Here is a 230686-nt window from a genome sequence, read left to right as displayed (position 1 = left end):
CTATGCTGCCCATTTCCATATCGTCGCCCTCGCCTATTGTGAACGCTACAAAGGACATTATTTTCTTTTCGCCGGTTTTGGTAATAAGCGGCGCTTCAAACTCATAATCGCCGTATTTAAGAATATTGGGTATAAAATCACTGTCCCATTTGTCGCTGGTGGCGTTATCGTAAAGTATAGACGCGCCGCCCTTTTCAAGCTCCTGCGCGCTGTAGCCTGTTATGGCAAGCGTGGCGGGGTTATAATATGAAAACATACCGTTTTTATCAAAACTCGCCACATACTGTGAAGTTCTGCCCGCTATACGCGACATTTTTACAAGAGTCTTTTCCACTTCCTGCCTGGCCATAACGCCAGAAAGCATACCCGCCACCAGGCGGCCTATATATTTGTCGCCGTCAGTCCAGCGGCGCACACTGGTAGAGTCCAAAGCCAGAGTGCCCCAAACCTCATCCGCTATAATAAGCGGGAAAACCATAAAAGCTTTTAGACTAAGGTCCTCAATTTCATGTTTGTATTTAACAGGGTCAACCGAGGTATCCTCCATAAAAATACCCGTGGAACAAGCGGTGACAAAAGCGTCGTACATAACGTCGCCTTCTTTAAAAGAAAAAGTAGTGTCTTTTTCCAACACTTTTGTAGCTTCCGGCCCCAGCCATTTGGCCAGATGGCGCATGGTGTGGGTTTCTCTGTCACATTTATATAGGTTTACGTTGCCTACTTTGAGAAACTCGCCCGTAAGTTTTAACGCGGTAGAAATTTGTTGTGAAGTCTCCTCTTTTGTAAGAAAATTTCTGGAAACATCAATAATAAATTTTTGCTGCGCCAGGCGCTGTTTTAGGGCATCTTCCTCAGTCTTTAAGTTTGTGATATCCATGGAGTTTTGTAAATGCACCATACGCCCGTCAGGCCAGGGGATAAGAGTATCGGTATTTCTGTAATGCTTGGCTGTTACGGTGTTTTCCTCTTCCCATACCAAAGTCTGGTCGGGGTGCTCTTTAAGCTTTGTGTTAGGGCAGAAGGCACATCTTTCCGTGAAATCTTTTTGAAATGTTTTCCAGCATACGCTGCCAACACCTTCCCCTTCTTTAAGGTTAAACGCCTGACGCATTTTGTCATTAATAAACAAAACTTCGTCGGTGTCCGGGTCGGAGACATAGATAAGAGAGTCTATACTGTTTAAAATAGTTTGAAAGCTGGCTATGGCCTGCTGCGTCTTTTTTTCCTCGGCGGGTTTGGCGGCGAAATGTCTTATTAAAAGCACCGCCACAATGCCCATAAAGGCGGATATTACAAAAAACAATAAAGAGGCTTTTAGCATTAACGCCGCGTCAGGCGTTATATACACGGAAAATACAAAAGTAAAAATAGCCGTGCAAATCAGCAACGCTACTGAAAGCAAAAATACAGCTAAAAATTTTAAAGAAAAACTATTATCTTGCGGGGTATTGTGATGCATGACGGGTCTCCAGCATGAAAGATGTATATATATCTACATCATATAAAATTATAATCATTTATCCATACAGCACCGCATACCAAGCGCCAAATAATGCTTTGTTGACTGGATTGGGCTATTAAGGCATAATATAAAAGATATATTTTAGTCTTTAAATAACACCCCTTGTTGCACTGTTAAAGGCTACATTCCAACCTTACATATAGAGAGTGATTTATGAAAAAAACAGCAGTTTTATTTGCCGCGGCCTTAATATTTTTAGGCGCAGTCCACATGCTTAGCGGCAAAATGGCCTACCACACAAAATATTCCCAAAGCATAAGCGGCGTAAATTATGACAGCAGCTCCGCAGATAAACAACTCTCAACTCCCAAAGAATTTACCGTAAAATACACTCCTAAAGAAAATGAAATTAAAACCATAGATATAGATTTTAAGTTTAAGATTGACCGCGTCGCGCAGTGGGACAACCTGTTCCAAACGGCGGACGCAAACAACGGTATAAGGATGGAATTTAACACCGCAGGCGGCGGCGGGCTTGTATTTAAAGACGCCCAGGCAGGCCTGGTGGGCGCCCATTTGGGTATTTTTCAACCGGGTGTTTTTTACACCGTAAAAATACAAAAAGCCGCCGGACAAGCGGTAAAAGTGTGGGTAAACGGCGTTGTTACGGACACAAAATATAACCAAAATATTTTTGAGGTTAATAAAGTTGTTGTCGGCCGCGGTTTTAATAACGAACGCGTGTTTAACGGCGCAATAGAAAATTTTTCTCTAAATTATAATGTTATAGGCAAGAGAAACCCTTTAATATTTACGGTTCTTAAAGTCATTTTTGGGCTGTTATCTGCTGTGTTTGGCATAATACTGCTTGCGCAAGCCACATTTTGGGGCAAAGCCAGGTTTGCCCGCGCCACCCAAGAAGAGAAAAATATTTTTAAATATGCTCTGCTTGCGCTGCTTGTATTGGGGGCCGCTCTGGTGTTTTTACAATATACAAAGTATATGACAAATATACGCATAGCAAACCAGCGCGGGGTATATGACCCGGTTGCCTCAACCACGGCAAATGTTAAAACCAAAGGTTTTAGACGCGCGGTTGAAATAACGGCGGACTTTTATTTTGCCACGCCTAAAGCGCAGTATGAAAATTTGTTCCAAACCGCTGACGCTAACGACGGTTTAAGGGCGGAATTTTCTACAAATCTAACAGGTTCTTGGGGTATAGTCGCGCCCGGCAAAGATGCGGGCGCCTTACAGGTGGTTGGCCCCTTCTTTTGGCCAAAGTTAAACGCGTGGCATAAAATTAAAATAAAAACGCTTGAAAACAAAATAGAAGTTTATCTGGACGGCACACTGCTTGCCAGAACAACCCTTGCCCAGCCCGATTTTGCCGTCAACAATATAGCCGCCGGTACAGGATTTTCTAAGATGAGGCCCTTTGGCGGCGAGGTAAAAAACTTTAAAGTAAGAGTGTATAAAGATAATGAGGTTGAACGCCATTTTTATACCGTTTTTGTACAGGTATTGCTTTTACTTATAACGGGCCTGGTTATTAAAGTTAAAAAGATTTCTTTTAAAGCGGTTTTGGCATACGCTAAAACACTGCCGCCTTCCGGCTGGAAAGGGTACGCGCGGTACCTTGCGGGCGCGGTGTTGTTGGCCGCGGCTTATTATATATTTTATAAATATGCCTTTGCCGCTTTGGCTTATTACAAAATACTTTACATAGAATGTTTTATTATAGGCCTTTTGGCGTTATGGTTTGTGTGGCAGAAAATACAGGCCGGGGACTTTTTAAAAGTGCTTTTACTTGCCGCCGTGCTTACCATGCTTAAGTCTTATTATATTAATGTTTCTTTTATGGGCGTCGCGTCTAATATATTTACAATGTTCTTTGCTGTTTTCATTCTTAAACTGCTTATTTCTAAATTGCCGGGAGTTTGGGCCAAAGTTGGCGCGGTTACGGCGACAGTTTGCGCCACGCTGTCAATGTCAGTGCTTGTTATAGGCGCCGGGTATTTAAGTAAACTTAAAACCAAAACCCTCTTTAGAGAGGAGCTGCTGGCCATATTTCAAACTAACTTTAAGGAGGCTAATGGTTTTCTTACCTCTTTCTTTACTTCGGCGGAGCTGGCCGTTTTGGCAGCGTGCTGCTTGGCTATAGGTATATTATTCTATTTTGTACTTCACAACAAAATGCGTTTGGCAAAGAAAAAATTATATTTTGGCGGGGTGCTGTTTATGGTTATGGCTTTTTTTATATATTTTGCCGGCGCCGGGCAAAGTATTTATACCCCTTTTGTTATAACCGCCCAGCAATATAAAAAACAAATTAATGATCTTAAACATTACCAAAAGCTACGCTCGCAAAACAATGACATAACGGCGCTAAAAAAAGAAAAAGGCGAAACTTACGTAGTGGTTATCGGCGAAAGCGCCAACAAACGCCACCTCAGCGCTTATGGTTATTTTAGAGATACAACCCCGTGGCTTAAGTCTTTCAGAGGCAATTCTAACGCAGTGTTTTTAGAAAATGCTTACGCCAGTTTTGTGCACACGGTACCGTCGCTTTTAAAAGTGCTTACTGCGGCAAACCAATATAATAAAGGCAATGATTTTGTGGAGCCGTCTTTAATTGAAGTGGCGCAAAAAGCGGGTTTTAAAGTTTACTGGTTTAGCAGCCAAAATAAGCTTGGCCTGGTGGACAACCCGCTTGCCGCCATAGCCGAACAGGCGGATGTGGTAAAATTTACGCCCAGGATGGAGCACGACGAAAAACTGCTGCCGCTATTGGAAGATAATTTTAAAGACTTAGACCCCGAAGGTAACAACCTTGTTTTTGTTAATATAATGGGCTCTCACGCGCCCTATGACGCGCGCGTACCGCAAGATTTTAAGGTTGATTTCCCGCAGCAAGGCATAGAGTATATTGGCAACGCGGCTTTAAATAAAGAGTTTATGCAAACTTTGTTAAACCCGTATGATTTATCCATAAGATACTCTGATGACAACCTGAAAAATATTTATAATTTTTTTAAAACAAAAACGCCCGATTTAAGCGCGTTTATCTATATGCCTGACCATGGGGAAGACGTGTTTAACGAAAAGTTTCATAACGCTTCTATATTTACCTACGACATGGCCCGCGTGCCGTTCTTTATGCTGTTTTCTGACGTGTACGCGCAGCGTTACCCAGGCAAAATAACCGCTCTTAAAAACAATAGCGCGCGTGTGTTTACGCTGGACTTATTTTTTGAGCTTATGCTTGGTCTGGCTGGCATTAACAGTAACATGGAGAACTGCTCCGAAGACCTGTCTTGCAAAGACTATTCTTTAACCTGGGACAAAGCTGTTACACTTTATACTGACGAGGGATTCCAAAAACAGCTTTATTCTAAAACAGACGCCATGCCGCTGTCGGCTGACCCGCTGTTTATAAAAACAGAAAATATACGCAAGTTAAACAACCTGTACAGCGCGGACTTTTTGTCTGTGGCTATGGATTCAGTAGGTTCAGCTATAGAAGCGGCGGAGCAAGGTTTAAAAGGTATTGAGGTAAACGTTTCCGTAGTGGACGGCGCCATCAAAATAGGCCACGGCCCCCAGCATATTTATGATATAACGCTGGAAGAATATTTGGCGCAAATCCCGCAGGAAAAACTCAGCCGTATATGGTTAGACATGAAAATGTTGGAAGAAAAAGATATTGACAATGTGCTTCAAACATTAAACAAACTTGACGCTAAATATAACATTAAAGGCAAAGTACTTTTGGAAAACACACTGCTCAGCCCACAGATGAAAAAGTTTAGCCAAGCCGGCTGGAATACACTTTTTTATATGTATTTTCAAGTTGCGCTTAACGATGAGAACAGAGGCTTTTCGTCTGATATAAACAAACTTATTAAAAAGCCGACACTTACCCCGCAGGAAGAACGTGAGATTAAAGAGTTTGCGGCCTCCGTGGTGAAAATGGTGAAAGAGCAGGAATCAACAGGTCTTTCTTTCCTGTACGACTTTTACCCTTTTGTTAAAAAGTATGTAGAGCCAAACCTTCCTAAAAATGTTGGGTACCATACTTTTGGCGTGCCGGGTATGCCGTCTGTATACGATAAAGACATGATATCCAAACTTGAGGCTATGAATATGCCTGAGCTTAAAGATAAGCGTGTTAAAACGGTACTCTTTTCCACAGGGTCCACATTTCAGGTAATACTGTAATTTTTGCTTAAAAAGGCCGCCCTCCGTAATTACGCGGAGGGCGGCCTTTTTAATTGATTGATTTGTTATAATTTAAATATATATATTTATATATAATACGGTTTATTTTATTGCCGCATTGATACAAAAGGAGTCATTATTATGTTAAAAATGTATACCGCCCACACCCAAGAAGTAGATGACGCCCAAATAGCGCTGCAAGAACTTACCAGCCAGATTGACACTTCAAAACTTTTAAAAAACACCATAGGCCTTGTCACATTCCATTATGACTTTGGCAAAACAGGCGTGCTTGAGGAACTTAGCAAAAAGCTGCCCTTTGAAATAGTAGGCATGACCACTATGGCGGGCGCGCAGTCCCCGGGCCACATAGGCGTATATTCTTTATTTTTAACTGTTTTAACAAGTGATGACGTCCAATTTTCAGCCGGCATGTCCGTGCCTTTAACAGCGCAAAATTATAAAACCGCCATTGCTGACACTTACCAAGCCGCCCGCGCTAAACTGCCGGGAGACCCGGGGTTTATTATGACCTTTGCCCCGTATATGCCTGATTTATCCGGCCACGACATGACCTCCGCCTTAGATGAGGCCGTCGGCGGCATACCCTGCTGGGGCAGCTTGGCCAGCGGCGTAGGCATGGTGTACGAACAGTGCAGCACAGCTTACCAGGACCGTCTGGAACAATATTCTATGGCTTTAGTTTTGTTTCATGGCGATGTTAAACCTGATTTTATTATTACCTCTATACCGGAAAGAAATATGAGAGACAGCGGCGGTATTGTTACAAAATCCGAGGGTTGCATACTTAGAGAGATTAACGACATGCCTTTTATAGATTATTTAAAGCAAATTGGTATTGAAATTAATAACCAAAACTGCACCACGCTGCCTTTTATGGTACATTACCAGGGCACTAAAGAACCTGTGGCCATAGGCATTTACAGAGTGTTTGACGACGGCGGCGCATTATTTGGCATACCGGTGCCGGTTGGCACAAAACTTGTGCTTAGCCAAATTGACACCGAGGGTATTTTAGAAACCGCCAAAACAAGTATTGAGCGCATATTAGCCACCGGTAAGACAAACGGTATTTGTATGTGTCCGTGCGTAACGCGCTACATCATGCAAGCGCCTGACCAAGAGGGTGAAATGAAATTAGTTACCAGCATGCTGGCAAACAAAAATATACCTTACGTTCTGTCATATTCCGGCGGGGAAATTTGCCCCGTGCGTGATGACAGCGGCAAGCTGCGCAACAGGTTTCATAACTATACGTTTTCATCTGTAGTTTTTTAACAACAACAGCGCGGATAAGGAATTAACATGAGCGACGACGTTATCAACCCACAAACTGATACGGGTGATTTGAACGATCACCTCACCCAGCTTAACGCCAAAGTAGCCAAACTTGAAAAAGAAGAAAGGTTGCTTAGGCGCGAGATTTTGCATTTACAACGCCAGCTCACTCAGGAAAAACTAATTTCACAGGTTAAAATAAACCAATTTGCCGCGCAAACCCTAGCCCAGCGCGAGCGTGACCGCTACCTTGAACTCATGCTTGCCAACAGCACCAACATCATGCTGTTTTTAGACGGGCAGAAACGCATTGTTTTTTGCACAAACAACTTTTTAAAACAATCCGGCTTTAAGTCTACCATAGAAATAGGCGGGTATTTACTGCAAGACCTTTTTAAAGGGGCGGCCTGGGCTAAAGACATTTCTTTTATTATAGATGAAGTAATGTTCCATAAAAAAAGTAAAACATCATCACGCAGTATAGACTTTGCGGGCAAAGGTAAAACCGCGCGTTATAATATCAACTTTATCCCCATGTTAAACGACGGCGGCGATATAGAAGGCGTTTTAATTTTATTTCACGATATTACTGATATAGAAGCCGCCAGAGAAACCGCTGAACAAGCCTCGCGCGCCAAGTCTGACTTTTTGGCCAATATGAGCCACGAAATACGCACCCCTATGAACGCCATTATAGGCATGACCTCTATAGGCCAATCCGCTAAAGATATTGACCGCAAAGACTACGCTTTCGGCAAAATAAAAGACGCCTCTTCACACCTGCTTGGCGTTATCAATGATATTTTAGACATGTCAAAAATTGAGGCCAATAAACTGGAACTTTCTTTAGTTGATTTTAATTTTGAGCGCATGCTGCAAAAAGTGGTTAGCGTAATCAACTTCCGCGTGGATGAGAAAAAGCAGCTGCTGCAAGTATCGCTTGACCCTGATATCCCCGCCATGCTGCTGGGCGATGACCAGCGTTTAAAGCAGGTTGTAACCAACCTTCTTTCTAACGCCGTTAAATTTACTCCGGAACACGGTGAAATACACCTTAAAACACATTATCTTGGCAACAAAGACACTATGCACGGTATACGCGTGGAAGTGACGGACACCGGCATAGGCATAAGCAAAGAGCAGCAAGGCCGTTTATTTACATCTTTTTCACAAGCGGAGAGCGGCACCTCGCGTAAATTTGGCGGCACGGGCCTGGGCCTGGCTATTTCCAAGCGCATAGTAGAGCTTATGGGCGGCGAAATAGGCGTAGAGTCTGAAGAGGGCAAAGGCTCCACTTTTTATTTTAATGTATGGCTGTGCAATAGTGAAAAAGAAAAAAAAGCCTTGCTTAACCCCGGGCTTAAATGGAACAGCGTGCGTGTGCTGGGCGTGGATGACGACGCGCATATAAGAGAACAACTTTCAGGTATATTCGCCAGGCTGGGCCTTAAATTTGACGTTGCAGGCAGCGGCGAAGAAGCGCTGCAAATGATTAAAGAAAAAGGCTCCTATGATATTTACCTTATAGACTGGAAAATGCCGGGCATGAACGGTATTGAACTTGCCGGGCGTATTAAAGAAATAAACAATTCCCCCTTTGTAGTTGCTATGATTTCGTCGGTAGAATGGAACGTTATTGAGAAAGACGCCAAAGCCGCGGGCGTGGAAAGATTTTTGCAAAAGCCGCTGTTCCCCTCCATGATTTCAGATTTGGTAATGATGTCTTTGCAAGACAGTGACGATGTTTTGCCATCCGCCCAAACACAGGAAGATTTTAAAAATATCTTTGCGGGCCGCACAATATTATTGGCGGAAGACGTGGACATTAATAGAGAAATAGTATTTTCCCTGCTGGAACCCACGGGCGTCGCCATTGATATGGCCGTTAACGGTAAAGAGGCTGTTGAAATGATGCGCGCAAACCCTGACAGGTACGATATTATTTTTATGGACGTACAAATGCCGGAGATGGACGGTTATGAAGCCACCAGGCAGATACGCGCGCTTAACGCGCCTGAAGCCAAAACAGTGCCCATCATTGCCATGACGGCAAACGTTTTTAAGGAAGATATAGAACGCAGTATAGCCAGCGGCATGAACGCGCACATAGGCAAACCTTTTAACATTAACGAGGTTATGGCCATGATGCGCAAATACATGAAACGTTCATAATAAATAAAAAATCACCCCGGGATTTACCCGGGGTGATTTTATTTAATAGTTTTATTTTTTTACTACCATTGCTTCGGCCAATGCCATCATACCTACAAACACAAAATATATTCCTATATATGTGGTTACAAATATAGCGCCAAACGCCGGGTTAACAATAATAAAATAAGCCAGCACCAAGCCTATTATACCGGCAACCATGGCCACCCACCATTTATTAAAACCTAAGTTTTTAAATGTGATGGACGCCGCTATTCTGGCTATGCTGCCAAATATGGCCCAAAAGCCAACCACCAACGGTATGGCCATAGCCGTAGCGCCTATATTGCCAAGCAGTATTAAACCTATAACTATGTCTAAAATACCCGCCGTCAAAGTCCAGCCCGGGCTTTTAAGCATTTCTTTATCATTAAAATAGCTGATAAGGTTAAAAATACCAGCCACCAATATACCCACGCCAAGCATAACAGAAAGCGTGGCCAAAGTTACACCGGGAAATAACATTACAAGCATCCCCACTAAAACATATATTATCCCCGCTACTACCAGAAACGTCTTTGCTTTTTTCATAATCCCCTCCTGTTTGTACAAACTTATTATGACAAATAGTGGCAGCCTATATTTTTGTTATTTTTAAGCGCGGCGTAGGTTATAAGCAGGCCGGTTTGCGTGCCGTTACGCAGGTCAATAAGTTCGGGCGTAAGCTGCACGTCGCGGTAGAAAACGCTTATTTCATTATGCATATGCCTTAATATTTTTTCGGCGCGGGCAAGGTGGGTTTTACTTCTTATAAGGCCAACATAGTTCCACATTGTGCTTTGCAATGTGGCGATATCCTGCTTAACCAAGTTAAGGTCAGCCGCTTTTACGGGGCTGCGCCACGGTCTTGGGGCAGGTATGTGAAATTTATTTTTAGCTATGTCCTGCTTATCTGCGCGGGCACATGCGTCGCCCATGGAAAGCGTTTCTAAAAGCGATGTGCTGGCCAGGCGGTTAGCCCCGTGCAGGCCGGTGCAGGCGCACTCACCTATTACATTTAAATTTTCTATATTAGTACGCCCGCTTGGCGTAGCGTAAACGCCGCCGCAAAAGTAATGCGCCGCGGGTACAACGGGTATTCTTTCTTTAGTTATGTCCACGCCGTACTCAAGGCACTTGCGGTAAATATTGGGGAACCTTTCTTTAATATGTTCAGGCTTAATTGCAGATAAATCTAAAAACACTTTGTCGCCGTGTAAACGCTGCTCTTCAATAGCTCTTGCCACCACGTCACGGGGCGCTAAGGACCCCATGGGGTGATACTTTTTCATAAACTCTTTGCCTTTGCTGTTTACCAGCACGCCGCCCTCGCCGCGCACGGCCTCTGATATTAAAAATGTTTTACCTTTGCCAAACACCGTCGGGTGGAACTGCACAAACTCCATATTCATTACCCTCGCGCCCACACGGTAAGCCATAGCAATGCCGTGGCCGAAGGAAAATTGTGAGTTAGTTGTATGGCGGTATATTTGCCCAACGCCGCCTGTGGCAAGCACTGTTTTTTTAGCGGTTACGCCGTAAACCTCGCCCGTTTTATTGTTTAGCACGTACGCTCCAAAACATGTAAGCGGGTAATAACGGTCTAAGGTATTTTCTGAGTTATGTGAAAGGGTAAGTAAATCTACCGCGGTATTTTGCGCCAGCACTTTTATGTTTTTTTCTTTTTTAACAGCTTTGAGCAAGCCGGACAGCATGGCGTGGCCCGTGGTATCTTTAGCGTAAATAATGCGCCTGCTTGTGTGCGCGCCCTCACGGGTAAGCAGCAGTTTGCCTTTAGCGTCAACATCAAAAGGCACTTTTAATTCTTTTACAAAAAGGTCGTTTAAAACTTTGTAGCCGTTTGTGCAAATTTCTTTTACCGCAGGCTCGTTGCACAGGCCGCAGCCGGCGTTTTGCACGTCTTTAACAAGCGCGTTTATGCCTTTGGGCGCTTCATACACCACGCCGCCTTGCGCTAAATCGCTGTTGGTATCTTCCGGTTCACCGCCGGAAATCATAATAACTTTTAACCCCAGCCGCGCCGCGCTAAGCGCGTAAGTAGCGCCCGCTAAACCGGAACCTATTACCAAAACATCCGTTTTTAAAACCTTCATATAAATCCCTTTTAACTTGCCAGTGTGGCCAGCCCGAAGAAAGAAGCTATGTCTTTATCCTGGAACTTAATTGTTGTCTTAAGGTAAGGCTGGTTAACTTCCAGCGCGTCGGTCATGCCCGCGCCTACGCTGAAGTATTTATTAATATCAAAGTTTACGCCGTACAAAAGGTTAGGCTTATTAAAGTGGCGGCCGTTTATCGTCCTGTCTCTGCCAAAATCAGTTACAGCGGTTTGGAAAGAAACGCGGTTAAGAAACTTGCGGTCATAAAACGGCATAAGCAGCAGCTCGGCCCCGCCGCCACCGCGTATATAACCTGCGGAAAGGTCAAAGTAATTATTATAAAAACCAAGCCTGGCTTCAATTTTATTCTTTTCAACATAATCTTTGGAGCCCAAAGAGTCGTCTTCATTGCCGATATTATTGTAGCCAACTCTGTAGTACATATAATCATTGCTGGGGTAAATTTTAAGCGCTATGTTTGTGTTAAACGCCTCAGCGTCGGTATTATAATAGCCGTCAAACATCCAAAACACTCTAAACTTGCTCATTTTACCCACAAACTCTCTGGCGTCAACCATAGTGGCTCTAAGGTCAGACACGGAGGCCTTTAAATCGTCTTTCATTTCAGGGTCGTTAATTAATGAACCTATCACGCCCTCGCTGTCTTGAATTTGGCGGGTAATTACGTCCGCGCGGGCCATAAGGTCTTTAAGGCTGACGGTAACGTCGCTTATGTCTTCCATAGAATGCTCAAGGTAAGGCCTGAGGGTGGAAACAAGCTCGCTTATGTTATTAGAAAGCTGGCGCAGGTTTACTAAAGTGGCGTTTAAATCCGCGCCGAAGGCGCCGTTATTATTAACGCTGTCTACAAATTGTTTTACGCTGGCCATAGTCTCGTTAAGCATTTGGTCCATGGCAAGTTCATTGTAGCCGTTTACGCTGTCGCCGTCGTTAAAAACGCCCGCGGCCGGGCGGCCCTGCTCTACGCCTAAATATTTTGAGCCTATTATGCTGGTGGCCATAATTTTGAAAACAGAATCTTTATAAACAGGTACATTCTTTTTAACGCCAAGCACCACTATCACGCCGTCGCCGTCCATTTTTATGGCGCGTACTTTGCCTATTTCAACGCCGTTAAGTTTAATTACGGATTTGCTGGGCAGGCCCGAAACATCGTGAAACCTTACGTTAATTTTATACTCCCCGCCAACGGAAATATTGCCCAGCATGTAAACAGCCACGCCAAACAGCACTACGCCGCACACCGCAAATAAACCTACTTTTGTTTCTGCTTTCATATTTATATTCTACCTTAATCTCTGGTTAATTTCATCTGTATAGGGCCCTGGGCCTTACCGTCTATAAACTGCCTGACGTAGGGGTTGTCCGTTTTTCTAAAATCGTCCGGCGTGCCCTCCATAAGTATTTTACCGTTATATAAAAATACTATTTTGTCAGATATTTTGTAAGCGGACTTCATGTCATGCGTAATAACAACCGAAGTCATGTTAAGCTTTTGCTTCATTTCTAAAATTAAATCGCTGATGATGTCAGACATAATAGGGTCAAGGCCGCTGGTAGGCTCGTCATATAGTAAATATTTGGGGCTTACGGCCAGCACGCGGGCAAGCGCAACGCGCTTTTTCATACCGCCGGAAAGTTCGCTCGGGCGCATGTCTTCCACGTCTTTTAGGCCAACCAGCGCAAGCTTTTCTTTTACTATTTTTTTGTAGTCCGCCTTTTTTTCATCCGTTAAATATTTTAGGCCAAACGCAACGTTTTCCCCTACGCTAAGAGAGTCAAACAGCGCGCCTTCCTGGAACAAATAACCCATGCTGCGCCTGACGGCGGCCAGCTTATATTCGTCGTTAACAAAAGCTATGTCTTTATTATCAATTAAAATTTTGCCGGCCGTTGGTTCAATCAGGCGCATAACGCATTTAATAAACGTGCTTTTACCCGTGCCAGAGCCGCCTATTACAGACAGTATTTCACCGTCTTTAATAGTAAGGTCTATACCGTCAAGCACATGCTTGGCGCCAAAAGATTTTCTTAAACCTTTTACCACTATCATTTTATATCCCCAGCGACGTAAGTATCGCAGTTAAAAAGTAGTCCAGCACCAACACCAGCACCATGCTGGTAACCACGGCCACCGTGGTAGAGCGGCCCACGCCCTCCGCGCCGCCTTTTGTGTCTAAACCTTTATAGCACGCAACCGTGCCAATCATAAAAGCGAACACAAAAGATTTTATAAAGCCGTGCATAAAATCCGCCACGCCCATATAGGCGGTAATATCGTTCATATAAGTAAAAGCGGGCACGTTTAACCCATGCACCGCCACCAAATAACCGCCAAATATACCCGAGAAATTTGCAAACAGCGTAAGTATAGGCACAGTAAACATAAAGGCAAACATGCGCGGCAACACAAGCTGCCTGTGCGGGTTGGTGCCAAGGGTGTAAAGCGCGTCAACCTGTTCTGTCACTTCCATAGTGCCAATCTCAGCGGTGACAGACGCGCCCGCGCGGCCTATAATAACCACCGCCGTCAGCACAGGGCCCAGCTCACGTATTAAAGAAAAGCTGACTAATGTGCCCACAAACATAGGCTCGTTTAAAATATTATTAATGGTATTGCCGCCCTGCAAGGCCAGCACCATGCCGGTAAAAACGCTGGTAAGGGTGGTAACGGTAAGAGAGTCTATGCCAAGCTTGACAGACTGCGACATAGCCTGGCCCCATTCAAAGGGCGCGCGGTACAGCCAGAACGCGCTTGCGCGCAGCATATTTGCCGCTTTGCCGCATTCATCAAAAAACATTATCAGGTATGTTCCTATAAGTTTAAACACTTGCCGCCCTCTTAAATGTATATATAAGATTCTATAAAATATTCCCCCGTTCAGGGGAATATTTAGGCGGTGTTTACGCTTTTAAAATTTTTATAGGAAGATGAGTTTTACTAAATTAAGGGGCTTTTTAGATGTCAGTTTCAGAGTCCCAGTCGCTGGGTCTGTATGCTTGAATATCAATAAGATTAAAAGAAGAGTTGAGCGTACCTGTAAGAACTTCAGTAACCCCGCTGGACGAGCAACTGCTGGTTAATGTTTCTGTTAGAGAGCCGCCCTCCTCATATGTTTTTGACTCAGAGCAGTCAAGCACCGCTGAAGGGTACACATATTCCATACCCAAAAATTCGTACTTGGCAGAATAGTTGGCAAGCAAGACCGCTTTGGTGCTCTCGCCATTTTCTATCCTAAATATTAGAGTGTAAACATTAGGAAACATTTTAACTTGCCCCACAATAAAAACCTTAAACCTGGAAGATTTTTTTATAAACGGCAAATCATTTTTAAAAACAGACACAAAATCTTCATTAGATACGAAAATCTCTTTTTGCGGGTTGCTTATACCTACAGGCTCCGGCGTTTCATCGGTTTGAAACACAAAAGAATCCCAAAATGTGATTGGCATTGTATAGGTTTTTATACGGGGTAGATAATTGGCAAAAGAAGTTTTTTTATTATCAGCAGGTTTATTTTCTTTAGCAAAAGTAAAGGTTGTGAGGCACAGACCAAAGAAGAAAAATAAAACAATAATTTTTTTCATAAAAACTCCTTATTTATAAATTCTTGGTACTCTTGCGGTAATTAGCGTAGTAATTTCGTAGGCTATTGTGCCTGCCCACTCGGCCAGGTCCCAAGCAGTTATTTCTGCGCCGTCCTGTGCGCCTATCAGCACAACCTCGTCGCCAATATTGGCGGACGGTAAATCCGTAATATCCACCATCAGCATGTCCATGGTTATATTACCTATAACTTTACAGCGCACGCCAGCAATTAAAACCTCAGCCTTGCCGCTCATGTTTCTTAAATATCCGTCGCCATATCCTACAGGTATTGTGGCCACGTGCATATCGCGCGGGGCTATAAAACTGCGGTTATAACTTAAGGCAAAACCTTTTTTAACGTCTTTAATAAAAACTATTCTTGATTTTAAAGTTAAAGCGGGCGTAAAATTATTATCCCCCTTTACTGTGCCGTAAGCGCCCAGACCTATGCGCACTATATCAAACCTGCCGCGCGCAGCGTGTAATGTGCCCATTGTGGCCGCCGTGTGGTAAGCCTGAATATCAACGCCGTTTGTTTTAGCTTCCAGCGCGGCCTGCTCAAAATAACCCAACTGCTGTGAGGTAAAAACCTCATCACTATCAGCGCAGGAGAGGTGAGTGTACAAACCAGCTATAACAATATTTTTACTCTGTTTAAGTTCGGCTAAAATTTTGGCTACGCCTGTGCGCCTGGTGCCTATGCGCCCCATGCCGGTGTCTTGCTTAACGTGGCAATATGCCGTCATACCCAACCTGTCCGCTATTTCACGCACAGCTTTGGCGGCGCTTAAGCTGGCCACGGTTATGGCAAGGTTGCCCTTGATAGCGTACTCAAAAGCTTCAAAAGGATATATACTGCCCAGCACAAGTATAGGCATGGTAATGCCGGCGTCCCTAAGCTGCAGGCCCTCTTCTATAGAAGCTGTGCCAAGCATATCGCACAAGTTTTCCGCCTGCGCAAATTTGCCCAGCGCAACCGCGCCGTGCCCGTAAGCGTTAGCCTTTAGCACAAAAAGTATTTTGGTTTTTGGGTTAAGCAAGCCGCGCACGTGATTTAAATTATAACGCACGGCGCTAAGGCTGACTTCCGCCCAGGTTGGCCTTAAAATCTTATCCATTATAACGGCACCCCAACTTCCTGCCCGTAGTCACCCACAGGTATATCTTCAGGCGCGGGGTTGGTAAATAAAGTATGTTCGCTGATAAAGTTAAGCGGCACGTCGCCCACAGGCCCGTTACGCTGTTTGGCAATAATTAAGGTAGCCTTGCGTTTTAAAGATTCGTCGTCACGTTTGTAGTAGCCGTCACGGTGGATTAAGGCGACAACGTCGGCGTCCTGCTCGATAGAGCCGGACTCCCTGAGGTCAGAGAGCTGCGGTTTATTATCAACACGGCTCCTGTCCTCATTTTTACGGCTGAGCTGTGAAAGCGCTATTACAGGCACGTTTAAAATCCTGGCCAGTTCCTTTAACATTCTTGAAATTTCGGACACTTCCTGCTGCCTGCTTTCAAAACGGCCCGTGCTTCTGATAAGCTGTAAATAGTCTATCATTATCATACCAAGCTGTTTGCCCTCTTTCTCAAGCTCGCTTGCTAAACGGCGGGCACGCATGCGAATGTCTGTAATAGTAATGCCCGGGGTGTCGTCTATAAAGAAAGGGGCGTTGGCAAGGCGGGTGGCCTCGCGCGTTAAGTCGCGCCATTTTTCCATTTTAAAAATACCGCTGCGTACCTGGTGCACGTCGGCCATAGCGGCCGAACATAACATACGCTCGAAAATAGAATTCTTGCCCATTTCTAAGGAGAACAATGCCACGGGAATATTTTTAACCACGCTTGCGTAGTGCGCCATGTTAAGCGCCAAAGCCGTTTTACCCTGTGACGGGCGGGCGCCTATAATAATAAGGTCAGACTTTCTAAAACCGCCTGTTTTATAGTCAAACTCCGTAAAGCCTGTGGGTACGCCTTTGACGGGGTTTTTGTCCAAACGGGCGCGCTCAATGGCGTGCATAACGTCTTCCACCATATCCTTAGCGGCGACAAAGCCTTTAATATCCTGCTTTTGGCTGATTTTAAAAATTTGTTCCTGCGCCAGGTCAATAAGTTTTTCAGGTTCATCTTCCTGTTTAAAACATTCCTGTACGACGTTTGTGGATATTCTTATTAAATCACGCACTAAAAACTTTTTGTACACAATCTCGGCGTAATGCTCCACGTGGGCGGAGGTGGACACCTTGTCTATAAGTTCAGACAGGTAAACCTCGCCGCCTACCTGGGCAAGGTGTTTGCTGTTTTTAAGCTCTTCGGTTATGGTAATCATGTCGACGGCCTGGTTTTTGTCGGACACGTTACGCATGGCGGTAAAAATCTTTTTGTGGGCGTCTTTATAAAAATGCTCGGGTTTAAGCGTGTCAAAGGCGCGTTCAACAGCCTGCGCGTCTATAAGCATAGAGCCTAAAACGGCCATTTCGGCGTCAAGCGCCTGCGGGGGTAGTTTTTCTAAAATATTGTCTGCCATAAGTACGTCTCCTTACATGTTGCAAAGCAACGGGGATAATTAGTTTAAAATTGGGGTTAATGTGAAATTATACTATTTAATATTGTGCCATATTTTGAGTATGATTTAAAAATGTCTTTTACAAAAAGACCTACCGGAAGATGTTTTTAGATATTTTTCAAAAGCATTAGCTTTTTCTGGGTTATCAAAAGCAAAATAGCATTTTAATTTCCATGGTTGAAACTTTTCAGAATGGTTTCCATTTTTCAGGTTATGCTCTTTAAAGCGTTTCTTTAAATCAGACGTAATTCCTATATAGTACGTTTCTTTGAAATTTATGCTTTCTAGTATGTATACGTATTTCATAAAGAACCTATTTATATCTGTCTTCACTCTATACACCGTTATTTTGCTGTGGCGCGAATTCGCGAAGGTGTAGATTATCTTATTTATACCCGTCTTCGCTGTGCTACGACGCGGTATTCGTCTTCAACTTTTTTAAAATTGCAATGCTTTTTGCCTTTTGTAAAATAAGAGCTCCGCTAAAATTGCGTCGTAGCGTAGAGAAGACGAATACTCCCCGAGGGACTCGAACCCACAGCCTACTGTTCCGAAGACAGTCGCTCTATCCAATTGAGCTAGGGGAGCATAAAAATAGAATGTATATATTTATATTTTAGCAGATTTATTATAATATCTTTATATATAATATCATTATGGATATTTATTTAAAGGCATTTTAACACAAATATATTATACTGTTCCTAACCTATATTATAAAAAGGTCCTACGTGCAAAATAGGTCTTTTGGCCCTTGTTACAAGTTTCTTTTTTACCTATCATAGGTTATGGAGTAATTATGAAAAGGCTAACATTATCAATTTTAACTTTGTTTTTATTTATTAGCGCATCGGCAAACAACGTCGAGAATGTGCTTGCGCAGGCTATGGCCAGGTTTAGCGGCGTAAAGGTTGATTTGTCGGGCACGCCATTGTCTGATAATACCGGCAAAGAAATACTTGTGGACGTTTCCCCCCTCTATTCATTCAATTTACCTTTAAATATTTTAGCGTCAAGAGAGCCGCTGATAGCGTCGGTAGACCCTGTTTTTGAAGGTAACAACGCCGTAGTAACAACAGAGATGAACGATAAGGGCGAAATAGTAAAATCACGCCAGGAAATATTCCAGGTTAAGCACATACCCGAAAGAGTTAACCCCGTAAAAATACAATTTTTATTCCCCGAAATAAAACCGCAAAGCTTAGAGTCTTTAGGCGCGTATCACGCTAAAAATTACAATTTTACCGATACAAGATTAAAAATTATTACACCTAACACCTACAGGTTTTTAAACGCGACCAAATCTTTTGACACGTACTCAACAAACACGTTTTTATGCAACAACTTAAACACAAAAGCGCGTAAAATTACCGTGGCCTACAAGAGCGACTCTAAAGACCCCGTAATAGCAACCTTAAACAGAACCAACCATATGGAAGTGCTTAACACCATTGCCAAAAGAGGTTCTAAAACAGACAGAGAAAAACTGGCAGGCGCTTTACCCAGCTACTCAGACATGGTTGTAACATACGACGTAAAATATATTTCAGACAATGTTACGGTAATGGTGTACTTCATAATAAACAATGAAATACCCAAGCCAGCCCCGGCACCGCAAAGCTTAGCTTTAAAAATGTAAATAATATTAGATTTAAATAGAAAACCCGCAAACTAACGCGGGTTTTTTTATGCCATTATCATAGCAACCACAACGGAAGTGTGCCGAGCTTAATTTTTAAAGCCGTGTAATTAGTGCCGTTGTAGAAGAAAATTTTCACAGAAGTTTGAGCGGCTTTTCCTTTTTCTTTGCGCAAATAAGTACTTAAGGCGAAGCGTACGGCAAGGGCGGAAAAATAAAAAGAACCAAATATGAAAGCATGCTGTGCCGTGGAATAAGTAATAGAAAAATCATCAAAAGGCCGCCCAACCGGACGGCCGTATTAATAATGATATTTTGAAAGTCGTTATTTTAGCAAAGCTAAAATATTCAAAATTTTTTTACGAAGTAAAAAAAGCCCCGTGCGTATAGCACGGGGCTTAATACCTTATATTATAAGATTATCTTACCATCTTACCCGCCAGGCCGCTTATATCGCCGCTGCTGGGGTTTTGGAAAGGCTTAAGATCAAAATCTTTCATGACGGCGAACAAGTGGTCAAAAAGGTCGCTCTGGTACGCTTCATACGCCAGCCACTCTGTTGTGGCGGTAAAGCAGTACACTTCCAGCGGTAAGCCTTGCGGCCCGGGCTCAAGCTGGCGTATCATACTGGTAAAAGTTTTGTGTATATAATCACGGCTTCTTATGTAAGCCTCGCAATAAGCACGGAATGTGCCTACGTTTGTTAAATTGCGTCCATTAAGCAGGCTGTCCGTAATATTATGTGTCTCGTTATATTGGGCGATTTCTTTTTCTTTTCTTTCAATATAATCTTTAAGCAGTTCAATTTTTTTAAGCTTTTGCAGCATAGCCGCGTCTATAAACTTAATTGTCTGCACGTCTATATTAATAGCCCTTTTAATGCGTCTGCCGCCGGCGTCGCTCATGCCGCGCCAGTTTTTAAAGGAAGATGAAATTAAATCATAGGCAGGTATGCTTACAATAGTTTTGTCCCAGTTTTGCACGCGCACAGATGTAAGCGAAATGTCTATAACGTCGCCGTCCGCGCCGTGTTTGGGCATTTCTATCCAATCGCCTATGCGTAACATATTGTTAAGAGACAGCTGGAAGCTGGCGGTTAAACCTAAAATAGGGTCTTTAAAAACTAACATTGCTACTGAGGCAAACACACCTAACGATGCTATCAGCACCGTAGGCTCTTTACCCAGTATAAGGGCCAAGATAATAAGTATACCCATAAAGTTAACAAGTATCTTAACCGCCTGTACAATACCTTTTACCGGCACATTAGGGTTGTGTCCGTAGAAAGAGTTGATAAGGCTTAAAATCTTGTTAATTATTATAAGTATGCAAACCTGAAAGTAGAGGTTAATAAGCTTTACGCCAAAGGCGTTAAACCTTTCAAACTCGGCGGGGAAGAAAAAGTTAATACACAGCTGGCCTATTATACCTGCAAAAACATAACCCAGCGCGGCAAAAAAGTTAGCGTTTTTAAGCGCGTTATGCCAACTGTTAAAGCGGCCCTTAAAAATCTTATCTATAAGGTATTTCTCAGACAGTTTGCGGCAGAGATAGCCCACAAACCAAACAAAAAAACCAAACACAGCTATGCTGATAAGTTTGGCGATAATTAAAGCGTACGCTTCAGGCACGCTTAAGAAAACAAACAGTTTAAGTAGTAGTTGCATACCAGTATTATATTATATAATCAAGCTATGAAAAAACTATTTTTTATATTACTTATTTTACCTATACAGGCCTGCCATAACCCCCTTACGCTGGACTCCGCCTACGCTTCCAATAAAGAATGGCTGGAAGTTGTCAGCGGCAAAAAAGATTGGGAGGGCAAACAGTATGACATGTGCTATAAGTTTAACCTTAAATTTTTGCCCGAAGACGCCAAAAACAGAGTGGCTAACGACCGCAACTGTATAACCCGCTGCTGCTGGCTAAGCGATGTGGACGAAGTTACCCTTAACCTGAACGAAGGACTGGAGCAGGAACTCAAAACCAAAGGCGTTGCCCGAAAATATACGCCGGAAAAAATAACAATAAAAGTAAAGTATTCTTCTTTGCTGGAATTAAGCACGGCCAGCGCCGCACCCTCAGGCGCTATAAAGCGTGACGGCACCGTTAAACTTAAATATAAAGAAGAAAATGATTTCGCGGTTTTAGAAGCCGTAAGTCAGACGGCCATGGCCAAAAGCGAGTCCGCCGCCGCGGCCGCCTACATCAACCAAATCCGCGCGGCAGAGGCCAAAGCCAAAGACACGGCTGAGGTAGCCGCCCTTACCGCGCAGTATGAGCAAAAGCAGGCGGTAGCGTACGTTAAAAGATTTTACGGTTTTGACATAGACAATTACCTTTACAAGCTGGACCTAGAACAAAGAAAATCCGGCTATGTGCTGATATCGGGCGATAAAGAATGGCATACAAAAACCGTGCAAGACGCTACTTTGGTAACCTGCACGTCAAAATCTAAAAGGGGTAAAAGCACAACATCGTTAAAAGATTACCCTATAGCCTGCGGCCAGTGGCTGGTAACAAACAACGCCCAGGTACGCCCCTACAACGCGCTTGCCACACAAATAGCCGCCAAGTAAAATATATATTTTGTATAATTTATTTTCTGTTTTTACATGAGGATATAGAAATTATGAAGAATAATAATTCTTACGGGTTTACATTAATTGAACTTTTAGTTGTTGTTTTAATAATAGGTATATTAGCAGCCATTGCGCTGCCGCAATATAACAAAGCGGTAGAAAAGTCACGCTCGGCTGAAATGACTGTACAGCTTGCCGCCGTAACGCAAGCATTAGAAAGATACTATTTAGAACACGGCGCATACCCTACATTTGTACAATATCCCGCAGACGACGTTGTTAGCAATGAGTTAGATATTGATATCAAATTACGGTATAAAAGCATTCATGACAGGAATGTGTTTTTAAACATGCTGCCAAACTATTTTTCAATAAGAAAATCTTCCTCTTCTATTAGTTATGACCTTGGGGTTGGGTTTGGTGAAAAAAGGACAGATATTTTTAAAAAAGGTAACAGGTTTTGCGCTGTGCTGACTAATGGTACAACAGCCCCTTTTAACAAAGGCAGAGAGTTTTGCAAATCCCTATGCGGGGAACTAAAAACAGAACAAGGGTTTAACTACTGCCTGTTAAAATAAAAATTTAAAATATCCGTAAAATAAATATCCCCCGGCGTAGCCGGGGGTTTTTCACATTGGGGTCCTGCCCCAGGATACTGGCTGCGCATGTAATGTGCCTTAACAAACTGCCATTTGCATTCCTCGCCCATCTTGGGGATAGCGTAGCATGCATATATCCGGTATGTAGAGGAAGTGAGCGTAGCGAACAGGTGAGGGGGAATGTGCTGTTATTAAATAAAAATATCTTCCACTTTAGCCTTACTGCAACCTCACCCTCACCATACCCTCCGCATACCGAATATATGCATGCTACGCTATCCCCCGCTGGGGCGAGGGATCCACAACAAGCTCTCTATTTAAAGATAGCTTGTTTCTACTATTTGATACCCCACACATCTTTTTTTGTTCATCGGTGAAACCTATACAGAACCACCCGCAAGCGGGTGGTTTTCAACAGATACAAAAAAAGAGAGCCGATTTTGGCTCTCTTTTTTTAAATCAATATACGGCTTCCCAGTGGCGGTCTGTTACTATAAATACCACTCGGCGGTTTGTCGCCCTGCCTTCGGGCGTATTATCTAATGTAAGCGGGCGTCTTTTGCCGTAGCCGTAAACTTTAATAGAATCCGGGTGAACGCCGCGGCTTACTATATAACTTTTAATAGCCATGGCGCGCGCTTTGCTAAGCCAGTCGTTATATTCGTGCGAGCCAACGCTGTCTGTGTGCCCCTCTACAATAAGTTTTATTTGCTTATTGGGCGCCATAAACTCGGCTATTTTATCAAGCGTGTCATAGGCGGTTGTGTCTAAGCGGGTAGAGTCAAACTCAAAATCCACGCTGGGTATCTGCCTGGAGGCCAGCATCTCTTTTGACGTCTGTTTAGCCAAACGTTCGTTTTTCTTTTTTTCTTTGGCTATAACAGGGTCGGCGGCGTCCTGCTCTTTATTACCGCTGGAACAGGCGGCAAAGGTAAATATTAGGGCCAGCAATGCTAAAAGTTTAATGTGTTTCATATTTTCCCCGCGTTAATATTTGAGAATCTAACTATTTTAATTATACAAAAAACTAGTAGAATCTGCCGGCACTACTAATACACTTGCGCCGCTTAGATTTTTTGAGTAATTTTTAATTTTTTTATGACGAGCATAGCTAAAGCTATGTAAGGAATAAAAAAATTAAAAGTTACCAAAAAGCTGTCGCGGCCCAAAGGGTTGGCACAAATTTTATTTATTTTGTATTTTTTTTGCTGGGATATAGCTTTTGCTATACCCACACGCAAAACAAAATTCAAAATAAATAAAATTTGTGCCAACGCAAGTGCATTAGTAGTGCCGGCAGACTCTAAAATAGGCAAGATTTTTAAGTTGTCCACATCTATCAACAGGCTGTTGATAACTTGTTGATAACCCTATATTTAACTGTCCCCCAGAGTAGAAAAAGGTTGCTTAGTTAAGCATATTTTTGGGAACCGCTTTAATAACTGTGGATAACTGGCCAAAACTGTGGATAACTTTGCCCTAAACACCCTGTTTCTATAGGTAAAATGCTGTTGATAAGGTAAAAATCCTCGTCAGAACATCTTCTGTTACAAGGTCCGCCTGTCCTAATTAAAAATTATCAAAAAAAACTGTTGACAAACTTAAATTTTTGTTGATATTTTCCTTAAAAAACAGCAAAAAACTGACTTTTTAATACAATTTCAGCTTAGTTTTAGCGTTTTTGCCCATAACCTGCGCTTTTAGTGTTACAGAACGCTTTTTAGGGGTGTTTATTACATAGTAGCTGTTGACAAAAACTGCTTGGCTGGCCTCATCAAAAACCAGCGCGGGTATTTCCAGCTGCGGCGCGTAGCTAATATTAGCTTTTGTAAGCAGACAATTAACATTCAGGCCGTTTTTAGTTTTAAGATTCGCGGTAAGTTCCACACCCTCTTCATAAGACATAGGAATAGCTTTAAAATCGGCGGTTAAAGACAGTTTAAAATCACTTAAATAGTCAGCGTTCAGTGTAAAAATTTGTTTAACGGGGATAGAGGCAAAAGTATTACCTGTATCAAAACTGTAAAGCATATTTGCGCCGTAAACATAACCTCTTGCCGGCAGCTGCCATACAATAGCGCCCACGTCCGCCTTAGCGCCGCTTAGCCACACTCTGCCTTTGGCTTTTAAAGACGGCAGCGGCACAGATTTAGCGTCAATAAAAGCTAAATTATTAATTTGCCTCTGCGCCGAATACACTTCCAGCAAATACGCCCCCGCTGCCCCGCGTGCGGCCAGCATGCGGTACCTGGGCTCGTCAATAGTGCGGTAGTTTACATCGGTGTAGGGCATAAGGTCTTCTTGCAAGAATTTAACAAAATCGGAAATATTTTTATCGGTTTCATGCGGGGTGATAAAAACAAAAACAGCGTCTGCGGGTTTTACTATATTTTTATGGTCGCTTTCCCCAAGCACATAAACTACGGGGTATCTTTTAACCGAGGCTGTATACCCCTCCGGCAGCACAAAGCGCACATGCCTGGCGGCTACGTGTTTTGACGGAAAATTCATAAAAGCAGTCTCATTGCCGTCTGTTATAACACGCTGGGTAAAAGGCTCTTTTTGGGTTTCGGCGTTGGCGGGCAGACAGACACAAGCCAGCGCCAATACGCACAAAAGTTTAAACGGTTTCAGGTTTAACCTCATGTTCTTCCCCTTCCGCGGCTGCTTGCGGTTCTTCTGCGGCGGCACTAGGCTGCTCAGCGGTATTTTCCTGCGGTTTTACATAAGTTATTTTGGTGTTGGCCATGATATGCGCGCGGTTGCTGTTAAGCCATTTACGGTGCGAGTCATAGTCCGGGCAATGCTGCTCAACCAGGGCCCAATATTCCTGCGCGTGGTTCATATGCACCAAATGGGCCAGTTCATGCACTATAAGATAGTCTATTATTACATTAGGCATTTTGATAATACGGTAGGAAAAATTGATATTTTTATTTTCCGAGCAACTGCCCCACATGGTGCGCTGGTCTTTAATAAAAATTGTGTTAAACTCTACGCCCATTTTAGCGGCCCAGGCGGCGCTGCGCTCTTTTAGCACGCGGCCGGCCTCTTCACGCAGCCAGGTTTCCACCATGTCGCTGGCGTCGTCATCTTCATTTTTTATGGTTACGAGAAATTTATAAGTGTCGGCGTCATACTTAACGCTAGGCTCGGCCTCGGCGTCTACCGTTATGTCGGCGTCGTAAAAGTCACCCATGTAGAGTATTTTGCCCTGCTGGTCAGCGGCCGGGGCGTCTTTGGCAAAAACCTCGGGCAGGTCTGTTTTTAGTGACTGTAAGAATAATCTTATATCTGATAAAGTTGTTTCAATTTCGCTCATACCCTATTATATTAACTTTTACGCCCTGAGTGCAGGCCATTTTTGTATACTATATAGGCAGCCTGCGCACCCTATAAACCCGGCTGGATATACTAAGCCTAAAATGATATAATAAATATATGTCAAAATGTATCTTTTGCAACATAGTAACAGGCGAAGTGGAAACCAGAATCATTTATGAGGATGACGACGTCCTCGCTTTTAAAGATTTAAACCCCCAGGCGCCTACGCATATTTTGATAATACCCAAGAAACACCTTTCATGTCTTGCCGACGCGGCGGAGCAAGATATTAACCTTTTGGGGCAGGTGCAGTACGCGGCGGCAAAAATAGCAAAAGACCTCGGCCTTAAAGACTACCGTTTAGTTACAAACAACGGCAAAGGCGCGGGGCAGAGTGTGGAGCATTTGCACTATCATTTACTCTCGGGCAGACGCATGTTATGGCCGCCCGGTTGATACAAATCTTGTTCTTTTCGTTTTTTAGTTTTTTAATGGTTCCATTTTGCGAGTGTTTATGGAGGCAATTTTATAAGGACATAGTTTTGAATTTGTCTGAATATAAAAATTGAATAAGAGTTTTATTACCTATACAATTTTTATATGAGTTATTCAAAACCCTTATAAAATTACCGCAATACGAGCCCCGGAACCGAGGTTTTTGGTTACTTTTTGCCGGTACAAAAAGTAACGTTAAAAGATTACCCCTTGTTTTTTTAGGGGGAAGCATTATATTTACTAAGTGAAAAAGGTGGTGAGAAATTAATGGTCTTTGTAAAAGTTAGAGACGCAGAGCATTTGGAAGAAGCGCTTAAAAGATTCAAAAGAGATTGTGAGAAAAACGGCATTCTTAAAGAAATCAAAAGACGTGAAACCTACATGCCGCCAAGCGTAAAAAGAAAAATCAAGTCTCAGGAAGCGCAGAGAAGAATGAGACGCACAAAGCGTAAACGCTTTTAATAAGTATTATATGGAAACAATAGTTCCCCGCACGCGGGGGGCTATTGTTTCTTTTTCACTAATCTACCCCAGGGCATTAAATGTCAGATGATATCATAGAAGCTATACGTGATAAGGTAGACATAGCTGAGCTTGTAAGGGAATATGTTCCCTCTTTGAAGAGAGCTGGCAGAACTTACAAGGGCTGTTGTCCCTTTCACCAGGAGAAAACCCCCTCATTCACGGTCAGCCCGGACAAAGGTTTGTTTTATTGTTTCGGCTGCCAGACGGGCGGGGACGCTTTTGCGTTTTTGATGAAGATAGAAAACCTGTCTTTTTCTGAAGCGGCAAAAAAACTGGCCGAGCGCGCGGGCTTAGAGTGGAAAAAAGAAGAAAGCATGTCGCCCGAGGACAGGAACAAAGTTACTCTTAGAAAGTTAATGGCGGCGGCTAAAGATTTTTACCATAAAACGCTTTTAAGCGCGCAGGGCACCCCCGCACGGGATTACCTTAAACAGCGCGGCCTTACTAAAGAAACCGTGCAAAAGTTTGAACTGGGGTTTACGCCGCAGGGTTTTGACGGTTTAGTTAAAGATATGCTGGCCAAAGGTTTTAAGCCCGAGGAAATAAGGGCCGTAGGCCTTGCCGCCCAGGGGCAGTATGGGCAAAGGGATTACTTCCGCTCGCGCGTAATGTTCCCCATTATTAACCACAGGGGTGAGACGGTTGGCTTTGGCGGGCGTATTTTTGGCGAGGGCGAACCAAAGTACCTTAACAGCCCGGAAACTGTTTTATTTTCAAAAAGCCGTGTTTTGTACGGCCTTAACTTTGCCGGGCCTGAAATAAGAAAGGCCGGTTTCGCGTTGTTACTTGAAGGGTACATGGACGTAATTGGCGTAATGGCGGCAGGCATTGGCAACTGTGTGGCTCCGTTGGGAACCAGTTTTAACGAAGAGCACGCCAAACTGCTTAAAAGATACGCGGACTCTGCGGTAATACTGTTTGACCCGGACGCCGCCGGCATCAAAGCCAGCCTTAGAACAGCGCTTATACTGATAGCGCAGGGCGTTTTTGTACGCGTGGCAAGTTTAGGGGCCGAAGGGCTGGACCCGGATGAATTTATAAACAAATACGGCAAAGAAAAATTTGAAAGTGTTACCGCAAACGCGGTAGATATAGTAGATTTTCAGGCGGACGTTCTTATTAAACAATACGGCGGGCACCCTTTAAGCGCGCAAACCAAAACAAATATTGCGGCGCAGCTAATGGAGATTATCTCCAAGCAGCCGGACCCTATTGTTAAAGCGGAATGGACCAAAACCGTGGCGGAAAAATTGGACATACAGCAGTCTTTACTTTTCCCAAAAAACACAGGGGCAAAAAACAGTCCTGCAAAGACAGGAGAAACACGAAAAAGCAATATCCCCGTGGAAGAGCGTGATTTGGCCGCCTGGACGCTCATGTACCCCGCATATATTAGCGAGGCGCATGACTTAAATGAAGCTAAGTTTACAAGCCACAACATTTACCAAATAGTGGCCACTGTAGCAGACGCTGTCAGCCGGCACCCGTCTACAGACAATATTACGCAAATTGTACTGGACGCCCTGCCAGAGCAGAAAGACTTGATTCTCAGGCTCTCTATGCAGCCGCGCCCTAAGGATTTTAACCCGGGCAGAGACATTAAAGAATGTGTAAATAAAATAGAAAAGTCTTACCTTGCAAAAAGGCTGGCGGCTATAAAAGCTGAGATTAAAAAAATGGGCGTAGGCAATGTGCCTGAGGCTTTACTCAGAGCGCAGAGCGAGCTTCAAAAACAGATTAAAAAGTAGTTACTGGGATTTTTCCCTTTAATAAAAGAGGTATTAACAATGGCAAACGTTGCGAACAAAGCGTTTAAAGACTTAGTAGAAGTAGGTAAAGAAAACGGTTTTTTAACTTTAGATGAGATTAACCGCTCGTTAACATCATCTTCCATGAGCGCGGAAGACATAGACGGTCTGATGGGCACGTTGGAAGACTTGGGCATACAGGTTGTAGACCGCAAAAAATATAAAGCCGTGGCAATGGCGGAAAAAGAAGCCTATACCGAAGAGTTTATGTCTAACCCCGACATATCTAACTCTATACGCATGTATCTTTCCGAAATGGGTAAAGTGCCGCTGCTCTCACGCGACGAGGAAATAACTTTAGCGCGTAACGTAAGAGAGCGTGAGAAGGAACTTAGAAAGTTGGTCTTAGAATCCCCCATTACCATGCGCGAAATTTGCAACTGGGAAGAACTTGTTGACCAGGAAGAAATGACCACCAAGGAGTTAATGCCCCGCGGTAAAAGAACCACGCGCGAACTTAACAACATGCGCAAAAAACTTAAAGAGGCGGCCAAGTTTATAGCTAAGCGCGAGGGTGAAATTACAGAACTCATGAAGAAACTGCGCGACCCTAAGATAAACGACAAACTGCTTAACAAATATACTGAAGCGCTTGAGAAAAAACAGAAAGAAGTGGTTGAAAGCATTATTAAGCTGAACCTTAACCAAAATAAAATCAAACGTCTTACCAACAGAATTAAAGGCTTAGCCCAAAGAATTACCGAAACCAGGGGCGATATAAACAGGTTTGACGACTACTTTGGCCCTTACGATAAAGTAAAAAAAGCTTTCACACAAGCGGCCAAAGGTAAAATAACCAAGGCCGAGCTTAAAAAGCAAACAGGCTTTACCTTTGAGGAACTTGAAAAAGCAATTGAAAACATAGACGGCGTGCGTAACAGACATGAAAAACTGGTAAACACACTGCCTATGAGCGAAAAAGAGTTTATTGCTTTTAATGACCGCATAATATTCTTTGAAGACATGATTTTACAGGACAAGCTTAAACTTATTAAAGCTAACCTGCGTTTGGTTGTGTCCATCGCTAAAAAGCACGTTAACTCTAACCTGGAACTGTCAGACTTAATTCAAGAGGGCGGCCTGGGGCTGATGAAAGCGGTAGAAAAGTTTGAATACAAAAGGGGCTTTAAGTTTTCCACCTACGCCACATGGTGGATACGCCAGTCCATCAACCGCGCTATTGCAGACCAGGCTAACACCATCCGCATACCTGTGCATATGAAAGAGCTTGTGTCCAAGCTTACCAAAGTTACCAACAAGTTCCGCCAAGAGCACGGCAGAGAGCCTAGTTTGGAAGATTATTCCAAGTCACTGCGTTTATCTATGGAAAAGGTGAAAGGCGTGCTTAAAATTATGCAGGACCCTATTTCTCTTTCCACACCTGTGGGCGAGGACGAGGACTCTAACCTGGAAGATTTTATTGAAGATAAAAACGGGGCTAACCCGACCACAACAGCTTCTGATTTCCTAAGAAAGCAGGAAGTGGCCGACGTGCTTAACACACTGTCAGAACGTGAGGCTAAAATTATACGCCTGCGCTTTGGTATAGATTCCGGCTACCCAAGAACGCTTGAAGAAGTGGGCAAAATGTTTAACGTTACGCGTGAGCGTGTGAGGCAGATTGAAGCCAAAGCCATACGCAAGCTGCGCCACCCAAGCAGAACCAAAATGCTAAAAGACTATTCGGACGAATAAGTTTAGCGCTTTGATGTTTGGTTTACCTTACGCTTTGACATAAGCAAATTAAGAAGGTAAAGATTTAAAAGCCCCTCGTAAGAGGGGCTTTTTATTATACAAGATTACAAAGGGGCCCCGAAGATTTGAGTAAAATTTTTATTTTAATTATTTTCAGCACACTTATGCGGGGAGCCTGAAAGGCGGGCGGCGTGTGTGGTAAATAATTAAAATAAAAAGTTTGCCAAAGATTTGGGGAAGCCACTCGTAAGAGGGGCTTTTTTATGGTATAAGTTTAGTATAGAGTAACGGGGGTAGTATGCAAGCAAAAAATGTATTAATAATTGGCGGCACAACTGGTATAGGGCGCGAACTGGCCAAACAATATATAGCAAAGGACTGCATTGTGGCCGTTACAGGGCGCAGTACAGATAAACTGGACAGCCTTAGGCGTGAATACCCGGACAATGTTTTTACTTATACTAACGATGTACGCGACTCTAAATCAGCCGAGCTGCTGCCGCAAATAGCGCGTGACCTGGGCGACATTGATACCATAATACTTTGCGCCGGCGTAGGCCGCGCTAATACCACTCTTAATAATGACTGGGAAGTAAATACCACACAGACCAATGTAACCGGTTTTACCGACTGGGCAGACACAACTTACAAATACCTTGAAAAACGTTTTAAAGAAAACGGCCTTAAAGGCCAAATGGCGGGCCTATGCAGCATAGCCTCTTTCAGAGGGTCAGACACCGCCCCGGCATACCACGCCAGCAAAGCATATGTAAGAAGCTACCTGCAGGGCCTTAGAAAGAAAACGGTAAAAGACGCGGTGCCAGTTCAAATTACCACCATCATCCCCGGCTGGATAGACACCGAGCTTGCCGAAAGCGTAGGCAAAGACAAAAGATTTTGGATGGCGCCTGTGGGTAAAGCCGCCCAGCAAATGATAGCCGCCATAGAAAGAGGCCGCAAAAATGTTTTTATAACCAAACGCTGGATACTGGTGGCGTTAGTAATGTGCGTAACGCCGGACTTTCTGTATAACAGGTTTTATTAAAAACTCTCAAACACTACAAATAAAACCCCCGGCCAGTGCCGGGGGATATTTATTTAATCTTTTTACTTATATATTCTTTAAGTACTATTGCGTGGTTAATTCCAGGGTCTTTGGCGCCGTATATAAATGTAACGTTGCCTTTGGCCAGGCGGGTTTTAACTTCCCGCGTAAATTCAGGCGTGTGCGGGTTGGCGTTAAGCTCTTTAATATATTCTTTTTTAAACCAGGCAAACTTTTCCGCCATATGCCCAAACTCTTTTCTAAGCGCGGTTGTGGGCGCGATGTCTTTGTCCCACAGGTTCAAATGTTCTTTTTCTTTAGACATACCCCTAGGCCAAAGACGGTCCACCAATATTCTGTATCCGTCCGCTTTGTCTGGCGCAGCGTAAGCCCTTTTTATACCCAGCATATCCTTTCCCCCATAATATAAATAAGGCTCCTTTTTTACCGGAGCCTTATTTATTTAACTTCTAAAACTTAAAATAAAACCGCTTCCTGTTGCGTGTAACCAAAGCTTTCCATACTGGTGCAAATAGTGCGGCCGATATCGTATTTTTGGTTATAACATTCTCTGGCGGTGACTTTACCGTTGGTTAATGTGTAACGCAGGCCGTACAGCTTTTCCTTCTCTTCAACGTTCTCTCTAAGAGCGTCTAAAACGCATGTTGAAGAAGACGTGCAGTCAAACTCATACCTAAAGTTTGGCGTGGTATATTTATTTAGGTTTTCACCTGTTGACCATGTGCCGCCGTTAAGTTCAATATCAAACATTGATTTGATATTATCATTTTTATCCCACATGCCTTTAATAGTGTAATATCTTATCATGGCGTCGGCCACGTTTTTAAGGTTAAGCACAGCCTCGCTTGAGCGGGACTTTTCCACACTTCTTGTATATTGCGGCAAACCTATGGTGGCGAGTATTCCTATAATCAGCACCACCACCAGCAGTTCTACCAAAGTAAAACCTTTTTTGTTTAGCATAATTAATACGCCTCTACGTTAAAGTTAAGAGACCTTGTCCCCTCGCACACGGTAACCGCATCTGAATCATCCGCGTCATAATAACAATATTTTTTCTTTGTGCCAAGGTCATAAATAAAGTGGTATATAGCGCCGCCGCAGTCCCCGTCATAGCCAGAGTCATCACCGCTGGCGTTATAGGTTCTGCATACGCCCACATATTTGGTGGGCACACGGGTGCCAAGCTGCCCGGCGTCAATATTATAGCCAAAAATAAAATATTTATTCTGGCATTGTGTAGGCTTGGTGGCGGAGTTTGTAGCGCAGCCTTCGGGAAAGTCAATGTCAAAATTCATTGTTGTGTAAATATTGCCTGTTTCCAAGGCGTGCCTGGTGGCGGACTGTGAAAGAGCGCCAAACATTATTTGCGCCTCAGCCGCGCGGGCCTTTTCCACAGATTTTGTGTACTGGGGTAACGCTATTGCTGAAAGTATGCCTATAATAAGCACCACTACAAGTAATTCTACTAATGTAAAACCTTTTTTATTATTCATAAACCCTCCAATATAATAGTCATATGGTTTATACTAAATATTACAACATTTTACCGCGCGGGAGTAAAGGCGGATTTTGGGCAACGGGTGTTAAACGCACAGTGCTCGCAATGGTTTGTGTTTGGCTCAAACGACACCATCTCTATCTTTTTACCCACTTCTATAAAAGTTTTTAAAATTTCTTCCTCGTTAAAAGCGTCAAAATCAGCGCTTTGCACTTTGCCCACGGCAACATGGTAAATAGAGGCTTTGCCTTTTTTCATATTCCACGCGCGGCGCGCGCCCACGGCGTAAATACCCATTTGCAATGACGAGCGCACATCATAATTCTCGTCAAACTCCGGCCCTGTTTTATAGTCTATAACTTCCCACGAACCGTCAGGCCAAAGGTCTGTGCGGTCTATTTTGCCCCTAAAGGTCCATCTGCCGTGTTCAAATATAAATTCACGCTCGGTAGAGTCTACCACCGTCTTACGTTCATACTCCGCCTGTTCATAGGCCTCAAGCATTTTTTTGCCTTTAAGGTAATATTCCATTTGCTCGGCCGCGCTGGAATACCCGGCGCCAAGCCAGCAGTTATTGTAATACCTTATAATTTCAGACGGGTCGTTAGAGCGTTTATGGTACTCTTCCAAAGTTCTGTGTATGGACACGCCAAGTGATGACGCCGGCACCAGCCCGTCGCGCTTACCCTCGACATATTTATACTTGTATAAAAGCGGGCACTCCAGGTATGTTTTTACCTTAGAGTAGTTAAGCTCATAAACTTTGTGTTCAAATTGCATTATTTTTTCTCGTTAGGTTTTTTGAGGGCGACGGTGCCTTCAAAATCTTCGCTTCTGCTGGGTTTAGGGTCTTTGGCTTTGTTATGGTGCAGCAGGTGCACAAGCGTGTCACCGTACTTTTCTTCACGGTAAATTTTGAACATGGCGGGCACTTCAAAGGTTTCGTTGCGGTGATGCTGCAAAACTATAAAGCCGGCCGGCGCAAGCAAATTATACTTGGCCACCTGCGCTAAAGCCGGGCCTGAAAGTGAGAGCGGGCGCTCTTTAATATCACGGTAAGGCGGGCCCATAAAAATAATGTCATAGCCCTCAGGCGCGTAGGCGTTTAAAAAATCCAGGTCTTTCAGCACGTCGCCGCGGATAACTTGCGCACGGTCTGTAAAACCAAGGTGCTCAAGGTTGCGTTTAATATTTTTAACGCAGGCAACTTCTTTGTCTACCATAACGGCTTTAAGCGCGCCTCTGGACAAAGCTTCCAAAGACACGTTGCCTGTACCCGCGAATAAATCTAAAAAGTATGCGGCCGGTATTTTGGGGCGTATAATATCAAAGACAGACTGTTTTATTCTGTCCGATATAGGTACCACCGGCAAATTTTTGGATACTGAAAATATTTTACGGCCCTTAGCGGTGCCAGCTATAATACGCATATCTGTAGCCTCATTTCAAATTTTATTCCCTCTACCTCTTAGGGGAGAGGGCAAGGGTGAGGGTGATAAACACAAAATATACACAAATATGTGCCTTCCCCAGCCCGACTAACTCGCCTTGTGCTTAACGCGATTAATATAAAAACACTTAATTTATACCTATATATATTGTGTATAGCACCCTCACCTGCTCGTATACACTCGCTTCCTCTCCCCTAAAAGGGAGAGGAAAAAATAAAAATGCCTTTATATCTCTTTATGAGACTCCCACAGGCTTACGCCTGGGGTTTCATTCTGTTTCAAAGCTTTGCTTTGCGCCGCGCAAACAACAAACTATGCAAAAATTTGGCGGCAGCGATGCCGAATTTTTAAGCGCGGCAGAGGCTTTTCATCTCACGAGCTGACGCTCGGAGTGTTTCACGCTCATTCATAAAAACAACTGGCAGAGATTGCCTCTGCCAGTTGTTATGGTAAGAGTTATAAGTGTGCAATGCCTTCTTTAATAGCGTAACGCACAAGCTCAGCCTGTTTGTGTATGTCAAGCTTTCTCATTATGTTGTTACGGTGCACGTGAATTGTGTTAAGCGAAAGGCCAAACTCTTTGGCTATTTCTTTGCTGCTGTACCCTTCGGCGATAAGCTGTAAAATCTGCTTTTCTTTGGGCGTAAGGCCGCTGGGGTCTTTTTTAGACGGGGCCGCTTTACCCAGGAAGCCCTGTACAACATACTTTGACACCTTGGAGCACAGGTAGAACCTGCCGGCGTTAACTTCTTTAATAGCGTCTATAATCTCATCAGCCGTGGAGACTTTTACCACAAAGCCCCTTGCGCCGGCTTTAAAAGCCTTTTCCACAGACGCTCTGTCATCATACATGCTTAAGATAATAACTTTAGCGTCGGGGTTGGTTCTTGTAAGTTTCTGTGTCGCTTCAATGCCGTTTAAAAGCGGCATTGCTATATCCACCACAAACACATCAATATCTTTATTTTTGGCCGCTATTTCCAACATGTCTTTACCGTTGCCAACTTCAGCCACAACAGATATATTCTTGCTTTTTCTTTCTAAAACGGATTTAATCCCGTCGCGGACCAGGGCATGGTCATCAGCCAGAAGTATTTTTATCATATTTCCACCTTATATATTACTTTAGGGCAAGAGACGGAAATCTTTGTCCCTTTACCTAAAGCTGTCTGCACATCAAACTTACCGCCCAGGTACTTCACACTCTCTTCCATACCCAGTAACCCTATTTGACTAAGCTTTTTCTGCTTGCCTTTCTTAAACCCTATGCCATCGTCTTCTACTTCTATTTTAACAATATTTTCAAGATTTTGTAACGAAACCGTTATCCGGGAAGCCTTGGCGTGCTTTAGCGCGTTATTCAAACTTTCCTGCACCACGCGGTATAACATTATTTTAACTTCATCATCTATATTGCCGTTGTCCTCTTCCCTATAGTTATACACTACCTTAACATTAGCAAATTTAGAAATGTTTTCCACCAATTCTTTAACCGCGCCGTCTAAGCCAACAGCGTCTATGCTTGGCGGGCGCATGGTGACAACCAGGTTTTTTACCCTGTCTATACATTCTTTAATCTTAGCGTCCAGCTCACCGGCCCTTTTAATGGCGTCTTCTGTTTTATTTTCTTTAAGGTCTTCTTGTAAAATACTAAGAATAGAAGTTAAAATAACAGCGGTAGAGCCTATTTCATCATGCAGCGCGCTGGCGATTTTCTTTTTTTCGTCTTCTCTGGTTTTAATTAAAATCTGCGCGAAAGTTTTTGCGCCGTAATCACGCACCATACTTTGTGATATATTATACGCCGCCGGGGAAAGGTCTTTAACTATACCTAAAACGTTGGGCTTGCCCTCTTCATGTATAAGAGGTAAAAGGGTGCTTTGGTAATATTTAACGCCGCCTTTTGTGTTCAAGCTCCACTCATAAACAACTTTATGGCCGGCTATAGCGTCTTTATGATACTTTTCGTGCACGGGCCCGTTAACGTCCACATCAAGCGGTTTACCGTCGGCGCCGTCACCAAATATAAAAGCGTATTTATTATCGGCCATAAGCATGTAAACAAGCTCATAGCAATCCTCACAAACATGCTTGGAAAGGTCTTTTTTATCCTTAGCCAAAGCAACTGTTAGGGGCATATCATAAATTACGCTCTTATTGTTTTCCATAATATAATTTTACTATTTTAAAACCTTTAAAGCTATAGCTGGTTTAGCTTTAAAGCCGCCACCCGGCTGATAAAGTTTTCCTGCTCAAAAGCCGCTATAGCCTCCAGCTGTTTTTTAGCCTCTCTGGGCTTTCCCAACCCCTTGTAACAAAGATATTGAATATAAAGGGCAAGCTGGTTGTCGGAGTCTTCTTTAAACGCCTCTTGCGCCAAGCTAAGCGCCAGGCTATACTCCCCGTCCTGCACGTTCCAAAGCGCTTTTACCACGGTGCCCTGCGGCTTGCCCTGCAAAGCAATGGCTTTATCTATAAACTCGTAGGCTTCGGCCTTATGCCCCATTTGCCTGCTTATGGCCGCCGCTAAAAATAATCCGTCAAAAGACTCTCCTTCCTTTTCCATAAACAACGCCACATACAAAAGCGCCGCGTTATAATTGCGCTGCCTGTAGTAACAAAAGGCGTACTCCTGGTAAATTTTTGTCTTATTTTTAGCGTTTGTCCTAAAATACTTCTGGTAAAATTCCTCAGCCTTAGAAAAAAAGCCCTCACTCATATACGCCCTGGCCAGGCCTAAAAGAGCCTCCTCATTTTCCGGCGCTATCTCCAAAACGCGCTGGTATATTTGAGTGCTGTTTTGTATAAGGTCCGTCCGCTGGTACAAAGCGCCCAATTTTAAAAGCAGCTGCTTATTTTTGGGGTGCATTTCAACGGCTTCCAAATATGTGTTAAGAGCGGAGTCTAAGGCCCCTATTTTCTCATAACAATCCCCCAGCAAAATATAGGCGCGCACCTCACGTCTTTTAACGGTGCCCTCTACTAAAAATTCTTTAAGTTTGCTTATGGCGCCATGATAGTTTTGCACGGCGTACTCCGCGCGGGCCTCGGTCAGTTTCTTTTTTTCTTTTTTGGCAAACGGCCATATGGCGGCCTGTACCGATACCGCCTGAAAAATAAAAATAAACGCCATCAGCAAACTGATTTTATTCTTCATATTGTCTCATGTTAAAAAGTATCAAATCTTCCTGCAGCGCGGGCAGGTTTTTGTACATTTCTCTTACGCCAAGCTCGCCCGCAACGGACAGCATGTCAAACTCTAAAACAGGTATATTCGCGGCCTTTGTTCTTACCGCAAAGTCCGCCTTGGCTAAAGATTCTTCCGTTAAAATAGCGCCCCTGATATCGCCAATTCTAAGCAAATAAGCCGCTATTGTCTTGGGCACAACACCGCTGTAATCCTGTAAAGGCAGCGACGCTATCACATATTCCGCCCCCAAGTCCCTCACAGCGTCTATGGGCAGATAATCCACCACGCCGCCGTCAACAAGCTGGCGCTGGCGGTATTCCACCGGTTCAAACACGCCCGGCAAATTCATGCTGGCGCGCACGGCTAACGCCACGGGGCCGGAGGTAAACATTATTTTCTCCCCAGTTTTAATATCCATAGCGGGGCAGGCAAAGGGGATGACAAGATCCTCAAATGTTTTATTGCCAAGTTTATCTTCTAAAAACTCTTCAAATTTTTGGGACGTGGGTAATTTGCTGCCGAATATAAGCCTGAAAAGACCCGTAAAACTAAGATCTGTAGTGACGTTTTGCAGTGTCATGGTTTCACCCATAGCCCACACGTCTTCCACAGGAATACCCGCCGCGTATGCGGACCCTACCACAGAGCCCATTGACGTGCCTGTAAGCATGTCTATAGGGGTATTTGCGTCTTTAAGCACTGTAATCACGCCGATATGCGCAAACGCGCGCGTACCCCCCGCCGAAAGAGAAAGCCCCACCTTTGTTCTTTCTTCTTTGGGTTTAAGGGTAAATTCTTCCCACAAAAATTCGCGCAGCAGCTGGTCCTGCATGTCTATGTCCATAGACAGCGCGGGTACCGCCAACAGCAGCGCAAACAGTAGTGTGAAGTATTTTTTCATAATAAAATAGGGGGTTTGCTAAGACTATAAATCCTGGCCTATGGCCCATTCTAACCTGGACTTAGACATAAGGTTCTCCCTCACCGCCTCCAGGTAAGAATAAGATGTTTTTTGATAAGCGTCTAAAGCGTTTAAAGAGTCTAAAGAGTATTCCCCCCTGCCCTCAAGCCTCTTAATTTCTTTGGTCAAAGCGTCCAGCGCTTCTTCCCTATGCGCTACCTCGTCCTGCCAAAATACAAAAGCTTCGTAGTTGCCTGACACCTGCAGCCTTATGGTGTCTTCCAGGTCCGCACGGCGAAGAGCGCTTTGTTTTTGCTGCGCCTTCTTTTGTTTGGGCTGGGTTAAAAAGCCGTAAGAAAGCGGCAGCCTGACGGCAAGGCTGACCTGTTTATTAGTTTCGTCCAAAGAATCCGCGCCCACCTGCTCATAGGTGCCGCCCACAATAATATCGGGGTACTTTTGCCCCAAGGTAATGTTTGTGGAAATGTCGTACATCTCAACTTCATATAAAGCCGTTCTGAGTTCCGGCCTGAACTGCATGGCCCATAAAGTCATTTTAGGAAGTTCGTTTGTGTATTTAACAGGGCGGAAGTCGCCTTTTATTTTAATCTCGCTGTTAAGTTCTTTATTAAGGCCCTTTATCATTTGCAAATGCGCTTGGGAGTATTCGTGTTTGGCGTTATTATATTCTATCCTAAACTTTTCAACCATAGACGCGACGCTTACGCCCTGCCAGCCTTTGTTGGATTGTTTTTTAGAATATTCTTTGGCGCGGTTGTAGCCGGCCTCGGTAAGTTCAAGTCTTTTTTGCGCGTAAAGCATGCGGTAAAAAGCAAGCTTAACGCTTAAAATAACATTGTTTTTTTCCGTCTCGTATTTGCTTTGTTCTTCTTTAAGCTGCGCTTTGGCAAGTTTAATTGTGCCTGATATTCTGCCGCCGGAATATAAATATAATACCGCCGACACCGTGGCGCCGTAAAAACTGTCGCCGCTTTTATCAACGGATTGCGGGCCTATTATTCTAAGCCCCATTGCGTCGGGCAAAACTACGGGGTACTCTAAATCATAATGTGTGGCCGTAGCCAGCAGGTCAAACTGCGGCAAGCGCATAAAATTGGCTTCTCTTACACGCTGGTTGGCTATTAAAATGCTTTGCTCGCTGCTAAGCAGTTTTGTGTTGTTTTCCAAGCCAAGCCTGATGGCCTGCTCCAGAGTAATATCGGCCGAAGGACTAAAGCGGCTGTAATACTCCTGCGCGGGCGCGTAAGCGCAGCACAAGCATAAAATAACAGGCAAAACCAATTTCTTCATACTACCCCTCTTTATTGTCAGCGGGCAAGTCTTTTTTATTTTTATTTATTTCCGCTTCCATAACATCCATCATGCGGTTAAACTCACGCTGTAAATCTGTAAAATTATCGCCCTCGCGCAGGTGCACTCTTTTGGCAAAGTTACCGCCCGCAATATCTTTACATGTAACTTCAAACCTGTAAATAGGCCCCGCCAGCTTATGCGACAGCATAGCCGCCACAAGCACGACTATTACTAAGTAAATTGCTATTTTAAGCAAAATACCTATTGTTATAGGCACAAATTTATCATACAACGGCTGCAGCATCATAGGATACTCTGAATAAATACCCTGCATGGTTGTAAGCACTTCAAACGCCATAAGCGACAGCCCTATAACCACGCTTATAACAAGAAGCAAAATATATTTAAGCTGCAAATCTCTTTTAATAAAAAGAATGCTTCTTTTAAATTTTGGGTACTGCTTGGGTGGCTGCCCTGCCTGCGGCTGGGGTTGGTTGTTTGTCTCTGCCATAAATTACCGCCTTAAAATTAAAAGTTTGCCTTGTATCTTACCTGCAATACTCTTTCAAAGGTGCTTTTGTGCGTCATGTCGCGCGCTATTAAGTCCAGGTCGACAGAGTCTGAAAGATAAATTCTTATGCCGGCGTTTAAACGGGAATCGTCAATAGTATGCACATTGTCCCACTCAAACATAAGGTTAACTTTATCTTCAATATTAAAATTAGCGCTGCCAAAACCAAATACGTCAGAACTGTCAAAGTCAGACACGTTAACACCCGCGTGCAGTTGCAAGTTAGGTATAAACACTTCGCGGCTGAGCACTAAGTAAGCGCCTTTTCTGTCATGTTTATAGTCGTCTTCGTCTCTGTCATAAAGGTATCTTCTGCCGTCGTAACCTATGGCTATTGCGGGCAAGTATAAAGAGCCGTCGTAAATTTTGTATTTAACCTGAAAGTCAGGCGTTAAAACTTTTATAGGCGTTTCATTGCCCAGCAAGTTTTGCGCCGCTATTGAGAACCCGATATTAAGCCTGGGGTATATGCCAAAATCCACGCTGGCCATAACGCTGTTCTCCGTATAAAACCTGGTGTTAAGCATGGTGGAGTAATGGTCCAAAGTTTCGGCCGTGGGCACGTCTATTAAAATATTGTCTTTGTGTAAATCCTGCGCGTACGCGCCGCAGGCAAAAATAAAAGCTGCTAATACAAATAAAAATTTCCTCATCACACTCTCCGTTATCTGATAAATATTCTGGGGTCTTTAACCGCGGGTTTTGTAATTAATCTCATAGACTCTACGTTTATTGTTTCTTTACCCGGTATAAAGTCATTGCGGTCGCGCGGGATTTCTAACACTACCACCCCTTTAGAAATTTGGCTTACGTCATGCACTACGCCTTGCGCCCAGCGGTCAACCGAACTTTTAGTTAAATCTTTAGTATTGTTAAGGTCGTAGATAACCACATCGCCTTTTTTAAGTTCGTTTACATCCACAGGCTCTGTTTTAAGAACAATGTTTTTAACTTCCTGTGTTTCGCCTTTGCCGGGGCCGTTTAAATATTCAACGGTGTAATAACCTTTGTCGTTAATATCTTTTTTAAGTTTGGCAAGGTAGTAGGTGGCAAAAAACCTGCCGTCGCCGCTGTAGGGCGCCATAACTTTGTTTCTGAAAATGTTTTCAACTTCCTGCTTGCTGCCTGTGCGGTTGTAAGGTTCTTCGTCCTTATTTTGTGAAACGCACGCACCCAAGGCGGCGGCTAAAAATAAACAAATTGTAAATTTACTTAGTAATTTCATGTTACCTCCCGTAAATATCGTTACCGTCTAAATCTAAAGCTACTTTAAGGGGCATATCACACACTTCCAGCTTATACACAGCTTCCGCGCCTAACTCCGGGTATAAAACACATTCTGCTTTTGTTACCTTAGACGCTAACAACGCACCCGCGCCGCCAAGCGCGGCAAAGTAAACTGCCCGGCCTTTTATAGCGGTTTTTACGCCCTCACCGCGCGGCCCCTTACCTATAGTAGCAATTATACCGTTTTTTTGGGTAAGTTTGGGCGTAAATTTGTCCATCCTACCGCTGGTTGTCGGGCCCATACTACCCACAATTTTACCCTTAGGCGTTGGCGCCGGGCCGCAGTAATATATTACCGCGCCGCGTAAAAAAGGATATTTTTGTTTATCTTCAAGTAATTTTGCGTGCGCTTTATCACGCGCCGTATAGATGGTGCCGGTTAACAAAACATCGTCGCCCGTTTTTAATTTTTTTAAAGCTTCAAGTGTTAGCGGCGTGTTTAATTTTTTCATAAAACAACCTCCGCGTGCCTGTGTACATGGCAGCCTATATTAACGGCAACGGGCATGCTGGCCATGTGGCAGGGGGCGTACTCAATATTAACAGCCATCGCCGTGCTTACGCCGCCAAAACCCTGCGGGCCTATGCCAAGTTTATTTATTTGTCGTAAAAGTTCTTCTTCCAGTTTGGCGTATTTTTTATTTTTATTTTTTTGGCCGAGTTTGCGGGCTAAAGCTTTTTTAGCCAGTAAAGCGCAGCCCTCAAATGTGCTGCCTATGCCAACGCCTACTACTATTGGCGGGCACGGGTTGGCGCCCGCGGCGCGTACAGTGTTTATTACAAAATCTTTTACCCCTTCCTCCCCCTCAGCAGGGGTGAGCATGGCAAGCTTGCTCATATTTTCTGCCCCGGCGCCTTTGGGCAGTAATGTTATTTTGAGCTTATTGCCTTTTGTTAAATTTATGTGGATTACGGCGGGCGTGTTGTCGCCTGTGTTTTTACGTTCAAACACAGGGTCGGCCACTACAGACGCGCGGAGATAGTTTTTTTTATAGCCAAGGCTGATGCCTTTGTTAATGGCGGCTTGCAGGTCACCTGAGATTTTGACTTCGTTGCCTATTTCCACAAATACCACTGCCACACCAGTGTCTTGACAAATGGGCAGGCGTTCGCGCTTGGCGATAGCGGCGTTTTGTTGGTAAAGGTCAAAAATATTTTTGGCTTCTTTAGCCTCGCGTTTGGCGCAGGCGGCAAAGCAGGCCAGTGTGTCGTTTGGCAAAATTATGTTTGCTTTGGCCGAGAGTGCCTCTACTGCTTTGGTAATTGCGGCGGCGGTAATTGTTTTCAAATTTCCTCCAGCGTTTCTTTTAGTACTTGGTCTAAAATTTCCTGCGGCGGCTGGGGGATAATGCCGGACTGCTGCATATGGTCAAAAAGTTTTTGCGTTACTTCAATATCCGCCTTGGCCCTTTGGTAAACCTGCTCTCCTGTGATGTTGGCCTTGGCTATGCCTTCTTTGGCGGCTTGCTCTGCCACGGCGCGGGCGACGGTGGGGTAAATGTCAGCCTCGCTCATGAACGGGGCTATGTTGTCAGGCGTAATGCCGCGCTGCTTAGCAAAGGCGGCTATAGCGCGGGCGGCGGCAAGCGCCATGCCGTCTGTAATTGTGGCGGCCTCGCACAGTAAAGTACCTTTAAGTATGCCCGGGAAACAGACCGAGTTGTTAAGCTGGTTGGCAAAGTCCCCCCTGCCGGTTGCGGTGATGAATGCGCCGGCTTTGTGTGCCTCGCTGGGGTAAATTTCGGGCACGGGGTTGGCGCAGGTAAATACTATTGGTTTTGCGGCCATGGAGGATATCCACTGTGATTTAATAGTGTCCGGCCCTGGTTTGGAAAATGCTATTACCACGTCGGCGTTTTTAAAACTTTCTTCTATGGTGTTTATGTTTGCCGGGTTAGTGGTTTGGCAGAGGTGCCATTGTTTGTAGAAACCTTTGTCATCTTCAATATCTTTGCGGTTTTTGTTAAGCGGGCCTAGGTGGTCTATCATAATTATATTGGCCGGTTGGGCGCCCAGCTGCATTACCAGACTGGCCGTCATGGTGTTAGACGCGCCGGCGCCGAAAAATACTATTTTGGCGGCTTCTATTTTTTTGCCCACCAGTTCAAGCGCGTTTATAAGGCCGGCTACTGTTATGGTTGCGGTGCCTTGCGCGTCGTCGTGCCAGACGGGTATTTGCGCGCGCTTTCTAAGTTCGTCCAGTACTTTGTAACAGTTTGGCTGGCTGATGTCTTCCAGGTTGATTGCGCCATAGCTTGGCTGGCACATTAGTACAAAATCTATTATTTTTTGGGCAGACGGTTTGCCGGATGCGTCACGTGAGTCTATGCATAAAGCGTGCGCGTCTACGCCGCCGAGTATCTTCATGAGTAACGCCTTGCCCTCCATTACGCCAAGGCCGCCGGGGGGCGTGCAGTCGCCGTCGCCAAGTACGCGGGTAGAGTCCGACACTACGGCTACTAAGTTGGCGCGGTTGCTGAGCGTGAAAGACTGCGCGTTGTTGTCACGTATGGCGGTGGATACGGCGGAAACACCAGGGGTGTACCACGCGTTTAACCAGGCTGGGCCCGGCACGGGCACCTTGGGCATTGTTGCTATCTTGCCGCCGTAGAGAGCGTGTGTTTTAAGGCTGAGTTTTTTATAAAAAATTGTTTTGGCTTTGGCGGCCGCGGCGGGGGCCAGCGCGGCAAAAAAAGAGTCTAAATTAGATAAATCTACGTTTAGTTTTGTGTTATTTTTATTAGGTGTGCTCATAGCTAAAGTCTACTAAAAATAAGCGGGGTGTTAAAGGGTAAAACTGATAGCCTTTGCTACGCAAAGCAAAACGGCCTAAGCGGTAGATGCCTACGGCGCAGCCTTGTGCTGCGCCTCAGCATGACAAACTTTTTTTGTTTGGGAGTTGATAGCAGTAATTTTGCATAGTAAACGCCAGTTGTAAAATAGCAGGCGCGAAATAAAGCGCCTGCTATTTGTAAGATTTACAGAAAGGTTAAAACAATATTTCTGTTCTAATCTTCAGAATATTTATACTTTTAAATTTGACTTTTTTATCTAGCGCCACACAGTAATGCTTCTGCCCTCTTTAAAGTCCTCATGCATTTTGATCTGATTTTTTTCGTCTAATATAATAACAAAAGCTCTCTTCTCTTTATAAAATGTTTCAGTATTATGCCCACACATATTTGTAGGTTTCCAACCAGGCATTTTTTTTATTACATTATAAAGTTCCTTGTTTGCATATCTGGGAAAATCGAAACCGTCACGTATCCAACTTTGCCCTGCTCCAACTGTTGGCAAATCTTTCCCTTTGTGAGCAGAAAGAGAAATATCAGATAATGTGCCGAATTCATCAATCCCAAACCAAACAAAAACCAGCAATCCTGATATACTTTCCTTATCAACAAACTCTTCATTTAAATAATCAACAATACCTTGCGCTCCTGCAGGATACTCTGCTTTTCGCCTGTCAAATAAATCTGGCCACACCAAGGGTATCGTATACTCTACATTTACAGGAGATCCTCCTTGCATTCCAGGAGTGACTCCTGGTAAAGACTCAAGAAGTCGTATAATTTCAGACTCTAGTTTAGGGTAATCTACCCCCTTTCTTCGAAATCTTACATCTTTTATTTTCCCTTCTTTCGTTACAACAAACTCCACAACATACGATGGCATTTGCTTATTATCCCAATCAATATCTAAAGAATCACAATCTGCCATGTTGTCTTTCATCCAACTAATGTAATCTTTAGGTAGTTCAGGCATTTGATCTACCGCGCGAAAAAACACGCTCTTGAGTGAAAGCATAGCTTGCGAAAATAAGTAGGCAAGCTGCGAATAGAAACATTTTTTTCATATTCAATCTCCTAATTAAAATTATTATGTCTATTTAATTAGATTAATATATTTAAAAATATAAAGCAACACTTTTGTGATATCAATTGCAAACAAAAAGGACTTAGTGAAACTAAGTCCTTTTATATTTAATTCTATTCGCTAATTCCAAGTGGAATAAATTCTTAAATTAATAGGGTAGCTATTTACCTGCGGGAGACACACTATTCACTTTCAAAGCCTGTTCCCCTTGATTCATGATAGCCTCACCTCTCTGTTGGAGAACCTTGTCATTTCTTAAAGATCTTCTTGCCATTGGGCCGTAAATAGTTTCAAGATCTCCTTTTATACTTTTTACAGAATCTTCAACAGTTGAAGTTAAATTTTTATTTTCATCTGTATTAACATCAAATGTTATGAGTTCAGTTTTTGATATATCCAAGAATTTAGTGGGTTCTATTCCAACCTCTTTATTAAGTTCTACCGCATTATTAGTTGTGGTAACCCAGAAGTAAGAGATATTACCAAGAGTGCTTTTGTCTTCTATATTAACTCTGGTCTTATCTGCTATATTTTTAATATCAGCCTGTTTTACAAGTATCCAATGCTCATTGTCTACCGCTGTATTACCTAAAGGGGTTACGCCTAATTTATCGACATCGGCCATTCTGCCGCCTGCCATACTGGCTCTTTCGTAATATGGACTTAAGTTATGGTTTGAATATGCTACCCAATAACACTTTTCCCCTTCAGGACATTTGGGTGTTTCAGCCTTAGGTTTTTTTTCTCCATCCACAACCTCTGATTCTATACTTTCAGCCTCTTTGCTGCCCTCAAGAATAGTAAAAATCATCTTAGGTCTGAAGAAGAAAGGGTCTTTCTCTAGATTTTTAGAATTAGGATCTTCCTTATTAGACTTACTATCCTCATCATTTTTATATTGGTTATTATTATACTGAGACCTTATCTCTTCTTTTAATTGTTTATCTTCAGTTTTTGCATATCCAGGTACCCACATAGTCAACATTCTATCTATAGAGTCCATTCTGATTGCATAAGCATCTTTCAGACTGTTAGGTGTAAAATCCTCTGGCTTTTTACAAGGCTCCTTTTGACATTTTTGTTCGTCATACTCTTCTTTATCCATGAACTCAACTTCGCCTTTGGCATTACGTTCAAGGCGTTCCAACGCGCGGTCTTGCATCATGCCAAAAGATCTTACAATTCTATCTGCCCTTTCTGCCTGTGCTTGCGAGATAAAAGCGTCCATTTTGTCTTTTTCGGTCATTTTGGTGCCGTCGGCTTTTAGCATTTCGCCCTCGGCAGCCATTTGCGCTTTTAAATCGTTAAAGATTTTTTGCATGTCGGCGCCAGCTTTGGTACCCGCTAAGTCGTCCAAGTTGCCGCCGTTGTAAACGTAGCTGAGTAACTCGGCATTGTTAAAGGCCTCTGGGCTTAAAGAATTAAAAGCGGTTGATGCGGCGCTACTGCCGCCTTGTCTGGCGGAGGCCAGGTTGTAGCCTGCCTCTACGCCTTTAGCAACGGTTTTGAAAAACGGGATACCGGCATACAAGCCGTCGGCATTACGGGACGCAATTTCGTCAGATATGCGGCGGCCTGTGACTAGTGAGGCCGGGTCTGCCTGCATGTCGGAGTCATACATGCCGCGGGTGTGGACGAGCGGGGCCTCCTGCTTGATAAGCACCCAGTTGCCGTCTTTATCCATAACCTCGGCCGTGCCGTAGTCGCCAGACGGCAGACGGACGCCGTCTTCTGAATAATCGCCGGTGGTTAAAGGTATGCCGCCTGTTGGGCCGCCCTCTAAACCTAAAGAGGCGCGCTGGGCTGCGGTAAGATTTTCCGGCTGGGCCTTATACCCCGGGCGGGCGGAGGCAAGCGCGTCGGCCGTGGCATTACTTTTGCCGAGGCCTAACATAGACGCTAAAAATTGCATGGCCTTTGTAAGCGGGTTAGAGCTGGCAATTTGCGGCGTGGCCTTTTTGCCGGAGGGCGTGCTGCTGCGCCTTAAGCTGCCGTCAAGCACGGGTAACAGTAAAAATAACGCTACGGCCAAAAGGCCTGTTAAAATTATAATTTTCTTTTTGCTTACTTTAGTTTTTTTGGTTTCTTCTTTCTTTTCTTCTTTGGTCATAATAACCTCCACCACTGGTACAAACAGTTATTAATTAAAATAAAAATAAATAATGTGCAGCTTCCAACGGAACCAGGTCCCTGGATAGGCTACATATATATTAATATATTAATGCGTGTATGGGTAAAAAACAAGTGATAAAAAGTACTACCCGCCAAATAGCGCGGTTAGGCTGTGCCAGCACTTTTGCAGGTAGGCGCCTATACCGGTGCCCTTCCTTTTTTGGGCGGGTACGGGCGGGTGGTAGCCGTTGTCCAGCATAAGAGTTTTAAGATAGTTAGACGGTATGGCAAAGTTGAGGTTCTGGTTTTCTTCCCCTTTATAAGTGGAAAACGCTACGGATACTACCTGCCCCTTGGCGTCAAACACCGGGCTGCCGCTGCTGCTGGGCGAGATAGGCGCGCTTATTTGGTGCCAGACAACGCCCTCCCTAATTAACCTGACCTGTGAGATAAGGCCGCTGGTAACTGTATTTTGCAATCTGCGCGGGTTGCCGATGACTGTGATAATGGCGCCGGGAAGGGCGTAGTCAGAATCACCCAAAACAACTGTAGGTAAGTCACGCGCGTTAATTTTGATAAGCGCAAGGTCAACAGCCTTGGACACTGCAACAAGCTGCGCCTCGTCCGACACAAGGCCTGTATTAAAGGTAACGTTCATGTAAATGGCGCCGTCTACCACGTGCCTGCTGGTGGCTATCAGCCCGTCGCTGCTGACGATAAAGCCCGTACCGTTAAATGTGCCGCCCTTGCTGTTGGCCACGTTTATGGTGACAACGGCGGGAGAGTACTCCTCCGCTATTTCTATATGAGACATAGCGGCTAGGGGAGCGGCAAGTAAAAGTAAAACGGGTATAAAAATATTTTTCATAAGGGTATTTGTAAGACTATTATTTATCATAATAAAATTACGCTAAAAAGTAAATTTATGTTAACCATAAATGTGCGCATAGACCGGCACCAGCGGCCAATGTACTTACCTGGGCAAAATAAAACTATATTTTCAACGATAAAACCAACTTATATTGTGAAGTTTGCTTAAAATATTCTATAATATATAAAGTTAAGCAAAGTAATTTGCAAGTGCGCCAGTTTTTTACAAGTGTGATAAGTTAAGATATAGTAAGATGTAGCGGCAACTTGCAAATGGGTATGTTTGAAGCATTTAGACGCGGTAACATGCATGCAGAGCCTATTTTGCTAAAAGATTTATGGTGGCTGTAGCTCAGTTGGTTAGAGCATCGGTTTGTGGAGCCGAGGGCCGGGGGTTCGAGTCCCCTCAGCCACCCATAGTCTTAAATTCCCTTGTTTTAGAGCTGAAAATGCTTATAAAACAAGGGTTTTTTTGGGGTTTGATTAAATTTTCTTCAAAATAGAATCCTTCCGGTGTAATCAAACCCTGTACTCTCTGTCTAAGGTCTAAATCAGCCTTATCCCATATTTCTGCAAGGTTATTTACAAATTCTTTAACGAAAGCCCAACCTTCCTCTAGGTTTGGTCCGTCCTCTGCTTCTGATATTAAAAGCTTCTTTTCATTTATTTTTAGTTCTATCTTTTCAATTTCTCTGTTTATATAATCCTCTTTTACTGTTCCTTTGGCAGCTAATCTTATTAAACGGCTCATCTCGTCCTCTAATGTATTGACTTCCTTTTTTACTGCATTTTCTACTGCTTGAATGTCCGCTGTTTGGTTTTTATAAGCCGTGATAACAAATTTTTCAAAGTAATTTATTTTATCCGCACTTATTTCAAGGCTTTTTAAATATTCTGAAAATGCAGGCTCTAAAACTTTTTTTAATACCCTGCTTTGCTTAGAAGAGCGACATTTGCTGCAATGATAATAGGGAACTTTCGGACGACCATTACCTTTGCCCGTAGCAGAACTAGCTGTCATATATTCTCCACAACTTAAACACCTCACATAACGTCTAAGAGGAAAGAGAGGATTATTTCTTTTTCTAGGAATTGCGTTTGGACGCTTGCCATGTAAAATATCTTGAACTTTATTAAACAACTCCTCGCTTATCAAAGGTATATGTGTACCTTTGATAGATTGGCCGCTGTTAACACCTTGTCTATCGGGTAATATTCCGCAATAAATTGGATTGTTAAGTAGTTTATTAAACGCCTGTGGGTAGCTTTTGAACCCCTCTGCCTGCAACATCCTTAAGACCTCCCTCTGCTTATAAACGCCTTTGCTCATTAATTCAAACGCTTTAACAATATATTTCGCATCTTCATTAGGGTATATTTGTTTTTTACCCATTGTATTAGGTTTCCGGTCATATCCCTTTAGTCTTCTAAAATATCTTCCGCTTAAAAAAGCTTGGGTATTTCCAGCCTTGGTTCTTTCACCATTCAACTCACTTTCAAACTGGTTAAAAGAACTATGAATATTTCTTTGCAATCTAGCAGCTGCATTGTTATCGTTGTTCCCATTAACATATAATATTCTAATGCCTATTTTATTAAAGGCTTTTTCTAATTGGTGTTCGTCTAAAACATTTCTAAACATTCTGTCTTGTTTTAGGCATATAACAGCGGAGATATCATTCCTTTTGTCAAAGCAAAAGCCCATTAAATTTTTTAGGGCAGTCCTATTTGTCGTTCTTCCGCTTTCGCCTTTTTCTATGAACTCTTTAGATATTAGAAAAGAATTTCGTTCCGCAAAACCCCTACATTGTCGTGCTTGTCCATCCAAGCTCTCTCCCTTAACCTGCTCTTCTGTTGAAACTCTACAGTAAATTACCGCCTTATTAGATGTTTTTTCGTTTTTATACATACGCATTTTCCTTTCTCACTTGTCTTCCTACTTATATATTCCGCAACGGCAATCTCGGCTAATTGCATAAATTGCTCATCTAAACTCTCCCTCTGTTCTTTTGAAAGGGGAGTGCTTTGTGTAGATGTGCAAATGCCTTGTACCTTTGGATATATATTTTCCTGCATATATCTAAAATACAAAGCATTAGGTTTGAAAATCTCGTTATGACCTTTAAAAAACCGTGTCTAAAAATTTATTTCTCCTCGTGAATAATCAAGAAATGGTTAAAAGCCCAGTCCACGCAATAGTGGCCTAGAATATACTGTCTTTTTATCCTGTCATTTTTGCTTTTTACAGCACGCCCTTTATTAATCCTTTTCCGCTAATCCGCACGATTCCGCACTCTATTTTTTCGCTTTGTCCACACGCATTTTTCGGGATTTAATTTTTAATGTTATTTTCCTACGTCTATTCAAATTATAATAACTTTTTTACCAAACATGAGACAATAATGCGTTAATTATCCTTTTTCTATGTGGATTTGTTTAATATTTTTGCAGGAAAATTAAAGCATGGTCAGCCCTTCTCTCCGTCAATCAGCACGACTCCGCACAACATTTTTGCGCTTTGTCCGCACACGAATTTTTGGGCTTTTAATTTTTTAATGTTATTTTTTACAGAAAAGGCAGTTATTTCTACAATAACAAAGCTACCTTTTTCTGTCTTAAAAGCTATTGCAAAACCTAGAATTTCACTTATTTTTAATAATCATGGGCGATTCATAATACTTTCTGCGTCGTAAAAATGACGATATTTTGCGCAAAAACGGCGTTATTTGCGACTTTTACACTATTTCAAGGCCATCTCCCTATCCCCCCTCTCTACGAAGTAAATATCGGTATTTTTGCAAAAAATAAAGGCAAAGGATTTTTTATTCTTTCCCCTGCCTTTTTAAACAAGCTATCTATTTGTTAATTTTTTAATTTGAATATTTTGCTTTTAAATCAGCTAATTCCTCTGCCTCTTCTTTGCTAAATTCCGCATCCCATAAAACTTTTTTTCCAGGTCCTTCGGCTTTTACTGCGAACACATAAAATACAGCTCCTTTAGGGTTATTTGCACTTCCCCATGGGCCAAAGGCGTTTGGGCCTAAAGCCATAGACTTTTTTTCTCCTTTTTGTAGTCCGCCAGATATTTCAAAATTAAAATTTTCCTCAAAATATGGAACTTCTCTTTTAGGGTCTTTTATAATGCCTTTTGCAAAAAATCTAGCAATAGTTTTATCCGTCTTATTTTCCATATCAAACTTTATTGTGGGTTGAGCCATATAAGGGTTGCTAGTATCTTTAGCGAACTTTGCATTAGTTATAATTATCTTTTTCAGCTCCTCACGGGCGTTATCAGCGGTTTCTTTTTTGGCTTCTAAAACTGTTATTCTTTCTAAAGCCTCTTGTTTTTCTTTCTCAAGTTGCTCTTTTTTTATTTGCTCAAATTCCGCAATTATCTGCTTTGCTGTTTTTTTGTCAAGGCGTTTGCCCATTTCAGCAAACATTTCTTTTTCTGAAAGTGCCTTGCCGCTAAAAGCATTCATCAATTGCGCTGCTGTAACTATTCCAACAATACCCTCAAAAGCCTCATCAAACTGCTTTCTCTGCTCGCCTTTAAGTGATTGCTGTATTTTTTCAGTAGAGGCTTTTAATGTATTTTCATTCGTCGCATCAAGTTTTGGTTCTCCACAAGCCCCCATAAATAAACAAGCGAGTAATATTACCACTATTTTTCTCATTTTTATCTCCTTAACTATCAATTTTATTTTTCTAACATTTTTAGTAGGTCTTTTACATCAACACTCATACCACCTTTAGATTCACTGTTATTACCCTTTTTACTTTCTTCTAGAAAGACTATAAACAAGAAATAAAATTTTCTAAACTCATACCTATTAGACATGCGATATAACCTTGCACTTTTGTCTTTCTTAGACTGTACTTGTAACCCATCGTCAAAGCCCTTATATAACATTAACTCGTTATATTTATATTGATGCGTTCTACTTTGTGCTGTAAAAATAATTCTTTTGTTAGTCAGTATAAAGTGTCCAATAGTTTCAACTTTGCCGTGTATATTTAGATATAAAACGCCTTTAAGGTCAAAATAAACAGCTTCTCCTTTTTCTGCTATAAAGCCTTCAACACTTATGGTTGGGATATTACCTTTTTCATATTCCACTATTGCTAAAAGGGCTTCTGCATTTAATTTTTCATGCTCCTCTTTTATTTGTTTTTCTTTTCTCTTTTTCAGTATTTTTTTTAAAATTATTACCCCCGCCACTATCCCGATTGCCATAAACCAAACTTTCCCATTTTCAAATCTGCTCAAGAAGGCAAAAACGCCCCACACTAAGCAAATCCCAAAATACGCCAATAAAAAGATTTTAATGTAACGCCATAACTTTTTCATTTTATCCTCTTCGTTTTCGCCTTATCTCGTGATTTTTCCACAAAAAAAGGCGATAATCATATTGAGGGTATCCAAACACTCAAATGAAAATCGCCCGCCATATCCCCTAAAGGATATGGCAAATGGCGACTTCATTTTCAGCTTGGATACCGACCTGTTAATTTCTTAACAAGTCTGTGCCGGTCCTACCGGCTCTAAAAACTCAGTCTAAATTTTTTACTGCTATTCTGTTATTTTTACCTCACTTCTATTTTATTATATAAAAACGAGGGAATTATTATTTCGGCCGTTCTTTCACCAATGTTTTATATTGCAGAGTATTACTCTCGGGCTTCTTATCATCAGTTAGCTCTGAAATATTCAGCTTTATTGGTAATTGTGTTGCCGTTCCACTAAAAATACAAGTTCCTATCGGAAGAGTAGGAATAGATTCTTTCGTGATTCTATCAATATAAGACACCGCATTTTCTATCATCATTAAATCTTTTTGGTTTACTAAACGATGTATAAAATAGTTATGAGCCTGAGAAATTATAGTCTCCGAAATGTCATTCGGTCTCTGGCTGGCTATCGTCAAAAAAACTCCAAACTTTCTTCCTTCCTTTATGATTTCTTCAAAAGTTTCAAGACGATAGTCTTTCCAACTTTCCGTCTCTCTTACGGACTCTTTTGACAATATATTGTGTGCCTCATCAATTATTAATGTTAAAGACTTAGAATTGCTTTCTTTTTTATGTTCAGAATAGAGTTTTTTTGATAATAAGAGTGGTAATATCTTTTTCATATCCAAATTAACATCATTCAAATTAAAAACAATAAAATTTGAATCTCCCCAAACATTAACATTCGTAAAAGAAAATATTTTAACTAGCCCCTGATAGTGTCTTCTAAATCTATTTATTACAGGATATATATGTTCGTTCTGCACTCTCCCGTCAAGTAAATCTCTTATTAGTTGGATATAAAGAAAAATAATTACCTTCTGGACTATATCCATATTATTAAAGAGCAAGTTGTTTATCTGTAAATACAGGCTAGAGGAATCTATTGCTTCCGGATGTCCATTAAAATATACCCTCTCTCCTTTTGTGTTGTTTACATAATAAGAATTGTTATTACCCGCATGCCAGTAAAGCTCACGTCTTGCGTCAGATATATTTATGCCAAATGAGGTATAGATTGAGTCAAAATAATCCAATAACAGGTCTATCTTGACCTTATCCGACATTAATAATATCTGCTTCAAATCCTTTTTCAATATATTCTGGAAATAAGCATTCTGCCGACTATTCTCCTCTGCGAGAACACTGCCTATAAATTTAATAGCTCTAGCAAGAAATGGTTTCTGAGTTTTGTCAGTTGCATCTGATAATATTGATAAAAGCTCCAAGTCCAAAATATCTTTTTCTAAAATGGGTATTTTGTCTCCCCCAGCCTCATTTCTAGTAGAAAGATTATAGACTTTCTTTGTGTGAATGATACAATTGGGTTTTTTATATTCGCCATTAAAGTCAAATAACGCAAATCGGGTATTACCTGTAAAATCATCATAATTTTTTGTAGCCAAAGAGGTTGTAAGAGCCTGATATAAAGAAGCCAAAGTATTTGATTTCCCACTCCCAGTATTTCCAAATATTGCGATGTGTGTATTAAAGAGGCCGTCTATAGGTATATCAACAGGCAAATCATCGGAATCACTTTTTGCGATTAAGATAGAGGCTTCTCCAGGTTTTAAAAAAGAATGGATAAGAAGGAGTTTTTCTCTGGTTAAAATATACGCTTCATTACCAACTAAAGGAAGTTCTTTTGTACCGCCAATAAATTTTTTATCTTTACCGATATATCCAAAAAGAGAGACTATGAGAACTCGTTTATTTTTATCTAGCAATTCATATTCTTTTCCATTTTGATTAATATAGGAAGTGTTCTCTATACGTTCTCCTTCAATCTTACCTATTATGCTTAAAAATCCTTTTCGTATTTCTATAAAACTATTAACAGCCACATTCTTTATAATCTCGCCATCAAAAAATATGTCAGATGAGTTTTTCTTTTTGGAAACTTCAACAAATACTCTCCGCCCCTCTACCTCATAAACTTCGCCAATTTTTAGAATTGCTTCCTTTTCTAGTCTTTTCATATCAAAATCCTATAGCGAAGAATCTATTATTTTTGTTGCCATATCAAAGCCTAAAGGCTTATCTTTTAGAGAAATTATATTGACATTGCTGGATTTCTCAAATATTCTCTGAAATTTGATAATATCTTCTTCGCAATAAGCAAATAGAAAAACATGTAATGTCGGATTTCCCAAAGCTCTTTTTAGTACCTCTTCCAAATGCGTGTCATTAAAACCGAATCCGCAAATAAACAATACCGTATTTTCTTTTTCTAACTCATGCGAAAAAATTCTGATTAAATCATAATAATTATGATTTAATACTGTGTCTTGATATTTTATTGTATCGGGAAAAACAACTGAAACCTGACTATTGAATTCTTTTATTCTTTCAATATTATCTTGCTCTTCGGGAGAAAGAGTTTTAAAATCTGTAGAAAAAATAATTTTATTATCACCATTATTATCGGGAATTAACCTCCACGACAATGAGCCATGAAGCTTGATTAAATTTATTGAAGGAATATCTACTTTGAAATCAAAAAAACTTCCACTATGGCAAGTATAATTAAAAAATTCTTTGTTTGAAAAAATATATTCTTTCTTTAAACTCGTGTTTCTATGGAAACCATCATTCAAATATATATCCCCTAACTCTGCTGCTGCTTGTTCAATAAAGAGGTCATAATTAGTAGAAAAAATATTGGCTTGCTTATGCATAATGTTGGTTTTTCTCTCAAATAAAACTCTGTTTACAACGTTAATAAACGATTTATAATGTCCTAAAACCTCTTTTGTAGTATCAGCTATTTTCCCCTTATACAACTCTTCGTTAACACTAATAATATCCTTTAAAAAAGCATATTGTTGTTTTTGAGCTTCTTCCTGATTTTCGTTTTTTAACAATTCGGTAAGTTTCTTTTCTGTCTCACTATTATATGGAATTGCTTTAACAGAACATCCTGCCCCCAAAAGAAAGTTGATATTGCAGGATTGCAATCCTTTAAAAAATAGTCCTGTCAAAACATTCAAACTCTTATCATCTTCTACAATTATTAATTTAGCCATTTATAATACCACTTTTATAAAGTTATCTACTGCATAGTTATTATATAACTTTATAAAAAGATTGTCGGTATTACTGATTGACTAGTTATATCCATATAGTTTAAATAAAGTTATGGAGTCTGTTCTATAGATAAAATTTGACCTTGATTCTCCAGTAAGGGTATTACAAACTCTCTTATCCCCAATACAAGTCTAAATTCGGCGGTTAGGGTTTGAATTAGCAAAGAGTTTTGACCCTTTTGATTTATAATACAACTTTTACCGTCTGAGGCGTTAGCCACAGGCGGTATTTTTTTAATATTAACCAAAATTTTAATCTATATTATAAAAAAAATTTAATCATATTATATTTAAAATTTAGTATATTTTATCTATGTTTTATATTATAGATAGTTCTTATCAATATTAATTTTTCAGGAGATTTTTATGAATAAAGCAGGTTTTTCTAAAGAATACCCACAAAATTTCTTTTTAAATGAACAAAAATTAAGAAAAATAATTGATGTAATAACAGATCACACTAAAAAATTAAATACGCCATTTCGTATTCAATACAAAGTTTTTAGAGATAATGACTCCTTCTATGAAAGCGAAAGCCTTGATGAGCTCCTTTCAGATGATAACACTCTTTCAAAAAAAATTAGAAAAATTTCAATATATTTATATATAACGGAACCCAAAAAAGAAGAAAAAAACGAAACAAATATTCTTGCGCTCTCTTTTGGAAAAAGGAGAGAAATTCCTATTCTGTTAGATGTGGAATATTCAAATAAGCAGTGGTGTTTTATATTGCTGGATGATTTGGACACTCAAATCAAACGAACTTTAAAGAATTCTTTTCACTTTTCAGGAACAATTTTTGGAGCGATTGATGTGCTTGCATTTTTTTTACTAACAGCACTAATTATAGCATTGGCAATTTCTAACGCTATGATAAGCATACCTGAAAATATTTTCAACTTGCCATTAGAAGATAAAATAGATTATTTAATAAGAGCGACCGCCCCATTTAAACCTACCAACAAGTTTTCAATTTTTGCAGGAACTCTGCTTGGGATTATCCCTTTTTCTTTTTTGGTATTCTCACCAATTTCAAAAGGGTTGAAATTTTTTTCTTCTTCAACTTTTTATTGGGGAGACGAAAGGGTGTACTTTGACAAAAAGCAAAAGATAATAAATTATATTTTTTTTGGAGTAATACTCACCATTATAATAGGAATAATTACAACTTTTATAACAAAAAAAATCGGATGGTAGATATAGAAAGATGAAGATTTGCTATAATCATAGCGGTTTCCAGCATTTCTATATCTGATATGATTAATTATATAATCATCTATCTTTATCTACTTTTATATGCAACCACATATAATAAAACAGCACATTTTTTATTTTAACATGTTCTGAAAAAAGCAAATTGCAGTTTATATACACGTACCCCTATTTGATTTATATTTTGTATACAATATATATATTAACCCAACACATAATCCCATACAAATGACTAACAAAAACGCCGGGGCTACCCCCGATATATTAAAAGGGCTAAATCAAGCCCAGTTGGCAGCCGTTACCACTACGGAGGGCTTTGTGCGGGTAATAGCCGGGGCCGGTTCCGGCAAAACCAGGGCACTCTCGCGCCGCTTTGCCTACCTGGTTAATGAACTTGGCATACTGCCGGGCAATATTTTATGCGTTACTTTTACTAACAAATCCGCCAATGAAATGCGGCGTCGCATCCACAACCTTACCGGCGACAATGACACAGGTTATATTAATACATTTCACGGTTTTTGCGTATCGGTCCTGCAGGAGGACAGCCACGCTGTGCAGTACCCCAAAAGTTTTTTAGTACTGGATAATTCCGACATAGACTCAATGCTTAAAATTATCTATGAAGAACGCGGTCTTACACTGCGCAACAAAACGTTCAGCCAGGCGCGCGACATGATAGAAATACGCAAACTTTTTAAAGAGCCGCAGTATTACCTGGACATGATTACAATGTCTTTAGACACTCTTAAAGAAAAATACCAAAACGCCACCGACGCCGATGATATTATATTCTACGGCTACCTCTACCAAGAAAAAAAGTGTTTTGGGCTGGATTATAATGATTTAATCAAGTTTTCCCTATATATTTTTGAACAGAACGAAGCTATTAAACTAAAATGGCAAAAGCGGCTTGAGTACATTATGATTGACGAGTTTCAAGACATAGACAAGCTGCAGTACCAGCTTATGGAAGTGCTGTGCGCGCACCATAAAAACTTATTTATAGTGGGCGACCCGGACCAAACTATTTACACCTGGCGCGGCGCAAACGTGCGTTACCTGCTGGACTTTGACAAAGTTTTCCCGGGCGTTAAAACAATTATCATGACGCACAACTACCGTTCCGCCCCGCAAATACTGGCGGCGGCAAACTCTTTAATAGATAAAAACATCCACCGTATTAAAAAGGACCTTATCCCCACATTACCCGGCGGCACACCCATACTGTGCCACCACGGCGAAACGGCCGAGGCCGAGGCACAGTGGATAGTTACCCAAATTAAAGAACTTCACAAAACCGGCGTGCCTTACCGTGATATCACGTTACTTTACCGTGCGCACTATATTACCCGCACGATTGAAGAAGTGTTTTTGAAAGAAAAAATACCCTACACTATTTACAGCGGCGTGCAGTTTTTTGGCCGTATGGAAATTAAAGACGCGCTGTCCTACCTGCGTATAATAGTTTATAAGGATGACCTGTCTTTCCTGCGCATTGCCAATACGCCTAAGCGCAATCTTGGCCAGCGCCGCATAAAATTTTTGCAGGATTACGCCGCCGCAAATAATTGCTCGCTTTATAACGCGCTTGTGGCAAATACGGAGGATGAAAATTTAAAAGGCACCAAAGCGGCCGCTTTTATTAAATTAATAGAATCTTTTGCCGCCGCTTATGCCCACCGCCCTATATCAGAGGTACTTTCAGCCATACTTGATGAAAGCGGGTACGAAAAAATGCTCCGCACCGAGGGCGGGCAAGACCGCCTGGACAATTTGGCTGAGCTTAAACAATCCGTTTATGAATACGAAACCTCCTGCGGGGAAGAGGCCACGCTTGAGCATTACCTTACGCACGTGGCCATGTTTACCAACCAAGACGCCGATGATAACCGAGACAAAGTAAAAATGATGACGGTGCATTCCGCCAAAGGGCTGGAGTTCCCGCACGTATTTTTATGCGCTATGAACGAGGGCGTTTTCCCCACCAGAAAAACCGCTACGCTTGAAGGTATGGAGGAGGAACGCCGCTTGGCATTTGTGGCGGTGACAAGGGCAAAAAAAGCTTTATATTTGTCTGAGGCCGAGGGCCGCAACTTTGACGGTTCTTTCCGCTACCCGTCGCGCTTTGTGCTTGATATTGACCAGGATTTGCTTACCTACACGCATAAACCTAAAGAAGGTTTAATTGCCGAGGCTAAAGATATGATAGCGTTTAGCTCCCGCTATTTGGCCCAAGAGCTTAAAAACCCTATTTTTGCCAAAGGCCAGCGTGTGCTGCACGCCGTTTTCGGCCCCGGCACAGTTACAGCGGTTGATTTGGAAAAGGCCGCCTATGTTGTAGAGTTTGAAAACATCGGCACACCCCGCGTAATATCCTTCCGCGCCAAACTGCAAAAAATCTAATTACATTCAGTTATTACACTAAAATATAATTTTTATTTACAATATATATTAGATAATAAAAATATTGTATAGTTTATAAATTAGTAATTGGGTATAAAAATATTTGTTTTTACAGCATTAATAAACTAATACTAAAAAGGATATATTTATGAAAGATTTTCAATCGCGCCGCAGCGCAGCAAAGATGGGAGGGTTCACTTTAATTGAACTTCTTGTGGTGGTGCTTATTATAGGCATACTTGCGGCAATTGCTTTGCCGCAATATACCAAAGCGGTAGAAAAATCCCGCGCGGCGGAAGCTTTGGTTGTTTTAAAAAGCATGCAAGACGCCGTAGACATATTTTTTATGGAAAATGGCGAGAACCCCACCTCGGTGGAGGACTTAAGTATTACCGTACCCGGCACAGTTGTTACCAAAACGTTTGGCGGTGATTATGATACTAAAGCAAACGGCTGCTCTGATACAAAAAATTTCCTTTACTGCATAAACTCTTCTACAAGCATACATTATTTTACCGGAACAGTTTTTGCTATAAGCAATAAAAATTCGCTAAAGCTCGCACGGTTAAAAGACGGCACAATTTACTGTTCGTGCCATGGCTGTAACGGCGGGCCGTATGAGGAACCTGTTGGTAAAATATGCAAGTCTTTAGGTTTGTCTTCCGGCAGGCCGGCTGGCCCGTGTTATACCGGCGGCGATATTTGCTACTAAGCTTCCGCACGTAATATTAACAAAACAAATAACCCCCGGCGCAGCCGGGGGTTTTATTATAAAAGATACTTTTTAAGCGGGTTAACTTTATACATCAGGGATATTATGAGACCCGACAGCAAGAATATAGCTGCCGAGGCCAGCGCGATAGTAATAACAGAACAAAAATTTAATATTTTAAACAAACCAAACCTTGCCGCCGCCTCCACAATAATAATGTGCAGCATATAAATGCCAAGACTGCAGTATGCAAGTTTATGCGTGTAGGAAATAAAGGCAGCGCCGGGCTTAAAATTTTCAAAAACATCTTTACAAAGCACAAATACCCCGGCCCCCAGCAGAAACGCGAAGGGCGACACAGCGGACCCGTGCATAGCGTAATAAAACACTCTTGAGTTTTGCTCATTATAATAAGCGTATGTCCCCCACGCCATAAACAATAGTGACAGCGCCGCCAAAACATATAACACATACTTTACATTTTTGCTTACACCGTAGTTATAAACGTAATAACCAAACACAAAATGCGCGCCGAATATAAGCATAGGCAGTTTAATAAGCGTAATAAAATCCGCCAGTAACGCCGTTGGCCAAACAGCCTGGGCAACGGGCAGACACAAAGCGAAAACAAAAGAAATAAGCATAAAGTATTCCAGCAGTTTTTTATTATTCTGCGCCGTAATTGCCCTAAACACGGGGGTAATAATATACAGGCCTATAATCATGGGCAAAAACCAATACATCTTTACAGAAACCCAAAAAGACGCCGCCAGTTTAGCCGCCGGCACGCCGCCCAGCCACGCGTCCACAACAAGCGTTCTTATTAAAGCCCAGCCAATAAGCACGGTTAATATCCTAAATATATATTTTGTATAAATACTTTTTATGGTTATATTTTTAGCCGGAGAAAGAAAAAATATGCCGCTTATCATAACAAACACCGGCACGGCGTAGCGGGCCGCCGCTATATATATGTCCGCCGCAAACCAGTTAACGCCGCCATATTTTAAACCGCCCATAATATAGGAGGCGGTGTGTATAAACACTATGGCCAAGGCCGACGCCACACGCAAAATATCCAGCCATAAAATTCTGTTTGTATCTTTTGTTTGGTTCATATATTTTTAAATTTTCCGTTTATAAAATTTACGTTACTTAAGCAGTATTATAATACCATTCTAACAAATCTTACAATAGCAAGCCCCGCGTCCGCCTGCGGACGCGGGGCTTTGCATTAGCATTACTTTACATCATACATACCGTTGGTATGGGGGCCTACAACCATAATCTTTTTGGCGTCAGGGAAGTGGGCCACTTCAAGCGGGTTATTAGTATCAAAATCAAGGTATACCAGCTTTTCAGTGTCAGAGGCGTTGCGTATAACGTGCGCGCCCTTCTCGCCTGTTGGGAAGGTAACGGCGTCGCCGGCTTTTACGGCAACATCACCGTCAATTGTTCTGACAATGCCGGTGCCGCTGATTATATAGAAAATCTCCTCATTAAGCTCATGGTAATGGTAGCCAAAGGCAAAGCTGCCCGGTTCCACCTCCACAAAGCCGGCGGTGCACTGCCCGGCCTCTTCACGGGGGAAAAGCGCTTTATAGGTAAATTTATTGCCGTCTTGCCCCATTTCCACCCCTTTAATATCTTTATAATTTTGTACTTTAAGTTCTTTCATAATACTCCTCCGTTTATTAAAAGCAGTGTTGCGTTACTGCGTTATTAGGTATATAATAGTTGTATTGGTTTCTTTTGTAAAGTAGGCACCTTAAAGTAGTGTAGGTACCTAAAAGTAAGAATTGAAAGGAGTTTTTATGTTTGATAAAAGTGATTTACCCGCCTGCCCGTCCGCCAGCGCGGTAAAGGTAATAGGCAGCAAATGGAAGCTGATGATACTGCGTGATTTAATGAGCGGCACCAAGCGCTACAATGAACTGCGTAAAAGCATTTCCCCCATCAGCCAAAAGGTACTTACGGAAAACCTTAAAGAAATGACAGACTGCGGCATAGTAACCCGCACCGCCTACGCTGAGGTACCGCCAAGGGTAGAATACAGCCTTACTAAAATAGGCGCCCAAATGCGCCCCATATTTGACAGCCTGGCCCAATGGGGCGCGCTGTACCAAAAGGCCGTTAAAAACAAACGTTAATTTTATTTCCCCAAGCTAAGCGGTTTGCCTTCTAAATATTCTGCTAAAAGAAAAACGCACCAGCGGCCCCGCGCAAAAAATTTGCAAACATAAAGCAAAGGCAAAATTACGCGCCAGGCATTCCAGCCACTGCATAGGCAGCTGCCAGCTTACGCCATGGTGCATGACGCTAACATATAAAGTCATTGTTGGCGCCATAATCAGCACGGTGCATAACCCCATGGCGGCGGCTATGAAGGCCTTCTTTTCTTTTTTAACGTCTATAACGCGCGGCAGCAGCATAAGCGCCAGCGGCCCGCCAAAATATCTTTGTATAAAAAACGCCCCCGCGGCCTCCGGCCACATGGTAAGCGCGGCTTTTATAAAAATAAAATAATCAAAACCGTTTTTTAAAATGGCGTTGTATAAAGTCATACAGTACACCATTACAAAAACCATTATTAAAGCGAAAACTAATCCTTCAAACTTATTTTGCGGCATATTTTATAACACTCTCCCATAAAAATAAACGAGCGGTGAAAATCAACTGGTCTTACGTGATTTTCACCGCTCGTTTAATATATTATAGCATTTTAATTTTTCTTAGTACCCGCGCTACTTACCAGCAAAGTCTGAAATGCGGTTAAGCGACTCTAACGCCATCGCCCAAGTCATATTTTGTTTGGGTTTAAAATACCCTTCGTGCTTCCACAGGCCAAGCGTAGTACCAAGCTCTATTTTAGTAAGCGTGGCGCAGTCAATCTCGCCGCCGTCTTTGTATGTGGTGTCGCAGGTGGTGGCGTTGTTTTGGTATGATACACCGCAGGAATCCATGGCGATATTGCCCATTTCCTCACGTTTAATAGTGTTTGCGGGGTAAAAATTGCCTTTAGCGTCCAGGCTCATCATTTCCTCTTCAATTACCGCGCCTACAAGTTTGTAGTCCGGGGAAGAAGCGTCTATGTCCGCTATTTTTACCGCTTTTTTAGGCTCCTTTAAATCCCATAAACGGGCCAGCATTCTGGCAAGTTCCACACGCGTGATATCAGCGTTAAGGTTAATGGGCATGGTTTCATCAATAATATCCTTAGACGCCAGCCTTGCCGCTTGCAGCGCGGCCGTTTCATTACCCGTAATACCGTTGGTATTTGCAGAAGAAATTATTTTGTAAGGAATAGATTTATTCATTCTTCCGTTTTTATCAGTCGCGCTAAGCACAATATATTTACCTGCTGCTGCAGCTGGCACTTTAAACGTTTTGCCTTTGGCGGCCTGTAAATAAAGTCCGTCTTTTTTATCAGCCATAAACCAGTTGTATTTAAGCTGCGACGCTTTACCCGCTATTAACAGCGCGTCCGCCGTAACTTTTTGCCCGGGCGCGGTAATGCCAAGCACGCGCACCTCTGTAGGCGACGGGTATGCAACGCCGTTGATTGTAACATTTTCCATCACGGCGTCTTTGGCCCAGTTCATAGCGCGCACGGGGTGTTTAACACCGCTTATTTCAAGGTTACGCAGTACAAGGCCTGTTATGGGGGATTCCTCAAAGGCTTCTAAGAAAATGCCGTATGTGCCGCCCTTTGATTTAACGTTTTCAATAACAATATTTTTAAACTCAGGCGTAAAAGCGCCGTTGCGGCCCTCGGAGTAAAGCATAGTGCCGTGTATGACAGATGCGTTTACGTTTTCTATTACAGAGTTTCTTAAATAAATATTTTCAATAGTGCCGCCGCGTTTTGCGTTTGTTTTAAGGCGCAGCGGGAAGGTTAAATCAAGGCTGTCAAAATGGTTGCCGTCGGCAAATACGTTTCTTACGCCGCCGCTCATTTCTGACCCTATTGCAATGCCGCCGTGGCCGGCTTTCATTTCATTATTTAAAATTAAAATATTTTGGCTGGGCACATTAATTTCGCGCCCGTCTCTGTCACGGCCGGATTTAATGGCTATGCAGTCGTCACCGCTGTCAAAATAGTTTTCTTCAATTAAAACGTAGTTGCAGCTTTCGGGGTCAACACCGTCTGTGTTGGTGCCGTAGGAGTTAAGCGTCATACGGCGCACTATAATATTTTCTGACAAAACGGGGTTTACCTGCCACATGGGCGAACGGGTTAAAGTAACGCCCTCAAGCAGTACGTTTTTACAGTTAATTACCTGTATAAAGTTGGGGCGCAGGTACCACCCATCACCGTAAATACGGTCTTTTACAGGCACACCGTCGTTATTTTGCTGACGGGTTTTCTCCATACCGGGGGTTTGAAGTTCGGTCTTTTTGTCGGTGCCGGGCACGGGTATTTTGTTTCGCCAGTTCCACCAAGTATCTTTATAATTAGCCTGGCCGTCCAACACGCCTTTACCTGTCAAACCTATGTTTGTGGCGCCGTTGGCGTAAATAAGAGGGCTGTAGTTATATATGGGGGTAGCTTCCCAATGGGTGTAAACTATGGGGTAGTTTTTCTCATTAATTTCTTTGGTAAAAAGCAGTTTAGAGTCAGCGTCTTCAAGATGCAAGTTAACATTGGAAAGCAGTGTTATGGCGCCTGTATCAAAATCGCCCTTAGGCACTATTACCGTGCCGCCGCCCTTTTCATGCACGGCTTTAATAGCGTTTTGTATGGCGGCGGTATCCAGCTTGCCGTCGCCGGGTACAGCGCCGAAATCTTTAATATTTACGCAGTAGTCCGGGAAAACCGGTTCTTTAATATGCGTTCTTATTTCCTCAGCCATGCTCCAGGTAAGCGGCGCGGCGCACGCGGCGGCGGCAAGGCCTGTCAAGGCTAAGAAAGCAAAAAAAACTTTTAAACAATTTTTGTTCATTAAGATCTCCTTTAATGCATTTTGCCTTAAAATTATAATGTTTATTAATTGTACTGTCAATTTAGGCTATAATTAAAATATGCGCCAAATTAAACTGCTTCTTATATTACCTTTTATATTAACGCTTTACGCATGCGGGTCAAAAAGTTTGCACTGTAACCTGCATGTTATAGATTTAATGAAACAGCGCGGCATATATTTGCCTAACACCACCGCTAACGGCATAGACAAATATTTGCAAACATCGCCTAAATGGTACCGCATAACCCGCCTGCAAAACGGCAAGCTAAACCACGCCTCCGCATATGAGGAAGCCAGAAAAGGCAAAACCGTGCTTGCCACTTATAATACGGGGACAGCGGCAAACGGCCATATTGTTATGATCTACGGTAAAAAGAAAATGCAGTGGAGTTCTACTTTTAAAGCAAGCGTGCCGTATGCCTCCGGCAGCGTAAAGGGGCGCAAGGCTTCAATAACATTATTATCACAACAGTTCAGCGCCGCCAAAGAGCCCAAGATGAGTTACTACGTTTATAAGGATAAGTAAAAAGATTGTTTACCCGTTTTGCAAAACAAAAAGGCCGCCCATTAGGCGGCCTTTTAAATTTAGTTTATTTAATCAACTTCATAATTTAAAGTAACAGCCGCTTTTATGTTTACCATGCCCGCGGCCAAATCACCGTTATCACCGCCGCCGTCGTAATTTTGCGTCATGTTCTGCGACACATTGCTCATCATGCGCGCGCCATAGTAGCCGCCGTAACTATTCTCGCTCATGTTTACAACTTTGCCCAGTTTAATACCTGCCGCTTTGGTTAAAAGCGCGGCTTTTTCCTGCGCGTGCTTTATGGCAAGCAGGCGGGCCTCGTCGCGGTATTTACGCATTTCGGTTGAATAGAAATTAATATTCTCCACTTTATTTATACCCAAATCTAAAAGACCGTAAAGTATAGTGTCGTATTTAGATAAGTCTTCCAACGTTATAGTTATTGTCTGGCTAAAATCATATTCAACAATATCCCCGCTGTTTTTAGAAACCGAGGAACTGTACTTGCTTCTATATATGGGGCTTATGTTTATATTTTGCATCTGAATATATTTATCAGCCACGCCGTTTTTCTTGACAAAAGCTATCGCGTCGGCAATAGTTTTTCTCATATTCTCTTTACCCTGGTTAAGCTTAGACACGCGCTCATAAACGCCAAAGGTTAAGGCCACTCTGTTGGGTTTTATACGCACCTCGGCGTCAGCGTTTACGCTGAAAATCTGCTTATCTTCTTTAGCGCACACTACGCCGGCGCAAACAAACAACATCATAATAACAGCTATATATTTTTTCATAATATCCTCCATATATTTATGGTAGTAATAAACCTGTCTCCTTGACAACACCTTATATAAGCAATACACTGGTGGTGTAACTAATTTTTACTACAAGGGGTGAAGTATGATTAAGTCAGGCACAGCAATGTTAAAGGTATTGGAAGACTGGGGAGTGGACCACATTTACGGTATACCCGGCGGTTCTATCAACTCTATTATGAACGCCTTATATGAAGGCCGTTCCAAAGTAAAATATATACAGGTACGCCACGAGGAAGTTGGCGCCATGGCCGCCGCGACCGACGCTAAGCTTACAGGCAAAATAGGCGTGTGTTTCGGCTCCGCAGGCCCGGGCGCGACACATTTATTTAACGGCCTATATGACGCGCAGATGGATAATGTACCCGTGCTTGCCATTATAGGCCAGGTGGCCTCAACCGCTATGAACTACGACGCGTTTCAAGAACTTAACGAAAACCCAATGTTTACCGATGTCAGCGTTTACAACCGCACAGTAATGACGCCGCAAAGTTTACCGCATGTTATTGACGAGGCCATCCGCCGCGCCTATGAGCGCAAAGGCGTAGCCGTGGTAACAGTACCCGTAGACTACGGTTATATGGATATTGAAGATGAACAAGTTTCCACCGCCAAAAACCACCGTACGGGTTTACCTATGCCGGACCCAAAAGACGTAGCCGCCGCCGTTAAGCTTATTGAAGCGGCAGAGCGCCCCGTGCTTTACGCTGGCCAAGGTACACGCGGCGCGGCTGATGAAGTTATAAAACTTTCAGAATATTACAGCATGCCTATAGTGCACTCCGTTTTGGCTAAAGGCATAGTGCCTGATAACACGCCAAGCTTTATGGGCATGGCGGGCCGCTTGTCTACCAAGCCCGCTAATGAGGCGCTGTTAAACTCCGACCTTATAGTTTTTATAGGCAGCGACTTTCCGTTTGCAAAATATTTCTTCCCAAAATCAGCTAAGTTTATACAGATAGACATAGACTCCTCCAAGCTTGGCAAACGCCATACAACAGACGTAGCCATACTTGGCGACGCTAAAGAAACTATGAAGCAGCTTGTCTCAGGCGGCAAAAAGAAAGAGCCTACAAAATGGTATCAAGCCAATTTAACCAACCGCCAAAATTGGCTCAAGTGGATGCACAGCTTTGATAATAGGACAGACGTACCGGTGCGCCCGGAGCCTGTGTTTAAAGAAATTAACCGCATAGCGGAGGCCGACGCTATTTTTATAACCGACGTTGGCAACTGCACAATATTTGCCGTAAGGTTTTTGGACATGAACGGCAAACAACAGTTTACAACTTCCGGCCTGTTTGCCACTATGGGCTACGGCGTGCCGGGCGGGATAGCCGCTAAACTCAGCTACCCAAACCGCCAGGTTTTTACGCTTAGCGGCGACGGCGCTTTTGCCATGGTTATGCAGGATATTATTACACAGGTTAAATATAAACTGCCGGTAATTAACGTGGTGTTTTCTAATGATTCGCTTGGTTTTATTGACGCTGAACAAGAAGATACCAAACAACCAAAATACGGTGTGGACCTGCTGGGCGCGGACTACGCCAAAATAGGCGAGGCCATGGGTGCCAAAGGCTACACCGTTACAAAGTATGAACAGTTGGCAAAAGTATTTGACGAAGCCAAAGCCGCCACTGTCCCCGTAGTAATAGATATTAAACTGGAAAACAAACGCCCTTTCCCCGCTGAAAAAATGGAACTGGATTCTGACAAGTTTTCTAAAGAGCAAATAGACGCGTTTACAAAACGCTATGAAGTAAAAGACATGCCAACATTAAAAGAATTGCTTAAATAAAAAATGTAGTTATTAGTGCAGTTGTGTTAGTGAATTTCACAGGATTTTGAGTAGATTATGAATTTTCTTTCTTTTTGGCACACTTGGTGCGGGAACACGGTGGGTGTGGTAAAAAGAAAAAATTCATAATCCGCCAAAAGCCGAAGAAATTATATTCCTTTTCTTGAAACCTCAGCGAGCGCAGAGAGCGAAGCAGTTGGGACGCGAAGCGCAAAAAACAAAACATACATATCAATCTTAAATTTTTGTCCCAACTGACTTTTTTACATAATCTGGCGGCCTATGGGCGTATCTTGCCCGGGGTCCAGCAATACAACATCCCCCTCGCCGTCCACCGCGCCAAGCACAAGGCACTCGCTTTTAAAACCGGCTATCCTTTTAGGCGGCAGGCCAAGCACGGCTACTATACGGCGGTTAAGCAGTTTTTCCTCGTTATACCTGCGCGTAAGCTGGGCGGACGTTACCCTTGTACCGCAAGGGCCAAAGTCAATCTCCAGTTTGTAAGCGGGTACTCTTGCTCCTTCAAAAAACTCTACCTTTGTAATCACGCCTACTCGTATATCTAACCCAAGCAAATCTGTAATTTCAGCCATTATTCCTTCCAGCCCCAGGGATAGCCGGGGTGCGCCTTAACAGGTTTTGTTAAATCGAATTTTACGCTAAAAAATCTTTCTGTGCCCATGCGGCGCAGGTTGTAGGTAAAAGATGTGCCGTCAACGGTTATCCACCACACGTTTGGCGCGGCGTAGGCTATCATATCTGTAGTTTCCTGGTCGGCCGGGAACACCTGCATTGTCGGGCTGCCCGCGTTGCTTGTTATGCCGCCGTACATTGTTACATCGTCCGATGTGCCGTCTTTATGCCTGTGGTCATGCTTTAACAGTATTTTGTCGCCCTTTAACGTCAGTACCCATGTTCTTGATTTATCTTCGTCTACAAAAAACGGTATTCTGATTTCATTTTTCTTGCAGGAAAGCACGTTCATTACAAGTTTTGCGTCTTTAAAAGGCGCTTCGTCCCCGCCCGCAACCGCAACACCCTCATACGTGTTGCCGCAGTGTTTTTTAAGCTCGTTAAAAAATTTTTGCGCGTTATTTTCTTTTTTGGCAAACGCCATAGCGGGCATAAGTAAAGCCGCCACAAGCAGTAATGTGATTTTTTTCATAAATCCTCCTAATAGTTTTATTTATTATATAAAAATGCTATTTGACACCGTGCATCCATTTAGTAAGTCTGCCCGATATCAGCCATATTATAAAAGCGCAGCCAATCGCGCATAGCGCCGGCACGCTAAAAAACTTCGCCAGCTTAGCCTCGTTATAAAACCCGGCGTACACGCCGCCCAAAAGCCCGCCCAAAAAGTTGCCCGTAAACCAAATGCCCATAAACATAACGCCATACCTGGCGGGCGCCAGTTTGGTTATCATAGACAGCCCTACGGGCGATAAGCAAAGCTCGCCCAATACAGACACAAAGTAAAGGCCAGCCAGCCAAAACACGCTTATAACCGCTCCTGTCTTTTGATAAATATAAGCGCCTAAAACTATTATTAAAAATGACGCGCCCAGCAGCCCCAGCCCCCAGGCAAATTTAATTGGTGTAGACGGCTCCCGCACGCCAAGCTTGTTCCACAACCACGCGAATACGGGCGCCAAAATAATAACAAACAACGGCGGCAATGCCTGTAAAGAACCTGTGGTTATGTTAAAGCCGAACAAAGATTTGTTTGTGGCCCTCTCCGCAAACAGAGTAAGTGACGAGCCCGACTGCTCGTAAAACGCCCAAAAGAAAATGGTAAAAAAAGCAAAAATAAATATGGCCTTAATTCTGTCTTTTTCCTGCTGGGTAAGCGGTTCTTTTGATGCGGCGGCCCCGGCGGTTTTAACCGCGCGGTCACCTATGTGGCGCAGGTGCGTATTTTTTATAAAAAGGAACCACGCTAAACCTATGGCCATACCCACACCCGCCGCCATAAAACCGTATTTAAAAGCTATCCTCTCACCCAGGTAACTGCACACAAGCGGCGAGAGAAACGCGCCTATGTTTATGGCCATATAAAATATTGTAAACCCGGCGTCACGGCGGTGGTCGTTATCCCCGTATAAATCGCCCACCAAAGAAGTTAAATTAGGTTTAATAAACCCCACACCGCAAATAAGCAGCACCACGCCAATAGTAAAAGCCGCTTTGGCGGGCAAAATGTCGTAGGAGGCTATTGTAAACTGCCCCAGTATCATAAGCAGTGCGCCTATAATAACGCAGGCTTTTTTACTTAAAAAATGGTCTGCCGCTATGCCGCCAAATACCGGTGTAAGATAAACAAAAGCCATAAACAAACCGAATATTCTAAGCGCAGGCTGATCGCCAAAGCCTAAAGCGGGGCTTATCATAAACAGTACAAGTATTGTGCGCGCGCCGTAAAAACAAAACCTTTCACACAACTCAACGCCGGACAGCATGTATAATGCGCCCGGTTGGGATTTTTTAGTATTTTCTGTCATAGATTTTCCTTTAAGGGGTTAACTACACCCCCATTATAACATAGTAAGGTATAAAAAACCGCGCGATTTATACCGTCGGAGAATCGTAAAAATATGCTATAAATAAGTATGAAAAAACTTTTAATTATATTTACCCTGCTTACCTGCTGTGCCATATTGCGCGCGGAGCCCCGTGTCATACACACACTGGTTGCTTTATGCGATAACAAATACCAGGGCATAGTACCCGTGCCCGCAACTCTTGGCAACGGTCAAGACCCCAAAAACAACCTTTACTGGGGCGCTATGTACGGCGTAAAAAGCTATATCAACAGGCAGGAAAATTGGAAGCTTGTCTCAACGCAGAAAAACCCTAAAGACAAAATTTTAGAAAGAGTAATTTTTAAACACGCCACAAAAGACGTATATATAGTGGCCGACGCTTACGACGGCAAACATATAACAACCACCGTAAAAGATTTTTTTGAGTACGCTGCCGCTAATAAAAAAGAAGCTATTAAAGTTAAGGAAGTTACGCTTGAGGCCGGCGGCGGGGCAGGCCTGGTAGTGTTTGTAGGGCACGACGCTTTTATGGACGGCGCGATAACGACCGCAGAGGCCAAAGAGCCCAAACAAAACACTAAGCGCGACGCAGCTGTATTTGCCTGCAAGAGCAAACAATACTTTGGCACGCCGCTGGGTAAAACAGGTATACGCCCGTTAGTATTAACCACAGGCCTTATGGCGCCGGAGGCTTACAATTTACTCGCCCTGGCCAATGCCTGGGCTGAAAATAAAACAGCTGTACAAACGCACGAAGCGGTAGCGCAGGCATATAACAAATACCAAAAATGCGGCATAAAACCCGCCCGCAATTTATTTTATACCCAACAGTAAGAGCTGTTTACTATATAACAAAAAAACCGTCTCATGTTTAAACATGAGACGGTTTTTAAATGTTAAATTTTAATAGACGTAATTGTCATCACTTTCAAGTTTTCCTACAGAAGCGCAAACACTTTTACCTTTATCTGTTCTTGCCTCGCAAACTCTTTTAAGGTCCTGGTCCGGATGCCCGTCTTCATATGTCCAATTCAGACAATAATCATATTCCGCTGTTTGGTCAAACTGACCTCTGCAAGCAAACAACTCGTGGCCTCTTGTTTCCAAGGAATACCAAAAATTTTTTGACTGTCTTGCCAAAGTACCGTCTGCTTCGGGCAGTGCAAGGTCTATATCCAACTCATCCCAGAAGCACACTCCCTCTCCTTCCAAACTTCCGTTTGCTAAAGAGCATCTTACTAAAGAATCATAAATATTTTTCATGACTATATTAGCTTCAGCTAAGCGGGATTTCTCTACCGCTTTGGTATATTGCGGCAAAGAAATAGCCGCCAAAATACCAATAATTAAAACTACAACCAACAACTCAATCAGCGTAAACCCTTTCTTCATAATACATCCTCCGAAGTTTTATTATAACACAAATGCCCAACCCCATCAAGCAAAAGGCCCCAGTTTTACCGGGGCCTTTTTTATTACAAAGCGGCTTCTTCGGCTTCGCGCATTTCGTTCATGATTATTTGGTAGTTATTTACCACCGCGCCTACAAGTAAGTTAAGCAGTAAAAACGCGGATATACAAAACCAAAAAACATGAAACAGCGTAACTATGGTAGCCGGCACATGTATAAGCCCGCTGCGGCTGGCTTCTATAAGATTGTAGCGGATATCAGTCCAGTCTTCACCTGTGGTAACCCTGAAAAGCGTGAACATAGACTCATGCAAAGTACCGTACGGGTCGGGCGATATCTCGGGGCTGTTGGGCGCTACGGCGTAATGCGCCTGCAGTTTAGCCGCCATTTCCGCACCGCCGGCCTCGGCCGTAGGCATTTTAAATATTGTTACGCCTATTATGGCAAACAAATATAAAAATATGAAAAAGAAAAACGCGTTATAAGTTAAAGCTTTGAGCGAGCGCACCAACACGCTTACAATAAGTTTAACCTCATTGCTGGTTCTCATTAAACGTAAAACTCTAAACACTCTAAATATTCTCAGCGATGTTACCGCCGCGCTGTGGCCTATGAGTGATTCCGGCACCAAACTTATTAAAACAAGCGTAAGGTCAAACACGTTCCAACCGTTTTTAAAAAATTCTTTCATGCTGTCAGCGGCGATATAACGCAGCGTGATTTCCACCACAAATATCATTACGCATAACTGCTGCACCATGTGTATAGCAGGCGTTTTATGGTATGTTTCCACGCCTATTAAAATACAGTTTACTACGATTATAAAGTTGATAAACATCTCGAATATTTTGGACGTTGTCAACTTGCCTGACCAGTTTTTCATATATTAATTGCACCTTGTATTAATTTAGAATAACAACAAAATTCCCCCCGTAATGTCCCGGAGGGATTTTGTTGTTTATTTGATTTTAGAAATTGCCTGAACTGTAGTTGCTTTCTTCTTTAGTTATAAAAATATCATGCGGGTGCGATTCTTTAAGCCCGGCAGATGTTATTTTTACAAATTTGCCATTTTTTATAAGCTCGTCGATAGTTTTAACGCCGCAGTAACCCATAGCCGCCCTAAGACCGCCTACAAGCTGGTACACTACGTCCGCCACTGCGCCCCTATAAGGCACGCGGCCTTCTACGCCCTCGGGCACAAGTTTTTTTGAGCCTTCCTGAAAGTATCTGTCGCTGCTGCCCGAGCACATAGCCCCGGCAGACCCCATACCGCGGTACGCTTTAAAAGCGCGGCCGTTGTAAATAATATTTTCACCCGGTGACTCATTGGTGCCCGCAAAGAGCGAGCCCATCATACACACGCTTGCCCCCGCGGCTATAGCCTTGGCTATGTCGCCGGAAAATTTAATACCGCCGTCAGCTATTACAGGCACGCCGTATTTTGCGCCTACTTGGGCGCAGTCATAAATGGCGGTAACCTGCGGCATGCCTATGCCGGCTATTACTCTGGTCGTGCAAATAGCGCCGGGGCCAATGCCTACTTTAACAGCGTCTGCGCCTGCTTTAATCAGGTCCTCGGCCGCTGCTGCTGTGGCAACGTTGCCGGCTATTATTTGCGCTTCGGGAAAAGTTTTTTTAAGTTTGCTAAGCGCTTCCACCACGCCTTTACTGTGGCCGTGGGCTGTGTCTAAAACCAGCACGTCAACATTAGCGTTAAGCAGAGACTCCGCCCTTGCAAGCACGTCTTTGGTAATGCCGATGGCGGCGCCTACCAAAAGGCGGCCCTTTTCGTCTTTGGCGGAGTTGGGGTACAACACACCCTTTTCTATATCTTTAATTGTAATAAGGCCTTTTAAAATGCCTTTAGCGTCTACAAGCGGCAGTTTTTCTATTTTTTTGCCTCTTAAAATTTCTTTAGCTTCTTTAAGAGATGTGCCTACTTTAGCTGTTACAAGGTTGGTCTTGGTCATTATTTTAGAAATTAGTTTTGCGTTGTCTGTTTCAAAACGCATATCTCTGTTAGTAATAATGCCTACCAGCTTACCTTTGGCGTCCACTATCGGCACGCCTGAAATTTTGTATCTGGCCGTAAGCTCTTTAGCGTCGGCTAAAGTATTACTTGGGCTAAGTGAAAACGGGTCATAAATAACGCCGTTATCGCTGCGTTTAACACGGTCAACCTCTGCCGTTTGCGCGGCTATAGACATGTTTTTATGTATTATGCCGATACCGCCCTCACGCGCTATGGCTATGGCCATTTTGGATTCCGTCACCGTATCCATACCGGCGCTGACTAAGGGGATATTAAGCTTAATTTTTTTTGTAAGGTTTGTTTGCAGTTTTACATCTTTGGGCAACACTTCAGAATGTTGCGGTATTAAGAGCACGTCGTCGAAGGTTAAGGCTTCTTTTGAGAACTTGTCTTCCATTTTCTCTCCTGTAACGCTTTTTATTATTATACTTTTTTTAGTGTCCCAAGTCTACGCAGGATAATATTTTTTTGCTATCCTTTTTATATATTAATAAAAGGATAACCTATTATGACTATAAGCGCGGAAGAAAGAGTAAGACAAACTAACATAGTAACTTTCATTTGTATGGGCGGCAATATACTGTTGACCATTTTTAAGTTTGCCGCCGGTATACTTGGCGCCAGCGCCGCCATGGTGGCGGACGCTATGCACTCTTTCTCAGACATTTTTACTGATATTGTTTTACTTTTTGGCGTGCGCCTGGGCAGCCGCCCCGCCGATGAAGACCACCCATATGGCCACGGCAGGATAGAAACTTTTACCGCGCTTATAATTTCAGCCGTGCTTATAGCGGCCGCTGCGGGCATATTTATGAGCGGGGCAAAAGCAGTATATAACGTGCTTGGCGGCGGCACTTTGGCTAAGCCCGGTATGATAGCGCTTGTAATGGCGTTGATATCTATAATCTCAAAAGAGGCCATGTACCGCTACAGCCTGGCGGTGGGTAAAAAGATAGACAGCATGGCAGTGATATCAAACGCCTGGCATCACCGCAGCGACGCGTTTTCATCGGTAGCCACATTTATAGGCATAGGCGGGGCAATTGCGCTGGGCAGCAAGTGGACTATACTTGACCCCATTGCCGCCATGCTTGTAAGCGTGTTCATACTTATAGTAGGCCTTGAAATTGCAAAAAATTCTATAGAAGAACTGCTGGACAAAGCGCTGCCAAAAAAGAAAGTGGAAGAAATTTATAATATCTGCCTAAGCGTTGACGGCACAAGCAACCCGCACCACATAAAAACCAGAAAGATAGGCTACCGCATATCCATAGACATGCACGTAATGTTTGATAAAGATACGTCTTTCAAAGAAGTGTTTGTAAAAATGTGCGAGATAAGAGAAAAACTGAAAGAAGTTTTCGGCCAGGAAACATTTATATCAATCCACCCAAAGCCGTTTTAAAAATAAGTGCCTTTAATATTGCAACACTGAAAGAAGTGTGCCGCACTTCATTTATACATCGCTTTCAGATTTGGCTAAATTTCAATTTTCTTTAAGCGACATTCAAGTAGCGTAGCTACGGTGAGCTTCAAAAAATTGAAATTTAGTCAAATCTGAAAGCCATCTGCACTGCAATAAGCAACCAATTACATAAGTAAAAGCCCCGCCGTATGGCGGGGCTTTTGTACTAAATTTCCTTAGCTATTAACTCTGCCGCTTCAACCGGGTTTTTGTGACCTGTAATCGGACGGCCTATTACCATATAATCCGCGCCGGCTTTTATGGCGCCTTTTGGCGTCATAATCCTTTTTTGGTCGCCCGCTACGCTCCAGAGTGGGCGTATGCCGGGGGTTACCAGCGCCACGCCGGGGCCAAGCGCCTTGCGTAATTTTTTTACTTCTTTGGGGGAGGATACTATGCCGCCAAGGCCAGCTTCCTTTGCCATTTTGGCAAGTTTAACTACCATTTTTTCCGCGCCGTCTTTAAAACCCAGTTTTTTAAGTTCTTTATCGTCAAGGCTGGTTAAAATTGTTACGCCCAGTACAATTGGCGTTTTGCCTTTTTTGCTGTTTTCTTTGGCGGCGGTGGCGGCGGCTTGCATCATTTCAGTACCGCCGCTGGTGTGTATGGTCATCATGTACACGCCAAGCTTGGTTGCCTGTGCTACCGCTTTGGCTACGGTGTTTGGTATGTCGTGAAACTTTAAATCTAAAAATACTTTGCCACCAAGTTTATGTATTTTTTTAATTATGCTTGGGCCGCAGGCGGTAAAAAGTTCTTTACCTACTTTAAATACGCCAACTTTACCTTTAAGTTTTTTAACCAGCGCCAAGGCGCGGGCCTCGGTTTCTACGTCTAAAGCTACTATTATTCTGTCACTTGGCTTCATATTTTCACCTGTCCTTTAAGTTCTGTAATATCTTTAAAATTATTTTCTTTAAAATAAGCTTCTATGCCGCGCACAATTTCTTCACAGGCGCGCGGGTTAACAAAGTTTACGCTGCCAACCTGCACCGCGCTCGCGCCGCAGAGTATAAACTCCAGCGCATCTTCAGCGTTCATAATGCCGCCGCTGCCTATTATAGGTATGCTGACTTCTTTGTAAACTTCATACACGGCTTTTAACGCTACGGGTTTTATTGCGCCGCCGCTAAGGCCGCCAAAAATATTGCCAAGCATAGGCCGCCTGGTTTTAAGGTCCACCATCATGGCGGGTAAAGTATTGATAAGAGTAAGGCCGTCCGCGCCGGCGTTCTCGCACGCTTTAGCTATTACTTTAATATCAGTAACCTGCGCGGAAAGTTTGGCAAAAATAGGTTTGTGCGTGCCCGCGCGTACAGCGGTAATAATGGCGGCGCTTGTGTCCGCGCATTGGCTAAACAAACCTTTACTTTTGCCGTGCGATACGTTGGGGCACGATAGGTTAACCTCAATAGCGTCCAGCTTTGCCACGTCTAAAATTTTGGCAAGCTCACCGTACTCTGCCGCGTCATTGCCCGCTATGCTTGCGATAACCTTTGTGTCATACTTTGCTAAAAACGGTAAGGCGGTATTAATAAAATATTCCACGCCTTTATTTTCCAAACCTATAGAATTAAGCATGCCGTACGGGGTATCGGCAATTCTGGGCGGCTTGTTGCCCTCGCGCTGGTTTAGCGTAATGGTTTTACAAAGCACCGCGCCCATTACGCTAAGGTCAAAAAACTCGGCAAATTCTTTGCCGTAACCAAAGGTGCCGCTGGCGCTCATCACGGGGTTTTTAAGTTCTAAATTACCAAGTTTTGTTTTTACCATACCACGTCCCCCCCGTCAAAAACAGGCCCGTCTTTGCAAACCATTTTATATTTGGTGTCTTTGTTTTTAAGTTTCACCGGGCAGCCCTGGCACACACCCAGGCCGCAGGCCATTTTTTCTTCTAAAGATACCTGCACAGGCGTATTATATTTAGCACCTAAGTCAGCCACGCAGCGCAGCATGCCGTGCGGGCCGCAGGAATATATGACGGCGTTTTTTGCGGTTTTAAGCGTGCGTTCAAGCGGTGTGTCTATCAAACATTTTTCACCTAAAGAGCCGTCTTCTGTTGAAATTATAACTTCTCCAAATTTTTTAAAAAGCTCTATGCCCGCAATTTGTTCGGCCGTTTTGGCGGCTAAAAATATCTGCGGCTTTTCGCCCGCATTAAAAATAGTCTCGGCTAAAAACATAAGCGGCGCCACGCCCATACCGCCCCCGGCTATCAAATGCGTTTTGCCCTTTTCTATGGTAAACCCGTTGCCTAGCGGGCCTGTGACATTAATTTTTTGGCCTTTTGTTAAACCGCTTAAAATATCAGTACCTTTACCAACGCGCTTAAAAAGTATTTCACAGTCGCCTCCAGCCCCCGCGCGGTAAACGCCAAAAGGCCGCCTTAAAAACGGCGCGCCAGCACCCTCGCACAAAACCTCAACAAACTGCCCGGGGCGTGCGGCTGCGGCTAAATCAGCGCACATAAATTTAAGGTTAAAAATATCTTTAGCTACTTCAGTGTTAGAAATAACTTCAGCGTCAAAATTATTCATTTATTTTCCCTTCCGCAAAAATATGTTTACCGCCAACAAGCACGTGCTCCACACAGCCGGTAAGCTCACGGCCGATATAAGGCGTGTTGGAACTGGAGGATAAAATTTCCTCTTTGGTATAAACCCATTTTTTATTTAAGTCTATCAAAGTTATGTCTGCAACTTGACCAACCGCTAAACTGCCGCCGTTAAGTTTAAAAATACTGGCGGGGTTTACGCTCATAAGTTCCACTAACTTTTTTAAATCTATAAGACCTGATAAAACTAAAGTTTCGTAACTCAGCGCGAAAGATGTTTCCAGCCCTATTATGCCAAACATAGCAAGGTCAAACTCAACTTCTTTTTCATGCGGGGCATGGGGGGCGTGGTCTGTAGCTATGGCGTCAAGCGTGCCGTCGGCTAAAGCTTTTTTTACTGCCTCAACATCTGTGGCAGTACGCAGCGGCGGGTTCATTTTGGTATTGCCACTAAAGGATTCACATTCTTTTTCCGTAAGTGTAAAATGGTGCGGCGTGGCCTCGGCCGTAATACGCAGCCCTTCTTTTTTAGCGGCCGCTATAAGTTCACATGATTCTTTAGTTGAAATGTGCGAGAAGTGCAGCGCCGTAGCGGTCTCTCTTACCAAATCTATTTCACGCTTTACAGCCTCGTACTCGCTGGCGTTGGATATGCCTGTAAGGCCAAGCTTGCTGCTGATAAAGCCGTCGTTCATTACGCCGTTTTTGGCAAGTTCCAAATCTTCCGCGTGTGAGGTAATAGGCAGGCCAAAGTTGTAGGCGTATTTTAAAGCCGCCTTCATAACGTCCAGGTCCCACACAGGCGAACCGTCGTCAGATAACGCCACCGCGCCGGCGGCTTTAAGTTCTTTAAAATCTGTAATCTCGCCGCCTTTTCTTTCTTTTGTAATAGCGCCAATTACTTTTACGTTTACTAAAGCGTCGGTTTTTATAATTTCATTAGCCTGTTCAACGTGCTCTTTAGTATCCATAGCGGGGTTGGTATTGGGCATCATGCATACTGTTGTAAAACCGCCCTTGGCCGCGCTCATGCTGCCGGTGGAAATAGTTTCTTTACCTTCGTAACCAGGCTCGCGCAAGTGCACGTGCAAATCTATAAGGCCCGGCACGCAGGTTAAGCCGTTTGCGTCTATAACCTCAGCGTCCGTCTTAATATTTTTTTCTACTTTTGCTATGCGGCCGTCTTCCACAAGAATATCGGCCACGGCGTCAAAGTTGTTTGCGGGGTCTATTATGTGGGCGCCTTTTATTAAATATTTCATAAATTATTTATCCTCTTTTGGCGGTTGTTGTTAAGAATAATACGGCCATGCGTACCGCTATGCCGTTGGTAACTTGTTCAAGTATAACTGAGTTGGGGCCGTCGGCCACGTCTGAGCTTATTTCAATGCCTCTGTTCATGGGGCCGGGGTGCATGACAACAATGTCAGGCCTGCATTTTTTTAGGTGCGCGCGTGTAATACCGTACTGTTTATAGTACTGCGCCGGGCTTGGGAAAGCGGCTGCGTTATCACGCTCAAACTGCATACGCAATACGTTTACAGCGTGCGCGTCACGCAAAGCGGCGTCAATATCAGATGTAACTTTTACGCCAAACTCTTCTGCGTATTTAGGCAAAATAATTTCAGGCGCGCACAGCGTAACATTGGCGCCTAATTTTGTAAGCCCCCATATGTTGGAGCGGGCCACGCGGGAGTGTGAAATATCGCCCACTATCACAACATTAAGGCCTTTAAGCGTGCCAAACTTTTCTTTAAGCGTGTACATGTCTAAAAGCGCCTGCGTGGGGTGCTCATGCTTGCCGTCGCCGGCGTTTATCACGCTGCCTTTAACAAAGCGGCTTAGCACATTTGCCGCGCCGGGGCTTGAGTGGCGTATTACAAAAATATCTACCTTTAAAGATTCAAGGTTGCGCCCTGTGTCGGCAAGAGTTTCACCTTTTAGTACGCTGCTGGCTTTCATGTCCATATTAATAACGTCGCAAGAAAGCCTTTTTTCGGCCACTTCAAAACTTACGCGGGTGCGGGTGGAGGCCTCGTAAAAAAGGTTAACGGCTGTTTTGCCGCGCAGCGCGGGCACCTTTTTAATATCGCGGGTGGAGACCTCTTTAAAAGAAGCCGCCGTGTTTAAAATATGTTCTATTTCTTGGGCGGACAAATGTTCTAACCCAAGCAAATCTTTTTTGGTCCATACAAATTTATTTGGCATCTTTTACCCCCAATACAACCTCGTCCACGCCGTCATGTTCGGCAAGTCTTACGTGTATAACTTCTTTTTTTGAAGTGGGTACAATTTTACCGGCATAGTCTGCGCTGATGGGCACCTCGCGGTGGCCGCGGTCAATAAGTACGGCAAGTTCTACTTTACCGGGGCGGCCTAAATCAGCCAGTTCGCTTAACGCGGCACGTATGGTGCGCCCGGTGTACAAAACGTCGTCAACTAAAATTATTGTTTTATCAGTAATATCAAAGTTAATATTAGTGCCTTTAATTACCGGGTAGTCGGCCACTTGGCTAAGGTCGTCGCGGTAAAGAGTAATATCCAGCTCACCGTACATTACTTTGGTTTTGGCGGCCGCTTCAAACTTGTCTTTTAAACGCTGCGCCAAAAATACGCCGCGCGTGCGGATACCTACAAAAACAATGTCTTCATAAGTCTCGTGGCGTTCAAGCATTTCGTAAATCATTCTTTGAAGAGTCTTTTCCATATCGGCTGAATTTTTTAATAATTTTGTCATAAAACCTCTAATGTCTAAAATGTCTTATACCTGTTAGCAACATTGCGATGCCGTGCTGGTCACAGGCGGCAACGGCTTCCTCGTCTCTTATAGAACCGCCTGGTTGTATAATAGCCGTCACACCCTCGGCCGCCGCCATATCTACGGCGTCACGGAACGGGAAAAACGCGTCTGACCCCAGCACAAGCACTTTGGGCTTAGCGTTAGATTCTAAATATTCGGCGTATTTTGTTGAGGCCATTTTTACGGCGTCAACACGGCTCATTTGCCCCGCGCCAATACCTACTGTTTGGCATTCTCCCGCCAAAACTATGGCATTGGATTTAACGTGCTTTACCGCCGCCCAGGCAAACTTGAGTGCTGTCTCTTCCTCTTTAGTAGGCTTACGTTTGGTGGGGCAAGTGAGTTCGCCGTTAAATAAAATTTGGTCCGGGTCTTGCAGTAAAACCTCTTCTCCTACTGACTTAAGCAGCGGGCGCGCGCTAAGCGGCGTGGTGCGTTTTAGTATGCGTAAATTCTTTTTTTGTTTTAAAATTTCCAATGCGTCCGCATTGTAATCAGGCGCACAAACGGCCTCTACAAAAAATGTTGAGATAAACTGCGCTATCTCTTTATCCACCGCGCGGTTAAACGCTATTATACCGCCGTAGGCTGATTTTGGGTCGCACTGCCAGGCGCGTTCAAACGCTTGTGTAAGAGTGTCGCCGGTGCCTATGCCGCACGGCGTAATATGTTTAAAAATAACGCAGGCGGGCACGTCAAACTCATGCACATTGTCCCAGGTGCCAAAGGCGTCTAATATATTATTGTAAGAAAGTTCTTTGCCGTGTAATTGCTCAAAAGAAAATTCTTTACCTTGCGTATAAAGCGCGGCTGACTGGTGCGGGTTTTCGCCGTAGCGCAGGCTTTGCAGTTTTTCTAGCACTACTATTTTTGTGTCCGGGTATTTTTGGCCGAGGCCTTTTTTAAATTCTTCTGAGATAGCGGCGTCATAGGCTGCGGTATGAGTGAACGCTTCCACGCAAAGTTTTTGGCGGGTTTCGTACGTTAAATCGCCGGTGTCCTGTAATTCTTTTAATACTTCGGTGTAGTCCTGCGGACGGCAGATAATGGCGACGTCTTTAAAATTTTTGGCCGCGCTGCGCACCATGCTGGGGCCGCCTATATCTATATTTTCTATAACTTCCGGCGCGAAAGAGTGTGAGGCTTTGGCCGCTGTTTCTCTAAAAGGGTAGAGGTTAACTACCAGCATGTCTATAGGTTCTATACCAAGCTCTTTTACTTTTGCAACATGCTCGGCGCTGTCTCTTTTAAACAAAATGCCACCGTGCACATGCGGGTGCAAAGTTTTTACTCTGCCTTCTAAAATCTCCGGAAAATTAGTGAGCGAGCTTAAATCACGTACTTTAATGCCGGCCTCGGTTAAAAACTTGGCCGTGCCGCTGGTTGATACAATTTCTACGCCAAGCGCACTTAACCCTTTGGCAAAATCTGCCAAGCCTGTTTTGTCTGATACTGAGATTAACGCTCTTTTAATTCTGCTTTCCATTAAGTTTATCCTCACAAAATAATTTTACCGCTGCCGGGTATAAAATATGTTCCTGCTCTAAAACTCTTGCCGCTAAGGTTACCGGAGTGTCGTTTGGTAACACGGGCACTTCACGCTGCATAATTATGCCGCCTTCGTCATACTTGGCGTTTACATAGTGCACCGTGGCGCCGCTTTTAACCTCACCCGCCGCAAGTACCGCTTTGTGCACATTACCGCCGTACATGCCTTTGCCGCCGTAGGCGGGCAGGAGAGCGGGGTGAATGTTGATGGCGGGGCAAATATTTAAAATTTCCTGCGGCACCATTTTAAGGTAACCGGCTAAACAAATTAAATCTGGATTAATTTTTTTTAATTCTTCTGCCAAACCGCTGCCGCCTTCAATAAATACGGGTACATTAAAACGCTTGGCTTTTTCCACCGCGCCAATGCCTGGCTTGGACGCCACCAGCAGCACAATTTCACCATTGATCCCGCCGTTTTTAACAGCGTTAGCCAGCGCTTCAAAATTGCTGCCGCCGCCGCTGGCAAAAACTACTATTTTTTTAGCTCTTGGCATAAGACAACCTCACCTTTGCCTTTGGCCGTCCAGCCTATTTCTATAAGGGCGGGTAAAAGTTTTTTGGCCGCTTTAACGTCTTCTTTTTTTAAGCATACTACCATGCCTATGCCCATGTTAAAGGTATCAAACATTTCTTTGTCAGACACTTTGCCCTTTTTCTGAAGCGTCTTCATAATGGCTGGTACTTTGAAAGAATTGGTATCTATGTAAGCGTCTAGATTTTTAGGTAAAAACCTGCACACGTTACCCGGTAAGCCCGAGCCTGTGATATGCGCCATGCCCAAAATATTCTTTTTTTGCTTAGCCAGACCGTCACGCAGTTTTAAAATATCTTTTACATAAATTTTGGTTGGCGTTAAAAGCTGTTTGGCGTACTTTTTAAGTTCTTTACCAAAAATATGTCTGACAAGTGAGTAGCCGTTGGAGTGAAAGCCGCTTGATGGCAGGCCCAGCAATACGTCACCCGCGCGCACTTTTCCGCCGTCAATAATATCAGAGTTTTTTACCATGCCGACTGAAAAGCCGGCCAGGTCATATTCGCCGTCTTTATAAAAACCCGGCATCTCGGCCGTTTCGCCGCCTAACAGAGCGCAGCCTGACTGGTTGCATCCGTCCAAAATGCCTGTGATAATTTGTTTAGAGGTTTTTAAATCTAACTTGCCGGTGGCGTAATAGTCTAAAAAGAACAGCGGTTTTGCGCCGCAAACAATAAGGTCGTTTACGCACATTGCCACCAGGTCTATGCCGATAGTGTCGTGCTTGCCAAGTATGAACGCCAACTTAAGCTTGGTGCCTACACCGTCTGTGCTGGCAACCATGCTGTAGTCTTTGTTAGCAGGGTCTTTCATAAGGCCCGCAAAGCCGCCTATACCTTTGGCTTTGGTTGCTATAAAATCAGCAAATTTATCCCCTTTTACAATATCAACGCCCGCTTTTTTATATGTAGACATTACGCTCTCCTATTTATTTTTATCAATAATATTTTGTTGTGTTTTTTCACGGAACGTGAGAAGCTTACGTTCAAGCTCCGCGTCTTGTAACGCTAAAATTTGTACGGCAAACATAGCCGCGTTTCTAGCGTTATCTATGCCCATGGTGGCCACAGGCATACCCGGCGGCATTTGCGCTGTGCTAAGCAGCGCGTCCACACCGTTAAGTGGCCCGGCCGCAAGCGGCACGCCTATAACGGGCCTTACAGTTAAGCTGCATACTACCCCCGCCAAGTGGGCGGCTAAACCCGCGCCTGCTATAAAAACTTTAGCGTCTTTATATTCCTGCATAAGCTGGTGCAAATAGTCTGGCGAGCGGTGGGCGGAACAGACTTTGGTCTCCCACTTAACGCCAAATTCATTTAAAACTTCCTGCGCTTTTTCCATTACAGGCTTGTCGCTCACGCTGCCCATAAGTATAAGTACTTGTGTCATGTTACGCTCCTATATCACGCCTAAATTGCATGCCTTTAAAATTTATTTTTTGTATTTCTGTGTAAACTTTTTCTCTGGCCTCGGCCATTGTGGCGGCGGTTGCCGCTACGGCCAACACGCGGCCGCCGTTGGTGTAAAACTTGCCGTTTTCTTTTTTGGTACCACTGTGAAATACTTGCGCTTTAACGTTTTCAAGGCCTGTAATTTCTATGCCTTTGGACGGCGCGGCGGGGTAATCACCCCCCGCTAAAATTACGCAGACTGACGCTTCCGTATTAGCAAAGTCAGCAACGCTGTTTAATTTTTTATCACAGCACGCTAAAATAATTTCTAGCAAATCTTCTTTAAGTACGGGCAAAACTGTTTGGGTTTCCGGGTCGCCAAAGCGGCAGTTAAACTCCAGTACATTTGTGCCCTGGCTGCCCTTCATTATACCCGCGTAAATTATGCCGCAGTAATCAATGCCCTCGGCCTTAAGGCCTTTTATTACATTGTCAAATACATTTGTTTTTACAAATTCGATATCCGCCGCTGTAATATCGGCCACCGGGGTATACACACCCATGCCGCCGGTATTGGGCCCTTTGTCGCCGTCTAAAAGCCTTTTGTGGTCACGGCTTACGGGCAGCACTTTGTAAGAATCGCCGTCCACAAACGCCATTATGCTGGCTTCTTTACCGTCTAAAAATTCTTCTACCACCACTTTATGCCCGCTGGCGCCAAGCACGCTGTCCGCCATAAAATCTGTTAACGCTTGCATGGCTTCTTCTTTAGTCAGGCACACTCTTACGCCTTTGCCCGCCGCCAGGCCGTCCGCTTTTACAACTATAGGCAGCGCGGCGTTTTGTACGTAATCCTGCGCGGGTTTGAGATCAGTAAAACTTGCGTAGGCGGCGGTGGGGATATTGTACTTTTGCATAAACTCTTTGGAATATTCTTTAGAGTATTCCAGCTTTGCCCCGGCCTTAACCGTACCGAATACTTTTATGTTTGCCGCCCTAAGCGCGTCTGCCAAACCCGCCGCCAGCGGGGCCTCGGGCCCTACTACTACTAAATCTACGGCGTTAGTTTTGCAGAAAGCGACAACATTTTCATTCGTGCTCATATCGGCAAAGTTAAATTTTATTTTTCCGCCCTCAGCTGCCGCGACGCTGGAGTACACAATGCTTGCCAGTTTGCTCTCAGCTATTTTCCAAGCAAGCGCGTGCTCACGCCCGCCGCCGCCTACTATTAAAATGTTCATCTCTTCTCCAACGTGCTTTTAGAAATTTTAGTTAAATATTTGCCTGTAAAGCAACAGTCGCAATATCCGCCGCTGCCCTCTATACCGCCGCAGGCGGCCGCCGCGTTGGCCTTAGTAATAAAGGTAAGGCTGTCCGCGCCAAGCTCGCTCTTAATTTGCTCATGGGTATGCGTGCAGGCTATAAGCTCTTTTTTATTTGGCGTATTAATACCGTAAAAACATGGCGCTACAATTGGCGGGCTGGTTAAAGCAAAATGTATGTGCTTAGCCCCGTGCTCACGCAGTATTTTAATAAGTTTTTTAGACGTTGTGCCGCGCACGAGTGAGTCGTCCACCAAAACTATGCTTTTGCCTCTTACAATATCTTCAATAGGCAGTAGTTTAAGGCGCACAACCATCTCTCTTATATTCTGCGCGGATTTAATAAAAGAGCGGCCCATATAATGGTTTCTTACAAGGCCCATTTCAAAAGGCAAGCCTGATTCTTTAGCAAAGCCAAGCGCCGCGAAAAAGCCCGAATCCGGCACCGGCATAACAATGTCTGCCTTAATGCCCTTCATTTGGCGGGCTAATCTTTTTCCCATTTCCATACGGGCATTGGCCACGCTGTGGCCCCTTATAACAGAGTCCGGCCTGGAGAGATAGACTTGTTCAAAAATACAGTTTTTTTGCGCTTTGGGTTTGGTAAAGTGCGTGGTGGTAAGCTTGCCGTTGTTTATTATAAGAAGCTCGGCAGGTTCAATATCGCGCAGATATTTGCCGCCCATAACCTCTATTGCCGACGTTTCCGACGCTACTATATAAGTTTTGCCCAGTTTGCCAAGCACCAGCGGACGCAGACCGTACGGGTCACGGAACGCTATAAGCTTGCTGCCCAGCAGCATAACGGCGGCATAGCCGCCCTCAATCTGTGAAAGTGTTTTTTTGAGCGCGTTTTCTAAACTGCCTTTTTGTTGGGCGAGTAAATGTATTATAAGTTCTGTTTCTGAATAATGCTGCAAGATAGCACCTGAGTTGCGCATTTTTTTAATAAGAGGTTCAGTATTAATAATATTGCCGCTGAGCGCGATGGCCACATCGCCAAGCGCGGTGCGGAACACAAAGGGCTGCGCGTCTTGCACGCCTGTTTTTATGCCTGACGTAGGGTAGCGCACATGGCCGATTGCGCTGTAGCCCTGTAAATGCATCAAGTCCTCGGTTGAAAACCCGCCCATTACCAGGCCGCCGCTGCGGTGCAGGCGGAAGTTTTTTAATTCATCATCATAAGCCGCTATACCGCAAGATTCCTGGCCCCTGTGCTGTACTGAAAATAAACCGACATGTGTTAACTCAGCCGCCTTGTCACTGCCTTGCACTCCTATTACACCGCCCATAAACTCTCCTCTAAAAAGTTAATTTAAATGTAATCAACTACGTTTTTGAAAATCTGCAGGCCTACAGCTTTTGCGTTCTCCATTTCTTTACGCGTCCAGGCCGGATGGTGTAGCGCGTTAAAGTACCTTTCGGGGTGCGGCATAAGGCCAAAGCAGTTACCCTTTGTGTTGCATAAGGCCGCAATATCTAACACGCTGCCGTTGGGGTTGTTAACATAGGTTAAAGGTATTGTGTTATTTTTTTGCAGCGCGGCTAAAACCGCTTTGTCGTTAATAACAATTTTACCCTCGCCGTGCGCTATGGGCAGCTCTATGATGTCACCCAGGTTTTTAGTAAATATACAGGGCGAGTTTTTGTTAACTTTCAGTTTTTCCCACTGCGCTTTAAAAATGCCGGAATCGTTAAACGTAAGGCTGGCTGTTTGCGCTTTTTCTTTACCCTCGGGTAAAAAGCCCAGCTTGGTAAGCACCTGGAACCCGTTACATATGCCCATTACCGGGCGGCCCGAATCAATAAACTTTTTAATATCAGCGTAAACTTTGTTCATATGTACGGACCATATTTTACCGCCGGCAATATCGTCGCCGTAAGAAAACCCTCCCGGGAAAACTAGTACGTCATAATCTAATATTTTTGTTTTGCCCGAGGTAATTTCGTTAGTGTGCACCAGCTCGGCCGTTGCGCCGCTGGCGTCAAGTGCGTGTTTGGTTTCTATATCGCAGTTTATACCTGCCGTACGTACTACAAGCGCTTTAACTTTTTTCATATAATCCTCTACATTAAATCCTTTAAGGTTTTTTGCCAGCTGTTTTTTAGTTTGGCCAGGCTCTCGCTAAGTACAACCTTCTTGCCGTCTGTTGTGATTTGCAGGTTTTTGCCGGCGGTTACTTTGCCAATTTTGGCAAATTTTACGCCAGCCATAATTTTGGCAAACGCTTTGGCGTCTTTAGCGGGCACTTCTAAAATTATGCGGCTGGCGGACTCGCTAAATAACTTTTGCGCGTCGTTAAGTTTGGCGGACGGTATTTTTTTAAGATTAATATCCGCGCCCAGGCCGCCGCTAAAGCACATCTCGGCCAGACCGGCGGCTAAGCCGCCTTGGCTTAAGTCATGCGCCGCGCGTACAATGCCTTTTTGCATCGCGCTGTAAATCTTTTTGTAGGCAGCCATGGCTGACGCTGTGTCAACCGTAGGTGTGAAAGAATTTTTTATACCCAAAATACCCTCGGCCACACTGCCGCCGAATTCGTCTTTGGTTATGCCGACTATATAGATATCGTTGCCGGCCTCTTTAAGGTCCATGGTGACGGACTTGCGCACGTCATACACAGGCGCGGTGGCGGATATTAATATAGTGCCGGGTACGGCAACATCACGCCCTTTGGCGTCTTTACTTTGGTTATAAAAGGAGTCTTTGCCCGATATAAACGGCGCACCATATGCCATGGCGCCGTCATAACAGCCCTTGGCAGTAAGCACTAATGAACCCATAAGAGTTTTGTTCTCCGGGCTGCCCCAGCAGAAGTTATCTAAAAACGCTGTTTTTGTAATGTCGGCGCCTACGCAAAGCAGGTTGCGCACGGCCTCGTCGCAGCAGTTAAGCGCCATTTGGTACGGGTTGGTTTTGCCTATGGCGGGGTTAAGGCCGTGTGATACGGCAAAGCCGTTGTAGTCTTTAGTATCGCCCGTTACGCTTACAGGCCAGATTACGCTGGAGTTGCCCGGGCCGTCGTGCGTTATGCCTTGCAGCGGTTTTACCACGGTGTTGCCCTGCACCTCGTGATCGTATTGTCTGATAATAGATTCACGTGAGCAGGTGTTTAAATCTGACAGAGCTTTGTGCAAAACTTTGCCGTAGTTTTTGGCGGCAAGTTTAAGGTTGGTCTTTTTAAACTTAACATCTTTCCACTCTGCTTTACGGGTAATTTTAGGTACGCCCATGTGCAGGAAAGAGTTGTCCATATCAACTATTTTTTCTTTGCCGAAATATACTTCAAGTTTGTTGGTATTTGTAAACTCGCCCAGTACACAGTACTCGCAGTCTTCTGATTTTAAAATTTGTTCCACCGCTTTTAAGTTTTTGGGTTCTACGCAAAGTATCATTCTTTCTTGTGACTCTGATACCCATATTTCCCACGGTTTAATTTTGCTTTCTTTAAGCAAGGCTTTGCTAAGGTCAACACGTACGCCGGTTTCGCTGCCAAGCTCGCCTATGGCTGAGGAAAACCCGCCGGCGCCGCAGTCTGTGCCGCCGCGGTAAAGGCGCTTGTCACGCAGTTTCATCATAGCGTCTAAAACTTTTTTCTCGTTAATGGCGTGGCCTATTTGTACGGCCGATACTTCGCTGGCGTCCTCAATATTGGCGCTGGAAAATGTGGCGCCGTGCAGGCCGTCACGCCCCGTGCGTCCGCCTATGGCTACAACCAGGTCGCCCACGTGCACCTTTTTATCTACAGCCCATGTAGGCATAATACCAATGGTACCTACAAAAACCAGCGGGTTTAAAGCGTAGTTATCGTCAAACCAAACCGCGCCCGCCGCCGTAGGTATACCAAGGCGGTTGCCGTAGTCTCTAACTCCCTCAATTACGCCTGTGATAATACGGCTGGGGGCAAGAGCTGCGGGTGGTAAATCTTTATTATACTTAGGGTTCGCAAAACAAAAAATGTCTGTATTAACCACGGGTTTTGCGCCAAGGCCCACGCCAAGAATATCGCGCACCACGCCGCCTACGCCTGTCTCGGCACCGCCGTAAGGTTCAACCGCGCAAGGGTGGTTGTGCGTTTCGGCCTTGAATGCCAGCGCCCATTTTTATTTTGGCCAAATTCTATTACGCCGGCGTTATCTTTAAATACGGACAGGCACCATTTTTTATTAAGCTTTTTGGTGGCTTTGTGCACGGTGTGTTTAAAAAGGCCTTCTTTAATAACTTCTGTTTTATTGTTGTGCTTAAACTCAACCGGGTCATTAAAAGTTTTATGTTTGCAGTGTTCTGACCATGTTTGCGCTATAGTTTCCATTTCCGCCTGGGTAGGTATGCGGCCGAGGGTCTTAAAATATTTCTGCGCGGCCAGCATTTCGGCCTCTTTTAAGCTCCAGCAGGCTTTGTCCTGCAAAACGCAAAGGTCATTGGCACAAAGATTATTAAAGTTTTCAAGCAGTTTTTCCATATTAGCGGCCCTCTATAGTAAATTTATTTAAAACTTCGTTAACAAAGGTTTTTTTAACGGCGGCCTCTAAGGCTGATTTAGTAAAAGTACCTTTGATTGCGAAACAGTTGCCTACCCTTACGCTTTGCGGTTTTTCAAAACCCATGGCGGTAATGGCGTCACGAACGGACTCGCCTATAACGTCGGTAGAGGAGTCTCTTATCCAAACTTCAACTTTATAATAACCTTTGGGTGAGGAGAGTGTGGTGCGACAGGTTTCAAGCACAGGGTCTGTAAGTAAGTTTTGCGCGATGTCTTTAACCTGTTCTTTGTTATAAACACCGTTGATTTTGTAGGCCGTGCTGGGGATAACTTCTTTCACGTTTTTAAGGCCTACGCGCTCCAGGCGTTTTTTAATAGAGGCAACTTTTTTGTCGCCATAACTGCCTTTGTAAAAAACTTCCACAAAACTTTCCATATAATCTCCTTGAAAGCAAAAGTAAAGTCCAGTAAAAATCCAATTAATTAGTGCCGTCGTGTTACTGAATTTCACAGGGCTTTGAGTAAAATTTGGATTTTCTTTCTTTTCAGCACACTTGGTGCGGGAACACGGTGGGTGTGTTGAAAAGAAAAAAATTCAAATTTTGCCAAAGACCGAAGAAATTCCAAACCGCTGATGAAACCCAAGCGAACATAGTGAGCGACACAGCCGGAACGCGAAGCGCAAAAATCTTTTAAAGAACACTAAAAAAAAGACAGCCCTTTATAGGCTGCCTTTTAATATTCTGTCTAAAGCTTCTTTATATTTAGACACCGCGCCGTCTACAATGTCTTTGCTGATAGCGGGCGGCGTAGAGTTTTTGTCCCAGCCGGTTTGTTCCATATAATCACGTATAAATTGCTTGTCAAAGCTGGCGGGGTTGGAGCCTACTTTATAATGCGCGGCGTCCCAAAATCTGGAAGAGTCGGGCGTGAGCGCCTCGTCTATAAGTATAACTTTGCCGTCCAAAAGGCCAAATTCAAATTTAGTATCGGCCAGTATCATACCGCATTTTTTAAGGTACTGCTCGCCATAGTTATAGAGCGCTATGGATAAATCTTTAAGTTGGCCGGCCAAGTCCGCGCCTAATTTAGACTCCATATATTCAAAAGAAACGTTTTCGTCGTGCCCCGTGTCGGCTTTGGCGGCCGGGGTAAATATAGGCTGCGGCAATTTCTGCGCCAGTTGTAAACCCTCAGGCATTTTTACGCCGCATACACTACCGGACGCTTGATACTCCGCCCAGGCGGAGCCTACTATATAACCGCGTACCACACATTCAAAGTCTATACGCTGGGCTTTTTTAACAAGTACCGTGCGGCCGTCGTAGTAAGGGTCAGTTAATTGTGAATCTGCGGGTAAAAAAGTGTTTATTTCTTTAATATCGGCGGATATTAAGTGGTTGGGCACAATATCCTGCGTTTTGGAAAACCAAAAGTTGCTGATTTGGCTGAGTATGCGGCCTTTGCCATCGATAGGTGTGGGTAAAACATGGTCGAATGTGGAAACCCTGTCTGAAGCTATTATTAAAAGTTTATCGCCCAAATCATATACATCGCGCACTTTGCCTTTTCTGAGTAAAGGTAAGTTTAGGTTTGTCATTTGATTTTCCTTTCCGCGGAGATTACTATATTTTCAAGTAAGCACGTAAGCGTAAGCGGCCCTACGCCGCCGGGTACCGGGCTGACTGCGCTTGCTACTTTAACCACTTCATCATAGTCAACGTCGCCGCAGTAAACGCCTTTGTCGTCCTGGTTGGTGCCGACGTCCACTACTACGGCGCCGGGCTTAATCATATCGGCACGCAAAAATCTGGCCGCGCCTATGGCGCATACTACTACGTCTGAGTTGGAAAGGGAGGCTTTGATATCTTTGGTTCTTGAGTGGCACACTTTTACAGTGGCGTTTTTAGCCATTAACATTTGCGCCAGCGGTTTGCCTACTGTAGTGCTTCTGCCTATGACGGCCACTTCTGTACCGTTAAGGTCAACTTTGTGATAATCCAGCAGCAGCATGACAGCCTTGGCCGTGCACGGGGCAAAGCCTTTCATTGCGTCTATCTCTTTATAGGTTTTGCATAAAAACAGCCTGCCCATGTTAAATACCGCCGCGCCGTCTATATCTTTCTCGGCGTCAAGCGCTTCCCATACGGCGGGCGTGTCTAAATGTTTAGGTAAAGGTTTGGGTATTAAAATTGCGTCGACATTTGTGTCTGCTGATAAATCTTTAAGTATTTTAAGAAGTTCTTCTACAGTGGTAGTGTCTGTAAGTTCTATTATTTGGCCTTGAATGCCAAGTTTTGCTGCGGCTTCAATTTCTTTTTGCAGGTAAAGATAGGAAGCGTATCCCCCTTGCCAGCCTATACCGACAAGTTTTAACGGGCGGTTAAGCTTACTTTGGCAAGTTTGGACTCTGGTTTTTAGGCCGTCTCGAATCTCTTTAGAGAGGGTTTTGCCTTCAAGTATCATAGCTTTATAATATCAAATAAAAATTAATTTAACAAATTGGCAAGATATAACGTCTAAAGCTAAGAAAAAGAAGCAATATCCTCCCCCTCTTAGGGGGGAGGAAGTTTTGCCGCGTCGTTTTTTGCGAAGCAAAATGTGGCAAAGCAGGTGAGGGTATTTCTGTTGTTATTATAAGAGCACTTATTTCATAAAAGAAGTATATTTGTGTATATCACCCTCACCAAGCCCGCCTACGGCGTTGGCCTCCTCTACATACTTGATATATGCATGCTACGCTATCCCCTAAGAGGGAGAGGAAAAAACTTTATTTACTTAAATATCGGTATATATTTATACTCTTTTATAAGTTTTGGTTTGCGCTTTTTTATTAGAGCTATAGCTTTGTCCAAATGTTTAGAAGTACACTTGCTTACCTCAACAGGTAAATACCAGTCATCGCCCGATATTATGCTTTGCGCTATGTTTTCTATATTTATGCCCACGTCACCAATGGCGCTGCCAACGGTGCCTATTACGCCCGGCTGGTCGGTGGTTTTTATGATTAAAAGATAGCTCATAGGGTAATCATTAAAGTTTGCTAATGTATGTTTGACGGGGTTGGCGGACTCTTTAAAATCTTTAATATAGCCGTGTTTGGCTATAAAAACTACGTCGGACACTACCGCGCTGCCTGTTTCTATAGCGCCGGCGCCTTGGCCTACAAACAGGTGCTCGCCGGAATATTTGGCATTTATTTTAACGGCGTTTGTAGCCCCGTTAACGCTGTACAAATAATCTTGGTTGGATATTACGGCCGGCTGCACGCAGGCGTAAACTTTTTTGCCCTCTTTAATGGCAAACGCGATTAACTTTATGGTGCTGTTAATACTTTTGGCTACCATAAAATCTTCTTTACTTACATTAGTTATGCCTTTGACGGGGAACTCCTGCGCCGTGGCCTCTATGCCGTAAATAAGCTGCACAAGTATTTTAAGTTTATTGGCGGCGTCCATACCGTTAATATCCATGGTGGGGTCCAGCTCGGCGTAACCAAGTTTTTGCGCCAGCTTAAGCGCGTCGTCAAAGGTGCTGCCCTTGTCGTTCATTCTGCTTAAAATAAAGTTGCTGGTACCGTTTACTATGCCTGTAATGCTGTCTATCATGTCGCCGGTAAAGCTGTCTTGCACTACTTTAATTAACGGGATAGCGCCGCATACCGCGCCCTCGTAACCTACGGCTTTATTTTCTTTTTTGGCGTAGTCAAAAATATCGTGCCCGTGCTTGGCCAAAATAGCCTTGTTGGCGGTTACCAAATGCTTGCCGCTTTTAAGTATACTTTTGTGCAGCTTGTGGATATAAGCGCTGCTGCCGCCTATTGTTTCTATAACTAAATCTATCTCCGGGTCCGCCAAAACTTCTTTTACGTATTCGTCGCTTCTGTCTTTGGTTATTTCTTCTTTTTTGGTGCAAAAAATATCTAAGGGCAAATCATATTTTTTAGCCGAGCGCACGGGGTGCAAGGTAACAATCTTTTTTATTTTTATGTCCGCCCCATTGGCGCGTTTTTTAAGTTCGGCCGCTGTCTCAGTTATAATTTTTGCCGTGCCGCCGCCCACATTGCCGCAGCCTATTATTGCTATATTAAAAGTTTTCATTTTGTTTCTCCTTTAAATTTAAAACGTGTTTGATGATGTTGTTGTAAAACTGCGTGGCGCCGTCTTGCCAGGTGTTCACCGGTATGCCGTCACGGTAGTAATTAACGGGGGCGGCGATTTCTTTGCCTGCCGCTTTGTCACGGGTGTATTCCAGGTGCAAGGTATCGGCCTCGTACTCCGGGTGGCCTGTGACAAATAAGTTTTTGCCATCTTTGCACGATACTATGCTCACTTCCTCGCCAAACCAGGCTTCCAAGTTTAGGTTGGGATTAGCACGCACGGTGTCAATATCCAGTGTTGTGTGCCTGGAATGCGGCATATTAAACAGCCCGTTAAAACCGCTAAAAAACGGCGATGCGGCGTTAAAACTCTGCTCAAAAATGCCAAAACATTTTTCGCTAAGCGGACTCTTTTCTATACCATAAAATTTACTTAGCGCGGCCTGCGCGGCCCAGCATATATAGATATTAAACAAGCTGTTTTTACGTGTGTACTCCAGCACGTATTCCAGCTCCGCCCAGTAGTCAACCTCGCCAAAGGCCAGGTGCTCTACCGGGGCGCCTGTAATGATAAAAATATCAAACTTGCTGTCTTTAATATCCTGTAAAGTTTTATATTTCGCCAACACATCATCGCCGGTATTTTTGCTTTTATGCGTAGCCGTTTTTAGCCAGGTAATATCCACACTGTGCCCGCCGCGCGTAAGCGCGGCCGTAAGGTGGCGCTCCGTGGCCTGCTTGGTGGGCATAAGGTTAAGTATGCACGCTTTTATCATTTAAGCGCCGCCTCAATATCAGCTTTAATATCTTCTATATTTTCTATACCTACTGATATTCTTATAAGATCGTCCGTTATACCCGTACTCTGCTTTTCCGCCGCTGTCAGCTGGCTGTGCGTGGTGCTGGCGGGGTGGGTGACTATTGTGCGTACGTCGCCAAGGTTAGTAGCGTGAATGCAAAGTTTTACATTTTCTATTAATTTTTTGCCCTCTTCATAACCGCCCTTTACGCCAAAACTAAGGACAGAGCCAAAACCTTTTTTAAAATATTTTTTAGCTGGCTCGCCAAATTCATTGCCGTTAACTGACGGATATTTTACCCACGCTACTCTTGGGTGATGCTCAAGGAAGTCCACCAGTTTAAGAGTGTTTTCAATATGCCTGTCCATCCTAACATGCAATGTTTGTAAACCTTGCAAAGTAAGGTAAGAGTTAAACGGGCTTTGGCACGCGCCTATGTCGCGCAGTACTTGCGTGCGCAGTTTTATTATAAAGGCGTTTTGCGGGAAGTCTTTGGCATAGGTTATGCCGTGGTAACTGGGATCCGGCTGGCAGAACGAGGGAAAGCGGCCGCTGGTCCAGTCAAATGTACCGCAGTCTACCACCGCGCCGCCCATTACACCGGCGTGGCCGCACAAAAATTTGGTTGTGGAGTGTATGACAATGTCGGCGCCGTATTCTTTGGGTTTAAAAAGGTATGGCGTCATGCAGGTGTTATCAACTATAAAAGGTATTTTGTGTTTTTTGGCGATGGCGGAGATTTTGTCAAAATCAGGTATTTCACAGCCCGGGTTGCTGATGGATTCCACAAAAATAGCTTTTGTTTTGTCTGTGACCAAACTTTCAAATTCCTCAGGCTTTCTTACATCGGCAAACTTTACGGTTATGCCAAGACGCCTGAGCGTGTGCGAAAACATGTTAAACGTGCCGCCGTAGAGTGCCGATGAGGAGATAATTTCATCTCCACTCTGGGCTAAAGCGCAAATTGTCATAAACTCCGCGCTGTGCCCGGAGGAGGAAACCAATGCCCCCGCGCCGCCCTCAAGCGCGTTTATTCTTTCTTCTAAAACTGAGTTGGTGGGGTTGTTTAAGCGGGTGTAAATATAGCCGGCGTCTTTAAGGTCAAACAGGTCTTTGGCGTGCGCCGCGCTGTTAAACTGGTAGGCGTTGGAAAGATACAGCGGCGGGTTGGTGGCGCCGGTGGCGTCTATATCAAAACCGTAAGATACGGCTATAGTTTCTATATTTTGTTTGGTCATATTATCTCCTGTAGACAAACTAAAAAAATAACCCGTCAGGCGGTTGCCTAACGGGTTATTTTAATTTGTAAATTTATTTATCTAATTAATTATCCGCAAGGCAACGTGACAAGCACATCATGCTCATCATACCCATCATCATTGCATTGTTAAGGATAATATTCTGCTTCATGCAAAAACTATAGCATATTTTTAAAAAAGTGTTTTAAAAAAATAAAAACCACAACGGAAGTGTGTAGAAACCTCATTTATACATCGCTTTCAATTTTGAGTTTCTTTTTTATTTTCCCGGCCGCAGACAATACTTAAAAGCGGAGCGTACGGCAAGGCCGGGAAAATAAAAAAGCGCTCAAAATTGGAAGCCTGGAGCGCCATGGAATAAGGAATAGAAAAAATAAAAGGCCGCCCAACCGGACGGCCGTATTAATAAGGGGATTTTGAAAGCAGTTATTTTGGCAAAGCCAAAATATTCAAAATCTCTTTTTACGAAGTAAAAAGAAAATCCCCGCCGAAACGGCGGGGATTTAAACTCATTTTACTGCCAGTTTGTTAGTACCGGGGGTACTAATAGTATCATTGACATTATGAACAACACCACCATCAGCGGCAATATCCACTTAAACCATTTACCAAACGGTATACCCGCTAAACCGATAGCGGCAATGGTAACGGGGCTGGTGGGGATACAAATATTTGTCCAACCATCGCCAAACTGAAACGCCAGCACCATTGTCTGTCTGGTTATGCCGATAAGGTCCGCCAGCGGCGTCATAATAGGCATGGTAAGCACGGCTTTGCTGGAGCCTGACGGTATAAAAAAGTTAATAACCGCCTGCACCAAAAACGCCGCCCAGCTTGCCAGCACGGGGTGTAATTTGGAAATACCGGCGGCCATAAAGTTAAGTATGGTGTCTAGAATATAACCGTTGTTAGCGATAATTACGATAGCCTTGGCAAACGCCAGCAGTATGGCAATCTCTGCCATGCCTCTTACGCCGTCAAAAAAACTGTCCGAAGCGTCTTTAATAGACAGTCTGCCAAACACAGCGCACAGCGCGGCCACGCCTAAGAATAAGCCTGAAATTTCTATAATATACCAACCGTCCGGCGCCAGGCCGAATGTTTTAATAAAATCAAAACCCAGCAGTCTTACGGAAACATCGTTAATCTGCGGTTTAAGCACGCCGCCAACAAGTAGGAACATGCCCAGCACAAATGTCACCAAAACCAAAATTTCCGACGTTCTTATTTTACCGTCTTTATCTTGGTCAAAAGAAGCAAGTTCTTTTCTTTTTTCTATATCAAATTCATAGGTAAGACTTTTCTTGGGGTCCTTTTGTATTCTGGCGGCGTAAATCATAACAAACGCTATAACAACAACTGTTGATATAGCCCACACAATAAGCCTGTAACCAAGACCGGAATATAACGGCACACCCGCGATACCTTGCGCTATGCCAAGCGTAAACGGGTTAGCAAATGCGCCCGCAAAGCCGGCCGCCGCGCCTAAGTACGGTATGCAAACGCCAAGCGTAGAATCGTAACCTAAAGAGAGACAAAGCGCAATGAATACGGGTATAAATATCAGCGTTTCCTCGCACATGCCAAACGTGGCGCCGCCTAGCGAGAATATAAGCATAGTAACAGGAATAAAAAAGCGTTTTAATTTTGGGTTGGAGGCAAATATAAGGCTGGCCCTTTTTATGCCCGCCGTAATAGCGCCTGTTTTTTCAACCACGGCGAATACGCCGCTGATGATAAGTAAAAATACTATAATTTCCGCCGCGCTTATAAACCCTTCCACAGGCGCTGTAAGCACGTCAAATAACCCTTGGGGGTTAGACGGAACTTTCTCATATGAGCCGGCAACAACCATTGTTCTGCCGTCTTTTTGCACGGTTTGGTATTTACCGCTGGGAACTATCCATGTAAGTATAGCCACCATGGCTATGATAGCCAATATTATGGTGAATGTATTAAGTTTAAACTTCTCCATTTCCTGTCTTCTTTCTCCTTTGCTCTCAAATAAAAACTAAGGCCCTTAATTTCAAAAGGCCTTAGTTATATATTTTATAATTTATTGACTAGTTTTTGTTAAATTTTTCTTTAAATAAAGCGTAGGGGATAGACAGCGCCTCGCGCATATAGGCGGGCGGACATAAATACAACGGCGTAGGGGCGCCTAAAAGCGTAAAATCCAACCCCTCTTTGCCCGTCAAACGGGCCGCCCTGTATAGGTGGTACCTGCTGCTTATAACGGTAACTTTATATTTTTTATCCTGGCCAAAGTATTCGCCCAGCACATATTTTGAATAACTTAAATTTTGTTGTGTATTTCTTGATTTATTTTCCAGCAAAATACGCTCACGCGCTATACCTGCGGCAATTAAATACCTTTGCATGGCATTGGCCTCTGATATGCTTTCCCCGGGGCCCTGCCCGCCGCTTACAACTATAATGGCGTTTGGATTCTTTTCTATATATTTAAGAGCGGTATCAAGCCTGCTTTTAAGCCCGGGCAAGACCGTTTCCCCTTTTATTCCCGCGCCCAGTATTATTACAGCGTTTTCAGTATAGGCGGCAGTTGTACGGCCGGTAAAAAGTATAAATATACACATAACGGCAAAATAAAGTAAAAACAACCCGCACATATTTACAAATGTGCGCAGCAAGCGTGACTCCGCGCCCCAAAACCACGCCGGAACAATAAAACAAGCCCCCGCCGTTAAGGTTAAAAAGTTGGCAATACGCGGCCCTGTTACAAATGTTATTATAAGCGCGTCCAGTATTAAAACCAGACCAAATATTATAAGTAGTTTTTTAATCATAAAATAAAAAAGTGCGGGCATTACCCGCACTTAAATTAATTTGTTAGTCAGTAAATTTTTTAAGCAGGTTTTGCGCTTGTGTATAGCGGTAATAATTGGCTATATCCATGGCGGTCTGTCCGTCTATATTTCTCTTTTTTACGCTGGCGCCCGCGTTTAACAGCATTTCCATAATTTCAGTATCGTTAACGGCAGCGGCCCACATAAGGGCGTTCATACCGTTATTATCCTGCTTGTCCAGGCTGACTTCACCTGATTCCAGCAAAATTTTTACATAATACGGGTGCCCTTTTTTGGTGGCTATTATAAGAGAATGCTCACCGTCTTTATTAGTAAAGTTGGGCAGGCCGTTATCTTCCAAAAACCATACGGCCATATCCGTCCAGTCCGGGCTACTGCCCGTGCGGGAGCGTTCCATAACCAAATTAAGCGCGCTTATTTTGTCTTTTCTGTTTGGGAAGTTCGGCCTGGCGCCGTTTGTATAAAGGAGTACGGCGGTATCAAGGCAGTCATTTTTAATAGCTATAACTAACGGCGGGTTATATTCCTGGTCTGCCGTGTTCATATTTATAGGCTGGCCGGAATCTATGGCCGCTTTAACATTTCTTATATTACAGCTTTTAACGTCATAAAGAAAATCCACAAAAGCGTCTTTTTGCTCTTCGGTCACATAGTTTTGCGCGGGCAACGCGCCTGCGCCTAAAAGTGAAATCAGTGTAAATAGAAGTATTTTTTTCATATCCCCTCCGTATGATTGATTATAACAAACTAATTGCTATATACGCACAAACAGCCCCCGCGTTTGCGGGGGCTGTTTAACACTAAATATTTATACTCTTGAGCCGGGTTTAACTACCGGGTCGCCTTTTTTACACATCGGGCAATCCGCTTCTTCATAGGTTTCCACTTCAACCGCCGCCATGCTGGCTAACGGTACGCCAAAATCAACTGTGCCGCCGCTGCGGTCTATTAAAGAGGCGCACGCCACTACCTGGGCGCCCATTTCGTTAATAACATCTATAACTTCCTTGGTGCTTTTGCCTGTGGTTACAACGTCTTCCGCTATTAAGCAGAGTTCGCCGGGTTTAAGGTCAAAGCCTCTTCTAAGTGTGACTTTGCCGTCAACACGTTCGGTAAAAATACCTCTTACACCTATTTGGCGGGCAAGCTCGTACGCTATTACCACGCCGCCCATGGCGGGGCCTATGACAACGTCTATTTTAATATCTTTAAGTTTGGCGGCAAGTTCTTTGCACATTGCTTCTGCTATTTGCGGGTATTGCAAAACTTTGGCGCACTGTAAATATTTAGAGCTGTGCAGCCCGCTGGAAAGTTTAAAGTGCCCTTCCAACAAAGCGCCACAATCTTTAAAAATCTTCAAAACTTCTTCTGTTGTCATAGTGTTCTCCTGTTTTAAATAAAAGCCCCGTAAACGCGGGGCTTAAAATTATTTATAAATATATCTTTCGTAGTCGCCGGTGCTACTGCTGCCGGTATCGCTTAGTTTATAACCGGGATAATCTTTACACGGGTTATAATCACCGTTTGATTTATACCATGTGCACGTTGTATTACCTGCTAAATGTGAAACAACCTCCGGGTTTACATAACCAAAAGAGTATAATGTTTTATTATTGTTTATACGGGAAACGCTTGTAAGAGCATATGTAAATCTTTTATTACTCGCCGGCATTTCCACATCCAAATCTTCAAGCGAAGAGGGCCAAGTGCCAGTTTGCATATGGTAAATATCATGTGCGCGCCTTAATGTTTGTATGTTTTGGAACCCTTCGGCCGCGCGGGATTTTTCCACCGCTTTTGTATACTGCGGCAAACCGATAGCGGCCAGTATGCCTATAATCAAAACAACCACCAGCAATTCTATTAATGTAAAACCTTTTTTATTTATTTTCATATATTTATATTACTTAATTATTTTGATGCTGTTAATACCTGTCTTCATAACCAGCTTGCGAAGCCACGGAGTATACATAAACGGGCATTTTAAAAGTTTTAGAAATATTTTTATACGCAGCGGCAGTACGGCCAAAGAGTACGCGCGGTTTTTATCTTTTTTACCAAAGTTAAAAACTTTAGCTAATTTTACCGCACTAAGCACCGCGCTGCTAATGCCCTCAAGAGAGCTAGGGCTGATAAACCCCGCCGCTTCGCCAGCCAAAAACACGTTCTCGCCGCCAAAGCAAAACTGCCCCCAGCCGGCGGGGCGCAGCACCTGGCAGGCCTCTGTCTTTACAACCTCGCCAAATTTAAAACCATGGGCGGCCAAACTTTCTTTTTGCGCGTCAAAACGGGCCCGGCTGTTTTCTGCGGGATACGCGCCGCCAAAAATAAAGTAGCCGTCTTTTGATATTGACCAAGAGTAACAGTCCGTATTGTGCGCGTCAAACACACAAGAATAAAACGGGGTGGAGTGCTCCTCTTTAAACCATTGCTGTATAGATGTATACTTTCTTACTTTAAAATTAGGGTAAAATGTGCGGCGCACTACAGAGTCCGCGCCGTCTGCGCCTACAATGTGCTTGGCAAAAATTTCTTTTTCTTCCACGCCGGTTTTAAATTTTATTTTAAAACCGCCGTCCGTGCACTCTATACTTTGACAAACGCTGTCCTCAAAAATATTAACTGACGTCGGCACCAAGGAGCGCAGCCACATATCAAATTTATGCCTGTCTAAATTTAAGTAAAAACGCTGGTAGTGGCGGGTAAGCCCGCTGCCCAGGTCAAGCGTGCGCACGGCAAAAATCTGCGGGTCTACAAGCACTTCTTTAGGTAAAGTAAGGCCGAAAGAGGCCAAAGCCTTTTGCGCGTCGTGCGCCAGCAGGCCGCCGCACGGTTTGCCCCAGCCGCCTGAAGCGGCTTTTTTATCTATAGCGGCAACTTTAAATTTGGTGTTTAATAATCTTGCTAAGGTTGAGCCGGCCGGGCCCAGGCCTATTATGGCTATGTCATAGGTATTCATTACATTTATTATATTAATTTTGCTATCATTGTAAGGGTTTACCAAACCTAAATAAAATAAAGGAAGTATAAGTATGAGAATTTATGACGATATACAGTTAGATTACTGTGACGTGCTGCTGCGCCCAAAACGCTCGCGCCTGGCCTCACGCTCTGAGGTGGAAATTACGCGTGACTACACCTTTAAATGGTGCCCAAGCGTAATTAAAGGCACAGGCATTATAGCGGCCAACATGTCCACAACAGGCACCTTTGAAATTGCCGCCAAAATGCAGGAACATAAACTTTTTACCGCCTTGCACAAACATTATACAGACAAAGAACTTGTAAATTTTCTTACCGCGAATAAAAAGAAATTTAAAAATAACAACTATATTTTTATAAGTTCCGGCGTGTCTGAGGCTGACTTTAAAAAACTGCAAAAAATAATGAAAACCAAGCTAATTAACAATATTTGCATAGACGTAGCCAACGGCTATTCCCCCTACTTAGTCGAGTACATTAAAAAAGTACGCAAAGCATACCCCAAGGCCCTTATTATGGCCGGCAACGTGGTAACGGGTGACATGACCGAAGACTTGCTGCTTAACGGCGCGGACATTGTAAAAGTAGGCATAGGTCCTGGTTCCGTCTGCACAACGCGCAAGCTGACGGGTGTAGGCAGACCGCAGTTTTCCACAGTAATAGAATGCGCGGACGCTGCCCACGGCGTGGGCGGCATGATATGCGCCGACGGCGGCGCCACCGTACCCGGCGACGTATGCAAAAGCTTTGCCGCGGGCGCTGACTTTATTATGCTGGGCGGCATGCTGGCCGGGCACAATGAAAGCGCAGGCGAACTTATAAAAAGGCTTTACATTACCAGCGAAGTGGAAACAGACGACAACGAACACTACGAATATGTTGTGGACGAAAAACTGTTTAAAAAGTTTTACGGCATGAGCTCCGAATACGCCCAAGACATGTTTTACGGCGGCATGAAAAAATACCGCGCCAGCGAGGGCAAACTGGTAGAAATACCTTACCGCGGCGAGATTGAAAAAACAATCTTGGCTATTTTAGGCGGCGTAAGAAGCGCTATGACTTACATCGGCGCAAAACGCATAAAAGACATGCCAAAATGCGCCACCTTCTACCGTGTTAACAGGCAGTTAAATACAGTATTTGGCAACGAATAAATAAAACAAAAACAGCCCCGCCAAAACGGCGGGGCTGTTTTTATTTCTATTTCAATTTTGTTACGTCGTATTTTCTTATAATTCCTATTTCATCTAAGAACGCGGCCTCGTGCGATACAGCTATAAGCGCGGCTGGATATTCACGTAAGACCTGCACTATATGGTCCTTGGTCTCAAGGTCCACGTTATTTGTAATTTCGTCTAAGATAAGCAGTTTTGGCGTTTTAGCCGCTACCAACGCAAGGCTTAAGCGGGCCTTTTCCCCGCCGGAAAGTACGCTGGCGGGCTTGTTGACCTCTTCCTGTTTTCTAAATAAAAAGTCATTAAGAAAATCACGCACTTCCTCATGCTTTTTGCCGGGCATAACGGCCGAAATATTTTCTAATACGGTTTTAGAATAATCCAAATTGCTGTAGTGCTGGTCAATATAGCCGATGTCATCATGCTTTGGCGTTGTCCAACTACCGCCGCGCGTAACGCCGGGTACACCGAGAAGCGCCTTGAGTATTGTTGTTTTGCCAGAAGCGTTGTCGCCAACAATAGCCATGCGGTCGGTGCCTGTGAGCGAGAAGTTAATATCACGCAGCAGCACAGTGTCATAACCTACACTTCCGTCGGTAACAATAACTATTGTACCTTGTTCCACGTCCGCCGCGCCAATAGAAAACTTAGGCACTATAACCTCTGGAATATATAATAACGACAACCTGGAAGACACGTCATCACGCCTGGCGTTTATATCCGCCGCTTTGGCGCCCGCGGTGTTTTGGGCCTGGCGTTTTTTGCCGCCCGCCACTATAGGCGCCCAACGGCCCGCTTTAGCCAAATTTGCGCCGTGCTCACTCCTTGATTTAGCGCGTTTTTGCTCCTTCATCAGGTTTTTATGAATCTCTTTTTTTTCTTTTGACAGGTTATCTAAACGCCCTTCCAGCATTTCACGCTCTAACGCCATTTGGTCAAAATAATCGTCATAATTACCCGTAAAGGTATTTATTGTGCCGTTATTTATATGCCACAGCGTATTAACGGAACTGTTTAAAAGTTCTTTATCGTGCGACACCACTATCAGCGTGCCCGGGAAGTAGCGCAGCATCTGCATGAGAGAGCGGCGGTTACGCGCGTCTAAGTGGTTGGTCGGTTCGTCGAGTAAAAGTACATCGGGGTTCTGGGCCAGCGCAGTAGTAAGCGCTTTGTTAAAACGCTCGCCGCCGCTGTACTCATTATAGTCCTGCACAACTTGCGGGACATAGGCGAATACGGTGTCTTTGTCTTTAACAACCTCGCCCTCACTTGGCGCCACAACGCCGTTTATTATTTTAAGCAAAGTTGTTTTGCCTGTACCGTTACGGCCTATAATGGCAATACGGTCGCCGGGCTGGATTTGCGCGGAAAACTCCGCGAACAAAACCTTCCCGTTAAAAGAAAGTGATAGATTTTTAAGGTTAATTGGTTTGTGCATACGTCCTCCTTGTGAGGACGGTTAAGCTATTTCCCTTTTTGGAAAAAGTAGTAGTAAGGGTACTTAACCAGGTATTTAAGAAACCGCATTGGGTGCATCTGCGGGTCTGGAGAACGGTCGAAAAAGTCAAACTTTTCAAGCTTATATTTTTTAATAAACTTAAGCCAGGCATGTTCTTTATCCGGGTGCGGCGTACCGCCCATGGCCAAATATTCTTGGTAGAAAACCTGCCAGGGTTTATTGTACGTATAAGTCCAAAAGCGCACCCCGCCGCCGGCACAGTGATATATAAGAATATCATGTCTTGTTTTGTCCAGGTATTTGGGGTTAGAGGGCAGGCAGTTACAAATATCCGGCAATACCTCTACCTTAATACCAAACTGCTGGTACATAACGTTAACTACGCCCTGGTCAGGGCAGACAAGATTTTCCAGCCACTCGGCTGTTTTTTCGTAGCACCACATACGCAGCGTTTTCAGCGTTTCCATATCTGTCATATTATCACAGAATAAAGTTACGCCCGCGTTGTAGTTGGGCACTGTCATATCATACTGCGGCAAGGGGCTCACAAAGTTTTTTGTAATAAGCGTAAGGCCTTTTTGTGTATCGGTACACATAGCCACGCCTGATTTGTCGCCATAATTATCAAAAATATAAGATAGTTCTCCGCCAATCATAACATCAACGTCAATGTAGAGCACCTTTTTGTAGGTGTCTACCAGCAGGTCAAACACGTCATAACGCGCGAATGTAAGCTGCGTAAAATGTTTGAAGTTAATGTTTTCAAAGTCCGTCTCAACGGCGAATTTATATTCTGTAAATTTACATGGCAATATCCTGTTAATAAAGTTTTTGTCTTCTTCCGTAAAACCTTGGTAATACACCAAGATGTCCGTGTTTTCCAGCACTTTAGGTGAATTCTTTTTAAGGCTCATAAGAGCTATGCATAAAGTAAAAATAAAGCGTTGGTTGCACGAAAAAAAGATTGCGTTCTTTTTATTATTCATCGGTATACTCCCCCGGCTGATATTTTGTATGATACAATTATAACATAAATACTTTATATAAATTACCGTCCGTATAGGGGAAACATGAGAAAATTAGTAACTATTATTTTAATACTCGCAGTGGGTTATTTTGTATTTAGCAAATACACGTCATACCAGGCGGAACGTAAAGCGGCGCAACAGCGTATTTTGGCTGAAGAAAAAGCTAAAAAGAAAAAAGTAAAATACAATGCGCAACAGCCTGTTTCACAAGAGGCCGAAGCGGAACCAATAGTAATAACAGACGCCACGCCTGAGCAAAAATTGGAACTATTTGAAAAAGCTTCCACCTCCCAAACTAAAGAAGTAATTGCTATTCTAGACAAACACATAAACCCGAACTTTACCATAAGCTCAGCGGAAATTGCTAACTATCCTCTGTTTATATCCACAGTTAAAGGCTCTCTGGCCAAATACATGCGGCCTAATACCGACGGCTGGACACTTATGTTTATAGCCGTTGCCTCGGGCAATGAACCGTTGGCAAAATATCTTGTAGAAAAAAACGCTGATATAAACGTAACCGGGCCCAACGGGCAGGACCTTATGGAAACAGCCTTACTGGCCGCCCGCGTTAACACAGTAAAACTACTTGCCGATAAAGGGCTTAAAATAGAAATAAACCCTGCCGATAAAAACAACCCTTTAACACGCGCCCTAACAAACAGAAATTATGAACTGGCTAAATTTTTATATAATTACGCGCAAAAAAACCAAATAGATATTAGCGCTATTTTGCCAAACTTTAAACAAGCGATAAGCAATGGCGATATGTCCACTATAAATTTTTTAACGCAAACAATAGGGTTAGATTACAATACCCCCCTTAAAGACGGCGTTATGCCTATACATCTGGCGGCAGCTACGGCAAACGACGGGCTAGTACAAGAAATGGCTATTAAAGGTGCGGACATAAACGCCAAAGATGCAAACGGCAGAACCACTATTTACTATGCCATTGGCCAGAAAAAAAACAATAAGACAATAGGCTATCTTTTACAAAGCGGCGCGCTTGTAAATATGCAGGACGCTAAAGGTGTAACCCCGCTTATGCTTGCCATAGCAAAAAAAGATATTGCGGCCGCAAATATTTTTATAAATAATTACTCGGCGGATGTTAACGCCACAGCTGATGACGGCAACACAGCGTTACAAATGGCCGTGCAAACATCAAATTATGAAATGACAAAAAAACTTATTGAGGCCGGCGCCAAGGTCAACGTACAAACTAAAGCGGGTGCAACACCGTTAATAACCGCCGCTAAACGCGGCAATTATAATATTGCCAAGCTATTAGTGCAAAACGGCGCTTCCAATAAATATAAAGATAAGCAGGGCAAAACCGCCGCCCAGCATGCGGTAGAACGCGGTTATGTAAACCTATTTGATTTACTAGAAAAAGCGAAATAAAAACTTTACGACAGAATATTTGTGTAAAGCACCCTCCCCCGTAAAAGGGGGAGGATTTTTTATTATAAGTGCCGTTATAGAAGAAAATTTTCATAAGAGTTTGAGTGGATTTTTTATTTTTTTATTTTCGGCACACTTGGTGCGGGAACACGGTGGGTGTGGTGAAAATAAAAAAATAAAAAATCCGCCAAAATCTGAAGAAAATTTAAACCGCTGATGAAACCCAAGCGAACGCAGAGAGAGATAGCCGGGACGCGAAGCGCAAAAAAAAGCCCGGCCATTTGGCCGGGCTTTTTTTATTTGATTTTGTAGAATTTTGCTATTGCTTCCCAGGCTTCTTCGGCGGTGTCTACTATTGTGTACATCTTTAAATTATCAGTGGATATCACGCCGTAATGGGCAAGGGCTTTAACGTTAACAACTTCGTTCCAGAATTTTTTGCCCACCCAAATGATAGGCGTTCTGTCTTTTTTACCTGTCTGGACAAGCGTTAAGGTTTCAAACATTTCATCAAACGTGCCAAAACCGCCGGGGAATACCACTAAGGCTTTAGAACGCATAACCAAATGCATTTTTCTTATAGCGAAATAGTGAAATAAGAAAGCTAAGTTCTTGGAAATATACGGGTTAGGTTCCTGTTCCATAGGCAAGGTGATATTAAAACCTATGCTTTTGCCGCCCGCTTCATACGCGCCTTTGTTGGACGCTTCCATCAGGCCCGGCCCGCCGCCGGTGGCAATTGCAAATCTGCCTTTGCCTTTTTTAACTACCATGCCGCCAAATTTAACGGCTTCGTCATAATAAGGGGCAAGTTCTAAAAGGCCTTTTTGTTCTGTAAGTTTTTCAAGTAAAACTTTATTTTTTGGGTTAGATTTAAGCTTTTTTTCCGTCGCGGCAATTTCTTTTTTCATTTGCGCGGCGGGCTGCACTCTGGCGCTGCCAAAGCAGACTATAGTTTCGTTAATTTTATTTTCTTGTAAAATTATTTCCGGCTTTTGAAGTTCCAGCTGCAGTCTTATGGGCCTCATGGCGCCGCGTTTTAAAAACGGTATGTCCTCATAAGCTTTTGTGTAAGAATTTACTGTAAGTTTCTTTTTCTTCATAATGTCCTCAGTTGTTTATTTGATAAACTTCTTTACTTTGTCACAAATTTGTTCGGGCGTTATGCCAAGCATTTCATATAGCTGGGCGGGTTTGGCGTGTTCCACAAACTCGTCGCCAATGCCAAGACGCAGCAACGTAAACTTTTCCTGCTTGTCCGCCAGATATTCAGCCACGGCCGAACCAAAGCCGCAGGCCAGCATATTATCTTCCACCGTAACAATATTTTTAGATTTTTTAAGCGCCTTGTCCACCATCGCGCCGTCTAAAGGTTTGACATAGCGCATATTAACAACGCCGCAGTCTATACCTTGCTCTTTTAACATTTCCGCCGCTTTAAGCGCGGGGTGGTAGCGGTTGCCTATGGCTAAAATGTTAAAGTCTTTACCAAAATGGTCCGCTTTAGCCTTGCCTATTTCAAGTGTGGTAAGCTTTTTGTCCATTTCCACGCCAAAGCCCGTGCCTCTTGGGTAGCGCACAACAAAAGGTTTGCCCGATTCAAAAGCCGTATGCAAAGCATGCTGAAGTTCGTTTTCATCAGCCGGGGCGCAAATGGTAAGGTTTGGAATATTGCGCAAAAAGCTCATGTCAAAAACACCATGGTGCGTGGGACCGTCTTCACCTACAACACCCGCTCTGTCTAAAGCGAAAACGACGGGCAGGTTTTGCAAGCAGACGTCATGCAAAATTTGGTCATAGCACCTTTGCGCGAAAGAAGAATATAATACAAAAACAGGCTTCATGCCCTCAGCCGCTAAACCTGCGGCAAAGGTAGCGCCGTGCTCTTCGGCTATGCCTACGTCAAAATATCTGTGCGGGTATTTATCCCTAAAAACGTCCAGCCCCGTACCCTCGGGCATAGCGGCGGTAATGGCGACAATCTTTTCATCTTCTTCCGCCAGCTTAACAATGGTATTAGAAAATACTTTTGTAAACGTAGGCACCGCGACTTTACCGCCTGAAGATTTGCCTGTTTCTAAATCAAAAATACCAAGGCCGTGAAAGTCTGTGGGCTTTTCTTCGGCGGGGGTATAGCCCTTGCCCTTTTTGGTAACTACGTGTAAAATTACGGGGCCTTTGGTGTCTTTAATATCTGTAAGTACAGTAATAAGCTCATTAATATCATTGCCGTTGATAGGGCCAAAATATCTAAACCCCATTTCCTCAAATATCGTACCCGGAAACAAAATTGCCCTGGCGCGTTTGGCCAGTTTTGCGGCGTCGTTACCTAAGGAACTCATGCTTTTAAGAAATTTTGTGGCCTTTTCTTCAGCCATTTGTACATATTTTTTGGTTACAAGTTTTGTTAAAAATTTACCTAAAGAACCTACGCGCTGTGAGATAAACATTTGGTTATCGTTAAGTATCACAAGCATGTCGGTATTTAACTGGCCGGCGTTTTGCAGCGCCTCATACGCCATACCGCCCGTTAAAGAGCCGTCGGACGCTACGCATACAACTTTACTGTTTTCTTTTTTTAAATCTCTGGCTATGGCCATACCCAGCGCCGCTGAAAGCGAGGTGGAAGCGTGGCCCACGCCAAAGGTGTCGTACTCAGATTCACTGCGTTTGGGGAACCCGCTTATACCGCCTTTTGTTCTGATATTTTGAAAATCTTTAAAGCGGCCTGTTAAGATTTTGTGCGCGTAAGCCTGGTGGCCTGTGTCAAAAACCAGTTTATCTTGGGGGGTGTTATACATGTAGTGCAACGCGGTAATAAGCTCCACCGCGCCCAAGCTGGAACCTAGGTGCCCGCCATTTTTGCTGACGGTGCTTAAAATAGTTTTTCTTATTTCTTCGCAAAGTTCGGGCAGCAGCTTTGGGTTGATATTTCTTAAATCCTGCGGGCTGCGTATGCCGGGTAAAATCTTCATTACATGCTCCTCTTTAAAAAGAACTCGGCCATATCGTAAAGCGGTTTAGCCTGCGCTTTTTTAAGGCCTTTTACTTTATTTAAAGCGCCTACGGCCTCTTCTATAACCGCCTGCGCGTATTTGCGGCTGGTTTCTAAACCGTATAATGAAACAAAGGTAAGCTTGCCGTTTACAGCGTCGCTGTTAGACTTGCCAAGTTTTTTGGCGCTTACGGTAACGTCTAAAATATCGTCCACTATCTGGAAAGCAAGGCCCATGGCCGCGCCGTATTTACGCATGTTTTCAATGTCTTTGTCAGACGCTCCCGCCAAGGTCGCGCCGCACTCTACGCTAAGCCTGATAAGCGCGCCGGTTTTGTTGGCGTGTATATAGGAGAGCACGGTTTCTGTGCTGATCTCTTTAATTTTAGCGGGAAGAAGAAAATAGTTAAGGCCCTTCTTGGCAAGCGTTTTACTTTCTTTTTTAACACGGTCAATACGTTTAAGTTTGTTTATTACCAGGCCTTCGGCAAAAACGTCCGTCACCTGGCCGCCTACCATGCCTTGTGCCCCGGCGCCGTTGGCAAAAACTTTAAGCGCTTTAAGCGTATTTGCCGCGCCTATAGACTTAACCTCACCGTTTTGGGCAAAAACTTCAAAGGCGTATGTAAGCATAGCGTCGCCAGCTAAAAGCGCCGTATCTTCGCCAAATACTTTATGGTTGGTGGGTTTGCCGCGCCTTAAACTGTCATTGTCCATGCTGGGCAGGTCGTCGTGTATAAGAGAGTAGGTGTGCACCATTTCAACGCCGCAGGCAGCCGCCAATACGTCGGCGCCTTTTTTGCCAAAGGCTTCCGCCGCCGCCATAACAAGCACGGGGCGCACACGTTTGCCGCCGGCCTGTAAAGAATAGTCCATAGCGTCTACTAAAACTTGTGGGGAGTTGGTTACTTTAGATATATATTTAGATAAGCCTTTTTCTACAACCGCGGCTTTTTGTTTAAGATACTTTTCAAAATGGCTCATATTATCTCCTTGGCATGGACTAAGAGTTCCAATAAATGTATTATATCATTATGGCGATAAACAAACCACATATTGGTATATTCGGCCGTATGAATGTGGGCAAAAGTTCTATCTTTAACGCTCTTGCGGGGCAAGAGACTGTTATAGTAGACGATACCCCCGGCACCACCACAGACCCAATTAAAAAAGTAATGGAAATTGAGGGCCTGGGCCCCATTGTACTTATAGATACCGGCGGGCTGGATGATAACGCCAGTAAATTGGGGGAAAGAAGGGTAAAGCAGTCCAAAAATATGCTGGACCATGTGGATTTAGCCATTTTAGTTTTTGCGGGCAATGTTTTTACGGATTATGAACAAAGCTTAATGGCAAGCTTTGTATCTAAAAAAATACCTTTCTTTTTAATACATAACAAAAGCGACCAAAACCCCCTTAAAATAGAAGTAACCGGGGCTGATATACTTGATTTTTCCGCCAAAAAGCCCGAAACCGGGCCGCTTTTCGCCATGATAAAAAAACATTTGGAAAAGGCTTCATCGGTACCCAAAGGCCTTTTGGACGGAATGGTAAAAAAGGGCGATACTGTGCTTTTAATAACACCTATAGACGCGTCTGCGCCCGCAGGGCGCATGATACTGCCGCAGATGCAAACCTTAAGGGCGGCGCTTGACCTTAATGCCGTATCAATATGCGTACAGCCCGCGGAAGTTGAAGAGGTGCTGGCAAAAAAACCAAATATAGCTTTGGCGGTGACGGACTCGCAGGTGTTTGCATATGTTTCACAAAAAATACCGCCCTCTATACCGCTGACAAGTTTTAGCATACTTTTGGCCCGCACCAAAGGCAATTTTAAAGCCATGGTAAAAGGCACCAAAACTATACCCAACCTTAAAGACGGCAATAAAGTTTTAATACTGGAGTCCTGCACCCACACGGTAAACCACTGTGTGGATATAGGCCGCACAAAACTGCCCAACCTGCTGCAAAAATTTACAGGCAAAAAGCTGGAGTTTACGGTTGTGGCCGGGCTGGAAGCGCTGCCGGAGGACTTATCTTCCTACGCTCTCGCCATACAATGTGGCGGATGTATGATAACGGACAAACAATTACAAAACCGCATTAATAACGCCATGGACGCCGGTGTAGCAATATCAAACTACGGCATGGCTATAGCGTTTTGCAACGGCATATTCGAGCGCGTCCTGCGCCCGCTGCTATAAAATTTACATAAAAAAGCCCCGCTTGTTTAAGCGGGGCTTTTTATTTAACCAAAGTTTAGTCCGGCAAATTATACATAATAGCCGTACCTTCAGTACCGCTGACCTCACCGCCCATAGTCAGGCAAACCTGTTCACCCTTGTCACTATATCCTATGCAAACTCTGCTGCCTTTTCTGGCGTTTTCACCATTTATAAGGTAGTACCTTAAGGCATAGTTAGTTTCACCCGGCAAGCGCTGGGCTGTAACGCAGTCCGCCTTCATATGAAAAGCGAAGTTTTTGGTTTTTATAGGGTTAGTAACATCGTTTTCGTCTTTAATAGACGCGTCTTCCTCAAAAGGAAACGTAAGGTCCAGCACGTCAAAGTCAGAGGGGTAATAACCGTCATTTAAGCGGGTGCGCTCCATAGAGTCCGTCATAGATTTGAGGTTAAGGAACGCCTCGGCAGAGCGGGACTTTTCCACAGCTTTTGTGTACTGCGGCAGCGCCATGGCTGATAATATACCTATAATAAGCACAACCACCAACAATTCTATTAATGTAAAACCTTTGTTCATAAAACCTACTTTAAAGCTTGGATTTGATGTAATGTAATAAATATCATTATAATAAAATCATTGTACTATTATTATTTAAAAAAAAGCCAGCTTTTTTTGTATTATATATATAGTTGCACTTTTAAATAAAAAATTTATATTATCAGATATATAGCTTAATTGGAGTAAATATGAAAAATTTATTTTCTTTATTTTTGGTTTGCGCGTGCGCTTTATTTTTGGCGGCGTGTTCATCTTCCAAAAAAGAAAACAGAACTTTGTATATAGAAGAAGGGGAGTATGAATCGCAGATAGAGCAAGAAGCGCAGAGCGAGCGCCGCGCCGCCCCGCCTGTGGTAGAATCTAACTACATTTTTAGAGTACTGCCCAAAGAAACTTTTTATTATGACGAAAAAAACATGCCCTTAGATGACGGCTTAAAATCCGTATCTGATTATAAAGAAAGCAGACTTTGGAAGCGCCCCAAGCGTTATATGCCCGGCACCTACCCCGGCGCCACAGACACAGACTCCGGCACAAGATATAACGAATACGATGTAGAATAAATTTAAAAGCCCCCGCTAACCGGGGGCTTTATTTTTGTGTTGTAAATGTTGTTATAAATGCTGTAATAGAAGAAAATTTTCACAGGAGTTTGAGTGGATTTTTGTTTTTCTTTGTGCGAATAAGTACTTAAGAGCGAAGCGTACGGTGAGTACAAAGAAAAACAAAAATCCACCAAAATCCGAAGAAAATTTAAACTGATGATGAAACCCGAGCGAACGCAGGGAGCGCAGGCTGGAAGACGCGAAGCGAAAAAGTCTTTATTCTACGCCGCCTATTTTATCAAACCCAGGCTGGTCAACATACGGGTTATCTGTAAACACGGCGTCCGCGCCTAATTCCCGCATTCTTAAAAACTCTTCATATTCATTTACCGTATATATCCACACTTCCATACCAAGTTTGCGTGCAACTTCCACAATATTTTTAGTAATTCTTTTAGAGCTCATATTAACTGTAGCGGCGCTAATTTCTTTGGCCCGGGTGGGGCTAAACTCACGGGTAAGATAACCAAGTTTAATGTTCTTGTCTAAAATTCTTACACGTTTAAGTGTTTCATAATTAAAACTGGAAATTATAATATTACCATTCCACCCGGCAATTGCTTTAAGCACTTTGGCTTCTATACCCGGGTAATCTACCACATCAGTTTTTATTTCTATATTTAAGGTAACGCCGCCGCTAAGCGTTTGCATCAGGGCGGCAAGCGTTGGCACATTATACTTGGCAAGCGCGTTGTAGTTGGAATCTTTTATTTTAAGGCTAACGCCAAAGGTGCGTTTTAAATCTTCGTCATGACATACAATCACCACACCGTCTTTGGTAAGGTGAACGTCTGTTTCAAAAATATTCAGCCCAAGGCTGCCGGCAACACGAAAAGAATCCAGCGTGTTTTCCGCCGCAAAAAACGGTGCGCCGCGGTGCCCTATTATCTTCATAACCCAAACGCCTCCAGTAACTTGTCATAATACTGCTGCGGTATCTCCATACCTACTTTGGGCGTGCGCCCGCTGCCCGGGCCGTGGTTGTCTGAACCGCCGGTGGCAAACAAATTATACTCTCTGGCTATATACAAAAGTTCTTGTATCATAACGGTATTATGTGAAGGGTAAAAAACTTCTATCCCGTCTAAACCCGCGTCCGTCCACTTTTTAAAATCCCACTTGGGCTTAACTAACCCGGGGTGCGCTATAACGGCCTTGCCGCCTGCGGCTTTAATGTGACCTATGGCCTCTACCACGCTTACGCCCATTGATTGCACGTAGCCGGGCGCGCCGGGTACTAAATATTTTCTAAACCCCTCTTGCCTGGTGGGCACAATGCCCTTGGCTTTAATAGCGTCAGCCACGTGCGCGCGCGACACTACGTTTTTAGCGCGGGAAAATACGTCTTCCTCTGTTATCGGCAGCCCGTGCTCAGCTAACTGCTGTATTATTTTTTTAATTCTTAAAACTCTTTTTTCTACGTTTTCTTTTAGAAAGGTTTTTAATCCTTCATTCTCAACATCTACCCCAAAACCCAAAAAATGCAGGTGCTCGTCCTCACGGGTGCTGACCTCAACGCCTGTTAAAAATTTAATATTATACTTAGCGCACTTTTCCCCCGCCTGCGCCACGCCTTCAACTGTATCGTGGTCTGTAAGAGCGTAAAGGCGTACGCCTTTTTTAGCGCACTGCACAACAGTTTCAGACGGCCTTGAAGTGCCGTCTGAATATTTAGAATGTGTGTGCAGGTCTATAATGGGCATTATACTCTTTCAACGCCTTTAACTTCGGGCACTTCCTGCATAAGCTTTCTTTCCACAACCGCTTTTAAAGTCATTTGTGAGGCCGGGCAGCCACCGCAGCGCCCTTTAAGCGCCACATATACTATGCCTGTGTTTTCGTCTACTTTTACAAGTTCCAGGTCGCCGCCGTCGCCTTGTAAAATGGGTCTTATGGTTTCAATTACCGCTTGAACTTTGTCTTTCATAACTTACCGCCTTGTATTAATTTATGTTTATATTATAATATTTTAGTAAGGACTTAACTTTGTATAATATATTTAATTATTAAATATTGCTAAAATTTGCTATATTTTGATATATTGTAATTGTGTATTAATCTTAATTGTAAGGTGAACAAAATGAAGAAATTATTAGTCATGGCTCTTATAGTAAGTTTTGCCGCGGCCCCCGCGCTTGCCGCCAGGTACGCAACCGTAGGTTCGTACGAGGCCAATATCCGCAGCTGCGCCGGCACAAAATGTTCCGTAAAATGGAAAGCGTGGAAGTACACGCCGCTTGATATGATTTCCGTAACCAAAGATAAAAAATGGGTACAAGTAAAAGATTTTGAGGGCCACACAGGCTGGATTTACTATACACTGCTCAGCACGCAAATGGGCCTTTCTGCCACCAGTGATTTAAACGTACGCAAAACCGCCAGCTCCAGCGGCGCACTTGCCTGCACAATTGAAAAGGGCTACGCTCTTAAATATTTAGGTAAAAAAGGCGGCTGGTACCAAGTGTCGGACGAACCGGCCAACAAAGCGGAAGGCGTTTGCACAGGCTGGGTATACGGCGCCAACCTTTGGGGCCCCAGGGCCAAAGCCGCTAAATAGCCGGTAACAAATTAGTTTTTCTTTGGTAAAATATAGATATGAAGAACTTTATAACATTAATAGTACTTGGCGCCTTAGTTTTCTGTGCTTATTCCTTTTATAATAAGCAAGAGGAAGACAAATTTTCTTTGTCCGGCACGGTAACAGTGTCTGACACGAGAATACTTAAGCACGCCCAAGCGCAGAACAACACCTGCTCTATCATTGTAAAAAATGAAGCGGATGTTCCGGTGGCTATTAAAAGAGTTATTAACCCCACATTCCCCCTTGAGTTTAAAATTACCCCCGCTGACATGCTGGTGGGTGAGATTGAGGGCAATGTTAAGCTTGACGTGCAAATCAACAGCCACGGCAACCTTGGCGTATTAAAAGCGGGCGATATATTTGGCTCCGCAAACGGCATGTACGCTAACAACTCTAAAGATATTGTTATAGACGCTGACAAAATGACAGGCAAGCCTAAAATGGCTTCCACCAGAGGCAACTTCTTTAGAACAGCTGCCAGATAATTTAGATTTAACACACAAAAAAAAGCCCCGCCAAAGCGGGGCTTTTTTGTTATACTAATTAAAGATAAAAAACTTGGAGACGCTTATGAAAAAACTTACAGCATTAATTTTGGCCCTGTTAATTGCCCCGGCTATATTAACGGCAAAAGATAATAAAAAGTACACCCCAATCACTCTTAACCAACAAGTTAACCTTGATATCACTAAAAAAACCCAATATTTTGTTTTAACGCTGGACAGCGCCGTAAAAGTATTTGGCAAAACTTCCTCTTACGCTATAGAATCAGAAGACTGGAAAGGTAAAATAAACCTGTGTTACAAAATTGACGGCAATAAAGTTTATATAAAAACCAAGTTAAAAGCTAAAAACATTGACATTGCTTTTATAGGCTTTTCTCTTAAAAATAATGATATATTCCTACACCCTGCCATAGGCAAAAAAGGAGAAGAAATCACCCCCGGAACACTGCTGATAGGCGGTAAGATTTAAATAAAATCTAACTTATTAATACGGCCGCCCTATTGGGCGGCCTTTTTGCTATGCAAAAAGCGATTTTGATTATTTTGATTTCATCAAAATTACAACATATCAAAATCTAACTTATTAATACGGCCGCCCTATTGGGCGGCCTTTTTAGTTCATACTTTTATTTGATTTAAACAATCTTACCAAACCTGTTGTAGCCCTGGGCGCGGGTGATTTTTACTTTTACAAAGTCGCCCGCCTTGTATTTGCTTTTGCCCTCTATGTATACTCTGCCGTCGATGTCGGGCGAGTCGGCCTGGCTGCGGCCACTGTTGGGGGAGTCCAAAAGTACGGTTATTATTTTGCCTTTTAGTTTTTTATTATTGGCGTCTACCACGCGGCTTTGGGCAGTTACCAGCTCTTCCGCTCTGGCGTTTTTAACTGCCTTTGGTATTTGGTTTTTCATTATGGCGGCGGCGGTGCCGTCCTCTTTGCTGTAGGCAAATACGCCTACATTATCAAATTTTGTGTCTTTTACAAATTTCTTAAGTTCCCCAAAATCCCCATCTGTTTCCCCCGGGAACCCCGCTATAAAGTTGGTGCGCAAGGCCATTTCGGGCACATATTTGCGTATCATCTTTATTTTTTCTTTTATTTCGGCCGAGCCGCTTCTGCGGCGCATGGCTTTTAGCACAGGGTCGGCAATATGTTGCAGCGGCATATCAATGTAGCGGCAAATTTTGGGGTTTTCCGCTATAAACTTTAAAAGTTCTTCAGTAACTGTTTCGGGGTAGGCGTACATTATTCTGTACCATTCCACACCCTTTATTTTTACCAGTTTACGCAGTAATTTAACTAAAGACGGTTTGCCGTATATATCCTGGCCGTAGGCGGTTGTGTCCTGCGCTATGAGCGAAATTTCTTTAACGCCATTGGCGGCCATGGCTTTGGCCTCCGTCACTATTTCGTCCACTGTTTTGGAGCGGAAACGACCCCTTATTGACGGTATTGTGCAGTAGGCGCAGCAATTATTACAGCCGTCGGCCACTTTTAGGTAGGCGCTATGGGGCACGGTTAACTGCAGTTTAAATTTGGGCGCGGCAATCATGGTTGGGGCGCAGTTAAAACTGTGTTTTGGGGTTTTTAGCACTTTGTCTACTTTTTCTATCTCGTTAAGGCCTATAAAAGCGTCCACCAACGGGTATTTAGCGGGTAGAGTTTTGCCCTCTTTATGTGTGAGACAGCCTGCTACTATGAGCGTTTTTACTTTGCCTTTGGCCTTTAAGCGGCTTGCGCGTTTAATCTCGCGGTCGGCCTCCTGTCTGGCGGGTTTTATGAAGGCGCAGGTGTTTATGATAATGGTATCGGCGTCCGCCTCACTGGCCACTAAGGTGTGGCGCTTATGGAGGAGGTTGCCTAAAATTTCTTCTGTATCAGTAAGATTTTTGCTGCAGCCAAGGCTGATGGTAAATATTTTGCTCATATATATATTTTATCTTATTTGTAAACACAACGCATTATACCCACGAGCTACAAGCTCACATGCCACCTCACCTGCTTTGCCGCAAGCGCTTTGCGCTAAACAACGCGGCAAAACTTCCTCTACATACCGGATATATGCATGCTACGCTATCCACCAAAGGGGCGAGGAATAATAAAAGCATCTATAAAATAAAGTCCAGGCCCCCGAAGATTTGAGTGGATTTTTAAGTTTCGCCCGTTTCAGGCACACTTGTCCGCAGCGAGCTTGCGAGTGAAGTGTGTGTCCAAACGGGCGAAACTTAAAAATCCGCCAAAGATTTGGGGTGTTTCCTCCGCAGGAGGAAACAAAAAACCCTGCCCTAAGGCAGGGTTTTTTAAGATTCTAAATCTTAATTAGTTGCCTGTAACGATTGTGCAGACATCGGCGACTAAGATGAAGTTTTTGACTTCTCTGTCAACTGATGTTACTGTTCTGATGTTGCCGGCTTTTTTGGCGGCTTCAATTGACATATCGCCAGAAGCAAAGATTGATAAGTAGTTTTTGCCGCAAGCTTTGCCTGTTTTTGTACCGGTGTTGCCGGTTACCATTGTAGGTTCAACTGTTTCGCTGATTAAAGCGCCGCCGAGGTAGGAGGCAGGTGATGTGCAGGCTGCGAGCATAACTACTACAGCTGCTAATGCTAATACTTTTTTCATTTAATTTCTCCTTAAGTGATAATTGCTACTTATCTATTCTATAATAGTTTTACTTTATATTTCAAGGAATATTAACCTTTTACCTATACAAATGCCCCCCTTTCCCGGTAGAAAAGAGGGGCGTTTTATTGTTATAAAACCTAAAAACTTTACTTATTTACCAAGCAGTGACAGCAGTATACCAGCCACAACCGCGCTGCCTATAACGCCTGATACGTTAGGCCCCATGGCGTGCATGAGCAGAAAGTTGTGCGGGTTAGACTCTTGCCCCACCTTGTTGGAAACACGGGCCGCCATAGGAACGGCGGACACGCCTGCGGAACCAATAAGCGGGTTAATTTTATCTTTGCTGAATACGTTCATAAGCTTGGCAAGCAGTACACCTGAAGCCGTACCCACGCCAAACGCAACAACACCCAGCACTAAAATGCCTAAAGTCTTGCCTACCAGGAACTGTTCTGCAGACAGCTTAGAACCTACCGCCAAGCCTAACATTATGGTAACAATGTTAATAAACTCATTCTGCGCTGTTTTGGACAGTCTGTCCGTTACGCCGCACTCGGTAAGCAGGTTACCAAATGTTATCGCGCCAAGCAACGGCGCGGCGTCTGGCAGTAAAAGACCGCAAAGCAACAATACCATTATGGGGAATAAAATCTTTTCCCTTTTGGTTACGTGGCGCATTTGTTTCATTTCTATTTTGCGCTCTTCAGCAGTTGTTAAAGCGCGCATAATAGGGGGCTGTATTATAGGCACCAAAGCCATATAAGAATACGCCGCCACGGCTATAGCACCCAACAACTCAGGAGCCAAACGGCTGGCTAAAAATATAGCCGTAGGGCCGTCCGCGCCGCCGATAATGCCTATAGCGCCGGCGTCTTGTATGCTAAAGTCCAAAATACCGAAATGGGTAAGCAAAAGCGCGCCAAGCAGCGTGGTAAATATACCAAACTGCGCCGCGCCGCCCAAGAGCGCCATTTTAGGGTTGGCTATAAGCGGGCCAAAGTCCGTCATAGCGCCAACGCCTATAAATATAAACAGCGGAAATAAACCTGAGTTTATACCAAAGTTATAAATAATGCCCAAAAAGCCGGCCGGCCCGGCAATTTCCGCCACCGGAATATTTGCCAGCACACCGCCGAAAGCTATGGGGATTAAGAGCAAAGGCTCAAACTGTTTGGCTATACCAAGCCAAAGCAGCACCATACAAACCAAAATCATTACCCCCTGCTGCCAAGCAAGGTTATAAAGACCGGTTGATTGCCACAAACCTATTAAAGCTTCTGTTAATTCCATTTTTATACCGTTCCTTATTTGATTTCGGCCAGAGCGTCGCCTGTGGCTACTCTGTCGCCGGCTTTTACTTTAAAGTGTACAGCGCCGGAAGATATGGCCTTAACTTCTGTTTCCATTTTCATGGCTTCCATAACAAGTATGGTTTGGCCTTCGGAAACATGGTCGCCCTCGTTTACGCTAAGCCTCATGACAGCGCCCGGGAGTGGGGCTTTCATTTCTTTAGCGGCGCCGCCTGCGGCGGCAGCGGGTTTGGAAGCGTCGGCTTTGCCCTCGGCTACGCTTACATTATAAGCTTTGCCGTTAACTGTGGCTTTATCGCCGTCTAATTGTACGTTATAAACCGTACCGTCAATGGTAACAGCGCAGGCGTTGGAACCTTCGGCCGATTTAGCGGCTGCGGCGCCTTTGCGTACGCTTACTTTGGCCGTGCCTTTAAGGAAGTCTATACCTTTATCACCGCAAGCGGCTGTAATAAAGATGTTTTCGTCCGTTACGGGCAGGTTGTTAGCCTGCAGTTTTTCTGTAGCGGGCTTAATGCCTTTTTTGGGGTTGGCGTCGTTAATTTCTAAAACAGGTTTTGTTGTAGGTTCAAGGCCAAGCTCTTTGGCGGCCAGTTTAACAATCTCCGGGTCCGGTGCGACGGGTGTTTTGCCGAAATAGCCAAGCACCATTTTACCGTAGCCATCTGCAAACTTTTTCCAGGGGCCGAACATTGTGTTGTTAAAAGCCTGTTGGAAGTAGAACTGGGAAACCGGTGTGACTGACGTGCCGAAGCCGCCGCGTCTTACGCATTCGCCCATGTTGTCAATAACTTCATTATATTTGTCCAAAATGCCGTTGTCTCTCATCATTTGTGTATTGGCTGTTAAAGCGCCGCCCGGCATAGGGGCAAAGGGGATTCTTGGGTCGACAGCTTTTGATTCGGGCGGTAAAAAGTAATCTTTCATGCAGTCTTCAAATACTTTTTCCGCTTCCATAACTTTATTGATATCAATATCTAATGTATACTCTGAACCTCTAAGCGCGTGCCACATGGTGGCCACGTCAGGTGAGCAGGTGCCGCCCGATACGGGTGAAAGCGACAGGTCTATAGAGTCCGCGCCCGCGCGGATAGCTTCTAGGTAGCAGGCAATGGAGTTGCCGGCTGTTTCGTGCGTGTGGAAAACTATTTTTGTGCCTTCGGGCAGCATTTTACGCGCTAAGGCTATTGTCTGGTGCACGGTTGTGGGGGTTGATGTGCCGGAAGCGTCTTTAAAACAAACGCTGTCAAACACGATGCCCGCGTCTAAAATCTGTTTTAAAATTTTGGAGTAGAACTCAGGCGTATGTGTTTTGCCTTCTTTATCCCAGCCCGGGGCAAGTGACATCATGGAAACGCAGACCTCGTGCTTAAGCCCGGCGTCTTTAATACATTTGCCGCTGTAAATAAGGTTGTTAACGTCGTTCAAGGCGTCAAAGTTTCTAATTGTGGTCATGCCGTGTTTTTTAAAAAGGTCGGCGTGTAATTTGATAATGTCGCTGCTTTGTGATTCAAGGCCTACCACGTTAACGCCGCGCGCTAAGGTTTGCAGGTTAGCGTCTTTACCGGCTGTTTTTCTAAAGAGGTCCATGTTGTCGAAGGAATTTTCGTTAGAATAAAAAAACGGTGACTGGAACATAGCCCCGCCGCCCGCTTCAAAATGTGTGATACCCGCGTTTTTTGCCGCTTCAACAGCCGGCATATAGTCCTTTGCGAAAACACGCGCGCCGTAGACAGACTGAAACCCGTCTCTAAACGCTGTTACCATAAAATTAATCTTTTTCATTTCTGCTATTCTCCTTTAAAACTTAAAACTACTTACCAGCGAACTTTCTTGCCGCGGCAATTGCCAATGCTATTTTGCCGTGGTCCGCCTTGGCGGTGTGTTTTGCTTCCTGCGGCAGCGGTAAAACTTTGTCGAGTGCGGCCACAGCGTATTTAAGCACGTTCATAGCGCCAATCATGAACGTTAAAAATATAAACACAAAGCTCATGCCTATAGCCGTAACCATGACGCCCTGCATTAATATGCCCGATTCATTCATATAATCTCTCCTGTTAAAACTTTTATTTCTTTTCCTTCGGGGGTTAAAAGTATAAGTTCCCCCAGGTCACTTATGCCCGCGGCCAAACCTGTAATATTACCTTGCGCGGATAATGTGACCTGCGTTCCTAAAAACGGGAACAACTGCCTGTACTGCTCACTAATTGCTGCAAAACCGTTGTTTATAACATCTTCATATAAACTAAAAAAATTGTTAAGCACTGCGTTTAAAATGTCTTGCCTGCCTACCTCCACGCCCTGCTCTTTTAGCGACGTCGCGCTTTGGTTAACGCCGTTTACGGCCGCCTGCCCCACGTTAATGCCGGTGCCCAGCGCCAAGGCGTAAAACTTGCCGTCTTTTATAACGGCCTCGCTTAAAATGCCGCAAATTTTTTGTTTATTAATATGCACGTCATTAGGCCATTTAATATAACTTTTAAGACCGTAAGCGTTTACCGCCGTACACACGCTTACGCACATAAGCTGTGTTAAGTTATGCAAAAAATCTGTTTTAGCAGGTTTTAAAACCAAGGTAAAATAAAGTCCGCCCTCGTCAGAAACCCACGTTCTGTCAAACCTGCCGCGCCCGGAATATTGCCTGAGAGCGACTACGGCTGTTTTATCGCTAAGTGCCGCGGCGTTTTCTTTTACATAGGTATTGGTGGAATTTAGTTCATCAAATTCTAAAATATTATGCATTTTCTTAATTGTACAAGGTTTTGAGCAGACTCTCAACCGTTTTCGGGCGTATTTTAGGCGGAAAAGTAGAAATATACTTCTACAAAATAATTTTACGGCGGTAGTATATAAAAAAAGGCGCCTGTTAGGGCGCCTTTTAAAAAATTAAAACATTGGGGCTATACCTATACCCGGCGCCACTTTATCCAAGGTCGTCTCAAGCGCATGCAAATACTCTAAAGCTTCTTTTTCATAAAGAACAAGTTCGGCCTCGTTTTCTATCACACCCAGAAAAGCCTGAAACCCGTAAAGAGAAAATAAAAGGTAGTTATCAAACTGTTTGCCCGTATAGCTAAGCTTAAGATATTTGTGCATAAAAGCAAACATGGCAGCCTTATTATTATCACTCTTGTATATAGCAAACAGCATTTTGGTAAGTACAAACGCCAGTTTATGGCTGACGCCCATTTCTGTATTATAAAAAACGCCTTGCCCGTCTTCACCGGGCCACAAAGTAAGCTTGCGCCCTAAAAGATAGCCTGACAGCGTGGCAAGCCGCTGCTTAAACTGCGACACCATATTATTGCCTATTTTAGCAGCTACCACCTGGTTGTTTATAGGTATGGGCTTATTGTAGTTATCATTAGGAAGTTTTTTAAGCTCATGCCCCAAGGTATTTAAAATTACCGGGATTTCCTTTGCCAGAGTTCTTTTTTGGTGAGCGGTAAGTGTTTCTAATGTGGTAAGAGTTTTTAGCGCGCCCGTTTTACAGCCGACGGGAATATTTGACTTTAAAATATTTACAGCTGCGTCAAACATGGCGCGGCCGGTAGTTCTATTATGCAAAAAGGCCGCCGCTATAAAAGCGTAACGTATGCTTAAAGAATCGTTTTTTAAGGAATCTGTTTTAAGTTTTTCCGCCACAACGGCAACCAGCATTTGCGCGTCGGCCGCGCTAAATTTAATTTCCTGCGCTTTAGGTATAAAAATACCCATTTCAGTCTCAACCGTAATTAAATGAACGCCGTCTTCATCCTCAAAAACAATGGACTGGGCTTCAAAATTCTCGTCATACACATCTTCTGAAGCTATGTAGCCGGCATCCTCCAAAATAGCCGCAAGCTCATGGGCGTAGGTGTTGGTATTGTTAGCTTTACGTGCCCAGCGGGACAGAGTTTCTGTGTCTTTACGCTTTTGCTGTGCGCCTGCAAAAAGTTTGTTTAAAGAATTTTCTTCTTTATCCGCCTTACCGTTTGCCATTTTTTTAATGGTTTCTAAATTAGGAACAGCCCGCGGGCGTTGCGCGTTGTTTTTTTGCGCGACTGCCGGGGCGCTGGCGCTAAAAACTAAAACGCCCGCCGTAAAAACTGATAAAAACTTTTTAAATGTTATTTTCATAAATACCTCTTAATATCCCATAGCGTTAAGAATAGCGTCTTTGGAAAGTTCTTTTTCTTGATACATAATTTCTATTGGCTCTGATGTGTCTTGCTTCATAATAGCGCCCACTAAAAATGACGGCAACATATATTTGGCGTGCCTATAAGCCGTTTTTGTTGTGGAGGAAGTCCATTTAGCGCAGCGCAGAGTATTACGAACAGTTTTAGGGCCAAGAATTCTGATAGCGGTTCTGGAAGTAAGCGCTCTTCCCGCTGCCTGCGCGCCTTTACTGGCGCCAAAACCAAGCGCGCCAAGTACAACTTCAAACGCCAGAAATACACCCACTACCTGTGCCGAACACTCCGCCACGCCCTGCGTGTTTACACAGCTTTTTATTACCGGGTGCAAATCCCAAAGCACGGTGCTCATAGCGGCCAAAAAAGTGTTGTATTGCTCATCCCATCCGTCAAGCGATAAGTTTTCTTTAATATCCATAGACTGGTCCAGCGCGTACATAGCAAAGAGGAAATAGTCCTGAAAATCACTTTTATCATGTCTTAATCTGGAATATTTTAGTATAAACTTATTCATCTCATCAAATTTCTTACCCATTTTATAAACCTGGAATAACGCTGTAACAAGCCTGTAGGAAATATTGTGTTTGCGCCCAAGCTCGGTATTAAAGAAATCTCCGTTTTTATCCTGACCCGGAAGGGGTGTTTGAAAATAGTGAGACTGCTCTGTGACAATCCTGTCCGTAAGCATGCCTTTTATCATGCCGTCATCGTGTTTTTGCGCGAAGAATGACACCACATACATAAAATCTTTTTTAGCCATGGCTTGGTTCGTTATCTTAAGACCCATGTGGTGGTTTTCCACATAAGCGTGCTTAAGCTGGTTGCTCAGAGAGAACAAAATATCATTAATTTCTTTTATGGCTATACCCTGTAAATTGGGCCTAAGGTAAACAACTTCTGACAATGCGTAGGCTGACCATACTTTATACTTAGCATCGCCGGGTTTCTTAATATTATCCAGCAAAGCGTTTAACATTGCACGCCCTGTAAATGAGTTACCCAGCAGAGACGCCGCTATAATGGAGTACCTGTAATAAACTTCCCACTGCGGGTCCTGGCTGTTATAAGCCCTAAGCATTTTTTTATTAATAAGATCTACAAAAGCGGCGGACTCGGAAGCGCTAAAATGTAACTCAGGCAAAACCTTGGTAAGCAGTTTTAGTTCGCACTGAAGTTCGCCGGAGTAACCGTCAACGCAGGAGTCCTCCGTATACACAGTGTCTGACCCCATGTATTTTACGTCTGACAAAATTATAAAAAGCTCATAAAGATTATTATCATTTTCAGTAAGGTTCATAACCCATGAGATTATGGTCTGGTTTGCCTTACGCGCGGGCATGTTTTCGTTATAAAGCGGAATATTTATTTTTTGGTTTTGATTTAACGGTTGCGCGTTTGCAATACCAGGTAAATTTAACGGCGGCAAACTGTTGGTTTTGTTGTCATACAAAATATTGTTTAAATCTTTTTTAAATTGGGCGGAATAATTTGGCGTGCCGTTCGCATTGGCAGCGCTTTTGCGCGCGGGGCGGCCTTGGGCAATTGTTTAGTCTGCGTTTTTTTGGAATAGCGGGTGGTCTGCGCGAAAACGTCGCCGTAAGACGCGGTTAAAATTGCTGCGGCAATAATTATAGAAAGAAATTTATTTAGTATCTTCATACTAACAGGATACCAGCTTTACGCCAGTACAACCAGGGTCAAAAGGCCCAACCGGCGGGACCCTAAAGGCCCAGGCAAACATAGGCCTTTAGACCTACAAAAACCCCGCCAGCTAATGGCGGGGTTTTCAAATTTATTTATAGCAATTAATTACCCATTCTTTTTAAAATTGTTTCTTTACTTAATTTTACTTCTTTTATTTTTGTCTTTTTGGGCTGAGGCGTGTCGCTTATCAAAGTTGCGCCCACAAAACTGGTGGCAAGTATTTTGCTTACTTTGCCCCGTACTTTGGCAGATGTGGCTTTGCCTAAAAATGTTTTGCCAAATTTAATAGCGTTGGCGGATAAAGCAAACCTTATAACCGCGCCGCCCACATATTTAGCGCCAGCTACAGCGCCGTCAAACAGCAAAATAACCGCGACAAACTGCGCCGCGGACTCCAGCGCGCCCTGCGTATTAACAACGCTTTTTATTACCGGGTGCATGTCCCAAAGCGCCGTGCCCATGGCGGCCATAAAAGAGTTGTACTGGTCTGTCCAGCCGTCTATATCCAGGCCGTCTTTAATAGCAAAGGACATATCCAGCCCTTCCATAGCAAATAGTACATAGTGCTGAAAATCTTTTTTATCCGCTCTGAGTTTGGAATATTTAATAACAAAGTTATTCATGGCGTCATACTTTTGGCCCATGGCGTATATTTTAAATAACGCAGCTATGGCGTGGTGCGCTATGTTATGACGGTAACCAAGGTCACTGGCGTGAAAGTTGCCGTGTATATCTCTGCCTGGCAGCGGGTTTTGGAACAAATGCGACTCATCAACCACAAGTCTGTCTGTAAGCATGCCTTTTATCATACCGTCATCATGTTTTTGCGCGAAGAATGATACTACGTACATAAAAACTTTTTTAGCCATAGCCTGGTTGGTTATTTTTAAATTCATGTGATGTTTTTCAACATCTTTATACTTAAGATAATCACTGTAACGCTGTAACAAAGCTTCCAGTTCTTTTATGGCTATTTCCTGCATGTGGGGCCTTAAATAAACCACCTCGGCCAATGCGCGGGCGGCCCAAACTTTGTTTATGGTGTTACCGGCGCCGCAAATGGTGTCAAGCAGCCTGTCCAGCATGATTTTGGAGGTGCGGTCATTGGCAAGCAGGTAGGCTGATATTATGGCATATCTATTGTAGGCTTCCCATTCTTTATCATTAGCGCTGTAGGCGTGTTTAAGTTGCAAGGCTATAAAATCTACTATAAGAGCGGCGTCGCTACTATCAAACTTAATATAAGGCAATATGCCGTTGAGCACGCCTATCTCACACGCCAGCGGACCCTCGTAGCCGCTAACACAAGAGCCGTCCGTATAAACATTGTCTGACATTAGATATTTTTTGTCCGCCAAAATTGTTATAAGCGCTTCCACGTCCGTTTCGTATTCGGTGGTATTTTCCGCCCAGGTTGTTAAGGTGAGTTTTGGGTTACGCTTTTGGTAAGCCGCGTGCGGCAGAAGATTGGAGTTATACTGCCTGAGCGCGGCCGTCTGCTGCGCCTTGGCGTACTCTTCATCCGTCAAGAACATACTTTTTGTTTTATTATTTAAAATTTGGTAATTTTTTTCTATCTGAGCTTGCGTGGTAAAGTTTAGCGCGCCTTTTTTGGCCGCCTGCGCGAACGAAGGCGCGGCCGCACCGTGTATAATTGATATAGAAATGATTAAAGAAATTATTTTATTAAGCATGTTCATATATAAATGATATATGCTAACGTAGAGCCTAACCAGGGCCTAAAGACCTACGCCAATACGTTTTAAGGACCCAGGCCTGTATGGGCCCTAAGACCTAAAAAACATCCCCGGGTTAAGCCCGGGGATGTTTTAAAAATAATTTTTATCTGCCTACTTTACCGTATTTGGATTGTATTTTTTTACGGACTTCAGAGGAACTTTTTTTAGCGGAAAAGTCTATTGTTTTCGCTTTTTGTGTCGCGTTTTCCTCTCCGGCTTCTAAAAACGCTATCCCTTCTTCATACGGCGTGTTTGCCAGGTAGTGCATAGCGTCAGACATTAAAGCTACCTTGCCCAAAACAAGCGGGGTTTTGTCAACTTCTGCAAGCGTAGCGTCATCAGCGTAAACTGCCAGGCCGGGGGTTTCATAAATTTTTGCCAAAGCGTTATTTTTTGCCTGTAATTCACTTAAATACGAATCAGCCACTACCACCAGCACAGCAACAGCCGCGAAGCGTTTTAAATAACTTACCTTTCTGCCGGCGGCTACGGGCATTTTTGCTTTGTAGTTTTTAACCACGCCGTAAAATTCTGACATTTCTGACGTTCTTGCCCAAGTTTTTAACATGTTTTTGGTAGAAAAATCTTTACCTGTAAGCAGAAGTTCTTCTTCTATTCTTATAAGGTTAAGTTTTTCAACGCCTTTTAACGGCACAAATTCATTGGCGCCAAGATTTGTGTATATTTTAGATTTTCTAAGATAATAATCTTTAGGTAAAGATGTTTTGGCGTTTTTTATTTCCTCGGCAAGTGCTTTAAGCTCACCTGCGGCGGCGCGGGAGTTATTGGCGCTTTTGGAAACTGTATTAATATTTTTTTCAAGCTCCCACTTTTCAAGCGCTACAGTAAGCTCCTCAGGGTTGGTAATTTTTACAAGCGGCGCTAAATCCGCGTGGGTATTAGTTTTAATATATTCTTGAAATTCTTTTAAAATTTTATTTTTACGCGCTTTGCTTAAGTCCATTTTACGCTTAACAGCGTCTTTGCCTGCGTAGGCGCCTCTAAACGCAAGTTCTATAGGATAGCCGACAATGTCTACCCACCACGGAAAAGCTATAAGAGCAATACCGCCAACCCATACCCAAAATATAGGGCTGTCAGTATAACCTGCGGTTTGTATATATTTGCCGTATTTATCAAAAACAACTTCTTTGTCAGCTTTAGCGCGGTTTACATATTGTTTAGCTGTCATTACACCGTCACCCGCGTAAGAAACACTGCTCATTAACATTAAGCAGGATAATACCAAGGCCATGATTTTTGTTTTATACATAATATCTCCAAATTTTTTAACTATTTAAAAATATATCTTTATATTACTTACGTGACCAGGGTCAAAAGACCTAACTTAATATAGGTCTTTTGGCCTATAAATAAAACATCCCCCGCCGGTTAAACAGCGGGGGATGTAAAACTTTATTTTAAGCTAAATCAGCTAAAGAGGCCTCGGCGCTGGCAAGCTTAAGCTCCTCAGCCGCTAACTCCGCCTTTACTTTATCCACCTGCTCCTGCGGCGCGTTGTTTACAAAACGCTCATCGGCCAGCCTGGCGCGGCGGTTTTCCACATTGGCTTTGCCGGCGGCTATGTTTTTGGAAAGTCTGGCCTTTTCTTTTTCCAGGTCAATAATACCTTCCAGGTCAATATAAGCGGCGGCTGTAGAGTAAATAGCTGTGGCTGTTTTGGCTTTTTTTGCGGTATCCGCGCCCGCTGTAAAACTGTCCAGCCTGCACATAAGAGTAATGTAGTTAACGTACTCGTTTATAACGGCAAGTTCCCCGGCGTCAGACACTTTTACGCTTACATTAAGCTTTTGTCCCGGCGGCACGTTAAACTCAGAGCGCACGGTACGTATGGCTGAGATTAAACCTTTTAGCAGTTCCATTTTTTCAACCGCGGCGGGGTTAAGCTGGGCGCCGTTGCAAAGCGGGTAAGAATCTTGCAATAAAAATTCTTTATCAGAACCGGTGTACGGTTTTAACACGTTCGCAATTTCCTCGGTAATAAAGGGCATCATGGGGTGTAACGCTTTAAGCGTACCGTAAAGCACATTAACCATAATGCTCATAACATATTCTCTGTCCGTCTCAAACCTTGCTTTGGCAAGTTCTACGTACCAGTCACAAAAATCACCCCACAAAAAGTGATACAGCGCGTTAGCGGCGCCGGCAAAGTTATACTTTTCGGTCTGTTCCTTAGCTACTCTTACGGCTGTATTGTAACGGTCAACCAACCAGGCGTCGGCCAGTTCCTTCATTTCCGCGGGCATGGTTAACGGGCCTTTTAAGTCGCCCATGTTCATGAGTATAAAGCGCGAGGCATTGTAAATTTTATTACAAAAGTTACGCGCGCCAAATATAGACTCTTCCGCGTACGGAATATCTTTGCCCAGCACGGCCTGCATGAGGAGCGAGAAGCGCACAGCGTCGGTACCGTACTTGGCCGTCATGTCCAGCGGGTCAATAACGTTGCCTAGTGACTTGGACATTTTTTTGCCTGTTTTATCTCTGACAATACCGTTGATAAACACGTCTTTAAACGGTACTTTGCCCGTAAAATCAATACCCGTCATAACCATGCGGGCAACCCACAGGTACAATATTTCATAACCAGTAACCATGGTGGATGTGGGGTAGAAAAAGTCCAGCTCTTTAGTTTTGTCCGGCCAGCCAAATACTGACAACGGCCATAAGGCGGATGAAAACCATGTGTCCAGCACGTCGGGGTCCTGCACAAAATCATTGCCGCCGCAGTCCGGGCAGCTGTGCGGTTTATCAAAAGATACTATAGGTTTAGCGCCGTCTTCAAAAGAAACTTTGCTTATTTCTCTGCCGCCTTGTTTTGTGTCGGCATATACTAAGCCGCCTTTGCTGCATGAGGTGCAGTACCAAACGGGTATTCTGTGCCCCCACCATATTTGGCGTGAGATACACCAGTCCTGTATATTATTAAGCCAGTTAAGGTAAGGCGTTTTCCAGTTAATGGGGTGAAACTTAACTTCTTCAGTTTCGGCCGCTTTTATGACGGGCGCGCAAAGGTCTTTCATTTTTACAAACCATTGCTCGCTGAGATAAGGCTCTATCACGCTGCCGCAGCGGTAGCAGGTGCCTACCGCGTTATCGTGCTTTTCTTCTTTTACTAAAAATTCCTGCGCTTCTAAATCTTTTACCACTTCTTTACGGGCAAGCTCTCTGTCCATGCCTACGTATTTTTCGGGGCAGTTAATCATTTTGCCTTTGTCTGATATTACAACAAGCACCGGCAAATTGTGGCGCTGGCCTATTACATAATCCACCGGGTCATGCGCCGGCGTAATTTTAAGCGCGCCGGAGCCAAAGCCTATTTCAACGTCTTCGTCCGCTATTATAGGTATAACACGGTCTGTAAGCGGTATTCTTACTTTTTTGCCAACCAGGCCTGTGTAGTTGTCGTCCTTAGGGTTAACGGCTATGGCGGCGTCTGCAAAAATAGTTTCGGGTCTGGTGGTGGCAATTATTATACCTTGCCCGCCGTCTTCGGCCTTATAATGCAGGTGGTAAAGCTTGCCTTTGTGTTGCTCGTGCTCTACTTCAATGTCAGATAGAGCGGTGTTGCAGCGCACGCACCAGTTTATCATGCGTTTGCCGCGGTAAACATACTTTTTATCCCACCATTGTTTAAAGCATTCGTACACGGCTTTGGCACGCTGGTCGTCCATGGTAAAGCGCACATTGTTTTTAGATAAATCTAAGGCAAAGCCCATGCGCTCAAATTGGTTTAATATTGCGCCGCCGCATTCCTCGTACCACTGCCACATTTCTTCTAAAAATTTTTCACGCCCAAGGTCGTGGCGGGTAACGCCGCGTTCTTTGGCAAGCTTCTTTTCCAGCACGTTTTGCGTGGCAATGCCGCCGTGGTCTGTGCCAGGCACCCAGTAGGCTTCTTTACCTTGCATGCGGGCAGTTCTTATAAGAGCGTCCTGCAAAGTACAGTTAAGCGCGTGGCCCATGTGAAGAGCGCCTGTGATGTTAGGCGGAGGAATTACTATTACAAAAGGTTCCTTAGCGTTATCTACCTGTGCGGCAAAAAGCTGCGCGGCCTGCCAGGCGTCTGCTAATTTTTTTTCTACTTCTTTAGGTTCATATGCTTTAGGCAACATTTGTAATTCCTCCAAGATAAAGGGCACACGGTAAGTGTGGTACTGCATTACTATATATTTTATAATATTAGTATATGGATAACAAAGATATAGTGGAAACTGAAGTTATAGAAGTGGAAGTGCTGGACGAGCACGGCCGCCCGCTTAACGAGCCCCCAAAAAGCACCCCGCCGCCAGTTGCCAGGGGACTAGCCACTGTTTTAAAAGCCATAGCGATATTAGTTGGCGGCTTTTTACTGTCCTTAATTATAGCGATAGTTTTTATTATGTTATTTTTACCTATACTTATATTAAAAGCGCTGGGCATTGTAAGCAGCGACTTTCAGATCCGCCGTTTCAAATAGCCTGTTAAACCCTAAAATACCGTATAAGTGTGATGTAGAATTTTTTAACATGCTGGCGGCGCACATTAATTAAATATAAACCAACCATTATTAACACGCCGCCGATAACGGCCTCTTTATTAATTTTCTCGCCAAGTACAAGGTAACCAAAAGCGGTTGTTATTAAAGGCTGCACGTATAAAAACGCGCTGGCTTTGGACGCGCCTATCTTTTCAACGCCCTCATTATAAAATAACAGCGCAAAACCGCTGCAGCATATACCAAGGTATACCATGCTCCACAGCGCCTTGGGGCTGATATGCGTAAAATCTTTATAAAACCCGCCAATAAACTCTAAAGGTAAAAGCACCAGTACCACCACCATAAGTATGCAAAACGTAACACGCAGGTTTGGCATATTTTTAAACCAAATACTCATAGGTATAACATAAAAAGCCCAGTTAATAGCGGTAAGTACAATAATAATATCGCCCTTAGACGTCGGCATAGCGCTGCCGTCTACAAAAGCCTGTTTTGAAAAGAAAATTAAAACTACCCCCAGCATACAAACCAAAAACCCCGTAGCCCTGTTTATAGGTAAATGCTCTTTAAAAAACACCACCATTATAAACGCCACCACAACCGGGCTGAAAGCGTTTAACCAGCCGGCATGGTTGGTGCTGGTATGTAAAATGGCGTACCCCTGCACATGCTGTTGTATAAGTATGCCTATCATAGCCAGGAACGCGAATTTACACCAGTCAGACGCCGATACCTGCTTAATCCACGCAAACTCACGCAAAAACAAAGCCACCACGCCAAGGCCCAGCGTACTCCTGACAAGTACCAGCGTGGTTATGCTGACATCGGTAAGCGCCATTTTTGTAAATAAAAATGTAAGACCCCAAAAAAATATTGCTACTGCAAGTTTAACGTAAATCATATTATTTTAATTTTATCATTTTGGGGGCGGGCGGGCTGTTTATTATATATACTATATAAAGGTATAAAATATGAATCTCTCACACCTTAAATATATTATAGAAGTAGAAAAGACGCGCTCCATAAGCAAAGCGGCCGAAAACCTGTACATGGGCCAGCCTAACCTTAGCCGCGCCATAAAAGAGCTGGAAAAGATTTTAGGCATAACGCTGTTTAAGCGCACTTCTAAAGGCATTTCCCCCACACCGCAAGGGGAGGAATTTTTGCAGTACGCCAAAAAAATTATTTCCCAGGTGGACGAGGTTAAAGCGCTGTACAGCAAAGGCAAAAGCGATAAACAGCAGTTTTCAATATCCGTACCCCGCGCCAGCTATATTGCCGACGCATTCACCCAATTTGCCAAAACTATAGACACCACCAAACCGGCCGAGATTTTTTATAAAGAAACCAACTCCATGCGTGCCATAAGCAATATTTTACAGGCGGACTATAAGCTGGCCATAATACGCTACCAAAAAATATTTGAGCCCTACTTTAAAACCATGCTTTACGAAAAAGGCCTTACATCTGAACTGGTGCGCGAGTTTTCTTATTTAGTACTCATGGACAAAAACCACCCGCTTGCTAAACAGAAAAAAATAGAACCCGCAGATTTAAGTAAATATATAGAAATAGCACACGCGGACCCGTACGTACCATCACTACCGCAAATAGACGTAAAAAAGGCCGAACTTTCGGAATTTGTGGACAAACATATTTTTGTATTTGAGCGCGGCAGCCAGTTTGATTTGCTTAGCAATGTGCCTGGCACATTTATGTGGGCGTCGCCGTTGCCTGCCAGAATGCTTAAACAATACGGCCTGGTGCAAAAGCCGTGCCTGGTAAACAAAAAAACCTACAAAGACGTACTTGTATACAGAAAGAACTACCGCTTTACAGACCTGGACAACAAATTCATAACCCAGCTAAACAAAGCCAAAAGCACTTTTTAATAAAACCTATCTGGAACAATTTCTAAATACACAAATATCCTCTCCCTTCTTTGATGGGAGAGGAAGTTTTTGTTTAGCCGCAAGGTTAAACAAAAACAGGTGAGGGTGAATATGAGTGTTATTTGGCAAATAATATTTATTTTTATATCCCCAGCCAATATATTCACAATATTTGCCGTAAATTTAAACAGAAGTTTTATAAGTAGATATTGCACTCATATTCACCCTCACCCTGCTCGCTATGCTCGCTTCCCTCTCCCATCCAACAAGGGAGAGGGAAAGTTTTTTGACACTACTTTTCAGAATTATAAATATATAATCAGTAAAGATATATCGATAAAAGTATATCGATATGCTTTTTTTACATTTCACTTTAGGTTTCCTAATTTCTAAAATATATGTATGACTCATAAAGAAATTTCCAAATCCACCTTACAAAGGCTGCCTGTTTATCTTAACTATCTTAAGACGTTGGGCAGCACAGGCAATATATCGGCCACAGCCATAGCGCAAGCGCTTGGCATGGGCGAGGTGCAGGTGCGTAAAGACCTGGCCAGCGTAAGCGGCGGCGGCAAACCCAAAACGGGCTACTGCGTCTGCGACCTGGCAAGAGACCTGGAAACTTTTTTAGGTTATAACAACACAAAAGACGCCGTGCTTATAGGCGCCGGTAAAATGGGCAGAGCTTTACTTAACTATTCCGGCTTTAAGCAATACGGCCTTAATATAGTAGCCGCGTTTGACCTGGACAAAAACGCCAAAGAAGAGCGCAAAATATTCCCGCTTAGCAAACTTGGCAATTTGTGCAAAAGGCTAAACATAAAAATAGGTATCATCACCGTCCCCGCCGAGACCGCGCAGGAAGTGTGTGATGTGCTTACGCAAAACGGCATTCTTGCAATATGGAATTTTGCCCCCGTGCACCTCAGCGTGCCGCAAAACATCCTGCTGCATAATGAGAACATGGCGGTATCTCTCGCGCTGCTCTCTAACCATCTTAAAAAACAATTAACCAGCAAAAGAAAAAAATCCTAAGGAGACCTTGTATGGACAAGAAACAAAAGTACGAAATTGTGGACAGTGTGGAAAAGCTAAAGGCCGCCATTGAATCTGTAAGAGCGGCGCAGCAGGTTTTTGCCACTTATACGCAAGAGCAGGTAGATAAAATATTTTTAGCCGGCGCTCTCGCCGCCGGCAAAGCCAGGTTACCTCTTGCCAAAATGGCCGTGGAAGAAACCGGCATGGGCGTAGTGGAAGATAAAGTTATTAAAAACAACTACGCTGCAGAATATATTTACAACGCTTACAAAAACACCAAAACAGTAGGCGTTATTGAAGAAGACAAAGCCTTCGGCATTAAAAAAGTGGCCGACCCTATAGGCGTAATAGCCGCGGTTATCCCCACAACCAACCCTACATCCACAGCCATCTTCAAAACTCTAATAGCCCTTAAAACAAGAAACGGTATTATCATCAGCCCCCACCCTAGGGCCAAAAACAGCACAATAGCCGCAGCTAAGTTAGTACTAGAAGCCGCGGTAGCGGCCGGTGCGCCTAAAGGCATAATATCTTGGATAGACGCCCCCAGCCTGGACATGACAAACACAGTAATGAAAGAGGCCGACATTATTTTAGCCACCGGCGGCCCCGGCATGGTTAAATCAGCCTACTCCAGCGGCAAGCCCGCTATAGGCGTAGGCGCGGGCAACACGCCCGCTATTATTGACGACAGCGCGGATATTCAGTTAGCGGTCAGCTCGATAATCCTTTCCAAAACATTTGACAACGGCATGATATGCGCGTCTGAACAATCTGTAATTATAGCCGACAAAATTTACAAAGAAGTAAAAGAAGAATTTGTAAAACGCGGCTGCTATGTGCTGACCAAAGAAGAAACGGAAAAAGTTAGAAAAACCATTATCATCAACGGCGCGCTTAACGCCAAAATAGTCGGCCAGTCCGCCTACAAAATAGCACAGTTAGCCGGCGTGGAAGTAGACCCTAAAACTAAAATATTAATAGGCGAGGTAGAATCTGTAGACCTGTCGGAAGAGTTCGCGCATGAAAAACTCTCCCCCGTGCTTGCCATGTATAAATCCAAAAACTTTGAGGACGCTCTTGCCAAGGCCGAACACCTTATAGCGGACGGCGGTTACGGCCACACGTCATCTTTATATGTTAACGAGATTACAGGCAAAGAAAAAGTTGCCGCCTTTGGCGACAGAATGAAAACCTGCCGCATTCTCATAAACACACCGTCCTCACACGGCGGCATAGGTGATTTGTACAACTTCAAACTTGCCCCCTCACTCACGCTTGGCTGCGGCTCATGGGGCGGTAACTCCGTGGCGGAAAACGTAGGGGTTAAACATCTGTTAAACGTAAAAACAGTAGCTGAAAGGAGAGAAAATATGCTTTGGTTCAGAACACCGCAAAAAATTTATATTAAAAAAGGCTGCCTGCCCGTAGCGCTTGACGAGATTAAAAACGTGCTCGGCAAAAAGAGAGCTTTTATCGTTACGGACTCTTTCCTATTTAACAACGGCTACACAAAATCAGTAACCGACAAGTTAGACGAAATGGGCGTAGTACACACCACATTCTACAACGTGGAACCGGACCCGACGCTTGCCTGCGCTAAAGAGGGCGCGGCACAGATGATATCCTTTAAGCCGGACTGCATTATCGCCCTTGGCGGCGGCAGCGCGATGGACGCGGCCAAAATTATGTGGGTATTATACGAACACCCGGAAGCTGATTTTATGGACATGGCCATGAGATTTATGGACATACGTAAACGCGTCTCCCCATTCCCAAAAATGGGTGAAAAAGCCTACTTTATTGCCGTACCCACAACAGCGGGCACAGGCTCGGAAGTTACGCCGTTTGCCGTTATTACGGACGAAAAAACAGGCGTTAAATACCCTCTGGCCGACTATGAACTGCTGCCCAACATGGCTATAGTGGACGCTGACATGATGATGAACGCGCCTAAAGGTTTAACCGCCGCCTCCGGCATAGACGCTGTTACACACGCCTTAGAAGCGTACGCTTCAGTCATGGCTACAGACTACACAGACTCACTGGCCCTTCGCTCACTTAAAATAATATTTGAGTACCTGCCTAAAGCCTATGACAACGGCCCGCAGGACGCCGTAGCCAGAGAAAAAATGGCTAACGCCGCTACAATGGCCGGCATGGCATTTGCCAACGCTTTCTTAGGTGTGTGCCACTCATTAGCGCACAAGCTGGGCGCGTTCCACCACTTGCCGCACGGCGTGGCTAACGCTTTAATGATTGACGAGGTTATCCGCTTTAACGCTACAGAATCCCCCACAAAAATGGGCACATTCTCACAGTACGCTTACCCGCAGGCCATTGCCCGCTACGCCGAAGTAGCCGAATACCTTGGCTGCAAAGGTAAAACGGACGCAGACAAAGTGGAAGCGCTTATCAAGAAAATTGACGAGCTTAAAGCCGCCATCGGCATAAAAGAAACTATCAAAGATTACAATATTGATGAAAAAGATTTCTTAGCCCGCCTTGACGAAATGACAGAACAAGCCTTTGACGACCAGTGCACCGGCGCCAACCCGCGCTACCCGTTAATTGCCGAACTTAAACAAATGTACCTTAACGCCTACTACGGCAAAAAAGGAGGAATATAATTATGAACTTAGACAAAATTATAGCCGTAAGAACAGCCAAAACAATATACAAAGACGGCGACAAAGCCATTAAAGTTTTTAATGAAGACTACTCCAAAGCCGACGTACTTAACGAAGCCTTAAACCAGGCCCGCGTTGAGGAAACAGGCCTTAATATACCCAAAGTTATTGAGGTAACAAAAGTAGACGGCAAATGGGCAATAGTGTCAGAATTTATTAAAGGCAAAACACTGGCCGAGCTTATGGCCCAAAACCCGGATAAGTTTGACGAATATTTAAATATGTTTGTTGACCTGCAAATGGAAGTGCACTCTAAAAAAGCGCCGCTGCTCAGCAAACTTAAAGATAAAATGAACCGCAAAATATCTGAGGCCGACATTGACAACGCCACCCGCTACGAGTTACACACACGCTTAGAAGGCATGCCTAAACATAATAAAGTCTGCCACGGTGACTTTAACCCCAGCAATATTATAGTAACGCCCGAGGGCACGCCGTATATACTAGACTGGTCCCACGCCACGCAAGGCAACGCCTCTGCCGACGTGGCCAGAACATATTTACTGTTTAACCTTGACGGTAACATTAGCGGCGCGGAAAAATATTTAGACCTGTTCTGCAAAAAAAGCAATACAGAGAAAAAATATATCCAGTCATGGATACCGATAGTAGCAGCCTCTCAATCCGTTAAAGGCAAAGCGGCCGAACGTGAGTTTTTAATGCACTTTATTAATGTAGTGGATTTTGAATAACAAGGAGAACTTAGTATGAAGATTACGGTTTGCATAGGAAGTTCCTGCCACTTAAAGGGATCGCGCCAGGTTGTGGAACAGCTGCAGTATCTCATTAAGGAGCATAAACTAAATGACAAGGTGGACCTTAGCGGAACTTTCTGCATGGGCAGCTGCCAAAAAGGCGTTTGCGTTACAATAGACGGCGCGGTACACTCTGTACACGCGCAGGACGCCAAAGAGTTTTTTGAAAAAGAGATTCTTGTTAAAGCTTAAAAAGCGGAGCGTGTATGAGGGAAATATTAAAGCTTAATAAAACAGACTGCAAAAACTGCTACAAATGCATAAGACACTGCCCGGTAAAATCTATCAGGTTTTCCGGCAACCAGGCGCACATCATTGATATAGAGTGTATATTATGCGGGCAGTGCTTTGTGGTATGCCCTCAAGACGCCAAAAAAATTGTAGAAGACGTAGAAAATGTAAAAGTACTTCTTTACGGGGGCGACCCCGTGATAGCCAGCGTAGCGCCGTCATTTGTGGCCAACTTTGACAACGTAGGTATTGAGGCTCTTGAAGCGGCGCTTAAAAAACTTGGTTTTCACAGCGCGGAAGAAACCGCAATTGGCGCTACGATGGTGAAAAAAGAGTACGAAAACATGCTTAAAAAAGGCGACAAAGATATTGTAATATCCTCCTGCTGCCATTCTATTAACTTACTTATACAAAAATATTTTCCTGAAAATTTGAAATATTTAGCCGACGTAGTTTCCCCCATGCAGGCGCATTGCCTTGATATTAAAAAAAGGCACCCAAACGCCAAAACAGTTTTTATAGGCCCCTGCATTTCTAAAAAAGACGAAGCCCAGCGCCTTACAGGCATAGTTGACTATGTGCTTACCTTTGACGAGCTTAGCAAATGGCTGGAGGCCGAGGGCATAACGCTGGAGCAAAAAAAAGAAAAGAAAGAAGAAAGCAAAGCGCGCTTCTTCCCCACCAGCGGCGGTATTTTAAAAACTATGGACTGCAGTAACGAAGATTACAAATACATTGCCATAGACGGCATGGAAAAGTGTATAGAAACGCTTGAAGACATTAAGAAGGGTAATGTCTCCAAATGTTTTGTGGAAATGTCCGCCTGCGCGGGCTCTTGCATAGGCGGGCCGGTTATGGAAAAGTACAACCATTCCCCCCTGCGTGATTATATGGAAGTGGCCGACTACGCCGGCAAAAAAGATTTTAAAGTGGCGGAGCCTGTAAAAGACTTCCTCTACCAGCGTTTCCTGCCCATACAAATTAAAAAAAGCATGCCTACTGACGAACAACTGCAAGACATACTTAAAAAAATGGGCAAAAATAAACCGGAGGATGAGCTAAACTGCGGGTCCTGCGGATACAATACCTGCCGCGACAAAGCGGTTGCCGTGCACCAGGGTAAAGCTAACCTTTCTATGTGCCTGCCGTTTTTAAAAGACAAGGCCGAAACATTTTCCGACATCATCATACACAACACGCCCAACGGCATTGTTGTGGTTAATGAGAACCTTGAAGTACAGCAAATCAACAAGGCCGCCAGAGCTATACTTAACATACGCCAGACATCAGACATACTTGGCGAACCTGTTGTAAGAATATTAGACCCTAAAGTTTTTATGGAAGTACGCGCCAGCGGTAAGCCGCTGCGCAACCGCCGCGCCTATTTGCCTGAGTACAACAAATACGTTGAAGAAACCGTTATTTACGACCGCGCCAACCGCGTAATTATCTACGTAATGCGTGACATTACAGAAGAAGAAGAGCAGGCCAAAAAGAAAGAAGATATGCGCTACCAAACAATACAAACCGCCGACAAAGTGGTAGATAAACAAATGCGTATTGTGCAGGAAATAGCGTCACTGCTGGGTGAGACCGCGGCCGAAACTAAAATAGCTTTAACCAAACTTAAGGAATCCATTTCCGATGAATGATCTTTACGCTGACATAGGATACCAAAGCCTTAATAAATACGGCGAGTACCTTTGCGGGGACCATATTGACATGGCCGCGCAGGGCGACTATTCGTCCGTAATTGTACTGGCGGACGGGCTGGGCAGCGGGGTTAAGGCTAATATTTTATCTACGTTAACCTCTAAAATTATTTCCACAATGATTTCCCAAAACATGAATATAGAGGAATGCGTGCAAACTATTACTGCCACTTTGCCTGTATGCTCCGTACGTGGTATGGCCTACTCCACATTTACCATCATGCGTGTGATAAACAATAGAGAAATGGAAGTTATACAGTACGACAACCCGCAGGTTATAATGCTGCGCGGCGGCGAGCCGTACCCTATGCCAACCACGCTTATGGATATTAACGGCAAAAAAATCTACCGCTCCAATATTATCCTGCAAGAAAACGACATTTTTATAGCCATGAGCGACGGCGCCATACACGCCGGCATCGGGCCGGAGCTTAACTTTGGCTGGGAAAGAAAAGATATTATAGAGTACATGAAAGCCTTTTACTACACAGGCTTCACCGCTAAAACACTTACCAAAATTTTACTGGACGAATGCTACCGCCTGTACGGCGGACAACCCGGCGACGACACCACCGTATGCACAGTAAAAATAGCCAAGCGCGAACCTATGAACCTGGTAATAGGTCCGCCGTCTAACCGCAGCGACTGCGATAAAATGATGTCGCTGTTCTTCTCAAAAGAAGGCAAGCACATTGTGTGCGGCGGCACAACATCGTCCATAGCGGCAAAATATTTGGGTAAAGAAATTGTGCAAGGCTTGGACTTTCATGACCCGGACGTTCCGCCAATGGCTACTATCGAGGGCGTTGACATGGTGACAGAGGGCGTGGTAACCATAAACAAAGTTTTAACATACGCCAAAGATTACCTGAAAGACAACGAAACATATTCACAATGGAGCCACAAAAAAGACGGCGCCTCGCAAATAGCCAGGCTATTGTTTGAGGAAGCTACAGATATTAATTTTTACGTAGGCCGCGCGGTTAACCCCGCCCACCAAAACCCGGACTTGCCAATAAACTTTAACATTAAAATGAGACTTGTTGAAGAACTGGCCGACTGCCTTAGAAAAATGGGCAAACGCATTAAAGTAAGTTATTTTTAGGTTTTATATTTTGATGTTTCCGTTAGAAAATAGTCTCTTTTTTTACGCCGTTAGCAAGATTTGCTATAATAGTATTTGAATTTAGGAGAGGTGGCCGAGTGGTTTAAGGCGCAGTCCTGGAAAGACTGTATACCCAAAAGGTATCGAGGGTTCGAATCCCTCCCTCTCCGTTTTTTCTTCAGATTTTGGCGAATTTTTGTTTTTTAACTCCATTCGGATATTCGCACCACTCCGGGGGCTCACGATATACCTCACTCCATTAAAAATATCTCTAAACCGGTGGGCTCGTAGCGGAGGTTAGCGGCAATATAATATCTTCCGTATTACCATAAACAATTAATTTGCATTGGGCCCAAAGACCTATTTGAAATTAGGTCTTTGGGCCCATGTTATTTATATACGTATTATTTAATATTTATATATGAGAAAAATTTTATTAATAACCACCGTTTTTTTAACCGCCTGCCAACTGTCTGCGCAAGGTGTTGATTATAATAAAACAATAGCAGAACTAAGGCAAAAGTACGCCGCAGACACCAAGCATGCGCTAAGCGAAATACACAGGCTGCCTGCCGATAACTCAGCATGGTTTATGCAAGACAAAGCGGTTATTAACCAATACATAACCACCCACGAACGCAAACTTTCCACAGCAGGCAAAGACGCCCTGATTAAAAATATTTTTGATAAAAACGACGTAATCCTGTTTGGGGAAAAACATACAGACATTTTTTCTAAATCTTTTGTTTTGTGGGAAATTTATAAATACAACCTTACCGCGGACAACAAAATAACAGACGTCGTGCTGGAAAGCGAAGAAAGAAAAGATAATACTGAATATATTAAACAAATGATAGCAATAGGACGCGAAGAAAACGAAGTATGTCCGGGCTATTATACCTACATATCTTCAGACATAAGACACAGTATAATAGAAACTTTTGAAAAACAGGTTCTCTGCAAACTTATGTTTAAGGGTGTAAATATACATTACGCGGATTTTAATTTTGATGCGGATAAAGGTGATGAAAAAGATTGCTGCGCTTATTTTAACATGACTATTAACGACACCCAAATCAGCCCGTTGTCTGTAGAAGGAATAAACCTAAGAAACTACAAAATGCTGGACACAGTAGAAAAAACCAACTTAAAGGGCAAAATCGTTTTCCACAATGGCGCGGCGCACACAACATACGGTTTTTTTGATGAAAAAAACAGCATAAACATACCGGACTTACTTAAAACACGCTATCCCCAAAAAAACATAATCTCCGTTATTGTACACGGCGGGCCTAATGAAGAGTGGGATTTCTTTTGTGACAATTGTAAGAAAAAACTAAGAGATCTTGAACAACGTTCAAGAGGCGACATCGCTTTCCAAACAATTTTCGACAAAAAGCCGCATAACTTCTATGGTGTGGTTAACATAATACCGCCGCAGTACAGCACCGTCAGCAAAGAATATAAACACAGGCCCGCAGACATTATTTTATATTTTCCGACGCAAATAGATGAGAACTATCTTATGCGAGAGTTAAAATTAAAGCAAGAATACTTCGACAGGAATACAACCCATGAAAACAAAAATCATATTTACGAAAATTATTTTAATACTGTCCGTATGCGCTAACGCCCAGGCTCTTAAGCCCTTTAATATCACAATTAATGAGATTAAAGACCGTTACGCTTTGCAAACAGCCGCAGTAGACCTTGCAAATGCAAACAAGCTGCAAAACAACTACCTTTGGTATATGCAGGGCCCGCGCCGCCAGTTTGATTATTACGACGCCAACGTAAAAAAAATGAATTCCCAAGAAACTAAAGATTTTTATATAAATCTTTTCGCGGACAACGACATTTTGTTCTTTGGGGAAATGCACGTATACGCGCTGCCGCATATTGTAACCATGAATTATATTGAAGAATATAATGAATATGCCAAGTTAAACGGCCTTAAACCTGTTACGCATGTTTTGTGGGAACGCAGCCAAAATTACGAAAGAGTGCTAAACAATGTGAAAGCACGGCAGAATAAAGCTAACTCTCTTGAAGAGAAGCTGGACGTATGCAGAGCAATGGCGGACGAAGCTTATCAAAACTCAGACCTGCTGCTGGCGCAAACATGCAGGCTGCTTGCAAAGGGCGTGGAAGTAATTTGCGCGGACACACCTAAAGATTATAAAAATAATGACAGTTATATAAAAGATACTGACATAGGCATGACAGATAAAGAAGGTATGAAGTTAAGAAATTTACACACCATAGCCCATATGGAAGCCTCCTTAGCCGGCGGCGGTAAAGTTGCCGCGTTTGGCGGCGCAATGCATATGGTATACGGCGACCCGCACAAAAACCCGTCTCTGCCGGACCTAGCGCTTAAAATATTCCCCAAACATAAAATAATTTCCGTATATAACACAGGCGGACAGGCCGAAAGCGAATATTGGCCGCCGTCACTTATGACAGGCCGTTTTGAAAAAGAAGAACAACCCAACCCGTATAAAAGAGTTTACTATAAAGGTTTTTTTATATTTAGCGAATATATTACAAATGACACCCACGTGGTTTTAAATATTATTCCGCCCGGCACAAAAAATAAAGCGCTTTATAATATGCGCCCCGCGGACATTATGCTGCTGATAAAAAGGGATTTCATGTTTTCAGACGCTAAAGAGTTAATTATGCGTTAATTTTCATAATATAAAAACGGGCAGGTCTAAACGGCCTGCCCGTTTTTGTTAGATTAACATATAAAATTAAAAAGTAAACTCCAGCCAGGTAGTGCCTCTTCCGGTGCTTTTAGCGCCCAGCGCAGTGCACATGCCTTGTGATTTTGTGTCCGCCGCCGGCGCGCGGCAAAACATCTTGCTGCTTTTATCATAAACTATTTCATATTCAAAAGACTGTGGTTTTGTTCCGCCGACACTTTGTACTACAACAACACCGTCTTCCAACGGTCTTAGTGAAATACTAAAATTCTTTAACGTTACCTTCCCGTAAGTACCGCTGCTGTCATCGCCCGCCGTTGAAGTCGCGCCGGACATTTCAATATCCAAGTCCTCCGCGTTACTTGTATAAACGTTATTAGAAAGAAAATATATTTGTTCCGCCTGTAAAAACGCTTTACCAAGCAAATAAGCCTCTGACGCGCGGGACTTGGCCACAGCTTTTGTATACTGCGGCAGGGCGATAGCTGAAAGTATGCCTATAATCAAAACTACCACCAATAACTCTATAAGAGTAAACCCTTTTGACATATATATCTCCTTTGAGATAGAAAATAGTATCTGCCATCATTATACCCTAAAAATACTATAAAACAAATATGTTAAAATTACTTATATACTTTTAAGGGGATTAAATGAGTTTTGAGTTTTCAGTAGCGCTGCGTTACCTTAACGCCAAGAGAAAGGGCCTGTTTTCTATGCTGACCACGGTTATAGCAATAGCAGGCGTATCTATAGGCGTGGCCACGCTTATTACGGCTATGGCTATAATAACAGGCTTTGAAACCGAACTTAAAGACAAAGTGCTTGGCGCGCAAAGCCACATAATAATACTTGGCTACATGACAGAACCCGCCCTTAAAACAGCAGAAGCAAAACTTGATAAAATACCTGAAATAAGCGCCTACGCGGCCAACCTTTACAACCACGCCATTATTACTAAAGACGGCAAATCAAACGGCATTATGATACGCGGCATAGACCCGCAAAAAGAAAGTAAAGTTACCAGTTTAACAGCCTCTATCACAGAAGGCTGCTTTGAAAATACCGCGGATAAAACCCCAGCCGTAGTGCTTGGCTACGCCATAGCAGAAAAAATGGGACTTAGCGTGGGCAACGACGTTATTTTTATATCCCAAAACTCCGTCAAAACAACAGCGGGCGCCATGCCAAAGATGAAAAAGTTTAAACTAACGGGCGTTTTAAAAACAGGTTATTATGATTATGATAACAACGTGGCCTATACAGATTTAAAAACAGCCGGCGAGTTTTTTGACATGAAGAACGGTGCAAACAGTTTTGCCGTAAGACTGCATAACCTGAGCGACCTGCAAACAGTGGTAGACAAACTTTACCTTACGCTTGGCCAGGGCTTTAGCGTGCGTACATATGAGGACATAAACGGCACTTTCTACGCGTCGCTGCGTTTGCAGAAGCTGGGCATGTTTATAATACTGTCGTTAATCATACTTGTGGCGGCGCTTAATATAGCGTCTAACCTTATTTTAATGGGCAAAGAAAGGCTAAAAGAAATAGGCATAATGCGCTCAATAGGCGCAAACCAGCGCAGCATAAGCAAAATTTTTATTTGGGAAGGCATGATGGTGTGCACCGCCGGTATAATATGCGGGATACTGCTGTCTCTGGTGCTGTGCTATGTGGTATCCACATTTAATATTGTGGACCTTCCGGCCGATGTATACTCACTTAGCCGCGTACCTGTCAAAATTATGTTTACCGATGTTGTAAGCGTAATAATAGGCAGTTACGTTTTATGTTTCGTAACTGCCCTATATCCTGCATTAAGAGCCTCAAGAATCAAACCGATAGAAGCTATACGCTACGGTTCTTAAGCGCTAAATATTTTTTATGCCGTTATTAGTGTAGTAGTAAAAGTGAATTTCACAGGATTTTGAGTAAAATTTGGACGTTCTCCTTTCCAGCACACTTGGTGCGGGCAACACGGTGGGTGTGTTGGAAAGGAGAACGTCCAAATTTTGCCAAAAGCCGAAGAAATTTTATTCCGCTGATTGAAACCTAAGCGAGCGCAGAGAGCGAACTACCGGGAACGCGAAGCGCAAAAACGCCATCACAACCTTGCGCACCCTGTTAAATATTTAGGACTTCTATTTCCTAAGCACCTTTGGCCTTTATAAATAAGTGGCTAAATGAGAAGGAAACCCCTACATATACATTTTGCCCAAGCCCGCTAAAGTGTTCGGCCTGTGCTAAATAATAGGTAACAAACGGCGCTATGCTGAGTGTTTTATATACCAATACGTCCATACGCGCGTCTAACTCCATTTCATAATCAACGTCAGTATTTCTCTTTTCTGATGAATGCACATAATCTCTAAAGTAGCCTGAGTACACGGCTTTTACGCCCTCTCTTATAGGCTGCTCAACATTAAACCCTACTTCCCAGGCAAACTTAGTTGACTCGGGGTTATAGGTAAAATCATATTCACCCACACCTGCGGCGTATAAGCTTTTAATATATTTACCCTCAAATATTTTCGCGCCCGCGCTTACAACCTGCTTTCTATTATTGCCGCCGCTTTTGGTAAATTCTGTATCATACTCAATATTGGCAAACGGGCCCGCTTCAAACCCGCCCAAAAAGTTTTCCACATTCCACATTCTAAGTGTGTAGTCTGTTGTTAAAACAATGCGGTCAACGTTTTCGTTAGTGGTTGTTTCGGTGCCGTCGGCCGGGCGCACTTTTGTGCGGCCGTATTCGGCCAGCAGCGTATTGGCCCATACATATTTTTGGGCGTAATAGTTGCCTGTCATATTAAGATAACCTTGTATTAAGGTTTGGCTGTCAGAGTGCAGCCTGGCGTCGGAAAAGTCGGCGTATTTATCGGCGTTTTTTACTTCTGTGCTGGTTATATTAAGCGATATTTTTTTAAGGTCCAGCTCCCATCCTCTTTTGTCCGCGTCGGCCGCGTACGCGCCGCATGCCAGCGCCAAAATGGCGGTTACTGCTAATACTTTTTTAAACATTTACATCCTCCGTTAATCAAAATAAAAAGATAAAGCGCAACGCTTTATCTTTTTATTTTATTTATTTAATTAAACTAAAACGCTAGTTTTAACCTGGCGCCCAGGGCGTGCCTGTCTTCGCTTTCGCTGTAATTATTGTAATAATAGAAAGCGCCCAAGGCTATATTATCTTTATAAACCTGAAAGTTGGCGTTAAGGTCAAAATAAAAAAGTTTCTCATCTTTTGTTTTAATGGCGTCATACACTATATAGCCGGCTTCGCCGCCAAAATCAAAAAAGCTAAGCGGCCTTATACTTACAAAGCCCGCGCCGCCAATGTTAGACATATACTCTCTGTCCGGGTTAATAATTTCGGTACCCTTTCTCCAATACTGGTAAAAACCTTTCGCGCCAAAGCTTATCCAGCTGAACCTGGGGCCAACAATAAGCGTGCCGTCGTATTTTTGCGTGCCGGACTCTATGCCGCCCTCGGCCACCGTGTCAAAAGCGTCAAAGGTAACTTTGCCTATAACGTCAATTTTAAACAATCTGTCTAAAAATCTTATTCTTGCTACGGCGTATGGGTTAAGAAAATCTTTTTCGTCCGTAGCGTCATATTTTACATATGATATGCCCGCACCCATAACTAACCACGGCGTAAAACCTATTGTCATGGTTTCGTTGGCGGCGTACACTTTATCTTTGGGGCCGTGTATGCTCTGCTCTATCCAGCCCGTTGTGTCTAAAACAATTACACCAAGTCCTTGCATGTAGTACGGGTCGGTAAGTCTTTGATAGTAACCGTCGTCAATATCGTCATAATAATTTGCCGCGTGGGCAAATGTAAATGTCATACAAAGCAGCAGCGCCGCAAGTATCTTTTTCATAACATTCTCCTAAGGATTAATTAAAAATATAGTAGGCGGCAGTAAATAAAATAAATTTACCAGCGCGCCAAAACTTAAAAACGGGCCGAACGGTATGGCTGACTCTCTGCCCGCCTTCTTTCTTATTAAAAGATAAACGGAATAAACCAAGCCCGCCGCACTGGCTATAACAACCGTGGTTATCACGCCTTGCCAGCCAAGCAGCGCGCCTACACCGCCCATCAGTTTAATATCGCCGCCGCCCATAGACTCCTTTTTAAACAGCAGCAGCCCCAGCACAGCTATGGCAAACAAACCGCCAAAGCCTACTAACCCGCCTAAAAAACTCTGCCACAATGTCTGCAAATACGTCCCGCTAAAGTTAGGGTTACACCAGCAAAATGCCAGACCCCATATTATAAGCCCTAAAGAAAACCTGTCCGGGATAATCATTATCTTCATATCTATTACAGATAGTATTATCAGGCTGTACACCGCCACCAGCACAACGCCCGTCCAAACGGTAAGGCCGTATCTCCACACAAAAAACCCCGTCAAAATGCCTGTCACCAACTCCACCAGCGGGTACTGGAAAGAAATTTTATCACCGCAGCTGCGGCACTTGCCGCGTAAAATTAAATAAGAAAGCACCGGCACATTGTCATACCACTTAATTTTGGTATTACACTTCATGCAATGCGACGCCGGGAAAGCCACGCTCTGGTTAAGCGGTATTCTGTAAATACACACATTTAAAAAGCTTCCTATAATGAGTCCGAACGCAACCGCCACGGCAATAATAAAAATTTCCACCTAGTTCTCCTTCCAGTTTTTGCCCGAAGAATCCGTACCCGCGCTGTTTACGTAAATATCGCCCCAGCCTTCACTCTTAGGGTCATTATTATAAATCCACCCGCCTTCTTCTTGTATATTGTCACCTATTACATGAACTTTATTGCTGGGTTTTTTACCTACCGCGGGGGCGTGCGGCATAACCTCTATATACTGCGGCACCAGTGAGGACAAGTTATCTGTAGGATAAGTGCCCTGGTGATCGCCGTAGTAAGCGGCTATCGCGCTTCTTACGCGCGACAGGTTATATTTGGTGCTGCCCTCTTTGCATTTATTGTTGATATCAACAAACTTTACCGCGCTGAGCGACCCAAGCACCGCTATAAGAATTACTGCTATAAAAACTTCTTTTTTGGTAAGACCACGGTTGTTTGCCATGGTCTTACGCAAGAAATTTAACTTCATACAAACTCCAACTGTTTATTTTAAGTTTAGGGCGATATGCGCGAATATTTTAGCGTCGCCGATTGTATGCTTGATGCTGGAATATTCGTTAGGCCCGTGCAAAGTGCCAAGCAGCCTGGAATACACCACGCAAGGTATGCCTTTGTTCCTAAGGAACGCCGCCACCGTGCCGCCGCCTATGCCGATAACTTTAGGTTTAACTTTGTAAACGTCTTTTACCGCCGCCACAGTTGCCTGCACTAAAGGTTGTTTGGCGTCTGTAGGTATGGAGGACGTTTCCTGCACCGCTTCAAATATTACTTTAACTTTAAATTTCTTTTCAATCTTTTTTATGACGGCCATCATTTCTTTTTTAACAGCCGCTATTGTGTAAACGGGCAGTATGCGGCAGTCAAAGTAAAAAATATCCTCGCCCGGCAAAATATTTATAGAGGCTACGTTAGCGTCTTTCTTAGTCGGCTCAAACGTGCTGATAGACGGGCTGAATTTATTATCCTTTTTATTAAACTTTTTGTGCAGCGCACTGTCTAACTCTGATATTAAAGCCGCGCCGGCTCTGTAAGCGTTTACGCCGTGGTCAGGCATAGAGGCGTGCGTCTGTTTGCCCTTAACCGTAAACTTGGCCCATAAGATAAGCTTTTCGGCTATTTCAATTTCGTCGCCTTTTGCGCTACCGCTGTCCGGTACCATAACACAGTCGTTTTTACCAAATGTTTTGGGGTGTTTTTTAACTATGTAATCTATACCGTATTCGCTGCCGGTTTCTTCGTCGGCGTTGAAAAGCAAACAATAGTTTACGTTAGGCCTGATACCCAGGTCCATAAGCGCCTTAACGGTAAGCAGGCCTGAAACTAAGCCCTGCTGGTTGTCTTCGGTGCCGCGGCCGTAAATAAGGTCGCCTTTTACAACTGCTTTAAAGGGGTCTGTCTTCCACAGTGACATGTCGCCGGGGGAAACCACGTCCATGTGCGCCATTACCCAAAAGTTTTTGGTTTTATCTTTACCGTAGTATTTGGCTACAATGTTGGGGCGTTTGCCGTTTTTGGCCTTTTTGTCCGGCGCGTCAAGGTGGTAGACTTCGTCAAATTTCATTTTTTTAAGTACTGATTCTATGAACGCGGCTTTGTCAAATTCACCCAGGCCGCCCTCTAAGGTTGGGGAAAGGGCAGGAGCCGCTGTTAAACCGGACTGCAGTTCTATAACAAAATTTTTGTACCCGTCAATTTTCTTAAAAACATCTTTCATACTCATAACTACTCCTTTTACAGCGGATTTGAGACGTCTATAAACTCAACCTTAACGCCAAATTTACGCGCGACTTCTTTCATAAGCGCTTTGACGCCGTAGGTTTCTGAGTTATAGTGCCCTACTGCCATATAATTTATTTTACATTCTCTTGAGATTTCTTGCACGTATTCTTCGCTGCTGCCTGTAATAAATAAATCTGCCCCGCGGTTGGCAAACTGCTCAAACATGCTGTAGCCGCCGCCCGATACTATACCTACCGTACTTATTTTAGCCTTGCCGAAAGCAAGTTTTGTATTGGCTTTTAAGCCTAGCGTTTTTTCAATTTCAGCAAGTGTTTTGAGCTTGGCCAGTGTGCCGTATACGCCGATATCGGTGCCGTGGTAATTGCCGTAAGGCGTAATTTTTTTAAGGCCCAGCGCTTTTGCTATTTGCGCGTTGTTACCCACAACCGGGTGCATGTCCAGCGGCAGGTGCCAGGCGGCAAGGTTAAGGTCATTCTTAATTAAAAATTCTACCCTGCGTTTAAAAAGCCCCGTTATAAGCGGCCCGTGCGACCAAAACAAACCGTGGTGCACCACCACCATATCCGCGCCGGCGGCTTTGGCTTTTTTAAACAGTTCCATATTGGCCGACACGCCAAAAACTATTTTGTTAATTTTTTCTTTCCCCTCAACCTGCAAACCGTTTTGGGAAGAATCTTTAACATTGGCGGAATTTAAATAGCCGTTAATATAATTAATTATGTTGTCGCGTGTGATCATAACTTTATGCTATCATTTTATTACTATGAAGAGAACCGTTTTTTTAGCCTTTTTGCTCATTTTTTGCGCGACAATTCACGCCGCAGATGTGCCCGTTGCCGCCAATTTGCCGCTGCGTGAGGCTAACCCAAAAACAGTTTACCCTATTTCAGTGGAATTTCCGCATGAAAATATGGCTATAGACGCGGGCGCGAAATCTATTTTTTTGTTCGGCTCCGTGGCTGACCCTAAGGCCAATCTTACAATTAACGGCGTGGAAGTGCCGGTATATTCAAACGGCGGTTTTTTAACATTTTTACCTGTAGAAGTGGGCGATTTTACATTTTTACTGCAAACAACCAATGGCGAAACCGTTACCCAAGCCACCAGAACCGTAAAAGTAAAAGGCACCGATACAAAAGTTTTTACCACAGCGCAGTTTGACCCTAAAAGCATTTTACCCAAGACAGACGTTTGGGCGCTGCCCGGCGACAAAATAGAATTGGCCGCCTACGCCGTGCCCGGGGCGGAAGTTACCGCGACAATAACTGGCATAAAAGACGCTAAAGATATAGCGTTTACAGAAACGGAACCCGGTCTTTATAAGGCCGCATACACCATGCAGGAAAATGACAAAGCTAAGGCGGCCAAAGTAAACTATAAAATAAACCACCCCGCCTCTAAAACCAAAAATAAAATTACAGCAGGCGGTAAAATAAAAATTTTAGACGCTAAAGAACCGCTGTCCGCCGAAGTCAAACTTGAAAACACCCGCATAAGAACCCAGGCCGTTACACAGGGTTTTCTCTATCCGTTTTACCGTATGTTTGGCAATGTAAATATAACTGGCTTGGCCAATAATATGTACCGCGTAAAGTTGACAGATACCGATACAGGCTGGATAGAAGCCGCCAAAATAAAGTTCACAAAAAAACCGCTGGAATTAAACAAAGTGGAAACCGTGACATCTGAAAATTTGGACACAAAAACAAGAATAATCTTTTACGGTACACGCAAAGCGCCGCTGCTTACAACAAGCACGACTGAAGCCTTTGAAGTTACCATGTTTAACACAGAAGAGTATTTGCCTGTGGTTGAAGCGCCCGCCAGCGCGTTGGTAGCCAGCATCTCCTTTGAAATAGCTGCGGCAAACACCATGAAGTTTAAAATCAATTACCATGAGGGCCAGCCTCTGTGGGGCTATGATTACGCTTTTGAAAACGGTAATTTTGTACTTGAATTAATACACAAACCTATACTCACGCCAATACCCGGCAAACCGCTTAAAGGCGCTAAAATTATGCTGGACCCCGGCCACTCCCCCAAACGCCGCCCCAACTATGACGGCGCGGTAGGCCCCACGGGGCTGTTGGAATATGAGGTAAATATGGCAACCGCCAAAGAGGTTGCCGCTCTGCTTGAGAAAACTGGCGCAAGCGTGCTTATGAGCAAGAACGAAAAGGAGCAAACCTCGCTGGCAACACGCACACAACGCGCTATTAAAGAGGGCGCCCATATTTTTGTAAGTATACACCACAATGCCTTGCCCGTAAGCGTAAGCCCTTTTGCCAGAAAACGCGGTTTTGTTATCTATTATTTTAACGAGCACAGCAAACCGCTTGCGCTAAGCTTAAACGACGCTTTTGCCGCCAATGTAAAGCTGCCCAACAACGGTACGCAAGTTGGGGACTTTTCCACGGTGCGTGCGCCGCAGTTTCCTTCTGTACTGACGGAAAACGCTTTCTTAATGTTCCCAGAGCAGGAAGATATGGTACGCAATGCTGATACCCGCGCTGCCTTTGTTAAAGCTATATATGAGGGGATACTTGGGTTCTACGGCGTCAAGCCTGAGCCGCCAGTAAAACCCAAAAACAAAGGCAAAAAGCTTACCGTTAAAAAAGCCGCCGTAAAGATAAAAAAGAAATAAGATTTTAGTTTTACATGAAAAGAAAATTGTCCGTCATGTTGAGCAGCCGCGCCAACGCGGCTGTGTGAACACCTCCCGCTTAGGCTATTTTTCTTTGCATAGCAAAGGCTAATTAGTACAACTAGACTGATATTATATTTAACTTTGATATTCTCATTCGGGTAAATCAACATAAATTAAAGTTAACTAACCTTAATTAATTTGATAAAATGAAGATACAAGCCTTGATATAAAACTATTATTTATTAACAAAACAGGGCAAAACACAATTTACGCCGGGATGCTGGAACTGGTAGACAGGATGGTCTCAAAAACCATTGGCCGCAAGGCCGTGCGGGTTCGATTCCCACTCCCGGTACCACTTTAAAACATAGACGGTAGGAGCCTTCGCTCCTACCGTCCTTTTTATACACTTTTCGAATTTTTTGTATTTACTCAGGAGCATTTTTAGACTTTAGCAAATCTATTATTTCTTTTTCTTGCGGATATTTTTCTAAAAAGAAAGATGTAATAGTTTGTTCACTATCGTTAGCAGTATTAGAATAACATTTTGGTGTTAGATTAGCCCCGTTTTTAATGAGAATTTTCAATATTTCTCTGCGAGTCTTGTCAATACTGTTATCTCTGTAAAAAACTCTGCATATCGGCTGGCCCCATACCCCTTCAAACACTTCATCATGCTCATAATAAACCTCTGCGCCGCTATCTACTAGAAATTGAAGCATTTTTATATTACCATCTTCTACAGCGGATAATATTAAGATATAGCAGCCTCCATCATCGCAATATCTTGCCTTAATATCTGCCCCTGCTTTTATAAACATATCGACAATTTCCACATTGCCGCGCCGCACTGCGGAGAAGAGATCTTCTCTATCATTAGGCTTAAAACCTTTGGATATTAGGTATCTGATAATTTCTACATTGCCAGTATCTAGCGTAGAGCTGCACTCAAAACCACCTGAATCATAGCCTGAACATGTTGCACTATCATGGGCACCCAGCTCTCCCAAAAATTTCACCATTTCCAAATTATCAGTCATTACCGCCATCTTGATAGGCTGTATAATCTCTCTTTCAAATTCTTTTTGGGAACTGCCATTAACATCTGCCCCCACAGACACAAGATATTCTGCTGCCACTTTATTATTTTCCTGCACAGCTATTGCCAGCGGAGTAAAAACCGATAGTTTATAGTCTTTCACGCCATGATAAAGCGGCGTATTAACATTGTCTTTATCAACTAATATTCTAAGCATTTCTAAATTATTGTTTTGTATTGCAGTATAAATTGGAGATATGTTTACTGTCCAATAAGAGCAATTTGCATCAATTTTTGTTCGCCAAGATTTGGTTCCTATAACTTTATCAGCGCCCTTAGATATTAGATATTTTGCCCATGCTTTGTCTCCGTTTTGTACAGCGTCCGACAGAGCGGTATAATTTGCGCGAAGCATATCATAAGGACAACTTCCCGTATCTTTATGATAAACAGGAAACTCAATATCGGCACCTTGTGCCAGCAGTTTTTCAAATTCAGGTTTGTTTTTGTCCTTAATGGCGGTAATAAAAGGTTCTTTTAATGTTTCATGCTTAGGGTTATAATAGCCCAAGGTATGATAAATTTTTATAAGTTCCTTGTCTTTTGATTCAAAAACATAATCCAGTGTGGCTTTGCCGTTTGAAAGGATGGGCGTGAGATTTATCGTAGAGCTGGCTCCGCTTAAACACTTCATAGTTGTAATATCTTTTTTTAACAATGCTGTTTCCAAAATAGTCTTTTTTTCTTTATTATCTTCGTCTAATATTTTTATAGTGTTTATTATTCCTTCCAAATCGTACATAGGGACTTCTTTTCCGTTCTCATTCATGTATCCATTAAAAACATATTGATACGCGGATTGTGTTTCATTACAATATTTAGCAAAAGATTGATAGGTAAGCGGGGTGCTCTCCCAATCGTAAGTGTCGGAGGCAAAAACTATTGGCGTTATGACCAAAGCAAAAAATATTGATATTAGTTTTTTCATAATTTTATAATACTAAATTATTCCTAGAAAAAGCTTCCACCAAGTCTAAAATCGGACTCATTTGTGCCAATTCTTCAACACTCTCGTTCCAAAGTGTCATTAGCCGGGGGTAGAATATGGGACACTTAAACCCTTCGACAAACAAGTCGAAGGGTTTTGTATAGGTAAAGTTAACCTTTTTACCCTGCAAAACCAAGTTAGAAAGCCACACAACCCAAAGTGGGAAATCTAACTACCATTGCGAACTTACATTTTATGATAAAATTTAAAAAAGGAGATTTTATGAAAAAAATATATATACTAATATCATTGTTTTTATTTCCAGCCATGCTTTTAGCTTATGGCGTTAAAGGCGCACCCTGGCTTGCAATCAATGCCAATCAAAATTATACGCTTACAAATTCTAAAAACTATTACCATCATCCTAAAATAAAAAATTGGATAACAAAAGGCGGCCAAATTATACGGATTCAGTACACTAATGATAAAGGACACGTTAAAACCATTGCCAATATCTTGGTGGCTAAAAATACCGCTAATCAAGGTAATCCCCAGGACGGGGCTATGCAACTATATGTTAAATGCTTTGAATGTCCACACAATGAAGTTAATTTTATGATAAAAGATAATCTTTGTTATGAAGCCTCCTCAAAAGCTCCTTCCGGGCAATGGGGAAAGGCGAGCGGTTGCTTTGAACGCGTGGATTAAGCAAAAATAAAATGGATATGTTCAATACTATTTTTACTGCTAACAATATTTATGGGATTGTTTTCTTATCCATTGGCGTGATATGTGCTTTTCTATTTTTTAAACATATAAAAAACAGCCCGTCTTTTAAAAAAGACAGCATCTCCTTAAATGCCACAATAATCTCTTTCAGTGAAAGTAAAGAGTTGGAATCCTCATCAGAAGGGCCTTCCGTTTATACAACTTACTATCGCCCGCAAATAAAATATTTTATCGGACAGGAAGAGTTTACTTATTACATGCCCTATAAAAGAACCCGAAGGCCAAAAATAGGCAAACAAATAAAAATTAAAGTCCATCCGTCAGATTTATCAAAACCGAGCGTTGCAGGGGAGTATGCATTTGCCCTTCCGCTATATTTTATTATAATGATTATTGGCTGTGGGGTACTAGGCATTGTTTGCCTTTTCTTTCCGCACATACTTGAAAATTTAAAGCCATAGTTTAATAGGCATTTTTTATTTCTGTTGCCACTTGAATAAGTGCTGTTTTATACTCGGCTGTTAGCAAGGTATCTACTTTTTGGTAGAAATTAAAACAATTAAAGGCGCTTTATATGAAGCGCCTTTAATTTATTCAAAATAGCCTTTAAGGCGTTTATATTTCAAATTTTATATTTGTCATTTCCTCACAAATTTTCCAGAGCTTATCGGCATATTCTTTATTTAATGCCCATGGTCTTACGCCAAAAGGGGCGGGGCTGCCGTCGGGTACTATAGGGGCAATATTGCAGTCCTCCAGATAAATACCGCCTTTCCCTTCCAACTCCGGGCTTGAAGCAGCCCATGTAGTAGTAGCAGCGCCCTGCTCTACATTTTTATATAAATCCCCTGTGTTTTTGGGCCTTCTGATAAAATTTAACACTTCTGTAACTTTAAGGGTTCTGGCAGCTTTAGCAGATAATCTGCCTAGAAAAATTTTATATTTTGGCGCGTAGCCTATCTTGCCGCCCACAAAAAGATCCGTGGAGGGCACGGGACCGGGATGTACGGCATATGCCCTTATATTCTTTTTCTTTAGCATTTCATCCTCTTTTACGGATAAAAGTGCAAGCGCAGTTTTAGTTTGCGCGTAAGCACGCATACCTGAGTATTCTGTTTTTTCAAAATTTATATCATCAAATATAACGCCTCCCGCTCTGTGTCCTCGGGAAGATAAATTTATTATCCGCGCTCCGTTCGCCTTCTCTAAAGCAGGATATAAACGGGCCGTCAGCTGGAAATGCCCCAAAACATTTGTTGCAAAATGCCTTTCATAACCTCTTGAATCTCTTTCCAACGGAATATCCATTACAGCTGCGCTGTTAATTAAAACATGCAGCGGTTTGCCGGACGTTATATATTTTTTAGCAAAAGCGTCAATAGTTTGCGGGTCTGTTAAATCAAAATACTCTATTTGTACATTGTGTATACCCTTTAAGTTTTTTTCGGCATTTTCATTTTTACGCGCTAAAACAGTTATTTGAGCGCCCGCGCTTGCCAACGCTTTTACAGTCTCAAGACCAGTACCCGTATGCCCGGCGGTAATAACAATGTTTTTACCCGTTAAATCCAACCCTTTGACTACATCCTTAGCTTTTGTTTTGTGGTTGAAAACAGAGTCCAAAGTCTTTTGTTTTTCATCTGCGATAATGGGCCCGTCATACAGCTGAGCCTTAGAAGAAGGGTCCTTTAGAGAACGATAAAACCCATAAACAAATAATGCATAAGAAAAAACTAAAATTAAAATCATTATTAAAAAAACTTTACATATCCCCATTTATCTCCTCCTTATACAACCTTTAAATATAAATTAAGAATATCATTTTTTAGACATACTTAGGTAAGGGTAAAGCACTCTATCATATCTAACAATGGCCGGATTCGTTTTAAGTCTTTGGCTACATCGTTCCAAAGCTCTGCACTGTTTCGGTAGGTTTTAGAACACAATGACCCTTGGACGATTAAGTCCAAGGGTTTTGTATAATTGATATATGAAAATAACAGTTTTTAACGGCAGCCCCAAAGGGGCAAAAAGTAATACCAACGTTATAGCAAAAGCTTTTTTAGAGGGCGCGGCCCAGGCGGGCGCGCAAACAGAAAATATTTTTTTAATTGATAAGAAAATAAACCATTGCATGGGCTGCTTTAGCTGTTGGTTTAAGACACCAGGCAAATGTGTGCACAATGACGACATGGCGCAGTTGCTTAACCTGTACAAGTCATCAGACTTAGTATGCTTTGCCACGCCTGTTTATTTGTGGAATATGACGGCGTGCATGAAAAACTTTTTAGACCGTTTAATACCCATAAAAAACCCGGCGGCGGTAGAAAATAACGGCAAGTACGATATGGCCAACGCCGTAAAAATGCCGGACGTAATGATTCTATCCAACGCGGGCTTCCCGGGCGACAACAACTTTGCCACCATGAAAGAAGTTATGAAAACGGCCACCCCCATTTTAGAAATATATCGCAACTGCGGCATGCTGCTGCAAACGCAAAACTCAAAACTGCAAGAAAAAGTACAAAACTATCTTTCTTACGTTAAACAAGCCGGGGCTGAGATGGCTAAAGAAAATAAAATCTCCCCCGCTACAGCCAAAGGGCTGGAAGAAGAACTTATCCCGGCGGCGGATTATCTGCGTTATATATCCGGACAATAACAAGAACATTATATAGTAGAAACCCCGCTCACAATATTGTGAGCGGGGTTTTTATGTAAAATTAAAGGCGGTGTTACTTCATTATAAAATAAGTTATGCCTCTGCCGCCGTCAGTCCAGTCTACTCTTTCGGAATAAGATTTACATACAGACATAGCGGCTGAATTTTCGGTATTGGCTTTACACCAGCGTCTGCCCTGCCAGCCGGTATTGGAACCGCGAGGTAGGTAGTATTCAAGCTGCGGGAAAGAAACTGCGTCCGTATTAGCTTCGCAGGCTTGGTTGCTGCAGATATAGTGGTATACTTTGGCTTTTTGTTCCGCAGTCATATTCTGCCACTGTCTGCCGTCAGGAATAGTAATATCCAAGTCATCTATATTGCCGGCATATTCGTCGTGCTCAAGATAATACCTTTCCTGCGCGTCTACAAGATTGCGCAGAACTATCATGGCCTCCGCCACTCTGGCCTTTGCCACCGCTTTCTGGTACTGCGGCAAAGCTATAGCGGCTAATATGCCGATGATTAACACAACAACCAAAAGTTCTATTAAAGTAAAACCTTTTTTCATATTTATAGTATAGAAAAAAAACCTATTTCACACAAGTTGTTAAAACAAACTAACGCAACCCGTCTATACCCCGGCGGAAAACGCGTTTTAATTGCTATAATAAAATTAACTTATGAGAGAAAGATTAAATATACACGGCTTTAACCCGTGGCACCACGTTTTACCCGGCACACAGGATACTCTGCCGGAAGTAGTTAACGGTATTATAGAAATACCCCGCGGCACCCGCGCCAAGTACGAGCTTGATAAAGAAAGCGGCCTGCTTAAGCTGGACAGAGTGCTTTACACATCCGTCTATTATCCGGCCAACTACGGCTTTATCCCGCGCACATACGGCGCCGACAAGGACCCGCTGGACATACTGATACTTTCGCAGGAGTCTGTAGTGCCTATGTGCATTGTGCCCGCGCGTATAATAGGCGTTATGCGGATGCTTGACGGCGGGGAGGCCGATGATAAAATTATAGCCGTTGCCAAAGGCGACCCCAGCGTAAGCCATTTTGACGATATCGCGGACCTGCCCGCCTATCTTACAAGCGAAATTATGAGCTTTTTTGAAGACTATAAAAAGCTTGAAAATAAAACAGTTGTGGTGGAAAAGATGTTTGACAAAAAAACCGCCATAGAGATTTTGCAGGAAGCGCTTACCATGTACAACAATAAATACGGCGCGTTAAACTACGAACGCAGAAAATAGAAATTATCTTCCCCCCCCCCTTTCAAATTATTTGAAAGGGGGGGATTTATTACCTCGCTTTCTTTTTTGATAAATAAGAAGTAGGTGCTGCTCCCGGGTTTTAAGTTATAAAATTTAACTAGAAGAAAACTTCCAGGAGAATATTATGAAATTTTTTGAAGATGAGGCAAAAAACACACAATTTATAAAAAACAACCTTATGGGCCCCAACGCGCTTATAATACTTAAGGAACTACTGGACAAGCTTAAATTAAACAAAAATATGCGCATTTTAGACTTAGGCTGCGGCACAGGCCTGACATCTGTCTGCCTGGCAAAAGAAACGGGCGCGCAAATTTTTGCCGCCGACCTGTGGATATCCGCCACAGATAACCTTAAACGTTTCACGCAGCTTGGCCTGGAAAAACAGATTTTTCCCCTGCAGATTGACGCGGCCAAGCCCATGCCGTTTGCCGAGGACTTTTTTGACGCCGTTATCTCTATAGACGCTTATTACTACTTTGGAACAGCGGCGGGCTACCTTGATAAAAACATTGTCCCGCTGGTTAAAAAAGGCGGTGTTATAGCCATTGGCATACCCGGCCGCAAAGATGAAAACGACGCTGAATTGGCGGCAAAAATGGAACCTTACCTGCAAGGGGAAAAGAACTTTCATTCATTGCAATGGTGGAAAGACCTTTGGCAAAAATCAAAAAATATAGAAATTACCGCAGCATTTTCCATGCAATGCCACGAGCAGGCCTGGCAAGACTGGCTGGCCAGCGGGCATTCTTTTGTTAAACACGATATTGAAATGATGAAGGCGGACAGCGGCAAATATTTTGACACAATAGGCCTGGCGGCGGAAGTTATTAAAGCGGAAAACAACCCTGAGCCGGCGTCTTGGTGGCAAAAGTTGTTAAATTAAAATATATTTCTTTGCTCATATAAAAACTCCGCTGTTATATTTAACAGCGGAGTTTTAACACAATTTATCTTATCTCCTGCGGCCGGGGCCTCTTCTAAAATGTCCCGTCATACCTTCATGATGCTGGCCGCGCTCACAGCCTTCTCCGTGGCCGCCGCCGTGGTCTTCTCTCTCAAAACCTCCACAATGTCTGTGAAAATGTGAAAAATGATGTCTGTGCCCGCCATGTTCTTCTCCTTCGGATATTCTATCCCCAAATCCTTCAATAATTTTATCAAGCATGTTTGAAAGATTAGTTTTTTCTTCATCGCTTAAAAAAGAAAAAAAGTCTTCTTTTGACGTTTCCTCTCCTTGCAACGCGGCCTCTTCCCCAGCGGGGGTAAGGCTGATATTCATAGAGCGCCTGTCTGTTTCAGAGGCGCTGCGCTGTACAAGTCCGTTTTTTTCAAGTTTAGCTAAAAGCTCGCTAAGTGACTGCGCTCTTAAATCTAAAAGATAGGCAAGATCTTTCTGGCTTATATTAGGTTGTATTTTGAGTAGCGCAAGCACTCTGCCCTGCCCCCTGTGCGCGTTAGCAAAAGGCCCGCCCGCCATATGATGCATATGGTGGTGCATCCTGTGCATAAGCGCGCCGGCACGCACAAACTTCTCCATTAAACTTATTTCTCTTTCTGTCATATACTGCTCCTTCGCGGTAAAAACCGCAGGGCCCGTCGGCCCCGGTTGGATTTTCTAATAATACAATTAGAAAGGTACCTGATTATATTGTACAGGTACCTTATCAGTTTGTCAACTATATTTTATTTACCGCTATAAACTTTTAATAATTTATAATATAAACTTGCCGCGCCAAATTTACATAACATAGAGGGAAACAATGTCTTCATTAACTGACAATATTAAAATAGCAATACAATATTTAATACCTAAAAAATTTATTTCAATAGTTATAGGCGCTTTTGCCAAGGCGGACCTGGGGGCGCTTACCACTTTTGTTATAAAAATATTTATCAAACACTATAATGTGGACATGACTGAAGTTATAGTACAAGATGTAAAACAATTTAAATGTTTTAATGATTTTTTTGTAAGAAAGTTGCAAGACGGCGCGCGCCCTATAGCCCAAGAGCCTCATGCCATTATCCACACTGCCGACGGCACGCTTAGCGAGTTTGGTAATATAGATAAAGACTTACTTTTACAAGCTAAAAACCGCTATTACAGTTTAAACACCTTGCTTGGCGGAAATGAGCAAGACAGCAAACCATTTGAAAACGGCATCTTCGCCACCACTTATTTAGCGCCCAGCAACTACCACCGCGTTCACATGCCGTGCGACGGCAAGCTGGAAAAAGTTATATATATACCCGGCTGTTTGTTCTCAGTTAACCCGCTGGTGGCAAAAAAAGTAGACAGCCTTTTCGCGCGTAATGAGCGTGCGGTATGTTTTTTTAGTAATGACAAACTGGGCAAATTCACCGTTGTGCTTGTGGGCGCGGCGGTAGTATCGGGCATATCTTTAGTTGTTACCGGTGAGACGCTATCTGCAAAAAGCGGCGAAAGAAAAACCTTTGACTATACTGCGGAAAATATTTTTCTAAAAAAAGGCGCCGAACTGGGAATGTTCTTTTTAGGCAGCACGGTTATCTGTATTTTTCCTAAAAATAAAGTTGTACTGGGCGACTCTCTAAAACAAAACGTTCCCGTTACCATGGGCACGGAGTTGGGGAAGATATTATAAGTAGTTTAAACAGCGGTGCCTTTTTTGGGAACCGTAAGCCCGCTCATATCAACGCCTTCAAGCCCCAGCAGTTTAACCTTTTTACCCACGCCGCCGGCAAAGCCTGTCAAGCTGCCGTTTGCCCCCACAACACGGTGGCACGGTATTATAATAGAAATTGGGTTATGCCCCACAGCCCCGCCGACAGCCTGGCCGGACATTGTTTTTTTACCGCTTTTTTTAGCAATCTTTTTAGCTATATCGCCATAGGTGATAACCTTGCCGTAGGGTATTTCGCAAAGAATCTTCCACACTTCGGCGCGGAAGTCGCTGCCCTTTGGCGCCAGACGCAAATCTGAAAGAGGCGGGTTTTTACCCGCGAAATATTTATCCAACCACTTGGCGGCGGTTTTAAAAACAGGCAAATCCGCATTTTTTACCGCGCCCGCGGGCAGCGTGGCGGCATAATACTTTTGTCCTTTCATCCAAAGCCCGGTAATATTTTTACCGTCGCTTGCCATAAGCAAAGCGCCTATGGGTGAAGAGTAGTCCATAGTATAAAAAATTTCTTTTTCTGCTTTTTGTTTAACTGCCATACAACCCCCCGTTAACTGTACAATACAAAGTTACTATATCACTTGGAAATATTATTGTCAATTTATATAATAATCATATGAAAAAATTACTACTATTATTTATTTCTTTTACTTTTTTGACACATGTCCACAGCGGTATTTTTGCTGGGAAAGAAGATATTATTCTTAATCAGTTACATATTGACAGTACCCAATACTCTCCCGATCTAACAGCGAAAAAAACATGGCCATACACTCCCGCTCTTTCTATATTAATATTAGCCCAAATTATACCGCAGGAAGATAGCTGGGAAGCGCAGGAACACCAGTTATATTTGTATCTTATAGACAACGAAACAGGTAAAATTGCCGCAACATTTGACGGAGATTTGAGCGCCGCAACCGATACAATGCCCCTTACCGGGGTTTCCATAGACACCGCGGCCTATGATATAAAAAAAGACAGCCGGGCTTTCGGCGTAAGAATTACCTACACTGGCCAGAGCAGAGCAAACCCTATTACAGAAGAAACCCTTTCTCTTTTCACATATGAAAACGGCAAAATTGTACGTATTCTAAAAGATTTACCGGTATTAGAAACGGAGGGCATGTACGGCGGCACATGCGAAGATTATTTTACAAAAACAGTAAAAACGCTTATTGTTTCAAACAAAGAAACTAATTCTTATAAAAACCTTACTGTAAAAGCTGTAACAAAAAAAATATTTGACAATGCTTTTATAGAAGACGGGCAAACCTGCCCAGAAGTAAAACCGGTAATAACAAAAAATACTTCCTCATTAAAATTTAATGACGGCGAATATAAATAGAAATTAAAAGCTCCGCTTTATTTGACGCTGCGTGTTAAAAGCGTTATAATTTAAGTAAGTATTTTAACTAAGGAGATGTCTTATCAAGACTAACATTTATAAGGAATCGGTCATTATGCGTAGCAAAGGCTGCCATAAATGATAATTTATTAAGTAGCCTTTGCTCGTCTTAAAGTTCAAATTTAGGAGAGCATAATGAGCTATGTAAAAGCAAAAAATATCTTACCCGCCAAATTACTGCGGGAACTGCAAAACCATATTGAAGGACAGTACTTATACATCCCCTTAAAAACAGGTTCTAAAAAACCTTGGGGCGCAATTACTAAAAGTAAAATACTAACGGAAGAAAGAAATAAAGAAATCTTTCGCAGTTATCAAAAAGGCGTAAGTGTAGAAAAGTTATCACAACAATACTTTCTGTCTGACAAAGCGGTATACAAGATTATTGCTAAGATAAAATATAACAGATAGCACACACGGTACGGGCAAAATGCCCGTACCGCTTTTTTATTTAATAATTATAAAGTAGGTAGGCGCGGCCAAATATAACTGGTAAAATTTTTACAGTAAAGGGCAAAACATATACGCCATATTTCAGACGGGGTTTAGTATAATACCCTTATGAAAACATTAAAATATTTTTTAATTTGCGTTGTTATATGGCTTATACTTTTTGCCGCTATACGTATTTCGGGTTTAGAAGACACTTTGGTTTTTAACCCCTCGGCCCCGCTGGAAAGTTTTATAGAAAAATCCGGCGGAATTGAGCAGATTATAAAAACCGAAGACGGGCAGGAAATTGTGTCCTGGTTTTATAAAGGAGACCCTAAAAAACCTGTAATAATACTAAGCCACGGCCGCAGCGCGTATGACTTTACTCTTTTACCTTTAATAGGCATTTTACGCGGGCAAGGCAACACGCTGGTTGCGTACAGCTACAGCGGTTACGGTAAAAGTACGGGCAAACCGTCGGAAAAAGCTATTTACCAAGATTTACAGTCTGTTATAAACGCGGTAAAAAAACAGTTTAATTTAACTGATAAAGACATTATTCTGATGGGACACTCAATGGGCGGCGCGGTAGCTATAGACGCGGCCTCTAAAAATGCCTACAAAGCGCTTATAGTGGGCAGCACGTTTTCTTCTATACGCGACGTACAAAGATACCAAAGTATAGAAAAACCCGCGCTCAGCATGCTTGCGCTTTTGCCGCTTAAACATAAAATGAACTCGGCCGCTAAGGTAGCCAAAGTTAAAACGCCGTTTTATATGTTTCACTCAAAAGACGATACTATTGCGCCGTATTATATGTCTGAAAAGCTTGTAAGGCGAAACCCTGCTATCATGCGTTTTACATATAACAAAGGTAATCATAACTATGTTTTTTGGTATGCGGATGATTTAGCCGCTGTTATAAAAGAAATAAATAATAAATAAGGATAATATATGAACTTTTTTGAAGACAAAAATAAAAACACGCAGTTTATGCTGGACAATATGATGGGCCCCAACGCCGTACTTTTACTTGAAGAATTATTGGGTAAAATAAAATTAAATAAAGATATGCGCATTTTAGATTTAGGCTGCGGCAAAGGTTTGACGTCACTGGCTCTGGCTAAACTTACAGGTGCGCAAATATTTGCCGCGGACCTGTGGATTACCCCTACGGAAAACTACGAACGTTTTAAGGAAATGGGGTTTGAAAACCAAATTATCCCCCTTAGCGTAGACGCGTCTAAACCGCTGCCCTTCGCGGACAATTACTTTGACGCGGTGATAAGCGTAGACTCTTACCACTACTTTGGTTCCGGCCAAGATTACCTGCAAACGCACATTTTACCCTTGCTTAAACCGGGCGGCATAGTAGGCATAGCAATACCCGGCCTGCAAAAAAACTTTGACAACGGCGTACCGTCGGAAATGCAGCCCTATTGGCAGGACGACATGTTCTTTTACTCCGTACAGTGGTGGAACGAACTTTGGCAAAAAGCTAAAGGGGCCGAGGTTAAAGAAGCGTTCTCCCTCAAAACACACGCTGAAGCTTGGCAAGACTGGCTGAAATCAAGCAACCCTTACGCCGTAAGAGACGTGGACATGATGAAGGCCGAGGGCGGCAAATACTTTGACACCATCGGAATAATAGCGCAAAAAAAGTAGATTAATCTTTATCTGGCAACAAAAGAAAGGTCCGCTTACGCGGACCTTTTTGTGTATCCTTCAACCCACCTCGACGAAACATCTTCAAAAACACTTACGCCTTCCTGCCGCCCGATGAAGGCCGGACTAGTTTTACCCCTAAAATTAATCCGGCCTGGCCATTTGCGGCGCGGACGCTTGGCAACGCCCGCGCCGCCCTTTCCCCCGTTACCGTGATTTCAAAACACCTTTTACCCCAACCTATACACGGTATACCGCCATAAACACGCGGTATTTTAACCCTTACCATACAATTAGACCGACCGTCGGTCTAATAAAATATAACAATTGTTTTCCAAAAAATCAAGACCTTTTTTTATATCCGCTTACTTGAAATATAGAAGCAAATGTCTTATACTTTAAATACGCAAAACCCCAGAGGCGCTATGAAACAAACTAAAACTACCATAAAACACGACAAACGCAAAAATGAGATTTTGGACATAGCCGAAAATCTTTTCACAACCAAAGGTTATGAGAAAACCACAGTAGAAAACATAATAAATACCGCCGTCATAGCCAAGGGCACTTTTTACCATTATTTCAAATCTAAAGAAGAACTGTTAGACGCTATTATCATGCGTTTTATGGATGTAGGCGTGAAGATAATCCAGTCTATCGCGGACGACCCTAAACTTACCGCCGAGCAAAAACTGCATAAAGTTACCACTTTCAAATACCATAAATCCACCCCAAACGCAGGGCCATAGCGGAAATACAAAAAGTTGACAATACGCAAATGTTTCAAAAAACGCTTGTTGTGGCTATTATGCGCATAACCCCCGTAATGACAAAGGTGCTGGAACAAGGCATAAAAGAGGGGTCTTTTAAGACAGACTACCCTTATGAGGCAATGGAACTTATGCTTTTACTTTCACAATTTTTATTTGAAGGGCACATATTACCCTGGCCTAAAAAAGACTTTCCTCGTAAATTTAAGGCTTATACGTCATTTATAGAAGACCTGTTTGGCGCTAAGCGCGGCTCGCTTAAATATATGGAAACCACACAAAAACAAATGATTAACCAATAATATAAAAAGCCCCGGTAAGTATTACCGGGGCTTTTTATATACCGCCCCGTAAACACGCTTTTTCTTTAGTATAATTTTTACCATAGGATAAAATATATAAGAGGATAATATGATTAAAAAAATATTACTGTTTACCGCCGTATGCTGCGCGCTTGGCGCGTGCGCGTCTAAAACCGTGCAAGTAAAAGTGACTAACCCCGCCGATAATACCAGAATCAATGAAATAGTTGAGCTTGACCTTACCAAAACAGGCTTAAAACCCAAAAATATCGTTATAACAGACGCCAAAGGTATGCAAGTGCCGTACCAATTTACGCGGATTACCGATAAAGGCCCGCAGGCGGTTATATTCCCGGCCTACGTAGGACAAAAGCAGTCCTCTCTGTATACTTTAACCAACGGTACCCCGCACACCTTTGACGCGCAAACATTCGGCCGCCACATTCCCGAACGCAAAGACGACTTTGCCTGGGAAAACGATAAAGCCGCCTACCGCATGTACGGCCCCGCGCTTGCCGGCGAAAACCCCAGCAACGGCGTGGACCTCTGGCTTAAAAGAACAGAAAAATTAATTGTAAACAAATTTTATAAAGAGGAACTTGAAGACGGCCTTTCCTACCATATAGACCGCGGCCAGGGGCTGGACTGCTACAAAGTGGGCCACACGCTTGGCGCTGGCGGCGTAGCGCCGTATTACAAAAATAAACTTTGGGTGGGCAACCATTATGACACTTTTAAAGTGCTTGAAAACGGACCCTTGCGCACAACGTTCGAACTTACCTACAACAATGTGGCGGTAGATAATAAAACGCTTAAACAAGTTATCACAATATCGCTAGACGCTTACTCAAATATGAACAAGGCCGTTGTACGCTATGACGGCCCGATAGCCTCAATGCAGCTGGCGCCGGGCATTTACCTGCACGACAAAGTGGATAATGTTAAAACAGATAAAAAAGCCGGTTACGCCGCTTACGCGGAAAACGCCGTGTCAGACGCGGGCGTACCCGTAGGCAGAAACTATGTGGCTGTTGTGGTCCCCGGCCTAAAATCAACCTTACAGAAAGACGCGCACGTGCTCGCTTTGGCGGACTATAAAACCGGTGAGGACTTTACCTACTACTTTGGCGGCGGCTGGAGCAGGTGGGGCTTTCCGTCAGACCAGGACTGGTTTAACTATGTAGAACGTTATACTAACAATCTTAAAAACCCGCTGCAAGTTGAAATAATTTCACAACAAAAATAAAAAAACGCTCCCGCAAGGGAGCGTTTTTAATTAAATCTAAAATAAATTACTGCTGGCAGGTAATAACCAGTTTTACTTCATGCGTGTCATCAGTAAGGTCATGTTTAACGCCCGATACTGAAACACCTTTATTTGCCGGCTTATCAAATATAGAACTGGCCACGCCAAGCACGGTAGAAACTGTTTTTTGCTGTGCGCCGCTGCCAAACATGCCTGTGTATTTTGCCTCCTGGCTGTTGACTATATAGGCGCCGCTTTTATAACCCGCCTCTTTACAAGCCAGTTTAGACGCTTTTAAAGCTTTAGATAACGCGCCTGACTCGCTATCGCTTTTAGAAGTTATTGTGTGCTGTGTTTGCGATGTCCTGATAACGGTGCCGTAATCTTGTGCGCTGGCACACGCCAGCATAAAAAACGCTAAAGCTAAAAGGGGTAACATTTTATTCATTGCTTTCTCCTGTGCAATCTAATATTTTATTATACTTATTTATAGGTTTTTATATACAATTACTCTATGGGGGATAAAATGAAAAATATTATAAAAACAGCAGTAATACTGGCTTGGGCCGCAGTGCCGCTTGCCGCCGCGGACTTGCAGGAAATAAAATTAAACAAACCGCAGTTAACAAAAGGCGACAATATAATGAAAGCCTTTTCCAACAGAAAATCTGTAAGAGAATTTTCAGCCAAACAGCTTGACCTGCAAACGCTTTCCAACCTGCTCTGGGCCGCCAACGGTGTTAACCGTGACGACGGCAAACGCACCGCGCCCAGCGCCATGAACAGGCAGGAAATAGACGTTTATGTCTGCCGTGATGACGGCGCCTACTTTTACAATGCGCACGAGCATAAACTTGTCCCCGTGTCTAAGAGCAACTGCAGGCAGTTTAACGTTCTTACTTTAATACTTGTGGCCAATGCTAAAGAGGGCGAACAATACGCCGCCATAGACGCGGGTATAGTATCGCAAAATATTTCTTTATTCGCCGCAGGCATGGGCCTGGCCACAGTACCTAGAATGTCAATGCCGCAGCAAGAATTTAGAAAAATATTAAATCTTAAAGAAGGCCAGCAAATGCTGCTTAACCACCCAGTCGGCTACCCCGCCCAAATAACAAATAAAAAATAAGGATATAAATAAAACATATGCCCCCCAGGACAATAAACCTGTGGCATCTTTTAGAAAAAAGAACAAACAGGAGTAATAATTTTAATGAAAAAAATATTTTTTATATTTTTGGCGGCAGCCGCGGGCATTGCCATATTTTTGGGCGCCGCACTATTTTTTATAACTGCGGAATGGAAGGAGTTTCCGGACTATTGCCCCAACTCCCCCTTGGCACATGCCGTATATGACAATGATTTAAATACTTTAGCAGAACTGTTAAAAAACCAAAAAACTTTAAAATCTATAAACACGCCCGACGCCTGCGGCAACCCGCCGCTGGACGTGGCCATACAACAAGGAAATATTGAAATAGTAAAAGAATTGCTGAGTGCAAACGCCGAAGTTAACCTGGTTTACGGGCAAAATAAAATAACCCCGCTGCACGCAGCCGCGGGCTGGAACGGTAATAATAAAGAAGAACTAAATATAATAGAAATTTTGCTGCAAGCAGGTGCAACTATTGAAGTGGCGGACGCTTACGGTTTTACGCCGCTACACGAGGCCGCCTCTAACGCCGACAGCGGTAAAATTAAATTGCTTTTAGAATATGGCGCTAACCCAAATGCCCAAACAACCCGCCGCCGCACGCCGCTGCATTTGGCGGCGCAGATGGTTGGCTCGCGCGAGGGCCCGGCGGCTATAGGCCTGCTAATATCTAACGGCGCGGATACCCGCGTAAAAGATGAAAACGGCGAACTTGCTTTAGATATAGCAACACGCAATTTAACACCCCAAACAGACGCTAAGGCGGCCATTAAACTTTTAACCCCGTAAAAAATCCCCCGGCAAGCCGGGGGAACAAACTAAAACTTCAAATTTAATTTTTATCAATTTTATCTTCCTAATTTTTTACCTAACTCCGCGCCTGTAATAGCAATCATAACGGGCCTGCCGTGCGGGCAGTGCATGCCGTCCTCACACATAGACAGGTCTATAATCAGACGGTCGGCCTCAGCTGTGCTTATGTCTTCTTTAGCTTTTATAGATTTTTTGCACGCCAGCATGGCAACTGTTTTCTTTTTAAGTTCGTCCGTGCTTTTTAAAGGGTCGCCCACAATTTGCGCCAGGCTTATTATAAACTCACGCAGGTTGTCTTCTTTAAACCTAAAAATATTTGGCACCGTGCTTACCAAAATTGTACGGGGAGAAAACTGTGATAATTCAAAGCCGGCCGTTTTCAGCCAATCCGCCCACAATACCAGCGTTTCAATATTGCTGGCGGGCAGGTCAACATGCACGGGGAACATAAGCGGCTGTACGCCAAGCGTGTTAGTTTCCATTTCTCTCATGTACGCTTCATACAGCACTCTTTCACGCGCGGCGTGCTGGTCCATTATTATCATGCCTGGTTCAGTCTCGTAAATCAAATAACTTTTGTGTACCGCGCCTAAATATCTATACGGGCCCTGCCACCAGCTGGGCATTTTAGCGGGGGCGGCGGTCTGCAAAACGGAAGAGTCTTCTTCGTCCTGCTGCGGCTGCGGGTTGGGGTTATAGGTCACAGGCTCTTCAAAATCTTTTACTATAAAATCTTTTTTAAGCGGCGCACCCGAGAACACGCTTTCCGCAGCAGCGCTTAGCGGTTTATAGGCGGACTCCATCGGCGGCGGTTTAACGGGGAACTCCATTTGCACGGGCGCGGCCGTTGGCGTAACGCTAACCTGCGGCGGCACAGCCGCACCAAACAAATGGCGTTCAATTGTGTTCATTATAAAACCAAAAATCGCGTTTTCTTTTAAAAATTTAACGTCGCGCTTTTGCGGGTGTATATTAACGTCAAAATCCGTGGCGGGCATTTGCATATAAATTATAAACGCCGGGTGCTTGTCTCTGGCGCGGGAACCTTGGTACGCCTTATACACTGCCTGCTGTAAAGTTTTGCTGGTGAGCGGCCTGCGGTTTAAAAAGAAAAACTGTAAATCACGCAGTGAAACCAAACTGCTGGCGGGTGTGAGAAACGCTTTAAAATCATAATTTTCATTTTTAATTGTTATTAAATTAGCGGCAACCTCTTCGCCCAAAATTGCCTGTGCGCGTTTTATAACAGCTTTGTCAAAGTCTTCCGTGCCAGAGGGCAAAGCGTAAACGGCTTTACCGTCCGTGCGTACGTTATACGCCACGTTAAGGTTAGCCAGGGCGGATTCTTCCACTACCTTAAGCAGCAGCCCCCGCTCATAAGCGTCTGACTTTAAAAATTTTAAACGGGCGGGCGTATTAAAAAATAAATCACGCACTTCTACCGTCGTGCCTTTAATATTTGGCGCGGGCGACTGTTCAACAACCTTGCCGCCGTCCACAATAATTTTATTGCCTTGCCCGCCGTCAGTCGCGCTGCTAATTGTCAGGCGGGAAATTGACGCGACGGAGTACAACGCCTCCCCCCTAAAACCAAAAGTGTCTAAACTGTCTAAATCTTCATAATCTTTTATTTTACTTGTTGAGTGGCGCAGAACTGAAAGCGACAGGTCTTCTTTATTCATACCCGCGCCGTTATCGTTAACGCGTATTAAAGTTTTGCCCGCGTTTTCAATATCAATATTAATTGTGGTTGCGCCGGCGTCTATGGCGTTTTCTAAAAGTTCTTTAAGCACGCCTGCCGGGCGTTCTATCACTTCCCCCGCCGCTATACGCGCCGCTACTGACTCTGTTAAAATTTGAATTTTAGTCATTATCTATTCTCTTTTTCCACTCGGTTATCATTTGCAGGGCTTCCAGCGGCGTCATGGCGGCCGGGTCGGCCAATTTAATTTCTTCCACTATCGGGCTGGAAAATAAATCTACCACCATATCCTGCTCCTTTTTAGAAACGGACGCGCCTTGCTTAGACTCTAAATCTTTTAAAACTTTTTTAGCGCGTACTATGGTGGAAGCGGGTAAGCCCGCCAGTTCCGCCACGTGTATACCGTAGGATTTATCGCCGGCGCCTTCTTTTATTTTATAGAGGAAAGCTATTTTACTTTGCCCCTGCGCGTCTTTATATTCCTGCACTTCGGCGTGGTAATTTTTAATGCCCTGGTATTTATTTTCCAGGTCCGTCAGTTCAAAATAATGCGTGGCAAAAAGCACTTTTGGCCCGCCGGATTTTTTATACAGAAATTCCGTTATAGCCCATGCTATGGAAATACCGTCAAATGTAGACGTGCCTCTGCCAACCTCGTCCAAGAGTATCAAACTTTTTGGCGTGGCTGAGGCCAGTATATGTGAAGTTTCTTTCATCTCCACCATAAAAGTACTTTGACCGCGGCTGATAGCGTCCTGCGCGCCAATGCGCGTCATAATTTTGTCAATTATGCCAACCTGCGCCTCGCTTGCGGGCACAAAGCCGCCCATTTGCGCCAGTATCACAAGTATGGCGCTTTGCTTAAGGTAAACGCTTTTACCGCCCATGTTGGGGCCTGTGATAATGGCTATTTGAGTATCAGTGCCCAGGTTAATATCATTTGGCACAAAACTGCCCGGCGGCAAACTGCCCTCCACAACAGGGTGGCGTACATCGCGGGCAAAAAATATGTCCGTGTTTGTAATAACGGGTTTTGTAAATTTATATATTTTGGCGGCGTGGGCTAGCGTTCTGTAAACGTCCAGCTCCGCCACGGCGGAGGCGAAAGCACGCAAAATTTCTATATGCGCGGCTAAATGCTTGCGCACCTCGTCAAATAAGCTTGTTTCCAGGCGCAGTATGCGCTCCTGCGAATGTAAAATTTTATCTTCAATCTGTTTAAGTTCTTCTGTTATAAAACGTTCGGCGTTGGCAAGCGTTTGTTTACGGGTGTAATTGTAAGGTACTTTATTAACTTGCCCCTTACTTACCTCAATATAATAACCAAAAACAGAGTTATACCCCACTTTTAGTGTAGGAATCCCCGTTTTTTCTTTTTCACGTTCGCAAAGCTCTGCCAAGGTTTTATTGCCGCCTGATTGTATGGCCCTTAATTCGTCCAGTTCAGAGTTAAAACCCGGTTTTATTATGCCGCCGTCCGATATTTTTATAGACGGGGTTTCCTCAATAGCTTGCTGCAGTAAATCTGACAAACTTTCTATAGTTACAATATTTTTAAGAATACTGTTTCTAACAGCGGGCACTGCGTCGCCATAAGTGTCAAACCAAATTTTAAGCCTGTTGTGTACGGCTATAGAGCGCGAAAGGCCCGCCAAATCACGGGGGCTGGCATTGCCTGTGCCAACACGGCTCATTATGCGTTCAATGTCGCTTATGTCTTTTAAAATTGTTTCCAGCTCAATGGCGGCTGTTTCATTTTCAAAAAAATTGGCTACGCAGGTTTGCCTGGCAAGTATTTCATTACCGTCCATAAGCGGGTTTAAAATCCAGTTTTTTAACTTGCGGCTGCCCATGGGGGTGGCGGTAAAATCTAAATGGTCCCACAAACTGCCTTTGCGCCCGCCCGCGCTGCCCTGTACTAACTCGAGCGTGCGCACGGCGTTTTCGTCTAAAGATAAATAGTTGGAAATTTCTTTGTAAAAAGGAATAAGAATGTCTTTAAACCCAGGCTCGTTAACATTAATATATTTTATGGCGGTGAGCGCTGCTGCAAGAGCGGTTGATTTTTGCGCCCACATCGCCTGCGCCGGCCAGTTGGCGGGGATTTGTTTGGAATCTTCTCTATAAACTATTGTTGTTGCCACGGTGCCGGGCAGTATCATGCTGGTGTTAATAGCGTCCAGCGTTTCATTATCTAAAAGTATTTCGGCGGGATTAAGCGCCGCAAGCATGCAGGAAAGATTGTTAAGTAAAATATCGTCATCGTCTTGCGTTACCCAAAATTCTCCGGTAGACACGTCTATCGCGGCAGCGCCCCACCCTTTTTTATGCACAAAAACCGAAACGAGATAATTGCTTATATTACTTTCAAGCATATTATCTTCTATAACGGTACCGGGGGTAATGACACGCACTATTTTGCGCTCAAAAAGCTTGCTTTTACCCTCACCCGTGCCAACTTGTTCGCAAATACCTACTTTTTTGCCCGCTTTAATAATTTTGCTTATGTAATTTGCCCCGGCATGGTACGGTACGCCGCACATGGGCACGCCGCCGCGGGCGGTTAAAGCTATACCCATAATTTTGCTGGCTTCACGCGCGTCATCGTCAAACATTTCGTAAAAATCGCCCAGGCGGAAGAATATTATTATGCCGGGGTTCTTTTCTTTTATATCATAATACTGGCGCATTAAAGGGGTAAGCGTGCTGGGGTCTCTCATTACTTCTCCATATTTTTATACATTGTTAGGGCTATTATAGTTTTGGCGTCTTTAATTTCGCCTTTTTCTATCATTTTTAAAGCTGTTTTAAAGGGGAACAGGCGCACGTTTAAAAACTCGTCCTCATCGGGGTTGGTTTTGCCGGCCTTAAGGTCAGTGGCTATAAAAACATGCAAAAGCTCGTCAGAAAAGGCACAGCACGGGTGAAAGGAGATAAGTTTTTTTACTTTGCCCGAATACCCGGTTTCCTCTTTAAGTTCCGCCTTGGCGCAGGCTAACGGGCTTTGGCCCTTTTTGGCTTTACCGGCAGGTATTTCCCAGGTGGTTGACTTTACGGGGTAGCGGTATTGCTGCACAAGCACTACTTTGCCGTCATTGGTTATAGGTAAAACGGCACTGGCGCCCGGGTGTACCATATACTCGCGCGTGGCGGTGGTGCCGTTAATAAGTTTTACCGTATCAAGGTTAAAACCCACTACACCACGGAAAATAGGTTTGCCGGAAAGCTTAACTTCTTTTAATTTATTATAATGTTTAGGCATAGTTTTAAAATTAATATATATAGCAAATATTATTTATATTATACATTTTAACCCCCCTTTTTATATATAGTTTAATAAGAAAACCAAGGAACCCATGGCAGAATTTGTACATTTACATAACCATAGCGAATATTCCCTTTTAGACGGCATGCTTAGACTGTCTGAAAAGGGCCCCTCACGCTTTTTAAAGTCAGTAGCGGCGGACGGGTTTAAGGCCATGGCTTTAACAGACCATGGCAATATGTACGGCGCCATAGACTTTTACAAAAGCGCAACAGCCGCAGGCATTAAGCCTATTGTGGGCTGTGAAGTCTACATTTCCAGCGGTAAGCATACAAATAAAGAAAAAGGCATTGATAAAACCCACCATTTAACCCTGCTTGCTAAAGATTTTCAAGGTTACCAGAATTTAATGAAGCTGGTGTCCAAGGCGTGGGTAGACGGCTTTTACTACCACCCCCGTATAGACAAAGAACTTTTAGCACAGTACCACGATGGTATTTTAGGCCTGTCCGGCTGTTTAAAGGGCGAAGTTGCGCAGGCCTGCCTTAACTCCACCATAGGCGCCGCCTGCGATATGGCCAAAACGTATGAATCTATCCTTGGCAAAGGCAATTATTATATAGAGTTGATGGACCATGGTATTGAAGAAGAAACCCTGGTACTGCCCAAACTTATAGAAGTATCCAAAATCACAGGCATACCCATGGTGGCCACCAATGACTGCCACTACGAGAAAAAAGAAGACTGGCAGGCGCACGACATACACCTGTGCATATCCACAGGCAAAACCTTAGAAGACCCTACCCGCATGAAAATGACAACGCACGAGTTGTATTTTAAAAGCGCGGAGGAAATGACTGAGCTATTCTCCCACACGCCAGAAGCCATAAAAAACACCCTTGAAGTGGCCGAAAAGTGCAACCTGGTCATGCCCAAATCAGGCTTTGTTTTGCCCGTTTTTGATATACCGCCGTCTTATACGGATATGGAAACCTATTTCACACATTTATGCACCGAAGGCCTGGCCAAAAAGCTTGGCGGCACAATACCGCAAAACTACCAGGACCGTTTGGACTACGAACTTGGCGTTATTAACAAGATGGGCTTTTCCAGCTACTTTTTAATCGTTGCGGACTTTATAGACTACGCAAGAACGCAGGATATACCTGTCGGCCCGGGCAGAGGTTCGGGCGCGGGCTCTATAGTGGCGTACAGTTTAAACATTACTAAGGTAGATCCTATTACAAACGGGCTGCTGTTTGAGCGTTTTCTTAACCCAGACCGCTTAAGCATGCCTGACCTGGATATCGACTTTTCAGATTCCGGCCGTGAGCAGGTTATAGAATACGTGCGCAATAAATACGGGCAGACAAACGTGGCGCAGATTATTACATTTGGCACCATGAAAGCCAAAATGGCCGTAAAAGACGTGGCGCGCGCTATGGGTATAAGCGTGGCGGACTCTAACCGTATAACCAAAATGATACCCAATGACCTTGGCACCACAATAGACTCCGCCATAGAAGACGTAAAAGAGTTAAAGCAGGAAATAAACAATAACCAGCAAACCGCCAAACTTTTTGAATTTGCCAAAAAATTAGAGGGCCTTAAACGCCACGCCGGCATACACGCCGCCGGTATAGTGGTAACCCGTGAAGAAGTGTCTAACTACACCCCGCTGGCAAGGGGATCGCGCGAAGCTATTACCACACAATACGAAGGCACAATTTTAGCCGATGACCTGGGACTCTTGAAGATAGACTTTTTAGGCCTGCGCACCCTAACAATTATTGAGGGCACCGTAAAACTACTTAAAGAACTGCGCAACATAGATTTAGACATAGACCATATACCGCTGGACGATAAAAAAACTTATGAACTGTTGTCCTCAGCCAGGACGCTTGGCATATTCCAGTTAGAAAGCGGCGGCATGCGTGACCTGGTAAAAAGGCTTAACCCCAGCCAGTTTAGCGATATTTCCGCCCTTGTCGCCCTGTACCGCCCGGGCCCTATGGAATCAGGCATGTTAGAAAGCTTTGTCCGCCGTAAGGCGGGGCTGGAAAAGGTGGTGTATGACTCGCCTTTAATGGAGCCTATACTTAAAGAAACTTACGGCACCATGGTTTACCAGGAACAGATTATGGAACTTTCCAAATCTCTTGGCGGGTTTACCCCCGGCCAGGCCGACAGCCTGCGTAAATCCATGGGTAAAAAGAAAGTGGACGAAATGGAAAAGGCCAGAGCCAGCTTTGTGGCGGGCTGCGCCGTTAATAAGATTAACGCCAAAATGGCCGACAAGATTTTTGAGCAAATGAGTAAGTTCGCCGGGTATGGTTTTAACAAGTCTCACTCCGTAGCTTACGCGTTGGTGTCTTACCAAACGGCGTACCTTAAGGCTAATTACCCCGTGGAATTTATGTGCGCCACCCTTACTAACGAGATTGGGCACAACGCTATAGGGTCCGACGATAAAGAAAATAAAATTGTTACCTATATAGAAGAAGCCAAGAGAATGGGCTACGCCACCTTAGCGCCTGATGTTAACCACTCAAGGTCCAACTTCTCGGTAGAAGAAATAGACGGCAAAGAAGTTATACGCTTTGGTTTAGAAGCCGTAAAGAACGTAGGCACCGAGGCCGCCGCCACCATAGTGGAAGCCAGAGGCAAAGAACCGTTTAAATCTTTCCAGGACATGTTGGAACGCATAGACCTTAAGGCCGCCAACAAAAAAACTATAGAAAGTTTAATAAAAGCAGGCGCTATGGACTGCCTGATGCCCGAAGTAAAACCCAACGCCGCCAGAGCGCAAATGCTGGACGAAATGGAAGAGTTATTAAGCATAACCGCCAAAATAAAAGAAGAAAAAGAGTCCTCCATAGGCAGTTTATTTGGCGACGACATGTCCGCCATAGTAAGCGTTAAAAAGGAATTTAAGCCGCACAAAGTGCGCCCGCTTACGCAAGACCAACTGTTAGAGTTTGAAAAAGAAGTTTTGGGCTTTTACCTGTCCGGCCACCCGCTGGCTAAATATAAAGACCATGTTGGGAAAATGAAGCTGGTAACCATAAATGATATTTTTGAAAAAAATATACAGGGCCCCGTAAGCATACTGGGTATTATTACCCGTGTTAAAAAACGCCAGAATAAACGTAAAGAAGACTGGGCGCAGTTTATACTGGAAGACCAGACTGGCCAAATGACGGCCAACGCCTACTCCAGAGTATATGCCGAGATTTCAGACAAAATAGAAAATAACGCCATTGTGGTACTGCTGGCGGACGTAAAGACAGACGCGGAAAGCGCCAGGACGGAGCTTATGGTAAGCAATATTTCCACCATAGTCAACGTAATAGCGCAAAGCGCCACCAAGGTAACCATAAGCCTGCCTAAAGACTATTCAGAGGCAAACCTACGTATATTAAACACCCTACTCGAGCGCGGCAAAGGCATAACAGAAGTCTATTTCAACATTCCCGCCGAGGATGAGAGCCAGCCGCCCTATACACTGCGCAGCCGCCACACAATAATACTGCATAAGGCATTGGTTGAACATATAGAAAACTCTATAGGCAGCGGCGCCTGGACCTTTGAGAAATAAAAATACCCCCCTGCTAATGTAAGCAGGGGGGTATTTTATATAAAACTATTTATTATAAAGAACCGTCGTTATAAGCGAACCCGTCAGAACGCAAACCATTGCATATGGTCTCACCTAAAGGATTTTCATTAGTATGGCAGGTTTTGTCCATTGTTCCGCCACGCCTGGAAATCATTTCCAGCTCATATTTACTGCCTATTCTTTTTATATGCAGTTCCACTATTGTGCTGCCGCAGTCATTTATGCGGTATTCAAAGTTTTTGGTAATATACCCGCCTGGCCTGTCAGGGTCATCCTGCATATTGGCAAAGGCTTCAAAATTTCTGCAGCTCATGTTTCTGCCCCTGTCGGCAAATGCTACCTGTACCTCTTTATTTAAAGCGTTGGCCACCAGCAAGGCCTCCGCCACTCTGGACTTTTCTACCGCTTTGGTATACTGCGGCAACGCTATGGCGGACAGTATGCCTATAATTAAGACTACAACCAGCAGTTCTATAAGAGTGAACCCGGCCGCCTTAGCGGCTATAGGGCGCGATTGAAATTTTTTCATATTTTTCCTCAAAATGTTAAGTTAGTTCCATTTTATCATATTTATGCTAAAAAACCGCTCAGACGCAAAGCCCTTTTTTCTTAGAGGAAAATACCTGTTGCAAAGTTTTATAATATTTATTACACTTTTGTCGTAAGGTAATTTAGAAGTAATTTCCCAGGAGGAAAATATTATGGCAGAAAAAGTTCTTAAAGTAGGTGTAGCACGCGAAGACGGCTTCCTTTATTTTATCGACAAAGACGGCGACGTTGCTAAAGTACAAATGGCACGCGGCGGCAAAAAAGGCGGTAAAGCAAAGAAAGTTGAAAAAACAGGCATTAAAAAAGAAAAAGGTTACCTCTATTTCTTAGACAAGAAAGGTGACGTTTCAAGAGCTAAAATGGTTAACGCCAAATAAGCCGGCCTAATTTTTAAAACCCCCGTTTTATGACGGGGGTTTTGTTTTTTATACAAATATTTCTATTTCTTTTTAGCCTGGTTGGCCACGGCGTCAATACGCTTTCTAATTTCGTCTTGGTCGCCTAAAAAATAGTCGTGCGTAAGTTTAAAACTATCATCAAACTCAAACACGTACGGTATGCCAGTGGCCAGGTTAAGATGCGTTATTTCATCGTCTGAAATATTTTTTAAATATTTTATTATACCGCGAAGGCTGTTGCCATGCGCTACAACAAGCAGGTTGTCGGCGGTTTTTAAGTTAGGAAATATAGTTTCCTTCCAGTAGGGCAAAATGCGCTCTATAGTGTCTTTGAGAGATTCTGTCCTGGGCAGCTCAGCGTCCGCCACGTCTTTATAACGCACATCAAGGCGCGGGTTACGCGGGTCGTCCCCAGGTATAGCGTCCGGCGCAACGTCGTAGCTTCTGCGCCATATTTGCACCTGCTCCGCGCCGTATTTCTCGGCCGTCTCAGTCTTATTTAAACCTTGTAATACGCCGTAGCTTTTTTCGTTAAGGCGCCAGTCTTTTTCCACGGGTATCCAGTCTTGGTCCAGGCGGTCAAGCACGCAGTTTAGCGTTTTTACGGCGCGCTTAAGGTAAGACGTGTACGCTTTATCAAATACTATTTTTTCCCCTTGCAGCAAATCCCCCGCTTTATATGCTTCCATCACGCCTTTTTCGGTCAAATCTACGTCGGTCCAACCGGTAAAGCGGTTTTCTTTATTCCACGTGCTTTCGCCGTGCCTTAAAAGTACAATTTTTTTCATAAAATATCCCCCTTTTTGATATTATACACCTTAAAATTAAATTAGGCGCATATAAAATAAAACACCCCCGTAAATTACGGGGGTGTTTTATTTTTAAATATTAATTTACTGTTTTAAAGCCTTGGCCTTCAAGAGTTTTACACATAGACCTGTACTTTTCATTATAAACGGTGCATGTTCTCAGGTCGGTATAGCCTTCGCCGGGCTGATAGAATGTAAGCTCGTACATAGTGTTGTCATAAAAGTCCACCTCGGTACCGTTATTCACTCTATAAATGTTAACAAAATCCCAATCTTCTATTCTATAAACAAAGTGTTTTGTAATATAAAAGCCGCCATCACTATTCCAAGTGCCGCCGCTAAGGTCTATATCTATAAGGTCTTTATAAGGCGGCTGCCAAATTTCCGGACCGCTTTGCAGCATGGCCCTTTGCACGGCGTCAGAAATATTTTTGCCGTTAACAAGCGCCTCTGTCGCGCGGGATTTTTCTACCGCTTTTGTATACTGCGGCAGCGCGATTGCGGCAAGTATGCCTATGATTAAAACTACTACTAAAAGTTCAATTAATGTAAAACCCTCCGCCTTCACTACCCGTCTTCGCTGCGCTACGACGCGGCCTAAGGTGCTACGGCGCGATTGTAAATTTTTCATAAGTCCTCCTTTTTTAGGTCTTATTATTTTAGCAAAAATTATAATAATTGAAGTGGAGCGTATTTGAGCATAAATGTGCGGCGCACACCGTTGGAAAATATAACGGTAATTTTGGCAGCCTCGCCTGAACCCGCGATAGACGCTATTTTGCCCTCGCCAAATACGCCGTGGCGCACTCTGCCGCCCACTTTGGGGCCAGCGGCGGAAACGTGAACTGCCGGAGTTTCCCCGCCCATGTCAGAGCTTGCGCTGCGTCCTATTGGCGCGCTGTAATCTTCACTGTCTTCTATTTCATAGCCGTGCACGTCATAGTCTTTTTCTTTTTTCTTAGCGCCAAAAGAGGGTTTAAACTGCGGCTTGTTTTGGCCAAAGCTTCCGCCGTATTTTGTTTTATAATCTGTATATTTAGGCTGTTCCTGGCGCACAAGCGGGCCCATGGCTTCCTCTGTAAGTAAACCGCTTTCAAATAAAAAGCGTGAGGGTAAATTGGTATACATTTTGCCAAATATTCTGCGTGTGCTGGCGTAGGTCATAAGCAGGCGGTCTTTGGCGCGTGTCATGGCCACGTAACAAAGGCGGCGTTCTTCTTCCAAATCATCGTCATCTTTACTGGACAGCGGGAATAAACCCTCTTCCAAGCCCGACACAAATACATTAGGGAACTCCAACCCTTTTGCCAAGTGCACCGTCATAAGAGTAACCGCGCCGGCGCTTTGGTCTTCGGACTGGTCGGCCCCGGTTATTAAAGATATTTCCTGCACAAATTCTGAAAGTGACGCTTCTTTATCCATACGGCCGCAGCGTTCCTCGTATTCTTTTACGGCGTTTACAAGTTCCTGCAAGTTGTCCAGGCGGGCGCCGGCCTCAATATCTTTTTCCACCTCGTCTTCAATACTCTTCCAATAGCCTGACAGCGTTAAAATTTTATTAATAATATCCGTGGGCCCTACTACGGTTAATTCCAGGCGCAAGGTATCCATAAGGTTAATAAATTCCTGCGCCGCGCGGCGTGCCGTAGGCGTAAGCCCCTCTACAAAAGCGTTGCGCTGTAAAGCGGCATAAAGCGTGATGTGGTTTTGGTTAGAATAATCTAAAAATTTATCCTCGGCCGTTTTGCCAAGGCCGCGGCGTGGCGTGTTTAAAATACGCAGTAAGCTGACGGTATCGGCCGGGTTAACCAGCACGCGGGAATATGCCAGCACGTCTTTAACTTCTTTTCTGTCATAGAAGCGCACCGCGCCTATTAAGCGGTATGGCAATTGGTAACGGCGGAAGTTGTCTTCAAAGTTTCTGCTTTGCGCGTTGGTGCGGTAGAAGACGGCGATGTCGTTTAGGCTGGCGCCCTCTTCAATAAGGTTTGCTATATTTTGCGCTGTCCAGCGGGCTTCCTCGCCCTCTGTCAGCAGCTCGCGCACTTCAATAGGCTCGCCGGAGGTTTTATGCGAAAATAAACTTTTATCTTTACGTTTTTTATTTTTCTTAATAAGTTTATTGGCGCTGTCTAAAATAATTTGGGTAGAGCGATAGTTTTGCTCCAGCGTGATAACCTTGGCGTCCGGGAAGTCCTTTTCAAACTCTAAAATATTTCTTATATTCGCGCCACGCCAGGAGTAAATACTCTGATCAGGGTCGCCCACTACACAAAGGTTGCGGTGTTTATAGGCAAGCGTGCGGGTAATCATGTACTGTGTGTGGTTGGTGTCCTGGTACTCGTCAACCAGAACGTATTGAAAAAAGTTTTGGTAGTACTCTCTTATTTCCTCGTGATTTTTAAGTAACTCGGCCGTTTTTACCAAAAGGTCGCCAAAGTCCAGCGCGCCGGCGGCGTTAAGCTTAGCCTGGTAACGTTTATAAATCTCGGCCGCTTTTATTTTAAAATCTAAGTTGGAGGCTAAGGCGGAAATAGCAAAAGACTCCGGGTCAATCATATCGTCTTTAGCACGGGAAATCATGGAAATATACTGGTTAATTTCTTTTTTAGCGTCTTTCTGGCCCATCTCTTCCAGTATCATGGTTATTATTTTTTTCTGTTCGGAATCGTCGTAAATAACAAAATCTTTAGTAAGTTTTAGGGCCGCCGCGTTTTGCCTGAGCAGGCGCACGCCAAAACTGTGGAACGTGTGTATCCACACTCTGCCGCCGGTACCGGGCATAAGCGCCTCTACACGCTCGCGCATTTGCTGCGCGGCTTTGTTGGTAAATGTTACGGCAAGAATGCGGCTGGGGTTAACGCCGCTCTCTATAAGCCCCGCAATTTTGGTAGTTAGGGTTTTGGTTTTGCCCGTGCCCGCGCCGGCTATAATAAGGCACGGCCCGCCGTTATATTCAACAGCTTCCTTCTGCGCCGGGTTAAGGCTGTGTGTAAGATGTTCTAAACTCATATTCTAATTAACATGTCCAAAATTCCAACTGTAATCATAACAAAAACTTCTATCAGTAAAAATACGCCTAGCATAGCGTTGAAACTTAAAGAGGTTTCCTTATAGCTATACCACGCAGCTTTTATTATGACAGACGGAATAAATATAAAAGTAAAAACAAGCCTTTGATTCTCCGCCGGGAAAGCCAACACAGCCGTCCACGCGATTGCGGTAAGTGTATTTAAAAAAAACAAAAGCTTTATTTTAGAGCGGGAATAGTCTTTTTCATAAGTTAAAAGCAAAAATGACGCCACCGCGTAAACTACAGAAAACAGAAAAAAGTAAGCTAACAGTATAATTACCAGGTTCATTTTACCCTCCTGTAAAACTATTTAAGTTTTAATTCTACTAATGTTTCAATATGCTTTGTGTTTGGAAAGAAGTCAAACGCTTCAACATTTTTTACTTCGTAATACTTTGTAAGCTCTTCTAAATCTTTGGCCAATGTTACCGGGTTGCAGGAAATATACGCAATGTTCGGCGCACCCGCGCCCGCTATTGCAGCACATGCCGCCGGGTGCATGCCGGACCTGGGGGGGTCTATAATAATAAGCGAGTTATTTGCGCTGAGTTTGTTTTTCTTCACGTAATCTTCCACTTTGTCGCAAACAAAAGATACGTTTTCTATATTGTTAAGCTTGGCGTTTGCCGCGCCGTCAACAACCGCCTCGGGCACGGACTCTATACAAAAACTTTTTTCTACCAGGTCCGCGCAGGTTAAACTAAAGCTGCCCGCGCCGCCGTAAAAATCATAAATGGTTTTGGGGCTTAATTTTTTTACAATATCGCGCACACGCTGATACATAAGCTGCGCCGCCAGTGTATTGGTTTGAAAAAACGATTGGGCGGATAATGTGAACACCGGGGCGACGTCTTCCAGTTTTATTGTTTCTTTAATAGTGCCGGCGCCTTTAAGTACTTTGGCGTCCTGCATTTTTACCACGTCGGCCACGCCGTCATTTACGGCTAAAAGAATGTTGGCGGCTGGCAACACCGACTCTACCGCGCGTGCGAACCCCGCCGTATCAAAGTTGTCATTGGCCGCTATAAGCACTATCATTTGCTCATCGGTATTTTTGCCTTGGCGCATCATGATATTGCGCAGTGTGCCCGTATGTTTGCGCTGGTCATAATAATCTAAATTTTGTTCTTTGGCCCAGGCACGCACAGCGTTAAGCAGCGGTATAAGGTACGGCTCAAAAATTAGACAGTCTTGTATATCCACCGCTCTATCCCAGCGGCCTTTTACTTTAAAACCGACGGCGTTTTCAAAGTCAAGCGGTTCTGTTTTATCACGTTTAACTTTTTTATCAAAAGGGTGCTTCCACAAAACCTGGCGGCAAAAACCTATTTCAATTTTGTTGCGGTAATACTCTATGGTGGGGGAATGATGAACTAAGATCTCTTTATCCCAATAGGGGGCCAAGAGTGTTTTAAGCTCGCCATTTTTAACAGTTACCTGCTGTTCATATGGCTGGTCCATAGTCTGGCACCCGCCGCAAAAACCAAAATGTTTACAAATTTTGTGTGTCATTTATTACCTTATATTTTTAATATCGCGTTACTTGAGAGAGTTAGGCTTGCTGTACGGCGTATTGTTGTGTACATTTTGTGTTCAATACCCTCACCTTACTCCTCTCCCCTAAGAGGGAGAGGAAAACAATTGGAAATACGACTATTGTTACGGGTTTACCTTAAATAGGCAGACGTCGCCGTCTTTTACTATGTAGTCTTTACCCTCGGAGCGTATGAGGCCCTTTTCTTTGAGCACTTTTTCTGATTCCCATTTGTCTATGTCTTCAAAGCTGTACACGTCCGCGCGGATAAAGCCCTTTTCAAAATCAGTATGAATTTTGCCGGCCGCCTGCGGCGCGGCGCAGCCTACGGGGATAAGCCAGCTGCGTACTTCAACTTCCGTACCCGCCGTAAAATATGTGCACAGGTTAAGCAGTTTAAGACCCTCACGCACAATTTTCTCAAGGCCCGTATATTCGCTGCCAATATCGGCCAAGAAAGCCTGTTTTTCTTCATCTGAAAGCTCCGCTATGTCAGACTCAAACTTTACGCAAAGCTCTACAAAGCCCGCGTTGTTCTTTTTGGCGTAGGCGGCAAGTTTTTCGGCGTTTTCTTTGTTGGGTTTTTCTGAGTTATTGCCAACGTAAAGCATAGGTTTGGCGGTTAAAAACTGAAATTCCTTAAGCTCTTCTTCGCTAAGCCCCAGTGAGGCAACCTGGTTGCCGTCTTCAAGACATTTTTTAACTTTTTTAAGCGTTTCCAGCTGGAGGATAGCTTCTTTTTTATTCCCCCTGGCGGCGGACTCTAAGCGGGGCAGCATGCGCTCAACGGACTCAAGGTCCGCAAGCATAAGTTCCGTTTCTATAATTTCCACGTCGCGCAGCGGGTCGACCGAGTTCATAACGTGAGTCACGTTCTCATCGTCAAAAAGCCTTACTACATGAATAATAGCGTCCACTTCACGTATGTTTGCTAAAAATTTATTGCCCAGGCCTTCGCCTTTGCTGGCGCCTTCTACAATGCCGGCGATGTCCACAAATTTAATTGCGGCGGGTGTTTTTTTAGGCGGACCAAAAACAACTTGTAAGCGGTCCAAACGTCTGTCCGGTATGGCCACGATGCCTACGTTAGGCTCAATTGTGCAAAAGGGGTAATTGCTGGCCTCGGCCCCGGCGCATGTTAAAGCGTTAAAAAGGGTGGATTTTCCTACGTTTGGTAAACCTACTATTCCTATTTCCATTTCGTTTGACTCCGATAATTATTTTTAAATAAAACTTCCGCCCCAGGGTTTCAAATTACTATCCTGCAGCAGACACATTTTATATTTTGTGTTAAAGGTATTTTAATAAACGCGTAGAATAAACAATAATGCTTGCGTACAAAAAAATGTATATCTTCTATTTTTACAATCTACACTATATTTAATTATACAAAAAGCTAACTGGGTATTGGGTTTAACCTTTTATTTCAACTCCATGAAATTTCGCCTCCCAGGAGAATCGCCTTTGCCTAAGGCAAAGGCGGGCAAAACTTTTCGCTTTGCTCAAAACGGCTGTTTTGCCCTCTTTTTAGTACCCCGCCTGCGCTTTGCTCCGGCCGCCCCTTGAAGGGGCTAGGGTTAGATTCAAAGCTAGGGGCGTATATTTAAAATATTCAGGGCTTCATGGCTAGCGGGCAGACAGGGCAATTGGCGCATTTCAGAGTATAACTGCAAACCCAACAGGCAAAAAAACAAAACGGAATACTCCTTTAACAAAAACTATATAAATGAGTTTAGGATAAAATCATATATAATTAGAGAAGAGTTGTTAGGCAATAAAATTCCAACTAATTCCGTTATATAAAAGACTGAAGAGAGGAAATTTAAATCATGAAAAAATTATTCTTATTGAGTTTAATGTATATGTTAATGTTTTCGCAGTTGTATGCTGCGTCTGATAACCCGCAATCCAAAAATGAAATGGGAGTTACTACTTCCGGCGAAACTATGATATTTTCAAAAATTAACTTAATGGATTTTTCTGATAAAAATATCTCCAAACTTGAACCTGTTATTTATCATATGCAGTACAAAAAAACGAAAAAAAAGGCTTTTGACCCTAATCCCGCAGAGAAAGCATTATTTTCCGTGCACATACTTAGTGATGATATCTACAGCGGTGCGGATATAGAAGGTAGCAAGCTTGATTTTGTGTATAAAAAAGGTTTTCTGGGGTATAAAACCCAATATGCAGTTTTAACTGTGGATGAATTGATTTATGCTTACGAAAAGAACAAAATGTCAGAGAAACGCGAAAAAAGTAAATATGTAAACACTAATGAAGCAAAGCTTGTAGTCACATTTACAGGCGCTAAAAAACCAATACAGGTAGTATTTCCGGAGTATTATTTGGAGTATGTTCTAGAGCAAGCAGGCATTTTAAAATCTATTCCTGCGCGCGGAGCGGCGCGCCCGCAACAAACAGTTACAGAAGTCAGGCAAAGACCATTGATAACTTTTTCCAAAACAGATGACAGCGCATGGAGTATCGATGGTAAAAAAAGAGCGTCTAATACCAAAGAGTACAAAAAAAAGATAAGCAGTGTTTACGGGGCCTCGTGCAAGTTTGAATTTGAAGCTGCATATACGGTATCTGATTTTGATGGCGGTATGAATAAGCTCACTAAAGATGTTGTTGAAAAAGTTTTACTTCAGGAAATACGTGTAAAAGAACAGGAATGCGATGATATAAAAATAAGCGTACCTAATACTTTGTTTTCAACTGAAATAAAAACCGTTAAAAATGGGCAAGAACAACTATATAGCCTCTATTTTCATAGAACGTATATACTTTTATATAATGAAACCTTAAAAAGCGGCATTAATTTTTAGCAATATTTGCACAAGGTGATTTTGGTCTTGAAAATATATTTAAAAAGGAGATTTGAAATGAAAAAATTATTAATACTACTACCCGCAATTATGCTATTGGCTGCTTGTGGTGCTAAAAATCTGAAATCAGGTGCAGAAGTTGTACGAATTTTACCTGTAGCTCCGCAAGCAAACCAGTGTAAATATTTGGGCGATATAACAGGCAAACAAACCGGCGCCATTCAGCATACCGCCAATACTGTTGCGCGCGGAGCAATGAATGATTTGAAAAATAAAACATATAAGATGGGCGGGAATGCCGTTTATATTTTAAATAGCAATGCCTCCGGAGGTCTTTTAGGCGTGGAGCCTTCTCACTCTGTAACAGGTATTGCCTATAATTGCACTTCCTTTTAAATAGCAACTTCTAAATCGTAATTATATAAAAAAGACCACCTGTCGAAAGGTGGTCTTTTTTATATTGACGCCTCCCAGGAGAATCGCCTTTGCCTAAGGCAAAGGCGGGCAAAACTTTTCGCTTTGCTCAAAACGGCTGTTTTGCCCTCTTTTTGGTACCCCGCCTGCGCTTTGCTCCGGCCGCCCCTTGAAGGGGCTAGGGTTAGATTCAAACCTAGGAGGCGTATATTTAAAATACCCGGCACAAATTGCCGGGTATTTTAAATATACGCCCCTTGGTAGATACGATTAGAACTTTGTGTTATGCTGAGGTATTGGACTTCTATCTAAATTATGGAAAGCATGCAACAAGTTTTATTGAAAACTAATTGTAGAGAGAATTGTCTCAGATAATTTTTTTGTTTCTTTTACATTGTCTTTCCAAAGAGGAATTTCTATTTTCAAACTTTCCTGAACCCCGTTGTTGTCGCATAAAACACGGTTTGTATAAAAATTATTTTTCCCCTCGGAATGCTCCCAATCTGTCTTAAAACAATTCCTACCTTTAATATTTTTTTTATACTGTGCGTTTTTAGAGTCTTGCATTTGAGACTGAATTAATGGGGAAATTTCCTTATTGCACATGTATATCATCGTGTAATCTTTTTCATTGGCAAAATGCACAATAAAATCACCTGTGTTTCCATGTTTCTGAGGCTCAAGCGGGGCAAAATGGGAAAAGCTCATTCCACAAGGATATGTGTTGCTTTGAAGAGGCTTCGTTTCCTGCTGCTCTGCCTTTGTGCAAGCAAATGCTAACAAAGCAAAAGAAAATAAAATTATGCTTTTTTTCATATCCATAGTATACAAAAAACCCGCACATTGCTGTGCGGGTTTCTAAATTGGCGCCTCCTAGGAGAATCGAACTCCTCTTCTCGGATTGAGAATCCGATGTCCTAACCGATAGACGAAGGAGGCATAAAACGGTTATAAAACTACTATATATATTTTACCAAATTAGAAGCGGCAAAGCTTAGAAGTTATTTAGAAAACATTGTTAGTAAAATACCTTTGATTGTAACCTGCGGGTCTACGCCGGAGGAGGATTTGAACTGCATGTCGGCGTCTATTACTTTATTTAAGGTTTTGAGCAGCACGGCTTCGCTGGGGAAAATACGCGCGCTGGCAACCAGGCGCGATTCCCAAAACATAAGGCCAGCCTTTGACACTATTTCCTGCGAGGAATAACCTGCGTTAACCAGCCTTTTAATACGTGTCATTTTAAGCACGCACTGCGCCACTTTACTAAGTACGCTGACGGGGGACTCCCCCTCTTCCAGCAATTTACCCGCCAAAGTGATAGCGGTTTTTCTGTCGCAATTAAGTATGGCGTTGGACAACGCGAAAGGGTTTTCTTCTTTACTAAAGCCTACACAGGCCAGCACGTCCGCCGCGCACACCTCGCCGCCTTCGCCTTTGTAAAGCGAAAGCTTTTCCACTTCCTGCTCCAGGGCGGAAAGGTCGCCGCCGACGGTCTCGGCCAATAACTCAGAAACTTCCATATCGGGTTTTAAGTTTTTTTCTTTAAGTTTATTGTTAATCCAGGTGGACAGGCCGGCGCCTTTAAGCTCCGGAAAGTCTATTACCATGCCTACGGCCTCAGCCGCTTTTTTGACGGTGGCGTCCGTCTTTAATTTTTTGGCGTCGTTGTGGAACAGCACTAAAATTGTGGACTGTAAAGGCAATTCTAAATATTCTATAAGCGCGGCCGCCTGCGGCTTTTTAAGTTTATCAATATTATTTAAAAATATTATACGGTTGACGGAAAATACCGGCGCGGTATTTGCAAGGGCGATGATTTCACCAAAATCTGTTTTGGCGGCGTCCTCTTTAGTTACGTTAAACTCGTCGGCGCCCACCTTTGCTATTATTTTGGCAAGTATCGCATTTTTACGGTAAACATCTTCACCCGTAAAAAGATATACGGGTGAAAATGTGCCTTCTGCCAAATTTTTGGATAGTGTACTGATATCAGATACAGCCATATTTACCTACTGTGTGATTGTGGTGTACTCGTTATTTTCCTGCGTGCGTTTTTTACTCTCGCTCCATACTGAGCCAAAGCCGTCTGTAGTTCTTTTAACAATATCACGCGCCAGACGGTCCCATATTTGCTCTCTGGCCTGCTCTTCCGTCATGCCGCCGGCCATGGTGGAGGCGGAGTAAATATAAGTGGACATTAAAGCGGGCTCTTCCCAAATTACAACATCCGTCTTTTTATCTAAAAACTTTATATTGAGCCACACTTCCATACGGTATGTGGTGGGGATAAGCTGAGTGTCATACTGCAGCGGCACCATAAGGTAGCGTGTGATTTGGCCGATGATAACACCGTCTGAGTTGGCCTCTGTCACTAACTGGTAGTAACCGTTTTTAAGGAACTCGTCCGACACGGCAAGCGTAAGTTTATCCTCCAGCGCGAACACCTGTGTCCTGTTAATAAACGGGCGCACGGCCACTTTGCTTATATGCTGCGGCATTACCTGGGGGTAAGGCTTGTAGGTTGACTCCGTACATCCGGCAAGGAAAATTACGGCAACACACAAAAGCGCTAAGGTTAATCTCATACCTGCTCCTTTAAACCAAATTATTTTACTACTATGTTTACCATTCTCTTGGGTACAATAATAATTTTAACTACCTCTTTACCCTCAATATGCTTTTTAACATTATCCTGGGTAAGGGCAAGCGTTTTTATTGTATCCTCACCAGCGTCCGCCGCTACTGTTATGCTGCCGCGCGCTTTGCCGTTAACCTGCACGCCTAAGCTAAGATCCTCGGCCGCCAGTAAAGCTTTGTCGGCCACAGGCCAGGCGGTTTTAACTATAAAACCTTTTATACCTTTTTGCGCCCACAGTTCTTCGGTAATATGCGGGGCAAACGGGTGCAGTAATTGCATAAACACTTTAAAACTGCCAGTGTTTATTTTGTCAAGCTTACCTATCTCGTTAAAGTAAATCATGAGGGCGGAAATTGCTGTGTTAAAGTTAAGTTTTTCAATATCGTCGCTTACTTTAAGAATGGATTTGTTTTTAAGCACTTCCAGGTCTTTGTTAGTGGTAAAGGAATCATCCACCGCGACATTTGTGCCCCAGGTATAAACACGTTTTAAAAACCTGCTTATACCCTCAATGCCTTTCATGTCCCAAGGTTTGCTGGCCTCAAACGGGCCCATAAACATCTCGTACATTCTAAAAGCGTCGGCGCCGTATTCGCGCAAAATGTCGTCCGGGTTAATAACGTTCTTTTTAGACTTTGACATCTTTTCCACAATGCTGTTAAGCTTTGCGCCTGTGGCTTTAAGTTTGGGGTTGGCAGGATCGCTGTAGTCCACTTCATCATAGCCGTGGTACACGCCGTCTTCGCCCCTATAAGAATAAGCTAAAATCATGCCTTGGTGGCGTAGTTTGGCGTAAGGCTCGTTACGGCTGACGTGGCCCAAATCAAACAATACTTTATGCCAGAACCTTGAATATAAAAGGTGCAGCACCGCGTGCTCCGCGCCGCCTATATAACAATCTACGGGGGCGCATTCTTTTTCTATTTCAGGGTCTACAAAAACTTTGTCGTTTTTAGGGTCAAGATACCTTAAATAATACCAACAGCTGCCTGCCCATTGGGGCATGGTGTTGGTCTCGCGCTTGGCGGGACCGGAACATTGCGGGCAAACTGTATTAACCCATTCAGGCACATTTGCTAAAGGGGATTCCCCTGTGCCGCTGGGTTCATAATTTTTTACTTCGGGTAATTTTACGGGAAGTTCACTTTCCGGCACAGCTACAACACCGCATTTTGGGCAGTGGACTAAAGGTATAGGCTCGCCCCAGTAACGCTGGCGGCTAAACACCCAGTCACGCAGGCGGTAAGTTACTTTGGCGGCGCCGATGCCTTCAGATTCTAAAGACTCTATCATCAGTTTTTTAGCTTCTTCAACATTTTTACCGTCTAAAAAGCCTGAGTTTACAAGTTTACCGTCGCCTGTGTAAGCCTCGGTCTCTACGCCTTGTTCACTTGAAATAACTTCTATTATTTTAAGGCCGAATTTTTTGGCAAATTCATAGTCGCGCTCGTCATGCGCGGGCACTGCCATAATTGCGCCTGTGCCGTAACCCATAAGCACGTAGTCTGACGTCCAGACAGGTATTTTTTCGCCGTTTACGGGGTTAATTGCGTACGCGCCTGTAAACACGCCTGTTTTTTTGGCGGCGTCACCGCGTTCAAAATCTGTCTTGGCGGCGGCCTGGGCAACGTAAGCGTCTACCGCGGCTTTTTGATCTTCCGTTACAATTGTTTTAAGTATGGGATGCTCCGGCGATACTACCATATAGGTAGCGCCAAAAAGCGTGTCCGGGCGGGTGGTAAAAACTGTAAGTTCTTCTTTATGGCCGTCTAATTTAAAGGTAACTTCCGCGCCTGTGCTTTTGCCTATCCAGTTGCGCTGCATGGCGAGCGTGCTTTCGGGCCAATCAAGGCCTTCTAAATCTTCCAGCAGTCTTTCGGCATATTCTGTAATTTTAAGCACCCATTGGCGGATGTTCTTTTTTTCAATAACAGACTGGCAGCGTTCACATTTGCCGTTAAAAACTTCCTCGTTAGCCAAACCTGTTTTGCAGGACGGGCACCAGTTAATGGGCAGGCTGCTTTCATAAGCTAAACCTTTTTTAAATAATTGTAAAAATATCCACTGTGTCCATTTGTAGTAGCCGGGGTCCGTAGTGTCAATCTCACGGGTCCAGTCATAGCTGAGGCCGAGTGATTTAATTTGGCGGCGGAAAGTGTCTATATTATTTTTGGTTGTAACGGCCGGGTGCACGCCTGTGGCTATGGCGTAGTTTTCGGCGGGCAGGCCAAAAGCGTCCCAACCCATGGGGTGTATAACGTCAAAGCCGTTCATCATTTTATATCTTACAAGTATGTCGGACGCTGTGTAGCCCTCCGGGTGGCCGACGTGCAGGCCCTGGCCGCTGGGGTAAGGGAACATATCTAAGCAGTAAAACTTAGGTTTAACAGGTACGCGCGGGGTTACAAACAGGTTGGCGTCGTCCCATATCTTTTGTTGTTTTTTATCAATGTCTTGGAAATTAATTTCTGTCATATTATCCTATTATAGTTTATTTAACTAACCTAAACCAGAGTTAAACCCGCTCTTCCGCGCCGCTTCTGGCGGACTTATACATAGCCTCTAAAACGCTTTGCACATACAGGCTGTCTTTAAGTGACGGCGACGCCTGCTTACCTCTTGATACGCATGAGAGAAAGCTGTATAAACAGTCAGCATGCGCGCGTAAAAAGCCAAGAGTATGGTTCCCCGGGGGAAAGGTTGAGCCATCCTCCTCATAATGCTGTATTGTTTGTATTTGTGTAAAGCCCGCCATGCCGCCGTGTGGCCCTTTGGGCGCCGTATTGTCATAACACTGAACAAAGTTAGGGTTAATAAGGTCTATTATTATAGCACCCTTTTCACCGTGAATTTCCAGCTTAGGATTGCCGGGCTTGCCTGTGGCTATTTTGGTAACTTCTATAGTGCCGTAAGCGCCGTTTTTAAGCTTTACTAAAGAGTAGGAGGCGTCCTCCGCGTCTATTTTAACCGGAGCGCCGTCCGAGCCGGGACGCGTAGGATAAGCTATTTGGTTTTTGGTTACAACGCTGTCAAAATCTCCAAGTAAATAGTAAATCATATCACATATATGTGAGCCCAAATCATATACCACACCGCCATTGCCGCCGCCTGAATTGCGCCAACTGGCCGCCTTGGCACTTAGAGAATTGCTGTCATGCAGCATATTCCCGCGAAAAGAAAGCACCTGCCCAAGCACGCCGTTTTCTATAAGTTCTTTAGCCCTTTTTACCGCCGGGTAAAACCTGTTATGAAACACCGTTTGCGTTGTTACTTTTTCTAAATTAGGGTGCCCCAGCACTTCTTGCATGTCGGCGTAAGAAGAAACGGCGGGTTTTTCACAATAAACATGTTTTTTACTGTTTAAAGCTTTTATTATTTCCTGCTTGTGCAATGTGTTAGGGGTGCAAATATTTATTACATCTATATCCGCACGGGAAAAAATATCATCCTCATTATCAGTAGCAAATTCAAAGTTATATAAATCTTTAAAATGCTGCGCTTTGGCCAATGTTCTGTTATAAACGCCAACCAGTTTTATTTTAAAGTCCGGGTCATAATAAAGAGGAATAGTCTGGTATCCGTAAATATGTGCCTTGCCCATAAAACCGCAGCCAAGAACGGCAACTTTAATTTCTTTCATAACTCCTCCGGCAGTAAATTAACTTAGATCTATTAAGTGCCACTGGTTTTGGTATAAGTCTATTAAACGGGCTTTAAAGGCTTGGTGTTCGTTAAGCACTAGCCTGGCGTCCGTTTTTAGCAGTTCGTCTCTGTCTTCCAATGCCCAGCGCAGTACGTCCTGGTCTTTAAAAATATCTCCGGCTTTAAACTCGAACTCGCCGCTTTGGCGGGTGCCTAAAATTTCGCCGGGGCCGCGCAGCGCCATGTCACGCTCGCCAATTTTAAAACCGTCGGCCGTTTTGCATAAAATATCTATACGCTCTTTACTTATTGTACTTAAATGCTGGGGCACTAAAAGGCAAAAGCTCTCGGCCTCCCCCTGCCAACGCGCCCGCGTAACTGGTGCAAGCTGGCTAAACCAAAGCGCTCAGCGCTTTGTATTATCATAACCGTGGCGTTTTTAACGTCTATACCTACTTCAATAACAGGTGTGGCTACCAAAATGTCAATTTTTTTGGCTTTAAAATCGGCCATGGTTTTTTCTTTGTCCTTCCTGTTCATGCCGCCGTGTAACATAGCGGCCTTAAAGGACGGAAACATTTGCTGTATTTTTTCAAAATCTTCTTTAACCGCTTTTACCGTAAGTTTTTCGGACTCTTCAATAAGCGGGTAAACTATATACACCTGGCGGCCTTTGGAAAGTTCTTCAAGCGCTTTGCCGTATGCCTCGTTCTCGCCAACGTGCAGCGTGGTAACAGGCTTACGCCCGGGCGGCAACTCGGTTATGGCGGACACTTCCAGGTCACCGTAAAAAGCTAATGCCAAGGTACGCGGTATAGGCGTGGCCGTCATGGTAAGCATGTCTATATTTTTGGCCTTTTCACGCAGCTTGGTGCGCTGGCGCACGCCAAAACGGTGCTGCTCATCTATCACCACAAGTTTTAAATTTTTAAAAACAACATTGTCTTCTATAACGGAATGCGTGCCTATAACAATATCCACATCCCCGTTTGCTATATCTTCAAGCGCTTTTGTTTTGGCCTTACCTTTTACGCTTGATGTAAGCAAAACTGTTTTAACTTTAAGTTTTTTAAGAAAATTATTTATTGTAAGAAAATGCTGTTCGGCCAAAATTTCCGTCGGCGCCATAAGCACGGCCTGGTAGCCGTTTTCAACTGCCAAAAGCATGGCGCTTAACGCCACTATAGTTTTACCGCTGCCTACGTCGCCCTGTAAAAGGCGCGTCATGGGGACGGAGGCTTGCATGTCTCTAAAAATCTCGTTAATAACTTTTTTTTGGGAGGCCGTAAGCTCAAAACCTAAGTTTTCTTTAAACGGTGTGAGCAGGGTGGTTTTGACTTCATATTTATGGTCTTTAACAGCAACTTTTTGCTGCTTTTTAATACCCCAGGCAGTGGTTAAAAGCAAAAACTCTTCATACACCATACGCCTGCGCGCGGCGTCCAGCTCAGCCGTATTTGACGGAAAGTGTATAGCGCGTAAAGCCTGTGACGCACCTAAAAGGCTGCGCTTTTGCACAAGCGTAAGCGGCAAAACTTCAGGTTCTTCTTTTAGTTTAGTTTCCAGCGCCATGTGCACAACCTGGCGGAAAAACTTGTTGGTTAAACCTTGCGTTAAAGAGTAAATTGGCGTAAGGCGGTTAACGTGCAGCAACGCTTCCTGCGAGTCCGCCGGGTAATACTCATCGGCCGATATTTTGTTGGAAATAAAACTGCCCTTATCCTCGCGTCTGCCAACTACCCACACCCAAGAATTAAGTTTAAAATCTTTTTTAAGCTGGGCCATAGGGTCAAAACGGGCTTTAAAAAACGGGCGTTTTTTAAACCACACGCACTCAACCTGCTCGCCCTGTTCGTTTTCAAGATACGCTTTAAAAATAAGCACGGCTTTGGCGGGTATATATTCCGTACGCATAACACGGCCCAGGAAAACAACCTGGTTGCCGTCGCCAAATTTAGTCAGGCTGCCGGGGCGGCGGTCTTGATAAGTGCGCGGGTAGTAGTGCAGCAGGTCATGAACGGTGTTAACCTCAAGCCTGTTAAACATGGCGGCCTTAGCGGGGCCGACGCCTTTTAAAAATTTAATATCTGTCATATAAATTAATCTTTCCTAAGCAAATCCTTATCACGCAGACTGCGGTGGAATGTGACTGCAAAGCGGTGCACTTCATCACGCATTTCCATAAGCAGGTTAAGCGCGGGGTCGCCAATGGGCAGGCGGATGCTCTCGCTTTTGCCGGGCACAAAAATTTCTTCCTCACGCTCGGCCAGTGCTATAAAATTCATTTTAACGCCGGTGTCTTCTGCGGCTGCCATTGCCATGCTTAGCTGGCCTTTGCCGCCGTCTATAAGCATAAGGTCGGGCATAGGCTCCCCTGCGCGTTTAAGCGCTGTTAAGCGGCGGCCTACAACTTCGCGCATCATCAGGTAATCGTCGTTACCGGTACCGGGTAAAGTTGATTTTATCTTAAATTTACGGTAATGTGAATGATGCTTTTTACCATTAATAAAGCATACCATACTGCCCACAGCCGCGCGGCCGTACAGGCCGGAGTTGTCAAAAGCTTCTATATGCTGCGGCACACGTTTTAGGCCAAGCACCTCGGCCAGGCGTTTAAGCTTGACGCTGGCGTCCATAGCCTGCACGATTTTATCGTCTTTGTATTGGCTTACTATAATACGCTCTGACATATGGTCAAGCGAGTCTAAAAAGTTACGCATTTGAGCGGCACGCTCGTACTGCATATTTTTGCTGGCGGCACGCATGGCGCGGCTGAACTCCCGCTTTATTTGCGCGTAGCCGCCGTCTACAATTTTTTCAAAACGGTCTACAATTTGGTTATATTTGGCGTAGGATATTTTGCCTGCGCACGGCGCGGGGCACTGGCCTGTGTGGAAATATACGCAGGTATTTATTTTACGCGCGTCTAAAGGTTTGGTACGGCTAAAACTCCACTTGCACGGGCGCAGCGGGGCGTAGCCGCTCTTCCACAAAAAGCGTAAAAGGTTTTTTACGGCACCGGCATGCGGGTACGGGCCGTAATATTTGCCTGTCATTTTTTTACTGCGCACAAGCATGGCGCGGGGGAAGTCTTCATCGGTAATTTTTACGTATGGATAAGACTTGTCGTCTTTACCGTCAGAGTTAAAAAATGGCTTGTATTTTTTAATTAGGCGGTCTTCCAATACAAGGGCGTCACGCTCGCTGGCGGCGACAATGTAGTCTATACGCGCTATAAGCGGCAGCAGGCTGGGCAGCTTCCACCCGCGGCTAAGCCGCGCGGACCCTTGAAAGTACTGGCGCACTCTGTTTGATATATTTTTGGCTTTACCAACATAAAGCACCTCACCCAAATTTGAGCGCATTATGTAAACACCCGGGCTTTTTGGTAAAATATTAATATTAAGGGTCATGTATCTATTATAAAAAATAAGTTGACCGCTTGCGCATAAAAGAGTAAAATATAGCATAAGTTACTATAGAGGTAAGATAAAACATATGGCAAAATTAAAAACCGGCAGACACACAAGCGCACTTAAAGCACAGCGTCAAGCCGAAAAAAGAACTTCAAGAAACAAAGGTTTAACAAAAACCGTTCGTTTAACAACAAAAGCTGTCCAGGCTTCAGTAAAAGCTAAAGATGGCAAAGCTGAAGAAGCTTTAAAAGCAGCCTCATCCGCCGCTGACAAAGCAGCTAAAAAAGGTGTTATACACTGGAAAACAGCTGCCAGAAAGAAAAGCAAACTTGCTAAAGCTGTTAACAGCTCTAAATAAAATCTTTAAAAACGCCCCGAACTTTTGTTCGGGGCGTTTTTTGTCGTTAGGGGCCCCGAAGATTTGGGGATAATAAAAAAGTTTTGCGCAAAAAGCGCAGAACTTTTTTATTTATTTGTATGCTAAAATAAATTTATGTCTAAACTTAGTTACTTTCTTTTTACTGTTTTAGTTATATGGATAGCGGCCATGGGAGCGTACCGCGGCTGGCAGTATTACGCCGCTTATACAGAGAAAGCTAACGCGTCGCGCGACAATGCGCCTTTATTTTCAGTAGTAAACGCCGACACTTCACCGGACGGCGCAACGCAGCCCTACAGCACCATGGCCGCCGTTATGCCGGGCAGCCAAGCGCAAACCGCAGCACAGGACTACGCCGTTGGTGTTGTACCCCCGTCATATAAAGATAATGTAATAGAACAGCCCTCCGCATTGCCCGTAATAACAAAAAACCAAGAACTGCAAAACAGGGCGGAAAAAGTATACGCCAAATATTCAACCAACCCTTTAATAAAGTCTTTTAACCAAGATCTGCAGAAGGCCGGCGTAAAAAATATAGATTTTACCAAGCTGGCCGGCGGGGACTTTCCTACTATCCTCCAGCAAAACCCGCAGCTGCAGACCGTGCTGTTAAAATACTCGCAAGACCCGCAGTTTTTACTGCTTTTACAGCAAATGATATCGGACCCTGAGGTAGCGGCTTTAACAAAAGAGTTACAGGTAAATAACAAAAATTAATATTTTTGCCAAATTTTATTATATACTTTGTATATATATTAATAATAATCAGGTGATAATATGAGCAACCCAAACCAGTCGTTTAATTCTTTCCTTATTATGATAATGAAAGCGGCTATACTTGTAATCATAATACTCTGTATATTTTTCATAGTTTACCCGCATGCCTGCGACAATATGATGACAGGCAATATGGCGGACGACCCGTCCATAACAGATATTAACAGGCACGTTTCACCGGCTAAATTAGAACCTAAGCCGGCGCCAGCGCCGCCTGCAATGACGCCCGCGCCTAAAGACGGCGGCGAGCCGCAACCGCAGGTTGATGAAAACGGCCAGTATATTTATGTACACCCAGAAGGTGAGGGCAAAACGGTAACAATACCGCAAGATACTTTATCTGACCAGGAAGAGCTTATTAAAAGGCAGCAGGCAGAGCAGGACGCCTTTGACTTTGACGTTATCAAAAGATACGTTGAAGTGGAAAAAGAATATCTTGCCAGCCACCCTAATGACAGAAACACGGCTAACATAGTAACGGCCAAAGTCATGCAGGAAAAGCAGCTTACAGCGGAAGATTGGCAGGAAATTGTATTAAAAGCCAACGAACGCGGCTGGTTTAAAGAACTTAGAGAAGCAAAAGAATAAGCAATATTTTTACAAATAAAAACCCCCTTGCCCGCTTGGGCAAGGGGGTTTATTTATAGCAATTAAATTTATTTAAATTAAATTTCACCATCAATATATTCGTAACCTGTGGCTTGCTTACAAATACTTTTTCCCAAATCTGTTAATTGCGTTGTACATGTAAAGCTTTCTGTTCCATTAGCACTTAAGTTTATGCTCAAAATATACATTGTATCACCAGCCTTAACCCTCTCTGCCGTGAAATAACAGCTTGATGGAAGACACTTTATATCATTGTATACAAAATTTTTTGTAACATACGACCCATAGGTGTTGTCCCATGTTCCGCCGGTAAGATCAATGTCTAAAACATCTTCACCCATAACCGCAGCCGCCGGAAAACCATTGGCAAGTATATAGCGTTGTAAAGAATCTGTAATATTTTTAGCCGTAAGCTGCGCCTCGGCAAAGCGGGAACGTTCAACCGCTTTTGTATATTGCGGTAAAGCTATGGCTGCTAATATGCCTATGATTAAAACAACTACCAAAAGTTCAATTAATGTAAAACCTTTTTTCATTTTTTCTCCTTTTACTAATTTAATTTTTTAATTATAACATTAAAAATTCCTATAACCCTAACGGGGCCCCGAAGATTTGAGCGCAGTTTGGGTTTTATTTGAGCTCAGCACACTTGCGCGAGGAGCCCAAAGGGCGGACGGGGTGTGTTGAGTTCAAATAAAACCCAAAATGTGCCAAAGATTTGGGGATAAAACAGGCCGGCACAGTTGTTTGCGGCGGCCTGTTTTATTTTAATTATTTTACGTCTAAGAGTTCTACTTCGAAGACTAAGACTGAGTTTGCCGGTATCGCGCCAATCTGGCGGTTGCCGTAGGCTGTTTCGGCGGGGCAAACCAGTTTGGCTTTGCCGCCTACTTTCATTTTCTGTAAACCTTTGGTCCAGCACGGGATAACGCCCGTAAGCGGGAACTCAATAGGTTCGCCGCGCGCTATTGAGCTGTCAAACACGGTGCCGTCAATTAATGTGCCCTGGTAATGCACTTTAACTGTGCTGGCGGCGTTAGGCGTGGCGCCTTTACCTTTAGTTATTGTCTGCACCAAAATACCGCCGTCTTTAATTTCCTCGGTATTTCTTTCTTTCCTGGCAGCTACAATATATTTGGCTTGTTCCTGGCGGCGTTTTTCCGCTATTTTTTTGGCGTCGGCTTCATAGCGTTTTATAATTAACGCTTTATACTCCTCAATATTTGTTTGTGAGGGTTTGCCGTCAATGCTGTTGTGCATGCCCTGCATGATATACTTAAACTCTTCTTCGCCCTCTATGACAAGCTGGGTTTTAAGGTTTTCGCCAAGCAGGTAACCGAGAGAGTAAAGCGTTTGCGCTTTTTCTCTAATCTCTTTTAAAGCCGGGTCTTCGGCGGCGGTTTCCGCAGCCGCTTCCTGCGCGAAAAGCGCGAATGGCAGCATAACTAAACTAAGCGCTAAAAATAATTTTTTCATTACTATCTCCTTTCCAAGTAGTCGTACATTCTTTTTGAAATTTCTTCGGCCGATGATTTGCCTATGTCGTCCATAGTCCTCTTAACAGCTTCTTCTGACCTGGAGGAGCCCTGACGGCCGCTTATGCTAAACCTTGCAAATACGCCGCCGGTGGCAACGTCTTTAAGGCCCACTGTCGCAGTCGCGCTGCACCACATTAAACCCTCTACTTTTTTAGACGGATATTCCGTAATTTCGCTGTTAACGTCCACGGCGATATCGGCGGCTTCGTTAATAGCCACACTAAGCCCCATTTGGTTAAGCGAGTTTATGATATGCGTGTGCAAAATCTCACTGTTTTTTCCAAGCACGTTGAGTGATATTTTAACCTCATTCATGCTTTCATAAACAATGTTTTTGAGCGAGGCAAAATTTTGCGGGTCATAGCCTTGGCCGTTGTAGTCAATTTTTTCATGCAAATCTTCCAAAGCGTTTCTTCTTATAATTAAAGGCTGTATTTTTAAAGAAGTTTTGATTTTGGCAAATTTATCCTGCGTAAGTTTGTATTTAGAAACCAAGCCCGATATCTGCAGGTCTAAAGAGGTTAAACTGTTTTTAAGCATATCTTTAGCAACCTGGCGTTCAAGCGCGGCTATAGAATAATAGGTTTTAGTCTTTTTATCTTTCCACGTTTTTTCTATAAAAGCGTGGTTGTAAATGTCGGCCACCACGGGCATGTCGGCGGCGTTAGAACCGTCAAATATTTTTTTAATATCTTCTTTGGCTTTTTGTTCCGCCTCGGCCTTTGTGGCGCCGTTGCCAACGCCTGTTATAAACTTTTCGCCGTTAACTTTGCTAAGCCTGTAGCTTAAAGTATTTTTATTTACTGTTGAGCATGCGCCCATAACGGCCACAGCCAATAGCAGCGCTAATATTTTTTTCATAATACACCTCTCTTTAATATATTACAATCATTTACCTGTGCGGTGGTGCAGGTATACCCTGCCGCCCGCCTTTACTTCTACATTCTCAAAATTTTTTGTATCAAGCACAGTGCCAAAATCGTCGGTAGCGGCAAACCTTATAGTATGCGTACCCGGCGGCACAAACATACGCGTCATTCTTATTTGGTCAGGCAGGGTAAACCACATTCTTGTGTCCGCCTTCTCTATAGCGGCGTTAAAACCCGCCATCAGCATGCCTGCCAACATACCCCAGTTTTCATTATCCGTAGCCTTTGTAACCGCGTGGCGCGCCTGTACGTTTAAAATTTGCTTTATTACCGCGCGCGCGACAAGCCTTGCGTAAATACCCGGCATGCGCTCTGCCAAGCTTGCTTTGGCGGCCATACCTATATCATGCACTAAAACCGTGTTTTGGTAAATATCGCCAACCGCCACTATAGAACCTCTTACAGAATACGGCACATCTGTAAACACAGGGTAAGCCACCGTAACGGCGTTGCCTGTTATACCGGCCATAATGGCGTTTTGTACGGAGGCGTCCGCATTAGCCAGCTCGTCGGTACCGTTTATTGAAATTAGAGCGTCGTTCCACGCAACTTGTATGGAACGCGATGTAAGCAACGGTATATGCCCGTTATAATGCAAGAAAATGATTTCCCCCATCTGGTTAGCGTTGGCGGGCACGGTAAAATTAGGCGCGTCAAAGCCGTATTTGCCGTAAGCGTTAACAGCGTTTGTGCGCGAAATTCTGGCGGAGGATAAGTTGCCGCCGCTCTCAAAAAGCAAACTGGCAAAATACTGTACAAACGGGTCGTCATTATAGCCTTTGGCTTTATTTCTGCGTAAGTTATCCAGGTAGAAAACCGCTTTTCTGGCTTCTACCAAAGCGCCTTGCAAATCTTTCCTGTCCAGAAAGTTCATGGCTCTGTAAAAATATGTCAAAGATCTTTCGTATTCCTGGCCTTTGTAGGAAGAGTCCAGCTCGCTCTGTACCACGGTTCCAATTGTTTTGGTAACGCTGACGGTAAAAAGCTCGTCTATTCTGTCCTGTGCGGCCGCGAAGTTAATGTCACTGTCAACAGCTTTGCCGCCCTCGTGCTGCACCAGGCCCAGGTCAAGATAATAAAGCAAAGAGTCTCTGTCTTTATACATCTTGTTTTTATTTAATTCTATTTTAGAAGCAGCGGCGGCATACTTGCCGTCCGTCACATCCTTAATTACATCTTTCCTGTAAGCTAAAGAGGACCCGCACCCGCAGGTAATAGCGCACGCTACCACAAGTAAAGTGAGGGTCCTTTTCATAATTATTCTCTCAAAACCTAGAAGCTGGATCCGCGCTTAAGCACGTATTTTTTAAGTTTCTTTTCCCCGTTCCAGACAATCTGGTTTGTTTCAATGTTAATAAGCTTAAGGTTTGTCTGGTAATAGACAACAGCCTTTTTGCCTTCTTGGTCTACTATAGAGTTAAGCACGCCGCTGAGCATAAAGTCAGCGCCTACTTCTTTACCAAAAGCTTTGCGCGACGCTTCTGAGGCAAACTCGTCCTGCTCCAAACGTTCTGTTCTTACTTCGCCGCGTTCATTTTTACTGGCGACAAACTCTACTTTGCCGGAGTTAATAAGGGCGCGCTGCATGTTTTCAATAAACGTACCGGTGTTAATGTGTTCCATGCTCTGGTTGTCTACCGTACCCACTATTACTACAGGTTCTTTGCCTTTTTGGGCCATAAATTTGGTGTACCACGGCCTGCTAAGGCAGTCCGCTATCATTTCTTCGGCCACTAAGCGGGAATCTGTGTCATTCCATCTGCCGCTGAGGTCTTTGGTTGTGTCGGCGTCCATTCTTTCTACTTTGGTTGAACAGGCAAAAAGCACTGCCATAGATAATATAAGTAGTAATACTTTTTTCATATAATAACTCCCGTATTTATGTTTACTTCTATTTTATATTACTATTTTATAACAGAAAATAAACCGGTTTTATTGCATTTAGGGGGTGTTAACACGCCTCCCAATTCTTTGCTATACTATATTATTATGTCATAAAGAGGTTAACCTTATGGAATTTTTCTTTTCAGCAGTATTCACACTTTTTTTGGTTATGGACCCTTTTGGCAATATTCCTATATTTATATCCGTACTCAGGCGCGTACCGGCCGAACGCAGAAAAACAGTTTTAATAAGAGAGCTTTGCATAGCCATGTTTTTAATGGTGGCCTTCATGTTTTTGGGTAAACAGTTTTTATCAATTTTGGGCATAAAGGAATATTCGCTAAGTATAGCTGGCGGCCTTATGCTTATAATGATAGCGTTTAAGCTTGTGTTTGGCGGCAATGAGGAAGAGCCCAAATCCAACCCCAAAGACGACGAACCTTTTATAGTGCCTTTAGCCATACCAATGGTTGCGGGCCCGGCGGCGCTGAGCGTAACGCTTATTTTGGCGGCGCAAAGCCCCAGCAAAATGTTAATTTTAGCGGCGGTGTTAACGGCGTCCGCAATAAACTTTATAATATTACTGTTGTCATTCCCCATAAGTGATTTTCTTGGCAAGCGCGGCATTGTGGCGGTAGAAAGGCTTACCGGCATGATTCTGGTGCTTATGTCAGTAAACATGATAATGGGCGGCGTGGCCACATTTTTAGGAAAATAAAATAATGAAAAAACTTACATTGTTATTAGCATTTGCTTTACTTTTACCCGCGGTATCTTTTGCGGCTGAAAAACTGAAAGTTGTTGTTTTTACATCCCCCACTTGCGGGCATTGCCATCAAATGAACGCGGAATTTATGCCCAAATTTAAAAAAGATTATAAAGGCAAAGTGGATATCATAGAGATAGATACCTCCGACGCTGAGGGCAGCATAATTTTTAAAGAAACGTCCGAGGCCTATAACCAGCCGCCTTATGTGCCGGCAGTGGCCATTGGTGAGACATACATGATGGGCTACCCCCGCCCTATTGGCCTATACGCCGACGCAGCTATACAAAAAGCCATTGAAAATGACGAGGTTACCAAAGTAAACATTAAAGAGGTAAAATCAGACGAAGAATTTAAAAAAATGACGCTTATCGCAATAGTTTCTGCCGGGCTTATTGACGGCATTAACCCGTGCGCTTTTGCCGTTATAGTATTTTTTGTATCGTTCCTTGCCGTTTACGGCTATAAAGGCAAAGAAGTTATTTTTGTAGGGGCGGCGTACTGCCTGGCAGTGTTTTTAACTTACTTCCTGCTTGGCTTTGGGCTGTTCCAGTTTATACACGCTTTTAGCGGGTTTAGGTATGTAACGCTGGCGTTTTATTATATTACGGCGGCGGTGTGTTTTGTGTTTTTTATACTCAGTATGTATGACTTTATTGTATATACAAAAACCAAAAAATCCGACGCTATGGTGCTGCAGCTTTCCAAAAATCTTAAACTTAAAATAAACAAAGTTATAGGGTTTTTTATGCGCGGCAATAATAATGCGGGTATAATAAAACTTACTTTGGCGGCTTTTGCCGTAGGGCTTGTAGTATCCGTCATTGAAGCGGCCTGCACAGGCCAGGTTTACATACCTACAATAGTGTTAATTATGAAGGAGCCGCACTTTAGGGTAAGGGCCACAACCTACCTTGTTCTTTATAATTTAATGTTTATTATGCCTTTGCTTATTGTTTTTGCAGCTACCATTATGGGCTACAAATCAGACAAAGTTAACACTTTCTTTAAAAAGAACTTAGGTATTGCTAAATTACTTTTAGCGGCTTTATTTTTAGCTTTATTTATAATAATTGTTATATCATAGGTAATTATGATACTTACAGACGAAGGTATTATTTTAATACGCCAGAATTTTAGGGAGGCGGACCGTATGGTTTGCCTGTTCACCCGTGAGCACGGCAGAATAAACCTGAGATTCCCAAGCGTAAACAAAGCGCTGGGCAAAATGAAAGCCCTGAGCGAGCCCTTTGTCCACGCCAACTACCGTGTTTATTTTAAAAAAGGCGCGACTATAGGCTGCGTAACCGGCGGCAAGTTAAACACCGTTTTCCCGGCTATACGCATGGACACCGCCCGCACCAAACTTGCCCTGCACTTTTGCGAGCTTATGTTCCGCCTTACCCCCGAAAACCAGCCCAGCGAAGAAAAATTTGACTTCCTTTTAACCAGCCTGCGCGAGTTGCAGTCCGCGCCCGTTACCCCCGCTATAAGCCCCGCTTTTATACTGCGCCTTATGACGTTGGCGGGTTTTGGTATGGATAAACCCGCGCTTGGCATATCCCCCGCTTTTTGGGAACACATGCACAATACGCCGCTTAACGAGCTTAACTTTACCACGCAGGAAGATATTTTAAACGTAAATAAGGCCGCATACATCTGCCGCAGGTTTTTAAACAGATATTTGGCCTACCCGCTTAATACACTTAAAGAAGACGTACTGCCTGACCCGCAATTTGACTACCCGCAAAACACCTCCGACCTTGAGCCGGAAGCTGTTGTAGCCTAAAAAATCAACCATAATTTTTGCGTAGGGGCGGAGCTTGTCTCCGCCCGCATTTACCAAAGCAGTCTAAATCAGACGTCTCCGTCGCGCCTTTGGCGGCGCTCCTCAACATGACTTGTTTTATAGTTAGCGTCACTAAATCTTTGTATACATCACTCTCTCCCGTAAGAGGGAGAGGAAAAAACAAAAGCAATTCAAAAATTGTAAAATAAGAATATGAACTTTCAAGATATAATTTCTAACCTCCAGGATTACTGGAAAAAGCAGGGCTGTATTATTGTACAGCCGTATGATTTGGAAAAAGGCGCGGGCACTTTTAACCCCGCTACGTTTTTTGGCTCTCTTACTACAAAACCCACCAGTGTGGCATATGTGGAACCTTGCCGCCGCCCCGCCGATGGCAGATATGGCGAAAACCCTAACAGGCTTGGCAAGTATTACCAATTTCAGGTTATCTTAAAACCCGCGCCAGTTAACGTGCAGGAACTTTATTTAAACTCACTCAAAGCCATCGGCCTTGACCCGCGCGAGCATGACGTGCGCTGGGTAGAGGATGACTGGCAGTCCCCAACTTTAGGCGCCAGCGGCGTGGGCTGGGAAGTTTGGCTGGACGGCATGGAAATAACACAGTTTACCTACTTTCAAAACATGGCGGGCTACCCGCTCTACCCAATTACCGCGGAGATTACATACGGCCTTGAACGTATTGCCATGTACTCACAAAACAAAGACAGCATTTTTGACCTTATGTGGAATAACACACAGTCTTTTAAAGACCTTATTTTAGAATCTGAAAGGCAGTTTTCACATTACTATTTTGAAGAGTCTAACATAGACAATTTAAGGCGTTATATTTTGGAAAGTGAAGAAGAGTGCAAAGCGCTGTGCGCCAAAGGCCTTTACCTGCCGGCGTACGACGCCGCTATGCGCGTATCACACTACTTTAACATGCTTGAGGCGCGCGGCGCTATCAGCGTGTCTGACCGCACCAATATTATTACCAAAATACGCACGCTTGCTAAACTTTGCGCCTCTGCCTACATAAAAGCGGTTGAACCTAAGGAGGAGAAATAATATGACATCACAAAAAGCCTTCTTAGAAATAGGCGTAGAACATTTACCCGCCCGCTTTGTACCCGGAACACTTGCCCAAATGGAAGCTTTAGCCAAGGCGCAAATGGCGGAACATAATATTGTTTTTACATCCGTCCGCGCGTTTGGTTCTTTTAGAAAATTAGCTTTAGTAATAGACGGCGTAGAGCCCAAAGCGCAAGACATAGTAAAAGAAGTCAAAGGTCCCCCCGCTAAATTACTTAAAGACGCTGCGGGCAACTACACGCCGCAAAGCGCCGGCTTCGCGCAGAAAAATGGTATTAAGCCTGAGAAACTGACTGTTGTTGACACGCCTAACGGCCCGTTTATTTACGCCAAAGTTAAAATTAAAGGCGAAGCCGTTAAAAAACTTTTACCGCAAATTTTTACAAACATAGTACGCGGCCTGCAGTTCCCAAAAACAATGACTTGGGAACAAAGCGGATTGCGCTTTGGCCGCCCGCTGCGCACGCTGATTGGCCTATATGGCGACGCGCTTATCAAATTTAACGTGGCGGAAGTAGAGTCCGGCAGAGTAACGTGGCCGTTGTCCTCATTTGGCACCAAAGGCATTAAAATACAAAATGCTGATACTTACACCGAAACACTGCGTAACCAAGCCCAGCCTATTTTAATAGAACCGCAGGACAGAAAAGAAGTTCTTGTTAAAGCTATTACCAAAGAGGGCGCTCTACGTAACTTAACAGCCGTTATTGATGAAGATCTGTTGACCGAAACCGTTTTTATGACGGAGCACCCGGTAGTTGTCCCCGGGGACTTTGAAATAAGGTTTTTAACTTTGCCTAAAGAGCTTATAATAACCGTGCTTAAAAAACAGATTAAAATGTTCCATATGGTTAACGCTAAAGGCGATATAGAACCTTACTTTATAGCCGTGCGTGACGGCATGTCTGTAAACCAAAATGAAGTTATGAAAGGCTTTAAAAAGGTTATGTCCGCCCGTCTTAGTGACGCGGTGTTCTTTTATAACCAGGACATTAAAAAAGGCCTTAAAACTTTCCGCGACAAGCTTTCCGCCGTACAGTTTATTGACGGCATAGGCACCATGCTTGATAAAACGGAAAGAACAAAAACCTTAGCTGTTTGGCTGGCCGAGAAATGCGGCGCAGACAAAACCGCAGTAAGCCAGGCGGCTGACTATGCTTATGCTGATTTAACGTCTGGCGTTGTATATGAATTTCCGGAATTACAAGGCTATATGGGCGGCGTATACGCGGCTAAAGAAGGGTTTGGCAAAGAAGTGGCAAAAGCTATTGAAGAGTTTTATTATCCGCTTACTTCAGCCTCACAATTACCGTCAAATATTGAGGGCGCGGTGCTTTCAATAGCTGGTAAAATGGACACCATAGCGGGCAACTTTGCCGTCGGGCAAATACCTACCGGCAGCGAGGACCCTTTTGCCCTGCGCCGCCAGGCCATAGGTATTGTAAGAATGCTTGCTGAGCTTGACCTGCCTGTCAGCCTGCATGATTTAATAGAGCATTCCGCCAGCCTTTACGGCGATAAATTTACAACATCTAAAGAAGACTTGGTAACATTCTTTAAAGTGCGTGTGGAAAATATTTTAGAAGCTTACGACATGGAAAAAAATGTTATGAGCGCGGTTTCCTACCGCCTGGACAGGCCTGTAAAAGAAATTGTTAACGTAGCTTTAGCGCTTAAAAATTTAAGACATAACGAAGAGCTGGCGGCGGTAAGCCAAAACGCCAAACGTGTGCTTAACATTCTTAAAAAAGCGGAATTTGAGACGGCCGAAGTTAACACAAAATACTTTGAGCACGACGCCGAAAAAGCGTTACACGCCAAACTTGGCGCGATATCTGCTGAAATTAAAGCTTATGAAAATAAAGCATTAACCACAGCCGACGCGGAAAAAATATTTGCGCTGCTTGCCACGCTTAAAGCGGAGCTTGCCAACTTCTTCGACGCAGTTATGGTAAACGCTGAAAATAAAGAAGTCAGGCTAAACCGCCTAAACCTGCTGTTTAACGCATCGGCAATATTAACTAAAATAGCGGATATCACAGCGCTTAATTAAACAACTGAAATAACAAAAATTATAAAACACTTCCCAGATTAATCTGGGAAGTGTTTTTTATCCTCCCCCACGCTGTATAGAAAGTTTTTTCAATTTATTTACTTAGCCAGAAGGTCATTTTATAAAATAAAGTTTTCTCCCTTTGCAAAAGGGAGAAATTAGTTAAGTATCTTTTTTATAAAAACACTTTTCCCCTCACCTGCTCGCAAGCTCACTTCCTCTACATACTTGATATATGCATGCTACCCCCCACTAATGACAAACAAAAATCCCCGCTAACCAAGCGGGGATTTTATTTTGTAAAGCTACTTATTTAGCTTCTGCATTATCTGACGGCGGCGGTGGCATCATGCGGCCTTCACCTCTGGGGCCTTTGTGGCCAAATCCTTCACCCTTGCGGCCTTTAAATTCGCCTCTTTTGCCGTCTTTGGGCATAAAGGGGCACTTGCCGTCGTCACAGTTTTCTTTCATAGCGCGGGGGCCAAATTTGCCTTCTTTTATGGCTTCCGCTTTTTTAGTGTTAATATTTTTCTTGTCTTTCTTTATATCTTTAAATCTCTTTTCGGCAGCTTCTACCTGCTTTTTAGATTCTTTTAAACGGTCCTCAAACATCTTTATTTCTCTGTCTGTGTCGGCAGATACTTTGGCGTTGATTTCCTTTTCAACAGCGGCTTTCTCAGCGTCTGTTTTGGCGGCCGCGTATTTATCATGCAAGCCCTTTTCTTCTTCCATTTTGGCTTTGAAATGGTCTCTCATCGCGCCGCGTCTGTCTTCTCTTTTCTGGGCAAATTCCGTTTTGGCTTTGCCGTCTTCTTTCTTTACTTCTTTCTGGGCGGGCTGGGCGTTAGCTAAAACACCGCAGGCTAGTACCGCTGCCATTATTAAACCTAATTTTTTCATACTCCTACCTCCGTAATACTGTCAAGACCGGATAAAATTTCTTCCAGGTCTGCATCCAGCAATTCAAAATTAGCGTCAACTGCCGATGAATAAATTTCTGTACCAACAGCCTCGTAACTCAACATCTTTAAAGGCACTCCTACCGCTAAAGCTAATATTAAAGTTCCCGCAAGCACTGTCTTATAGTTAAACGCCGCAAACACATTTTTTATTGCAGAACTCTTTTCTTTATAGGCGGCGGTCATAATGTTGTCTATCACTTTTTGTGAGGGCCCGCCCGCGTACGCCGCGCTTTTTACCGCCGCGCTTATGGCGTCTATATTTTTAGCTCTAGCGCCGCCCGCTTTAATGTTAAGATAATCAAAAAGCTCTTTATTATCCTGCATTGTAGGCCTCCTCCACTGCAAATTTATTTGTTAATTCTGACTGCATTTTTTTGTATCCTCTGCTGGCTCTTGCTAAAACTGTGCCTATGGGGCAGTTAAGCGCGGCCGCAATTTCTTTAAAACTCATTGTTGTTCTTAATATTATTACCTCGCGCTGCTCTTGGGGTAACATAGACAAAACTTCGTTTATGGCCGTACCATCCTCAGTATTAAGAAGTATGTCTAAAGGGTCTTTTTCATCAGACTGTATAATGTCATGCAAAGTCATTTCGTCTTCTGTTTCTTGGTCCAGCGAAATATCGTTGCCCGCGCCGCGAAAATAGTCCATACACTTATTTCTTGTTACAGTAAAAAGCCAGGATTTAAAGTTGCCCTGCTCTTTATAGCTGTGTGGGTTTTTTACTATTTTCAAAAATACTTCCTGAAAAATGTCTTCCGCCGCCGCTTCCGCTTTTACTATTGAAAGTATATAGGCATACAACGGGCCTTTGTACTTTTCTATTATCAGCCCAAGAGCGCCAACGTCGCCTTTTTTATACATCTCCAGCAGTTCTATATCTGTTTTGTCATCCATGGTCATGACCCCTTGGGTGCGGGTTTAAAACCCTTACACCAATACAACGCTTAAATTTAATTTTTATTGCATTAAAAAACGGGCAAACGCAGTAACCTTTGTTTGCCCGTTAAGTCAGTATTACTTATTAAAACTTAAAATTACACTGCGCTTTAATATAACTTGTAAGACGCTTGTTAATCTCGCCTTGTTTAAGGTGCGCCAAGCGGTCTATGCTAAAGCTTTCTATAGCAAAACTGGCCATAACCGTGCCTACCGCCATGGCGGATTTGATTGCGGTAAGATTATTCCAATTTTTCTTATTAGCTAAAAAACCTGTGAAAGCGCCGCCAAAGGTGTCCCCCGCGCCGGTGGTATCGTAAATATCCTCAACCAGTACCGGCGGCAACTGCGCCAAACCAAGAGGGCTTACCAGCATAGCGCCGTTGGGGCCCAGCTTAATAATAACGTGCTTAGCGCCCATTTTTAAAATGTCTTTACCGGCTTTAATTAAATTGTACTCACCCGTAAGTAACCTTGCCTCAGACTCGCTTACAAACAAAATATCGGTTTGTTTAATAACCTTTTTTACCGCCGGCAGATTGGAGTTTATCCAATAGTTCATAGTGTCGCAGGTAATAAGCTCGCGCTTAGGCATTTGCTTAATAAGGCTTAGCTGCATTTCAGGGTCAAGGTTGGCCAAAAAAGCGTGTTTAATGTGTTTATACTGCGGGATTACTACAGGCTTGAAGCCCGCGTATACGTTAAGGTCGGTAACTTTGGTAAAAGCGTTTTTAAAGTCTTTGTCATACTCTGCAGCCCAAAAAAATGTCTTGCCGTCTACTGTTTGCACGCCGTCTATATCAACGCCGCGTTTTTTAAAATGACTGCGGTGCTCATCTTTAAAATCATCCCCCACCACGCCTACAAGATGCGTTTTGGAAAAGTAGCTTGAGGACACCGCCGAATACGGCGCGGAGCCGCCCAAAACCTGCTCTACGCGGCCGCGGCAGTTGGTAATAGAATCAAAGCCTATAACGCCCACTACTAAAACGTGTTGCACGGTTACTCCTGTAATAAAACTTTGACGTTATTGTTAGAATTATAATCTGAGAGAAAAAAGTTTTGCGCGGCAAGTGCTTTTGTTTCCATTACCGTGGGCGTAAATTCCGCCGCTTTTTTGTCAAAATCTTTTACCGAACCGTACTGTGATTTAAAATTATATTTAAGTTCCTGCGGAGTTGTTTTAAATGCCGACACAACCATCTGCCCCATTCTGTTCATAAGAATATTTCTGCGTTCTTGGTTTTCGTACTCTTCGGTCGTCATGCCAAGCTGGTTGCGCACCGTCCACACATAAGCTTTTTTGTCAAAAAGACCATTAAAGTTAAACGACGGTGAAGAATGTATGGTAGAGGCAAGTTCATAGTCAGACACAAACAAACCGTATTTGGCCGCGGTCTGCACCATGGCGCTTTCAAAAAGAAGTGTTTGTAAAACGCGCTGTTTTAAGAAGTTGAGTGTATTCTCTTCCATGTCAATACCCAGGCTTCTAAACTGCATTTCCTGCGCTCTTAATAAGCGGTTATACTGGTAAGCGGGAATATTTTCCGTCCCTACAATAGCTACCGTTGAGTTGGCGTTAACGCTGCCGGACACCGCGCCGTAACCTAAGTAAAAAATACTGCCTAAAAAACAAGATATTACAACTACTAAAATTATTTTTTTGTATTTGCCGAGTAAAGATATCATGTGGTCCTCTATTTTTTAATTTTGGTTTCTTCTTTTGCTTCTATGGGGGCTACTACTACCATGCCGTTTAATGTGGCGCCCTCTTCCACAATAATTTTTCCGGCGCGTATATCGCCTTTAATATCGGCGGTGCTTAAAACGTCCAACTCGTCGGCGCAAATATTGCCTTTTACTTTGCCGCTTACTATTATGGCCGCCGCGCTAAGGTCGCCCTCTACGCTGCCTTCGGCGCCCACAACAATGTGCCTGGCGTTATCAACGGAACCGTTTAAACGCCCGTCCACACGAAGCGAGCCCTGCACATTAAGTGTGCCCTGAAAGTAACATTCCGCACTGATTATGGAGATATGCTCCCCGGAAGTAAAATCTGTATTTTTTTTAAGAAAACTCATATTAACATCCTCCGCCTTCTTTATTATTTAGTCAAGATATTTTTTAGGGTCAACAGGGTTGCCGTTTAACCATACTTCATAATGTAAATGCACGCCGGTTGAACGGCCCGTGGTGCCCATAGTAGCAATTTTATCGCCGCGTTTTACAACGTCGCCGGCCTTTACGGTAATACCCGTAACGTGGCCGTAAAGCGTAGAGTAGCCAAACCCATGGTCAACCAGTACCGCCTGGCCAAAACCGCTGGCCCAGCCCGTGTGCCTTACCACGCCGTCAGCTGTTACCACAATGGGGCTGTCGGGCTTATCGGCAAAGTCTAAACCTTTATGCTGCGCGCCTGTTGGGGCGCCAAACGGTGACATACGGTACCCGTAACCCGAAGTAATTCTGCCTTTTGAAGGCCTGATTGACGGGGTGGCGTTAATGGTATTTTTCTTATTAGCGTAATACCACACAATTTCCGTATAACTTGCTATACGCGCCGCAGCAGCTGTTTCTATACCCTCAAGGTATTCTTTGTATTCGTCTTCGTTAATGTCGCCGCTGCCGCGTGCGAAAATCTTTTCAAAATTAAGCTTTTCCTCTTCTGAGCCCGGTAATGGTATTGCTTTACCCGGGGGCATGCCTATCATTTGCCTTATTTGGCGGTCAGAGTCTTCCGTCTGTTTAAGCAGTTTACGCCCGCGTTCAAGTTCTTCCCCTATAATGGCCAGCTTGGCTTTTAAAAGCTGGTTATCCGCGCGGGTAAGGCTGTAGTCGTAACTTTTAACTAAAATTACGCAAGAACCTATAACGCTTACCGCCCATACTAAAAGAACTATGATTATGGTAGAAAACCTGGTCTTTATTTTATGCGACCCCATAGTGCGCGGCATAATAACAATATCCACACGTTCTTTTAACAGTTTAGAGAGGAAGTTAAGCATAAATTTATTTTATCATAATAATCAAATAAACGGCAGTATTAATAAATATTAATATAAGTGCCGTTATAGAAGAAAATTTTCACAAGAGTTTGAGTGGATTTTTTATTTTTCTACTTCCACCACACTTGGTGCGGGAACACGGTGGGTGTGGTGGAAGTAGAAAAATAAAAAATCCGCCAAAATCTGAAGAAAATTTAAACCGCTGATGAAAACTGAGCGAACGCAGAGAGCGACTGCCCGGGACGCGAAGCGAAAGCCGTCCTGCAAGGACCGCGAAGCGCAAAGTCCCGAAACCATATTTAAAACAAACACCCGCACTTTTGTGCGGGTGTTTGTTTTAAATATGGTTTCGGGACTAGGATTCGAACCTAGAATAAGCGCTCCAGAGGCGCCTGTGATACCATTTCACCATCCCGAAATAAAATTGTGTAAAACTGAACTAACTATAACTAATTTTACCATTTTTTAAGTGTTTTTGTGAAGCTTAGAGGTAAATTTCGACAGTTTCTATAACTTTATCTTCTAAATTATAAACTGTTAAAGTAAGTTTGCGGTCAACAATTTCACCCACGCCGTAAACTTGGGAAGAAAGGAAACGGGCCGTCCAAGGTTCTTTAAATTCACGTTTGGTAAGTTCGGGCGCGGCGCCTGTGCCAAATGTGATATAGGGCACGCCATTAATATGCTCAACACCGTTTTTAACAGGGAAAACACGTTCATAGTTAAACTCATCCCCCTGAAATACCACCTTTACCCCATAATATTCAAATAAAGTTGAAAATGTGTCTCTTACAGCCAAGTTAGAACCTTTGGCGCCAGAGGAGTAAGCGGGGGCGTGCATAACGGCTATTTTCCATTTACCCGCCTCGGTAGAGGCTAACGAGGTTCTGAGCCAGGCGTATTGCGCGCTGTCTTTGTCTATAGCGGGCGCGTTAACCGCCCCGTTGGCAAAAGATGTGTCTAAAAAGAAAAAACGCGCGTTTGCCGTGTCAAAATAATAATAATTGGGGGTGCCTTTGCTCCATGTCATTGTGTGCAGTTTGGTATAATTTTGGCGGAAAAACAGGCGGGCCTCTTTTTTGTCCCTTTCAGGGCCGTATTCCTTCTCGCCAACGGCTATAAACATGGGCGCTTTTCTAAAGAGCTCAGCATACGGGGCAAAAAATTCTTTATCCGCGTCCGACGCGGAGCCCGTGGAAATCAAATCACCCGTATGAATATAAAAATCGGGATTATGCTTTTGTAGTTTTTCTACCAAAGCCGGCGCCAGCACCTCGCCGCCCGCAGTATTGCCGAAAATTACAAACTTAACAATCTTGCGTTCAGGGCTGTATAATGTTTTAAACGTGCCTGATACCGGGGTTTGCACGCCTGCGCCTTCATTGTTTTGAGCGTAAACTTTGTAGCAAAAATCTTTATTTGCAACCAAACCGAACAATTCTATTTTATGGTCTGTGCCTTCCGGGGAAATCGCCATAATTTGGTCACACTTGGGGGCGGGGCCGTATTCCAACCACGAAACGGCCGGCGCGTCCGTAGTCCATTTTACGGTGGCGGAGGTAAGGGTAGGGTTTTCCACATACGGGCCGCGCACAATCTGCGCCGCTGCAAGATTAAGGGAAATTAACAGAAAAACGGGTATAATTATTTTTTTCATATTCTTATTTTACTATAAAATTTGCTAATCTATTTATATATGAAAAAATTAACAGTTATACTTTCTTTATTTTTAGCCGCCGCTAATTTGCACGCGCTTAAAGTTAGCGACTCGTTTTTTATAAATTCTGACTTTATGAGAAATGATTTGTCGGTAGTAGCCCCCATTACCACACGCTTTGCTATGGGGCTGGAAGCGTCTTATATAGACCATGACGATATTAAAGACAAAATACTTATGTTCTCCGCGCCGCTGGTGCATACGGACGACTGGATGCAAATTACATTAAGCCCTTTTGCAACAACAAAAGCTGATGACCTGTACGCTTTTGGCGCGTCGGCCCATTTGCTTTTGGCTATGGAAAACAATGTTGTTGACGATAAATACACTCAGGCGCACCTGGCTGTTTCTTACGCAAACCAAAAGGCCGACATTTCCACCGACTCCGGCGATAAAAGAAAGAATATGGGCGAAATAGGTTACTACCTCGCTCTTAGAAAAAACTTTTTTAACGCGTTCTTTTTTGGCGTTAACGGCAGCGCCTACCAGTATACCAACGGAATAAGCGGCGTTAACAAAGTAAAAAGTATTTTAGACCAAAACCAGATAGCAAATATCAACACCTTTGATTTTATTAACCAGCTGCCCAAATACTCGGTTGGCACAACATTCACCCGCATGCTTGAAAAAGGCGCCAATATTTACCTGTCATATTCATTTATTGAGTACTATACAACCAGGCCGGAACATTCTATTTTAGTAGGAAATGACTTCCCCATAGGCAAAAGATTTAAAGGCGACATAGGTTATAACCATATTATTTGCAGAGGCGGCAGCAAGAGAGATATTTTTAGAATATCTTTAAGCGCCGCGTTCTAGAGGATATATGCTTAACGATAAAAAAGAGGATATAGGCGCAAGGATAATATCTTTGATATCACACAAACTGCGTACCCCGCTGTCTATTATAAACGGGTACTCGGACGCTGTTTTGTTTCAAAAAGACAAGGAAAAGTTGTCCCCGTTTACCGCCAAGGCTATTGAGGAAATAAATAAGCAGGGCAAAAACCTGGCCGACCTTATAGACCGCCTGCTCATGTTTGGCAAAGCCGATGACATGAAAGCGCAAGACATAACAAAAACCCCGCTTAACGTAAGAGAAATTATTTTTGACGCGGCTAAAAGCGCGTTAACGCTTGAAGACGCGCCGGCCGAGACCACGCTGCTTATAAAAGGCGACCACATAATTTTTGGAAATATAAGAATAGAAATAAACTGTCCCTCCGATATTACCGTTATGGGTAATGAAACGCTGTTAAAATCCGCCTTAAGAGAATTGGTTTTAAACGCCGTAAAATTCAATAAAAACGTTGAAAAAATTACCAAAATCTACTGCCTTAAACACAGCAGCAATATTTCGATATCCGTTAAAGACAACGGCTCCGGCATACGCCCCGGTGAAGTCAGCAGAATTTTTGACAGATTTTACCAGGTGGACGAATTTTTTACCGGACAGGTGGAAGGCTGGGGCCTTGGCCTGCCTTTTGTTAAAAGAGTTATGGACCTGCACGAAGCGTCCATCAGCGTAGTAAGCGACGTGGGGTTAGGCTCCGTATTTTCTTTAACCCTGCCTAATTAATATGACAGAAATTTATAAATTTTTTGAAGCGACTCTTGCCCGCCTGGACGATATGAGAAACACCATTGGCGCGATATCACAACAAATGTCCAACATGTCGCCGCGCCTGGAAATGGTGTCCGCGCAAATTAAAAAAAATATACCCGTGCGCGATGAAACGCTGGAGTTGGATTTTAACACCATGGCTAAAGATTTTTTTGATTTTTCCAATAATATGGAAGAATTTTGGACAACTACACGCGACAAATTAAGACAGTTTAATAAAAAAGAAATAGCCGAAGAATACGGCCTGGAAGTGAAAACGCTTAACATAAAAGCCCGCGTTATTACCCGCGCTATAGATGAGGTTGCGACACAGTTCGGCTACCTGTACCCCGTGGTAAAAGCGTCGCCTTTAAAATTAAACATATGGCTACTGGAAGCGGCCTCGTTAAATTTAGACAAGCTTGCCAGCAAAATACTTTTTATGGCAAGAGAGCTTAGCAAAACTTTAGAAACAAAGGGGAGTAGCAGACGCTACTAAAAAGTATGGAACAAACCACAAAAGAAACTGTAAAAGAAATGGCAAGAAGAAGCGTAACCTCTTCGCAGGTTAACACCGTTTGTCTTATTATACTGGCCTCCGTCGCGGTGGCATATACGCTTATATTCACACGCTCTGTAGCTATACCGTTTGTAATATCGGTGCTTATCTACACTGTTATGGCGCCTTTTTTAAGATACGCCACCAAAAAAACCAAATTGCCCAGGCTCCTGGTGCTGGGGGTTACGTTTTTACTTATAACCACCGTACTTACCTTTGTGGTTATTTTTATATCAAACTCAATAGGCAGTTTTATAAGCGGAATAGACGCTTATAAAGAAAAACTGCTCTCTCTTACCAACTGGGTTACGCAGCTTATGGCAACTTATGATATTCATGTTAACAGCGCCTCTATTATGGAAACCCTGGCCAACTTGCCTGTATTTAACTTTGTAAAAGGAGTGGGCGGCACGCTGTTATCGCTTACGGTAAAAACATTTTTAGTAATAATAATATTGTTGTTTTTCTTTGTGGGCAATAATTCCTCTTCTGAAAAAGAAGCTGAGCAGCCTAAAGAGGCCCATAAATCCGCGCAGGAAATACAGTCAAAAATTTCCTTTTATATAACCGCAAAAACTATTGTCTCTTTGGGCACAGGCATAGTGGTATGGATAATACTGGCTGCTTTTAAGGTAGAAATGGCGTTTATGTTTGGCGTAATAACCTTTTTGCTTAACTATATTCCTAACGTAGGCTCTATAGTGGCGGTAATGCTGCCCATACCTGTTATTTTTCTGCAGTACGGGCTGGGGCCTAAGTTTGTGGTAATTATGTCGCTATGCATAGCCACACAGTTTATAATAGGCAATATATTAGAACCTAAGATTATGGGCAGCGGCACTGACATGCACCCGGTAACTGTTATATGCGTGCTTGTATTTTGGTCGCTCATATGGGGCGTGGCGGGCGCGTTTTTAGCGGTGCCTATGACCGCGGCTATACAAGTTGTTATGAGCAAATTTGAACTCACCAAACCTATAGCCGAGCTTATGGCCGGCAGAATGCCAAGCTAACGGTTGATTTATCTGCTTTTACAGTTAGATTATTAAAAAGGGGGTATATTATGAAACCGGGGTTTTGGAAAATATTTTTAGCGTACTTAATTGACGCTGCGGTAATGTTTGTAATAGTTTTTATAAGTTCTTTTATAATAGCGTTTATAGCGGGGCTTATGCTGGCTTCCAGCGGGGCTGAGATAATAGACATTGAAACCATGACTACTATACAAAACGTCGGGTTTTACACTGGCAGTATACTGACACTGGTGTATTTCGCCGTTATGGAAAGTTCTTCAAAACGGGCTTCTTTAGGTAAGATTGTAATGAAGTTAAAGGTAAATCAAAAATAAATTTTAAAGCCCGCTAAAACTTAAGCGGGCTTTATTTTGTAATATCTCTTATCTTTTTTATTCTTCTATCAACCATACTCTTAAAAACGCTGTTAGATATTAAATACAACGGGCTCAAAAACATAGTTTTATAAATATCTTTTTTATTTATCCTTAATTTTTGCTTAAGCGGGTTTGTGCAGGAAAGTAAAATAAAATTATCCAGCGTCCATATAACCGGCCACGCTACAGACACTCTAAGCCGCCAGTTCACGCGCCCCATGGCGCTGTAAAACTCAGGCGCGGCCTCAATATGGTTAACGCCCCAGTTTATCCATTTAAAAAACATATTTTTTACGCTTTTGCCGGCGCAAATATCTGTTATGCTTAAATCAAATTTTTCTAAATCTTCCTGCGGGAAATATACTCTGCCAATGTTAAGGTCATGCGTAAAATCACGTAAAATATTTACTATTTGTAACGCGCGGCCTATATTGCGGCCTTTGTTTACAAAAGCCTTGTCTTCCATATTAACAGCGGTACATTTCAAAATAAGCCTGCTCCAAAATACGCCCGGCGCGCCGCCCATGGTGTCGCAGTAATATTCCAGCTCGTCCACTGTTTTAAGCGTGGTAAGTTCTGCGCCGAATTTGTTTAAATCAAACAACATGCCTTCACATACTTTTTTTACTATGCCTATTACAAGTTCTTTATCTTCTGCCGTGAAAGTATTAAACACGTCCACACAAATATCAATATGCTCCAGCAGCGCCCTTTCGTCTTTATGTAAAGAGGCGGAGTTTACCTCAAGCGCCAGCTCTTTAAGCGCGCTAATGTCAGAGTTTTTAAATAACTGCGGGAAGCTTTCTATCCAAAATTCTTTTCTTTCTTTATTAATAAGGTCAGTATCGGCCACAGTATCGGCGCAGCGGCAAAACAGGTACGCAACCGTAAATACCCACCTAATGCTTTCAGGCAGAACCGCGGCGCTAAGCTGCAAGGTTCTGCCTGTTTTTTTAAGCAAAGTATTTAGTTTGCGCTCGGCCGCCGTCATTAGTGCAGCCCAACTTTGCAAACGTGACCTTCTTCTTTATGTCTGGCAAGGCTGTCGGCTTCCTGCGCTTTGTACTCGGCGGTGCGGCGGCCAAGCTCGTTAAAGTCAACTTTGTCGCCCTCAAACATAGGGCCGTCCACGCAGGCAAACTTTGTCTCGCCGCCTACTGTTACGCGGCAGCAGCCGCACATGCCTGTGCCGTCTAAAATAATGGGGTTAAGGCTGGCATAGGGTTTTATGCCAAGCTCAGTCATTAACAAACAGCTAAATTTCATCATAGGTATGGGGCCTATTACAAAACCGGCGTCAATTTTTTTGCCGCTTTGCACAAGCTTTTTAATAACGTCTGTTACCAAACCTTTTTCACCATGCGTACCGTCGTCTGTACTGCAAACGGTTTCGGAACAGGTGTTCTGCATTTCCTGCTCTAAAATTAAAAGACCTTTGCTTCTGGCGCCTAAAATAGAAATTACCTCATTGCCCGCCTCTTTAAGCGCTTTGGCAATGGGGTAAACCTCGGCTATGCCTACGCCGCCGCCTATAACGGCGACAGTGCCGTAGTTTTTAATTTCAACAGGCATGCCTAAGGGGCCCAAAACAGCGGTAAAGCAGTCGCCCTCGTTAAGAGAGTTAAACAAAGCGGTAGATTTGCCTATGGCCTGTATAATTACTACTATAGTGCCTTTTTTAGCGTCCCAGTCTACTAATGTTACGGGCACTCTTTCGCCGTACTCGCCCTGTTTCAAAATTACAAATTGGCCGGCTTTGGCCTTTTGCGCTATATGCGGGTTGTAAATTTCAAAGCGCACAATATCGGCCGATAAATTTTGTTTGGAAACAATTTGGTTTTTCTGCATTTAATTTTCCTCTTATTTGCTCAAATATTCGTTCATTTTTTTAGCGGCTATAATACCGTCTTTCATAGCCTTAAGCACCGTGGCGCCGCCGCGTATAATATCGCCGCCGGCAAATACGCCTTTCATAGACGTTTCGCCAAACTCCGTCGCTTCAACAACGCCTCTTGGCGTTACTTTAAGTTCGGGCGTATTGCGGGGGATAATGGGGTTAGGGCGCTGACCTATGGCTACTATAATAGTGTCCGCTTCCATTAAAAAGTCACTGTTTTCTACCGCTACGGGTTTGCGCCTGCCGCTTGCGTCAGGTTCGCCAAGTTTATTGCGGCCGCATTTTATGGCTTTAACATAACCTTTGTCATCGCCTAAAATTTCTTTTTGTACGGTAAGGAACTCAAATTTAATACCCTCTTCCATAGCGTTTTCCACTTCTTCCACACGGGCGGGCATTTCGTCCTGGCTGCGGCGGTAAACTACCGTTACGCTCTCAGGCCCTAAACGCATGGCGCAGCGCGCGGCGTCCATAGCGCTGTTGCCGCCGCCAAGCACTATTACCTTTTTGCCTACTCTTATAGGTGTGTCAAACTGCGGGAAGTCAAAGGCTTTCATCAGGTTAACTCTAGTTAAAAACTCATTGGCGCTGTAAACGCCGACCATGTTTTCGCCCGGTATTTCGGCCATTATCGGCAGGCCCGCGCCGCTGCCTATATAAACAGCGTCAAATTCTTTTGCCAGTTCTTCCACCGCTATTGTGCTGCCTATAAGAACGTTGGGCTCAAACACAACGCCCATTGATTTAACGGTATCAACCTCTTTTTTAATAACTTCTCTTGGTAATCTGAAAGACGGTATACCGTAGGAAAGCACGCCGCCAAAATCATGCAGCGCCTCATAAACTATAACTTCATGCCCGGCGCGTTTAAGCTCGGCCGCGGCGGAAAGCGATGACGGGCCGCTGCCAACGCAGGCAACCCTTTTACCTGTGGCGGGGGCCGGGGTAGGCGCTTTTAAAATGCCTTCCGCTCTGGCTGTGTCAGCTACATATCTTTCAAGCAAACCTACGGCAACAGGTTCAAACTTGCCGTTAAGTATACAGGCGCCCTCGCAGTGGTGCTCTTGCGGGCATACACGGCCGCAAATGGCAGGCAAAAGGCTGGTTTCCATAATTTTGCTTACGGACTCGGCCAATTTACCCTCTAATAAAAGTGATATAAACGCCGGTATCTGCACGTTTACCGGGCATGCTGCCTGGCATTTGGCGTTTTTACAGTTTAAGCATCTTGCAGCCTCCGCCTTGGCTTCTTCGGCCGTTAGGCCTTTTACTACTGAATCAAAATTTTTAATTCTTTCTTTAGGGTCCTGATGTTGCCCTTTTTGTCTGGGGGCTGATGGATTTGCCATAAAACTCCTCTTTTTAAGCGTAAATTTGGGTATAATATAAACATAATAATATATTTACAAAGAAATTAACAGGAGGGTTATATGTCAAACAGAAATGAAACCGGCGTCTTGGGCGCGTTTATCCTGGGGGGTATTATCGGCGCGGCGGTAGGCCTCTTACTTGCACCCAAAAGCGGTGAAGAAACCAGAGAAAGAATTAAAGACTGGGCCGAAGACAAGTGGGACGACAACCAGGAAAAGCTGGAAGAGATTAAAGAAGAAATTGAAAAAAAGCTGGCTAAAAAGAAAAAGGCTGTAAATAAAAAGATTAACCAGATAAAAGAAGAAATAGCGGAAGCTGTTTTAGACAATGAAAATAACTAAATATTTAAAGCCCGCAAAAATTTGCGGGCTTTTTTCTGCCTTTTTATAATCCTCTGATACCATAAATTTTATATACTTTAGGTATATATGAAAATCTTAAAAACCTTACTTCAAATTGCCAAATCCAAAGTTTTTATTTATTTCTTCTTGGCGGCGCTTTTTATATTCATTATTATAGCGGCCTGCGGGGCCCGTTATATATTCAGCGGCCTGCCGCCCGTGTATGAAATGGAAGAATACACCCCCTCTCTTACTACAAAAGTTTACGACCGCAACGGCAAAGTAATACATGAATTTTCTATAGAAAAACGCTCTATGGTGCCGTTAGAAGAAATACCGGTAGACATACAAAACGCCGTTATAGCTATGGAAGACAGAGACTTTTTTAAACACCCCGGCGTATCAATAAAAGGCACAACAAGGGCGATAATATTAGACCTTTTTACAGGCAGGGCAAAGCAGGGCGGGTCTACCTTAACGCAGCAGCTTTCAAGGGGCGTATTTCTTACCAAAGAAAAAAAGATTATCAGAAAAATAAGGGAAATTATACTTGCCGTACAAATAGAACACAGCTTTAGCAAGCAGGAAATTTTACAGCTTTACTTAAACGAAATTTACCTTGGCGAGGGCGCCTACGGCGTAAAAACAGCCGCCAAAAAGTATTTTGATAAAGAAATGGAGGAGCTTACACTGGCCGAGTCCGCCCTTATAGTAGGCACCATTCCCGCCCCATCACGCTATAACCCATTTGCCAACCCAGAAACCGCCCAAACCAGAAGAAGCCTTGTACTTAGAGTAATGCAGGACCAAGGTTATATTACAAAAGAAGAATTTGACAAAGCCAACGCCGAACCGCTGCCCGCGCAAAGACCTGTGCAAAAAAATAAACCCGGCCTCTATTTTATTGAACATGTAAGAAGATACCTTGAACCTAAATACGGCATGGACATACTGTGGAAAGCCGGCCTAAATATTTACACAACAATCGACATAGACCAGCAGGCAATCGCGGAAGAAATTATAGAAAAAAAACTTTCTGATTTCGATATAAAAATAGCCAAAGGGTTAGGCATAGAAATAGAAGAATTTAGCGAAGGCACCGAAGGCAATGAAGAAACCGTGCAAGCCATACCCGAGGGCGTGGAATACCCCAAACTGCAGGCCGCTTTTATGGTGCGCGACGTTAAAACAGGCGCCGTGCGCGTTATGATAGGCGGGCGTGATTATGAGCAGTACCGCTTTAACCGCGCGACGCAGGGCAGACGTCAGCCCGGCTCCAGCTTTAAACCGTATGTATGGATGGCCGCTTTACAAAAAAACTATACACCCGCCACACTGGTAAAAGATTTACCAACATTATTTTATAACGACGGCAGAAACTGGCGCACATTTGACGAGGAAGAAGACCAGTACTCACTTGAGCTTGCCGCGCAGCCTTTTATAGCCAGCAAAAACTTTGCCGTATGGGTACCGCAGAACATGGGCGGCAGAAGCTCCGGCTGGGTAACCTTACGCAACGCTTTAGAAAAATCTAAAAACCTTGTGGCTGTTAACCTTATAGACGCCGTTGGCATAAGCGAAACCATAAGAGTAGCCAGAAAAGCCGGCATTAAAAGCAATATGGCACCGGTGCCCGCGCTTGCGCTTGGTGTAAGCGCCATTACCCCCGCAGAGCAGTTAGAAGGCATGTCAACATTTGCCAACAACGGCATACACGTGCCTAACTATTATGTGGATAAAGTAACAGACAATAACGGCCGTGTGTTAGAAGAAAATGTTCCTTTAGAAACAGAAGCTTTTACCCCGCAGAACTCCTTCCTGTTAATTAACATGATGAAAGGCGTTGTACAGCAGGGTACAGGCGGCGCGGCAAGGCGTTTGGGCAGGCCGCTGGCGGGTAAAACAGGCACCTCCCAAAAACACAGAGACGCGTGGTTTGTAGGTATGACGCCGCAAACCGCCGCAGTGGCATGGATGGGGTATGACGACGATACTTTCCAACAAGAAGGCCGCTGGACAGGTGGCGGCACCGTGGCGCCATGGTGGACAGATATTATGGAAAGACTTTTAAAAGGCGAGCCCGTTACGGATTTTACCGTGCCTGAGGGCATTTCATATTCATACATCAACCCCGTTACAGGCAAACTGGCGCAGCCTACCGACAGAAACAAATTTTTAGAAGCGTTTAAAAAAGGTACGGAACCAAAGTCTTTTTAATTAAAATTAAACGCTTGGTTAGCAGTAAAAATGACGGAAGAAAACAATAATTTCAATTATTTTTACGGCCTCCCCAACTTTGGAGCGAAGGCGCGCTTTATTTTTGACAAATTTGCCTCTAAAGGCGTTAATTCCATATTTACGGCCTATGAGGAAGAAGACGTAGACTCGTTTGACGCAGCACTTTCCACCTGGGCGGAAAATACACCTTTAACAGCCGTATATTTAAGCGCGGAACGCGGTGTGCTTATGCACAGCCTATATCGCATTTTAACAGCAAAAACGCCGCTTTGCGTAATGGCTACCTATGAGTCATTAAACCTTCCTTTGCCCGGCAAAAAAGATTTTACTTCCGCCATAAAAACTATTAACCGCGGTGACAATATACGCCGCGGCGACATAATAGACTATTTGGTTTCCGTAGGATACGCCAGAGAAGAATTTACAGAATTTTCCGGCCAGTTTGCCGTGCGCGGCAGCGTGGTTGATATTTTTTGCCCCGGCGAGCCTGCCCCATGGCGTCTTTATTTTGCGGCTAATACCGTGGAAACTATCAGCACTTTTGATATAGATTACCAAGAAACCAAAACTTATAAAGATACCATCACTATTATCCCGCTTGAGTTTAAAACACTGCCGTCAAATATTAATAATTGGGTGGCGGACGCTGAGCTGGTGCTGGATAACCCGCCTAAAGATTTTGACCTTACCGCTTTTGAGCATGCCAACATTATCACGCAATTACCTTACGGCACTAACTGCGGGCTGAGCGCTAATATTCAGTTTAACGCCAACATGGAGCTGCTGTCTAAAGAAATAAAATCCTTGAAAACGCAAGGTTACGATATAACCGTTTTCTCGCTAAACCGCGCTGAGCAGGACAGAATAAAAGACATGTTTTTAAAAGCCGACGTTTTGCAAGACGCGCATTTTAAAACAGCAGCAATCACCCAAGGTTTTTATAATAAAGAGACCAAGCAGGCTTTTATAACTTCCTCAGAAATACTTGACCGCAACTATCACACAAGCACACTGCTTAAAAATTTTGAGATAGAAGGCGCCAAGCGTGTGCGCTTTAAAGACCTTGTGGCCGGCGACTATGTGGTACACCAAGTGCACGGCATAGGCAAATATATGGGGCTGGAAACATTTGATAAAGACACCGCGCCCACAGACTGCCTGGTTATAGAATACCGCAAAGGCAGTAAATTATTTGTGCCCATGCAGGACTTTGGCAAAGTACAAAAGTATATTGGCGTTAAAGGCCGCGCGCCGTCGCTGTCTAACCTGGGCGGGGTGGCGTGGAAAGAAGTAAAACGCCGCGTTAAAGAGGCCGCAAGAAAAGACGCCGAAGAAATTTTAAAGATGGAAGCCGTACGCTCCGCCGCGCAAGGCATGCCGCTGTACGGCGATACGCGTATGGAACAGGAATTCTCGGACTCGTTCCCCTTCACCCAAACGCCTGACCAAAGCCAGGCCATATCAGAAATATTAGAAGATTTAACCAGACAAAAAACTATGGACCGTGTGCTGGTGGGTGACGTAGGCTTTGGCAAGACGGAAGTTGCCATGCGGGCCGCGCTTAGAACGGCGCTTAGCGGCAAACAGGTTTTGGTATTGGTACCTACTACAATTTTAGCGGCGCAGCACTATAAAACATTTTCAAAACGCTTTGCCGCGTTCCCGGTAAGTATAGAAGTTATGAGCAGGTTTCAAACCAAAGCGCAGCAAAAAATTATCGCTGAAAAAATAAGAACAGGCGCCGTTGATATTGTGGTGGGCACACATAGGCTGCTTTCAAAGGATATCAGTTTTAGACAGCTTGGCCTTGTAATTATAGACGAAGAACACCGCTTTGGGGTAAAACAAAAGGAAAAAATTAAAGCCAAATGCGCCGGCGTTCACACGCTTATGCTGTCCGCCACGCCTATACCCAGGACGCTTAACCAGTCACTCTCCTCACTGCGTGATTTATCTATTATAGAAACGCCGCCGCAGGGGCGTATGCCGGTTAAAACCATTGTAGCCCCGTGGAATAATGATATGGCCGCCAACGCCATACGCCACGAGATTGGGCGCGGCGGGCAAATATATTACCTTTACAACCGCGTGCAAAGCATGAAGTCGCGCCTGGCCATGCTGCAGCGTTTAGTGCCCGAGGCCCGCATCTGCATGGCGCACGGACAGATGAACGAAAAACAGTTAGAAGAAACTTTGTGGGATTTTTATAATAATAAATACGATATTTTACTTGCGTCTACAATTATAGAAAATGGCTTAGACATAGCTAACGCCAATACGCTTATAATAGAATCCGCGCAGGACTTCGGGTTGGCGCAGCTTTACCAGTTACGCGGGCGCATAGGGCGCGGCGACCGCAAGGCATACTGTTACCTCTTTCACCCGGACTGGATGTTCCGTAAAAAAGAAGAGCCGGAAAATACTTTTGATGAACTACGCGCCTTTGAAATAAAAAAGAAAGAAAAAGACCCTACCGAAGACGCCAAAAAACGCCTGGGTGCTTTAATGGAGTTTAGCGACCTTGGCAGCGGCTTTAAGCTTGCCTTACGTGACATGGAAATACGCGGCGCAGGCGAATTGCTAGGCACCAAACAGCACGGCTTTGCCAACGAAGTAGGTTTAAGTTTATATTGCGACATGGTGGCCGCCGAAGTAAAAAAATTGAAAGGCGAGCCTGTTACCAAAATCTACCGCGCTACGGTAAACGTGCCTGTGGCATCATACATACCGCCGGAATATTTGCCGGACGATAACGAACGCCTGCGTTTTTATAAAGAACTTTTAGCAAGCGACGCTAACACCCAGCCTAAAATTTTACAGAAATTAACCGACCTTTCCGGCCCGTTACCTGAGGAAGTAAAAACACTTTCTGAGGTAATACTAATGTCTAACAAAGCCGGCAAAATAAAAGTGCGCCATATAGAAGTGGCTAAAGAATTTGCTGAGTTTTACTTTACTAAAGATTTTAAAATGCCCGAAGGCATGGTTGGCGAACTTATGGGTAAGTACGGCGGAAACATCAAGTTTATACCGTCCCCCAAAGGCGACGGCATAAGAATAAACTTTGCCAAAAACGCGGGTACAGACTATCTAAAAACCGCAGCGTCAATGCTGGACTTTTTCATCCTAAAAATAAAATAATTTTATTTTTGTTTTTATAACTACAAAAATACCCTCACCTGCTTTGCCGCAAGCGCTTTGCGCTAAACAACGCAGCAAAACTTCCTCTGCATACTTTATATATGCATGCTACGCTATCCCCTAAGAGGGAGAGGAAATATCATAAGCGATATTTAAGAGTTCTTTAAAATCAAAATACTAAATCCCAGCCGAGGCCCCGAAGATTTGAGTCAATTTTTAACTTTTCCCCGTTTCGGGCACACTTGCTGGGGAAGGCCAAAGGCTGGAAATACTAACGCGTATAGGGGGCCACGAAGATTTGCGTGTAGTTTGGATTTTCTTTCTTTTCAGCACACTTGGGGCGGGTAGCGCAGCGGACACGGCGGGTGTGTTGAAAAGAAAAAAATTCAAAATACATGCAAAGATTTGGGGAATAAAAAACTCGGCTTAATAGCCGAGTTTTTTATCTTAAATCACCAGGTTCGCGCCAGGGGGACCAGTAACGGTCTTCTTTGCTAAAGGTATCGTCTCTGTATTTCTTACCGCAGAGTATATTTATCCTAAAAGCAAAAGACAGATTATCGTT

219 protein-coding genes, 6 tRNA genes and 1 pseudogene (2 of these 226 only partly in view) are annotated in these 230686 nt (G+C 43.7%); 76 read left to right on the top strand and 150 right to left on the bottom strand.

Translation table 11 applies throughout. The features are described 5' to 3' along the window. Positions 1-1459 carry the start of a response regulator gene (locus AAIR98_RS03395; RefSeq protein WP_423970848.1) on the bottom strand. Its footprint begins 1637 nt before the window's first position, so only the first 1459 of its 3096 coding nucleotides appear in the window; it begins with the start codon at positions 1457-1459; its stop codon lies beyond the left edge, outside the window. 216 nt (positions 1460-1675) lie between these two features. On the opposite strand from AAIR98_RS03395, the gene AAIR98_RS03390 reads away from it, so the two are divergent. From AAIR98_RS03390 to AAIR98_RS03380, 3 genes are all read left to right on the top strand, one after another. Next, a complete protein-coding gene (locus tag AAIR98_RS03390; RefSeq protein ID WP_423970847.1) occupies positions 1676-5683 on the top strand; it encodes a sulfatase-like hydrolase/transferase in 4008 nt (1335 codons plus the stop codon). A gap of 141 nt (positions 5684-5824) precedes the next feature. Further along, positions 5825-6982, top strand: coding sequence for an FIST N-terminal domain-containing protein (locus AAIR98_RS03385; RefSeq protein WP_423970846.1), 1158 nt, complete (start codon positions 5825-5827; stop codon positions 6980-6982). 27 nt (positions 6983-7009) lie between these two features. Continuing rightward, positions 7010-9154 carry a response regulator gene (locus AAIR98_RS03380; protein WP_423970845.1) on the top strand — a complete coding sequence of 715 codons (2145 nt, stop codon included), beginning with the start codon at positions 7010-7012 and terminating at the stop codon, positions 9152-9154. Between the two features lie 51 nt (positions 9155-9205). Here the strand turns inward: AAIR98_RS03380 and AAIR98_RS03375 are convergent, their stop codons facing one another. The 10 genes from AAIR98_RS03375 to AAIR98_RS03330 all read right to left on the bottom strand — a co-directional run bounded on the left by AAIR98_RS03375 (position 9206) and on the right by AAIR98_RS03330 (position 18044). Further along, complete coding sequence (locus tag AAIR98_RS03375; protein ID WP_423970844.1) at positions 9206-9724, bottom strand: HdeD family acid-resistance protein; 519 nt, start codon at positions 9722-9724, stop codon at positions 9206-9208. Positions 9725-9750: 26 nt separating this feature from the next. Continuing rightward, on the bottom strand, positions 9751-11286 hold the full coding sequence (nadB, locus tag AAIR98_RS03370; RefSeq protein WP_423970843.1) for an L-aspartate oxidase: 1536 nt from the start codon (positions 11284-11286) through the stop codon (positions 9751-9753). Between the two features lie 11 nt (positions 11287-11297). Continuing rightward, a complete protein-coding gene (locus AAIR98_RS03365) occupies positions 11298-12587 on the bottom strand; it encodes an MlaD family protein (RefSeq protein ID WP_423970842.1) in 1290 nt (429 codons plus the stop codon). A 14-nt stretch (positions 12588-12601) separates the two neighbouring features. Then, positions 12602-13363: an ABC transporter ATP-binding protein gene (locus tag AAIR98_RS03360; protein WP_423970841.1), complete on the bottom strand. Its 762-nt coding sequence runs from the start codon at positions 13361-13363 to the stop codon at positions 12602-12604. A gap of 1 nt (position 13364) precedes the next feature. Next, positions 13365-14141 carry an MlaE family ABC transporter permease gene (locus tag AAIR98_RS03355; protein ID WP_423970840.1) on the bottom strand — a complete coding sequence of 259 codons (777 nt, stop codon included), beginning with the start codon at positions 14139-14141 and terminating at the stop codon, positions 13365-13367. Positions 14142-14268: 127 nt separating this feature from the next. Further along, positions 14269-14898: a hypothetical protein gene (locus AAIR98_RS03350; RefSeq protein ID WP_423970839.1), complete on the bottom strand. Its 630-nt coding sequence runs from the start codon at positions 14896-14898 to the stop codon at positions 14269-14271. 9 nt (positions 14899-14907) lie between these two features. After that, positions 14908-16017, bottom strand: coding sequence for an alanine racemase (alr, locus tag AAIR98_RS03345; protein ID WP_423970838.1), 1110 nt, complete (start codon positions 16015-16017; stop codon positions 14908-14910). Beyond that, positions 16017-17417: a replicative DNA helicase gene (gene dnaB, locus AAIR98_RS03340; protein WP_423970837.1), complete on the bottom strand. Its 1401-nt coding sequence runs from the start codon at positions 17415-17417 to the stop codon at positions 16017-16019. The genes alr and dnaB overlap by 1 nt, the downstream gene beginning before the upstream one ends. A 105-nt stretch (positions 17418-17522) precedes the next feature. Next, entirely contained in the window at positions 17523-17762 is a 240-nt protein-coding gene (locus AAIR98_RS03335) for a GIY-YIG nuclease family protein (RefSeq protein WP_423970836.1), read from the bottom strand. 208 nt (positions 17763-17970) lie between these two features. Next, positions 17971-18044 (bottom strand) — tRNA-Arg (locus AAIR98_RS03330). Positions 18045-18255: 211 nt separating this feature from the next. Between AAIR98_RS03330 and AAIR98_RS03325 the strand changes: the two genes are divergently transcribed. Then, positions 18256-19095, top strand: a complete 840-nt coding sequence (locus tag AAIR98_RS03325) for a hypothetical protein (protein WP_423970835.1) — start codon at positions 18256-18258, stop codon at positions 19093-19095. Positions 19096-19514: 419 nt separating this feature from the next. Here AAIR98_RS03325 and AAIR98_RS03320 read toward each other — a convergent pair whose 3' ends face one another. Further along, entirely contained in the window at positions 19515-20762 is a 1248-nt protein-coding gene (locus AAIR98_RS03320; RefSeq protein ID WP_423970834.1) for a mechanosensitive ion channel family protein, read from the bottom strand. A gap of 27 nt (positions 20763-20789) precedes the next feature. On the opposite strand from AAIR98_RS03320, the gene AAIR98_RS03315 reads away from it, so the two are divergent. Further along, on the top strand, positions 20790-21677 hold the full coding sequence (locus AAIR98_RS03315; RefSeq protein WP_423970833.1) for a hypothetical protein: 888 nt from the start codon (positions 20790-20792) through the stop codon (positions 21675-21677). Between the two features lie 53 nt (positions 21678-21730). Continuing rightward, a complete protein-coding gene (locus AAIR98_RS03310) occupies positions 21731-22258 on the top strand; it encodes a type IV pilin protein (protein WP_423970832.1) in 528 nt (175 codons plus the stop codon). Between the two features lie 480 nt (positions 22259-22738). Here AAIR98_RS03310 and AAIR98_RS03305 read toward each other — a convergent pair whose 3' ends face one another. The 4 genes from AAIR98_RS03305 to AAIR98_RS03290 all read right to left on the bottom strand — a co-directional run bounded on the left by AAIR98_RS03305 (position 22739) and on the right by AAIR98_RS03290 (position 25601). Continuing rightward, the gene (locus AAIR98_RS03305) at positions 22739-23254 is read right to left on the bottom strand and encodes an OmpA family protein (RefSeq protein ID WP_423970831.1); all 516 of its coding nucleotides are present in this window, start codon (positions 23252-23254) and stop codon (positions 22739-22741) included. A 92-nt stretch (positions 23255-23346) separates the two neighbouring features. Further along, on the bottom strand, positions 23347-23622 hold the full coding sequence (locus AAIR98_RS03300) for a hypothetical protein (protein ID WP_423970830.1): 276 nt from the start codon (positions 23620-23622) through the stop codon (positions 23347-23349). Between the two features lie 307 nt (positions 23623-23929). Further along, on the bottom strand, positions 23930-24925 hold the full coding sequence (locus tag AAIR98_RS03295) for an alpha/beta hydrolase (protein ID WP_423970829.1): 996 nt from the start codon (positions 24923-24925) through the stop codon (positions 23930-23932). Then, a complete protein-coding gene (locus AAIR98_RS03290; protein WP_423970828.1) occupies positions 24900-25601 on the bottom strand; it encodes a M48 family metallopeptidase in 702 nt (233 codons plus the stop codon). Before AAIR98_RS03290 ends, AAIR98_RS03295 begins: the two co-directional genes overlap by 26 nt. A gap of 119 nt (positions 25602-25720) precedes the next feature. Here AAIR98_RS03290 and AAIR98_RS03285 point away from each other — a divergent pair, with 119 nt between their 5' ends. From AAIR98_RS03285 to AAIR98_RS03265, 5 genes are all read left to right on the top strand, one after another. Beyond that, entirely contained in the window at positions 25721-26059 is a 339-nt protein-coding gene (locus AAIR98_RS03285) for a histidine triad nucleotide-binding protein (RefSeq protein ID WP_423970827.1), read from the top strand. 306 nt (positions 26060-26365) lie between these two features. Then, complete coding sequence (rpsU, locus tag AAIR98_RS03280; RefSeq protein ID WP_423970826.1) at positions 26366-26560, top strand: 30S ribosomal protein S21; 195 nt, start codon at positions 26366-26368, stop codon at positions 26558-26560. 80 nt (positions 26561-26640) lie between these two features. After that, positions 26641-28371: a DNA primase gene (dnaG, locus tag AAIR98_RS03275; protein ID WP_423970825.1), complete on the top strand. Its 1731-nt coding sequence runs from the start codon at positions 26641-26643 to the stop codon at positions 28369-28371. A 39-nt stretch (positions 28372-28410) separates the two neighbouring features. Continuing rightward, positions 28411-30126, top strand: a complete 1716-nt coding sequence (locus AAIR98_RS03270) for a sigma-70 family RNA polymerase sigma factor (protein ID WP_423970824.1) — start codon at positions 28411-28413, stop codon at positions 30124-30126. A 298-nt stretch (positions 30127-30424) separates the two neighbouring features. Further along, positions 30425-31171: an SDR family NAD(P)-dependent oxidoreductase gene (locus tag AAIR98_RS03265; protein WP_423970823.1), complete on the top strand. Its 747-nt coding sequence runs from the start codon at positions 30425-30427 to the stop codon at positions 31169-31171. 49 nt (positions 31172-31220) lie between these two features. Here the strand turns inward: AAIR98_RS03265 and AAIR98_RS03260 are convergent, their stop codons facing one another. From AAIR98_RS03260 to AAIR98_RS03170, 19 genes and pseudogenes are all read right to left on the bottom strand, one after another. Continuing rightward, positions 31221-31580 carry a DUF488 domain-containing protein gene (locus AAIR98_RS03260; protein WP_423970822.1) on the bottom strand — a complete coding sequence of 120 codons (360 nt, stop codon included), beginning with the start codon at positions 31578-31580 and terminating at the stop codon, positions 31221-31223. A gap of 484 nt (positions 31581-32064) precedes the next feature. Further along, positions 32065-32155, bottom strand: a pseudogene (locus AAIR98_RS03255) (prepilin-type N-terminal cleavage/methylation domain-containing protein); the annotation flags it as partial. Between the two features lie 2 nt (positions 32156-32157). Beyond that, positions 32158-32688, bottom strand: coding sequence for a pilin (locus AAIR98_RS03250; RefSeq protein ID WP_423970821.1), 531 nt, complete (start codon positions 32686-32688; stop codon positions 32158-32160). A 50-nt stretch (positions 32689-32738) separates the two neighbouring features. After that, a complete protein-coding gene (locus AAIR98_RS03245) occupies positions 32739-33473 on the bottom strand; it encodes a RecB family exonuclease (protein ID WP_423970820.1) in 735 nt (244 codons plus the stop codon). Then, positions 33473-34123: a 16S rRNA (guanine(966)-N(2))-methyltransferase RsmD gene (rsmD, locus tag AAIR98_RS03240; protein ID WP_423970819.1), complete on the bottom strand. Its 651-nt coding sequence runs from the start codon at positions 34121-34123 to the stop codon at positions 33473-33475. Before rsmD ends, AAIR98_RS03245 begins: the two co-directional genes overlap by 1 nt. 477 nt (positions 34124-34600) lie before the next feature. After that, positions 34601-35248: a response regulator gene (locus AAIR98_RS03235; RefSeq protein WP_423970818.1), complete on the bottom strand. Its 648-nt coding sequence runs from the start codon at positions 35246-35248 to the stop codon at positions 34601-34603. Further along, positions 35245-36312, bottom strand: coding sequence for a sensor histidine kinase (locus AAIR98_RS03230; protein ID WP_423970817.1), 1068 nt, complete (start codon positions 36310-36312; stop codon positions 35245-35247). Before AAIR98_RS03230 ends, AAIR98_RS03235 begins: the two co-directional genes overlap by 4 nt. Positions 36313-36344: 32 nt before the next feature. Further along, positions 36345-37301: a tetratricopeptide repeat protein gene (locus AAIR98_RS03225; protein ID WP_423970816.1), complete on the bottom strand. Its 957-nt coding sequence runs from the start codon at positions 37299-37301 to the stop codon at positions 36345-36347. After that, on the bottom strand, positions 37291-38235 hold the full coding sequence (locus AAIR98_RS03220) for a patatin-like phospholipase family protein (RefSeq protein WP_423970815.1): 945 nt from the start codon (positions 38233-38235) through the stop codon (positions 37291-37293). The genes AAIR98_RS03225 and AAIR98_RS03220 overlap by 11 nt, the downstream gene beginning before the upstream one ends. A 24-nt stretch (positions 38236-38259) precedes the next feature. Then, on the bottom strand, positions 38260-39546 hold the full coding sequence (locus AAIR98_RS03215; protein ID WP_423970814.1) for a TolC family protein: 1287 nt from the start codon (positions 39544-39546) through the stop codon (positions 38260-38262). A gap of 1 nt (position 39547) precedes the next feature. Beyond that, positions 39548-40060 carry a methyl-accepting chemotaxis protein gene (locus AAIR98_RS03210; protein WP_423970813.1) on the bottom strand — a complete coding sequence of 171 codons (513 nt, stop codon included), beginning with the start codon at positions 40058-40060 and terminating at the stop codon, positions 39548-39550. A 17-nt stretch (positions 40061-40077) separates the two neighbouring features. Further along, on the bottom strand, positions 40078-40773 hold the full coding sequence (locus AAIR98_RS03205; protein WP_423970812.1) for a hypothetical protein: 696 nt from the start codon (positions 40771-40773) through the stop codon (positions 40078-40080). An 11-nt stretch (positions 40774-40784) separates the two neighbouring features. Then, entirely contained in the window at positions 40785-41345 is a 561-nt protein-coding gene (locus tag AAIR98_RS03200) for a tudor domain-containing protein (RefSeq protein WP_423970811.1), read from the bottom strand. Position 41346: 1 nt separating this feature from the next. Continuing rightward, positions 41347-41859, bottom strand: a complete 513-nt coding sequence (locus AAIR98_RS03195) for a FumA C-terminus/TtdB family hydratase beta subunit (RefSeq protein WP_423970810.1) — start codon at positions 41857-41859, stop codon at positions 41347-41349. After that, the gene (locus AAIR98_RS03190) at positions 41856-42695 is read right to left on the bottom strand and encodes a fumarate hydratase (RefSeq protein ID WP_423970809.1); all 840 of its coding nucleotides are present in this window, start codon (positions 42693-42695) and stop codon (positions 41856-41858) included. The genes AAIR98_RS03195 and AAIR98_RS03190 overlap by 4 nt, the downstream gene beginning before the upstream one ends. Continuing rightward, a complete protein-coding gene (locus tag AAIR98_RS03185; RefSeq protein WP_423970808.1) occupies positions 42692-44161 on the bottom strand; it encodes an NAD(P)-dependent malic enzyme in 1470 nt (489 codons plus the stop codon). The genes AAIR98_RS03190 and AAIR98_RS03185 overlap by 4 nt, the downstream gene beginning before the upstream one ends. A gap of 297 nt (positions 44162-44458) precedes the next feature. After that, on the bottom strand, positions 44459-45172 hold the full coding sequence (locus tag AAIR98_RS03180) for an energy transducer TonB (RefSeq protein WP_423970807.1): 714 nt from the start codon (positions 45170-45172) through the stop codon (positions 44459-44461). A 271-nt stretch (positions 45173-45443) separates the two neighbouring features. Continuing rightward, entirely contained in the window at positions 45444-47393 is a 1950-nt protein-coding gene (locus tag AAIR98_RS03175; RefSeq protein WP_423970806.1) for a hypothetical protein, read from the bottom strand. 147 nt (positions 47394-47540) lie between these two features. Then, positions 47541-48263, bottom strand: coding sequence for a S1C family serine protease (locus tag AAIR98_RS03170; protein WP_423970805.1), 723 nt, complete (start codon positions 48261-48263; stop codon positions 47541-47543). 343 nt (positions 48264-48606) lie between these two features. Here AAIR98_RS03170 and AAIR98_RS03165 point away from each other — a divergent pair. Further along, positions 48607-48680, top strand: a tRNA-His gene (locus tag AAIR98_RS03165). Here AAIR98_RS03165 and AAIR98_RS03160 read toward each other — a convergent pair. The 5 genes from AAIR98_RS03160 to AAIR98_RS03140 form a co-directional block, all read right to left on the bottom strand. Next, positions 48672-50174, bottom strand: coding sequence for a recombinase family protein (locus tag AAIR98_RS03160; RefSeq protein ID WP_423970804.1), 1503 nt, complete (start codon positions 50172-50174; stop codon positions 48672-48674). The genes AAIR98_RS03165 and AAIR98_RS03160 overlap by 9 nt on opposite strands. Positions 50175-51135: 961 nt before the next feature. Further along, a complete protein-coding gene (locus AAIR98_RS03155) occupies positions 51136-51942 on the bottom strand; it encodes a DUF6694 family lipoprotein (protein ID WP_423970803.1) in 807 nt (268 codons plus the stop codon). Between the two features lie 23 nt (positions 51943-51965). Next, positions 51966-52616 (bottom strand): hypothetical protein, encoded by a 651-nt coding sequence (locus tag AAIR98_RS03150; protein ID WP_423970802.1) that lies wholly within the window; start codon positions 52614-52616, stop codon positions 51966-51968. Between the two features lie 277 nt (positions 52617-52893). Then, positions 52894-54756 (bottom strand): ATP-binding protein, encoded by a 1863-nt coding sequence (locus tag AAIR98_RS03145; RefSeq protein WP_423970801.1) that lies wholly within the window; start codon positions 54754-54756, stop codon positions 52894-52896. A 9-nt stretch (positions 54757-54765) separates the two neighbouring features. Continuing rightward, entirely contained in the window at positions 54766-55803 is a 1038-nt protein-coding gene (locus AAIR98_RS03140; RefSeq protein ID WP_423970800.1) for an SIR2 family protein, read from the bottom strand. A 426-nt stretch (positions 55804-56229) separates the two neighbouring features. Here AAIR98_RS03140 and AAIR98_RS03135 point away from each other — a divergent pair, with 426 nt between their 5' ends. The 3 genes from AAIR98_RS03135 (at position 56230) to AAIR98_RS03125 (ending at position 60193) form a co-directional block, all read left to right on the top strand. After that, on the top strand, positions 56230-57060 hold the full coding sequence (locus AAIR98_RS03135) for a hypothetical protein (protein WP_423970798.1): 831 nt from the start codon (positions 56230-56232) through the stop codon (positions 57058-57060). A gap of 243 nt (positions 57061-57303) precedes the next feature. Further along, entirely contained in the window at positions 57304-59481 is a 2178-nt protein-coding gene (locus tag AAIR98_RS03130) for an ATP-dependent helicase (protein WP_423970797.1), read from the top strand. Between the two features lie 148 nt (positions 59482-59629). Continuing rightward, positions 59630-60193 (top strand): type IV pilin protein, encoded by a 564-nt coding sequence (locus AAIR98_RS03125; protein ID WP_423970796.1) that lies wholly within the window; start codon positions 59630-59632, stop codon positions 60191-60193. Positions 60194-60249: 56 nt separating this feature from the next. Here the strand turns inward: AAIR98_RS03125 and AAIR98_RS03120 are convergent, their stop codons facing one another. After that, positions 60250-61311 carry an acyltransferase gene (locus AAIR98_RS03120; protein WP_423970794.1) on the bottom strand — a complete coding sequence of 354 codons (1062 nt, stop codon included), beginning with the start codon at positions 61309-61311 and terminating at the stop codon, positions 60250-60252. A gap of 122 nt (positions 61312-61433) precedes the next feature. Further along, a complete protein-coding gene (locus AAIR98_RS03115; RefSeq protein ID WP_423970793.1) occupies positions 61434-61871 on the bottom strand; it encodes a cupin domain-containing protein in 438 nt (145 codons plus the stop codon). 136 nt (positions 61872-62007) lie between these two features. Here AAIR98_RS03115 and AAIR98_RS03110 point away from each other — a divergent pair, with 136 nt between their 5' ends. After that, positions 62008-62343, top strand: coding sequence for a winged helix-turn-helix transcriptional regulator (locus AAIR98_RS03110; RefSeq protein WP_423970791.1), 336 nt, complete (start codon positions 62008-62010; stop codon positions 62341-62343). A gap of 15 nt (positions 62344-62358) precedes the next feature. Here AAIR98_RS03110 and AAIR98_RS03105 read toward each other — a convergent pair whose 3' ends face one another. Both AAIR98_RS03105 and AAIR98_RS03100 read right to left on the bottom strand, forming a co-directional pair. Continuing rightward, positions 62359-62823: a DUF2798 domain-containing protein gene (locus AAIR98_RS03105; RefSeq protein ID WP_423970790.1), complete on the bottom strand. Its 465-nt coding sequence runs from the start codon at positions 62821-62823 to the stop codon at positions 62359-62361. A gap of 114 nt (positions 62824-62937) precedes the next feature. Further along, positions 62938-65136: a glycosyl hydrolase family 28 protein gene (locus tag AAIR98_RS03100; RefSeq protein WP_423970789.1), complete on the bottom strand. Its 2199-nt coding sequence runs from the start codon at positions 65134-65136 to the stop codon at positions 62938-62940. Between the two features lie 79 nt (positions 65137-65215). Between AAIR98_RS03100 and AAIR98_RS03095 the strand changes: the two genes are divergently transcribed. Further along, a complete protein-coding gene (locus AAIR98_RS03095; protein ID WP_423970788.1) occupies positions 65216-65683 on the top strand; it encodes a hypothetical protein in 468 nt (155 codons plus the stop codon). Positions 65684-65751: 68 nt separating this feature from the next. Here AAIR98_RS03095 and AAIR98_RS03090 read toward each other — a convergent pair whose 3' ends face one another. Beyond that, complete coding sequence (locus tag AAIR98_RS03090; protein WP_423970787.1) at positions 65752-66477, bottom strand: SIMPL domain-containing protein; 726 nt, start codon at positions 66475-66477, stop codon at positions 65752-65754. A 106-nt stretch (positions 66478-66583) separates the two neighbouring features. On the opposite strand from AAIR98_RS03090, the gene spxB reads away from it, so the two are divergent. Beyond that, positions 66584-68299 carry a pyruvate oxidase gene (gene spxB, locus AAIR98_RS03085; protein ID WP_423970786.1) on the top strand — a complete coding sequence of 572 codons (1716 nt, stop codon included), beginning with the start codon at positions 66584-66586 and terminating at the stop codon, positions 68297-68299. Positions 68300-68562: 263 nt separating this feature from the next. Here the strand turns inward: spxB and AAIR98_RS03080 are convergent, their stop codons facing one another. Genes AAIR98_RS03080 through AAIR98_RS03070 form a run of 3 tightly spaced genes read right to left on the bottom strand, consistent with a single transcriptional unit; the run spans position 68563 to position 70800 of the window. Further along, entirely contained in the window at positions 68563-68892 is a 330-nt protein-coding gene (locus AAIR98_RS03080) for a tRNA-binding protein (RefSeq protein WP_423970785.1), read from the bottom strand. Beyond that, positions 68892-69464 (bottom strand): hypothetical protein, encoded by a 573-nt coding sequence (locus AAIR98_RS03075; protein WP_423970784.1) that lies wholly within the window; start codon positions 69462-69464, stop codon positions 68892-68894. The genes AAIR98_RS03080 and AAIR98_RS03075 overlap by 1 nt, the downstream gene beginning before the upstream one ends. Before the next feature lie 37 nt (positions 69465-69501). Then, complete coding sequence (locus tag AAIR98_RS03070; RefSeq protein ID WP_423970783.1) at positions 69502-70800, bottom strand: peptide MFS transporter; 1299 nt, start codon at positions 70798-70800, stop codon at positions 69502-69504. A gap of 108 nt (positions 70801-70908) precedes the next feature. Between AAIR98_RS03070 and AAIR98_RS03065 the strand changes: the two genes are divergently transcribed. Beyond that, positions 70909-71676: a hypothetical protein gene (locus AAIR98_RS03065; RefSeq protein WP_423970782.1), complete on the top strand. Its 768-nt coding sequence runs from the start codon at positions 70909-70911 to the stop codon at positions 71674-71676. A gap of 69 nt (positions 71677-71745) precedes the next feature. On the opposite strand, the gene AAIR98_RS03060 is transcribed toward AAIR98_RS03065, so the two are convergent. The 3 genes from AAIR98_RS03060 to guaB all read right to left on the bottom strand — a co-directional run bounded on the left by AAIR98_RS03060 (position 71746) and on the right by guaB (position 74685). Beyond that, the gene (locus AAIR98_RS03060; RefSeq protein WP_423970781.1) at positions 71746-72234 is read right to left on the bottom strand and encodes a type IV pilin protein; all 489 of its coding nucleotides are present in this window, start codon (positions 72232-72234) and stop codon (positions 71746-71748) included. Positions 72235-72317: 83 nt separating this feature from the next. Next, on the bottom strand, positions 72318-73136 hold the full coding sequence (locus AAIR98_RS03055; protein WP_423970780.1) for an ion transporter: 819 nt from the start codon (positions 73134-73136) through the stop codon (positions 72318-72320). 85 nt (positions 73137-73221) lie between these two features. Then, the gene (gene guaB, locus AAIR98_RS03050) at positions 73222-74685 is read right to left on the bottom strand and encodes an IMP dehydrogenase (RefSeq protein WP_423970779.1); all 1464 of its coding nucleotides are present in this window, start codon (positions 74683-74685) and stop codon (positions 73222-73224) included. Between the two features lie 111 nt (positions 74686-74796). Here guaB and AAIR98_RS03045 point away from each other — a divergent pair, with 111 nt between their 5' ends. Then, positions 74797-75693: a cation diffusion facilitator family transporter gene (locus tag AAIR98_RS03045; RefSeq protein ID WP_423970778.1), complete on the top strand. Its 897-nt coding sequence runs from the start codon at positions 74797-74799 to the stop codon at positions 75691-75693. 226 nt (positions 75694-75919) lie between these two features. Here AAIR98_RS03045 and pyrF read toward each other — a convergent pair whose 3' ends face one another. From pyrF to AAIR98_RS02910, 27 genes are all read right to left on the bottom strand, one after another. Next, the gene (pyrF, locus tag AAIR98_RS03040; RefSeq protein WP_423970777.1) at positions 75920-76621 is read right to left on the bottom strand and encodes an orotidine-5'-phosphate decarboxylase; all 702 of its coding nucleotides are present in this window, start codon (positions 76619-76621) and stop codon (positions 75920-75922) included. Continuing rightward, positions 76618-77526 (bottom strand): dihydroorotate dehydrogenase, encoded by a 909-nt coding sequence (locus AAIR98_RS03035; protein ID WP_423970776.1) that lies wholly within the window; start codon positions 77524-77526, stop codon positions 76618-76620. Before AAIR98_RS03035 ends, pyrF begins: the two co-directional genes overlap by 4 nt. Beyond that, the gene (locus AAIR98_RS03030) at positions 77520-78290 is read right to left on the bottom strand and encodes a dihydroorotate dehydrogenase electron transfer subunit (RefSeq protein ID WP_423970775.1); all 771 of its coding nucleotides are present in this window, start codon (positions 78288-78290) and stop codon (positions 77520-77522) included. The genes AAIR98_RS03035 and AAIR98_RS03030 overlap by 7 nt, the downstream gene beginning before the upstream one ends. After that, complete coding sequence (locus tag AAIR98_RS03025; protein WP_423970774.1) at positions 78283-79569, bottom strand: dihydroorotase; 1287 nt, start codon at positions 79567-79569, stop codon at positions 78283-78285. The genes AAIR98_RS03030 and AAIR98_RS03025 overlap by 8 nt, the downstream gene beginning before the upstream one ends. A gap of 7 nt (positions 79570-79576) precedes the next feature. After that, positions 79577-80515, bottom strand: a complete 939-nt coding sequence (locus AAIR98_RS03020; RefSeq protein WP_423970773.1) for an aspartate carbamoyltransferase catalytic subunit — start codon at positions 80513-80515, stop codon at positions 79577-79579. Further along, positions 80505-81044, bottom strand: a complete 540-nt coding sequence (gene pyrR, locus AAIR98_RS03015) for a bifunctional pyr operon transcriptional regulator/uracil phosphoribosyltransferase PyrR (RefSeq protein ID WP_423970772.1) — start codon at positions 81042-81044, stop codon at positions 80505-80507. Before pyrR ends, AAIR98_RS03020 begins: the two co-directional genes overlap by 11 nt. Positions 81045-81051: 7 nt before the next feature. Beyond that, positions 81052-82593: a bifunctional phosphoribosylaminoimidazolecarboxamide formyltransferase/IMP cyclohydrolase gene (gene purH / locus AAIR98_RS03010; RefSeq protein ID WP_423970771.1), complete on the bottom strand. Its 1542-nt coding sequence runs from the start codon at positions 82591-82593 to the stop codon at positions 81052-81054. Then, positions 82577-83152: a phosphoribosylglycinamide formyltransferase gene (purN, locus tag AAIR98_RS03005; RefSeq protein WP_423970770.1), complete on the bottom strand. Its 576-nt coding sequence runs from the start codon at positions 83150-83152 to the stop codon at positions 82577-82579. Before purN ends, purH begins: the two co-directional genes overlap by 17 nt. Continuing rightward, a complete protein-coding gene (gene purM, locus AAIR98_RS03000) occupies positions 83131-84105 on the bottom strand; it encodes a phosphoribosylformylglycinamidine cyclo-ligase (RefSeq protein WP_423970769.1) in 975 nt (324 codons plus the stop codon). The genes purN and purM overlap by 22 nt, the downstream gene beginning before the upstream one ends. A 9-nt stretch (positions 84106-84114) precedes the next feature. Continuing rightward, entirely contained in the window at positions 84115-84579 is a 465-nt protein-coding gene (gene purE, locus AAIR98_RS02995; protein ID WP_423970767.1) for a 5-(carboxyamino)imidazole ribonucleotide mutase, read from the bottom strand. 1 nt (position 84580) lies between these two features. Continuing rightward, entirely contained in the window at positions 84581-85822 is a 1242-nt protein-coding gene (purD, locus tag AAIR98_RS02990) for a phosphoribosylamine--glycine ligase (protein ID WP_423970766.1), read from the bottom strand. Then, on the bottom strand, positions 85819-87195 hold the full coding sequence (gene purF, locus AAIR98_RS02985; protein WP_423970765.1) for an amidophosphoribosyltransferase: 1377 nt from the start codon (positions 87193-87195) through the stop codon (positions 85819-85821). Before purF ends, purD begins: the two co-directional genes overlap by 4 nt. A 23-nt stretch (positions 87196-87218) precedes the next feature. Continuing rightward, a complete protein-coding gene (purQ, locus tag AAIR98_RS02980; protein ID WP_423970764.1) occupies positions 87219-87962 on the bottom strand; it encodes a phosphoribosylformylglycinamidine synthase I in 744 nt (247 codons plus the stop codon). Between the two features lie 8 nt (positions 87963-87970). After that, a complete protein-coding gene (purL, locus tag AAIR98_RS02975) occupies positions 87971-89998 on the bottom strand; it encodes a phosphoribosylformylglycinamidine synthase subunit PurL (protein WP_423972032.1) in 2028 nt (675 codons plus the stop codon). Further along, positions 89926-90366, bottom strand: a complete 441-nt coding sequence (locus AAIR98_RS02970) for a hypothetical protein (RefSeq protein ID WP_423970763.1) — start codon at positions 90364-90366, stop codon at positions 89926-89928. Before AAIR98_RS02970 ends, purL begins: the two co-directional genes overlap by 73 nt. Before the next feature lies 1 nt (position 90367). Further along, positions 90368-90823 (bottom strand): phosphoribosylformylglycinamidine synthase subunit PurS, encoded by a 456-nt coding sequence (locus AAIR98_RS02965; protein ID WP_423970762.1) that lies wholly within the window; start codon positions 90821-90823, stop codon positions 90368-90370. Between the two features lie 285 nt (positions 90824-91108). Beyond that, on the bottom strand, positions 91109-91987 hold the full coding sequence (locus AAIR98_RS02960; protein ID WP_423970761.1) for a phosphoribosylaminoimidazolesuccinocarboxamide synthase: 879 nt from the start codon (positions 91985-91987) through the stop codon (positions 91109-91111). Then, entirely contained in the window at positions 91984-92853 is an 870-nt protein-coding gene (locus tag AAIR98_RS02955; RefSeq protein WP_423970760.1) for a bifunctional 5,10-methylenetetrahydrofolate dehydrogenase/5,10-methenyltetrahydrofolate cyclohydrolase, read from the bottom strand. The genes AAIR98_RS02960 and AAIR98_RS02955 overlap by 4 nt, the downstream gene beginning before the upstream one ends. Before the next feature lie 308 nt (positions 92854-93161). Next, positions 93162-94487, bottom strand: coding sequence for a homoserine dehydrogenase (locus AAIR98_RS02950; protein WP_423970759.1), 1326 nt, complete (start codon positions 94485-94487; stop codon positions 93162-93164). Next, positions 94474-95262, bottom strand: coding sequence for a homoserine O-acetyltransferase/O-succinyltransferase family protein (locus AAIR98_RS02945; protein WP_423970758.1), 789 nt, complete (start codon positions 95260-95262; stop codon positions 94474-94476). The genes AAIR98_RS02950 and AAIR98_RS02945 overlap by 14 nt, the downstream gene beginning before the upstream one ends. Further along, positions 95259-96524 (bottom strand): O-acetylhomoserine aminocarboxypropyltransferase/cysteine synthase family protein, encoded by a 1266-nt coding sequence (locus tag AAIR98_RS02940; protein ID WP_423970757.1) that lies wholly within the window; start codon positions 96522-96524, stop codon positions 95259-95261. The genes AAIR98_RS02945 and AAIR98_RS02940 overlap by 4 nt, the downstream gene beginning before the upstream one ends. A 535-nt stretch (positions 96525-97059) precedes the next feature. Continuing rightward, positions 97060-98520, bottom strand: a complete 1461-nt coding sequence (locus AAIR98_RS02935) for a YfcC family protein (protein ID WP_423970756.1) — start codon at positions 98518-98520, stop codon at positions 97060-97062. An 88-nt stretch (positions 98521-98608) separates the two neighbouring features. Further along, complete coding sequence (locus tag AAIR98_RS02930) at positions 98609-99352, bottom strand: YdcF family protein (RefSeq protein ID WP_423970755.1); 744 nt, start codon at positions 99350-99352, stop codon at positions 98609-98611. A gap of 43 nt (positions 99353-99395) precedes the next feature. Next, complete coding sequence (locus AAIR98_RS02925) at positions 99396-100091, bottom strand: ankyrin repeat domain-containing protein (RefSeq protein ID WP_423970754.1); 696 nt, start codon at positions 100089-100091, stop codon at positions 99396-99398. A 90-nt stretch (positions 100092-100181) separates the two neighbouring features. Then, a complete protein-coding gene (gene pyrE, locus AAIR98_RS02920; protein ID WP_423970753.1) occupies positions 100182-100751 on the bottom strand; it encodes an orotate phosphoribosyltransferase in 570 nt (189 codons plus the stop codon). A 48-nt stretch (positions 100752-100799) separates the two neighbouring features. Next, on the bottom strand, positions 100800-101267 hold the full coding sequence (locus AAIR98_RS02915) for a type IV pilin protein (RefSeq protein WP_423970752.1): 468 nt from the start codon (positions 101265-101267) through the stop codon (positions 100800-100802). A 9-nt stretch (positions 101268-101276) separates the two neighbouring features. After that, positions 101277-102332: an FAD-binding protein gene (locus AAIR98_RS02910; RefSeq protein WP_423970751.1), complete on the bottom strand. Its 1056-nt coding sequence runs from the start codon at positions 102330-102332 to the stop codon at positions 101277-101279. 73 nt (positions 102333-102405) lie between these two features. Here AAIR98_RS02910 and AAIR98_RS02905 point away from each other — a divergent pair, with 73 nt between their 5' ends. Then, positions 102406-103509, top strand: coding sequence for a GMP reductase (locus tag AAIR98_RS02905; RefSeq protein ID WP_423970750.1), 1104 nt, complete (start codon positions 102406-102408; stop codon positions 103507-103509). 46 nt (positions 103510-103555) lie between these two features. Here AAIR98_RS02905 and AAIR98_RS02900 read toward each other — a convergent pair whose 3' ends face one another. Continuing rightward, positions 103556-104968, bottom strand: coding sequence for an ABC-F family ATP-binding cassette domain-containing protein (locus tag AAIR98_RS02900; protein WP_423970749.1), 1413 nt, complete (start codon positions 104966-104968; stop codon positions 103556-103558). Between the two features lie 26 nt (positions 104969-104994). Next, positions 104995-105975 (bottom strand): glycosyltransferase family 8 protein, encoded by a 981-nt coding sequence (locus AAIR98_RS02895; protein ID WP_423970748.1) that lies wholly within the window; start codon positions 105973-105975, stop codon positions 104995-104997. 84 nt (positions 105976-106059) lie between these two features. Here AAIR98_RS02895 and AAIR98_RS02890 point away from each other — a divergent pair, with 84 nt between their 5' ends. Next, positions 106060-107424, top strand: coding sequence for an ankyrin repeat domain-containing protein (locus AAIR98_RS02890; protein ID WP_423970747.1), 1365 nt, complete (start codon positions 106060-106062; stop codon positions 107422-107424). A gap of 296 nt (positions 107425-107720) precedes the next feature. Here AAIR98_RS02890 and AAIR98_RS02885 read toward each other — a convergent pair whose 3' ends face one another. From AAIR98_RS02885 to AAIR98_RS02875, 3 genes are read right to left on the bottom strand one after another with little or no spacing between them, the layout of a single operon-like run. Next, positions 107721-108527, bottom strand: a complete 807-nt coding sequence (locus AAIR98_RS02885) for an LOG family protein (protein WP_423970746.1) — start codon at positions 108525-108527, stop codon at positions 107721-107723. A gap of 15 nt (positions 108528-108542) precedes the next feature. After that, positions 108543-110399: a 1-deoxy-D-xylulose-5-phosphate synthase gene (gene dxs / locus AAIR98_RS02880; protein ID WP_423970745.1), complete on the bottom strand. Its 1857-nt coding sequence runs from the start codon at positions 110397-110399 to the stop codon at positions 108543-108545. Then, the gene (locus AAIR98_RS02875; RefSeq protein ID WP_423970744.1) at positions 110399-111403 is read right to left on the bottom strand and encodes a polyprenyl synthetase family protein; all 1005 of its coding nucleotides are present in this window, start codon (positions 111401-111403) and stop codon (positions 110399-110401) included. The genes dxs and AAIR98_RS02875 overlap by 1 nt, the downstream gene beginning before the upstream one ends. A gap of 50 nt (positions 111404-111453) precedes the next feature. On the opposite strand from AAIR98_RS02875, the gene hydF reads away from it, so the two are divergent. Next, positions 111454-112623, top strand: a complete 1170-nt coding sequence (gene hydF, locus AAIR98_RS02870; RefSeq protein WP_423970743.1) for a [FeFe] hydrogenase H-cluster maturation GTPase HydF — start codon at positions 111454-111456, stop codon at positions 112621-112623. A gap of 55 nt (positions 112624-112678) precedes the next feature. Here hydF and AAIR98_RS02865 read toward each other — a convergent pair whose 3' ends face one another. Continuing rightward, entirely contained in the window at positions 112679-113179 is a 501-nt protein-coding gene (locus AAIR98_RS02865) for a type IV pilin protein (RefSeq protein WP_423970742.1), read from the bottom strand. Between the two features lie 170 nt (positions 113180-113349). Between AAIR98_RS02865 and AAIR98_RS02860 the strand changes: the two genes are divergently transcribed. Then, on the top strand, positions 113350-113724 hold the full coding sequence (locus tag AAIR98_RS02860; protein WP_423970741.1) for a hypothetical protein: 375 nt from the start codon (positions 113350-113352) through the stop codon (positions 113722-113724). A 258-nt stretch (positions 113725-113982) separates the two neighbouring features. Here the strand turns inward: AAIR98_RS02860 and AAIR98_RS02855 are convergent, their stop codons facing one another. Genes AAIR98_RS02855 through AAIR98_RS02845 form a run of 3 tightly spaced genes read right to left on the bottom strand, consistent with a single transcriptional unit; the run spans position 113983 to position 115693 of the window. Beyond that, positions 113983-114660, bottom strand: a complete 678-nt coding sequence (locus AAIR98_RS02855; RefSeq protein WP_423970740.1) for a glycerophosphodiester phosphodiesterase — start codon at positions 114658-114660, stop codon at positions 113983-113985. Continuing rightward, positions 114657-115469 carry a PHP domain-containing protein gene (locus AAIR98_RS02850; RefSeq protein WP_423970739.1) on the bottom strand — a complete coding sequence of 271 codons (813 nt, stop codon included), beginning with the start codon at positions 115467-115469 and terminating at the stop codon, positions 114657-114659. Before AAIR98_RS02850 ends, AAIR98_RS02855 begins: the two co-directional genes overlap by 4 nt. Continuing rightward, positions 115469-115693 (bottom strand): NifU family protein, encoded by a 225-nt coding sequence (locus AAIR98_RS02845; protein ID WP_423970738.1) that lies wholly within the window; start codon positions 115691-115693, stop codon positions 115469-115471. The genes AAIR98_RS02850 and AAIR98_RS02845 overlap by 1 nt, the downstream gene beginning before the upstream one ends. 153 nt (positions 115694-115846) lie before the next feature. Between AAIR98_RS02845 and AAIR98_RS02840 the strand changes: the two genes are divergently transcribed. From AAIR98_RS02840 to AAIR98_RS02830, 3 genes are all read left to right on the top strand, one after another. Beyond that, the gene (locus tag AAIR98_RS02840; protein ID WP_423970737.1) at positions 115847-116323 is read left to right on the top strand and encodes an SH3 domain-containing protein; all 477 of its coding nucleotides are present in this window, start codon (positions 115847-115849) and stop codon (positions 116321-116323) included. Between the two features lie 38 nt (positions 116324-116361). Then, positions 116362-116832 (top strand): hypothetical protein, encoded by a 471-nt coding sequence (locus AAIR98_RS02835; protein ID WP_423970736.1) that lies wholly within the window; start codon positions 116362-116364, stop codon positions 116830-116832. Between the two features lie 85 nt (positions 116833-116917). Next, positions 116918-117322, top strand: coding sequence for a hypothetical protein (locus AAIR98_RS02830; protein WP_423970735.1), 405 nt, complete (start codon positions 116918-116920; stop codon positions 117320-117322). Positions 117323-117488: 166 nt separating this feature from the next. Here the strand turns inward: AAIR98_RS02830 and rimO are convergent, their stop codons facing one another. The 12 genes from rimO to AAIR98_RS02770 all read right to left on the bottom strand — a co-directional run bounded on the left by rimO (position 117489) and on the right by AAIR98_RS02770 (position 132549). Next, positions 117489-118781 carry a 30S ribosomal protein S12 methylthiotransferase RimO gene (gene rimO / locus AAIR98_RS02825; RefSeq protein ID WP_423970734.1) on the bottom strand — a complete coding sequence of 431 codons (1293 nt, stop codon included), beginning with the start codon at positions 118779-118781 and terminating at the stop codon, positions 117489-117491. A 392-nt stretch (positions 118782-119173) separates the two neighbouring features. Beyond that, entirely contained in the window at positions 119174-119476 is a 303-nt protein-coding gene (locus AAIR98_RS02820) for a TRL-like family protein (RefSeq protein WP_423970733.1), read from the bottom strand. Positions 119477-119629: 153 nt separating this feature from the next. Further along, entirely contained in the window at positions 119630-120772 is a 1143-nt protein-coding gene (locus AAIR98_RS02815; protein WP_423970732.1) for a sodium ion-translocating decarboxylase subunit beta, read from the bottom strand. 14 nt (positions 120773-120786) lie between these two features. Next, positions 120787-122577 carry a biotin/lipoyl-containing protein gene (locus tag AAIR98_RS02810; RefSeq protein WP_423970731.1) on the bottom strand — a complete coding sequence of 597 codons (1791 nt, stop codon included), beginning with the start codon at positions 122575-122577 and terminating at the stop codon, positions 120787-120789. 28 nt (positions 122578-122605) lie between these two features. Then, the gene (locus AAIR98_RS02805) at positions 122606-122836 is read right to left on the bottom strand and encodes an OadG family protein (protein ID WP_423970730.1); all 231 of its coding nucleotides are present in this window, start codon (positions 122834-122836) and stop codon (positions 122606-122608) included. After that, a complete protein-coding gene (locus AAIR98_RS02800; RefSeq protein ID WP_423970729.1) occupies positions 122833-123534 on the bottom strand; it encodes a biotin--[acetyl-CoA-carboxylase] ligase in 702 nt (233 codons plus the stop codon). The genes AAIR98_RS02805 and AAIR98_RS02800 overlap by 4 nt, the downstream gene beginning before the upstream one ends. A gap of 144 nt (positions 123535-123678) precedes the next feature. Further along, entirely contained in the window at positions 123679-124911 is a 1233-nt protein-coding gene (locus AAIR98_RS02795) for a hypothetical protein (RefSeq protein WP_423970728.1), read from the bottom strand. Positions 124912-124920: 9 nt separating this feature from the next. After that, a complete protein-coding gene (locus tag AAIR98_RS02790; protein WP_423970727.1) occupies positions 124921-126420 on the bottom strand; it encodes a hypothetical protein in 1500 nt (499 codons plus the stop codon). Between the two features lie 8 nt (positions 126421-126428). After that, positions 126429-126629, bottom strand: a complete 201-nt coding sequence (locus AAIR98_RS02785; RefSeq protein WP_423970726.1) for a hypothetical protein — start codon at positions 126627-126629, stop codon at positions 126429-126431. 146 nt (positions 126630-126775) lie between these two features. After that, complete coding sequence (locus AAIR98_RS02780) at positions 126776-128374, bottom strand: hypothetical protein (RefSeq protein ID WP_423970725.1); 1599 nt, start codon at positions 128372-128374, stop codon at positions 126776-126778. Between the two features lie 142 nt (positions 128375-128516). Beyond that, on the bottom strand, positions 128517-129686 hold the full coding sequence (locus tag AAIR98_RS02775) for a hypothetical protein (protein WP_423970724.1): 1170 nt from the start codon (positions 129684-129686) through the stop codon (positions 128517-128519). Positions 129687-129834: 148 nt separating this feature from the next. After that, positions 129835-132549: a valine--tRNA ligase gene (locus tag AAIR98_RS02770; protein ID WP_423970723.1), complete on the bottom strand. Its 2715-nt coding sequence runs from the start codon at positions 132547-132549 to the stop codon at positions 129835-129837. A 74-nt stretch (positions 132550-132623) separates the two neighbouring features. On the opposite strand from AAIR98_RS02770, the gene AAIR98_RS02765 reads away from it, so the two are divergent. Further along, the gene (locus AAIR98_RS02765; RefSeq protein WP_423970722.1) at positions 132624-132893 is read left to right on the top strand and encodes a hypothetical protein; all 270 of its coding nucleotides are present in this window, start codon (positions 132624-132626) and stop codon (positions 132891-132893) included. A 4-nt stretch (positions 132894-132897) separates the two neighbouring features. Here the strand turns inward: AAIR98_RS02765 and AAIR98_RS02760 are convergent, their stop codons facing one another. Then, complete coding sequence (locus tag AAIR98_RS02760; protein WP_423970721.1) at positions 132898-133815, bottom strand: DMT family transporter; 918 nt, start codon at positions 133813-133815, stop codon at positions 132898-132900. Positions 133816-133885: 70 nt separating this feature from the next. On the opposite strand from AAIR98_RS02760, the gene AAIR98_RS02755 reads away from it, so the two are divergent. From AAIR98_RS02755 to AAIR98_RS02710, 10 genes are all read left to right on the top strand, one after another. Next, positions 133886-134806 (top strand): LysR family transcriptional regulator, encoded by a 921-nt coding sequence (locus tag AAIR98_RS02755; RefSeq protein ID WP_423970720.1) that lies wholly within the window; start codon positions 133886-133888, stop codon positions 134804-134806. Positions 134807-135208: 402 nt separating this feature from the next. Continuing rightward, the gene (locus tag AAIR98_RS02750) at positions 135209-135841 is read left to right on the top strand and encodes a redox-sensing transcriptional repressor Rex (protein ID WP_423970719.1); all 633 of its coding nucleotides are present in this window, start codon (positions 135209-135211) and stop codon (positions 135839-135841) included. A gap of 11 nt (positions 135842-135852) precedes the next feature. After that, a complete protein-coding gene (gene adhE, locus AAIR98_RS02745; RefSeq protein ID WP_423970718.1) occupies positions 135853-138474 on the top strand; it encodes a bifunctional acetaldehyde-CoA/alcohol dehydrogenase in 2622 nt (873 codons plus the stop codon). A 2-nt stretch (positions 138475-138476) separates the two neighbouring features. Beyond that, positions 138477-139226, top strand: coding sequence for a phosphotransferase family protein (locus tag AAIR98_RS02740; protein ID WP_423970717.1), 750 nt, complete (start codon positions 138477-138479; stop codon positions 139224-139226). Between the two features lie 15 nt (positions 139227-139241). Then, a complete protein-coding gene (locus AAIR98_RS02735) occupies positions 139242-139481 on the top strand; it encodes an NAD(P)H-dependent oxidoreductase subunit E (RefSeq protein ID WP_423970716.1) in 240 nt (79 codons plus the stop codon). A 14-nt stretch (positions 139482-139495) separates the two neighbouring features. Beyond that, a complete protein-coding gene (locus tag AAIR98_RS02730) occupies positions 139496-141172 on the top strand; it encodes a [Fe-Fe] hydrogenase large subunit C-terminal domain-containing protein (RefSeq protein WP_423970715.1) in 1677 nt (558 codons plus the stop codon). Further along, positions 141165-142337: a SpoIIE family protein phosphatase gene (locus AAIR98_RS02725; protein ID WP_423970714.1), complete on the top strand. Its 1173-nt coding sequence runs from the start codon at positions 141165-141167 to the stop codon at positions 142335-142337. Before AAIR98_RS02730 ends, AAIR98_RS02725 begins: the two co-directional genes overlap by 8 nt. An 84-nt stretch (positions 142338-142421) precedes the next feature. Next, positions 142422-142507 (top strand) — tRNA-Ser (locus tag AAIR98_RS02720). A 251-nt stretch (positions 142508-142758) separates the two neighbouring features. Then, entirely contained in the window at positions 142759-143967 is a 1209-nt protein-coding gene (locus AAIR98_RS02715) for a hypothetical protein (protein WP_423970713.1), read from the top strand. Beyond that, positions 143912-145027, top strand: a complete 1116-nt coding sequence (locus AAIR98_RS02710) for a hypothetical protein (RefSeq protein WP_423970712.1) — start codon at positions 143912-143914, stop codon at positions 145025-145027. The genes AAIR98_RS02715 and AAIR98_RS02710 overlap by 56 nt, the downstream gene beginning before the upstream one ends. A gap of 66 nt (positions 145028-145093) precedes the next feature. On the opposite strand, the gene AAIR98_RS02705 is transcribed toward AAIR98_RS02710, so the two are convergent. Next, complete coding sequence (locus AAIR98_RS02705) at positions 145094-145594, bottom strand: type IV pilin protein (RefSeq protein ID WP_423970711.1); 501 nt, start codon at positions 145592-145594, stop codon at positions 145094-145096. A gap of 104 nt (positions 145595-145698) precedes the next feature. Here AAIR98_RS02705 and AAIR98_RS02700 point away from each other — a divergent pair, with 104 nt between their 5' ends. Next, on the top strand, positions 145699-146916 hold the full coding sequence (locus AAIR98_RS02700; RefSeq protein WP_423970710.1) for an FtsX-like permease family protein: 1218 nt from the start codon (positions 145699-145701) through the stop codon (positions 146914-146916). Between the two features lie 280 nt (positions 146917-147196). Here AAIR98_RS02700 and AAIR98_RS02695 read toward each other — a convergent pair whose 3' ends face one another. The 6 genes from AAIR98_RS02695 to AAIR98_RS02670 all read right to left on the bottom strand — a co-directional run bounded on the left by AAIR98_RS02695 (position 147197) and on the right by AAIR98_RS02670 (position 152180). Further along, complete coding sequence (locus AAIR98_RS02695; RefSeq protein WP_423970709.1) at positions 147197-148069, bottom strand: hypothetical protein; 873 nt, start codon at positions 148067-148069, stop codon at positions 147197-147199. Between the two features lie 74 nt (positions 148070-148143). After that, positions 148144-148935, bottom strand: a complete 792-nt coding sequence (locus tag AAIR98_RS02690) for a hypothetical protein (protein WP_423970708.1) — start codon at positions 148933-148935, stop codon at positions 148144-148146. 9 nt (positions 148936-148944) lie between these two features. After that, positions 148945-149727: a prepilin peptidase gene (locus AAIR98_RS02685; protein WP_423970707.1), complete on the bottom strand. Its 783-nt coding sequence runs from the start codon at positions 149725-149727 to the stop codon at positions 148945-148947. Next, positions 149728-150171, bottom strand: a complete 444-nt coding sequence (locus AAIR98_RS02680; protein ID WP_423970706.1) for a hypothetical protein — start codon at positions 150169-150171, stop codon at positions 149728-149730. A gap of 15 nt (positions 150172-150186) precedes the next feature. Beyond that, positions 150187-151416, bottom strand: a complete 1230-nt coding sequence (locus tag AAIR98_RS02675) for a M20 family metallo-hydrolase (protein WP_423970705.1) — start codon at positions 151414-151416, stop codon at positions 150187-150189. A gap of 17 nt (positions 151417-151433) precedes the next feature. Next, positions 151434-152180, bottom strand: a complete 747-nt coding sequence (locus AAIR98_RS02670; protein ID WP_423970704.1) for a Nif3-like dinuclear metal center hexameric protein — start codon at positions 152178-152180, stop codon at positions 151434-151436. A 25-nt stretch (positions 152181-152205) separates the two neighbouring features. Between AAIR98_RS02670 and AAIR98_RS02665 the strand changes: the two genes are divergently transcribed. Together AAIR98_RS02665 and AAIR98_RS02660 are read left to right on the top strand one after the other, a co-directional pair. Next, positions 152206-154086 carry an N-acetylmuramoyl-L-alanine amidase gene (locus tag AAIR98_RS02665; RefSeq protein ID WP_423970703.1) on the top strand — a complete coding sequence of 627 codons (1881 nt, stop codon included), beginning with the start codon at positions 152206-152208 and terminating at the stop codon, positions 154084-154086. Between the two features lie 274 nt (positions 154087-154360). Beyond that, positions 154361-154447: transfer RNA gene (locus AAIR98_RS02660), tRNA-Leu, on the top strand. Between the two features lie 70 nt (positions 154448-154517). Here the strand turns inward: AAIR98_RS02660 and AAIR98_RS02655 are convergent. Next, positions 154518-156116 (bottom strand): ankyrin repeat domain-containing protein, encoded by a 1599-nt coding sequence (locus AAIR98_RS02655; RefSeq protein ID WP_423970702.1) that lies wholly within the window; start codon positions 156114-156116, stop codon positions 154518-154520. A gap of 282 nt (positions 156117-156398) precedes the next feature. Here AAIR98_RS02655 and AAIR98_RS02650 point away from each other — a divergent pair, with 282 nt between their 5' ends. Continuing rightward, positions 156399-156824 (top strand): hypothetical protein, encoded by a 426-nt coding sequence (locus tag AAIR98_RS02650; RefSeq protein ID WP_423970701.1) that lies wholly within the window; start codon positions 156399-156401, stop codon positions 156822-156824. Positions 156825-156841: 17 nt separating this feature from the next. Beyond that, a complete protein-coding gene (locus AAIR98_RS02645; protein ID WP_423970700.1) occupies positions 156842-157306 on the top strand; it encodes a hypothetical protein in 465 nt (154 codons plus the stop codon). Between the two features lie 154 nt (positions 157307-157460). Here the strand turns inward: AAIR98_RS02645 and AAIR98_RS02640 are convergent, their stop codons facing one another. After that, positions 157461-158621, bottom strand: coding sequence for an SDR family NAD(P)-dependent oxidoreductase (locus AAIR98_RS02640; RefSeq protein ID WP_423970699.1), 1161 nt, complete (start codon positions 158619-158621; stop codon positions 157461-157463). A 214-nt stretch (positions 158622-158835) separates the two neighbouring features. Between AAIR98_RS02640 and AAIR98_RS02635 the strand changes: the two genes are divergently transcribed. Continuing rightward, complete coding sequence (locus tag AAIR98_RS02635) at positions 158836-159507, top strand: flavodoxin family protein (RefSeq protein WP_423970698.1); 672 nt, start codon at positions 158836-158838, stop codon at positions 159505-159507. A 73-nt stretch (positions 159508-159580) separates the two neighbouring features. On the opposite strand, the gene AAIR98_RS02630 is transcribed toward AAIR98_RS02635, so the two are convergent. Continuing rightward, on the bottom strand, positions 159581-160075 hold the full coding sequence (locus AAIR98_RS02630) for a type IV pilin protein (RefSeq protein WP_423970697.1): 495 nt from the start codon (positions 160073-160075) through the stop codon (positions 159581-159583). A 112-nt stretch (positions 160076-160187) separates the two neighbouring features. On the opposite strand from AAIR98_RS02630, the gene AAIR98_RS02625 reads away from it, so the two are divergent. Beyond that, positions 160188-160772 carry an inorganic diphosphatase gene (locus tag AAIR98_RS02625; protein WP_423970696.1) on the top strand — a complete coding sequence of 195 codons (585 nt, stop codon included), beginning with the start codon at positions 160188-160190 and terminating at the stop codon, positions 160770-160772. A 145-nt stretch (positions 160773-160917) separates the two neighbouring features. Beyond that, positions 160918-161679: an SAM-dependent methyltransferase gene (locus AAIR98_RS02620; protein ID WP_423970695.1), complete on the top strand. Its 762-nt coding sequence runs from the start codon at positions 160918-160920 to the stop codon at positions 161677-161679. A gap of 69 nt (positions 161680-161748) precedes the next feature. Here the strand turns inward: AAIR98_RS02620 and AAIR98_RS02615 are convergent, their stop codons facing one another. Then, positions 161749-162357 carry a MarR family winged helix-turn-helix transcriptional regulator gene (locus AAIR98_RS02615; RefSeq protein ID WP_423970694.1) on the bottom strand — a complete coding sequence of 203 codons (609 nt, stop codon included), beginning with the start codon at positions 162355-162357 and terminating at the stop codon, positions 161749-161751. Between the two features lie 199 nt (positions 162358-162556). On the opposite strand from AAIR98_RS02615, the gene asd reads away from it, so the two are divergent. Beyond that, the gene (asd, locus tag AAIR98_RS02610; protein WP_423970693.1) at positions 162557-163420 is read left to right on the top strand and encodes an archaetidylserine decarboxylase; all 864 of its coding nucleotides are present in this window, start codon (positions 162557-162559) and stop codon (positions 163418-163420) included. Between the two features lie 5 nt (positions 163421-163425). Here the strand turns inward: asd and AAIR98_RS02605 are convergent, their stop codons facing one another. Then, positions 163426-163965 carry a methylated-DNA--[protein]-cysteine S-methyltransferase gene (locus AAIR98_RS02605; RefSeq protein WP_423972031.1) on the bottom strand — a complete coding sequence of 180 codons (540 nt, stop codon included), beginning with the start codon at positions 163963-163965 and terminating at the stop codon, positions 163426-163428. Between the two features lie 107 nt (positions 163966-164072). Here AAIR98_RS02605 and AAIR98_RS02600 point away from each other — a divergent pair, with 107 nt between their 5' ends. The 7 genes from AAIR98_RS02600 (at position 164073) to AAIR98_RS02570 (ending at position 169279) form a co-directional block, all read left to right on the top strand. Next, complete coding sequence (locus tag AAIR98_RS02600) at positions 164073-164804, top strand: PA3715 family protein (protein ID WP_423970692.1); 732 nt, start codon at positions 164073-164075, stop codon at positions 164802-164804. 195 nt (positions 164805-164999) lie between these two features. Further along, a complete protein-coding gene (locus tag AAIR98_RS02595) occupies positions 165000-165275 on the top strand; it encodes a CD3324 family protein (protein WP_423970691.1) in 276 nt (91 codons plus the stop codon). Positions 165276-165425: 150 nt separating this feature from the next. Further along, positions 165426-166241 carry an alpha/beta hydrolase gene (locus tag AAIR98_RS02590; RefSeq protein ID WP_423970690.1) on the top strand — a complete coding sequence of 272 codons (816 nt, stop codon included), beginning with the start codon at positions 165426-165428 and terminating at the stop codon, positions 166239-166241. Between the two features lie 9 nt (positions 166242-166250). Beyond that, positions 166251-166961, top strand: coding sequence for an SAM-dependent methyltransferase (locus AAIR98_RS02585; protein WP_423970689.1), 711 nt, complete (start codon positions 166251-166253; stop codon positions 166959-166961). A 425-nt stretch (positions 166962-167386) separates the two neighbouring features. Beyond that, the gene (locus AAIR98_RS02580; protein ID WP_423970688.1) at positions 167387-167710 is read left to right on the top strand and encodes a TetR/AcrR family transcriptional regulator; all 324 of its coding nucleotides are present in this window, start codon (positions 167387-167389) and stop codon (positions 167708-167710) included. A 29-nt stretch (positions 167711-167739) separates the two neighbouring features. Beyond that, complete coding sequence (locus AAIR98_RS02575) at positions 167740-168033, top strand: hypothetical protein (RefSeq protein WP_423970687.1); 294 nt, start codon at positions 167740-167742, stop codon at positions 168031-168033. A gap of 109 nt (positions 168034-168142) precedes the next feature. Beyond that, complete coding sequence (locus tag AAIR98_RS02570; protein ID WP_423970686.1) at positions 168143-169279, top strand: DUF4861 family protein; 1137 nt, start codon at positions 168143-168145, stop codon at positions 169277-169279. A gap of 46 nt (positions 169280-169325) precedes the next feature. Here AAIR98_RS02570 and AAIR98_RS02565 read toward each other — a convergent pair whose 3' ends face one another. Further along, complete coding sequence (locus AAIR98_RS02565; protein WP_423970685.1) at positions 169326-169727, bottom strand: hypothetical protein; 402 nt, start codon at positions 169725-169727, stop codon at positions 169326-169328. 78 nt (positions 169728-169805) lie between these two features. Here AAIR98_RS02565 and AAIR98_RS02560 point away from each other — a divergent pair, with 78 nt between their 5' ends. Both AAIR98_RS02560 and AAIR98_RS02555 read left to right on the top strand, forming a co-directional pair. Next, positions 169806-170408 (top strand): SagB/ThcOx family dehydrogenase, encoded by a 603-nt coding sequence (locus AAIR98_RS02560; protein WP_423970684.1) that lies wholly within the window; start codon positions 169806-169808, stop codon positions 170406-170408. A gap of 84 nt (positions 170409-170492) precedes the next feature. Further along, complete coding sequence (locus AAIR98_RS02555; protein WP_423970683.1) at positions 170493-171221, top strand: ankyrin repeat domain-containing protein; 729 nt, start codon at positions 170493-170495, stop codon at positions 171219-171221. A gap of 59 nt (positions 171222-171280) precedes the next feature. On the opposite strand, the gene mutL is transcribed toward AAIR98_RS02555, so the two are convergent. Genes mutL through AAIR98_RS02540 form a run of 3 tightly spaced genes read right to left on the bottom strand, consistent with a single transcriptional unit; the run spans position 171281 to position 176209 of the window. Then, entirely contained in the window at positions 171281-173116 is a 1836-nt protein-coding gene (mutL, locus tag AAIR98_RS02550) for a DNA mismatch repair endonuclease MutL (RefSeq protein WP_423970682.1), read from the bottom strand. Then, positions 173109-175667, bottom strand: a complete 2559-nt coding sequence (mutS, locus tag AAIR98_RS02545) for a DNA mismatch repair protein MutS (RefSeq protein WP_423970681.1) — start codon at positions 175665-175667, stop codon at positions 173109-173111. The genes mutL and mutS overlap by 8 nt, the downstream gene beginning before the upstream one ends. Further along, positions 175667-176209 carry an NUDIX hydrolase gene (locus AAIR98_RS02540; protein ID WP_423970680.1) on the bottom strand — a complete coding sequence of 181 codons (543 nt, stop codon included), beginning with the start codon at positions 176207-176209 and terminating at the stop codon, positions 175667-175669. Before AAIR98_RS02540 ends, mutS begins: the two co-directional genes overlap by 1 nt. Before the next feature lie 94 nt (positions 176210-176303). On the opposite strand from AAIR98_RS02540, the gene dnaE reads away from it, so the two are divergent. Continuing rightward, positions 176304-179810 carry a DNA polymerase III subunit alpha gene (dnaE, locus tag AAIR98_RS02535; protein WP_423970679.1) on the top strand — a complete coding sequence of 1169 codons (3507 nt, stop codon included), beginning with the start codon at positions 176304-176306 and terminating at the stop codon, positions 179808-179810. A gap of 52 nt (positions 179811-179862) precedes the next feature. Here the strand turns inward: dnaE and AAIR98_RS02530 are convergent, their stop codons facing one another. Beyond that, a complete protein-coding gene (locus tag AAIR98_RS02530; protein WP_423970678.1) occupies positions 179863-180360 on the bottom strand; it encodes a pilin in 498 nt (165 codons plus the stop codon). 172 nt (positions 180361-180532) lie between these two features. Between AAIR98_RS02530 and AAIR98_RS02525 the strand changes: the two genes are divergently transcribed. Then, a complete protein-coding gene (locus AAIR98_RS02525; protein WP_423970677.1) occupies positions 180533-180757 on the top strand; it encodes a hypothetical protein in 225 nt (74 codons plus the stop codon). A gap of 62 nt (positions 180758-180819) precedes the next feature. On the opposite strand, the gene gpmA is transcribed toward AAIR98_RS02525, so the two are convergent. The 6 genes from gpmA to ychF form a co-directional block, all read right to left on the bottom strand. Then, entirely contained in the window at positions 180820-181566 is a 747-nt protein-coding gene (gpmA, locus tag AAIR98_RS02520; RefSeq protein ID WP_423970676.1) for a 2,3-diphosphoglycerate-dependent phosphoglycerate mutase, read from the bottom strand. A gap of 100 nt (positions 181567-181666) precedes the next feature. Next, on the bottom strand, positions 181667-182218 hold the full coding sequence (locus AAIR98_RS02515; RefSeq protein ID WP_423970675.1) for a prepilin-type N-terminal cleavage/methylation domain-containing protein: 552 nt from the start codon (positions 182216-182218) through the stop codon (positions 181667-181669). Between the two features lie 38 nt (positions 182219-182256). Then, positions 182257-184599 carry an ATP-dependent helicase gene (locus AAIR98_RS02510; protein WP_423970674.1) on the bottom strand — a complete coding sequence of 781 codons (2343 nt, stop codon included), beginning with the start codon at positions 184597-184599 and terminating at the stop codon, positions 182257-182259. Beyond that, on the bottom strand, positions 184596-184949 hold the full coding sequence (locus AAIR98_RS02505) for a hypothetical protein (RefSeq protein WP_423970673.1): 354 nt from the start codon (positions 184947-184949) through the stop codon (positions 184596-184598). The genes AAIR98_RS02510 and AAIR98_RS02505 overlap by 4 nt, the downstream gene beginning before the upstream one ends. A gap of 17 nt (positions 184950-184966) precedes the next feature. After that, positions 184967-186172, bottom strand: coding sequence for a 23S rRNA (uracil(1939)-C(5))-methyltransferase RlmD (gene rlmD, locus AAIR98_RS02500; protein ID WP_423970672.1), 1206 nt, complete (start codon positions 186170-186172; stop codon positions 184967-184969). A gap of 147 nt (positions 186173-186319) precedes the next feature. After that, on the bottom strand, positions 186320-187393 hold the full coding sequence (gene ychF / locus AAIR98_RS02495) for a redox-regulated ATPase YchF (RefSeq protein WP_423970671.1): 1074 nt from the start codon (positions 187391-187393) through the stop codon (positions 186320-186322). A gap of 630 nt (positions 187394-188023) precedes the next feature. On the opposite strand from ychF, the gene AAIR98_RS02490 reads away from it, so the two are divergent. Together AAIR98_RS02490 and AAIR98_RS02485 are read left to right on the top strand one after the other, a co-directional pair. Beyond that, the gene (locus AAIR98_RS02490) at positions 188024-189025 is read left to right on the top strand and encodes a PH domain-containing protein (protein WP_423970670.1); all 1002 of its coding nucleotides are present in this window, start codon (positions 188024-188026) and stop codon (positions 189023-189025) included. A gap of 57 nt (positions 189026-189082) precedes the next feature. Continuing rightward, positions 189083-189421, top strand: coding sequence for a DUF4156 domain-containing protein (locus AAIR98_RS02485; RefSeq protein WP_423970669.1), 339 nt, complete (start codon positions 189083-189085; stop codon positions 189419-189421). Positions 189422-189775: 354 nt separating this feature from the next. On the opposite strand, the gene AAIR98_RS02480 is transcribed toward AAIR98_RS02485, so the two are convergent. From AAIR98_RS02480 to AAIR98_RS02440, 9 genes are all read right to left on the bottom strand, one after another. Then, positions 189776-190255, bottom strand: a complete 480-nt coding sequence (locus tag AAIR98_RS02480; protein WP_423970668.1) for a hypothetical protein — start codon at positions 190253-190255, stop codon at positions 189776-189778. Positions 190256-190303: 48 nt separating this feature from the next. After that, positions 190304-190378 (bottom strand) — tRNA-Glu (locus tag AAIR98_RS02475). Positions 190379-190440: 62 nt separating this feature from the next. Continuing rightward, on the bottom strand, positions 190441-191445 hold the full coding sequence (holA, locus tag AAIR98_RS02470; RefSeq protein ID WP_423970667.1) for a DNA polymerase III subunit delta: 1005 nt from the start codon (positions 191443-191445) through the stop codon (positions 190441-190443). Between the two features lie 6 nt (positions 191446-191451). Then, the gene (gene lptE, locus AAIR98_RS02465; protein WP_423970666.1) at positions 191452-192027 is read right to left on the bottom strand and encodes an LPS assembly lipoprotein LptE; all 576 of its coding nucleotides are present in this window, start codon (positions 192025-192027) and stop codon (positions 191452-191454) included. Between the two features lie 20 nt (positions 192028-192047). Continuing rightward, positions 192048-194555 (bottom strand): leucine--tRNA ligase, encoded by a 2508-nt coding sequence (gene leuS, locus AAIR98_RS02460; RefSeq protein WP_423970665.1) that lies wholly within the window; start codon positions 194553-194555, stop codon positions 192048-192050. A 40-nt stretch (positions 194556-194595) separates the two neighbouring features. Next, complete coding sequence (locus AAIR98_RS02455; RefSeq protein WP_423970664.1) at positions 194596-195720, bottom strand: Gfo/Idh/MocA family protein; 1125 nt, start codon at positions 195718-195720, stop codon at positions 194596-194598. 18 nt (positions 195721-195738) lie between these two features. After that, positions 195739-196053, bottom strand: a complete 315-nt coding sequence (locus AAIR98_RS02450; protein ID WP_423970663.1) for a hypothetical protein — start codon at positions 196051-196053, stop codon at positions 195739-195741. After that, positions 196053-197816 (bottom strand): ATP-dependent DNA helicase RecG, encoded by a 1764-nt coding sequence (locus AAIR98_RS02445; RefSeq protein WP_423970662.1) that lies wholly within the window; start codon positions 197814-197816, stop codon positions 196053-196055. The genes AAIR98_RS02450 and AAIR98_RS02445 overlap by 1 nt, the downstream gene beginning before the upstream one ends. Before the next feature lie 5 nt (positions 197817-197821). Further along, positions 197822-199135, bottom strand: coding sequence for a GIY-YIG nuclease family protein (locus tag AAIR98_RS02440; protein WP_423970661.1), 1314 nt, complete (start codon positions 199133-199135; stop codon positions 197822-197824). 85 nt (positions 199136-199220) lie between these two features. On the opposite strand from AAIR98_RS02440, the gene rpsT reads away from it, so the two are divergent. The 3 genes from rpsT (at position 199221) to AAIR98_RS02425 (ending at position 200882) form a co-directional block, all read left to right on the top strand. Beyond that, positions 199221-199496, top strand: coding sequence for a 30S ribosomal protein S20 (rpsT, locus tag AAIR98_RS02435; RefSeq protein ID WP_423970660.1), 276 nt, complete (start codon positions 199221-199223; stop codon positions 199494-199496). 135 nt (positions 199497-199631) lie between these two features. Continuing rightward, positions 199632-200234: a hypothetical protein gene (locus tag AAIR98_RS02430; protein WP_423970659.1), complete on the top strand. Its 603-nt coding sequence runs from the start codon at positions 199632-199634 to the stop codon at positions 200232-200234. A 60-nt stretch (positions 200235-200294) separates the two neighbouring features. Then, positions 200295-200882, top strand: a complete 588-nt coding sequence (locus AAIR98_RS02425) for a hypothetical protein (protein ID WP_423970658.1) — start codon at positions 200295-200297, stop codon at positions 200880-200882. Positions 200883-200959: 77 nt separating this feature from the next. Here AAIR98_RS02425 and AAIR98_RS02420 read toward each other — a convergent pair whose 3' ends face one another. The 5 genes from AAIR98_RS02420 to AAIR98_RS02400 form a co-directional block, all read right to left on the bottom strand. Next, positions 200960-201439 (bottom strand): type IV pilin protein, encoded by a 480-nt coding sequence (locus tag AAIR98_RS02420; RefSeq protein WP_423970657.1) that lies wholly within the window; start codon positions 201437-201439, stop codon positions 200960-200962. Positions 201440-201674: 235 nt separating this feature from the next. Further along, positions 201675-202379, bottom strand: a complete 705-nt coding sequence (locus AAIR98_RS02415) for an FKBP-type peptidyl-prolyl cis-trans isomerase (protein ID WP_423970656.1) — start codon at positions 202377-202379, stop codon at positions 201675-201677. 2 nt (positions 202380-202381) lie between these two features. Next, entirely contained in the window at positions 202382-203302 is a 921-nt protein-coding gene (locus AAIR98_RS02410; RefSeq protein WP_423970655.1) for a putative periplasmic lipoprotein, read from the bottom strand. A 27-nt stretch (positions 203303-203329) separates the two neighbouring features. Further along, positions 203330-204625 (bottom strand): COG3014 family protein, encoded by a 1296-nt coding sequence (locus AAIR98_RS02405; RefSeq protein WP_423970654.1) that lies wholly within the window; start codon positions 204623-204625, stop codon positions 203330-203332. A gap of 17 nt (positions 204626-204642) precedes the next feature. Then, entirely contained in the window at positions 204643-205233 is a 591-nt protein-coding gene (locus AAIR98_RS02400) for a penicillin-binding protein activator LpoB (protein WP_423970653.1), read from the bottom strand. 148 nt (positions 205234-205381) lie between these two features. Between AAIR98_RS02400 and AAIR98_RS02395 the strand changes: the two genes are divergently transcribed. From AAIR98_RS02395 to glyS, 5 genes are all read left to right on the top strand, one after another. After that, positions 205382-205972 carry a MarC family protein gene (locus AAIR98_RS02395; protein WP_423970652.1) on the top strand — a complete coding sequence of 197 codons (591 nt, stop codon included), beginning with the start codon at positions 205382-205384 and terminating at the stop codon, positions 205970-205972. Positions 205973-205976: 4 nt separating this feature from the next. Next, on the top strand, positions 205977-207107 hold the full coding sequence (locus AAIR98_RS02390) for a thioredoxin domain-containing protein (protein ID WP_423970651.1): 1131 nt from the start codon (positions 205977-205979) through the stop codon (positions 207105-207107). Positions 207108-207113: 6 nt separating this feature from the next. Next, positions 207114-207809, top strand: a complete 696-nt coding sequence (gene recO, locus AAIR98_RS02385; RefSeq protein ID WP_423970650.1) for a DNA repair protein RecO — start codon at positions 207114-207116, stop codon at positions 207807-207809. Between the two features lie 213 nt (positions 207810-208022). Then, positions 208023-208880: a glycine--tRNA ligase subunit alpha gene (locus AAIR98_RS02380; protein ID WP_423970649.1), complete on the top strand. Its 858-nt coding sequence runs from the start codon at positions 208023-208025 to the stop codon at positions 208878-208880. 1 nt (position 208881) lies between these two features. Further along, a complete protein-coding gene (gene glyS, locus AAIR98_RS02375; RefSeq protein ID WP_423970648.1) occupies positions 208882-210957 on the top strand; it encodes a glycine--tRNA ligase subunit beta in 2076 nt (691 codons plus the stop codon). Positions 210958-211266: 309 nt separating this feature from the next. On the opposite strand, the gene AAIR98_RS02370 is transcribed toward glyS, so the two are convergent. The 9 genes from AAIR98_RS02370 to AAIR98_RS02330 all read right to left on the bottom strand — a co-directional run bounded on the left by AAIR98_RS02370 (position 211267) and on the right by AAIR98_RS02330 (position 217521). Further along, positions 211267-211857, bottom strand: a complete 591-nt coding sequence (locus AAIR98_RS02370) for a hypothetical protein (RefSeq protein ID WP_423970647.1) — start codon at positions 211855-211857, stop codon at positions 211267-211269. Then, positions 211854-212243, bottom strand: coding sequence for a hypothetical protein (locus AAIR98_RS02365; protein WP_423970646.1), 390 nt, complete (start codon positions 212241-212243; stop codon positions 211854-211856). The genes AAIR98_RS02370 and AAIR98_RS02365 overlap by 4 nt, the downstream gene beginning before the upstream one ends. Next, complete coding sequence (locus tag AAIR98_RS02360; protein WP_423970645.1) at positions 212233-212817, bottom strand: RNA polymerase sigma factor; 585 nt, start codon at positions 212815-212817, stop codon at positions 212233-212235. Before AAIR98_RS02360 ends, AAIR98_RS02365 begins: the two co-directional genes overlap by 11 nt. 127 nt (positions 212818-212944) lie before the next feature. Then, complete coding sequence (locus AAIR98_RS02355) at positions 212945-213859, bottom strand: PfkB family carbohydrate kinase (RefSeq protein WP_423970644.1); 915 nt, start codon at positions 213857-213859, stop codon at positions 212945-212947. 2 nt (positions 213860-213861) lie between these two features. Next, positions 213862-214548: a SurA N-terminal domain-containing protein gene (locus tag AAIR98_RS02350; protein WP_423970643.1), complete on the bottom strand. Its 687-nt coding sequence runs from the start codon at positions 214546-214548 to the stop codon at positions 213862-213864. Between the two features lie 8 nt (positions 214549-214556). Then, positions 214557-214940, bottom strand: a complete 384-nt coding sequence (locus AAIR98_RS02345; RefSeq protein WP_423970642.1) for a bactofilin family protein — start codon at positions 214938-214940, stop codon at positions 214557-214559. A gap of 27 nt (positions 214941-214967) precedes the next feature. Continuing rightward, positions 214968-215864 carry a M23 family metallopeptidase gene (locus AAIR98_RS02340; RefSeq protein ID WP_423970641.1) on the bottom strand — a complete coding sequence of 299 codons (897 nt, stop codon included), beginning with the start codon at positions 215862-215864 and terminating at the stop codon, positions 214968-214970. Between the two features lie 344 nt (positions 215865-216208). Further along, positions 216209-216282 (bottom strand) — tRNA-Gln (locus tag AAIR98_RS02335). A gap of 66 nt (positions 216283-216348) precedes the next feature. Continuing rightward, positions 216349-217521, bottom strand: coding sequence for a metallophosphoesterase (locus AAIR98_RS02330; protein ID WP_423970640.1), 1173 nt, complete (start codon positions 217519-217521; stop codon positions 216349-216351). A gap of 39 nt (positions 217522-217560) precedes the next feature. Between AAIR98_RS02330 and AAIR98_RS02325 the strand changes: the two genes are divergently transcribed. Genes AAIR98_RS02325 through AAIR98_RS02305 form a run of 5 tightly spaced genes read left to right on the top strand, consistent with a single transcriptional unit; the run spans position 217561 to position 221091 of the window. After that, complete coding sequence (locus AAIR98_RS02325; protein ID WP_423970639.1) at positions 217561-218400, top strand: hypothetical protein; 840 nt, start codon at positions 217561-217563, stop codon at positions 218398-218400. A 7-nt stretch (positions 218401-218407) separates the two neighbouring features. Further along, positions 218408-219160 carry a sensor histidine kinase gene (locus AAIR98_RS02320; RefSeq protein ID WP_423970638.1) on the top strand — a complete coding sequence of 251 codons (753 nt, stop codon included), beginning with the start codon at positions 218408-218410 and terminating at the stop codon, positions 219158-219160. 1 nt (position 219161) lies between these two features. Next, a complete protein-coding gene (locus AAIR98_RS02315; RefSeq protein ID WP_423970637.1) occupies positions 219162-219683 on the top strand; it encodes a hypothetical protein in 522 nt (173 codons plus the stop codon). Between the two features lie 5 nt (positions 219684-219688). Continuing rightward, positions 219689-220756, top strand: coding sequence for an AI-2E family transporter (locus AAIR98_RS02310; protein WP_423970636.1), 1068 nt, complete (start codon positions 219689-219691; stop codon positions 220754-220756). 50 nt (positions 220757-220806) lie between these two features. Then, positions 220807-221091, top strand: a complete 285-nt coding sequence (locus tag AAIR98_RS02305) for an RDD family protein (RefSeq protein ID WP_423970635.1) — start codon at positions 220807-220809, stop codon at positions 221089-221091. A 31-nt stretch (positions 221092-221122) separates the two neighbouring features. Here AAIR98_RS02305 and AAIR98_RS02300 read toward each other — a convergent pair whose 3' ends face one another. The 3 genes from AAIR98_RS02300 to gltA are packed head-to-tail and all read right to left on the bottom strand — an operon-like array spanning position 221123 to position 224379. Further along, on the bottom strand, positions 221123-222145 hold the full coding sequence (locus tag AAIR98_RS02300) for a squalene/phytoene synthase family protein (RefSeq protein WP_423970634.1): 1023 nt from the start codon (positions 222143-222145) through the stop codon (positions 221123-221125). Then, positions 222124-222981 (bottom strand): sulfide/dihydroorotate dehydrogenase-like FAD/NAD-binding protein, encoded by an 858-nt coding sequence (locus AAIR98_RS02295; protein ID WP_423970633.1) that lies wholly within the window; start codon positions 222979-222981, stop codon positions 222124-222126. The genes AAIR98_RS02300 and AAIR98_RS02295 overlap by 22 nt, the downstream gene beginning before the upstream one ends. Before the next feature lie 12 nt (positions 222982-222993). Then, entirely contained in the window at positions 222994-224379 is a 1386-nt protein-coding gene (gene gltA, locus AAIR98_RS02290; protein ID WP_423970632.1) for an NADPH-dependent glutamate synthase, read from the bottom strand. A gap of 81 nt (positions 224380-224460) precedes the next feature. Between gltA and AAIR98_RS02285 the strand changes: the two genes are divergently transcribed. From AAIR98_RS02285 to AAIR98_RS02275, 3 genes are all read left to right on the top strand, one after another. After that, positions 224461-224742, top strand: a complete 282-nt coding sequence (locus AAIR98_RS02285) for a YtxH domain-containing protein (RefSeq protein ID WP_423970631.1) — start codon at positions 224461-224463, stop codon at positions 224740-224742. 87 nt (positions 224743-224829) lie between these two features. Beyond that, a complete protein-coding gene (locus AAIR98_RS02280; RefSeq protein ID WP_423970630.1) occupies positions 224830-226959 on the top strand; it encodes a penicillin-binding protein 1A in 2130 nt (709 codons plus the stop codon). A gap of 30 nt (positions 226960-226989) precedes the next feature. Continuing rightward, positions 226990-230121 carry a DEAD/DEAH box helicase gene (locus AAIR98_RS02275; RefSeq protein WP_423970629.1) on the top strand — a complete coding sequence of 1044 codons (3132 nt, stop codon included), beginning with the start codon at positions 226990-226992 and terminating at the stop codon, positions 230119-230121. 442 nt (positions 230122-230563) lie between these two features. Here AAIR98_RS02275 and lptC read toward each other — a convergent pair whose 3' ends face one another. Beyond that, on the bottom strand, positions 230564-230686 hold the end of the coding sequence (lptC, locus tag AAIR98_RS02270; RefSeq protein WP_423970628.1) for an LPS export ABC transporter periplasmic protein LptC. It continues 1962 nt past the right edge of the window; the window shows 123 of its 2085 coding nt (coding positions 1963-2085); the start codon falls outside the window, past its right edge; it ends in the stop codon at positions 230564-230566.

Source organism: Elusimicrobium simillimum, from assembly GCF_049639735.1.
Classification (GTDB): domain Bacteria; phylum Elusimicrobiota; class Elusimicrobia; order Elusimicrobiales; family Elusimicrobiaceae; genus Elusimicrobium; species Elusimicrobium simillimum.
Note: the sequence above shows the minus strand (reverse complement) of the source record. Positions and strands in the feature narration are given on the sequence as shown.

Excerpts from the sequence above, each read along its gene's own strand:
- AAIR98_RS03295 (WP_423970829.1), bottom strand. The coding sequence starts at position 24,925 with ATGAGGTTAAACCTGAAACCGTTTAAACTTTTGTGCGTATTGGCGCTG.
- AAIR98_RS02680 (WP_423970706.1), bottom strand. The coding sequence starts at position 150,171 with ATGAAGTTAAATTTCTTGCGTAAGACCATGGCAAACAACCGTGGTCTT.
- AAIR98_RS02395 (WP_423970652.1), top strand. The coding sequence starts at position 205,382 with ATGGAATTTTTCTTTTCAGCAGTATTCACACTTTTTTTGGTTATGGAC.
- AAIR98_RS02405 (WP_423970654.1), bottom strand. The coding sequence starts at position 204,625 with ATGAAAAGGACCCTCACTTTACTTGTGGTAGCGTGCGCTATTACCTGC.
- AAIR98_RS03145 (WP_423970801.1), bottom strand. The coding sequence starts at position 54,756 with ATGAAAAGACTAGAAAAGGAAGCAATTCTAAAAATTGGCGAAGTTTAT.
- AAIR98_RS03150 (WP_423970802.1), bottom strand. The coding sequence starts at position 52,616 with ATGAAAAAGTTATGGCGTTACATTAAAATCTTTTTATTGGCGTATTTT.
- AAIR98_RS02950 (WP_423970759.1), bottom strand. The coding sequence starts at position 94,487 with ATGAAAACTTTTAATATAGCAATAATAGGCTGCGGCAATGTGGGCGGC.
- rlmD (WP_423970672.1), bottom strand. The coding sequence starts at position 186,172 with ATGACACACAAAATTTGTAAACATTTTGGTTTTTGCGGCGGGTGCCAG.
- purD (WP_423970766.1), bottom strand. The coding sequence starts at position 85,822 with ATGAACATTTTAATAGTAGGCGGCGGCGGGCGTGAGCACGCGCTTGCT.
- AAIR98_RS02630 (WP_423970697.1), bottom strand. The coding sequence starts at position 160,075 with ATGAAAAAAGGTTTTACTTTAATAGAACTTTTGGTTGTTGTGTTAATC.
- gpmA (WP_423970676.1), bottom strand. The coding sequence starts at position 181,566 with ATGAAAAAAATTGTACTTTTAAGGCACGGCGAAAGCACGTGGAATAAA.
- AAIR98_RS02945 (WP_423970758.1), bottom strand. The coding sequence starts at position 95,262 with ATGATAAAAGCGTGCATACTTAACCTTATGCCCACCAAGCAGGCCACG.
- AAIR98_RS02665 (WP_423970703.1), top strand. The coding sequence starts at position 152,206 with ATGAAGAGAACCGTTTTTTTAGCCTTTTTGCTCATTTTTTGCGCGACA.
- AAIR98_RS02650 (WP_423970701.1), top strand. The coding sequence starts at position 156,399 with ATGAAAAAAATATATATACTAATATCATTGTTTTTATTTCCAGCCATG.
- AAIR98_RS02940 (WP_423970757.1), bottom strand. The coding sequence starts at position 96,524 with ATGACCAAACAAAATATAGAAACTATAGCCGTATCTTACGGTTTTGAT.
- AAIR98_RS02625 (WP_423970696.1), top strand. The coding sequence starts at position 160,188 with ATGAGAGAAAGATTAAATATACACGGCTTTAACCCGTGGCACCACGTT.
- AAIR98_RS02820 (WP_423970733.1), bottom strand. The coding sequence starts at position 119,476 with ATGAAAAAAGTATTAGCATTAGCAGCTGTAGTAGTTATGCTCGCAGCC.
- AAIR98_RS02505 (WP_423970673.1), bottom strand. The coding sequence starts at position 184,949 with ATGAACCTGGTAATTATACTGTTAGCTTACTTTTTTCTGTTTTCTGTA.
- AAIR98_RS02850 (WP_423970739.1), bottom strand. The coding sequence starts at position 115,469 with ATGCCCATTATAGACCTGCACACACATTCTAAATATTCAGACGGCACT.
- asd (WP_423970693.1), top strand. The coding sequence starts at position 162,557 with ATGTCTTCATTAACTGACAATATTAAAATAGCAATACAATATTTAATA.
- AAIR98_RS03265 (WP_423970823.1), top strand. The coding sequence starts at position 30,425 with ATGCAAGCAAAAAATGTATTAATAATTGGCGGCACAACTGGTATAGGG.
- AAIR98_RS02565 (WP_423970685.1), bottom strand. The coding sequence starts at position 169,727 with ATGAATAAAATGTTACCCCTTTTAGCTTTAGCGTTTTTTATGCTGGCG.
- nadB (WP_423970843.1), bottom strand. The coding sequence starts at position 11,286 with ATGAAGGTTTTAAAAACGGATGTTTTGGTAATAGGTTCCGGTTTAGCG.
- AAIR98_RS02935 (WP_423970756.1), bottom strand. The coding sequence starts at position 98,520 with ATGGAGAAGTTTAAACTTAATACATTCACCATAATATTGGCTATCATA.
- adhE (WP_423970718.1), top strand. The coding sequence starts at position 135,853 with ATGGACAAGAAACAAAAGTACGAAATTGTGGACAGTGTGGAAAAGCTA.
- AAIR98_RS03200 (WP_423970811.1), bottom strand. The coding sequence starts at position 41,345 with ATGAAATTACTAAGTAAATTTACAATTTGTTTATTTTTAGCCGCCGCC.
- dxs (WP_423970745.1), bottom strand. The coding sequence starts at position 110,399 with ATGAAGATTTTACCCGGCATACGCAGCCCGCAGGATTTAAGAAATATC.
- AAIR98_RS03390 (WP_423970847.1), top strand. The coding sequence starts at position 1,676 with ATGAAAAAAACAGCAGTTTTATTTGCCGCGGCCTTAATATTTTTAGGC.
- AAIR98_RS02585 (WP_423970689.1), top strand. The coding sequence starts at position 166,251 with ATGAACTTTTTTGAAGACAAAAATAAAAACACGCAGTTTATGCTGGAC.
- AAIR98_RS03140 (WP_423970800.1), bottom strand. The coding sequence starts at position 55,803 with ATGGCTAAATTAATAATTGTAGAAGATGATAAGAGTTTGAATGTTTTG.
- AAIR98_RS02675 (WP_423970705.1), bottom strand. The coding sequence starts at position 151,416 with ATGAAAGATGTTTTTAAGAAAATTGACGGGTACAAAAATTTTGTTATA.
- AAIR98_RS02735 (WP_423970716.1), top strand. The coding sequence starts at position 139,242 with ATGAAGATTACGGTTTGCATAGGAAGTTCCTGCCACTTAAAGGGATCG.
- purM (WP_423970769.1), bottom strand. The coding sequence starts at position 84,105 with ATGTCTACATATAAAAAAGCGGGCGTTGATATTGTAAAAGGGGATAAA.
- AAIR98_RS02785 (WP_423970726.1), bottom strand. The coding sequence starts at position 126,629 with ATGAAGATACTAAATAAATTTCTTTCTATAATTATTGCCGCAGCAATT.
- AAIR98_RS03335 (WP_423970836.1), bottom strand. The coding sequence starts at position 17,762 with ATGAAATACGTATACATACTAGAAAGCATAAATTTCAAAGAAACGTAC.
- AAIR98_RS03325 (WP_423970835.1), top strand. The coding sequence starts at position 18,256 with ATGAAAAGGCTAACATTATCAATTTTAACTTTGTTTTTATTTATTAGC.
- AAIR98_RS02965 (WP_423970762.1), bottom strand. The coding sequence starts at position 90,823 with ATGGAAAGTTTTGTGGAAGTTTTTTACAAAGGCAGTTATGGCGACAAA.
- AAIR98_RS02430 (WP_423970659.1), top strand. The coding sequence starts at position 199,632 with ATGTCTAAACTTAGTTACTTTCTTTTTACTGTTTTAGTTATATGGATA.
- AAIR98_RS02800 (WP_423970729.1), bottom strand. The coding sequence starts at position 123,534 with ATGCATAATATTTTAGAATTTGATGAACTAAATTCCACCAATACCTAT.
- AAIR98_RS02725 (WP_423970714.1), top strand. The coding sequence starts at position 141,165 with ATGAATGATCTTTACGCTGACATAGGATACCAAAGCCTTAATAAATAC.
- AAIR98_RS02810 (WP_423970731.1), bottom strand. The coding sequence starts at position 122,577 with ATGAAAAAGATTAATTTTATGGTAACAGCGTTTAGAGACGGGTTTCAG.
- AAIR98_RS02620 (WP_423970695.1), top strand. The coding sequence starts at position 160,918 with ATGAAATTTTTTGAAGATGAGGCAAAAAACACACAATTTATAAAAAAC.
- AAIR98_RS02655 (WP_423970702.1), bottom strand. The coding sequence starts at position 156,116 with ATGAAAAAACTAATATCAATATTTTTTGCTTTGGTCATAACGCCAATA.
- gltA (WP_423970632.1), bottom strand. The coding sequence starts at position 224,379 with ATGGCAAATCCATCAGCCCCCAGACAAAAAGGGCAACATCAGGACCCT.
- AAIR98_RS03220 (WP_423970815.1), bottom strand. The coding sequence starts at position 38,235 with ATGAAAAAATACTTCACACTACTGTTTGCGCTGCTGTTGGCGGTACCC.
- AAIR98_RS02570 (WP_423970686.1), top strand. The coding sequence starts at position 168,143 with ATGATTAAAAAAATATTACTGTTTACCGCCGTATGCTGCGCGCTTGGC.
- rpsU (WP_423970826.1), top strand. The coding sequence starts at position 26,366 with ATGGTCTTTGTAAAAGTTAGAGACGCAGAGCATTTGGAAGAAGCGCTT.
- purQ (WP_423970764.1), bottom strand. The coding sequence starts at position 87,962 with ATGAAAAAAGTTAAAGCGCTTGTAGTACGTACGGCAGGTATAAACTGC.
- AAIR98_RS03305 (WP_423970831.1), bottom strand. The coding sequence starts at position 23,254 with ATGAAACACATTAAACTTTTAGCATTGCTGGCCCTAATATTTACCTTT.
- AAIR98_RS03215 (WP_423970814.1), bottom strand. The coding sequence starts at position 39,546 with ATGAAGAAATTGGTTTTGCCTGTTATTTTATGCTTGTGCTGCGCTTAC.
- AAIR98_RS03055 (WP_423970780.1), bottom strand. The coding sequence starts at position 73,136 with ATGAAAAACTGGTCAGGCAAGTTGACAACGTCCAAAATATTCGAGATG.
- AAIR98_RS02525 (WP_423970677.1), top strand. The coding sequence starts at position 180,533 with ATGGCAGAAAAAGTTCTTAAAGTAGGTGTAGCACGCGAAGACGGCTTC.
- AAIR98_RS03070 (WP_423970783.1), bottom strand. The coding sequence starts at position 70,800 with ATGACAGAAAATACTAAAAAATCCCAACCGGGCGCATTATACATGCTG.
- AAIR98_RS02780 (WP_423970725.1), bottom strand. The coding sequence starts at position 128,374 with ATGAACATGCTTAATAAAATAATTTCTTTAATCATTTCTATATCAATT.
- AAIR98_RS02445 (WP_423970662.1), bottom strand. The coding sequence starts at position 197,816 with ATGACAGATATTAAATTTTTAAAAGGCGTCGGCCCCGCTAAGGCCGCC.
- AAIR98_RS03245 (WP_423970820.1), bottom strand. The coding sequence starts at position 33,473 with ATGCAATTTGAACACAAAGTTTATGAGCTTAACTACTCTAAGGTAAAA.
- AAIR98_RS03105 (WP_423970790.1), bottom strand. The coding sequence starts at position 62,823 with ATGCCGCAAAATAAGTTTGAAGGATTAGTTTTCGCTTTAATAATGGTT.
- AAIR98_RS03385 (WP_423970846.1), top strand. The coding sequence starts at position 5,825 with ATGTTAAAAATGTATACCGCCCACACCCAAGAAGTAGATGACGCCCAA.
- AAIR98_RS03310 (WP_423970832.1), top strand. The coding sequence starts at position 21,731 with ATGAAGAATAATAATTCTTACGGGTTTACATTAATTGAACTTTTAGTT.
- AAIR98_RS02815 (WP_423970732.1), bottom strand. The coding sequence starts at position 120,772 with ATGGAATTAACAGAAGCTTTAATAGGTTTGTGGCAATCAACCGGTCTT.
- AAIR98_RS02915 (WP_423970752.1), bottom strand. The coding sequence starts at position 101,267 with ATGAAAATAAATAAAAAAGGTTTTACATTAATAGAATTGCTGGTGGTT.
- AAIR98_RS02370 (WP_423970647.1), bottom strand. The coding sequence starts at position 211,857 with ATGAAAAAATTAGGTTTAATAATGGCAGCGGTACTAGCCTGCGGTGTT.
- AAIR98_RS02835 (WP_423970736.1), top strand. The coding sequence starts at position 116,362 with ATGAAGAACTTTATAACATTAATAGTACTTGGCGCCTTAGTTTTCTGT.
- AAIR98_RS02860 (WP_423970741.1), top strand. The coding sequence starts at position 113,350 with ATGAAAAATTTATTTTCTTTATTTTTGGTTTGCGCGTGCGCTTTATTT.
- AAIR98_RS03155 (WP_423970803.1), bottom strand. The coding sequence starts at position 51,942 with ATGAGAAAAATAGTGGTAATATTACTCGCTTGTTTATTTATGGGGGCT.
- AAIR98_RS02590 (WP_423970690.1), top strand. The coding sequence starts at position 165,426 with ATGAAAACATTAAAATATTTTTTAATTTGCGTTGTTATATGGCTTATA.
- AAIR98_RS03115 (WP_423970793.1), bottom strand. The coding sequence starts at position 61,871 with ATGAAAGAACTTAAAGTACAAAATTATAAAGATATTAAAGGGGTGGAA.
- AAIR98_RS02340 (WP_423970641.1), bottom strand. The coding sequence starts at position 215,864 with ATGCTTAACTTCCTCTCTAAACTGTTAAAAGAACGTGTGGATATTGTT.
- purF (WP_423970765.1), bottom strand. The coding sequence starts at position 87,195 with ATGGGCGGTGTAATAGGAGTGCAAGGCAGTGACAAGGCGGCTGAGTTA.
- AAIR98_RS02575 (WP_423970687.1), top strand. The coding sequence starts at position 167,740 with ATGTTTCAAAAAACGCTTGTTGTGGCTATTATGCGCATAACCCCCGTA.
- AAIR98_RS03225 (WP_423970816.1), bottom strand. The coding sequence starts at position 37,301 with ATGAAGAATAAAATCAGTTTGCTGATGGCGTTTATTTTTATTTTTCAG.
- rimO (WP_423970734.1), bottom strand. The coding sequence starts at position 118,781 with ATGAGCAAAATATTTACCATCAGCCTTGGCTGCAGCAAAAATCTTACT.
- AAIR98_RS03250 (WP_423970821.1), bottom strand. The coding sequence starts at position 32,688 with ATGAATAATAAAAAAGGTTTTACATTAGTAGAATTACTTGTAGTGGTG.
- AAIR98_RS02970 (WP_423970763.1), bottom strand. The coding sequence starts at position 90,366 with ATGGAAAAACTGCTTGAAAACTTTAATAATCTTTGTGCCAATGACCTT.
- AAIR98_RS02480 (WP_423970668.1), bottom strand. The coding sequence starts at position 190,255 with ATGAAAAAAAGCATAATTTTATTTTCTTTTGCTTTGTTAGCATTTGCT.
- AAIR98_RS03210 (WP_423970813.1), bottom strand. The coding sequence starts at position 40,060 with ATGGCAGAGACAAACAACCAACCCCAGCCGCAGGCAGGGCAGCCACCC.
- AAIR98_RS03060 (WP_423970781.1), bottom strand. The coding sequence starts at position 72,234 with ATGAAGAAAGGGTTTACGCTGATTGAGTTGTTGGTTGTAGTTTTAATT.
- AAIR98_RS02795 (WP_423970728.1), bottom strand. The coding sequence starts at position 124,911 with ATGAAAATAACATTTAAAAAGTTTTTATCAGTTTTTACGGCGGGCGTT.
- AAIR98_RS03260 (WP_423970822.1), bottom strand. The coding sequence starts at position 31,580 with ATGCTGGGTATAAAAAGGGCTTACGCTGCGCCAGACAAAGCGGACGGA.
- AAIR98_RS02325 (WP_423970639.1), top strand. The coding sequence starts at position 217,561 with ATGAAAAAATTAACAGTTATACTTTCTTTATTTTTAGCCGCCGCTAAT.
- AAIR98_RS02740 (WP_423970717.1), top strand. The coding sequence starts at position 138,477 with ATGAACTTAGACAAAATTATAGCCGTAAGAACAGCCAAAACAATATAC.
- AAIR98_RS03205 (WP_423970812.1), bottom strand. The coding sequence starts at position 40,773 with ATGAGGAAATTTTTATTTGTATTAGCAGCTTTTATTTTTGCCTGCGGC.
- AAIR98_RS03095 (WP_423970788.1), top strand. The coding sequence starts at position 65,216 with ATGCGCCAAATTAAACTGCTTCTTATATTACCTTTTATATTAACGCTT.
- AAIR98_RS02855 (WP_423970740.1), bottom strand. The coding sequence starts at position 114,660 with ATGAAGATAATAGGGCACCGCGGCGCACCGTTTTTTGCGGCGGAAAAC.
- AAIR98_RS03195 (WP_423970810.1), bottom strand. The coding sequence starts at position 41,859 with ATGAAAAAATTAAACACGCCGCTAACACTTGAAGCTTTAAAAAAATTA.
- rpsT (WP_423970660.1), top strand. The coding sequence starts at position 199,221 with ATGGCAAAATTAAAAACCGGCAGACACACAAGCGCACTTAAAGCACAG.
- AAIR98_RS02765 (WP_423970722.1), top strand. The coding sequence starts at position 132,624 with ATGGATAACAAAGATATAGTGGAAACTGAAGTTATAGAAGTGGAAGTG.
- AAIR98_RS03135 (WP_423970798.1), top strand. The coding sequence starts at position 56,230 with ATGAATAAAGCAGGTTTTTCTAAAGAATACCCACAAAATTTCTTTTTA.
- AAIR98_RS02905 (WP_423970750.1), top strand. The coding sequence starts at position 102,406 with ATGAGAATTTATGACGATATACAGTTAGATTACTGTGACGTGCTGCTG.
- AAIR98_RS02600 (WP_423970692.1), top strand. The coding sequence starts at position 164,073 with ATGAAAAAATTACTACTATTATTTATTTCTTTTACTTTTTTGACACAT.
- AAIR98_RS03125 (WP_423970796.1), top strand. The coding sequence starts at position 59,630 with ATGAAAGATTTTCAATCGCGCCGCAGCGCAGCAAAGATGGGAGGGTTC.
- AAIR98_RS03130 (WP_423970797.1), top strand. The coding sequence starts at position 57,304 with ATGACTAACAAAAACGCCGGGGCTACCCCCGATATATTAAAAGGGCTA.
- AAIR98_RS02365 (WP_423970646.1), bottom strand. The coding sequence starts at position 212,243 with ATGCAGGATAATAAAGAGCTTTTTGATTATCTTAACATTAAAGCGGGC.
- AAIR98_RS02540 (WP_423970680.1), bottom strand. The coding sequence starts at position 176,209 with ATGCCTAAACATTATAATAAATTAAAAGAAGTTAAGCTTTCCGGCAAA.
- lptE (WP_423970666.1), bottom strand. The coding sequence starts at position 192,027 with ATGAGATTAACCTTAGCGCTTTTGTGTGTTGCCGTAATTTTCCTTGCC.
- AAIR98_RS02595 (WP_423970691.1), top strand. The coding sequence starts at position 165,000 with ATGAGCTATGTAAAAGCAAAAAATATCTTACCCGCCAAATTACTGCGG.
- AAIR98_RS02510 (WP_423970674.1), bottom strand. The coding sequence starts at position 184,599 with ATGAGTTTAGAACATCTTACACACAGCCTTAACCCGGCGCAGAAGGAA.
- AAIR98_RS02320 (WP_423970638.1), top strand. The coding sequence starts at position 218,408 with ATGCTTAACGATAAAAAAGAGGATATAGGCGCAAGGATAATATCTTTG.
- AAIR98_RS02715 (WP_423970713.1), top strand. The coding sequence starts at position 142,759 with ATGAGAAAAATTTTATTAATAACCACCGTTTTTTTAACCGCCTGCCAA.
- dnaE (WP_423970679.1), top strand. The coding sequence starts at position 176,304 with ATGGCAGAATTTGTACATTTACATAACCATAGCGAATATTCCCTTTTA.
- AAIR98_RS03185 (WP_423970808.1), bottom strand. The coding sequence starts at position 44,161 with ATGAGCACACCTAATAAAAATAACACAAAACTAAACGTAGATTTATCT.
- pyrF (WP_423970777.1), bottom strand. The coding sequence starts at position 76,621 with ATGAAGCCAAGTGACAGAATAATAGTAGCTTTAGACGTAGAAACCGAG.
- AAIR98_RS02555 (WP_423970683.1), top strand. The coding sequence starts at position 170,493 with ATGAAAAAAATATTTTTTATATTTTTGGCGGCAGCCGCGGGCATTGCC.
- AAIR98_RS03360 (WP_423970841.1), bottom strand. The coding sequence starts at position 13,363 with ATGATAGTGGTAAAAGGTTTAAGAAAATCTTTTGGCGCCAAGCATGTG.
- AAIR98_RS02640 (WP_423970699.1), bottom strand. The coding sequence starts at position 158,621 with ATGGGGATATGTAAAGTTTTTTTAATAATGATTTTAATTTTAGTTTTT.
- AAIR98_RS02635 (WP_423970698.1), top strand. The coding sequence starts at position 158,836 with ATGAAAATAACAGTTTTTAACGGCAGCCCCAAAGGGGCAAAAAGTAAT.
- AAIR98_RS02490 (WP_423970670.1), top strand. The coding sequence starts at position 188,024 with ATGAAAAAATTATTCTTATTGAGTTTAATGTATATGTTAATGTTTTCG.
- hydF (WP_423970743.1), top strand. The coding sequence starts at position 111,454 with ATGGCGATAAACAAACCACATATTGGTATATTCGGCCGTATGAATGTG.
- AAIR98_RS02840 (WP_423970737.1), top strand. The coding sequence starts at position 115,847 with ATGAAGAAATTATTAGTCATGGCTCTTATAGTAAGTTTTGCCGCGGCC.
- dnaB (WP_423970837.1), bottom strand. The coding sequence starts at position 17,417 with ATGGCAGACAATATTTTAGAAAAACTACCCCCGCAGGCGCTTGACGCC.
- AAIR98_RS02925 (WP_423970754.1), bottom strand. The coding sequence starts at position 100,091 with ATGAAAAAAATACTTCTATTTACACTGATTTCACTTTTAGGCGCAGGC.
- spxB (WP_423970786.1), top strand. The coding sequence starts at position 66,584 with ATGATTAAGTCAGGCACAGCAATGTTAAAGGTATTGGAAGACTGGGGA.
- guaB (WP_423970779.1), bottom strand. The coding sequence starts at position 74,685 with ATGGAAGACAAGTTCTCAAAAGAAGCCTTAACCTTCGACGACGTGCTC.
- AAIR98_RS02315 (WP_423970637.1), top strand. The coding sequence starts at position 219,162 with ATGACAGAAATTTATAAATTTTTTGAAGCGACTCTTGCCCGCCTGGAC.
- AAIR98_RS02310 (WP_423970636.1), top strand. The coding sequence starts at position 219,689 with ATGGAACAAACCACAAAAGAAACTGTAAAAGAAATGGCAAGAAGAAGC.
- AAIR98_RS02830 (WP_423970735.1), top strand. The coding sequence starts at position 116,918 with ATGAAAAAACTTACAGCATTAATTTTGGCCCTGTTAATTGCCCCGGCT.
- AAIR98_RS03270 (WP_423970824.1), top strand. The coding sequence starts at position 28,411 with ATGGCAAACGTTGCGAACAAAGCGTTTAAAGACTTAGTAGAAGTAGGT.
- AAIR98_RS03080 (WP_423970785.1), bottom strand. The coding sequence starts at position 68,892 with ATGGCTGAAATTACAGATTTGCTTGGGTTAGATATACGAGTAGGCGTG.
- AAIR98_RS03180 (WP_423970807.1), bottom strand. The coding sequence starts at position 45,172 with ATGCCTGAACTACCTAAAGATTACATTAGTTGGATGAAAGACAACATG.
- AAIR98_RS03065 (WP_423970782.1), top strand. The coding sequence starts at position 70,909 with ATGAAAAAACTTTTAATTATATTTACCCTGCTTACCTGCTGTGCCATA.
- ychF (WP_423970671.1), bottom strand. The coding sequence starts at position 187,393 with ATGGAAATAGGAATAGTAGGTTTACCAAACGTAGGAAAATCCACCCTT.
- AAIR98_RS02390 (WP_423970651.1), top strand. The coding sequence starts at position 205,977 with ATGAAAAAACTTACATTGTTATTAGCATTTGCTTTACTTTTACCCGCG.
- AAIR98_RS03160 (WP_423970804.1), bottom strand. The coding sequence starts at position 50,174 with ATGTATAAAAACGAAAAAACATCTAATAAGGCGGTAATTTACTGTAGA.
- AAIR98_RS02960 (WP_423970761.1), bottom strand. The coding sequence starts at position 91,987 with ATGACAAACCTAAACTTACCTTTACTCAGAAAAGGCAAAGTGCGCGAT.
- AAIR98_RS02560 (WP_423970684.1), top strand. The coding sequence starts at position 169,806 with ATGAAAAATATTATAAAAACAGCAGTAATACTGGCTTGGGCCGCAGTG.
- AAIR98_RS02805 (WP_423970730.1), bottom strand. The coding sequence starts at position 122,836 with ATGAATGAATCGGGCATATTAATGCAGGGCGTCATGGTTACGGCTATA.
- AAIR98_RS02885 (WP_423970746.1), bottom strand. The coding sequence starts at position 108,527 with ATGAAGAAAAAGAAACTTACAGTAAATTCTTACACAAAAGCTTATGAG.
- AAIR98_RS02440 (WP_423970661.1), bottom strand. The coding sequence starts at position 199,135 with ATGACCCTTAATATTAATATTTTACCAAAAAGCCCGGGTGTTTACATA.
- AAIR98_RS02415 (WP_423970656.1), bottom strand. The coding sequence starts at position 202,379 with ATGAAAAAATTATTTTTAGCGCTTAGTTTAGTTATGCTGCCATTCGCG.
- AAIR98_RS02930 (WP_423970755.1), bottom strand. The coding sequence starts at position 99,352 with ATGATTAAAAAACTACTTATAATATTTGGTCTGGTTTTAATACTGGAC.
- AAIR98_RS02730 (WP_423970715.1), top strand. The coding sequence starts at position 139,496 with ATGAGGGAAATATTAAAGCTTAATAAAACAGACTGCAAAAACTGCTAC.
- dnaG (WP_423970825.1), top strand. The coding sequence starts at position 26,641 with ATGTCAGATGATATCATAGAAGCTATACGTGATAAGGTAGACATAGCT.
- AAIR98_RS02900 (WP_423970749.1), bottom strand. The coding sequence starts at position 104,968 with ATGCACAAACCAATTAACCTTAAAAATCTATCACTTTCTTTTAACGGG.
- AAIR98_RS02775 (WP_423970724.1), bottom strand. The coding sequence starts at position 129,686 with ATGTATAAAACAAAAATCATGGCCTTGGTATTATCCTGCTTAATGTTA.
- AAIR98_RS02360 (WP_423970645.1), bottom strand. The coding sequence starts at position 212,817 with ATGGATGACAAAACAGATATAGAACTGCTGGAGATGTATAAAAAAGGC.
- AAIR98_RS03375 (WP_423970844.1), bottom strand. The coding sequence starts at position 9,724 with ATGAAAAAAGCAAAGACGTTTCTGGTAGTAGCGGGGATAATATATGTT.
- AAIR98_RS03170 (WP_423970805.1), bottom strand. The coding sequence starts at position 48,263 with ATGAAAAATATTTTTATACCCGTTTTACTTTTACTTGCCGCTCCCCTA.
- glyS (WP_423970648.1), top strand. The coding sequence starts at position 208,882 with ATGACATCACAAAAAGCCTTCTTAGAAATAGGCGTAGAACATTTACCC.
- AAIR98_RS02515 (WP_423970675.1), bottom strand. The coding sequence starts at position 182,218 with ATGAAAAATTTACAATCGCGCCGTAGCACCTTAGGCCGCGTCGTAGCG.
- purN (WP_423970770.1), bottom strand. The coding sequence starts at position 83,152 with ATGCCAAGAGCTAAAAAAATAGTAGTTTTTGCCAGCGGCGGCGGCAGC.
- AAIR98_RS03020 (WP_423970773.1), bottom strand. The coding sequence starts at position 80,515 with ATGCCAAATAAATTTGTATGGACCAAAAAAGATTTGCTTGGGTTAGAA.
- AAIR98_RS03100 (WP_423970789.1), bottom strand. The coding sequence starts at position 65,136 with ATGAACAAAAATTGTTTAAAAGTTTTTTTTGCTTTCTTAGCCTTGACA.
- AAIR98_RS03090 (WP_423970787.1), bottom strand. The coding sequence starts at position 66,477 with ATGAAAAAATATATAGCTGTTATTATGATGTTGTTTGTTTGCGCCGGC.
- AAIR98_RS02690 (WP_423970708.1), bottom strand. The coding sequence starts at position 148,935 with ATGAAAAAGATACTTGCGGCGCTGCTGCTTTGTATGACATTTACATTT.
- AAIR98_RS02275 (WP_423970629.1), top strand. The coding sequence starts at position 226,990 with ATGACGGAAGAAAACAATAATTTCAATTATTTTTACGGCCTCCCCAAC.
- AAIR98_RS02295 (WP_423970633.1), bottom strand. The coding sequence starts at position 222,981 with ATGCAGAAAAACCAAATTGTTTCCAAACAAAATTTATCGGCCGATATT.
- AAIR98_RS02760 (WP_423970721.1), bottom strand. The coding sequence starts at position 133,815 with ATGATTTACGTTAAACTTGCAGTAGCAATATTTTTTTGGGGTCTTACA.
- AAIR98_RS02910 (WP_423970751.1), bottom strand. The coding sequence starts at position 102,332 with ATGAATACCTATGACATAGCCATAATAGGCCTGGGCCCGGCCGGCTCA.
- AAIR98_RS02285 (WP_423970631.1), top strand. The coding sequence starts at position 224,461 with ATGTCAAACAGAAATGAAACCGGCGTCTTGGGCGCGTTTATCCTGGGG.
- AAIR98_RS02280 (WP_423970630.1), top strand. The coding sequence starts at position 224,830 with ATGAAAATCTTAAAAACCTTACTTCAAATTGCCAAATCCAAAGTTTTT.
- AAIR98_RS03320 (WP_423970834.1), bottom strand. The coding sequence starts at position 20,762 with ATGCAACTACTACTTAAACTGTTTGTTTTCTTAAGCGTGCCTGAAGCG.
- AAIR98_RS03025 (WP_423970774.1), bottom strand. The coding sequence starts at position 79,569 with ATGAAATATTTAATAAAAGGCGCCCACATAATAGACCCCGCAAACAAC.
- AAIR98_RS02305 (WP_423970635.1), top strand. The coding sequence starts at position 220,807 with ATGAAACCGGGGTTTTGGAAAATATTTTTAGCGTACTTAATTGACGCT.
- AAIR98_RS03365 (WP_423970842.1), bottom strand. The coding sequence starts at position 12,587 with ATGAAAGCAGAAACAAAAGTAGGTTTATTTGCGGTGTGCGGCGTAGTG.
- rsmD (WP_423970819.1), bottom strand. The coding sequence starts at position 34,123 with ATGCGTATTATAGCTGGCACCGCTAAGGGCCGTAAAATATTTTCAGTA.
- AAIR98_RS02845 (WP_423970738.1), bottom strand. The coding sequence starts at position 115,693 with ATGAAAGACAAAGTTCAAGCGGTAATTGAAACCATAAGACCCATTTTA.
- AAIR98_RS02420 (WP_423970657.1), bottom strand. The coding sequence starts at position 201,439 with ATGAAAAAAGGTTTTACATTAATTGAACTTTTGGTAGTTGTTTTAATC.
- AAIR98_RS03235 (WP_423970818.1), bottom strand. The coding sequence starts at position 35,248 with ATGATAAAAATACTTCTGGCTGATGACCATGCCCTGGTCCGCGACGGG.
- AAIR98_RS02345 (WP_423970642.1), bottom strand. The coding sequence starts at position 214,940 with ATGAGTTTTCTTAAAAAAAATACAGATTTTACTTCCGGGGAGCATATC.
- AAIR98_RS02705 (WP_423970711.1), bottom strand. The coding sequence starts at position 145,594 with ATGTCAAAAGGGTTTACTCTTATAGAGTTATTGGTGGTAGTTTTGATT.
- recO (WP_423970650.1), top strand. The coding sequence starts at position 207,114 with ATGATACTTACAGACGAAGGTATTATTTTAATACGCCAGAATTTTAGG.
- AAIR98_RS02410 (WP_423970655.1), bottom strand. The coding sequence starts at position 203,302 with ATGAAAAAAATATTAGCGCTGCTATTGGCTGTGGCCGTTATGGGCGCA.
- alr (WP_423970838.1), bottom strand. The coding sequence starts at position 16,017 with ATGGATAAGATTTTAAGGCCAACCTGGGCGGAAGTCAGCCTTAGCGCC.
- AAIR98_RS03175 (WP_423970806.1), bottom strand. The coding sequence starts at position 47,393 with ATGACCAAAGAAGAAAAGAAAGAAGAAACCAAAAAAACTAAAGTAAGC.
- AAIR98_RS02645 (WP_423970700.1), top strand. The coding sequence starts at position 156,842 with ATGTTCAATACTATTTTTACTGCTAACAATATTTATGGGATTGTTTTC.
- AAIR98_RS02485 (WP_423970669.1), top strand. The coding sequence starts at position 189,083 with ATGAAAAAATTATTAATACTACTACCCGCAATTATGCTATTGGCTGCT.
- holA (WP_423970667.1), bottom strand. The coding sequence starts at position 191,445 with ATGGCTGTATCTGATATCAGTACACTATCCAAAAATTTGGCAGAAGGC.
- AAIR98_RS03380 (WP_423970845.1), top strand. The coding sequence starts at position 7,010 with ATGAGCGACGACGTTATCAACCCACAAACTGATACGGGTGATTTGAAC.
- AAIR98_RS02425 (WP_423970658.1), top strand. The coding sequence starts at position 200,295 with ATGAGCAACCCAAACCAGTCGTTTAATTCTTTCCTTATTATGATAATG.
- AAIR98_RS02770 (WP_423970723.1), bottom strand. The coding sequence starts at position 132,549 with ATGTTGCCTAAAGCATATGAACCTAAAGAAGTAGAAAAAAAATTAGCA.
- AAIR98_RS02955 (WP_423970760.1), bottom strand. The coding sequence starts at position 92,853 with ATGATACTTGAAGGCAAAACCCTCTCTAAAGAGATTCGAGACGGCCTA.
- AAIR98_RS03110 (WP_423970791.1), top strand. The coding sequence starts at position 62,008 with ATGTTTGATAAAAGTGATTTACCCGCCTGCCCGTCCGCCAGCGCGGTA.
- AAIR98_RS03120 (WP_423970794.1), bottom strand. The coding sequence starts at position 61,311 with ATGAACCAAACAAAAGATACAAACAGAATTTTATGGCTGGATATTTTG.
- purH (WP_423970771.1), bottom strand. The coding sequence starts at position 82,593 with ATGGAAAGCAGAATTAAAAGAGCGTTAATCTCAGTATCAGACAAAACA.
- AAIR98_RS03075 (WP_423970784.1), bottom strand. The coding sequence starts at position 69,464 with ATGAAAAAAATCACATTACTGCTTGTGGCGGCTTTACTTATGCCCGCT.
- AAIR98_RS02530 (WP_423970678.1), bottom strand. The coding sequence starts at position 180,360 with ATGAAAAAATTTCAATCGCGCCCTATAGCCGCTAAGGCGGCCGGGTTC.
- pyrR (WP_423970772.1), bottom strand. The coding sequence starts at position 81,044 with ATGACAAAATTATTAAAAAATTCAGCCGATATGGAAAAGACTCTTCAA.
- AAIR98_RS02400 (WP_423970653.1), bottom strand. The coding sequence starts at position 205,233 with ATGAAAAAAGTATTACTACTTATATTATCTATGGCAGTGCTTTTTGCC.
- AAIR98_RS02700 (WP_423970710.1), top strand. The coding sequence starts at position 145,699 with ATGAGTTTTGAGTTTTCAGTAGCGCTGCGTTACCTTAACGCCAAGAGA.
- AAIR98_RS03350 (WP_423970839.1), bottom strand. The coding sequence starts at position 14,898 with ATGAAAAAAATTATTGTTTTATTTTTCTTCTTTGGTCTGTGCCTCACA.
- AAIR98_RS02695 (WP_423970709.1), bottom strand. The coding sequence starts at position 148,069 with ATGTTTAAAAAAGTATTAGCAGTAACCGCCATTTTGGCGCTGGCATGC.
- AAIR98_RS02755 (WP_423970720.1), top strand. The coding sequence starts at position 133,886 with ATGAATCTCTCACACCTTAAATATATTATAGAAGTAGAAAAGACGCGC.
- AAIR98_RS02615 (WP_423970694.1), bottom strand. The coding sequence starts at position 162,357 with ATGACAGAAAGAGAAATAAGTTTAATGGAGAAGTTTGTGCGTGCCGGC.
- mutL (WP_423970682.1), bottom strand. The coding sequence starts at position 173,116 with ATGACTAAAATTCAAATTTTAACAGAGTCAGTAGCGGCGCGTATAGCG.
- AAIR98_RS03045 (WP_423970778.1), top strand. The coding sequence starts at position 74,797 with ATGACTATAAGCGCGGAAGAAAGAGTAAGACAAACTAACATAGTAACT.
- pyrE (WP_423970753.1), bottom strand. The coding sequence starts at position 100,751 with ATGACAACAGAAGAAGTTTTGAAGATTTTTAAAGATTGTGGCGCTTTG.
- AAIR98_RS02895 (WP_423970748.1), bottom strand. The coding sequence starts at position 105,975 with ATGAATAATAAAAAGAACGCAATCTTTTTTTCGTGCAACCAACGCTTT.
- AAIR98_RS02670 (WP_423970704.1), bottom strand. The coding sequence starts at position 152,180 with ATGATCACACGCGACAACATAATTAATTATATTAACGGCTATTTAAAT.
- purE (WP_423970767.1), bottom strand. The coding sequence starts at position 84,579 with ATGACACAAGTACTTATACTTATGGGCAGCGTGAGCGACAAGCCTGTA.
- AAIR98_RS03285 (WP_423970827.1), top strand. The coding sequence starts at position 25,721 with ATGTCAAAATGTATCTTTTGCAACATAGTAACAGGCGAAGTGGAAACC.
- AAIR98_RS02865 (WP_423970742.1), bottom strand. The coding sequence starts at position 113,179 with ATGAACAAAGGTTTTACATTAATAGAATTGTTGGTGGTTGTGCTTATT.
- AAIR98_RS02380 (WP_423970649.1), top strand. The coding sequence starts at position 208,023 with ATGAACTTTCAAGATATAATTTCTAACCTCCAGGATTACTGGAAAAAG.
- AAIR98_RS03290 (WP_423970828.1), bottom strand. The coding sequence starts at position 25,601 with ATGAGCGAAATTGAAACAACTTTATCAGATATAAGATTATTCTTACAG.
- AAIR98_RS03030 (WP_423970775.1), bottom strand. The coding sequence starts at position 78,290 with ATGAATAATTTTGACGCTGAAGTTATTTCTAACACTGAAGTAGCTAAA.
- AAIR98_RS02580 (WP_423970688.1), top strand. The coding sequence starts at position 167,387 with ATGAAACAAACTAAAACTACCATAAAACACGACAAACGCAAAAATGAG.
- AAIR98_RS03230 (WP_423970817.1), bottom strand. The coding sequence starts at position 36,312 with ATGGAAAACAATAAGAGCGTAATTTATGATATGCCCCTAACAGTTGCT.
- AAIR98_RS02875 (WP_423970744.1), bottom strand. The coding sequence starts at position 111,403 with ATGAGCCATTTTGAAAAGTATCTTAAACAAAAAGCCGCGGTTGTAGAA.
- AAIR98_RS02350 (WP_423970643.1), bottom strand. The coding sequence starts at position 214,548 with ATGATATCTTTACTCGGCAAATACAAAAAAATAATTTTAGTAGTTGTA.
- AAIR98_RS02890 (WP_423970747.1), top strand. The coding sequence starts at position 106,060 with ATGAGAAAATTAGTAACTATTATTTTAATACTCGCAGTGGGTTATTTT.
- AAIR98_RS03315 (WP_423970833.1), top strand. The coding sequence starts at position 20,790 with ATGAAAAAACTATTTTTTATATTACTTATTTTACCTATACAGGCCTGC.
- AAIR98_RS02750 (WP_423970719.1), top strand. The coding sequence starts at position 135,209 with ATGACTCATAAAGAAATTTCCAAATCCACCTTACAAAGGCTGCCTGTT.
- AAIR98_RS03035 (WP_423970776.1), bottom strand. The coding sequence starts at position 77,526 with ATGGTAAAAACAAAACTTGGTAATTTAGAACTTAAAAACCCCGTGATG.
- mutS (WP_423970681.1), bottom strand. The coding sequence starts at position 175,667 with ATGAGAGACCCCAGCACGCTTACCCCTTTAATGCGCCAGTATTATGAT.
- leuS (WP_423970665.1), bottom strand. The coding sequence starts at position 194,555 with ATGACAGAAATTAATTTCCAAGACATTGATAAAAAACAACAAAAGATA.
- AAIR98_RS02330 (WP_423970640.1), bottom strand. The coding sequence starts at position 217,521 with ATGAAAAAAATAATTATACCCGTTTTTCTGTTAATTTCCCTTAATCTT.
- AAIR98_RS02455 (WP_423970664.1), bottom strand. The coding sequence starts at position 195,720 with ATGAAAGAAATTAAAGTTGCCGTTCTTGGCTGCGGTTTTATGGGCAAG.
- AAIR98_RS02710 (WP_423970712.1), top strand. The coding sequence starts at position 143,912 with ATGAAAACAAAAATCATATTTACGAAAATTATTTTAATACTGTCCGTA.